The sequence below is a fragment of the Chitinophaga varians genome, from assembly GCF_012641275.1.
In the GTDB taxonomy this organism is placed as follows: domain Bacteria; phylum Bacteroidota; class Bacteroidia; order Chitinophagales; family Chitinophagaceae; genus Chitinophaga; species Chitinophaga varians_A.
Genome location: NZ_JABAIA010000002.1, coordinates 1,325,671 through 1,556,356, shown reverse-complemented (window position 1 = coordinate 1,556,356; position 230,686 = coordinate 1,325,671). Strand labels below are relative to the sequence as shown.

Below are 230,686 nucleotides of genomic sequence, written 5' to 3'. Positions count from 1 at the left end.
ACCCAGATGAGCCGTGGTAACCCCACCAAACAAACCGGGGCCAACAAGCTGGACGAAGCCACCCACTTCATGTACCGTTCCTGCCTTACCGCCAATGATTCATTGATGCAGTATAGCGTGAACGAAGCCTTTTATCCGCTGGTGCTCACCACCGCGGAAGGCATACAGCACGATTACTCCTACCAGCAACACGGACCACAACTGTACATCTATGGTTATGGCTCCGTGTTCGTTGACGGCGAGATAAAAGTAGCCTACTACCTGCGAGGCACCTCCTATGCGCTCTCCGGCAGCAAACTGGCCATCTTCAGCGGCTTTGTACGCAATGGTTTCCTCAAAGCCATGCGCTCCAAATACATCGACTTCGGCACCAACGGCCGCAGTATCAGCCGGGAGAACAATCTCCAGGTAGGCGTTACCAGCCTGCTGCAAAAACTTAAAGTGCTGGACACCGCCAACGTGGCCGAGTACGACGATAACATTGCACGGCTCAACGGTACCCAGCCGCCGGGGTATCAGCTACCGGCGCTGCATACGCATTTCTGGCGCTCCGACTATACGCTGCATCATCGTACCGGCTACCTGTTCGGGCTACACCTCACTTCTACCCGCACCGCCAAACAGGAAAACGGCAACGGTGAAAACCTGAAAGGTTACTACCTCTCAGACGGGTCCACCCATATTGCCGCCAACGGCAATGATTACTATAATATTCCCCCGGTATGGGATTGGAGCCATATCCCCGGAACAACGGTGCCATATATCACCACTTTCCCGGTACGGTCCCCATGGGGCGTCAATTTCGGTACGACGGCCTTTGCAGGCGGCGTGTCTGACTCGCTGTACGGCGTGTCTGCCCTGCAGTTCTCCGACTACAGCACGCAAGCACGCAAAGCCTGGTTCTTCTTTGATAAAGAAGTGGTTTGCCTGGGCGCCGGCATCACCTCTACGGCAGCACAACCCATTAACACTACGGTGAACCAGTGCCTGCTCAACGGCACCGTTTCCGCGAAAATCAACGGCGCCGTCAGCACCATCAGCAACGGCACATACAGTTACAACAATACCCTCAAATGGATCACGCATAACGGCATCAGTTATTATTTCCCTGCCGGCGGACAGCTGCAACTGAGCATGCAATCGCAGTCAGGCACCTGGAGAAGTATCAACAACGGCGGCAGTACTACCATACAGAACATGAACGTGTTCCAGCTATGGCTGGACCATGGCACCGCACCGGCGAACGGCAGCTACGCTTACTACGTGCTTCCCGGGCAGGACATGAACACCTACGATACCACCGCCGTACGGATAGAACAGAACACCGCCGATATACAGGCCGTATACCACGCGGGGCTCAACATCCGGCAACTGGTGTTTTACCAGGCAGGCACCTTTCATAAAGATTCCGTGACCATTACGGTTGACCGGCCTTGTGCCCTGCTGCTGCGCGGTATCGGATCTACAGATGTGACAGTGTCTGTGGCAGATCCGGCGCAGTCTTCCGCACCGGTCAATATTTACCTGACCTTGCCAGGCATTGCACAAACGCGGCAACTGGCAGCCAGCCTGCCTTCCGGCCCGTATGCCGGTTCCACAGCGGTGTATCATGTCAATAATAACACACCAGTGTATTCCGCGTCCACCGTTACTGCCATAGCAGACGCTTATGTCAGAGGCGGCACCTATAACAATACCAACTATGGCACCGGCAGCCTTGTACTGAAACAGGACGCAGGCACCAGTTACAACCGGGAAATATTTCTGAAGTTCAACGTTAGCGGTCTGCCGGCAGGCACCAACCAGGTGAAGCTGCGCATGTATGTGAACTATGCCAATACCGGCATCGCCACCGTGCCCTGGATCGCCCAGTACGTGAGCAACGACAGCTGGACGGAATCCGGCATCACCGACAGCAACAAACCCGCTGTCATCAAAGCGGTAGATACCATCACCGGACGCGGTGCAGGCAATTTCGCAGAATGGGACGTGACAGATATCGCGCTCACAGAGAAGGCGGCAGATGGCATCCTGACACTGAAACTGGTGTCCGGGCTTGCAGGGTCCACAACAGACGCTATCTTCACCTCCCGCGAAGGCAGCGACTCCACACAGCGGCCGGTACTCGTCTGCAGCAACAGCAACACCACCTTTCAGGCCATGATGGCAGGGCATGAGGCCTCCACCAGTAACGTGACGCTTTCCCCCAACCCTGCAAACGATTACATACGGGTACAAACGGCAACGCCCTGGCAACAGGCAGAGCTGCGGGATGCAGCAGGTAAAGTGCTACGGACAGAAAAACTGAATGGACGGCAACAGTTTGAAGTACCGCTGGCCAATGTACGGCCTGGCATGTATTGGCTGGTACTGAGCGGCCAGGGGAAACAGATCGTTAAGAAGGTAGTGAAGCTGTGATCAACTTTCTTTGGGCGGGTATTCAATGCCCGCCTCCTTAATTAAATCATAGCCATATTTCATGATCGTCTCTATGAGAGGAATGGTTTTCTTTCCTTTCTCCGTCAGGCTGTACTCCACTTTTGGCGGCACTACCGGATGAACCATTCTGCTGATCAGGTCTTTGTTTTCCAGCTCTCTCAACTGGCTGGTCAGCATTTTATCTGTAATATGCGGGATGTCTTTTTTCAGTTCACTGAACCGTAGCGGCTTCTCCTGCAAACGCCATAGTATAGGCATTTTCCACGTTCCGCCGATATGGCCCAACGCAAATTCGATCGGCGTGTAATACAACCTCTTATCGTGAAAAAATTCAGGCATACGGCTATTTCCCGCTAAAGTACAAAACCTCTCCTGAAAAGGGATACTTACCAAATGGAAAGTGCCTCACTAAATCGTCAGTATACAGTTTTAAGACAGTCACGCTGCAATTTTGCCGGAAAAATTTTTCTATGCGTACTGAAAAAGATCTTTGGTTGCTGGCGTTGGGTGTCTTTGGTATTACGACTACGGAATTTGGAGTAATAGGTGTGTTGCCGGACATTGCAATGGCCTTTCATGTCACCATCGACAAAGCCGGATGGCTGCTCAGCGCTTTCGCGCTGATCGTGGCATTCTTCGGGCCTTTTATGATGATGCTCTTTTCAAAAATCAACCGGAAGACGTTATTGCTTTTTTCACTGTTGATTTTTGCGGTGGCGAATGTGCTCTCTGCTTTCGCCACCAGTTTCTATCATCTGCTGATCATCAGGATGCTGCCCGCCTTTTTTCATCCGGTTTATTGGTCGATAGCATTGTCGGTAGCTATCAATACCGGTGATAAGCAAAACACCTCCAAAGCGGTCAGTATTATTTTCTCCGGCCTTACCATCGCCACCGTATTGGGCGTGCCTTTGGCCACGTTCATTTCCGCGATGCTCAACTGGCAGGGGGCCTTTCTGATAACGGCTTTTATTAATGTGCTGGCCCTCATCGGCATAAAGATATGGCTACCGCCGGTGACAGCAGGCAGTCCCAAGGTAACCGGGCCACAGACAAACATCTTCCGTAACAGTCTCCTGTGGACCAATTTACCGCTGGCCTTTTTTATCATCACCGCGATGTATTCCACCTACGGATACATGGCGGATTTTCTAAAGCAGGTATCCCACATGCAAGGCGGCACTATCAGTATCATGTTGTTGTTATTCGGACTGGTGGGCATTGGTGGTAATTATCTCGCAGGAAGATATATGAGCAGGCAACCTTACCTCACCACGCTGTTGTTCCTGTTGTTACTGTCAGGAGTGCACCTGCTGTTATATTGGCTGGGTGGCAGTTTCATGCCAATGGTATTGCTGGTTGTTATATGGGGGCTTGTCCATGCCGGCGGCTTTCTGATCAGCAATATACAGGTCACCTCTTCGGCGCCGCAGGCATCAGAACTCATCAACAGTGTTTTTACTTCTTGCGGAAATCTTGCCGTTACGGCCGGCGCCCTGTTAGGCGGGCATTGGATTGCAGGATATGGTATCGCCAATGTCGTCTGGTCCACCGTGGGATGTCTGACAATAGCGATACTCATACTGCTGTTTAAACGTATCAAATATCAACGCCCGGGGCTTTAGCCCCCGGGAGTTATTATGGTTTCGCCCAGAAAACGTCCGGGTTGTTGGTGATCAAAGTTTTGTAGGAGTTCCATTTCAGATTTTCTGATTTGGTGTTTTGCTGGTTCAATCCGTCCAGCGGCACCAGCTGTACGTAGGTCAGCCATTTACCTGCCTGCTGTGTTTCCTGGTCATATCCACTGGCAGCGGAAGATTCCAGACGGTAGAGGTTCTTGGCCATATAGTTGTCGAGATATTGTTCTTTAACGGCAGAATTTTTCCGGTTCCAGTTAGCATCGGGGTTCACGATGAGGGTCTGCCCGTTGATCAGCCGTTCGCGTACTTCCTGCGGTCCCAGCACTTCGCCTTTTTCATTCATCACATAGGCGTTGAAGGTAGGGTCCATCCACACCCATTTTTGTTTTTCGGTTGAATATACCATGTTGATCACATGGCAGTCGTCGAATTTCAGTTCTTTGGGCATGCAGGTCAGAAAGCGGGATTTGAAACCCATAGCGAGGTAACATTCATTCAATACAGTGGCCATCATACGGCAGTTGACGCCCCGTTTTTCCTTGTTGCACACATCGATAATACCGATGGCATTTCTTACAGCAGGATTGTTACTGCTGCCATCATGCCGGATAATATCATGTACCCAGTGCATCAGGTTGATCATTTGGGAGATTTCATTACCGCTGCCCGCAATGGAATCCAGTTTAAGTTCCCGGCGAATACGTTTCAGCGCCTCATCATCGGGAGACAGGTAAGTAAATGCCGGCAGTTCCCTTTTATCAGCATAGTTGTATTTTTTAGCCTTTTTCAACATCTCCAGCCGGGAAGGCTGAAATTCCACCCTCGTCAAAGCAGAGTCTTTACCATTCAGGAGGATATAAAAATCCTGCTGTTGGCCGGGCTTCACATGAACGGAAATAGAATCCACATCCGTATAAAAAACCACTTTCTTCGCTGAAGTGCGATAAATGTCCGGTTTTGTTTCCGGCTCGATGGTCCAGGTGTTCTTCATAAAAGTAGGCCCATCTTTTATGCTGACGGTTTTAGAGGTAGCCCGGATGACGGGTACCTGTTGGGCGAATGCAGTGATGCTCCATCCTGCGAGGAGAAGGAATACAGATAATGATTTCATGGTCTAGATAGATTTATAACAAACATATGTTGCACCATAAAGACGACTGGAAACAGAAAAAGTTGCAGTCGTTTACATCATTGTCAAAAAATATCCTCAGGAGCCTCCTGGACTATTTCAATAACGGAACAATTTCTTTCCCTATCAGCTCAATGGAGTTCATGAGCTTATCATGTGGCAGGTTGGCGTTGTCCATCTGGAAGGTGAACCGGCTGATGCCACCCAGCGCCTCACTATGACGCCTGATTTTGTCGGCCACCTCCTGCGGGCTGCCTACCAGCAAAGCTCCTGTAGGACCGTTCTGCGCGTCAAACTGGGCGCGTGTCACAGGTCCCCAGCCTCTCTCCTTCCCGATGCGGGTAAACACTTCCGCGTACCCCGGGAAAAACTCGTCCCTCGCCTGCTGCGATGTTTGCGCAATATATCCCAGCGAATGCAATCCCACCTGCAACTGCTCTTCGGGATGACCCGCCTTGGCACCAGCTTCGCGGTAGAGGTCCACTAAGGGCCTGAACCGGTGCGTTTCCCCACCGATCACCGCCACCATCAAAGGAAGTCCCAGCATGCCTGCCCGTACAAATGACTGTGGCGTACCGCCTACGCCCACCCATATGGGCAACGGCTGCTGCACCGGCCGCGGATAAATAGGCGCATTTTGCAACGGCGCCCTGAACTTCCCGCTCCAGTCCACCCGCTCATGGTCTCTTATCTTTAACAACAGGTCCAGCTTTTCAGTGAACAAGGCGTCATAATCATCCAGGTTGTACCCGAAAAGCGGAAAGGCCTCAATAAAAGACCCACGGCCTACCACCATCTCCGCTCTTCCTTTGGAAATAATGTCCAGCGTGGCAAAACTCTGAAATACCCGCACCGGATCAGCAGCACTCAATACCGTTACCGCGCTGGTGAGTTTAATGTTTTTTGTACGGGCAGCAGCAGCAGCCAGTATCAGCACTGAGGCCGAATCCAGGAACTCCCGGCGGTGATGCTCCCCCAGCCCGAACACGGCCAGGCCAGCCTGGTCCGCCAGGATGATCCGCTCCAGCAGATTGTCCATTTCCTGCATATCAGCTGCCGCATTGTGGCCGCTGCTTTGTGATTTGGTGGCAGCAAAGCTGTCAATACCTATTTCCATGTGGTTTGTTTTAAAGTCAATAAATGCTGGTTGCATCTTTGGGCAGCTGCTGTACATGCTGCATATAAGCCCTTACATTCGCGTCCCAGTCCTCAGGGTAGGTGTAACCCAGCTGCGCAGCTACCAGCCGTGCCATGTCCCTGAAAAGGTCCATGGTAGTGTAAACAGACTGCCATATGCTTTGCAGGTCGCCTTCACTATAGGTGGCCATAAACTTATCATACACTTCCGGCTCCAGGTAACGCCGGTAATATTTCCCAAACTTGCCCGGATTTACCGCAAACCGGTAACGGCAACCAATATACCAGTTCATCATCTGCATCAGCGCGCCACGTACCACCTGGTTGATCAGCTCTTTGGCCAATACCACTTCTTCACGCCACAGTCCTTTCGCCAGACCGGCATTCGTGTACCAGAATTCATTGCAGCAGTCTGTATACGAACGTGCTGAAGGTTTTTCCACGATGTAACCGGCGTCACTGGCGGGTGGAAGTGGTTTGTCCACAAACAGGCCGGCCTTGTCCCAGAGTACTTTACATAAGCTGTCTGCGGTAAAAGCATCGAGTTTGTCCGGTGGCACCATCACCAGATCTATACGGTTACCATCTTTAAACTGCAACAGATAAGAGAACGCGCCCTCCAGCTCCGGCGCCGGCGGATACAGCTCCATGTCCTCCGGCATCTGCATGATCATTCTCTCCCCGAAAACATCCACCCAGCTATGGTCCTGCAGGAATGGCGTAAGATCATCCACCACATAGATAATATCGAAGTCCTGGAAAATATCCGGTGTCACATTGGGGTTGGAGCGTGATCCGTCCTGTAAGACGGCCAATATCCGCGGGTCTTTTGCGGCTACGCTAAGGATCAGGTCCATCATGGCTGTTTCGCTTCTGCTGGTCATATTATCATCTGTTTGCTCTAATTTAAGGATATCTCATTGAAAGTTGTCCAACAGGTCTCTGCGATAGGTCGTGCCGATGGGCAATATCGTTCCGTCGTCAAGTTCCACCTGGCCGCCGGTTATCTTGCTGATGCGGCTCATGGCCACGATATAGGATTTGTGAATTCTCCTGAACCGGACTTTGTCCAGCTTTTGTTCTATTTCTGTAGTGGTGATTGGGCTGAGGTAAGTAGACTGTTTCGTTACGACTTTCACATAGTTGCCCCAGCTGCGGACATAGGTGATCTGATCGTACATCACCTTCACAATTTCCCCTTCCACTTTCAGCATTACAAAAGCGGAGGGCGCAGAATTGGGTTCGTTCGTGGCGGTGATTTTTGGTCGCAGCCGCGAATATACTGTATCTATGGCCGCCATAAACCGCTGAAAATTGAATGGCTTCACCAGGTAATCCACTACCCGGTATTTATACCCTTCCAATGCATATTCCCGATAGGCGGTCGTTAGTATTACCAACGGAGGATCAGACATTGTTTCCAACAGCTCCAGCCCGCTCAGTCCCGGCATATTGATATCCAGGAAAATCAAATCCACCCGGTTGTTGTATATATAACCCATGGCTTCCACCGCGGTAAAAAACGATCCGGCCAGCTCCAGGTTATGCAGGTTTTTGATATACTGCTTCAATACAAGGTGAGCGCCTTCTTCGTCGTCTACAATAATGCATTTTAAAGTGTTATCCATGTGCTGTCGTATTTATCCTTAAAGTCAGAGTGGTCCGGTATTCCTGCCCATCAATAGTGCTGACAAGACTATACCGGTGTTTATACAGCATCTCCAGCCGTTCTTTAATGTTGATCAAACCAATACCGGTGGAGCCGCTTTTTAAGGCTTCATCCGGCAACGAATTACGTACATCCACCACCAGGTCGTCTTCATACCGGTAAACACTGATGTTAACATACCATGTATGGCTGATAGTGACACTGTGCTTAAACGCATTTTCCACTAACGTGATCAGGATCAGCGGAGCAATCCTGTATTGGTGCAGGACGGTATCATCCGCCGGGAAATCATAACTGATAAGGCATCGTTTTCCGATACGTTCCCGCTCCATGGCAATATAGTTGTCGATGAACTGCAATTCCTCGCGTATGGTCACCGTCGGTTTGTTGCCGTTTTCCAGCTGGTACCGCATCAGGTCGGCCAGCTTCAGAATGAGGTCCGGCGTACGTTCCGGCTCCGTAAGGCTTACGCCGTACAGGTTATTGAACATATTAAAGAAGAAATGCGGGTTCAGTTGTGCATGGAGAAATTTGATGTTCATTTCGCTCAGCTTCAACTGCACCTCGCTCCTCTTCTGCAATTCCCTCGAATACTGACGTACCAGGAAGAGGGAAAGGATGGTCACCGTACTGATGATACAAAGCACAAAGTTATAGGCGATGTTCATTGGAAGAGAAACATCAGGCTCCTGGTAGAACTGCGGGGATATCCAGAAATAGTCAAGACCAAACAATAACAGGGCGCCAACCAATGTGGATAAGATAAAGGTTAAAAAGTACAAAGCATACCTTTTAGCCATCAACAACGGAAATATCAGGTAGAGGTTAAACTGCGCCTGTCCGTACAGTAGGATAAAAAACACCAGCGCCTGCAGGACCGCCTTCAGAGAGTCCAGTTTTATCCACTCATGCAATATCGTCAGGACAAACATCGCAACAAACACGACCACTTCCTGTAGAAACCTGCTCCGAAGCCAATTTGCCTTATTCTCCATTACCAGCGCTTTAAGTAAAACAAAGCTCACTCATTTTAATACAACCTGCAAAACATCATGACGAACTGCATTGGTCATTATATTCCGGGCCTTGCTCATTCATTTTTTTATGTGGAAACCAAAGTTTCTTGTTTTGCAGATATTTCAATTATAAACCATGCATTCGGTTATCAAATTACTGTTTTTATCCGTTTTATGTATGTTGGCCGCTGAGAGGTCACATGCACAACAACTCTCGTCCCAGCAACCTGACAGCAATACCGTCACCAGCATGAAAAACCTGAACGCCATTACTATCAGCGGCAAAAAGAAGCTGGTGGTAAGTAAAGGCGATAAGCTGATATACAATGCTACCGCAGATATCAGCAACAAGGCCGGCTCCGCCAGCGATGTGCTGCGGAAAGTACCGCTGCTGACCGTAGGCCCCGACGGAGAGGTGAAAATGCGGGGCGACCCGAATATAAAAGTGCTGCTGAACGGGCTGCCGTCGGGCATCTTCGCCAAAAACCTGAAAGAGGCGCTGAAAATGATCCCTGCCAGCAGCATCGCTGCTATTGAAGTGATCACGTCCCCTTCGGCCAAATACGAGGCAGAAGGAGCGGCGGGCGTTATCAATATCATCACCAAAAAGAAAATAAAAGGCACCAGCATAGAAACCACCGTCAGCGCCGGCAACCTGGAACAGTCTGCCAGTGCGGCACTGAGCACCGTAAAAGGCAATATGGAACTAAGCCTGAGCCTCAATGCCAGCAATCAACGGGAACGAAGAACATCCACCCTTAACAGGACTTCTTTGTTCAATGGCCAACCGGCAGGAGAACTGCTGCAAGAGACGGAAATCATCCAGCATGAACGGGGCCTCTATGGCAACGCCGGCCTTACCTGGCATGCCGACTCCCTGCAAAAAATCAGCACCACCCTTACTTTCTGGAACGGTTCCTGGCCTTCCCGCAGCACGCTGTACAACCGCTACCAGGACAGCAAAAGCACTACTGAATACAATCAGAACAACCGCCAGACCAACAGTTCCGGATATTATGAACTCTCTGCCACCTATCAGAAGCGGTTCCGCCGAAAGGTGCAGGAGTTGCAGGTACTGGGCATGGTCAGCAACATCTCCGATCGTTCTGAATATAACACCAACCAATATACGCTATCGGGGGTGAACTATTTTCGTGAATCCGGGCCTAACAACAGCAAATCATGGGACTTCAGCCTGCAGGCAGATTATACCCATCCGCTGAACAAAACCGGCAGAAATGTCCTTGAAACAGGTGTTAAGTTCAGCAGGACCAGCGCCAATACCACTTACAGCGCCAGGAACAACGAGCACAATCCCGGCAGCACCGACCTGGTTGAAATATCTTCCCGCTCCGACCAGATGAAATATTTTCAAAATATTTACGCAGGTTACGTCAGCCTGAAGTTTGAAACTGCAAATAAATGGATGTTCCGCACAGGCCTTCGTTTTGAAGGCACCAGCCTGGGGAGTGAGTTCCGGCGGGCGCCATCATCCTTTGATGCTTCGTTCAACAACCTGGTGCCGGGTCTACTGGTAGCCAAAACCCTAAATGATCAGCATGATGTGAAATTCAGCTATACAGAACGCATCCGCAGGCCATGGATATGGGACCTCAATCCCTTCGTAAACGCCAGCGACCCGCGTAACCTCACTTCCGGCAACCCGCTGCTGCGGCCCGAAACAACCAGGACACTCGAAGCCGGCTACAACTACAACGCCCCTTCCGGGTTCACTTTAAACAACAGCGTGTATTTCAGCGCCAACAGCAACGCTATCGAAATGCTGACCACCGTAGACAGCCTGGGCATCTCCAGGACCAGTCCACGTAACGTGGCCGCCAACAAGCGGTTAGGCGCCAATATCAACGCCGCCATGGAACTCAGCAGCAGCCTGAGCGTCAACGGCGGCGTGGAACTGTACCAGGTATGGTTCAAAAGCGACGCCCTTCAGGTGAAAAATGAAGCAGGCTTCTATTCCTTCAATCTGAATGTATCATGGTCCCTCCCCAAAGACTTTACCCTCCAGGCGTCCGGCGACTATAGCAACGGCTACGTGACGCTTCAGGGAAGGAATTCAGCGTCCTGGTCTTACAGTTTCTCCGCTCAAAAGGAATTCCTGGATAAAAAAGCCAGTGTGATGATTGGCGTTACAAATCCTTTTCAGAACAGCATGCTGCAACGCAGTACGGCCACAGCTCCCAGCTTCCGCAGCACGGAAGTCAACAACTTCTTTAACCGTGGCTTTCATGTCGCTTTCAACTGGAAATTTGGATCGCTGAAATCCGGTAACAATAGTGAAGAGAAGAAAATGCCGCCGATGGGACGGCATTAGTTGTATTGTTGACCCTGGCACCGTACCGCGCCTGCAGGAGCGGTACGGTTTTGTTATGAGTGGTTAATGATGCCATCTTAAGTGATATCTTTGCGATGGACATCACAGCCAAAAGGACGAACATGCACGAACAACTAATAAGCCTCATTTCCCAAAGCGCAAAGCTAAGCGAGCGCGACGAAGCCCTGTACAGACAGTACTTTGAGCCGGTACTTCAGCCCCGGAACCGCGTTATTGAAGAAGAAGGGAAAATCCCGAAATACCTGTATTTCATCGTTTCCGGGTTTGTCAGGCTGTTCCACTACAATGAAAAAGGCGATGAGGTGACCACGCATATCAATTGCCCTCCCGGCTTCATCACTTCTTACTTTAACTTTATCAATCAGACAGTGTCCGACGAAAACCTGGAATGTATAACTGACTGTGAATTGCTACGGATTACCAAAAACAACCTGGAAGCCCTCACCCGGGAAAGCGCAGCGTTCAAAGACTTCAGTATCCTGGTTTTTCAGCAGTCGCTTGCCTATAATGAAAAACGTTCCAAGGAACTGGCCGCGCTCAGCGCAGAGCAACGGTATAAAAACCTGATGGATGAACATCCCGAAATTCTCCATAATGTCCCCTTGCAATACATCGCCTCATTCCTGGGCATGAACCCTAAAAGCCTGAGCAGGATCCGCAAACAGATCATTAGGTAACATTTGCGAAGCGGTGTTAACGGAGCAAGATTGACCTTTGTCCTGTCAATTAAAAACACAGGATATGGAGCAAAAAAAATTAGCCCTCGTTTCCGGCGCAAACGGACATTTAGGCAACAACTTAGTAAGACTTCTTCTCAGCAAAGGAATTCCGGTGAGGGCTTCCGTACGCAGCTTAAAAAACAAAGAGCCTTTTGCAGGCCTGCACTGCGAAGTAGTACAGGCTGATATTACCGACAAAGCATCATTTGTAAGAGCCTTAAAGGGCGTAGATACTTTTTACGCGGTAGGAGCTTCCTTTAAACTCTGGGCCAAAGACCCCCAAAAGGAAATTTACGATGTAAACATCGCAGGCACCCGCAATACCATAGAAGCAGCTGTGGAAGCCGGTGTAAAAAGAATTGTATATGTCAGCTCGATAGCGGCGTTGGATTATACGCATCTTCCCACAAAAGAAAGCAACGGTTACAATCCGGACCGCAGAGACATGTATTATAATTCGAAGAACGATGGGGAAAAGCTGGCTTTCGAACTGGCTAAAAAGCATGGTATTGAACTGGTGGCCGTACTTCCAGCCGCTATGATAGGCCCTGTTGCCTTTGCACCATTGAACGTATCGTACAACATTATCCGGTTGATCCTGCAAAAACAGATCCCGGTTGAAACAAATATCACCTTAAACTGGATCGATGTAAGAGACGTGGCTGAAGGCTGTTATCTTGCTGCCACCAAAGGGAAAAACGGAGAGAGATATATCCTGGCCAGTGAAAAATGTACCTCCATCAAAGAAACCACAAAAATTGCGCAGCAGTTATTCCCGGAACTGAAGTTGAAACTGCCGGTGGCCGTTCCCAGGCCGATATTATACGCCGTAGCCTGGTTAATGGAAACAGGCAGTAAAATAAGCGGCAAAGCGCCCGTACTGACAATGAAGGATATTGCCATGTTCTCAGGGCTACAGCAGAACTTCGACATATCCAAAGCGCGTACAGAACTGGGGTTTAATCCTAAAAACAGTAGAGACGCCGTAAAAGAAGCGATGCATTACCTCCGTGAAAATGCACATCGGTTAAGCTGACTTTCACCGAAAAACGGGCTGCCTCATACGAGGCGGCCCGTTCAACGATGCTGATTACGCACAAATCTGATTACCACATACAGTATTGCAAACTGTATAGTTGATGGTCAGCCACAATGTGTTAGGCCGTGAGATAACAATGGCAGAGCATTTCAAAGACTATCTGACCTCCACCCGGAACCCATTAATGATAAATCATTATTAAAACAACACTGGAAAGGTGGAATATATTTTATCTTTAGCAAAAAATAAACGCATACCTATGTTCAAAAAATTATTTCTCTTTCTTTCGTTGTTTTTTGCCTGCCTGAGTGCATTTTGCCAAGATCCCAGCACATTCCTCTTTCGCGGAGTCGCTGACAATGGGTTACGCGATACGTGCCTTCAAAACGGCGTATATAACATTACCTATCCCGGTCAGCATGTTTCAACACTACTACAGTACTATGGTCCCGGTTCTTCCACGGGGAACTTTCAGCTGGAAACATCCTATTGGGGCGAGTTGAAATATCGAAACAAAATTGACGGCAGAGTATGGACCAGATGGAACCGGATATGGACTGGCACAACGGACTCCTGGAATACCGATTACGCCGGAAAAGACCGGCTATTTCTCCAGGAAAACGGATCTACGCTGATAAAAGGATACGGCGACAAACCTTTTGGCGTATTGGACGGTGCCGGCAACCCCGTCTTTAATATAGGAAACAATGGATTTGTGGGAATAGGTTCAGAGGCAGTACCCGGTTACAGGCTGGCAGTTGCCGGCACTATCCTGGCCGAAAGAATTAAAGTAAAAGCCAGCAGCACCTGGCCTGACTATGTTTTCGAAGATGGCTATCAATTGCCATCCCTGCAAAGCGTGGAACAATACATAAAAGCCAACAAACATTTGCCGGACGTGCCATCAGCGGCGGACATCGCAAAAAACGACATCGACGTGGCAGAGATGAATGTCATCCTGTTGAAGAAAGTAGAGGAACTGACCCGTTATCTGATTGACCAGCAAAAGAAGTACGATACAGAGATCAATGAACTGAAAAACCAGGTCAAAATCCTGGCAGGAAAGAAATAAGCTATTTTCAGCAACTGCGTTTAAGGGTTAAACGCAGTTGCTTTACTGACAAAATTGTTTCATCATCCGCACCTGCTCCGGCAGGGCCTTTGTCTTATCATAAGCCAGGTACAGCGTGTTGTCCATCGGTATTTTTCCACGCCAGATTACTTTCAGGTCGTCATCCAACAGGTAATCCGCTGCTATGGTCAATGCTGCACAGCGTTTCAGCGATTTCAGGATCAGGTGCATATTCGGTATGACGCAATAGGGTTTGATAGCCGGCCGTTTGTTAAAATTCTTTTTCCAGAACCTGCGTATAATAGCCAGATCAGTAGTATACGCCACCCAGGGCCGCGACAATAACCAGGATTCACTGCCTTCCCAGTCTTCTTTTTTCACATACCTGTCAAACTCAGTGGTATCCATCGTTTTACTGCCTATGATGACGTAGGTTTCCTGCCGAACAGGCTCAAAAACAATTTCCTTATACCGCGCCGACTTCGTTGCCACCACAAAATCCAATGCTCCTTTATGTAACCTGTCCAACAACTCTCCGGTATGCCCGAAAGACACAACCAGGTTGGCATCCATCGTCATTATATGCTCTGATAATACAGCCTGGAAATATTCCTGTACAACCCCTAACCGGATAATCGGTGTTTGTTTTTTCAGGCTGGCTGCATTAAACCCCTCCTCCACTTTTTCCAGCATTTCCAGCGGGGCCACTACCTGTGTATAAAACAACCTGCCATAGTCAGTAGGAGCGATCCTTGGTTTTCGTTCAAACAATGTCTTCCCTACATGTGCCTCCAGCAAGGCCAGATGCTGGCTCACATTAGGCTGAGATATAAATAAAATCTTCGACGCGGCTGTCAGCGACCCCGTCTGATAAACTGCCTTAAAAGTCCTGTACCATTCCAAATTTACCATAGCCTAAAGTTATAATTGTTTTTATGACCGCCCATAAATTAAGCTATTTTACTAATATCTCCCTTCTGCGGACATTTGCCCTAAATAATACTACAATGGAAATTTTACCACAGGTACAGGAAGTACTGACTTACATCGATTCAGTTGAGGTGACGCATATAACAGATAAGATAACAGCTTCAAGGGAATCCTATGAACGGCTGAATCCACTTGCCGGAGAGCAGGAAGCAGTATTTTCTGTAGAGAACAAAACGCTCGTTTTCACCGACCGGGAAATTAATATCCGTATTTACAGGCCTTCTTCACAAACAGCATTGCCCGCAATGGTATACTTTCATGGCGGCGGCTTCTCTAAGGGAAGCCTGGAAACGCACGACCGTCCGCTACGCCAGCTGGCCAACCATTCAGGCATAGTGATTATTGCAGTTGATTACCGGCTTGCACCCGAATATCAGTTCCCCCATGGCCTCAATGATTGTATCGATGCAACGCAATGGGTCATGCATCATGCAGCTGAACTGGGTATCGACGGCCATCGTATAGCCGTGGGCGGAGACAGCGCAGGCGGCACGCTGGCCGCCGGGGTGGCCGGAAAGCTGGATAACATTACATGTCAGGTGCTCATATATCCTGCTACGGACTCTTCGCTCCAAACGCCCTCCTGGTCAGAGTTTGCGAATGGCCCTGTTATCACCAGGGAAGGCCTCATCGAAGTATGGAAAAATTATACGGCCGATAAAATCAAGGCTGCTCCCATATACAACAAAGACCTGTCAGGGATGCCCGATACCTTTATCATAACGGCAGAATATGATCCGCTGCGCGATGAAGGAATGGCTTATGCCGGCAAACTTCGCCAGGCGAATGTGGAAGTGACCGAAAAGATGTATCCCCGGATGATACATGGCTTCTGGCAATTTGGCGGGGTAATAGACCAGGGCAGAGAGGCAATAGCAGATGTAGCCGGGTATATCAGGCGGAAACTGGGGAAATAAAAAATAAAGCCTTTGGAGGCCCGTCATCCAAAGGCTTTATTTTCCGGTTATGCTCCGGGTTCATAGGTAAGCTGCACCACACCGGATTTAAAAACCTGCGTATCTGTCAACTTTAACCCTATCCGTTCTTTTATATCTTCAAACAATGGCTTACCGGTCCCTAACACTACCGGATGCACCGATACTTTATACACATCAATAAGACCTTCCTTTATAAATGTCTTGATAAGGCTTGCACCGCCATACAACCAAATGTCTTTACCACCCTGCTGCTTTATGGCTGCCACCTGGCTAACGATATCGGTACTAATGAATGTGGCATTGTCATCCTGCCGCCTTTGATGCGAAAAAACATATTTCTTCTTGGAATGTATGCCTTGCCACATTTCGCTTTCTGCAGGGCTGGTAGCTTCATCCGGTTGAAAATTCCCCCAGGCGTCATAACTTACTCTGCCGTAAAATATCGTATCGACACTTGCAATAAATCCACCAAAGTCCATATCATCATCCATAATACACCAATCCACCTCCCCGTTTGGTCCTTCAATAAATCCGTCTAAAGTAACGGCCAGGTTCAAAATGATTTTCTTCATACTAAAAGCTTTTCACAAAAATAAATACCAGGTGCGCTTACTTTTTTGGAAAAACACGACAAAATCAGAATCGTGCAGGAGTAAGCCCTGTATAACGCTTCATTTCGTTTGTCAGATGCGACTGGTCATAATACCCCCCTTCAAAAGCGATATCTGACAAGCTCACCTCCGGGTCATCCATCAGGGAAAGAACAGACTGGAAGCGTACAATCTTCACATATTCCTTTGGCGTTAGTCCGATATGCGTTTTAAACATCCGTTCCAATTGCCGGACAGTGGTATAATTCCGTTTAGCGATATCACAGATGCGTATATCTCCTTTAGTCACATGTATGTCCTTCAGCACAGCCTGCAGCAGCGGATTTACATTGTTTCTCCTGTCTAAAAAATACCGGTTGAAATAAGCGTAAGGGTCTTTATGGACCTTCCCGATATCAAAAGAATAGGAAGAATCAAATTCTACCGTATGATCAGTCAGTTCATGCTGGGAAACATACTTATAAAAAGAAGAGAACGCGGCCGGTTTCAAACATACGCCTAACAGATGTGTGTCCATGTTCATAAAACTGTCCTTAAAAGTGGTCATGGCACCTACCACGTATGTTTTACCATGCTCCATGGTGGTCAGGCCACTATCCGTTTTACACGATGCTCCCAGGTTCACCACGATGCCGGCACATCCGTCAGGGAATATACGTTCCCATTGATTGTCGTTGTCGTCACCTTTCAGTTCCCAGAAAGAATGGATATGGGAGGCTAATGCCGGGCACGGTTTAGCTATCTGATGTTTCATTGCCAGCACTGAATTGGTTAACTGTAAAGATACAAAAAGAATGGGCTACCTTAATACAGCACAAAGTTATCATCTTTGGCATCAGCCTAACGCCATGGCAGCATTTAATTTTTCAATAATTCTTGCCTCCTCATTATGCCCATCGGTTGACAACCTAAGTAATGGAAGGCCTATTATTTCCAGAATATGATTTTTCTTTTTATCCCTTTCCCACTGTAACAGGTCGTCATGAGCCGACACTCCGTCTACCTCGATAGCCAGGACAGGGGTTTTATCAATCTTGTTATACAACAGAAAATCAATCCTTGAATTATGCCTTATAAAGCGGATTTCATCCTCCGAAAATGCCTTAAAATCCCGAATAAGATCTATCAGCTTATATTCCCGCACCATATCAATAGATGAGAATTGGGCATTGTTTAATAATATATTATCCTTAAGTAATTTATGAATAATAATCTCTGCGGGAGATCCTTTGATGTGCTTATTAGACGAAAGAAACGAATCAAAGGCCTGGTTATACTCCTTATACAAAAGATCAAAGACGGAACGTATACGACCCTGGATAGTGGTTTCAGCCGGATCAGTATGATAACATATGTAGCGTATCATATCACCGATGTTTGTCCCGTGAGGAAGCTCCATAGACGCTGGTTTCACAACAATAAACTCTTTCGCAGCTCTTGATACCGCCACATTTATCAGCCTGGGATCATCTATAAATTCTCCTATTTTGTCATCTACCGTATTAAATACAATCACCTCTTTCTCTCGTCCCTGAAACTTATGGATAGTGTCGGCCTCTATTCCGGATGGCAGTTGCTTTTGCAGCCGGGTTGCATGATTTCTGTAGGGTGCAACCACGCCAACTTTTTTATAGTCTTCAGTATAACGCTCACGAATATACAAGTCCGTTTCATCGATCTGTCTTTGGTTGTAATGCTTTCTCCCTCCTGATATGTTGGTCTCAATAATCCTAAACGGATGATTCTCCCCGGAAGTCATAATAACCAACTGGTTTCCATAGTACTTCTTGTTGCAAAATCCAATAATAACAGGGTGGCATCTGTAATGTTCCTTCAGCATCACCGACTTAATGTTATTTTCATACAGGCTTTTCAGTGAGTTTAGAATACTCTTTTCAACATAGTCGTAAGCAGGAGAAATATTGTATTCCGCTTGCAGTTTCGATACAGCCGCTCTAATCTGTTTGTCTACAATATGGGTCAATTGCATACTATCGCCCACTACAATCGCATTTCGGCAACAGGAAAAACACACGCCAGACTTAATGATATCCACCTGCGAGGCTTCATCAATAATCAGATAATCAAAAAGGTGCCCTTTCGGAATGCTCGTGTGCAATGAAAGTGTGGAACTCAGTATTACAGGATAACGTGCAGTGAAGGCATCAAACTGTCGGCGATAATTCTCAACTGTAAACGCAACTTTGTCTAACTGGCTGTATTTTTTAAACAACGCAGCATCGAATAGCTCTTTAGATACCTTAACAAAATTATTAAGATTAGTCTCTTCGTTGTTTGATCTCAACCATTTTTCAAGATACAGGATTTCTTTTTTTGTTTTTGCGATATATAGCTCGTAAAACTTATGATTAACATAAACCGGCAGTGCTTCCCTGTACCGGTTTATGCTCTTCAGGTCAAAGAAGCCGTATTGCAGCACAAGCTTTAGCTTATTAATGATAGACAACCTGTTTTCTACGCCAATGATTGATAGAAAATCTTTTAACTTTAAGATCCTTCCTGAAGTCGATTTACGGCGAAATTTCTTATCGAGTATAGCTTTGATGTGCTGATCGAGTGGTTGTTCTGCTTTTATATGGCTAAATTCCATTTCAGCATCTGACAATGTTGTTTTCAAGGAAGCTAGTTGATTCCGGTACTGAAAACACGTAGTGAGCACGGAATCCAGATGGCGAGCTTCATCCGCCAGGCTCTTTAACCGCTCCTCCGACACCTCAAAATCCTGGCGGACTGTTTGTTCTTCGAGATGGTCAAAGAATGAGGCTTTGTTAGCCTTACTCCCAAGCGGAGCCACCAACATTCCATACCCCAACGCTGACAGCTTCTGCTGTACATTAAATACTGCAGCATTATTATTCGAAACAATGGCAACAGTTTTATGCTGCACGATAAGATTAGCTATGATATTCAGGATCGTTTGCGTTTTTCCGGTGCCCGGAGGCCCTTCTATAATGCTTATACTATTGCTAAGCGCGGTCTCCACCGCCTCTTTTTGGCTTCCATTGCAGCCGAAAGGATAAATCAGCAGTTCACCGGAAGTGCTTTGCAGCGGCCTGGACCCATCTGCGTATGCAGACAGCACAGACCTCGATTCCCACAGATCTATCCCTTCAATAGCTTCTAGTAATATTTCATTGCTTACTTGATTTGAGCTTTTAGTATCCCTCTCTTCAGATGGAATCTCCAGGGATATGTTATGACTTCCTTCCAGTATTTTTTTAAAGTAGTTGATTACCGATACTGTCTTATCAATATTCTTTTTTATATCACAAATTTCAATATGACCATTGTTTTCAACCGGATAAGAACAATTATCTCCATTTCTAAAAATCAAATAACGTCCGTAATCATCCACCGCATTATATCGCCGGTTTAATTTGCCATGCTCATATATGCGCACTTCTGCGCGGCTTGATAAACGGGGATAATATAGAACTTTGTCAGCTCCATAATTATAGCTTCTTCCGTTGATAAATGTAATACGGTATCCCTTGTCAGTAGTTTCTACAGTAGCAACATCTTCTTTGTACTCAAATTTGAGGGATGTTTTATTTTTTAGGTACACAATGAACGAATGATCCATGGAATTTATTTATTACATGCAGGATAGTCTTTCTAAGTTACTAATTTATACCCAAAACCGATCGTTACGCATACGCATAACCAAAAGCCTTCGGAAGGTATCCGAAGACTTTTGGCATTTATTGAGAAATATTGTAAAGCCTCTAAGGTTAAGTAAAAGCAAATAAACAGCGGGATGCCAGAAAGCACTGCTTTATTTTTGCAACGAGGGGACCCCATCAGACATCCATGCGACTTTCTGTTCCGACTGATGCTCTTGTCCAATAATGTCACGATAAAGTTCGGGGCGACGAGCCTTAATATAACGATATCCTCCGGCCATCTGTAGTTTTTCACGAGTGAGTGTGGCTGTAACAAATTGATCGCCAAGCTCGGTACATTCTGCTAAAATATCTCCAAAAGGATCGATTACCATAGACCGGCCGTTCCTGAGTTGGTCGTCATCTATACCGATGGGGTTGGAAAAGATACAATAAACAGCATTATCATAGGCTCTTGCCGGCAGCCATTTCATTAACCAGTCCCGCCCTTTCATTCCTTCAAATTCCAGGCGCAAGGAAGTAGGGTCATTCTCTTTGTTTTCCCACAGGCGAAGATCCACAAAACCAGCGCCTGGACGAGGTGATGGGGTACACATGGTGGCATGCGGCATAAAGATGATTTCGGCGCCCAACAACCGCGTTGCCCTTACGTGCTCAATTATATTATTATCGTAACAGATCAAAATGCCGCATTTCCAGCCAAAGAGGTCGAAAACACAATACTCACTCCCGGGAGTGATATGGGGATTGATAAAGGGGTGTAGTTTTCTGAATTTGGCAACAAGCCCATTTTTATCTACGCATACATAGGCTTTATAGATGCGCTGTTGTTCATCTTTTTCAAAGAGACCGGCAAGAATCACAACGCCATAAGTTTCAGAAATGGCCGCCAGCCTCCTTATGGAAGGCCCTTCCGGGATCGGTTCCGCCAGGTCCAGCATTTGCTCTTTGGAAAGCTTGCTTGCAAATGTATATCCCGTGATGGAACATTCATGGAAGGCGATGACTTTTGCGCCTTGTGCGGCTGCACTTGCGGTCATGCGTTCAATAGTGTCAAGATTGTAGGACTTGTCCCCGCTACGATGCTCAAATTGAGCGGTCGCCATAATAAGTTTTTCCATAGCGTAAAATTGTACAAAGTCATTCGGAAAAAATTGTACAAACGCGACAGCTCTTTTTTCCGGATCACAGCCGAAGGAAATTGACTGCCAATGGTTCGGAATGCTTAAAATACTGAGATGGTGTGAGTCCTGTAATCTTCCTGAATTCCCGGATAAGGTGAGCCTGATCATAGTATCCGCTATCGTAGGCCCCGTGGGTGAGGCTGGGTTTGGGCGCAGCGTTTTGCAACGATTTGACGAAGCTGAGGGTCCGCACAATGTTACAGAAATGTTTGGGACTTAGTCCAATGGCAGTTTTGAATTTACGCTCAAGCTGTCGGGAGTGGCAACCGATACCGCCGGTAAGCTGCTGAACGGTAAGTACTCCTCTATGCTTGTGGATCAAATTCAGAGCGGTATTGACTAAAGGGTCACCCATGAAACAATGGGTATTGAGGATCTTCCGAAAGTAAAACTCAATACGATCTACTGTTGCACTTAGGCTATCCGCAGCATCTACAGCGCTTTCCAAAGCCAGGCCAACGTCGGGGAAAAGATCGGAGAGAGAGATGATCTTGTCATTTAACTCGCTGGCTGGAACGTTGAGGAGACGGTTGAGGCCATGAGGATGAAAGACAATAATAATTAACCGGGCATCACCCTGACAGCATATCTCTTTGTATTCAGTTATCTGTCCGTAACAAAAGGCCGCAGGAAGGGGCAAGGAATCAAGGGAAAGAGATTGACAGGGGTTAAGTACGATTCCACTGCTGCCGTCCGAAAACAAACGGAGCTTTCGGCTATAATCTTCTGCTATGTCCAGGAAAAGATAATGCCTGATAAATCCGGATAGGTCTATGGAAGGAGGTACCTGCATTCGTAAACACTCGGGAAATCATTGTCCCCGCAACTTAAAGGTATGGTATTTTCTTAGGTTTATTAAACCATAGCGTAAAGGAGGAGCAATTAAGAAAAATTCTTTAAACTAAAAAAGCCTTCAAATCCTAAGACTTGAAGGCTTCTTGCGGAGAGTCAGGGATTCGAACCCCGGGACCTGTTACAGTCAACAGTTTTCAAGACTGCCGCAATCGACCGCTCTGCCAACTCTCCAGTGGAGCGCAAAGGTATATAAGTCTTTTAAAATAACAAAAAAAATCTCCGGAAAAATACCGGCCAGCCGGAAATGCTGCATGTGGGCCTGCTGCCGCCGGCTGGCGCTGGTATCCGTCCAAAAACTAAGCTAACCGCCGCACCGTCTCCTGCACGGCCTGTGCATGGCTGATGGGCGTATAATTAAATCGCTGGTTGAACTTGCTGCTGTCAAAAAAATAGTCCCGGTCATATTGGTACAACATCTCGAAGAGCTCGTGCATGATCTGGTTGTCTACACCCAGCTCTTTCACTAACGCTGCCGGCAGTACGTCGAAGGCGTCATTTTTGTCCAGGGCCTGCGCAAACAGCTGTATCCACTCTTTCCCCGTAATACGCTGCTGATCTACGGGCAGGTTCCATATCTGGTTGTAGGCGTCAGCGGTATTGCCCAGCATGACGGTGCCTTTGGCCAGTTCCGGCGTATAGCCGATACTGTGAACAAGGTCGGCATTGCACAGCCAGACGGCCTTCTCTCCTCTCACCAGGTTGTCATATACCAGGTGCATCAATATACTGTTGACTTTAATATCTCCGAAAATATCCGGTGCTCTGGCGATGAGTGCCTGTAAGTGATGCTTCGCGATGCTCTGCAGGAGCATCTCATCGACTTCCGCCCTGACCTGCCCTTTCTGGCTGGACGGCCGGAAAGGGGTATCTTCTGTAATATGGTTCACATGGTTGCCGCCGATGGCGTAGGCGTTATCGAAGAACACCAGTTTAGCCTGATGTTCGAGGCAGGCATCGATGACGTTGCGTATCAGTGCGGGCCATTGTGTTTTCCATACCCTGGTGCTGTATTCGAACCCGAGTGTGAGGTAAACGATACCGCTACCGGCTACTGCGTGGAAGACCTGGTCCCGGTTGGTGAGATCTGCTTTAAATACCTCATCGGAGGCATTGACTTTTTTGGGGTTCCTGCCAACAAGGCGGATGTCATGTGTGTAGGCCGTGAGCGCCCTGGCCACTTCTATGCCTACAGCGCCGCCGGCGCCTAAAATCGTCTGTTTCATCTTGCTGTTTTTACTGTAACAAAACTGCCCTCAGTGGTAAATCCAAAAGAAAAACCCCGTCCGGAATACAACCGAACGGGGCTCCCTCTTTCTATCTTGGCTTACTTTTTTGCTGTTGAGCTTTGTTCTGCTGTTGATTCTTAAATTCTTTCTTCGCGTCTTTTATTCACTATCGCCATGCTATCTTCATTAATTTCCTTTCTGTTGATGATAGCCTGTCTGTTATTATTTTAGGTCGATGTTATTTCCATCCGCCACCGAGTGACCGGTACAGGTCTACCATAGCGCTCAGGCGCTGACGGTCAACATCTGCCTGTCCCAGTTCTGCCTGAAGGGCGCGTGACTGGGCGGTGATCACTTCGAGATAAGTGGCCATACCGCTGCGGAACAGCATCTGTGCCTGTTGTACGGCCAGCTGGGTGGTGGCTACCTGCTCCCCTGCTATCTGCTGCTGTGTTTTCAGCTTGTCCAGCTTGATTAATGCGTCGCTTACTTCGCCTACGGCGTTAAGCGTAGCCTGGCGGAAGGAGATCACTGATTGTTCCCGCTCTATTTTGGCCACTTCCAGTTGTGTTTTCAGGGCACGGCGCTGGAAGATGGGCTGGGTAATACTGCCCGCCACAGTACCAAACAAAGAGGCAGGAAGGGTGAACCAGTTGCTGGCTTTGAAAGCGTTCACACCACCGTTGGCGGTAATGTTCAGCGAAGGGTACATATTGCCCTGGGCGGCGCCTACGCGGGCGTTGGCGGCTACCAGTCCTAATTCGGCAGCCCTCACGTCCGGACGGCGGCTTACCATGCCGGCAGGGATACCGGTAGGCAGGGAATCCGCTACCTTGAAGTCATGCAGCTGACTGGTCCTGCTGATGGGTGCAGGCAGTTCGCCGGTCAGGATGCGGATAGCGTTTTCCTGGATGCCAATGCCTTGCTCCAGTTGCGGCACCAGCAAAGCTGCGGTCTGCTTCTGGGAGATAGCCTGTTGCACGGCCAGTTCAGTTACTTCACCGGCTGTTTTCTGCAGGCGGATCATCTGTACAATGGTATCGCTCAGGTCTACGTTGCGTTTGGCGATGGCCAGCTGGTTGTCCAGCATCAGCAGGTTGAAATAACTGCTGGCGATAGCGGCTACCAGTCCGGTTTGCACGGCACGCTGTCCTTCGTATGACTGTAACAGGGTGGCCTGTGCGGCTTCACGCTGACGACGGATTTTACCCCATACGTCAATCTCCCAGGACATGCCTACGCCCAGGTTATAGTCCTCGATATGATCGCCGAAGTTAAAATTACTCAGGTTCATACCGGTAAAACTGTTCTTGGACGGGAAGTTGGTATTAGCAGTGGCAGTGGCATTGAATGCCGGCAGCCACGCGGCTTTGGCTTGTTTCAAATAAGCCTGGGAAGCTTCTACCCTTTTCACGGCCAGTTGCAGATCGTAGTTGCCGGTAAGGGCTTTGTCGATCAACTGCTGCAGGGTGGCGTCGCTGAAAAATCTTTTCCATTCCATTTCAGCAATACTGCTGTCGGAAGGCGCTACGTTGCCAAATTGAGTGGGCAGCGCCACCGGGGGCCGCTCGTAATTGCGGCCTACCCGGCAAGCTGCTAACCCTACAACTAAGGACAACAACAAAATTATGAATGTGCTATATCTGGTATTCATCTGTCTTTTTTCTGTTTCTGGTAATAGATCTGTTGACTGTTAGTGTACCAGTTCGGCTATCTCTGCTTTTTTCTCTTCTTCAGTCACAATAGGTTTGCGGCTGATTTTCTCCTGCAGGAACTGGAATATCACATACAATACCGGGATGGCAAATACGCCCAACACTACACCGGTAAGCATACCGCCGGCAGCACCGGTACTGATGGAACGGTTACCCAGCGCGGAAGAGCCGGTAGCCCGCATCAGTGGCAACAAACCTGCGATAAAGGCGAACGAGGTCATTAAAATAGGGCGCAGACGCAGGCGGGCCGCACGGATACCGGATGCTACCAGTCCCATGCCACTGCGTCTTCTCTGTACCGCGTATTCCACGATCAGAATGGCGTTCTTCGCCAGCAGCCCTATCAACATGATTAAACCTACCTGTACATATATATTGTTATCGATACCAAACAGGTTGATGAACGCAAACACACCGAAGATACCCAGCGGTATGGACAGGATCACCGCCAGTGGCAGGATATAACTTTCGTATTGTGCCGCCAGCAGGAAGTACACGAATATCAGACACAGGGTGAAGATGATGGTAGACTGGTTGCCGGCGCTGATCTCTTCTTTGGTCATGCCCACCCATTCGTAGGTGTAACCTCTCGGCAGATACTGCGCAGCCACTTCCTCTACAGCTCTGATGGCATCACCACTACCATAACCTGGTTTCGCCTGACCGTTGATGGTAACGGCGTTGAACAGGTTGTTGCGGGTAACTGTCTCCGGTCCGTATACCCGTTTCAGTGATACTACGGTGTTGATAGGCACCTGTTCACCAAACTGGTTTTTTACGTATACCCCGTCCAGTGAGGAAGGATCTTTACGCAGTTCGGCATCGGCCTGTACGATCACACGGTAATACTTGCCAAAGCGGTTGAAGTCAGACGCGAACATACTACCATAATACACCTGCATGGTCTGCAGAATGTCGCTCACCGGAATACCCAGCTGTTTGGCTTTACGGTCGTCGATCTCTATTTCATATTGCGGGTGGCCGTTGTTGAAAGTGGTGAACGCAAAAGCAATCTCTTTACGTTTCATCAGCTCACCAATAAATCCATAAGCGGTACCGCCCAGTTTCTCCAGAGATCCGCTACCAGTGCGGTCCTGCAATACCATTTCGAAACCGGCCACGTTACTGAAGCCCGGTACGGTAGGCATGTTGATCGCAAAGATGTTCGCTTCGGGGATAGCGGCGAACTTACCCTGCAACATACCCATGATGGCGTTCATATCCTTGATCTTGCCACGCTCGGCATGTGGTTTCAGTTTGATAAAGCCCACGCCGGAAGTAGCACTGCTGGAGTTGCTGAGGAAGTTGAAGCCGGACACGCTCAGGTAGGCGTGTGTAGACTCCAGGTCTTTTACAACATGCTCCACCTTGTCCACTACCTGACGGGTACGCTCCAGTGATGAGCCCGGAGGCATATTCACCACAAACACGGCAAAACCCTGGTCTTCTGTAGGAATAAAGCCGGTAGGCGTTTTACGCATCATCCAGAAGGTCACTCCACCGATGATCAGCAATCCTGCAATGGTCAGCCACTTACGTTTAATCAGGAACTGAAGGCTGCGGGCATACTTTTCCGTCATGGCATTGAAGCCGGTATTGAAAGCGGCAAAGAAACGTTTGCCAAAACTCTGCTGTTGTTTTGCATGACCGTTCAGTTTACCATGTTCTTCTCCATGACCGCCGCCGTGATTGTTTTTCAGGATCAGGGCGCAGAGCGCAGGACTGAGCGTCAACGCGTTCAATGCAGAGATCAGGATGGCGATGGCCAGCGTAAAGGCAAACTGCCGGTAGAAAACGCCCGCTGGCCCTTCCATGAAACCTACCGGGATAAACACGGCAGACATCACCAGCGTAATGGAAATGATCGCACCGGATATCTCCTGCATGGACGATAGCGTGGCGATACGGGGATTAGCCCCTTTCTCCATCTTCGCATGCACCGCCTCCACCACCACAATGGCGTCATCCACCACGATACCGATCGCGAGGATCAGCGCGAACAACGTCAGCAGGTTGATAGAGAACCCGAAGAGCTTCATAAAGAAGAAGGTACCGATAATGGCCACCGGTACGGCAATCGCCGGGATCAGGGTGGAACGGAAATCCTGCAGGAAGATGAACACCACGATAAACACGAGGATAAAAGCCTCTACAAGCGTATGTTTCACCTGATCGATAGACTCGTCCAGGTACTCTTTGGTGCTGTAAATATTAAAATACTCGATACCGGTAGGAAATGATTTCTCCGCTTTTTTCATCAGCTTGTTGATCGTTTCCTGTATCTCATTCGCATTGGAACCAGCTGTCTGGTTAATCGCGATACCGATACCGTATTTACCGTTCACCCGGGTATCACTACCATAGGTAAATGAACCAAATTCAACACGGGCCACATCTTTCAGGCGCAGCACGGAACCATCGGCGTTCGCACGCAGGATGATGTCTTCATATTGCTGGTCCTTGTTGAGTTTACCTTTGTATTTGATGATATACTCGAAAGATTCCTGGCTGCCTTCACCGAAACGGCCGGGGGCTGCTTCCAGGTTCTGGTCGCGGATAGCGCCCAATACTTCCTGTGGGGACATGTTGTAAGCGGTCAGCCTGTCAGGGCGCAACCAGATACGCATAGAGTAATCTTTCGCGCCAAACACCATCGCCTGACCAACCCCTTTTACACGCTGTATTTCCGGGATGATATTGATCTTCGCATAGTTCTGCAGGAAGGTCTCATTATACTCTGGTCTGTCGCTCTGCAGATTCACCACCATGATCATACTGTTCTGTACTTTCTGGGTGCTGATACCTGCCTGTATCACTTCCGCCGGCAGCTGGCTGGTGGCTTTGGCCACGCGGTTCTGCACGTTCACCGCAGCGAGGTCCGGATCGGTGCCCAAACGAAAATAAACGTTGAGCGTCATGGAACCATCGTTGTTGGATTGGGAAGTCATGTAAGTCATGTTCTCCACCCCGTTCACCGCCTCTTCAATAGGCGTGGCCACGGAACGGGCCACCACTTCGGAGTTGGCTCCGGGATAGGAGGCCGTTACGGCTACGCTGGGCGGCGCAATGTCCGGGAACTGGCTCATCGGAAGGGTGAGCAGCCCCAGTATCCCCAGCAGAACCAGGAGGATGGATATAACGGTAGCCAATACTGGCCGTTCTATGAATTTTCTAAACATAATGTCAATAGTATTTAAGCATCATCCGAAAATGGACGACGGGAATGAGGGTTATCCGCAAAGCGCAACGCCATTAATGGCTGGCACTCCGCTTTACGGATGCATCATGAAACATTAGAGCGGTCTTACTTTCAGTAAGCTGTCAAGTGACATCTGTTGCGGAGCGATCACAGTGCCGTCATGCAGACGGTCCAGGCCGGAGTAAACGATCCGTTGACCGGACTTCACACCTTTCTCCACAAAATAGTAGTTACCGCTTTTACCGGATATAGTAATGGGAACACCTGTCACTTTGTTGCTGTCAGCGACTACAAACACCATCACTTTGTCCTGCAGCTCATAAGTAGCTTCTGTAGGAATCACCACGGCATCGGAGAATTGTTCAGGGATGCGGATCTTACCGGTGTTGCCGGTACGCAGCAGTCCTGCTCCGTTAGGGAAAGTGGCGCGGAAGCTGATAGCGCCCATGGTCTTGTCAAACTGACCTTCCATGGTTTCTATTTTTCCTTTTTCACTGTAGATGGAATTATCAGCCAGTTTCAGCTCTACCTGCGGCAGTTGTTTTACCTTGTCAGCAAGGCTGCCGCCGGCGGTTTCGTTTTTAAATTTCAGGAAGTCGCCTTCGCTCATGGAAAAGTAAGCGTACATCTGGTTTACGTCAGACAGTACTGTCAGCGGCTGCGGTTCTGCACGGCCTACCAGCGCGCCCACTTTATAAGGGATTCTGCCGATATAACCGCTAACAGGCGCTGTGATCAGCGTGTAGCCTACGTTGATGCCTGCACTGCCCAGCTGGGCCTGTGCCTGCGCTACCGATGCTTTGGCCGCCTGATAGTTGGCCTGCGCAGTTTTCAGCTGCACTTCGCCTACGACATTGTTTTTTACCAGCGGCGTGAGACGGTCCACTTCCAGCTGTGCTTTTTCCAGGTTAGCTTTGGCGGCCAGCAGTGTGGCGTTCGCATTGCTTTGTACTTCCGTGTACACGCGGTCATTGATTTTAAATAACGGCTGACCGGCTTTCACGAAAGCGCCTTCGTCTACATAAATCTTATCAAGTATACCTTCCACCTGCGGACGAATGTCCACATTGGTACGGCCTTCCAGCGTTGCGCTGTATTCGCGGTAAGTAGTGGCAGGTACTGCGTTCAGTTTTAATACCGGTAAAGCTGCCGCCTGCTGTCCTTCCATGTGCGCCTCTGAAGCGCCGCAGCCAGACAACAGGGAAAGAATTACGACACTATAGAGTAAGCCTGCCGGCAAGTTTGCAAAAACGGATCTTTTTGGTTTCATACTTGTTTTTTTAATCATACGACAATTTTTTTCCTCTCCGCTACGAAGACAATACAACTCACATTGCTTCACAGCAGCAGTTTTAGCAAACAGCATTCAAGAGGAAAGTACAGGCAGTCAACGTTGCGGCTTCGGGCCACGCATAACGTCACAGCTGGTTATACGTAAGCACGCAACAAAATGTTACTTCTGTAAATAAAAAATAAAAAGAAAGGGCATTGCAGTTGAACTGCTAATGAATATCCATGGTTTTCAAATTTTTTAAATGATGCACGGGCAACATCATTTCTTATTGACAACGATGCAAAAGTAGTATAATAATGTTAACGGACGTTTAAATTATTACGGGTTTAATTGTACTTTTCACGGGTCGTCTTCTGGAACGAGGCCGGCGTAAGTCCCGTATGTTTTTTGAAAAAGCGGTTAAAGTAGGCGTCATCCTCGAAATTCAGGCGGGCCGCAATCTGTTTTACGGAGTGTTCTCCCCAGTACAATAACCGTTTGGCCTCCATCGTCCTCTTCTCATCGATCACATATTTGGCATTTCTGCCCAGCAGGCTTTTCACTGTGTCATTTAAATGTCCGGGCGTTACAAACAACATCTCGGCATAATCAGACACCTGTGTCTTCTCATGGAAATGCTGGTCTACCAGTACTTTAAACTGGCGCGCCATGTTGTATTGGGAGTTTTCTCCGTTCAGCCATGCATTGGAGGGCTCGGAAATACGGCCAATGGTGATCACCATCGCATTCAGCAGGTTGCGGAGCACCGCTTCCTTACGTGCCTTGTCGCTTTCATATTCCTTCTTCAGCAACCGGGCATACACCATCAGCTCCTCCAGCTGCTCCTGCGTCAGCGGCACCATACCGGAATTAAAGATACAATGCCAGCAGCTGATCACACCCTGCATTTCCGGAACAAGAAAATCCGGTGTAAAAGATATATTAATCAACTCCACATCATCCCCCATCGCATGCTGATGGACCTGATCAGGTTCCATCAGCATGATGGCGGGTGCAGTCACCTCGTATTGTTTAAAGTCAATTGCCTGCCGGATAGTTCCTTTCAGCAGTATATCGATACTGAAACCGTTGTGACGGTGCGGCGTGCCCCAATGCTCCACCTCCTCTTCATCACAGCCATCTATCTTGCCGATAAAAAACGGCATGCCGTTCACACAGTCTTCAAGACGGTACATGGGTATATCTGCTATCTTTCCTGCTTTTGTAACTTCCATTTTGATACGGTTTTTGAAGTGATCAGTCAACGGGCTCCTTCGGCTTTTCCTGTACTACCACCAGGTCGCTCAACTTGACGTTGATCGGAATATTCCCCAGCTGTACAATACCGCGTTTGTCCCGGATTTCTATCAGGCGGCCCACCTGGCGGTTAGTCAGGATTTTCACCTGGTCACCCACCTGTACGTCGCGGCCTACCTCTTCAAATTTGTCCTGCACTTTTTTGTTGTGCTTTTCATTGATCTGTTTTTCCCTGCGACGGAACAGCAGTATCTCTGCCTGTTTCATCACTTTCTCTTTATCGTTGCTGTCGCCGGCACGCTTCCATTCCACCACGATCTGCTTCAGCTTGCGTTCCATGTCTTTCAGGTAAGCCAGGTCCGTTTCCTTGATCTGGTTTTGCAGCTTCAGGAAGGTGATCTGCTGATGCTTTCGCTCTTTATCTGACAGGGCTTCGTATTCACGCTTCAGCTTTTCATTTTCTTTGACCAGCTTCTGCAACTCCTTTTCTTTGCTTTCTACTTTCTGAAGGTCCTGTTCTGCTTTGTTCAGCAGTTTATCCAACTGGAAATGACCTTCATCCACCAGTTTTTTGGCGCGGGCAATCAGTGCCGGGTTCAGGCCAATCCTCTCAGCGATTGAGAAAGTATAAGAACTGCCGGGCTTACCGACCATCAGTTTATACATGGGCATCAGGGTCTGTTCATTGAATCCCATCGCCCCGTTGATGATGCCTTTTACTTTGTTGGCCATCACTTTCAGGTTGAGGTAGTGGGTGGTCACCACGCCAAAAGCGTGTTTCTTGGCCAGTTCCTCCATGATCACCTCAGCAAAGGCACCGCCCAGGTTAGGGTCAGAGCCGCTACCCAGCTCGTCGATGAAGAACAGGGTCCTGCCGTTGGCAGTCTCCATAAAATACTTCATGTTCTTCAGGTGGGAGCTGTAGGTACTCAGTTCAAATTCCAGCGACTGGGTATCCCCGATATGGATCATCAACTGCTTGAAAATGCCCAGCTGGGAAGACGGATGCACCGGTACCAACAGGCCGGACTGCAGCATGAGCTGTATCAGGCCAATGGTTTTAAGCGTCACCGTTTTACCGCCGGCATTGGGACCGCTGATCACCAGTATGTGCGCGTCTTTATCCAGACTGATGCTTACCGGCACAGTAGGCTTGCTGTTTTTGCGGTTATATAACAATAACAGCGGATGGTAAGCCTGTACCAGGTGCAGTTGCGCATGCGGCACCAGCGACGGGTAATTTCCGTCCATGTCCAGCGCCAGTTTCGCTTTCGCCCGGATAAAGTCGTAGGTGCCCAGTATCTGGTGATAGCCGTTCAGCAGCTCACTATAACCGCTCAGGGAGCCGGTCAGCGCCTTCAGGATGCGGTATACTTCCCTGCCTTCCTCTCTTTCGAGCGACTGGATATCATTATTCAGTTCGATCGTTTCTTCCGGCTCGAGGAAAGCGGTTTTACGGGTATCAGATTCGCCATGGATGATACCTTTGATCATCCGTTTGTTTTCGGCGTAGATGGCCACCACCCTTCTGCCGTTGAGGAACGCCTCTTCCTGGTCGGCCAGGTAGTTCAACTTCTGCAGCTTCTGGAGGATGCGCTCAAATACGCGGCGCAGTTCTGTTCTCTTACGGAACAGGGAGATACGGATCTTGGCCAGTTCAGGGGAAGCGTTATCGCGTACCTGCCCGGTTTCGTCCAACACTTCATCAATGAGTGCCGTGATCTTTTTCTCATAATAAGTGTCCTTGATCACATCATACAGACCTCCATACTGGATACGGCGGTCGTGGTCAAAAAACCGGACGATGCTATGCATGCTTTCCGCCAGTTTACGGATGGACATGGCCTGATCACCGGTAAGTACGGCGCCCTGGATGGACAGCAACCGCAACTCGGTATGCAGGTTCAGGACGTGATCATTGGGGAAATGCTCCTGCAACAGGATCAGTTGTTTATATTCATGTGCCTGTTGCAGAGCGGCTTTTACGTAGTCTATATGCGTGTGCAAACGAAGATCAATAGCCATTTGCGTACCCAGTTCCGTTTTACAGTGGTCCTGGAGCAAAGCCTGTATTTTATCGAATTCCAACTGCACCAACGCAGACTCAGGAAAATATTTCAAGTGATAATATATTTAGTTGAACGGCATAAACTTACAACAACAGAAGTATGCTGCCGGTTAAAATGAAATGCGCTGCGGCTTTACGCCGGAGCCAGTAAATAAACATATATGCTGCTACACTAAGCGCTGTAGCTGCCTGGGAAGAAGTATGCTGGGAAAATAATTAATTCTTTCTCATCGGCTTTGTCATTGTACTATCAATAGTATCCGGTTACCCGGTGTTTCTATCTATATTGCTGCTGCTGCTGACTACTTTTTTGAGGGCTTTCAGGCCCTTGCCGGGTTCCTTCTGGCTAAAAAAGAATGTTAAAGTTACTAACTTGTCGCCTAACCTGCATCATTTTTTACGTAAATTATTATTGACACAGGGGATGCAAAAATAATAAAACACCCTGAAATACCGCTACAGTGCTGTATTTTACATATATTAAAAAGACAGCATTTTTAAATAAATATTTTATGCGAAAATACTCAATATTCATCTTTTTCGTAACATTGGCCTTATTCGCCTGCGCGCAGAACAAAAAAGAAAAAGTTCCCGGAGATATGGAAATACCCAATAACACACATGTAGAAAAAGCCACATTCGGAGGCGGTTGCTTTTGGTGTACAGAAGCCCAGTTTCAATACCTCGACGGGGTACTGAAAGTGGAATCCGGCTATGCCGGCGGCACAGTAGCCAATCCCACCTACGAACAGGTCTGTGAAGGCAATACCGGCCACGCTGAAGTTATCCAGGTCACCTACGACCCGGCCAAAATCAGCTACGATGAACTGCTTCAGGCCTTTTGGGAAAGCCACGATCCCACCCAGCTTAACCGCCAGGGCAACGATGTAGGCACCCAATACCGCTCCGTTATCTTCTATCATACGCCCGAACAAAAGGAAAAAGCTGAGTTCTATAAGAAAAAGCTACAGGACGCCGGCGCATATGATAAACCTATCGTGACAGAAATCGCCCCGCTGACCACTTTCTATAAAGCGGAAGATTATCACCAGGATTATTATAACCAGAACGGACGACAGCCCTACTGCACGTTCGTGATCAAACCTAAACTGGAGAAATTCAAAAAGGTGTTTAAAGACCATTTGAAAAAGCAATAGTCCGTAAAATGCCAGATGTCCCAGGGCTGAAGCCCTGGGCTACGTTCTGAATCAAGTCCTTTCTCATTAACAAGCCTATTGTTTATGGGTTACCGACCCAGGTCAGGACTTCAGGAAAATGAACTGTGGGCAGGTGAAGATTCCAGGGCATTCCCCATGCAAATGAAAATCGTCCGCCAAACCAAGGACTGGAATGCCTATGGCGTAACCGGCAAAATACTTCATTAAAAGAACCTGAATCTGATCGTAGCCCAGGGCTTCAGCCCTGGGATTTCTGCGTCACATACCCTATAATTCGTATTTTTTGTTTATTTTAAGGGAATCCTAAAAACTATTAATGACAGCAATTCCACCAACTATCTGCCCCTACTGCGGCAGCAAAGAGCTGATTCGCACTGTTCCCGAAAAAGATCCATTTAACGTAATGGTCATCTGCCACAGCTGCCAGCGGGTGATTACACCTGAACATGACAAGCCCCACGGTAAAACCACCACTGCCGTACGCACCATCGCCGAAAAAGCAATCCAGATAAGCCTTAACAGCGGAAAGCTTCATGGCATCAAATACTATTATACCGAGGTCAACAAATTACCGGACACCAAAACCACCCTTCAACAGGCTAAAGATACCATGGAGTCTCTCCTGCAGGCCCGCGGACTAACCAGCGCCGTGAAAAAGCCCAGCCGCAACGGATGTGTTATTGCCTTGATTATCATTCTGTTGATTATCGCCAGCATCATCTATTTCTATACCCACCGCTAGCCCATCAGGATAAATTTTTCCGTTCCCGGCGTTTGGCGTACCTTTGTACTGTAATAAATAGAATTACAGAATGAATAATGCCCGCTTTCCGATATCGTTACATATACTGACGCTCCTGGCGAAGGAAAACGGGACATTATTGTCGTCCGATTACATTGCCGGGAGTATCAATATCAATCCGGTGTTGGTCAGAAAGGAAATCAGCAACCTGCGTAACCATGGCATGATAGAAAGCAAGGAAGGCAAAAACGGGGGCGCCACACTCGCCAAACCGGCTACTGCCATCCTGCTCTCAGATGTGTACCATGCTGTACAGCAAACTTCCCTGCTGGGCAACAGCCGTAACCATCCTAATCCCGATTGCGCAGTGGGCAAACAGATCAATCAGCATCTGGATGATTTGTATAAAGACATAGAAGGCGCCCTGCTACGGAAACTGGAGAACATGACGTTGGCTGACTTCGCCGATAAATTTTGATATTTAATTTTATCTGGCGTCCGTAGACTAACACGGCTGACTAAAAGCATCTACTAAATAACCCAATAACTAAATAACCAAATGGATTTACAGGGTTTTCATCATATTACCAGCGACCTGAAAACCGCTGAGAAAGCAATGCCGGTAATGTTTATCGGTCACGGTAACCCGATGAACGGCATCAGCGACAATGCTTTTACCCGCGCGCTCACACAGATGGGCCAACAAATACCGGACAAGCCCCGCGCTATCCTGGTCATCTCCGCGCATTGGCTGACCAAAGGCACACACGTGCTGGTGGCGCCGCAACCAGAAACCATCCATGATTTCGGCGGCTTCCCCGAAGCACTCTACCAGGTGCAATATCCTGCGCCCGGCGCCCCCACCCTGGCCCGCGAAACAAAAGACCTGATCACTTCCGCCAAAGTGATGGAAGATGACCACTGGGGCCTCGATCACGGCGCATGGACAGTGCTCAGACACATGTACCCCCTGGCAGACGTTCCGGTATACCAGCTGAGCATCGACTATCACCAGCCACCGGAATATCACTTTAAGCTGGCAGCTGAACTGCAAGCGCTCCGCCATAAAGGGGTGCTTATCATGGGCAGCGGCAATATCGTTCACAACCTGCGCCAGGTGGTGTTCTCCAACAATGCCAAACCATTTGACTGGGCCATCTCCTTTGATCATCTCGTGAAAGAAAAACTGGAACAAAAGGCATTCACCGACCTGGTCAACTATCACACACTGGGAACAGCCGCACAGCTGTCTATACCCACAAATGACCACTACCTGCCGATGCTGTACACCCTCGGGCTGGTCAATAAAAACGAAGAAATTCAATTTACCTACGAAGAAATTCAGAACGGCAGTATCAGCATGCGCTGCTTCCGGACGGCGTAATCAGTCGGCCCGCAAGCTCTTCACCGGATTGGCCATCGCTGCACGCAGGGCATGATAACTGACAGCCAGCAACGCTATTACGGTAACGCCTACACTCGTCAGCACAAACACCCATATGCTGATACCGGTACGATAGGCAAAGCTCTGCAACCACCGGTCCATGATCCACCAGGATAACGGGAACGCCAGTACGGCCGCTATCAACACCAGCCGAAGGAAATCCTGCGACAGCATCTTTACAATACTGCCGGCAGAAGCGCCCAGTGTTTTGCGCACACCAATTTCACGCGTGCGCTGCACCGCCATAAACGCGGCCAGCCCAAACAAACCAAGACAGGCAATAAACAGCGCCAGCACGGTAAACAGCAGAAATATCTGCTCCTGTTGCTGCTCTCCGGCATACTGCTTCGCAAAGTTATCATCGAGGAACTGGTAGCTGAACGGATGCGCCGCATCGAAACGCTGGTACACTTTTTCTATGTAGGCCAGGGCTGCCGGGATGTTCTGCGGACTAACGCGCACGTACATATTATCTTCCATTTCCGGGAAAGGCGCCATCTGCATCACCAGCGGCGCTATCTTGTGCTGCAGCGAATAGGTATGAAAATCCCTTACCACACCGGTGATCACACGTCCCGCCCGGGTGCCCTTGTTATCTATTTTGAACTGTATCCGCTTGCCTAACGGGTCTTTCAACTGAAAATTCTTCACCAGCGTCTCATTTACCAGCACAGCATGATAACGGTCGGCATTGCCGGTATCGGAGAAATTGCGGCCCTGCTGCAAGGTGATGCCCATCGTCTTCAAAAAACCAGCGTCCACCATGAGGCCCTGCGCTAATATGGATGATTCCGAAATACTGCCATCCTGTTCTACAAAGTAGCCACTCGTGCCCAGGTCATTGCGCCCGATAGGATTGCTGACCGCCGATACTTCCCGTACCAGCGGATTACTCAACAGCTGCTGTTTCATGGCAGGAATATTCTTCCGTGCCTGCACATCACTGATATGGAAAGAAAGCAACTGCTCCCTGTTGAAACCCAGGTTGGTGTGCATCACATATTGCAGCTGGTCATACGCTACCAGCGTGCTGGCGGTAAGCACAATGGCGATCATAAACTGAAAAGTGACCAGCCCTTTCCGGAAGCCGGCATGGCTGCTGCCGCTCAACCGCCCTTTCAGCGCGCTGATGACCCGGAAACCAGACATAAACACCGCCGGATAAATACCGGCCATTAATCCCGTGAAAGCCACCAGTAACAATATAGCGCCGATGGTACGCGCTACGCCAAACTGCCATAACACTAACTGGCGATGCGCAAATTCATTGAAATACGGTAACGCCACTACGACCAGACCGAAGGCTACCACGGCGGATATCAGGGTCAGCAGAAATGATTCGGCCAGGAACATGCGCGCAATTTCCTCCCTGCCAGATCCCATCGTTTTACGCACACCTATTTCCTTCACGCGGCCCGTAGCACGGGCGGTGGCGAGGTTCATATAGTTAATACAGGCAATGACCAAAATCAGCAATCCTACAAACAGGAACACATATACGTAAAGCACATTGCCATTCGACCCTATTTCATATGCCAGGTGGGAATGCAGGTGAATGGAAGTCAATGGCTGTAGTGTCATCTGATACTGCACCTCTCCCATATGAGGTTTTACATATCGGTCGCCAAACTGCGGCAGCTTGGCTTCCAGCGCTTTGGCAGCCGCGCCTTTACGCAGTAACAGGTACGTATATACGTCGAAATTCTGCCAGCCGTCCGCATTGTAATTAGCCGGCAGTACCCGTAAGGCGCTGAATGAAAAATGTGTATTGGAAGGCACATCTTCCAGGATGCCGGTCACCTGGAACACAGCGGCACTGTCTTCCGTGTGCACTATTTTTCCCATGGCCGATGCCGGGTCGCCGAATATTTTCTTCGCCAGAGAGCGGGTAAGCAACAGACCATTGGGCTGAGTGAGACAGGTAGCCGCATCGCCCTCCAGCAGCGGAAAAGGCAGCACTTTCAAAAAGGTGCTGTCCACAAAATAGATGTCTTCCACCTGCATTTTTTTCCCGTTATATTCCAACAGGCTGCCGCCATCGGTCAATACCCGCGTGATCTCTTCTATTTCCGGATAGTCTCTTTTTAACAGTGGCGCAAAAGGAGCCGATGTGGTGGCAACATTGAGCCGGCCGCCGGCCCAGGAGGCATCGTTCACAGTACGATATACACGGTCCTTATTGGGGAAAAAGTTTTCATAGCTGGTTTCTCCCAGTACATATAAGAGCAACAGCCAGCAGGTAGCCATACCAATGGCCAGCCCGGCAATATTGATCAGCGTGTAATACTTGTACCTGGACAGATTACGCCACGCTATCAGCAGATAATTCCTGAACATGTGGTTACAGTTTAGGGTGAACATCTCCCGCTACTCCGGCTTCACACGGCCAAGGCTCTCAAAAACATGCCACGCAGTCCTGCCTATAAAAAGAAAGGACATATGTATAATGGAAAATATACACATGTCCGATTCTGATACACTCGTTGTTCGTTTATGCTTTGAGCAGATCGCCTTCCAGCTGCACCACGTTATTGGCGATGCCGGCATCAATCGCCTTGAGGATTTCCTCTTTCATCTCTTCTGTTACACGGCTGTAGCCAAACATTTTAGCGATAAAAGGCACTGCATCTTCCCGCTGGATGGCAATGGCGTCTTTCACCACTTTTTCCAGCGCTACGCCCATTTCCTCCACCGAAATATAGTTGATCTTACGGGCGGCAGCCGGCAACAGGCTGCGGTTGCGCACTACCGGTTCGGGCAGGGCGGTATGCCACAGGAATTGCCCTTTTATCTTGATGCGTTTACTGGCGTCGGAATGTCTTACGGCATGACGGAGTATCTCCCGGATGCGCGGGCCTACCCTCGTAATACCGGCTGCCTCCACCATGCGGCGGGCCAGCTCATCGAAGTGTACAGGGCTTTCTATGTTTACCACCTGCTCTATCCAGTTACACAGGCTGCCAATAGGCGTGGCATGAAACTCCTGGTCCCGGATTTCTTCCGGCAGCGTGGCTATTTCATACATCTGCGTTTCGTCGGTATCTTCTTCCACCACTTCCCTTTTCAGTTCAGGAGCAGCTGCGGCAGGTGTTGCCTCCTGCGCGTCCTCATCGTCCATGGAGAGTGCTGTTTTAGCAGCTTCTATCGCCGCCACCAGCCTGTCCAGTTCTTTCCCCGGATTACGGAACCAGTCGGTGCTCCAGATGCGGTACATCTTCCATCCGATGGCCTCCAGCATCTGCTGGCGCAAACGGTCGCGGTCACGGGCGGAACGGGCAGAATGATAGGCAGCGCCATCACATTCAATACCCAGGATATAACGGCCGGGATTGTCCGGATCCACGATAGCCAGGTCGATATAGAAACCGCGGGAGCCTACCTGCTTCCTGACGATATACCCTTTCTCTTCCAGCCTGGCTGCCACATTTTCCTCAAAAGGACTGTCTGCCGGCAGACCGGTTTCCACCGTCATATTGAGCCGTCCGTGCTGCGCGTAGTACAGGAAGTTCTTCAACGCCGCGATACCCGCGCTTTGCGTCCGGTTGAGGTCCAAATCATCTGCGGTAAGGTTGGTAAACACCTCACAGCGTGATTTGGCACGGGTGATCAGTACGTTGAGCCTGCGTTCACCGCCTTCGTTGTTGAGCGGGCCGAAGGACATGGCCACATAACCTTCCTCCGTACGGCCGTAACCGATAGAGATGAAAATCACATCACGCTCATCGCCCTGCACATTCTCCAGGTTCTTCACAAAGAAAGGCTCGTCGGCATGTTGACGGAAAAAGGATTCCAGCTCTGGATTATTGCGGCGCCGTGTTTCCAATGCTACGGTGATTGCTTCCCGCTGAGATGTACTGAACGCCACTACGCCAAGGCTCAGTCCCGGATGACGGCGGGCATGTTCCATCACAGCGTCGGCCACTGCTTCTGCTTCCTTAGGATTGGAACGCGTTTTACCACGGTCATAAGCGGTATCAGGAAGATGATGGAACACCAGGCCACGGCTGTCTTTGGAGCCGGGGCTGGGGAATATCACCAGCTTGTTTTCATAAAATTCATGGTTCGATAAAGTGATCAGCGATTCATGACGGCTGCGGTAATGCCAGCGCAGCATGCGTTGTGGCGCGCCCTGGGCATCGCACAAACCGAGAATGCTCTGCATGTCCGCCGTGATGTTCTCTTCGTCTTCCACTTCTTTGGTCAGCGTATCAAAGAAACTGGTAGGCGGCAGCTGTTTGGTATCACCTACCACGACCAGCTGTTTGCCGCGCAGAATAGCGCCGAGCGCCTCCACAGGCCTTACCTGGCTGGCTTCGTCAAATATCACCAGGTCAAATTCCAGTGTGGCCGGCGGCAGGAAGTTGGCGATGGACAAGGGACTCATCATGAACACCGGTTTGATGGCCTGTATTGCCAGGCCGGCTTCTTTCATGAGCTTGCGCACCGGCATATGCCGGGCTTTTTTATTGAATTCTGTTCTGATGATGTTCACCTGGCCGCCCGCTTCCATGCGCGGCATCTGCTCCCAGTGACTGAGGGCGGCACGGGCACGGTTATACTGCAGGTTCATCGCGTCGAGGCGGCGGAACTGCTGTACCAGCTCTTCGTGTCCCGCCCTGTCGAAGCGGCGTAGCGCAGGATGTGCTTTCACAGCGGTTTCCAGCAGGTATTCGTACCATGTCTTTTGTAAGACGGTCTTCAGCAAACGGGCCGCTTCCGGCCAGTCTGTTGACGGTGTGATCAGGCAGGATAAATTTTCCTGTGTGGCCGTTTCCGTGATATTATTCCAGGCAATGGTATGGTGGATTTCCGGCAACCTGTCTTTCCATGTGCCCAGCTGTTGCGCAGCAGCGGCGAAGGCAGCAGGCCATTGGTAGTCCCGCATTTCCAGTTGTTGTAATACGGCTGCCTGCAAACCGGCGGTTTTATCGCTTGCCTGCTGCAGGGCATCGCGGTCGGCCGCAGCCACGGCAGGGTCTATGTTTTTATGCAGACAGTCCAGCACAGCCTCCGGACAGGTGCCGGCGGAAATACGTTTATGCATGTCCGTTATATAGGCAGTGGCAGTGTCCAGCGCGTCCCAGTCGGTCTGGTGTTTCTGCCAGCGTGTGCCGAACAGGTCGCGTGCCAGGGCGGCATGCTCCTGTAACAGCGCATCGTGCCGGCGGTATTCCATAATACTGTCTACATATTGCAGCTTCTCGGTATTGTCTTTGGGCAATGCGCCTTTGCACAATGCCGCCAGTTGTTTGTTGCTGCGGTTATAGGCGCCGATGAGGAACTTATACCACTTGGTGCCGTGGGCGAGCAGATTTTGTCGCACTTCCATCAGGTCCTGTGAAAATGCTTCCGGTATCAGGATGTCCTGGTATGCCTGATGGATGGCTGTGAGGCGGCGGCCCGCTTCCAGCCAGGAGATGATATCCTGCTGCTGCTGCAACCACGCTTTGTTGCCGGCGTTCAGGCCGCTCAGGTCCGGTTTGCGCGACAACAGGTCACAGACATGTATCAGCTGTTTCATGGCAGTTACGTCTTCCGGCGCCTGCAACCCCATCTTCCCGGCTACGCCGGTAAGGGACTGTTGCAGGTCCTGTAAAGCGGTGGCAGTGTCCTGCAACTGCCGTTGCAGCGCCTCCTGCTGGTGCGGCAATAGCACGTTCAACCGGCTGCCCAGGAACAGCAGCTGCGATGGCATGCCGGCTTCACTTAAACAGGCTTGTATTCGTTGAGCCATGGCCGTGGCCTTGTTCATGGCCGCAGCGTCCCAGGAGGCCATGTCCGGCGGCGTAATAACCGGAAGCTGCCTGCCGGCGATATCTTCGTTTATACGTAACAGATAGCCGGTGATCTGATGTACGGAAAGGCCGCTCTGCCCTACCGGCTCATTCACCGCCTGGCAGTATTCGTTCAGCTCCTGCCGGTGCGTGTTGAGCAACAATACCTCTTCGCGCAGCTTTTGCACGGAAGGCCGTCCCAGTTCCAGCACCCGGCGCAGCTCCTGGTGTAATTCTTTTTTATTGGCTTTATGGCTGTGCAGCTCCAGGCAGGCTTCTCCCAGCTGGATATTATCAAGACGGCGCTTCACCACTTCCAGCGCGGCCATCTTTTCTGCTACAAACAATACCTTTTTCCCTCTGCCTACGGCATCGGCGATAATATTGGTGATGGTCTGTGATTTACCCGTGCCAGGAGGGCCCTGTATCACGAGGTGTTTGCCTTCCTGTACGGCCAGCATCGCATGAATCTGCGAACTATCGGCATCTACCACCTGGAACAGCTCATCGGCACGTGGTTCGTTATCGATAAAAGCATCTTCCGGAATACCAGGCTGATTATCTGAAAAACCACCGCCAAACAGGCTGTTGATCACCGGATGGGTGAGCGGGCCGCTATCGCCCGGCCAGTTGGCGGCATCCAGGTCGTTGTAGATCATGAATTTCCCGAAAGAGAAAAAGCCCAGCTCAATGGCGTCAGCTTCCACTTTCCAGTTAGGCATGCCATCTACGGCCGCGGCCACGGCATTGAAATATTCGGTGATATTAAAATCTTCCGTTTCCGGCAAGGCAGGGATGCTGATATTAAAATCCGTTTTCATCTTCGCTTCCAGCGAGATGTTGCCCTCCACTTCTTCCAGCGTATATTTCAAACGGAAACGTTCACGGACGTCCGAACGGTCCAGTTGCACCGGCACCAGCACCAGTGGCGCCAGTCGCGGCTCAGTACTGCCCGCTTCACACCATTGCAGCATGCCGAGCGACAGGTACAGGATATTGAACCCCTGCTCTTCCAGGCTCATTCTGGCGGCGTAATAGGTGTTCAGCAAACGGGTGTGCAGGTTTACCTGCGACTCATTGGTTTGCAGCCGGGTGTCATGCACGGTGTCTTTTCCGCCGGCAGCCGGCTGTTCCTGGTACATCAGGTCAGGCTGCCCGGCTTTTTTGTCCGGACGGTCGAGGAACGTCAGCGTTTTATTTTCTGCTACCAGCAACGCATAAACGGCGGCCGATACTTCATCAACAATATGTAGCCCTTTGCTGGCAGATAACTTGTAGTTTAAAAGGGGATTCTTCATTCCAAGGTCCAGGAGCTCTTTTCGGGACGACTCCAGCCTGGTCAATATGGATGCAATCATAATAGCCTGGCAAATAAAAACGTTGCAAATATACTCCTATTAACGGTGCGCGGCGGGAATTATTTGATTCCCGCAAAACATGGTACCGGCGCCCTTTCGAACAAAGATCCTGCCTATCTGTTTTTAAAAGAAATCACCGGAAGTTTTTTTCACAACGATCTCAAAAATAATCCATGAAAAAATCCTTGATCACCCTGCAGGCCCGTCCTGCCACTATTATAGAATTTCCGCTCTACGATGCGCCCCCGCGGACCATCTTCACGATCACCGATGGTATTCCTGATGGTGTCTGGCTGGATAAAGCCAACGGGCTGCTATATTGGACCAATATGGGAAACCTGACAGACCAGAAAGAGGAATTTGCCGCGAAAGATGGCTCCATTCAATGTTGTGACCTCAACGGGGAACAACACCGGATACTAGTCGGCAACGGCGCCGTCACCACGCCGAAACAGCTGACAGGAGACCCGGAACACGGATTCCTTTACTGGTGCGATCGCGAAGGAATGGCGGTGATGCGCTGCCGGATGGACGGCACTGGTCTGGAAACGCTGGTCAGACGGGGCCGGAACGAACAGGACCGGCTGGAGGTGGAAAGACATTGTGTAGGCATCGCCCTGGACACATCGCGCCAACATATCTACTGGACGCAGAAAGGTCCCGCCAAAGGCGGGAAAGGACGCATATTCCGGGCTGGTATCAATATTCCTGAAGGACAAACGGCCGATAACAGAACAGATATCACGCTGCTGCTCGATCAGCTGCCGGAACCCATTGACCTGGAATTTGGAGCGGTAAGCGGCCGGTTGTACTGGACAGACCGTGGCGCGCCACCCAACGGCAACTCGCTCAACAGCGCTACCATCGCAGGAGACGGCCGGCTCATCAATCACCACGTACTGGTTACCGGCTTGCAGGAAGGCATCGGCCTGACAGTGGATGAAAAAGACAACAAAGCCTATGTGACAGACCTCGGCGGATATATCCGGGAAGTCAATCTGGCCACAGACCGGCAGTCTGTTCTCCGCCAGCAGGGCCCCACTACGGGCATTACCCTGTTGACGGACGCCTAAAATCATTTGCCCGCTTTTGTGCATTAACCTTTTTATTATATTTTGCTGTCCCAAAACACCCCGCCAACAATAATGGACCATAGAAGAATATTGGAAGAAGTTACCCGGACCAGCATAGAACTATTGATGCAGGAGCCTTTCTATTCCCATTTTTTTGCTGCCATCAATAAGGAAGTCACCAGTCCCGATTCCGACATTCAGACCATGGCCGTAGGCCTGCGCGAGCGGGGCCACACCCTCTATATCAACCCGACATTCTGGGACCACTTTTTTACGGATAAACGTCACCGTTATGGTGTGGTAAAACACGAAGTATTGCACATCGTTTTTAAGCATACGCTGGTGCATGAACCAACGGCCGACCGCCTGCTGGTCAACATCGCGATGGACATTGTGGTCAACCAGTACATCGACCGTGCGCACCTGCCGGTGGAATCGGTGTTCATGGAGGGTTTTCCGGAATTGCAGTTTGAAAAAGACCAGACCTGGCGCTACTACTACGAGAAACTGGTACACCTGCGCGACAATATAGACACCATCTACAAAGACACCGAATGCGCGCGCATGTTGTGCGCTATCTCCGAAGCGTCGCATGGTATGGACCGGCACCGCCAGTGGAGAGAGATCTTTGAACGCAGCCAGCTTGAAAAAGAACTGACCAGCCTGGAAATAGACAACCTGATTGGCATCGCGCGCAACAGGACCAACCAAAAAGGATATGGCAAATTACCGGCCTCACTGAGGTCTTACCTGGATACTATATTACTGAAAAGCAAACCATTGGTAGACTGGCGCCGGGTGATCAAAATCTTTTCTGAAAGCAGCAGCAAAACGAAAGTACGCAGCACGCTCAAACGCCCGTCCAAACGCTTTGGCACCAATCCCGGCATCAAAATACGAAAACAGAAAAAACTGCTGATAGCGGTAGATACTTCCGGCAGTATTGACAGGGAAGAGCTTTCTACCTTCTTTAATGAAGTGCATCATATCTGGCGGCAGGGCGCTGAAATACAGGTGCTCGAGTGCGACGCTACCGTACAGCGCGTGTATGCCTACAAGGGCGTGCCACCGGAATTTATCATGGGCCGCGGTGGCACCGATTTTAATCCGCCGATCGAATACGGCAATGATAATTTCCGTCCCGACGGATTGATCTACTTTACCGATGGCGTTGCCCCCGCACCCACTGTCACGGCCCGTTTCCCGCTGTTGTGGGTGATCAGCCACGGTGGCATCGCAGGCGATTCTGAAGAATTCCGGGCACTCCCGGGCAGAAAAGCCAAATTAATATCATCCTGAAAAAAAATATATACCGAGAACTGCGAACAAATTATGGCAACAACAAAAACACCGCAATTCAACTACATCACCTACGGAACAAAAGTCAATGCCCAACAGGTGGAGAGAATGCTCGAACATGTGACCCATCAGCATTTTGATAACCCCCAACATGCCGGCAAACGCAGGCCTACTCCCATTTGTATCTGGGGCCTGCACGGTATCGGCAAAACAGAAATGGTACGCGACTTCGCCCAGCGCAAAGGTTACCAGTTCACCTATATTGCCCCCGCACAATTTGAGGAAATGGGCGACCTGCTGGGGATGCCTAAAATATCTCACCACCTCGATAATGCCGCTACCCAGTTTGTGGCGCCCGACTGGGTACCCAAACAAGCCGGTCCCGGCATATTCCTGATAGACGACGTAAACCGCGCCGACGACCGCATTCTGCGGGGCATCATGCAACTGCTGCAGAACTATGAGCTGGTCAGCTGGCGTTTCCCCGAAGGATGGATCATTATACTCACCGCCAATCCTGATGGCGGCGACTATTCCGTTTCCACCATGGACGACGCCATGCTTACCCGTATGATGCACGTCACCATGGAGTTTGACGTAAAAACATGGGCGCGCTGGGCAGAAAATGCCGGCATCGATCCGCGTGGTATCGACTTCATTCTCGCCTATCCGGAAGTAGTTACCGGCACCCGTACCACGCCGCGCTCACTGGTACAGTTTTTCCAGTCGCTCGAAACTATTACCGACCTGCGTGCAGACCTCGACCTTGTGAAAATGCTGGGCGACGGCTGTCTGGACGAAGCCACCACCACCGCGTTCATCACCTTCGTGAACATGGACCTCGATAAACTTATCGCGCCGGAGGATATTCTGAACGCGCCTAATTTCCAGATATTGGAAGGACAGATCAAAGCATTGGTAGACGGCCAGACCAAACGCATGGACATCCTCTCCGTAATAATGACCAGGCTGACCAACCACCTGCTCAATACCAAAGAAGAACTCAGCGACAAAGCCTTCGCCAACCTCAAAGCCTTTATCTTACTGGGCTTTATCCCCAACGACCTGCGGCTGGCCATGGCGCAGGACCTGGTAAATGCCACCAACAAAAGCCTGAAAAAACTGTACAGTATACCCGAAGTAGCCAAACTGCTGCTCGCCAAAATGTAATGTGATGATGCAAGACCTAAGTAAATATATCCGCTACGGAAACGATAAAAATCTGGATATATGGGATACGAACGGAGAAATAGACCAGCTCCCGGACGATATTTTCCTGGAATATCCCAACACTGAACATGTAGCGCTGCATGTTAAAAACATGACCACGCTGCCTGGCTCCATTTATTCCCTGAAACAGCTGAAAACACTGAATATTTCAGGTACCAAAATAAAGGCGTTGCCGGAGGAATTCATTCAATTACAACAGCTGCAAAGCGTCCGTCTCAGCAACGGCAATATGGACCTTAATAAAGGACTGTCGCTGCTGGCACAGCTGCCAGACCTTCGTATCCTGGACCTGGACAACTGGCGCGGCAATGCCTTTCCGGACAACCTGTTTCAGCTAAAACAGCTGACACAACTGACGCTGTCCAATGACAAAATGAAAGGAAATATTCCGGAAGTGATGGCCCTTGTAGCAGCGTTGCCCAACCTGCGTGAACTGCACATCACTGTCACCGGAGATGATTACTACCAGTTATTGTCCCCGGAAAATATGCCGCTGCTGGACAAACTGCAAAAGATAGACATCAGCTACAATGGTCTCTGGCGCTCGGAGCCTTATAAAACACCTTTATGTGTGGCCACCACCCATAAAGTACAGATACACTACGCTTTCCGGGAGAGTTTACCTGCCTTTCGCCTGAAGGTGAAAGACAAAACCTATAATGCGCTTCAGTTACAGCTGCTATTTGGTATATACCTGAAAGTGATACCTGCCGTAAATGCACTGCTGCCCAATCAACTGGCCGATGCTATCGCCGCCCAACAGCATCCTAATCTTCATTTGCTGGCCAAGCCCAAAGGAGAAAGCCAGAAATCCATCAATGAAAAGCTGGAGCAATATGGTATTGCTGTCAACAATAAACAGGCAGACAACAACACTATCGTGGTTATTGGCACAGACACCACCATGGAAGATTTGATGCCTTTGCTGGACGCCGGTTGCCTTGTTATCACCACCGACCAGCTCAATGAAGTGCTGATCAGCAAAGATGACCACTGGCTGCTGCAGGACGATAATGAAGCCGCCAATACGCAGCTGCTGCGCCTCTTCGCCTCCAACGACCCAGACAACTACCAGCTGGCATTTGAGATCATCGAAGCAGGTGGCGCCAACAAAATCATCCAGACATTGCTGGCCGTAGTGATGCTGGCCCATCCCGATAAAACGATCCATAAAAAAGCAGAGAAGCTGTATGACAAATACGGTTCACAGGCTTTCCGGCAACAGGTAAAAAACAATAAAATTTCTTTGCGTGTAGGCGGTAACGTGAGTGCCAAATTACAGCGGGTAGTGGCCAGCCAGGATGTAGACGAAGTGATGTTTCGTCTGATGTACCAGCTGGTGGCCGGTTCCAACAACAATATCAGCAAAGTGCGTGTAAGCTCTTTCAGCATGAAAGGCGTTGCCAACATTACGCTGCCGCCGGAAATAGCTTTCTTTACACAGATCACCGACTGGGATTTTGAAAGCTGTGAAGGCTTTAATATCGATGCGGCCATTTCCATCTTTGCGGAGATGCCCAATGTCAAGCACCTGCGGCTCAATAGCTGCCACATCACCATCCCGGGCTCCATCGGTACGCTGACACAGCTGGAAACCCTGGAGATAGCCCACAATACGCTGGCGGTGGAAGATTCGCTGCAATCACTGGTACACCTGAAATCACTGGACGCTACCGGCATAAAGCTGAAAAACTGGGATTGGTTAAAGTCGCTGAAAGGCCTCTTAGGGCTTAAGCTAAGCAACAATCAGCTGCCAGCCATTCCGGAAGCGGTGTTTGACATGCAGCAACTGGCCCTGCTGGAAGCCCGCAACAACAAGCTGACAGCCGTTCCCCAGGCTTTGATGCGTTTACCGAAGCTGGACCAGCTGGATTTCAGTAACAACCAGATCACCGACTTCCCTTATTTCCTCGGCAACCGCAAGTTGTCCTGGCTACTGTTACGTTCCAATAAAATATCAGTGGTTGATATGGCTCAATTGTCAATTGCAGCGAAAGGAGAACCGATATCATGGGGCCAGCTGAACCTGTCCCGCAACCAACTGACCTCCTTTGACATGACAGGCTGCAGGTTTGCCATGCGTTCACTGGATATCTCTCATAATAAGCTAACAGAACTACATCCGTCTATATTTGTAACGGCGCTGACCGATTTTTATGCTCATCACAACCAGATTAGCGAACTGCCGCCAATAGCCGCTAATACCCGTTTTGATGATTTCTGGGTGCAGAATAATCAGCTGACTGAACTGCCGGCACATATGGCACACATCTTCATCCATAATGCTGATTTCAGTAACAACCAGATCAGCCACATTCACCCTGACTTTAACCAACATGGCGCTGACAACTATGGCCGGTTATTCTGGAAAATAAAAAACAATCCGCTTCCTAAAGGCAAGATGGGCGGTATGTACATCTAAATAAAAAAGAGCGGGCAATGTGCCCGCTCTTTTCATATATGCCATACAGTTAGTACCCTATACAGGCCAGTTTCCCGTCCATGGTGCTTACCAGCACTTTCCGGTTGCCTATCGGCAGTACCGCGTTTACCAGGCAGTTGGACAGCTTATGTTTCCACAGTAACGTATAGTCTTTACGGTTAACCGCGTACACCACGCCCGAATGCGTAGGCGTGAAGATGACGCCATCGCGCTCTATTGCTGCCGCAGGGTCCAGTTCATAGCCCATCTCGATCGGTGATTTCCACAGCAGCTGCATGGTATCGGCGGTGGCAGACACCCCGTAGAGGTTGCCGTCCATCGTTTTGATGAAAGTCTGGCTGCTGTCTGCCGCCAGCCCGATGGATTCACGCATTCTTACACCTGGCACTGTTTTACGCCAGATAACGCTGCCGGTCTGACTGTCAAATGCCGTCATGTAGCGGTCCGGCGCCACGATGAATACTTTGCCCTGTGCGCCCACCGGGTAGCAGGCTGCAGGGGAAAACATGCGGTTGGAGGCGCCGTTGTTCCATTTCCACTTCAGTGCGCCGGTAGCAGCGTCGAGAGCATAAAAATCGTTGCCCCAGCTGCCGAAGTACACGTTACCCTGGTATACCAGTGGTTTGTCTTCCACGAAGCCGTTCACGCCGGAAAATTCCCACACCAGTTTGCCCGTTGCCACGTTGATGGCCCTGAAATGCCCGTCGGACGCGCCCACATAGGCGATACCGTTAGCCACCTCAGCACTGGCCACTACTGGTTTGCCGGTTTCAAAACGCCACCGTTGTTTACCGTTGGAAGCCTGGATACAATAGATATAATGGTCGGAAGAAGCCACCACGATGTTGTCTCCGGTTACTACCGGCGTGGCATATACTTTACCGCCGGTTTTGAACGTCCATTTCTTTTTTCCGTTGGCAGCCTGCAGCGCATAAACTTCGCCTGCCGTATTGGTAGAGATCACCAGGTCTTTCACCACGGCCATACCGGAGCCGATATCGCTGTTGTCCTGGAAAGTCCAGAGGGCTTTTACGCCGGGGAATGAGTCGTTCATCGCGAAGGACGGGCGTTCAAACGGGGCCGTGTCGTAGCGGGCGTGATGGCTTTTCAGCGGTTGGACCGTCCATTGCCGGTTTTTACCGATCAGTGGCGTCCTTTCTTCGAAAGTAGCCTGGTTGTTGGCCACGGTGATGATATTATAACCACCAATACTGTCTTTAGCGCGCAGGTTGGAGCGGCACATTACGCCGGGGATATTTTCGAAGTCGTATGTTTTGTTGGTATGGCCGTGGCCACAGAGGACCAGCTGAACGTTGTGCTGCTTCAGCCGGTCGAGGGCTTCGTACCAGTTGTTGAGGTCAGCGTTTTGCGGGTAGTGGTTGATATAAATAATGGGCGTGGTGGTATCTTTTGTTTTCAGCAAGTTATCGAGCCACACCACATTTTCGCGGGGCACCTGTCCGGGGCCCATGCGCATATTGGGACCGCAGTTGGTACCGATGAACCAATAGCCGCCATGCTTAAACGAAAACGTTTCGTTGCCGAATACGCGGCGGAAGGTATTGCCGCCGCTTTCAGACCATTTGGTATCATGGTTGCCGGGAATGATGTACCAGGGCTTGTTGAGGCTGTCCAGCAGCCGTTTGGCCAGTTTTAGTTCTTCATCAGCGCCAAATTCGGTAATGTCTCCGGAGATGATCACAAAAGCGATGGAAGGGTTTTGATTGATGTCGGCCACGCTGCGCTGTACGTCTTCAGCAGCATGATCGCTGCCCACGTGGATGTCTGTCATCAGCGCAAATTTGAACGCGTTTTGGGCCATTGTCACTGTCCGGCATAGTGTCAACACTGTCAGGGTGCTCAGCAGGAAAAATTGTTTCATTACTTATTCTTTAGGTGCATAGTATTTCGTTTTTTCCAGCCAGGAATTAAAGACAGTATAGAACACCGCCAGGATAATGGCGCCTTTGAACATGCCGGTAAATCCCCACGCGATCATACCACCGATAACTCCGAGGAAAAGCACAAGAAACGGAAGTTTTCCGCTTTTTGCAATGAGCACCGGTTTTAATACGCCGTCCAGCAGCAGTACGCCGGCGCCGTAAATCGCCAGGAAGATGGCCCATCCTGTGTTTCCCTGCATGGCCATCCAGATAACAAGGGGTATCCACACCCATAACGGTCCTACCTGTATCAGCACCAGGAAATACACGATGGCCGCCAGCGCCAGGGCGAACGGGATACCAGCTATAGTGAAGCCTATCCATGATACCACGGCAGCGGCCAGCGCGGTGCCCATCACTCCGATGGAAACACCTTTCACCGCCTGTGCGGTGGCTGCCAGCAGGGCATAACCGTCTTTGTCGCCAAACATATGGGTCATAGTAGCGCGTACCGGCCGCATCAGCCGGTCGCCGCTGACCAGGAAAATAGCGGAGACCACAATCCCCAGCACCACCTGCAAGGCCATTCCCAATATACCCACTCCCGTGGTCACTACATGATGAATGCTATGCATGATCTGCCGTTCGTAGATACTGGCCGTCTCCCGCGGCCGCAGTTGCAATTCATGCCAGAACTGCGCCGCCTCCTTTCCTACCAGCGGCAGATTGGTGATCCACACCGGGAGGTCCGGAATACCTTCGTCCCTGGCTGTTTCCAGCCAGTAGCCGATTTCTTTCAGATGATCATTGACCGTGGAGACCGCATAGGCGAAAGGCAACGCCACCACAGCCACCAGCAGCAGCGAATATATAACGGCCACCAGCTTACGCCGGCCACCCAGCCACACAACGCCTTTTTCGTAGAGGTTGAACAGCGATACCGAGAATATAATGGCAAAGGTAAAGACACCGAAAAACACTTTCAGCACATCATACAAGGCATACATGAGCCCCAGCAGTAGCAGCAGCACAATGATCGTTTCTATGATCCTCCGGGAGGTGGATGGAATACGGGTGCTCATAACGGAAAGCCGGATTTATTTCGGACACAATCAATTTACTAAAAGATTGGCGAATAAGCAATGATTCCCGTTAGCGGTACCTTCGCGAATATTTATCCAGTACCGGTAAATATCAATCCACCGGCCATCGGTATGCTTTTTTTTACCATATTGCTGTCATCAGAAAACAAAAATGAAAAAACTCCTGAAATACGTCCTCATTCTTCTCGGCATCTTCCTGGTGATGGTACTGTTCGTGGCCGGATGCTTCTGGATAAGCTCGGAACAAAAAATCCGGCAGGCGAAAGAAGATGGTGAAAAGTACAGTAAAATATGCGATACCGTCAGTATCATTACCGAACAACCGAAAATTCAGTTTTCAGGGTTCAGGCAGAAAGAAATCCGGCAATTACACTTTAAAATCCTGAGAAACGGGGAATTTATCAGGGATACCCTTGTCAAAACCCAATTCTCCTATATCTCAGATGACAGTACTTATTTTTCGACCCATATTCCCTACCCCGTCTTTCTAAAAAAAGACACCATCGTGGTGAGCACCGTAGGAGGCCTGTACTATTACATCTCAGGCTACCATCATTATGCCTACCTGCATTATGGCATGATGGGCTATTTAGGTGGTCATGACTGCCGTTTTTCAGAAGACTGTATAGTCAACAATGCGCCATCAGTTGGCACGCTCCTGAAAAACGACGGCTGGCTGCATCCGGAAAAAGACAGGTTCAAACAGATGATTGCTCCCCAAACGCCGGCATTTGACAGTATCTCCAAAGCAGCTGCCATCTCCTATGAAAAAGCACAGGAAATATTTGATCAAAACAGGGCCAACAAACATCTCTTTTCGCGGAGCACCTACCGGATTGAAATTGGAGAAGAAGGCAGTTTCTATGTTTTTGGAGAAGAGAATGAGAACAATAGAAACCAGGTTGATCTTATTAAAATAAATACACAAACGGGGGAATATAAAAGAGAGAAACGATAAAGCCCTACAACGCTGAGTTGTAAGGCTTTATCCTGGCTGTATTTACAAATGTTATTTCTTTTCGCTGATAAGCCGGAGCACGTAAGCGACCTGGCTATCCTTCTGTTTCATATAATCCTCATAGTTCTGCCATACCTCATAATCAGGCATGATCCCTCTTCCTTCCGGCTGGTTGGGTTTTACGGGCGCATCCTGCTCCACATACATGATGGAAAACTTCGTCTTGATTTTAGAGTGCGGCAGTTCATATACCAAACCTGCATGTCCGTTGTGGCAGTAGTAACCGCCTACGGTTTCCACGCCTACAATGGTGGTATTTCTGGCATATGCCCTCACCAATGAAGCCAGGTGGGACGCAGCAGAAGCGGTGTTTTCATCAATCAGCAGGTACAAATGTCCTTTATAGGCCGGTTGTTTAGGATAATAAACCGGGTTGTGGACACTGTCCTGATAGCTTTTTCCGTCTTTGTAGGGCAGCAGATATCCTTTCAGGAACTTTCTGCCCTCTTTTATTTGTTCCGGTCCCCATTTGGTATCAGTGCCTACCCCCCAGAAATACTGCATATAGGGAATGGTGTCCCGGTCAAAATTAGCATAGGCCGATTTGTTTTCTTTGAAGGGATGGTCTGTCAGGTACATCATGGGCTGCTCGAAGGTGGGATCGCTGCCACCTGGATTGCTCCGGATATCCAGGATCAGGTTCGGTACGGCGTTTTTATCCAGCGCCTGGAACACACTGTCAATAAAACGTACGTATCCCGGGAACCTCGGGTCATCGGCTCCGTCAGCCATGCTGAAAATGCGGAAGCTGAGCAGTCCGGTGCCCTGGTCTATCATCCGGAAACTGTACTTGGGCTGTGTGTTATAGTCGATAAGACTGTCAACACCGGCGCTGTAGCGGTTCTTCTGGTTTTCCTTCCGGGCGTCCAATGTTACCGCCGGCAGGGTGACTGTCTTCACTTCTTTGCTGTAGGGTGGATTAAACGTAACGGTGAACTTGTCCTTCACGCCATACTCGATCATATAGCGGTAATTGAAAGACCGGTGCACGCTTCCGCTCCATTTCTGTGTGGTGTTAAACCCATCAGCAGAAAAATACTTGTAGAAAGACTGCATCAGGGAGGTGTCAGGCACGCCGTTAATGCTCAATACACGCGAACCTGCCGGGATCTCTTTTGTCTGATTGTTGAAGATGATCTTTCCCTCAATATATTTCAGATCATAAGGGAAATACCCGCGTTGGCGGGCGTAAAAGTCCATCAGGTCTTTTCCCACTTCCGTGTAGTTATGGCAGCTGCCCTCAAAATCGGTCAGGCGCAGTATTATCTTGAAGTATTCAGTGGTGCTCAGCGGCTTCCTGATCTCTTTGAAAGCCACGTTGTAAATACTGTCCACCTGCTTTTTAGTACGGTAGCGGTATAACCCGGAATTGGCCTTTTCGCGGATATCGCGGAAAAGCAGCAAGTCCTCTTTCATCTCTTTGGTACTAAGTACTTTGTTGTAGATTTTCAGGCTGTCGCCCGTCGGTTGCGGCCCTGCGGGCATGGCCAATATAACCGGGGTCACCGATTGTGACAGCAAAAACAATAAAAACAATTTTCTCATAAGTTATTCTCCAGTGGCAATGATGGTTGATATAATCACTGCAATAATAAAACTAATTATGCTCAGTTATCCCCATGGTATTTTTTCTTGTCTTCTGCCGTATAAAAACAATAAATCAGCCCTTCCATATTATCATCCCCGATCTCATTGCTGATCCATTCCCTTAACTCTTCCAGGTCGGATGTCTGTTTGATGTCTGCTGCGTTTAGCGGTACACGGGGAAAAAGGACCAGTATCCCGTTTTCCTGCTGAAGCAGCGACAGGGCCTGTTCATCGACCGGGCAGTGGAAATAGGTTGTATCGCAGTCACATGCTGCTAATACCTTTTGGCCGTCCACTTCCTGTATTTCAAACCAGGCATCGGTGCCCATAATATACCAGAAAGGGTCGCCGGCATCCATGGCGTAATCCGATAATTCATCGAGTTCATTTCCAAATACTACCACTGCTACATTCTGATTATCAACAACAGTGCAATAAGGCTTTTGATTAGACAGGTCAGTCATTTATGGCGAAATTAAAGTTAACCGGAGATATCATGCTACCGCATGAAGATACGCCACCGCCCACACATTTGAAAATCGGCTGCCATAATTTGCCGGGAAATAGCTAAATTATTCCGATAAAACCGATATCATGATACAGACTATCAAAGAAGGTTTGTGGAAACAATTTGGCGGCAGCATTGACATGGTGACCAACGCCGTTTCCGCTTATCCTGAAAGTCTTTGGAACACAGAGAAAAAGTTTTTCTACATGTCTTATCATGTAGCCATCTTCCTGGATTATTACCTGACCATTCCGGCAGGCCCACTCTCGTCCCCGCTTCCATTCACACTCAGTGAAACCATTCCCGCCGACGGCATTGATGATATCGTGCCCGACAGGATTTACAGTCAAAAAGAAATACTGGATTATTTACAGGCAAGCAGAAAAAAATGTCATGACCATATTTTGGGCATGACAGAGGCAGATTTTGCACAACAATGGGTAGAAGTGGAAGGCAACAAAGTGATGACCGTGTTTGAACTGTTTTTGTATAACATGCGGCATGTGCAGCATCATGCGGCACAGCTGAATATGATGTTGAGGAAAGATACAGGCGATGCGCCGCGGTGGGTAAGGGCGGCGAGGTGATTGGCAATAAAAAAAAACTACAGGCTGCCTACCTCAGTTGCTCCAATCGTGTCAACCATTTATTAAAATGCAAACATTCTTTTCTTAAATTATTCAATCCAATTTCTTTCAATATCAGTATACCATCATCTATTTTATCATAAGTATCACAAAAGCTCAGAATTCTCTTGGAAGGAGCAGTATTGGGCCCCTCATTAATGAGTTCCGGATTATTATCAGGAACAGAGGACCTAATCTCCTCAAAACAGTTATCTGGCAAGCGATTATAAAGACCCAGCCAATTTTGCATAACTGATGTATCGGCAAACATTAAAGCCTCATATTCATGCAATTGAATATATGGTATAAATGTATAATGATTGATATCTGCTTCCAGAAGCCGCTCCATTTCTTCTATTCTGTGATAAGCCGGGAGATTTTTTGTTGAGGTGTAACCAGGGAAGTCAGTAGAAAGCCCATATAAATCTATCAACGTGGTGTGGTAGACAGCAGGACTTTCTTTGATCCATTGGGTCACATCGTTTCTAAATTTGTGATACCCAACGATACCTCCTCGTTTTCTAAGTTTTCTGTTCGTAAGAACTTTTCTGACATCGGTATATATGTCAAAGTTCAATAAGTGTGGGCGTAACATATCGGACACGAAACGTTCCTCAGAAAATCCTTCCGCTGTAATATTTAACCTTATCATGGATTCCCTCCTATCACGTTTTTATCCCACAAATCCCCTAAAGAATATTGATCTAGCCAAGACTCTAGTTTCTCTGGGTCTAACCTATGAAAGACTGTTGCACCTTTATTTCGATCAACTACCAAAATATTTTCCGCATCAAATTCATTGACTAAACTTACTGATTGAGTTGATACAATTACCTGGGTTCTCTTTGATGCCTTTTTTAACAAGCCGGCGAGGATTGTAATCGCTGTAGGGTGCAAACCCAATTCCGGCTCATCTAGAAGAATTAATTTTGGGAGTTTCTTTTGTAACAGCAAAGTAGCCATACAAATAAACCTTAAAGAGCCATCAGATAGTTCATTGGCAGTAAATATTTTGTCTGAATATAGATCCTGCCATTCCAATCTAATGTTTTCATTATTTAATGGATTAGGTTCTAAAACGAAGTCTTTAAAGAATGGAATTACCAGTTGAATGGTTTTTACAATGCGCTCATAGTATGGCTCCTGTGAGTGCTTTAAAATATAAAGATATGCTGCGAGATTAGATGCATCCTCAAGCAGAAACTTACTGTTTGCAATTGCACCATATTTTTTCATTCCGGCTGTTTCACTGGTGTCATGAAAATGGTAAACACGCCAATCCTGCAAAACATTATATACGTATTCTGCAACTCTACTGTTTCTTGCAGCTTTTGACAAGGAGCTTTCTTCTTCCGACCGTGTAATTAATTCCCAATATGGTTCCCCATGGAAATCGTTCCCTCTGAAACCACAATATTCATTTAAGACTAATAGGCTATCTCCCCTCGTAGGTTGCAGTGAAATTTCGTAGTAATTAGGGTCGAAATCCAATGTAATTTTGATTTCTTCGGTTGTCTTACTACCATAAAACAACAAACTTTCAGCACCATTGGTAAGCGAGGTATTTTTGAGTCTTTCCTGAATTATATTCCTTAAAAAACGAAACAAAGAAATAAAGTTTGTCTTGCCTGCTCCATTCTGTCCTATTAATACATTTATATCCAGAAGACCAACGTTTTGATCTTCTATGGATTTATATCCCTTGATGTGAATATTATTTAGCTTGTGGTAATCTGCCATTTTTTCAATAAATCTTTATAACAATACACCAATTGAGATACCTTACTTATGTAAGATAATATCTTTTATGCATTGTTGAGCGGACTTGATATTTGTGGCATGGTACCATTATTGCTAACGCTCTGCTTGTAAGGGTATAATCATAGTTGAGTATAACAGATAGGGAATTTCCCGAGCTCATCGCATTTTGCGCAATACCACAAATCAAAAGAGGAAAATCACTTTCGTAATTTCCCTCTTCGTTTTGTATCCCGGATTGGATTCGAACCAATGACCTACTGCTTAGAAGGCAGTTGCTCTATCCAGCTGAGCTACCGAGACTTATATTTTGTTTTTCCTCTTAATGTGAAATAAATTCCTATATTTATCTCTCATTTTGGGAGTGCAAATTTATGGAAATATTTTCCAATAAATCAAATTTAATTTAATTTTTCTAAAATATTGATTTAAAAACTATGGACGTACAGATCGAAGACAGCTGGAAAGAAGTACTCAAAGATGAGTTCAACAAAACCTATTTCGCGGAGATTGTCATGCACCTGAAACATGAGAAAGCCCTCGGAAAAACCATCTACCCGGCAGGTAACAACATCTTCAACGCCTTCCAGCAAACGCCTTTCGACAAGGTAAAAGTAGTCATTTTAGGGCAAGATCCCTATCATGGCGCCGGACAAGCCCATGGCCTCAGTTTCTCCGTACCGGACGGCATCAAACCACCGCCATCCCTCGGTAACATATACAAGGAAATGCAAACCGATCTCGGCCTCGAAATACCTACCAGCGGCAACCTGACCAAATGGGCAGAACATGGCGTGCTCCTGCTCAACGCCTTCCTGACGGTAAGAGCCAGCGAACCCGCGTCCCATAGTAAAATAGGCTGGGAAAACTTTACCGACGCAGTAATCCGCAAAATATCCGACATGAAAAACAATGTGGTATTTCTGCTGTGGGGCCGCTTCGCACAGGACAAACAAATCCTCATCGACGCTACCCGCCATCATATCCTGAAAGCGGCGCATCCCTCCCCTTTCAGCGCGAACAACGGTTTCTTCGGTTGCAAACACTTTTCCAAAACAAATGAACTTTTACTCAAAGCAGGCATTGAACCGGTGGACTGGCGCCTTTAATCATTTACATACTATCAGTACCTTTACCATAAGCTGTCAGTTATGTTAAAAAATATACTGGGAAGAATCTACGCACTGTACGCATTGTTGTTGTTCGCAACTACCATGCTGATAGTCTTTATTCCCATCTGGATCGCCTCCTTCTGGCCCGAGCCTACCCCTTCCGCCTTTTTTGTGGCCCTCGGCCGCCGGTGGATGAACATCTACCTGCCGCTGATCGGTTGCCCGGCCAGACTGAAAGGACAGGAACATTTCGCCCCCGGCCAAACCTATGTAATAGTATGCAACCACAATGCATTGATGGACATCCCTGTTACCACCGGTTATGTGCCCGGCGCCAACAAAACACTGGCAAAGGCCTCCATGGCTAAAATACCGCTGTTCAGCGTGCTGTACAAAATCGGCAGCATCCTGGTAGACCGCAGCAGTGAGGCCAGCCGCAAACAAAGCGTCGTGGACATGAAACATGCGCTCAGCCTGGGCATCCACATGCTACTGTACCCGGAAGGCACCCGCAACCGTACGCCCGAACCGCTGAAAGCATTCTATGACGGCGCTTTCGCCCTCGCCATAGATACTCAGACACCGCTGATGCCATCCCTGCTGTTTAACACCAGGAAAATACAACCGCCCGGTAAAACATTCTTTGCCTGGCCACATCCTATCCATTATCACATACTTCCTCCCATCCCTACCACCGGCATGACACGCGATGACCTGCCGGCACTGAAAGAGAAAGTATTTAAGATCATGTGGGACTATTATACCACTAACCAGGATAAACTGTAAGCAGAAAAGATAAAAACAAAGAACCCGTTTGATGATTCAAACGGGTTCTTTCATATTGGTATAGGACAATATCAATAAAGCGGGTTCTGTGTCATCTTCGGGTTCGCTAACAATTCATTCAACGGAATAGGATAACGGAAATCACGCTGCACATTACAGGAACGTGTTTCCACCAGCACCGGCTGACCGGTGGCCGGGTCCACAGCGCCATACACCTGCCCGTTCATCACGTCTCCGAGCATGTCCCAGCGCCGGATATCATAAAAGCGGGCGCCTTCGAACGCCAGCTCGGCAGTACGCTCCCTGCGTATCAGCTGACGCAGCTTTTCCTGCGTATTGTATTTGGTAACATCTACTACGGGCATGCCTGCACGTGTACGGATATCATTCAGATGTTTGATGACATCAGCATTCTGCCAGTCACCCAGCTCCACCAGCGCTTCTACATAATTCAGCAGTACCTCTGCGTAACGGATGATCATATAATCCAGCGAAGGACTGGCACCATTACGGTCTTTGGGATCAAGGTATTTTTTTACCCAGAAACCGGTGGCCGTACTGTTGAGGATACCGATACGGTCACTGCCCTCGCTGGAAAACGGCCGGAGCGTGTCTTTCTCATATATCTGTCCCGGTACCAGCACAGACGCCACCAAACGCGGGTCGCGGTTGTTTTTATAGAAGGGGTCTTTCTGATAGATCGCCAGCGAATCCGGCCCCAGCTCCTGCAATGTTTTACCCTGCAGCGTTTCAAAACTGTTGACAACTTTCATCGTGGGGGATACTACTGTCTGCCCGCCTACGCCGTACGGCGCAAAAGTTTTCCATGCATTGGAACAACCATTATCACGGAAAAATACCCGCTCTTTGTTCAACTCACCAGCGTAGGTAAACAACTCCGCAAAACTGTTGACTTTTGTATTGGTACTGCGGTACAACGCATACACATTCTGATCTATTACCTTTTTGGCAGCCATCTTGGCGGTCTCATATTCCTTGTAAAACATAGCCAGCTTGGCAATCAGCGCCCAGCATACACCGGAAGAAATACGCCACGCTTCGTTGTTGTTGTACACATCCGGCAAATGAGGCGCACATTCCGTCAGTTCATTCACTACAAAATCATACACCTCTTTTTCGGAATTACGGGTGGTGTTGCTGTTGGCAGGCTCCAGTGATTTAGTAACGATCGGGATACCACCAAAAAACAACATCATCTCCATATGATAGTATGCGCGCATCGCGCGTGCTTCATACTTGTAACGGTCTTTCAGCGAAGAGTCCATGTAACAACGGTCCACATTTTCCAGGAAGCGGCAGGCACGACGTACGTCCTTGTAATCATCGCGCCACAGGTTCAGCGCCACGTCCCAGTTACTGTTCTGTAACCCTTTGGCAAACGCTTCATAGGCGCCACGGGTATCCTGACGGGCCACGGCTTCATCACTCAAAGCAGAGAGGAACATCAGCTGCCGCCCGCTGGAACCGCCCGGCAGACCGGCATATACGGAGCCCAGCGCACCGGTGGCATTGGCTTCTGTCTTCCACCAGTTATCATCGGTCACACTCACGGGGTCATCATGAGTGAGGAACTTTTCGCAACTGCTGCATGTCAGCATTATGGCTGAAAAAATGACTGCATATATTCTTTTCATACGACCATTATTAAAGTTGAACATTAATACCGGCAATAAATGCCTTCATGATACCATAGGTCCACTGATCACCCTGGCTTTCGGGATCGGTAAGTTTCAGTTTACTGAAGGTGAGCGGGTTCTGCGCATTCATATACACCCGCAAACCACGGATGCCAACACGTTTCAGCCAGTCGGCCTGTGTATTGTATCCCAGCTGGATATACTTCACTCGCAGGTAAGCGCCATTCTGGAACCAGAAATCAGAGGATAATTTATTATTGGTGGGCAACGTGTTCAACCGCGGGAACATCGCGTTGGTACGTTGAGGTGTCCAGTAGTTGTCTGCATAGAAACGGGTAGGCACGCCACCGTCTTTACTGTTGTCCATCGGCAATGCCAGCATGCCCGCCAGTACTACGTCTGACTTACCGGTACCCTGCAACAGAAATTCGAGGTCGAAGTTTTTATACGCTACCCGGAAATTAGCGAAGTAGTTCAGCCTCGCGATAGGGTTGCCAATCAATGTCTGATCAGACCCATCGATGATTTTATTGCCGCTGATGTCTAAATACTTGATATCACCGGGTTTGGCGCCTGGCAATACCGGTATCAACGGCTTTCCGTCTTTGTCAAAATCACTTTCCTGTAACAGTCCGGCGGTTTTGTAACCGAAGATGCCACCATATGGACCGCCCTCCTGCTGGATCGTTGTAGCGCTTACATAAGGCCCGCTCAACAGCGATACGATCTCATTTTTATTGTAGGTCACGCCCGGACGGAAAGACACGGAAATGTTCTTGCCGATATTGCCATTGTAATTCACCGAAGCTTCCCAGCCGGTGTTGCGCAGTTTGCCGGCATTGACAGGCACCTTGTCTTCAAAGCCACCGGTATAGGATAACGGCGGACGCAGAATAATATCCCTGGTGAGTTTGTTATAATAATCCACCACGATTTCCAGTTTGTTGTTAAACAAACCGATGTCCAATCCTACATCGGCCATGTTCACGGTTTCCCAGCTCAGGTCCGGGTTACCATAGGTCGTCTCCAGCCCTGTTCCTGAATTGATCGTGGTCTGGTACTGGTACAGGTCCACGTCCGACTCGTTGCCCAGCTGCCCGTAGGAAGCACGCAGTTTCATATTGCTGACCGCTTTCACGGACGACATGAATTTCTCTTTGCTGATATTCCAGCCCAACGCAACTGACGGGAAGAAACCATACTTATGTCCCTTCGCAAATTTGGAAGAGGCGTCCATACGGCCGGTCAGTTCCAGCAGGTAACGGTCCTGGTAAGAGTAATTCAGTTTGGCATAGGAAGACAACAGGGAGTTGATGTACAGATAAGTACCGGCAGTGCTGGAACTCGTATTTTTTTCTTCCTGCGAATAACCCGCCATCAGGAAGAAGTGATGGTCTTTCAGGTCGAGCGTGTAATCTGCATTGGCGGCGATGTAGTAATAGGTCGTCCTGGCTTGTGTATAGCTCCGTTGCTGCGTCCATGTTTGCAGCAGTTGCCCTGTATAATAGTCGAAGAAGTTATAGTTATCGCGCAGACTTCCCATCAGGTCGCTGTTGAGCCGGTAACTGAACTGCCCGCGGAGGTTCAGTCCTGGTATCACCTCCCATTTGGGCTGCAGGTTAATGCTGGACTGTCCGTATTCATTGACGAACCGGCCGCCTTTTTCGGCATAGGCCAGCGGGTTCACGATATCCACATAACGGCCATAGATATCTGTTGTGCTGCCGTCTTTCCACGGATACTTAGGCAGAATGGTGGGCGGCACGCGGAAAACGTCTTCCAGCAAACGGGTGCCGTCATGCCCCAGCGTCCTGTTAGGCAGCAGGATATTGCGTTTAATGGCCAACAGGTCCATATTGATCTGAAAGTTTTTGGCCAGCGACACGGAGGTATTGGCGCGGATATTATACTTTCTGCTGCTGGTCAGTGGCGTCATACCGTCCTGGTACTGGTAATTGGCGTTCAGCGCAAAGCGGGCAAGGCTGTTACCACCGCTCACGCCAACAGAATGACTCGTTATAGGCGCTTGTTTGTTGACAATGACTTTCTGCCAATCGGTATTGGGATATTTCACCGGGTCAGTGCCGGCAATGGTTTGTTGAATATCGTCTTCGGAATACAGGGGAGTTTTACCGGAATTGGCCAGTGCTTCATTGTACATGCGCATGTATTGGGGAGCGTCTACCAGGGATGGCATATTGGTGGGCGACTGTACGCCGTAATAACCGTCATACGTCACGGCCACGCGGCCGGGCGTACCTCTTTTGGTGGTGACAAGGATAACACCGCTGGCGGCCCTGGCGCCGTAGATGGAGGCTGCCGCCGCGTCTTTCAGCACCGTCACACTTTCTACCGTAAGCGGGTCTATGAAGTTCATGTCCATGGGGATACCATCTACCAGCACCAGCGGATTGGAACCGTTGAGCGACGTGATGCCGCGTATCTTAATGGTAGCAGCATCCCCACCGGGCAGTCCGGAGGACTGGCTCACCTGCAGGCCGGTCACGCCGCCCTGCAGTGATTGTGAAATGGTAGTGATGGGCTTACCGCTCATAGCAGATTTTACATTGAGGGAAGCTACGGAACTGGCAATGTGTTTGCGCTGTTGCTCTGTGATCCCCACCACTACTACTTCATCAAGGGCCGACACTTTTTCGTTCAAGGCAATGGAAAGGCCGGTATTGCTGCGCAACACGTTGTATTCTGTGGCGATATATCCCACCAGACTAAATACCAGCGTGGCATTTTTGGGCGCCTGTATGGTGAAGTAACCGTCGGCATCGCTGGTGGTGCCACGGGACGTGCCTTTCACGGCAATAGTAACGCCAGGCAGCGCTACCGGCGGTTCGTGCGTGTCGTACACACGGCCTTTGACAGTCAGCAGACTGTCTTCCCGCGCCAGTTTCAGCGGACGTACCGGTTGCTCTTCTTTTGGAACGATAGCCACCTGCGTACCTACAATCGTATAGCCGAGACTGGTACCATCGAGTGCTTTGTCCAGCACCTCTACCAGCCTTTTGCCGCGCAGGTGCAGCGTGATGTTTTTCTCACCGCGCACCAGCTCGTCCTTGTAGAAAATACGCCAGTTGCTCTGCGCCTGTATCTGGCGGAAAAGCTCCGGCAGCGGAGCATTGTTCACCCGCACGTTCAGCGGGGCATTCTGTGAGTAGGTTTTACCGTAGGCGCTGACCAGCCCTACGCATAACAGGATCATGATGAGCCGCATAACATGCCATAATTTGGCTGGCACTATGCCCACAGGCAGGTAGCGCCAACAAACGTAAAATTTTTGCATACATTTGTTTGGTTTAATTAATGAAATAGTTAGCCGGGCCGCCTGTTACCGCAGGCAGTCTTCACCGGATGATGTTACCGCATCTTCCGGTTTTTTTTTGGCTTTTCGCTGATGCTTATCTGGTTTTAAAAATGATTGTGTTCCCCTGCTTTTCGTACTTCAGTGAAGTGGTAGCAGCTATTATGTCAAGTACATCGTTCAGTGTTTTCTGCAGGTCAAGGTTACCCGAAAATGTTTCATTGCCCGACCGCGTGTCTGTTGTTATTGGTTGATTGTAATACCTGGATAGTTTTTTTAGTATTTCATATAAAGAGGTATGTTCTGCGACCATCAGACCGTCTTTCCAGGAGATATACCCGGCGATGTCCACTTTGTCCACTGTCATGTTGCCGTTATGGCCTGTGTATAGCGCCCTGTTACCCGGCGACAACTGTACCGGCGCGCCTTTTTTTCCCGGCCCTCTGAAGGCTTCCAGCTGAACGCTGCCGCTGGCCAGCACTACCTGTGAGCTGGCATCTTCCCGGTAGGCGGATATATTAAATGCGGTGCCCAGCACGGCTACTTTCATATCGTTGGCGTATACACTAAAAGGACGCTGCGCGTCTGTGGCCACTTCAAAATAAGCTTCCCCTTCCAGGAACACTTCCCGGCGCTGCTGCCCGAATGCGGCCGGATATACCAGGCGGGAACCGGCGTTGAGCCATACCCGGGTGCCATCTTCCAGTTGCAGGGAGGCTACGTTGCCATAGGGCACTAGTAGGGTGTTAAAGACCTGTTTACCGGTGGCCAGCTCCTGCTTTATCTCCTGTGAGTCTATCCGCACCTGCGTGCCTTTGGCCTGGTAGGCGATGGCTGCGTGGTTATTGCGGATGGCCAGTTGCTGCTGGTTGCCCAGTATCATGCGGGTCACGGTGGTATCGCCGCGGGAATAGGTCTGATCGCTGGCGAAGGCCACCAGTGCAGGCAGCGGCTCCTGCGTCCGATGCCACTGCCACCACCCCAGTCCGGCAGACAACAACAGGGTGATAACGGCGGCCACTTTCCACCCCGGCTGCCACCAGATTTTTACCGGCGGCTGTGCGATATCGGCGGCTATACGCTCCCACAACAGGGCCTTTTCAGCTACGGACAACTGCTCATTACCAGACGCACGCACCAGGGAGATCATTTTCTCCTTGTCCCCGCCGGCGTCGTCCGGTGCGTCTTCCATACTGTATGATGGGTTGTTGATGTCCATAGCTAATATTTGCCCCTATATAACAGAGCAGCCTGTTTCACTTTTATAGACTTCTTTCAGAAAGAAATTTTAAAAATTTTTCAGACAGGTGAGTAACAGCAGGCTAAAAGCCGGGATAGTGGTCACTGGCATCTCTTGTCTCAACTGGCGTATGGCCCTGTAGGCAAGGGTCCGACAGGTAGGCACGGAAATCTGCATCAAACGGGCCACCTCTTCATAGGAAAGCTCACAATTATATTTCAGATAAAGTATCTCTTTCTGACGGGCCGGCAGTTTATTCATCTCTGTGGCCAGCCGCTGCATGACGCCTTGTTGTTCTTCCTGTGCAATGATCAGGCTTTGCACATCATTGGCTTCAAAAGTGAGCTGGAAATAGTTGTCTGCGTTCGCCATGTCCCCGGGCAGGGAGAAACGGGCGCTTTTTTTCAGGGAAGTATTCAGCTTACGCCGGAACGAAACCAGCAGATAAAAACGGATGTTGACCTGCTGCGCCAGGTTCGCGCGTTGCATGTACAGGTCGGTAAACAGGTCATGTATACAGTCCATGATCATCTCCTTATCCGGAAAATACCGCAATGCGTACGCATACAGCATATCAGCCGAGGCCTCGTACAGTACCCTGAAAGCCTGCTGATCGCCTGCTATGACGCCATTCCATAACGTTTCCTCATTGACTCCGGTTAGCTTCATCAGATCATTGGATTATTGCAGATCGATATCTGACTTTAAATTACACAACAGGATATAAAATTAAAAATACATAGACGGGTTTAATATTATGAAATCATTATCAAGCACAGAACCTTCAAAAAGAAGAGAAAATAACATTGGAATTTGGACATCTGGCCATTCTATTATTTAAACAATAAAAAAAATGCAGCGGAGGTCCGCTGCATTTCCAATATCAAAATAGCTAAAAGTCGTAAAACTGTCGCGATCGGTTGATCCTCAAATCCCGCAGCAGGCTCGCTTTCGGGTTGATGGTGATGCTGAACTGCCGGAATGTGCCAAACGGTATCAGGTTGATCGACATCTGCCAACAGTGCAGGTCCCTGGATATGTACATGTTCGTATAGGCGATCTGCATATTGGTAAAATCAAAACCACTGTTCAGCCCCACTTTCCATTTTGGTGTCAGGCTGAAGTCGCCATTGAAACTAACGTACTGGGTTATACGTTTCACTACGCCGCCGGAATCAGGGATAACGGTATTCGTATAAGACAAGCTGTAAGACAGGTCCACACGCCAGGGGATGTCAAAATCCACATATTCACCGGGGTTGTTACGCATCATCTGCAACTGCCGCTGCTGGGCCGCCATGGCTGCGTCGGCATTGGTGATATTTTCCAGGGAGTCTATCTTTTTCTGTTTGTCCTGGCCCTTCTTGTCTTTCGACTGGAAAGAAGTGCTCAGGGAGATGCTGGCGTTGGTCAATCTGCCGAGGCTGATCTTCCCCGCCTGCCATACATATTTGTCCAGCCGGTGGCCGCGGGCGTCCACCTGATAGGGGTCGATGTTTCCGCTGGCAGAGATATTCACTTTATCAAACAGGTTGGTACGGGCGTAGATACTGAACGTGGAGAGCTTGAAGGAATCAGCCACCAGGTTGTAGCTGCCGTTGATACCGAAGCCGTCCAGCAGTTTCACTTTCTTCTCATGGTTGCCGGAGGTGTCCTTGCGGGAAAAAACCTTCATCTCCAGGTTATTGTCCAGGCCGAAGTTAATACCACCGAAGGCGCCGGGCGAAGGCACGCCGATAACAGATCCGTCGAAGTAAGACACCCTTGCAGAGTCGCCGACATTGGAGTATTTGTATTTATAGTAATAGTTGCTGGACAGGTCTGGACGATAGCTGGCGCTGATGGTGGGGCGCACTACGTGACGGATGGCCTTCACCTTTGAATGTTTGCTGAAGCCATACATGCCATATACGGCAGTAGACAGCGACACGCTGGCGCTGAGATCACGGGCCGCGAAGAAACCAGCCTGGTAAGAGGTGTCCACACCGCCGATCCCATTGGGATTGGTCGGACCTGGGGTCACTATCTTATTGGGGTTCCATGCCTTGGTGATCTTCTTCGTATACCAGTACTCGCTATAGTTGATACCGGGTGACAGGGTCAGCGTTTTCAGGATCGGGATAGAGAAAGACACCGGGATGGTATGCTGCATGCCGGTCTGCAGGGCGTCAAACATCGCCTGTTTACCAAAGGCAGAGTCTTTGAAGCTGGCCTGGTTACGTAATACGGCGTTATAGGAGATACCGATTTTTTCGTACCATTTGGGCGTGCCCACCATTTCTTTCGGCTGGAACGGATAGATGGTGTTCACCGTAAAAGTACCGTCAGGGAAAGAGATAGACACGTCGCGGGTGGCCAGGTTCTGAGAGTGGTTCAGGCCCAGGGTAAGGTTATAAGGCTTGCCCTGCCATGTTTTGGAAAAGGTGATGGAAGACCCGATGTTGTTGTTGACACGGGTGCTATAGTCAAATACGTTGAATCTGTTATAGGAAGAGCTACCGAAGTTCACGCTGGCGCCGAAGTTCACCCCCGGGCGGGCCTTGCTGTCCATACTGTGGTTCCAGGTGATACGGAAGTCGCGGGACTTTGTAAACTCGGACGGTACCGCCGGATCACCATAACGGGTGTTGGCAAAGCTCAGGTTCAGACCACCGTTGTATTTGTACCGTTTCCGGTACGTGGGGCTGGCCGTGAGGCTCCAGGAGCCATAGGAATAGACGTCGCCCCGCAGGGTAAGGTCCATATTTTCCCCCAGTCCGAAGTAGTAACCGCCGTTTTCGAGGCCCATCCCTTTCTGCTGGTTCACCACATACTGCGGTGGCAGGATACCGGACCGCTGGCCCTGGGTGATCGGGAAAATGGCGAACGGAATGTACAACGGGGTGGGTATTCCCATAATTTCCAGGTTGGCGGGCCCGGAAATTACCAGTTTGTCAGGGATAACCTTTATTTTACGGGCCCTAAAGCTAAAGTGCGGCGTATCGAGGTTACAGGTAGTGTACCCGTTTTTAAAGCCGAAAATGGTATTATCCGACTCTTTTTTGGTAAGTTCACTATGGATATAACCTTCGCCGTACTGGGACCGGGTATTGTAGATCTTTGCTTTCTGAGAGGTAAAATTATACCGGAGCGTGTCTGACTCGAAGCTCTGGCCTCCGTCGTTCATGACCGGGCGGCCGATGATCTTCCCTGCGGTATCTTTGGCATTGGTGGCCTCCAATACGCCGGTGTTCTGGTCGAAATTCATTTTTTCGGCAGAAAGATCAATCGATTTATATTTGGTACTGGCAGTACCATACAGATAAAAGCGTTTGTCAGGCACCATCAGGATAATGGAGTCCTTCGCCTTATAGGTTACCGGCGCGTCCAGCGTATCTTTGGACACCTTGGGAACAAAAACGGTATCCACGGTCACCTCTTTGGAGGTATCCTGGTCTTTTGACACGATATTGGTGTCTGCACCGGGTTTTGCAGTCACTTTTAGCCCTTTCGGCTTTACGGTGTCTTTCCGGGCAGGAACGGTATCTGCCAAAGTTTTGTTAAAAGTCAGCGATGCGTGTGGCCTTGCGACCCCTGATGCATCTATAATAAAGGGAACGGCGATAACCATACCTGCAAAAGCCAGGTATGTCTGCCGTAAAAACTTTTTATAATTATTTTTGTAGCTAGAGCTCATGTGTTAAGGCGGGCACAAACCTACAAGAAATTATACAATTTATTACAAAAGGCAGCTTGTAAAGTTTGATGTCCGGCAAGAGGAAACATACTGTAAACACGCATGGAGCAAAGGAATTACTAATTTAACAGATAAACTTATTTTTTTATTTTTTGTGATAACAGCACCCATTAAAATGAGAATCATGCGCTGGAACCGATTTTGGATTTTAGGACTGGGAACTCTTTTCACCTGTACCTTTTTTATTCAGGCAAAAAACAATCCAGTTTCAAAGAAACAGGAAAACCCTATCCGTACTATTGTAATTGATGCCGGTCACGGCGGTGAAGACCCCGGGGCCAGAGGAAGCTACTCAACAGAAAAGCAGGTAACACTGGCTGTGGCCCTGAAACTGGGCAAAATCCTCGAAGACAACCTACCGGATGTAAAGGTAGTGTATACACGAAAAACAGACCGCTTTGACGATCCCCGCAAAAAAGCACAGATCGCCAACGATGCCAAAGGTGACCTTTTCGTGTCTATCCACTGTAACTCCACCGGCAAAATCAGGAAAGTGGTCGACTATAAAACCGTCTACCGCAAAAAAGGGAAAAAGAAGATAGCCATAAAACAGCCTATCTACGCCTACTATCCCAGCAATGCGAAAGGCACGGAAACGTATATATGGGCCACCAGTAAGAACAACGCCAAAATGGAGTCCCTCAAACAAAACTCCGTGATCGTACTGGACGCCGATTCTGAAGAGACCAAACAGCTCGCAGACGAGAACCCGGAAACGTTCATCCTGCTCAATACCCTGCGTAACGCCTACTTCGACCAAAGCCTCCGGTTGTCTACCCTCATCGAGGACGAGTTCACCAAAGCCGGTCGTATCAGCAGAGGCGCCCGTCAGCGTAATGAAAAAGGCATCTGGGTGCTCTCCGCTACGGCCATGCCCAGCGTGCTCGTGGAACTGGGCTTCATCAGCAACCCGGAAGAAGAGGAATACCTCAACTCTGCCGGCGGCCAACAGGAACTGGCCATGGGCATCTTCAAAGCCATCAAAAGATACCGCGATGAGCTGGAACGCTTCACCAACCGCGGCTCTTCCAACACCGATGAATCCACTGCCAGCCGCCCGCAGGCCTTCAACCATGTCCGCAAACCGGCCGGTAAAGGCAAAAACACCGTTCCCCAACCGGACGATGCTTACTGCGTTCAACTGATGACCACTGATAAATTATATACACCGGGAGCTTCCATTTTCAGGAAGCTCCACGGTCCTATCAGTCACGAACAGATCGTTCTGAATAAAAAAAAAATGCACCGATATACCTGGGGACACTTTAAAACAGACCGCCAGGCCTCCACGGCTGTACGAAAAGCCCGCAAACTCGGATTCAGAGATGCTTTCGTAACTTCCTGCTGATCCCCCGCTTCACCCCTCCCCAATACCCCCGCCGCCCCTCCCCCTTTTTTTATTGCCAACATTTTCTGCTACCTACGCCCCGTGCATGCTTTTTGATTATTTTTGCGGTGAACGTATACGAATCTCATGCTCAAATTATCTAATGAAACCAAGGTAGGCATACTTACCGTGCTGGGTATCACCTTACTCGTACTGGGCTTTAATTTATTGAAGGGAAAGAGCCTGTTTTCACACAACAAAACCATCTACGCTGTCTACAAACAGGTAAATGGACTGCAGCCGTCCAACGCCGTACAGGTGAACGGCCTGGTGGTAGGAAGCGTTTCTGAGCTGAATGTAAAAGACAACGATCCATCCAGAATACTGGTCACCCTCACCATCACCAAAAAAGTAAACATCCCCCGCAATTCAGTGGCACGTATCAGCAGCGACCTGCTAGGCACCAAGACGGTACAGATGGACCTCGGCAACGCTACCGAATACCTTCAAAATGGCGACACCATCTACGCCTCCGTGGACGGCTCCATGACAGACGCCATCAAGGAACAAATCACCCCGCTGGTGAAAAAACTCGAAGGCACCTTGTCTAATATAGACACCGTATTGCTGGCCGTTAGCAGTATCCTCGACACCACCGCCAAAGGTAACCTGCAGGAAACCATGCGCAACCTGAACACCACCATGCGCAATTTCTCCAATACCTCCGCCTCCCTCAATAACATGATGGACCCGCAGCGAGGTAACGTACAAGCCACTATGAACAACCTGGCCTCTGTAACCGGCAACCTGAAAGCCAACAATGAAAAAATCAGTGGTATCCTCGACAACGCTAAAAAAGCCACCGACGCACTGGCTAACGGCAACATCGACAAAACACTGCAACAACTGCAGCAAACTACCGCCAGCCTGAACAGCACCATGGCCAAACTCAATACCACCGACGGTACGGCCGGCCTCCTGCTGAACGATAAAAAGGTATATAACAACCTCCAGGCATCACTGGGCAGCCTGAACAAACTGCTGGAAGACCTCCGCGTCAACCCTAAACGTTATGTGCATTTCTCCCTGTTCGGTAAAAAAGATAAAACGAAACCACTGCCTTCCGATACCGCAGCGGTACAATAACAGACATACATGAATCATTATATCAGATCAGTCCTTTTACTGGCAGTGATGTGCCTGGCGGCTATTTTGCCCGCCCATGCCCAGATCCCGGCCCAGCCTGCGCCTAAAAAAGGGACCGTGATCGAAATCCTGGGTGCAGACACCCTGCAACTCATCGAAAAAGACACGATCAATGTCACCCGCTTTATCGGCCATGCCCGCTTCAAACAGGGATCTACCCTGTTCTTTTGCGACAGCGCCGTTAAAAACAACAAGACCAATATCGTGGACGCATACGGCAACGTACATATTAACCAGGCCGACAGCGTCCATATTTATGGCAATTACCTCAACTACGACGGTAATACCCGTATCGCCATCCTCCGGGAAAACGCCCGCCTCACAGACGGCAAAGTCACCATCACCGGCCCGGAACTGCAATACGATATGAACGCCAAAATAGGCAGCTATGTGAAAACAGGCCGCCTCGTAAACGGTAAAAGCGTACTGACCAGCGATGAAGGATACTACTATACCGAAACCAAGGAAATGCACTTCCAGCGCAACGTAGTGCTGGTAGATCCTGACTATACGCTGTCCACAGACGCCCTGCTGTACAATACCGAAACAAAAATTGCCAATATCATTGCGCCTACCACCATCAACGAAGGGAAACGCATCATGTACGCCACCAGCGGTTATTATGATACCGACAAAGGCTATGGCAACTTCGGTAACCGGCCCACCATCGAAGACAGCACCGGTACCCTCACCGCAGACAACATCGAAATGGACAAACTCACCGGCATGGCCTACGCCACTGGTAACATGGTATATAAAGATACCGTCCGCAAAATGTCACTGCTGGCCAACCACGGTACGGTCAACCAGATCGCAAAAACGATCCTGGCCACCCAGAAACCGCTGCTCATCATGGAGAAAAATAAAGATACCATGTACCTCGCAGCAGATACGCTCTTCTCCGGGATCATCAGACCAGGCGACAGCCTCTCCATCCCGTCTGTGGCAGGACTGAAAAAAGAACCGGTGAAAGAACCGCTGCGGGCTGTAAGGACCATCCGGCCGCCCAAAGAACATATCCCGGTCACCCTGATCAACCAGGGCGACTCCCTCGCCAAAAAACAACTGGACAGCGTGCCCGGCAACGTGATGATGTTTGTGGCCGATAGTGTACTGGCCAAAACAAAAGACAAGCTGGACTCCAACCGGGTGAAAATGGTGAAAATGGCACAACCGCCACCGGTCGTCATGAAAGACTCTTTACCAGGCATCAAACACCATGCAGACAGCATCGCGCTGTCTGCCCCGCCGGCGAAAGACACTGCCGACCAACGGTACATCCTCGCCTATCACCATGTGCGCATGTTCTCCGATTCCCTCCAGGGCGTGGCCGACAGCGTATATTATTCTACCAAAGACTCCATCTTCCGCTTCTTCCGCGATCCGGTGCTTTGGTCCAATAATACCACCCAGCTTAGTGCAGACACCATGCTGATGTTTACCAAAAACCAGGCGGCCGATAAAGTGCTGATGATCAAAAATGCATTTATCATCAACAATGCCGGCCCCGACATGTTCAACCAGGTGAAAGGCAATACCATCACCGGGTATGTGGCCGGTGAATCGCTCGACTGGATGCATGTGGAGGGTAATGCCGAAACAATCAACTACGTAAAAGACCAGAGTGGCGCCTATATGAGCGTCAACAAGGCACAATGCGGTATTATTAATATCTTCTTCAAAAAGGGAGACGTGGATAAAGTGGTGATGATCAAAGACCCCGAAGGCACCGTTTATCCCTTCACACAAAGGCCCAAAGAACAGCTCCAGCTGGAGAATTTCAAATGGGACATCAAGCGCAAGCCTAAGACGAAGTATGAACTTATGCAGTAATTAGCTGTTATTTTAGTTATTTTGCCATTTGGTCATTTAAAGAAAACAACACGATCTTTAAATAACCAAATGGCAAAACATTAAAATGACAACATGATTAGAAGCGCATTCAAAACCCTCCTGTCCCCGATCTACACTTTCCTAAAAGACAGTCGTGCCGTAGGCATCATCCTGATACTCTGCACCGTGGTGTCTATGGTCCTGGCCAATTCATCCTGGCAGGAAGGTTATGTGAACTTCTGGAATGCGCTCTTTGACCCCACCACCGGCCATCATTATCAATATCGTGCCCTGCATTTGCCCAACTCCTACCTGTTATGGATAAACGACGGCATGATGGTGCTTTTCTTTTTTCTGGTAGGCATGGAAATAAAAAGAGAACTGACCGTAGGTGAACTTTCTTCCCTGCGCAAGTCCATCCTGCCTGTGCTGGCCGCTGTCGGCGGCATGTTGTTTCCGGCGCTGATCTTCAGCCTGTTCAACAGCGGTACGGAATACGCCCATGGCTGGGGCATCCCCATGGCCACAGACATCGCTTTTTCGCTGGGTATCCTCTCGCTGCTGGGCAACAGGGTGCCCGTAAGCCTGAAAATTTTCCTGATGGCCCTGGCCATTATCGACGACCTTGGCGCTATTCTGACCATCGCTATATTTTATACGCCACATCTTAACCTTCAATACCTGCTCATGGCCGGTGGCGTATTGCTGATACCCATCGCGCTGAACCTGCTGAAAGTACAACGATTGATATTGTATTTCATTCCGGGCATCCTGTTGTGGTACTTTCTTTTCAATTCCGGCGTACATGCCACCATCGCAGGGGTGTTGCTCGCATTCTGTATTCCGCAGGATAAAATCGCGGACCTGGTGCATGGCCTCCATGACCCGGTCAACTTTATCATCATGCCCGTTTTCGCGTTGGCCAATACGGCGATACAACTGCCTTCAGATATATTGGGCGCACTGCACAATGATATCAGTTACGGCATCATTGCGGGGCTGGTGCTGGGCAAACCGATAGGTATCTTTGTCTTGTCCTTTGCGGCGGTGAAACTGAAACTGGCGAGCCTTCCTTCCAAATCCGGCTGGTTACAGCTGGTAGGCGTGGGGCTGATTGCCGGTATTGGTTTTACGATGTCTATCTTTATCTCCTCGCTGGCTTACGCGGAAAGGGAATATCAGATCATCTCCATTATATCCGTGATAGCGGCCTCCCTGCTGGCCGGTATAGCCGGATTTATCTTCCTTCGTTTATTGAAGCCCGTTATCCCCATCAAGAAAAGCAAATGATGGATTGGCACTGTTATTGTGAGGCTATCGCGAATTTTATTCAACCAGTGCATACTTTAGAGTAAATAGCCAACGTTAATAGTCGCATACATTTTTTGTATTAATAAATAAGCAACATCTATGAAAAAAGTCGTGTTATTTTTCAGTTTGTTTGCCTTGCTGGCAGTACAGGCTAACGCGCAGAAAAAGAAAAGCTACGGTAGCAGCAGTGTTGAAAACTACAACACCGCACTGGGTATCCGCCTGAACCCCTGGGTGGTGGGCTTTACCATTAAACACTTCATCCAGGGCCCTCACGCCATTGAAGGACTGGTAACTACCAACCACGAACATAGAGCCAACGTTACATTTACCGCGCTGTATGAATACCATTGGAATATCGGCAGACCTGAACTGAATATGTATGCAGGTGGCGGTGCGCACGTAGGTTTCTATGACCGTCGTGACTATGACTGGGACCGTTATGTGGACAAAGGCAAAGGCACCTATGTATCTCCCGGTCTGGATGGCATCATCGGTGTTGAATGGACTTTCAAGAAGATACCGTTGAACCTGAGCGCCGACCTGAAACCTTACGTTCAGTTTGTTGGACCGACCAACTTCATCGGAGAAGAAATTGGCGGTGTATCTGCAAGATATACCTTCTAACATAGCGGAAACGCTAATAACCCGTAAACGGATCATGAGGCAAGCATGATCCGTTTTTTTATGTTCCTTATTTTTGCGCTACATTTATTGTTCAACAGCAGGATATGAAAATCTTCACCGCTGCACAGATCCGGGAGGCGGATGCCTTCACAATCGCACATGAGCCTGTGAGCAGTACCGACCTGATGGCACGGGCTGCCGGCAAATGCGCCGACTGGCTGCTGGACCGCTTTGCCCCTGTTCATCCTTTTTTTATTTTCTGTGGTAAAGGCAATAATGGCGGCGACGGGCTGGTGATTGCCCACCGGTTGCTGGAAGAAGGCTATCAGGTGACCGCCTGCCTGCTGGAGTATGGCAATAAGGCCAGTGAAGACTATATATATTACTATCGGCGGTTGCAGCAGCAATATGCCGGCCGTATCCGCGAAATAGCCGATGTTACCGGTTTTCCTGAACTGCCCGCTTCCGCAGTAATTGTAGACGCTATCTTTGGTACCGGGCTGAACAAACCCATCGAGGGCTGGCTGGCCGGTATCATACACAAAATCAATGATCAGCATGGCCGTCATACCATTGTGGCCATTGATATGCCCTCCGGGCTGATGGCAGACGCCAGTTGCCGCAATACGCCCGTCATACAGGCACATTACACCCTCAGCTTTGAATTCCATAAGCTGGCTTTCCTGCTGCCCGAAAACGCTGCCCTCGTGGGCGAGGTGCAGATACTGCCTATCGGGCTGTCGCCGGACTATATAACGCATACGCCTGTACGCTATCATCTGGCTGACAAAGAGATGATGCATACTATTTACATGCCACGCCCTGCCTTTGCGCATAAAGGCACCTTTGGCCATGCATTGCTGGTTGCCGGCAGCTATGGCAAGATGGGGGCTGCCGTGCTTAGCGCCAAAGCCTGTCTCCGTGCGGGCGTAGGGCTGCTGACCTGTCATATCCCCCGGTGTGGGTATGATATTATGCAGATCAGCGAGCCTGCCGCCATGAGCGTAGCCGACGAGGTACACGAGCACAGCGCGCATTTTCATGAACAGGCCGATGCCCGTTACAAAACCATCGGCATCGGGCCGGGGCTGGGCACCGCCACCGCTACTGCCCGTTCCTTTGAAAAACTGCTTACCTGCTACAAACGCCCCATGGTGATTGACGCGGACGCGCTGAACATCCTTTCCGTATATCCGTCACTGTTATACCAGGTACCGGCAGGCTCCATTCTTACGCCGCACCCCAAAGAATTTGAGCGGCTCTTCGGCCCTTCTGCCAATGACTTCGAGCGGATGGAGCTGTTGTCCAAACAGGCGGTACGGCTGCAGCTATATATCCTCCTGAAAGGACGTTATACCGCTATTGCCTGTCCTGACGGCGCCGTATATTTTAACGCCACCGGCAATCCCGGTATGGCCACCGGTGGTAGCGGCGATGTGCTCACCGGTATCCTTACAGGGTTGCTGGCCCAGGATTATGCTCCCAAGGCCGCCGTATTGCTGGGCGCCTGGCTGCATGGTTATGCCGGCGACCTGGCCGCAGCAAAATTGTCGCAGGAAGCTATGACTGCCGGAGATATCATCTCCCATCTGGGCGCGGCTTTCCTGGAATGTTTCTATTAAAATCCTGTTCCGCTGCGCCTGTGCGTTGTGTGGCGGCCATGGCCGCCGGAGCTTCCCCTTTACGGGCTGCCGACCCTGACATTTCCCTGAAAACCAGCTTCCATAAGGGCTTTCCTGTTAATTCTTTTCCGCCTGCGGTATTTCCTTACCTGTAATGCTTAATTCAAAATTTTATTATCTATATTTATTGGATAACATTTAGTTAATACGCTATTTTTTCAACCGAGCAATTTAAATACGCTTCTATGAGTATCGTTTTCCTCGTTCCCTGTTTTGGATTACTGGCCTTGTTATTTACTGCAGTCCGCAGCTCCTGGGTTACCCGCCAGGATGCGGGCAATGAAAAGATGAAAGAAATAGCGCAGCATATTGCGGAAGGCGCTATGGCATTTTTAAAAGCGGAGTATAAAGTACTGATATACTTTGTTATCATAGCTGCGCTGTTATTGGGTTACATGGGTGCTTCCCATCATACCTCCCACTGGTCGATAGGCCTCGCCTTTATCATAGGCGCTGCATTCTCCGCCACAGCCGGATTTATCGGAATGAAAATAGCGACCAAAGCCAATGTCCGTACTGCACAAGCTGCCCGTACCAGTCTCGCCAAGGCGCTGGGCGTATCCTTCACCGGCGGCTCAGTAATGGGTATGGGCGTTGCCGGCCTGGCCGTACTGGGTCTCGGCTCCCTGTTCATTATCCTCAAATCCTATTTCGGTGCGGCTGCCAATACCGCCGAAATGATCAGGACCATCGAAGTATTGACGGGCTTTTCCCTTGGCGCTGAGAGCATCGCCCTCTTTGCCCGTGTAGGCGGCGGTATCTATACCAAAGCGGCCGACGTAGGTGCTGACCTGGTAGGTAAGGTAGAAGCAGGCATCCCTGAGGATGACCCGCGCAACCCCGCCACCATCGCGGACAACGTGGGTGACAACGTAGGCGACGTAGCCGGTATGGGCGCCGACCTTTTCGGTTCCTATGTGGCCACTGTGCTGGCAACCATGGTACTGGGCTCTGAAACAGCTTCCCAGGACATGTTCGGAGGCCTCGCTCCCATCCTGCTCCCTATGATGATTGCCGGTACCGGTATCATCTTCTCTATCATCGGAACATTCTTCGTAAGAATCAGCGATAGCGCCGGTCTCAATACCGGCGTGGTACAGAAAGCGCTCAACATGGGCAACTGGGGCTCCATCATCCTCACAGCCATCGCTTCCTGGTTCCTCGTTAACTGGATACTGCCCGACGGCCCTATGGTGCTGCGCGGCCATGAGTTCACCAAAAGCCAGGTGTTCGGCTCTATCGTGGTAGGCCTCGTGGTAGGTACCCTGATGAGCATCATCACAGAATATTATACCGCTATGGGCAAACGCCCGGTGCGTTCTATTATCCGTCAATCCGCTACCGGCGCTGCCACTAACATCATCGGCGGTTTGTCTGTAGGGATGGAATCCACCGCATTGCCTATCCTGGTATTGGCATTAGGCATCTATGGCTCCTATGCATTTGCAGGCCTCTATGGCGTGGCAATCGCCGCTGCCGGTATGATGGCCACCACCGCCATGCAGCTGGCCATCGACGCCTTCGGCCCTATTGCCGACAACGCCGGTGGTATTGCTGAAATGAGCGAACTGCCTAAAGACGTGCGTGAAAAAACAGATATCCTCGATGCGGTAGGTAACACCACCGCCGCTACCGGTAAAGGTTTTGCCATCGCCTCTGCGGCCCTGACGGCGCTGGCGCTGTTTGCCGCGTTTGTAGGCGTAGCGGGCATTAAAGGCATCGACATCTATAAAGCCGACGTGCTCGCGGGCCTCTTTGTAGGTGGCATGATCCCCTTCATCTTCTCCTCACTGGCCATTGCAGCGGTAGGACGTGCAGCCATGGCCATGGTGGAAGAAGTACGCCGCCAGTTCCGCGAAATACCCGGCATCATGGAAGGTACCGGCAAACCGGAATACGATAAATGCGTGGCCATCTCCACGCAGGCCTCTATCCGCGAAATGATCCTGCCAGGTGCTATCGCGCTGATATCCCCGCTGCTGATCGGTTTTATCGCCGGTCCTGAAGTACTGGGCGGTTTCCTCGCCGGCGCTACTGTCAGCGGCGTGCTGATGGGCATCTTCCAGAACAACGCCGGCGGCGCCTGGGACAACGCAAAGAAATCATTCGAAAAAGGCGTGGAAATCAACGGCGAAACTTTCTACAAAAAATCAGAACCACATAAAGCCTCTGTTACCGGCGACACCGTTGGTGATCCGTTCAAAGACACCTCCGGCCCTTCCATGAACATCCTCATCAAACTGATGTCTATCGTGTCGCTGGTCATTGCGCCCACCCTGTCTGAAAAATTCCATACCAAGGAAGAAGTGCCGGTGACCAAGGTGAAAACCGTCACACCGCCAGCTGCCAAAACCCAACAAGTGTATGTGATGAAATAATATCATTCCAGGTAGCGGACGATTCCCCGGATAAGACCGCTATTGATCATTAACTTTTTGATTAATAGCACTTTATCATCTTACCGGCTGATTCGTCCGCTATTTTTTTATGATTTACTGTAATTTTTTTTGTTACAGTAAAAAACTACTGTACCTTTGTTTCACGAAACTGTAATAAAAAACAAAACAGTTAAACAATCGGTCCGTTGTGACTGTAATTATATCACTACAAAAACACATTAAACATGAAAGTAGCAATCATCGGTGCATCAGGATTCATTGGCAGCGCCCTTTTAAACGAGGCATTGAACAGAGGTCATGAGGTGACCGCCATTGTACGCAACCCGGAAAAAATACAGGTTAAAGACGACCACCTGACCGTTAAAAAAGGCGACGTGACCAACGAAGCGGAAGTAGCTTCCCTCGTAGCCGGCAATGATGCTGTCATCAGCGCCTACAGCGCCCACGATACCCCTACTTATGTGCAGGCTGTCCGGGCTATTATCGGTGGACTGAAACAAGCCGGTATCAAAAGACTGATTGCCGTAAGTGGTGCAGGCAGCCTGGAAGTGGCCCCTGGCGTACAACTGCTGGACACACCCGAATTTCCGGCAGCATGGAAAGAAGGCGCCAGCGCTACCCGCGAAGCCTATAAAGTGATTAAACAGGATAAAGACCTGCAATGGACCGTATTAAGTCCTGCTGCCATGATCGCACCCGGCGAACGCACCGGCAAATTCCGCCTCGGCGGCGACCAGCTTCTCACAGACGCTAACAACGAAAGCAAAATATCCACCGCTGATTATGCCGTTGCCCTCATTGATGAACTGGAAAAACCGGCACATATTCAACAACGGTTCACCGTGGCTTACTAAACCGAACAAAACCGGCGCACTAAGTCAACTAAGTTTACATACAAAAATATAAAAGGACAGCCCACCGGAAATCGGTGGGCTGTCCTTTTATATCATTTCTACCAATCTTCGCAAATCAGCCATCATCATGGCCATCACAATTCCAACTTTGACGGCGCTACGCCATACTTCTTTTTAAACGCATTGCTGAAATGCTGCGGAGAAGAATATCCTGCTTCATCGGCTATATCGGCAAGAGATGTACCGCCGGCCAGGATCATCTCCCGGGCCATCTGGAGGCGGTGATCATTAAAATAACCAAAGACGGTATTATCAAACACGGTTTTGAAACCGGATTTAAGTTTAAACTCATTCAGGCCTGACAGGCGGGAAAGCTCTGCCAGCGAAGGCGGTTCCTGCAAATCCCGCAACAACAGGTAGCGGGCATGCTGCAATTGCTCCAGCTCTCTTTTGCTGATATTGTGACGCTCCGTCCGTGCCCTGCCAAAGTCGTTTTCCACCTGGTCGCACTGTAGTGCTAACAACTCCATGACCTTTGACTGAAGGAATAATTTTTTCAGTCCGCCCTTGAACTGGCACTGGCGTATTTCCCCCAGCACCGTTTTCATGCGGGGCGTAATATGCGGGTTTATCTTATCGGCCAGGATCACTCCCCTTTTTTTGGCAACGGCGTTCGCCATCTTGCCCAACACCTGACCATTGCTATCGGCCAGTGCAATAAATCGTTCCGGTGAAAAATTCATTCCCAGCACCTGGATACCCTTCTGCTTTCTCAGCTCTGCGGTCTCTTCCCGGTGGGGAGAATACATAATATTATGTTCCAGGGAAGAAAAACGGAACTTATCCGCTATCCCTTCCACAGAGGCCCTTACATCGCCCTTTTCCATAAACAGCATAGACACATGAGGCATGATATCCTCCGAGGCCACCGTCAGGTTCTCATAAATCTCCGCTGTGCACATAATGAGGTGTATCCCGTCAAACTTGCATTCCTGTATGTTATAGGCGCCAAAATCAAGCTGCTGTTCTTTGTTCTCCTCAATAATGGCCCCCGAAGGCACCAGGTCCTCCGGCGAAAAAGGAAAACCTTCCTGCAGCAATACTTCGTTCAGTTCATTTTTGATTACTACAGCCATAAAATAATCCGTTTCGTATAAGTTTTAATCCTTTTCATGTAACAGCTATACGGATAAACAGTAGCAAATTTGCACAAATATATTCCGCAAAATTCAAATCCAAACGCCATGATTGGAATATTCCGTACAAATATTAACACTGTTAAGGATAAAGACGATGTAATTGATGCCATTTCTTCCAGTTTTAGCGTAAATGCCTGTAGCGTGGACATTGAAGACTGTGATAAGGTTTTACGGGTGATCAGCCCCCAGCAGCTCGCCGAAAGAACGATTATCGAGTTTGTGAACCACCTTGGGTTCCATTGCGACATCCTTGATTAATACCCCTCAAAACCAGTCCTATGCCGAATATTGAGCTTGAAGCATAACCCCGGGCTTCAATCTCAATATTCTTTCTCATTTTTCCGCTATATCTTCGTTTTCTATTATTAACCAAAAAAATAATCTGACTACCGATAGGGGTACAGATATCCCACCACGTCTTATTAGCAACGTCACAAAACAGGAAAAGTCATTTAAAATCGAGATTTACCTATTATGAAAACTTTGGTCACCACGTTGATGGCCTTGCTGGTATTAATACTGGCAATGGGTCCAGCACGCGCACAACAGCAACGATTTACCGTTAGCGGTTATGTAAAAGACAAACAAAACGGGGAAAGCCTGGTGGGAATTTCCATCGGCAAACCTGGCACCAGCGTTGGTACTGTCACCAACCAATACGGTTTCTATTCGCTAACACTTCCCGCCGGGGAACACGAGCTTCAGTTTTCGTATATGGGATATGCCCCCGTTAAAACAACGGTTAGTTTACATAGCAACAAAACACTCGACATCCGCCTGGAAAGCAGCAGCAGCCAATTAAGCGAAGTCACTGTCAGCGGTCAAAAGCAGGAAAAAGCGGTCAATACGCTCAATACCAGCATCAACCGCCTGGACATCGCGCAGATGAAAAAGCTGCCTACCTTCATGGGCGAAGTAGATGTGATCCGTTCCATTCAGACGCTCCCGGGCGTCACCACCGTAGGAGAAGGTTCTTCCGGCTTCAACGTCCGCGGCGGCAACAGCGATGAAAATCTTATCCTGCTCGACGAAGCACCCGTATACAATTCCAGCCACATGCTCGGCTTCTTCTCCGTATTCAATCCGGACGCAGTAAAAAGCCTCAACCTGATCAAAGGTGGGTTCCCTGCTGAATACGGCGGCCGTACCTCTTCTGTGCTCGATATCCGCATGAAAGACGGTAACAACCAAAACTTCAATGTGAACGGCGGTATCGGCAATATCTTCAGCCGCCTGTCTGTGGAAGGTCCGCTGGTAAAGGATAAGTCCTCCTTCATCGTAGCTGCCAGAAGATCTTACATTGATATCCTCATGAAACCTTTTGTGAAAGGCGATATGAAGGACACCAAACTGAACTTCTACGACCTGACGGCAAAAGCCAACTACAAGTTTGATAAAAACAACACCCTCTTTATCAGCGGCTACTTCGGCCGTGATAAATTCGGACTGGGCAAAGACGTGGACATGAACTGGGGCAATACCACCGCCACCCTTCGCTGGAACCACGTATTCACCAACCGCCTGTTCCTCAACCTGACCACCTACTACTCTAAATACGATTATAGCCTCAACTTCAGCAACGGCTCCAAAAAACAGGAGGATGAGCTGCTGCAGGGTTATAAATGGACTTCCAATATCATCAACTACGGCCTGAAACCGTCATTCACCTACTACCTGAACACCAATAACATCCTGCATTTCGGCGTACAGGGCATCTACTATACTTTCCGCCCGGGCACCGGCACCGGTACCGAAGGCGACAAAGTACGGCTGAAAGAACTGACCGACAAACATGCACTGGAATCTGCTGTATACCTGGACCATGAGTGGAAACCCACTAAAAAATTCGGTATCCAGTATGGCGGCCGCCTCTCTGCGTATCAACTGTTGGGCAAAGGAACCGCCTACTACTTCAACGATACCACACCGGGCATCCGCAAAACGCTCACCGGCAGCAAAGACTACGGCGCCAATGAACTGATCAAAGGCTATTATTACTTTGAACCTCGTATCAGCGCCCGCTATGCCATCAACGACGAACATGCCGTGAAAGTGGCTTACAGCCGTACCACTCAGTTCATGCACCAGCTCTCCAATACAGCGTCTCCTACCCCGCTCGATATCTGGACACCCAGTACCAACAACATCGAGCCTAGTTTATCAGACCAGTACACCGTTGGTTACTTCTACAATTCTCCCAACGATTCTTACGAGTTCTCTGCCGAGGCTTTCTATAAAACCACTGATCATCAGCTGGATTATATTGACAATGCCAACCTGCAGCTGAACCAGCTGATAGAGGCAGACCTCCTGCCTTCACAGACCCGTGCTTATGGTCTGGAACTGTATGCTAAAAAGAACATCGGCAAAACCACCGGCTGGATCAGCTATACACTGTCCCGCTCAGAAAGAAAAACACCGGGCATCAGCCTCGATGAATGGTTCCTGAACCGCTATGACCGCACGCACAATTTCAACCTGGTGCTCACACATGAATTCACGAAGAGAACTTCCCTGTCTGCCAACTGGGTGTATGCTTCCGGTACGCCAGGCACCTATGCTGACAACAGGTTACAGTTCCAGGACTGGGATATTCCCTACAACAGCACCGAAAAAAGGAACAACTACCGCCTCCCGGCATTCCACCGGCTGGACCTGTCCTTTACCCTTAAAGGCAAACAGCTGAAACGCTGGAAAGGAGAATGGGTGTTCTCCCTGTATAACGTATATGCCCGCAGAAATGCCTACAGTATTTACTTCAAGCAGAATGAGGATGATCCCAACAAACGGGAAGCTGTTCGCCTGTCTATCATCGGCTCTATCATCCCGGGGATCACTTACAACTTCAAATTTTAATCTGTCTTAAAAAAGAAAGTAATGAAAAAACTGTCATTATTCATCATATCAGCGTTAGCGGCGCTCACTGCCTGCGAGGATAAAATAGATCTGGATATCGCCCCGGGCAAATCATTCCCGGTGCTCGATGCCTGGATTACCAATGAGGCCGGTCCGCAAACGATCAAATTCACCATGTCCGTACCGTTTACGGACAACAACCCGGCGCCCATTATCAACGATGCTGCTATTACACTCTTCGATCTGACCAACGGCAAGTCTTATCCGTTTGCATTTAAGGAAAATGCATACACCTATGACGCTACCGCCAACCCGATAGGCGTTGTTGGCCATGCCTACAAACTGCATGTGGAATACAAAGGAGAAATCTTTGAAGCGTATGATACCTTAAAACGGGTACCGCCGATCGATTCCATCACCCTGAAATTCAAGAAAAAAGAAGAGGCGATGTCAGGTAAGGAAGGATACTATGCCACCATGCACGCCAAAGACATTGAAGGCGGCGCCACCGACTATTACTGGATCCGTTCTTACCGCTCCGATACCACCCGCCGCCTGCGCGATGCCTTCTCCATTGATGGCTCCTACGACGAAGGTGTCTCCGACGGCGCTATTTTCATCCTGCCCATCGCTGAAAGCATCACGGATTTCAGCAAACCGTTCCAGCTTGATGAAAAAGTGATCGTGAAACTGAGATCTGTCACCAAGCGCAGCCACGAGTTCCTGACACAGGTAGACCAGCAGGTGAACGCCGGTGGACTGTTTGCCAAAGTGCTGGAGAATGTAAAATCAAATGTTGACAACACAACACCTTCCGGGAAAACCAAAATCCTGGGCTGGTTTGGCACCTCTGCTGTCAGCAGGGCGGAAAAACTGGTGAAATAACAAGATAATTTTTGGCTATTCCGGTAGCTGGTGATTTACAGACGATCAAAAAATCGTAAATTAAATAACCAAATACCTGGATAGCCAAATTTCTTTTTATGCCTCCTAACCTGATTATGTATGCCATTCCCGGCTTTGTGCTGTTGATACTGCTGGAGATCACTATTACCACGATAGACCACCGGAACCTCTACGAGCCCAAAGACGCCCTCAGCAGCATTGCCATGGGGTTGGGCAATGTTTTCATCGGCCTGTTTACCAAAGGCGTTATCCTCGGCATTTATCTCTTTATTTACCAATACCGGTTCTTTACCCTGGGGTTCACCTGGTGGGCCTGGGTATTGTGTTTTTTTGCAGATGATTTCAGCTACTACTGGTTCCATCGTAGCAGTCACACTGTCCGCTTTTTCTGGGCCTCCCATGTTATTCATCACTCCTCCCAAAAATACACGCTGGCCACAGCGCTACGCCAGAACTGGACCGGCAACCTTACCGGCACTTTCCTTTTCTGGTTATGGATGCCACTGGTGGGCTTCCATCCCATCATGGTATTAAGCATGCAGGCCATTAGCCTGATCTACCAGTTCTGGATACATACAGAGGTGATCAACAAACTGCCGCGCCCAATAGAGTTTATTTTCAATACGCCTTCCCATCACCGGGTACATCATGGATCGGACCTTGACTATCTGGACCGTAACCACGGCGGGATGCTCATTATCTGGGACCGTATGTTCGGCACTTTTACGCCGGAAAAGCAGCGGCCCATGTATGGCCTTACCAAAAATATCCATACCTACAATCCTTTCCGTATCGCCACCCATGAATGGATAGATATCTGGCGCGACCTTCGGCGGGCACGATCGCTGCGCGAAGCGTGGCACTACCTGCTGGACGCGCCGGGCTGGAGCCCCGATGGCAGCCGGCAAACCACCAAACAGCTAAGAGGCCGATAAACTCCTGCCTGGATTCATACGGGCTGCTTTGATGCTCTGGAAACTCACCGTCAGCAAAGCAACTGTTAGCGCCATGCCACCTGCCAGCAGGAATATCCACCAGGCGAGGCTGGTACGGTAGGCATATTGCTGCAACCAGTAGTGCATACCGTAGTACCCCAATGGCACCGCTATCAGCACCGACAATACCATCAGGCGTACAAAATCCGCTGTCAGCAGCGTCCAGAGGTTCAGTTCAGAAGCGCCCAATACCTTACGGATACCAATTTCTTTGGTGCGTTGAGACACCACAAAAGCCGATAAGCCGAATAAGCCGAGACATGAAATAAATATCGCCAACACGGCAAATACCGCAGCCAGACGGCCCAGGCGCTGTTCATCGGAGAACTTGCGGGCATATACCTCATCTACAAATTTGTATTCAAAAGGCGCTGCCGGATTGTATCGCCGAAATACTTTGCCGATCCTGTCCAGCGCTGCTACCACTGGCATTTCCGGCTTAATGCGGACGGTTATGAAGTTGTACCATTTGTAATCCAGTCGGAAAATCATCGGCGCCACTCGCTGGTATGGCGATTCCATGATCATATCAGCAGCCACGCCGATCACGCGGCAAGGCGCATCGCCATAAGTCACGATCTCTCCTACCGGATCGCGAAACCCCATCAGGCGTACAGCCGCTTCGTTGAGAATCAACGTGCCGGTGTCGGCCGGATAGTCCCGTGAAAAATCACGCCCCTGCCTGATCTTCCATCCGATCGTATGTCCGTAATCGTGAGAGACGCCCACTATTTTCAGTTGCGGAACAATATTGGGATCTTTTCCCTTCCAGCTGAAGCTTTTGTCACTTTCCGGCGCCTCCGTGGTGGCAGCGGCGGAATAGGCCATATCAGCCACAGCGCCCGTTTCCATAAGATCGCGGCGCAGTGTGTTATAATCAGCCTGGTATAATTGAGGCGTATTGACACCAAGCGTGATAAGCCCTTCCCTGGCGTAACCGGCCGGCCGGTTGCGTGCATGTTGCAGCTGACGGAAAACCACCAGCGTGCCAATGATCAATGTAACAGACACAGTAAACTGCAGCACTATCAGCGTCTGGCGTGGCAACCATGCGGCTTTGCCGGCGGCGATGGTCCCTTTCAGTACCTTTACCGGCTCAAAACGGGAAAGGTAAAACGCCGGATAACTTCCCGCCAGCAGGCCCACGAACAAGGTGAATAATACTATCGCCAGCCAGAAAGACATGTTGTCCCAGGGCAGCACCATCTGTTTATCAGCCAGGCTGTTAAAGAAAAACAAGGAACACTGTACCATCAGCAAACTCAATATCATGGCCATAAATGCTACCACTATGGACTCTGTCAGGAATTGCCCTATCAGCTGGCTCCTGTAGGAACCGATTGCCTTTCGCAGCCCCACCTCTTTGGCCCGCTGTTCGCTGCGCGCTGTAGCAAGGTTCATAAAATTAATGACGGCCAGCAGCAAGACAAACAGACCGATAGTGGCCATTAGCTTCACGGTGCCAATGCGGCCACCTGTATTGACGCCATTCCGGAATTCATTGTACAAATGCCATTGATTCATCGGCTGCAGGAAGATGGTCTCCTTTCCTGCGTTAATATGCGCTTGTACGAGGTCCTTGATTTTGCCTGATACCACAGCAGACTTCGCATGATCGTTCAACTCCACAATCAGCTCCCAGTGATGGGTAGTCCAGTCTGTCGTGGCTTCCTGCAGCCAAACGAGTTCCCGCAGCGCTTTTCCCCACGGCAGCAGTATTTGGGTATCATGAAAAGTAGTGTTCTCAGGAAGGTCTTCATATACGCCGGCCACTTTCAGGTCCATGCGGTTGTCCATGCGCAGCAGCTGGTTAACAGGATCAGCCGGCCCGAACAGTGCCCGTGCCACCGACCGGGACAGCAATACAGCCGAAGGGTCATCCAACGCGTCCTGCCGGCCTGCGACCATACGCAATGATAACATGGCCGGCAGATCAGGCTGCGCCCACCTTCCAACGGCGGAAACTTTCGTTTCACCATTGGCCAGCACATGACTGTAAGTGGGAAAAACGACGGCCACCTTTTTAAAGTCCGCACCATATTTGTTCCGCAATTCGTCCGCCAGCGGAATACATACACCGTTGCTGGTCACCAGTGCCCCGTTGTCCAATTGCGTGCTCATCACCCTGGCGAGGCGGTCGTGATGGATATGATAGTGGTCAAAAGACCATTCATCCCATACCCATAGTCCAATTGTCAACGCTACAGCCATTCCGGTGGCCAGGCCAATAATATTAAGCCCGGCATATAGTTTATGCTGTGTAAAATGGCGGATAGCAATTTTCAGGTAGTTACGGATCATGCTGTGGTAATTTGCGTAGCTGCAGTGCCACGAAGAAAATGCCAATATATCTTCATTATATTTCTCACATATTTACATATTAAAAATAATACACTTTGTCCGTTATCAGACTATTTTTTGTCCGCTTTCAATGGCAGCGCGTATCTCTGTGGTTATCCCAACATGCCGGCTGGAAGCAATCTATAGCAGCACTGACTTGTGCAGCAAGGCTAAAGACAGGGGTATGTCCTTTTTCCTGGTGCTTTCCGCTCATCCGCTTTTTATTACCCTGATCACTTTCCCGGATAAATTATTTTGCATTTACGAAAACAATCGTACATTAGCTACGAAGATATTCGTACAACAATAATCATCCTTGATAAAACATCATGACTGTGAAACAAATAAAGCCGACGGAAAGTGAACTGGAGATACTCAGCATTCTTTGGGAGAAGGGCCCCTGCACCGTACGGGAGGTGCATGACATCCTCTCTGCCACTAAAGATGCCGGCTATACCACTACGCTGAAGCTGATGCAGATCATGCATGACAAGGACCTGCTGGAACGAGATACCAGTAGTAAGACCCATGTGTATAAAGCGGCTGTTTCCCAGGAAAAAACGCGGCAACAGCTGTTGAATAAAATGATAGACACCGTCTTTGGCGGATCGGCCACCAGCCTGGTCATGCAGGCATTGGGCCAGCACCGTTCCTCTGACGCTGAACTGGAAAAAATCAGGGAATATTTAGCGGAAATAGAAAAACAACAAAAGCGATAACAGGTAAAAACGGATACTACTATGAACTTATTACCTATTACCGGCGATCTGGTGCGCGCGCTTGGCTGGAGCATACTACATGCCCTGTGGCAGTCCTTTTTCGTATATGCCTGCCTGAGGGTAGTGCTGAAACTATGGCCCATGGCCAGCGCCCGGATTAAATACAACCTGTCGTTTTTTGCGCTTTCCGGTATATTCACCTGGTTCCTCATCACTTTTTACCAGCAATGGCATACTATTTCAGCGGCACGGCAACTGCTGGTACAATACCATCCTGCCGGCGCAGCGGATATGGCCGTACCTGCTCTACAACCGGTGGCCGCTTACGCGGGCCAGCAGGAGATGGTAGCGCTGTTTCCCAGCCTGGAACTCTGTTTCCCTATACTTGTCACCTTGTACCTGGCCGGCATGCTGCTCATGACGATCAAATTCACATCCGACCTTGTACAATTGCATCACATTCGTACCACGATGGTAGAGCCCATGGGCGAAGCCTGGGAAAAACACCTGCGCCGGCTGATGGGCCAACTGAAATTATCCCGCCCGGTAAAGCTGCTGGTGTCGCGTTATGTGCAGGTACCAGTGATGCTGGGGTTCCTGAAACCCGTGGTACTATTGCCCATCGCGATGGTCAATAATCTGTCGGAAGAGCAGCTGGAAGCCATTTTGCTGCATGAACTGGCACACGTCAAACGCAATGATTATCTGTTGAATATCTTCCAATCCATTGTAGAGACGATCCTCTTCTTCAATCCTTTCGTATGGCTGATTTCCCGTATCATCCGCCAGGAAAGGGAACACTGTTGCGACGATCTCGTGATCGCGGGCACCGTCCAACCACTGCATTATGCCAAAGCCCTGATGGCGCTGGAAACGTACCGGTTAACTTCCAACCCGATGGCCATGGCTGCTGCAGATGACAAACAACATCTGTTTCACCGCATCAAAAGAATTATGGAGATGAAAACAAAACATCTTAACTATAGTCAAAAATTATTAGCAGTCCTCATCATTGCTACCGCCCTGGTGTCTATCGCATGGCTCAACCCTGCCAAAGGGAAAGATGCAAGTGACAAACACCTGAAAAGCGCTACCACTACGGATACCATTCCCGAGCAGCCAATGCCACCTACTCCGCCATCACCAGCGGCCCCGGAGCCGGTAGTGGTACCAGATGCTCCGGCAGCAACGGTAATCCCAGATGCTCCTACACCACCCACACCACCGGATGCCCCGGAGACGCCCATCCCCGCCAACATACAAACACCTAAAAATGTTATTGTAATGAATAGCAAAGGACGGGTATCATACTCCCCTTCAACACCGGTACCTCCATTGCCTCCGATGCCACCAATGGCTCCGATGGCTCCGATGGCTCCTATGGGCCCACTGTCCGATTCCACACCGGAACGTTATTCACGCAGAGCGGAAGCCGCCAGGAAAAAATTGGATGAAGCACAACAATCTGTCGAAAAAGCAATGCAGCGCCTGAAAGAAGTAGATATCAAAAAAATCCAGGCAGAAGCACAGGCCGCAACAGACAAAATCGACTGGAAAGCCATCGCAGAAGAATCACAGGCTGCTCAGGAAGCCGCCAGAGAAGCGCTGAAAAACATCGACTGGTCACAGATGCAGCAGGACATAAAAAACAGTATGAATTTCAAATTCGATTTCAATAACGAAGAATGGAAATCGAACAGTAAGGAATTCAGAAAACAAAGCGAAAAATTCCGCAAGGAATGGGAAAGCAACCGCAAAAAAATGGAAGCTGACAGAGCACATCAACTGAAGGAAATGCACTATACACGTGAAAAAGCGCTCGCAGCTAACAAGCAGCGAATGCAGGTAATGCGCGACTCTTCTTTAGTGTTCAAACAAATGCAGGTGATGCGCGACTCTTCTGTTTCCAGACAAATGCAGATGCGCAAACACATGGACGAACAACGGGACATGATGTTCCGTGAAGCGGACAAAGCCCGGCAGCAGGCCGACAGAGCCCGTGAAAGAGCTGACGTTGCCCGCGAAAAGGCCAATACTTCCTCTAAAAAATATCACGAACTGATCAGCAAAATGGCGGATGATAAACTGATTGACAGCCAGCATTCCTTCACCATCGAAAAAAATGGAAACGGCCTGTATATCAACGGTACCAAACAACCCGACAATGTTGCTGAAAAATATGGTCAATACCTGCAAAACAAACGGACCTATATCCGGCAGGCCGAACCCGGCAATCTTAATATCAGCGTCGAAGATTAATCGTCCCATATAAGGAAAACAATCGTTCTTCATCATCATGAAAAAGCGCAAAGAATGATACGGCTGGAGTTGCGTCAGCGGCCCGTCGTATTCTTTGCGCTTTTCTTTATTTCAGGACTACCGCCCAATAGGGTAAAGCGGTAGTCCAGGCATAGGAAAGGAACACCAGAACCTGTTATTTAACCAGGTATATATAGAAGGATAGTAACCCCAATACGAATTACGAATTACGAATTACGAATTACGAATTACGAATTACGAATTACGAATTACAAATTGTGAATTGCGAATTGCGATTGAGTGAATAACGACTACTACATTAGTGGAGAATAGTAAACCCGGAAACATGCTGTACAGGCCCCACACTGATCTCCATTTCTGTTACTTTAGCCATGGCCGGCCCTTTACGGCACCAGGACAGAAATTGCTCCATTACCGGTTCTTCTGCTTCTGCTAAAATCCATACAGCTTTATCGGGCATGTTTCTGATCTGCCCCTGCACTCCCAGCAAGTCCGCCATATGTTTCGCATTAGCCCGGTAACCCACGCCCTGCACCCGGCCTTTCACGATGATCTCTTTGTGTACGATTGATTTGGTTGTCATAACGTCAATGGTTATCTCAAAAATGTCTGAATCAGGATGAATACGGAACAGTATGATCCATTGGCCATATAGGTTGTATGGTCGAACGAATGTAACGATTAATCCCGGGGCGCTGAAATAGATTTGTCCGGCAGCAGGACATCCAATTCTCCAAAGCAGATTCGATGATGTTCACCCTTCACCGGTGCCTCCGGAACATGCCATGACAGCAGCCACACATTTAAGGAAAGACTGAGAATGGTTAACTTGAGGGAAACAAACTACAGATGAAAATTGAAGAAACAGGGGTCACAAAATAATAGGCTGAAAGCCTTACCGTTATGGGTATTCATGATACAGTCCGTTCAATTTTCATCCAATGCATCTCCAATCCGGCTCTTCCCGATTCAGACAATGATATATAAAAAGTCCAATCTGCTAAGCAGCATAATTGAACAAAGATCCTGTCATATGCTCAATGTCCCCAAACACAATATCTCTCACACGCTGGTATTTACCACCGGTTACCGGCCGTTTCAACAGGGTAAAACAATGGCAGTTAAAACTCCGCACAAACAACCGCTGCGTTAAAGCCGGCAGTACTTTGCCAATGGCAGTTTCATCCAGCCCGCGCGCGATCGTCATGCCCGGCTTGAATGCCTGCGGCTTCAGATCAAAACACTGCATAATGCTTTTGTGCAGCTCTACCAACGGTTTGGGATTGGCAACGTTCACACAGATGCTCTGCCGCCCGTCTGCATGCCTTACCGCCTCCAGTCGCGACGTATAGATCGCAAAACCTGACTGACGCTTGGCCACTTCTTCCACCATGTCAATAAAGTCATTTTCAAAACGCGCCGGAAACTCGGACCTGAATAAAGGGATGTATACCGGAGACGTAATGCTCGCAGCATCCTCCAGAGAAGTGGCGATAAATTGCCGTATACGGTTTACATCTTTTGATACCACAACATCCGGATTCACTACCAGCAAATAATCAAATAACGCTTCCGAAGTTTCATAATTCGTATTCATAACCTGATATTTTAACACTGACTGTTAGAATGACAATACAAATATACTATCTTTTTTCTGAAATACTAATTTTTTTAGCATTTTATACTAAAAAAATACGCAGCCAGATCTTCCAATACCACCAAACAAAGCAGGGATAAGCCTCTCGGCCTATCCCTGCTCCATTTTTATTTTGCTAAAAAATACTAACCCAGGTGTTGGATGATGGCGGCGAAATCACTTGCCACCAGGGAAGCGCCGCCAATCAGGCCGCCGTCCACATCAGGATTGGCAAAGAGTTCAGCTGCATTGCCAGGTTTGGCACTGCCGCCATACAGAATGGTTAAATGAAGCGCTGCTTCACGGCCAAATTTATTGGCAATCTGGGAACGGATGAAGGCATGCATGTCCTGCGCCTGCGCAGCGCTGGCAGTCAGCCCCGTGCCAATGGCCCAAATCGGCTCATAGGCGATCACTACGTTTTTGAGTTGCTCTCCTGTCAGGTGGAAGAGACTTTCTTCCAGTTGTTTGGCTACAAATGCATTCTGCGTTTCAGCCTGACGGATCTCCAACGGCTCACCGCAGCAGAAAATCGGCTTGATGCCGGCAGCCAGCGCCTGGTCTACTTTCTTAGCCAGTATCGCATTGCTTTCCTGGAAGTATTCCCTTCTTTCGGAGTGACCGATGATCACGTAATCCACGCCTACCGACTGCAACATTTCCGCGGAAACTTCGCCGGTATAAGCGCCGGATTTCTCGCTGGCGCAGTTTTGTGCCGCTACAAAAAAGCCGGGGTAGTTCTTCAACAGGGACTTGGCCTTGGTCAGGTACGGGAAAGGCGTAGCCACTACCACTTCCTGCCCTTCTGCCAGTTTCAGGCCGGTCTGCAGAATGTCATTGATCAATTGCTCACCCTGCGCCAGTGTAAGGTTCATCTTCCAGTTACCTGCAACAATTTTTTTTCTCATGTACTGTGATATTAAGTTTTATGGTCGTTGTGTGTTTGTTTCCCTGAAAACGGCCTCCAGTATCCTGCGGTCCGCCTCTTCCAACTGCCTGCCCTTGAACCCCATCCAGGCGGCGGCATCCCGCAACGCTTCGGGCAAACGGTAGCCGGTCATCCCCACCTGATGCCCCCAGCTAAAGGAAGGCAGGAAAGTTGGCGGAAACCCGGCGCCGAAAATATTACAGGACACCCCTACCACGGTACCGGTGTTCAACATGGTATTAATACCGGTACGGCTGTAGTCGCCCATCATCACGCCGCATTTCTGCCCTGCCGGCTCTGTCCCCTGCTTTGCTTCTACCCATACTTTCACTACGCCTGCATTGTTTTTGACATTGGAACAGGTAGTATTACCGCCGAGGTTACACCACTCACCAATCACCGCGTCTCCTACGTAACCATCATGTGATTTATTGGAATAGCCGAAAAATACGCTGTTTTTAATTTCCCCGCCACCGATACTATAAGGCCCCAGTGTGGTGGCCCCATATACTTTGGCTCCCATCTTTAAGACAGCCCCTTCTCCCATCGCCAGCGGCCCCCTGATAGCACAGCCCTCCATAATCAACGCATTCCGGCCGATATAAATGGGACCGGTAGCAGCGTTAAGGATACTGCAATACACAGCGGCCCCCGGCTCCAGGAACACATTTTCAGGATGTGATACCTGGCAGCCTTCTGGTAGCGGCGCGGAAGTACGCCCTTTGGTCAACAGCACAAAATCCTCCCGGATGGCACGGTCGTTCTGCAAAAAAATATCCCAGGGCCTGAAAATACCCACCACCGGACCTGTATAGTTTTTACGGTTGGCAGCCGGCAGCAGGTGGACTTCCCTGCCCTGTATTACCTTCGCCACCAGGTGATTATCCTTGTATAACTCCTCGTCCGGCCCCAAAGCCGTTATCGCCGCTACCAGCTCCTCATCAGGCATTAGGTGCCCGTTGATCAGCACGTTCATCATGACTTCATCTCCACGATGCAGCGGAAACTTCTCCTGCAAATGAGGTACGGTAAAATGACTGACACCAGTACCCAGCCAATGCTCCCACTTCTCCTGTATGGTAAGAATTCCTACTCTGCAGGCTGCAATGGGTCTCGTATGCGTAAAGGGGTATAACAGTTCGCGTTCGGGCGTGTCGAAAAGAATGTATTGACGCTCCATAGTGGTTAAAAATAAAAAATCCCATCGATAAGCCGATGGGATTCTTTATAAAAATATTGTTGTAAACAACTATGCTTTTTTAGCGTAGCGTTTGTTGAATTTGTCGATACGTCCTGCGGTATCCACCAACACATTCTTACCAGTATAGAAAGGGTGAGAAGTATTGGAAATTTCCAACTTAATCAACGGATACTCATTGCCATCTTCCCACTTTACAGTTTCTTTGGAAGGAGCAGTGGAACGGCTTAAAAAGCTGTGTCCGTTTGACATATCTTTAAATACCACAAATCTGTAATTTTCCGGATGGATTCCCTGTTTCATATCAAATATTATTGTAAATACAGGGTGCAAAGGTAACTAAATTTCTTTAACACCCAAAGTTTATTGTAAAAAAATCAGGATTTCATATTAATATACTGCAACGGTATGCCCAGATTGGCTTCCCTGCATGCCTGTATAACATCCTGTAAATCATCTATTTTTTTGCCGGTTACCCGTACAATATCGTCCATAATGGCGGCCTGTACCTTTAATCCGGAATCTTTGATCATTTTCACGATCTTTTTGGCGTCTTCCTGTTTGATACCATTCCGGATGGGCACTTCTTTCTTATATACCTTTCCGCTCTGATAAGGTTCCTTGCTCTGGTCGTAAATGGTGGCTTCCAGCCCCTGACGCATGGAACGTGAAATCAGCACGTCCAGCACCTGCCCCAGCTTCATATCACTGTCTACTTCTATATTCAGCACCAGGTCTTTTTTGTTCAGTTCAATTACCACATGTGACCCTTTGAAATCAAACCGGTTGGTGATCTCCTTCTTCACAGTGTTAACCGCATTATCCAGTGTCTGTAAATCTACTTTGCTAACAATATCAAAGGACGGCATAATTCAATTTTTTTTATCTTGGAACGACAAATATAGAAAAGAAAAAGCAGGTAGTGAACTACCTGCCCGACATATATAAATCTAAATCTAAAAAAAATTATATTTGGCGCACGTTGCCCATACCGGAAACGGTCTGGTTAACGGTCGGATTTCCTTTATATCTTACCTTGCCCACACCGGACACACTGATGTTCAGTTTTTTCTCCACGGCTACTTTCGCTTCGCCGCTGCCAGAGATGCCTACCGCTGCTTCCTGGGTCTGAAAATCAAGCGCATCAATATTGGCTGCTCCGGAAGCTTTGTATTCCACCTTGTCACAACTGCCTTTTAAATCAACACGGCTTGCTCCGGACATGCCCACTTCGAGGTCTTTCGCATTCAGGTTCAGGTCAGCATGGGTGGCACCGCTGAATTCCAGCTTCAGGTTGTCTGATTTAATAACGCCTTTACCGGTATAGCTGCAGGCGCCGCTGGCGGACAGCCTTTTTACCTGCTGTATCGTTACATACACGGTAATCTTTTTGCTCGGGTCAATATTTATACCTCTGCGGGTGGTCACTTCCAGCTCTCCGCCGGAAATGTTGGTTTCAATGTAGGGCAACAGGTTCGCTTCTGCTTCTACCTGGATGCTGTTGGTGCTGCCTTGCTGCAGTTCTATATTATAAACACCGCCAGTGGAAATTTTATCAAAATTACCGGCGGGCCGGCTTTCAGTTTTCATTTGGCCATTGCCTCTGATGCGCTCATTACGGACATTGGTGAAAGAAGCCAGTGACACAACGAGTGCTACTAAAAAGGTGGCTGGTACTACATACTTAAAGAATGTTTTCATTGTGGTTTTTTTAGAGATGATTTATAATCAGGTTTTAGAATGGGCTTTGTTGCGAATACATATGTAAAGATGAAGATCAATAGGCGTTCAGGCTAGCGTCCGAGTTAGTGCCTTTTATCTTGATGACCGGCGATCCCTCGCTGCCACCACCTGACTGTGCTCTGTAAATCAGGGTGCTGGACGTTTTATTGGAATTGACATTTTTCAGTTCCAGACCACCGGTGCTCAGATCGCCATTTACAATCACTACATCCAGCTGCAGCGGTAATCTGCGTGGCAGGTTTAATTTCAGGTCGGAGAACGTCAGTATCAGATCGGCACCTTTAAAGCCGGGCACTATCTTCTTGATGTTCAGGTCTCCGTAGGTGACCTTCATGGAGATATCAGTCACCAGGTCACCGATGTTGGTATCTGAAAAGGCCACATGGCCGTTGACTTTTTCCACCCGTTGAATCTTATAATCATCATAATTGGCGGCCAGCTTCAGTGTTCCCAGGTTGGTAACGGTATAGTTGCTGTAGTTGGAATTCACGTCCAACAGGTCCAGCTGCTCCGCCTTCAGGTTGGAATAGTTGCCTTTCAGCACTACTTTATTGGCTTTACCGATACGGCCCCTGTCACAGTAATTAAGTCTCAGCTGCAGGTCTGCCGCATCACGGATATCATAAGAACAATAATTAAGTTGCAGTTCTGCCGGGAAATTGAATTTATCGGCCACCACATCTCCGAAGCTGTTCTCTACCCTGAGCCTGGCAAGGCTTTCAGGGATAAACACATCGTAGTCTATATTGACGTAGTCTTTGGAATCTTTTTTACTGCCCCAGGAAAACCAGGACCCGCCTGATTTGGATGGGTTATAGGAAGTATTGATAGATACGTTGTTGCCGTTTTGATTGGCATCAATATTTACGCTTTCGGTGATTCCCTGTGCTTCCTGGTCATTTTTACCAAAGCCGGTAATGGTAATGGCCGCTTTGATTTCATTCTTCCCCCAGATGTGGAATACCACCTTCCCATATTTGTTGCTCAGGCTGAAAGCCGTGCCGGCGCTAACGGTAAATTCTTTGCGGATGGTTTTTTTATACGTTACGTCACCATTGGTGGCAAAAGTGAACAGCGGCAATACAAGGCATAACAGCAAACTAAATTTCAGCTTCATATTGTTTTTTTGTGTGAGTAGTGGGAGCTGCATGTTTTTCATGCAACTCTTCGAGGATTTTGTCAAGCAGCTCCAGTTTGAGCTGGTAATAACGGATCATGGCGCCCCGGATTCTTTGGTTGCCCGGATTGTTTTTCAGCTCATTCTCCAGTGTTTTATAGGTATCGTTACGTAACTGCAGTTCTTGTCTGGCGGCGCTGTCCAGCCCCAGCTCACTGGCCGGATAGGCGTTGATGAGCTCCAGCTTTTCATTGATACGGTTGGAATAATACACTTTGGCATCCTGCATTTCCGGTATCACGACAGCGAGGTCCTGCTGTTGCTGTTGTTTATGCCTGGCGATATAAAACAGTACGGCGGCGTTCACCAGCAATACTGCGATAACGGCGGCTTTGAACCAGTTTTTGCCCAGCAGCGAAACTACTCTGCCTTTACGGCCTCCCTCCAACTCTCTTTCCAATGCGTCCCACACTCTGGGTGAGGGCCCGGGCTCCTCAAACGCGTCCCGGTGCTGTTGGATAAAACTTTCAAAATTTTCCGGCATTAACGAATAAGATTTTGCTGTTTTACAATTTGCCTTACTTTCTCTTTGGCCCGCATGTACTGGGTTTTCACGGTAGATTCCGTAATCCCCATCATGTCGGCGATCTCACGGTGAGAGTAGTCTTCAAACAGATACAGATTCAGTACGGTGCGGTATCCCTGCGGCAACCCGTGAATGGCTGATTTGACAGCGGACACGGTCCACGTGAAGGAATCCTCGTCTATACCCACTTCTTCTGCTACTTCCACTTCTTCCACTTCTTCAAAGTACACTTTTTTCTTTCTCAGATTATTCAGGCAGTGGTTGACCACTATCCTTTTAATCCATGCTGTCACACTCGCTTCGCGCTCCAGCTTGCCGATGTTACGGTGTACCTGTATGAAGGCCTCCTGTAAGGTGTCTTCCGCATCACTGACATTACCCGTCATACGCAAACAGATGTTGTACATGGCAGCCGCATAAGCATTATACAGTTCGCGAAATGCGCGAACATCCCCTCTTTTGCAGCGGTCTATTACATTCCCGTCTATTTGCGTCTGATTCAAGTTATTGGCTGATGCTTTCATTATAAAGACAATGATTGTAAAAAAGGTTGCACGCGTTAAGGCCGTTCTTTAGAGTTTTTTTACGACTGATACTAAAGCCCTTTGGGAAAAACATATCTAAATATCTAATTATAAATATTTTATATAGATATACACCTATAATGTTTTCTTTAAAATTTTTTTATAAAATTACCGGGAAGCCGGCTTTTTCGGTTTTAAAATCCACCAAACCCTGTTTTTTTGTGACGAAACACGATTTCCAGGCAACCTGGGTAAAAAACGCAGCCCTGACGAAAAGGGCCGCGTTATCCATCCTTATATATACCTAAAAAACCATCTTTAGTTTCCTCCTTTAACACGGTTTTGTTCTGCTTCCAGGCCGGTTTGACGATTACGGGCGGCCTTGACGTTATTATTACCGAAGCGATAGTTGAACGAAAGCCGTACCTGCCGTGAATCCCATGTATTTGATACAGAAGTGGTGCGGCCCAGGTTCTCGAAATAGCCACGGAAATAACTCGTCCTGAAAACATCAGTCACGCCCAGCTTTACAGAACCTTTACCTTTCAGCACTTTCTGCTGCACACCGAGGTCCAGGCCATACATGGCTTTCATTTTGAACAGCCCTTCATCAGCTACCTGTGGAGAAACATAGAAGAAAACAGCTTCTGCGCTCAGGTCTTTTGTAAGGGTGAAAGTCTGTTGGGTGCGTCCAAAGAAACCGACTGATGACAACTTCACGTTGTTTTTATCGATCACAGTTTCGTACATATTGTAGGTAAGGGACACCGTGGTGAAAGACGTCCACCATTTGGTGACAGGTACCGGTGCAGAGATGTTCAGGTTGAAAACATCCGCCCTGGCTACGTTCTGATACCTGTAACGTATAGCCGTGGTATCCCCGCTGGCCTGATCTACCGCTGCTTCCAGGATCTTGGTCATCATGTCTTTTGTATGCGTATATGCCAATGATGTAGTCAGAAACGACTTAAATGTATGCGTAACCTCAAAAGCGTTGGAATACTGCGGCTTCAGGCCCGGGTTACCGGTTATTTTTGTATAACGGTCCAGGTAGAACTCAAACGGATTCAGCTCTTCGTAATCCGGACGCTGAATACGGCGGCTGTACGTCAGGCCCAGGGTATTGTTCTTGTTCAACTGATAATTCACGGCCGCGCTGGGAAAAAGGTTGAAGTAACTGGAGTCGTTTTTGATCACCTGCATCTGCTGGTCTTTTGTAAATGTGGAGTTACCATTGATATGGGTTTGTTCGCCACGAAGTCCCACCTGTACATATACCTTTTTGAACTGCTTATTAAAGTTGATATAAGCAGCGTTGATGTTCTCCTTATAAATAAAGTGGTTGGAGCGGCGTTCATCTTTTATCCAGTTGCCGGTACGCAGAGAGTCGAAGCGGGCATCATTGTCAGTGGTCACGAAGCTGATTTTAGCGCCGGCTTCCAGTTTGGCACCGCCTTTCAAGGGGTGCGCATAATCAATTTTTGCAGATTTAATATCGATGCTGGAAGGCTGGCCGTTGCGGGACGTATCGCTGTTAAGCAACGCTTTGTCAGCGCCGTCGCGGGTGAAGGCCAATATGGAAGCGTTGACTTTCTGGGTCATCCGCGCATAGTCCAGGTCAACGTTCAACTCTTTACCGGTAGAATCAAGAATACCGCGGTAGTTCAGGTTGTAGGCACCACGGTCCCATCTTGCATTTTCTTCGGTATTGGTATGCAACACAGAGTCTAGCCGGCTGCCGTTGCCCATCATGGTCACAGCCTCGCTGGGCATCAGGCGGTCGCGGCGGCTCAGGTCTGCCATTACACCAAGTGTATGATTTTTGGAGATGAAATAATCCACGCCCAGTTTGCCTGCCTGATAATCAGATTTCTGGTCCGTGCTGGTTTGCTGGTCAAATACCTGATAGTGGCCTTCATTGGTCATGGTACGGTATAATCCCAGCCACTGGTTCTGATCCCGATGATTATAGTTATAGGAACCGAAGATGTTTACCTTTTCGTTGCGATGGTTCAGGTTAAGTCCGCCATTGGCACGGCTTCTCTCGCCCTGGGAGACGCCCAGGTTCAGATTGCCGTTGGTTCCGTAGTTTTTATTCTTTTTCAATTTCAGGTTGATGATCCCGGCATTACCGGCAGCATCGTATTTGGCGGAAGGATTGGCGATGAGCTCTATTTGTTCCAGGTTGGACGCGGGCATGCTTTTCAGTAGTTCTGCCACATCCTGTGAGGTCATATTAGTGGGTTTGCCATCAATCATGATTACTACGCCGCCTTTTCCTTTCATGGAAATGTTACCGTCCTTGTCTACGTTGATGGTAGGTGATTTCTCCAGTACCTCCATGGCGGTACCGCCGGCGGCAGTGATGCTGCTTTCCACGTTCACCACCATCCTATCGTTTTTCTGTTCTATAAAGGGCTTGCGGGCGGTAACGTCTACTGCTTTCAGGCTTTTGGAAGCAGCTTCCATGGAGAGCGCAGGGACCGTTACGCCGGCAGCGCCCAGCTCAAAGGGTTTGCTGTAAGCTTTGTTCATGCCTACGGCTGCTGCCGCGATGAGGTACCTGCCTTGTTTTATCTGTTCAAATTCATATTTCCCGTTGATATCTGCAATAGCACCTTTTACAAGGGAGGAGTCGCCGGCTTTTAAAAGCGTAATGGTAGCGAATTCCACAGGCTGTTCGCCGGCGCGGACAACTTTACCGGCCACTTTAGGTCCGTTTTGTGCCTGGGAAGTGAATGCGGCGCTTACCATTCCTGCTGTTAATGCAAACGCTGTCAAAATTGATTTCATACGAGGGTAGATTAGAATTTTCTGATTTTTGGTCCAAGTTATCGGGATGGCAGCTTTTCCTGTTTTAAATTCCACCAAACTCCTCTTTTTTGTGACGAACAGCTATTCTAAGGTGGGAGAGAAACGCAGCCCCGGCGAAAAGGGCCGCGTTTTTCCATCCTTATATATCTAAAAAACCATCTTTAGTTTCCTCCCTGTTTAACGCGGTTCTGTTCTGCTTCCAGGCCTGTCTCACGGGTACGGGCAGCTTTCACGTTGCTGTTACCGAAGCGGTAGTTGAAGGAAAGGCGTACCTGACGTACATCGTTTCTGCTGACCAGCGCGGTGGTCCTGCCGGCATTGTCAAATGAACCACGGAAGTATTGCGTATTGAAAATGTCGGCCACACTCAGTTTCAGCGTTCCTTTACCTTTCATTACTTTCTGTTGTAAGCCCAGGTCAAGGGAGTACATGGATTTCATTTTGAACAGGCCTTCTTCCAGTACCTGTGGCGCTACATAAAGGAATGTAAGTTCCGCAGTGGTGTTTTTAGCGAGGGTGAAAGTCTGTTGTGTACGGCCAAAGAAACCGAAGGAAGAGAGTTTCACGTTATTTTTGTCTACCACTGTTTCATACATATTATACAAGAGAGATGCTGTTGTAAAGGATGTCCACCATTTGGTGATGGGAACGGGTACTGACACGTTCAGGCTGAAGTTGTCGGCCTTTGCCACATTCTGGTAACGGTAACGGATGGCTGAAGTATCTCCGCTGGCAGGGTCCACCGCTGCTTCCAGGATTCTTGTCATCATATCTTTGGTATGGGTATACCCCAGTGAGGTGATCAGGAATTCCTTAAAAGTGTGCGTCAGTTCAAAGGCGTTGGAATACTGTGGCCGCAGGTATGGGTTACCGGCTTGTTTCGTATAGCGGTCGAGGTAAGACTCGAACGGGTTCAGCTCTTCATAGTCCGGGCGCTGGATACGACGGCTGTACGTCAGTCCGAACGTGTTGTTCTTGTTGAGCTCATAAGTCAATGCAGCGCTGGGGAACAGGTTAAAATAGCTGGAATCATTTTTCACTATTTTAAGCTGTTCTTTTTGTGTTGATTCAGAATAGCCATTGATGTGGGTTTGCTCGCCGCGCAGCCCTACCTGTACGTGTACTTTTTTGAACTGTTTGCTGAAATTCACATAAGCGGCATTGATGTTTTCTTTATAGATAAAGTGATTGGAACGGTTTTCATCTTTTATCCAGTTGCCCACGCGCAGGGAATCAAAACGGGCGTCGTTGTCGGTGGTCACGAAGCTGGTTTTCAGACCGGCTTCCAGTTTGGCGCCGCCTTTCAACGGATGTACGTAATCTATTTTTGCGGTTTTGATTTCAATGCTGGAAGGCTGATTGTTGCGGGAAGTATCGCTGCCCAGTATGCCTTTGTCAGCGCCATCGCGGCTTACTGCAAAGATGGATGACGTTTGTTTGTTGGTGTTGCGGGCATAGTCCAGGTCAATGTTCAGTTCTTTACCGGTAGAATCCAGGATACCGCGGTAGTTCACGTTGTAAGCGCCGCGCTGCCACCTGCCTTTGTCAGTGGAATTAGTACGCAGGATAGAATCGACGATGGAACCGTTGCCTATTTTGGTGAAGGCCTCAGCCGGGCTGTTACGATCGCGGAGTGCCAGGTCTGCCATCACACCGATTGTATGTTTTTTGGAGATGAAATAATCCATTCCCACTTTGGCAGCATGATAGTCTGATTTATATCTGTCGATATTATTCTGATCAAATACCTGGTAATGGCCGTCGTTGGTCATCGTACGGTACACGCCCAGGTTTTGTTCTGATTCGCGGTGGCTGTAGTTATAGGAACCGAACAGGTTCATGTTTTCGTTACGGTGGTTCAGGTTGATGCCACCGTTACCACGGGGCCTGAGGCCCTGTGCCACTGCCAGGCTCACGTTACCGTTGGTGCCGTAGTTCTTGTTCTTTTTCAGTTTCAGGTTGATGATGCCCGCATTACCGGCAGCATCATATTTGGCGGAAGGATTGGCAATCAGTTCTATTTGTTCTACGTTGGAAGCAGGCATGCTTTTCAGCAGTTCTGTCACTTCCTGGGAAGACATATTGGTTGGTTTACCATCGATCATGATGATAACGCCGCCTTTTCCCTTCATGGAGATGTTACCGTCTTTATCTACATTGATGGTAGGTGATTTCTCCAGTACTTCCATGGCGTTACCACCGGCGGCGGTGATGCTGCTTTCCACGTTCACCACCATTTTATCGGCTTTCTGTTCAACGAAAGGCTTGCGGGCGGTAACATCCACTGCTTTCAGGCTTTTGGAAGCCGCATCCATGGCCAGAGCGGGGACGGTCACGCCGGTGGTGCCCACTTCAAAGGGCTTGCTGTATGCTTTGTTCATTCCTACAGCTGCTGCCGCGATCAGGTATTTACCTTGTTTTATCTGTTCAAATTCATATTTACCATTGATGTCTGCGATAGCTCCTTTTACAAGAGAAGAGTCGCCGGCCTTTAAGAGGGTTACGGTGGCAAATTCAACTGGTTGGTCGCCGGTGCGGATGACTTTACCGGCTATTTTAGGTCCGTTTTGTGCCTGGGAAGTTAACGCTGCGCTTATCATTCCTGCTGTTAATGCAAACGCTGTCAAAATTGATCTCATATAAGGGCGGATTTAGAATTTTTTGGTTTTTTAGATTTTAGATCGTTCCTGGTTACTGCTCAGTCGGTTTTCTCATGAATTCCTTCTTAAAGAACCTTGGTTAATATACTACAGTAGTTTATCAACTACAGTAGATCATCAACTACATTGTAAAGGTATGTACCATGTAATACATAGTACCAAATCTTTACACGAACGGTCTGTAAACAGGGACGAGCGGTAATAAGTGACAGGAACAATAAGAAGACGACCCGGAAAAGGAAATGTTTCAGCCCGGAAACCAGGGAAGTGCCGAAGGTATATTAGGGGTACAAGCGGTTAAAAAGGCCGGAAGAACGGTACAAAATAGCAAACACAAGCATATAGAAGAAGTCCAAAGGTGCGGCAGGCATCTCCCTAAAGGGCAAACAAAAAGGGAAAGCAAGGCAGGAAATTTCCTTAAGGGGGAAGTTTATAGTAGTGGGAATTTTAATTCAGTCGCTCATCTACCCGGAAAAGCTGCTTAGGCATTTCGCGGCGGCGATGGACGTATTGCATTATATATATAAACAAAACCATCAACAGGGACACGGCTACGAACAGCCACGTATTAAGCAGCCCCTGAAAGAAATGATGGGCATCAAGGATCTCGCCCATTCTGCGCATCTTTTCGGTCCACGCGGCCAGCCGGTCGGTATGGGGATTGAAATCCAGGTACCGCTGCCCTATCGGCAGGTGCACCCGGGCACCCATCGCCGGCATCAGCGCCTGCAACTGTTCCAGCTGACCGATAGGTGCCACGGCAGTCAGACACAGCGCGCCGGAACGGGTAAGCATTCTCAGTTCATAATTAAGGACGGCGGTATTTTTGCCCAATTGCAAGATACGGGCCAGTTGCAGGGTATTATCAGATTCATGGTAAACAGGCGGTAAGGCCCAATGCATGTCTGTAACCGCATTAAGGCCTCTTCTGCTGCGCCAGTTATTATCCTGTGCCAGGCGCTGTTGCATTTTTTGCATCAATATATTGTAATTAAGCTGCCGCGCTTCGGACTGACTCAGGTACCCTGATTCATCCATCGATATTTCGATACCAAAGAGATCGTTTGCTGTCCGGCTGCCGGGTTTAGGCAGCAACAGGCCCAGGAATCCGGGGTTCTGCGGGTTCCCCCAAAGGCGCTCTACCAATGTCCGGCCCTGTACCGCGTTGAGAAAACGATACCCCTCCGGCACAGACAGTACGGCACCATTGTTCAGCACCACCTTTCCTTCGAGATAAGTAAAAGATGCCGTGAGCCGGTCTTCCGGACCCAGCAGGTCATAACGGTCCAGGCCATCTTCCCCTGCACCGGCAAAAGCCCGGGAGGCGACGACCAGACAAGTGATTATACAATATGCAAAAACCTTTCGCATAAAACCGATTGGATGGTTTGTCAGCTCAACAAAAAATGGATAATGCAAGGTTCTGGTACGATAGGGATAAAACTACTACAAATAACTGCTACCAAGGTGCACAGGTACAGGGTCCGATTTCCGCGATGGCAGTGCCGGCAACGGAAACTACTCATTGTTCGTATAAGCAAGATAGAAAACTTTTAGTTATCCCACCGGATATTTTCCAGCAGATGGGGCAGTACGTCCTGGACCAGTTCAAAAAACACCCTTTCCTCTTTGCGTATATGCGCTTCCAGGCTGACCGCTATTTTGTCCATGTCTTCTTCCAGGCTGGTACTTTCTGTAATAGCGCTGTACATACCGGAGATCAGCCGGTGTTCTGCCTGCAGCTCTGCGATCAGTGCGTCCACCCGGGGATCGTGGCCGCTGCATTTCTCAAAGAGGTATTCTTCTTTCTGAATGTGCGGCACCATCAGTTCCTGGAACACCTTCACCATATATTCAAACCGGGCCTGTGTTTCCAGCGGAAAACCTTCATAGGGCGCCGCATCTCTTTTCAGATAGCGGCATACAAATAACAGCCGCTTATGCTCATGCGATAAGGGTATTAGTGCTGAATGACGTTGCATATGCTATATCAGGAAGCTGTAGCGACAGCTGCATTTTTTTTACGGCAGTACCATATCCAGATAATACCTCCAACAATCATCAGAAAAGAGATGATTTCCGCTTGTGTGGGATGAAAGCCAAAAATGTTGTACTTCGTATTGACGCGGATTTTTTCCACGAAGAAACGTTCCAGGCCATTCAGTACGAGATATATCCCGAAGATCACACCGGGTATGGTAATTTTCTTACGGATAGCCCAGAGCACGCCGGTAAGCAGCAGGCAGGCCAGTATCTCATATAACGGTGTGGGGTATACGCCAACGGGCAGTACGCGGCAGTAGGGACCTTCACAGCCTGGCATTGGTACTCCTTCATTGACCACATTATGGGCATAACCGGAGGCAAAAAACCAGTCAGGCAGGAAACTGAGCGCTGCGGGCTTGGCAAAAGCCGCATGGGGAATATGAGCAGTATCGCTGTATTGTTGTTGGAAGAATGCAATATTCCGCTGAACAGCATTGTTGAATTCAGCAGGTTGTACCTGCACCACATGACCGGTCGTATCGGTGATATAGGCGCTGTTGTAGATGCCCCAGTCACCGTCACCGGCAAACTGGCATCCCATCCTGCCGATGGCATAAGCAAGCATAAGGGCCGGCGCTGCACTGTCTATCAGGTGTTTAATGCTGATCTGTTTTTTGCGGGCATATCGCAAAATCACGACCGTGGCCACTATCAGGCCTCCATAGAAGGTTAGGCCGCTGAACGAGAGCAACGCGCCAATGGGGTCCTGAACAAAATCGTTCCAGTTCTCCAGGTTATGAAACACTTTAGCGCCCAGCAGTCCCGCGATAGCTGCCATTACGATAATGTCCGGCACGCGCTGATGGGGCCATACGCTCACGGTTTCTTTTTTGGGTGCTGTTCCTTTCTGGCTTTTGGTGCTGTTGTATTTGAGGAAGACCAGTATCGCTGCCACGGCGAGGCCGCCGAGAAAGCTGCCTTCAGCAGAGAGGATAAAACCCTGAAAATTCTGGGACGCTTTGTCCCAGTTGAGTATCAGCCCAAGACCTTTCCAGCCCAGCAGGAACCCGAGGATGCCATTGCTGATATATTCGCCGGTAGTGGCCGGACCGCCCGTCAGTACAGTCTGGGAAACAGGTTTCAACCAGCCCAGCTGTTCACGGCGCTTCAATTCTTTTGTCAGTACATAAGCCCCTGCCAGGAAAGCAACGGCCACAAAAAAACCAAATGTCTGAAGGATTTTAAAAACAGGAATCTCTATACCGAACAGATCTCTGAAAGCGTAATATAAATTAGGATACATAGCCCAAAAAAAATTGGTGATCTGAATTTTCCTATGAACAAAGCCGAATTAGTCAACAAGGAAAATCAAACCACCAAAGTACGATGTAATTTCGAAATTCTGAATTGGAATTCCGGAATTAAAGTATTAGCAATATTGTTCAAATGCGTCAGCGAGGTTCGCAGCAATCATCTGTGCTGAACGGCCCTCGATCATGTGGCGCTCAATGAAATGTACCAACTGTCCGTCTTTAAACAGGGCGATAGACGGAGAAGATGGAGGATAAGGCAGCAGGTGCGTACGGATCTGCTGTACAGCTTCCAGGTCATAACCAGCAAAAGCGGTCGTCAGTCTGTCCGGTTTCTTTTCACTGTGCGCTACAGCCATCAATACACCCGGACGGGCAGTGGCAGCAGAGCAGCCACATACAGAGTTTATTACTACCAGCGTGGTGCCTTCTTTCTTCAGCGTATCGTCTACACTGCCGGAAGTCAGCAGCTCGTCAAATCCATTATCAGTCAACTCAGCCTTTCTAGGCATAACTAGTTCCGCAGGATACATATTATTATAGTTTTTTGTGTTAAGATTTTCGACAAAGTTAAAGATATAGGAGCAAAAAGTAAAAAATCGATCTCACAAAAAGACTTTTTGACACAAATCAAACAATCAAAACGACATAATGTCAGTATCTGTAACGTTTTTACTAACAAAATAGCAGTTTTGTTGGCATGGTATCCCATTTGATCTGTAGTCATCGTTGAACAACAAAATTGATTTCACACTAAAAAAATTGATAAAGACTATGACACACGTAAAATTCAACCACAGCCCTCTTCCCAGATTAGTTGAAGACATTTTTAACAATGGATGGAACAAATATGTAAAAGATGATTTCCTGACCAGCGATTTCTTCTCTACCCATCCTCCTGTGAACATCGTAGAAACCAAAGACGCGTTTCTGCTGGATGTAGTGGCGCCTGGCTTTGCGAAAGAAGACTTTAAGATCAATGCAGATGAAAAAGCCATCACCATCAGCGCAGAAAGAAAAGCCGAAACCAAAACCGAAGGCGACAAACAGGTACGCCGCGAGTTTAACTTCAAATCCTTCAAACGCTCCTTCAGCATCTCTGATGCGGTAGACGTGAACAGGATTCAGGCGAAATATGATAATGGCATCCTGAAGGTGACCCTTTCCAAAAAGGAAAACAAGCAGGACGCTCCCAAAGAAATAGTAGTGGAATAAGGGATACAGGATGGCTTCCTACCGGAAGCTGTCCGAAACATGGGGGTTAATTGAAGGAGGTACCATCTGGTGCCTCCTTTTTATATGTGTATAATTCACACAAACGTTGAATCAACTGGTGTATATTAATACGATAATTTGCTTTCTTAAGCAAGCGCTATGGCAAAGCATTTCAGGAATGCCTGGATATTCACCAAGAGCATCTACCTCAGCTCAGAAAAAGCAGTGATCGGCAATGTATTGCAACGTACGGAAGACACCTATGAACAGGCGAAACTCCGGCTCATCTTTGACTTTCTCTTTTTTTATACGCTACTGTTGTTTCCCATCATGTTACTGGCCATGATCAGTCAGAATGAAGTCAACATGCTGCTGATCCCCTGTCTGGTCACCGCTTTGATGACCGGCCTGTACCTGCTGAGAAAAGGTGTGGCTGCCCGTGTGGTCGGCATGGTCACTTCCTGTTGTACGCTGGTCATACCTATTATTTCTTCTTTTTTTAACAGCCAGGACCTTTCGCCCCGCTATGCCATCATATGGGCCATGAGCATACTGCTGGCCTTCATTACCGTCAACATCAGGAGTGCACTGGTATTGTGCGGTATCCTTTGCGCCTACCTCTCTGTGGTGGCCTACATTAAAATCAATGGTATCCCGGTTTATGTAAGCTCCGGCTATTCTGACAAGTTTCAGCTGATCTCCAATCCGGTAACGGTAATATTGTATATGCTGTTCCTGATACGCGCACTGGGACAGTATTACCGCAACATTATTTCCATGGAACAGCAGCGTACCGCGGAAAAACAAAAGCAGCACCTGTCGCTGATCAACCAGAACCTTACCAAGCAGTTCCTGTTGGTGAAGGGGTTTTCCCGCTCAGGTAAATCTGCTTTCATGAAAGGCGAAATGGAGTTGCTGGAAGCCTGTTTCACCGAAATAGAAAAACAATGTGGTGCCGCTATCGGGTATCTCAACGAAGCGCAGGAAGATTGATACTACACGTCTGTGTGAGATATAATATTTTTTTATTTCCTGTCCCCCGTCTTCTCCCCGGAAAAATGGCAACAGCCAAACTATTGAAAGCCCGCGTAAATGTTAATGATTTGTAAATGATATAATATTATATTAACCCAAAATTGATTCAAACACCTCAATAACAGATTATAAAAAATTACAACTTTTAGGTCTTATCCAGCGTTAACGGCTACACTATATTTGTGCTATCAAATTATTTCCTATTGTCCTTATGCTATTGGACATCATCTAACCTATGCCATGGATGGGGCTTTCAGCAATGAAAGTCCTTTTTTTTGCCCGTATCTTTCTGACATAAAAAAGAAGCCCCCCGAAAAATCGGGGGGCTTTCAGTAGGATTACTAACCCATTTTTTTAATAACCCAAAATCTTTAACATGCTCTGGGAAGTCTGCTCTTTGGCATACAACCAGTCTTTCAGCTGTCCATTTTTATCATATCCCACGATCACGTGCTTGGGAGACGGGATCAGGCAGTGTTTAATACCACCATATCCGCTCAGCTGGTCCTGGTAAGCGCCGGTATGGAAGAACCCAATGTATAGCGGCTCTCCGCTTGGCTGTTGTTTCGGTAAAAATACCGCGTTGATATGTTCCTCAGATGTATAAAAGTCGTATCCGTCGCAGGTAAGTCCTCCCAGGTGTACTTCCTGGTACTCCTGGTCCCACTTGTTGATAGGCAGCATCAGGAATTTCTCCCCAATACCCCAGGTATCAGGCAGGGTGGTAATGAAAGAACTGTCGATCATATACCAGGATTCCCTGTCGTTCTGCATTTTTTCGCCTACTACGCTATAGATCACCGCACCGCTTTCACCTACAGTGAAGGAACCGAATTCTGTGTAGATGTCCGGTACCGGTACTTTGTTCTTTTTGCAGGTGCTTTTAATATTGGCTACAATTTCGTTAACGATGTAATTGTAATCATAATCAAAGCCCAGGGAGTGTTTGATCGGGAAACCGCCACCGATGTTGATGCTGTCCAGTTCAGGGCAGATCTTTTTCAGCTGGCAGTACAGGTTGATCACCCTGTTGAACTGCGACCAGTAGAAGATATCATCTTTGATCCCCTTGTTCATGAAGAAGTGCAGCATTTTCAGCTCAAACTTCTCGTTCCCCTTGATCTTGTCGACATAATATTCGAGGATATCACGGGGAGGCACGCCCAGGCGGGAGGTATAGAAGTCGAAGCTGGGTTCTTCTTCCGCGGCTACACGGATACCCAGTTTCACTTTATCTTTTATCCGGACATTACGTTTGTAGTCTTCCAGTTCCTCTTTATTGTCCAGTACCGGAATCACATTTTTAAAGCCGCTGTTGATCAGTCTGGCTATGGCCCTGGTATAGGCTTTTGTTTTGAAACCGTTACAGAGCACAAACGTCTCTTTGTTGATCTTCTTTTTTTCGTACAGTTTGTTTACGATATCGATATCATAAGCAAACGAAGTTTCGATGTGCACGCCATGTTTCAGGGTTTCCTCCATAATAAAGGAGAAGTGCGAGCTCTTGGTACAATAGCAGTAATAATATTTACCATCGTACCTGTTCTTCTTGATGGCATCATGGAACATCTTTTTTGCCTTGTTGATCTGCATTCCGATCTTGGGAAGGTAGGTCAACTTAAAAGGCGTTCCGTACTTGTCAATCAGCGCCTTAATATCCAAACCGTTAAACTCCAGGTAGTTGTCTTTTACGTCAAAGCCCTCCTGGGGGAATTCGAAAGTCTGTTTAACGAGGTCGGTGTAGGTGTTGTTCATTTAAATCTGCAAATGAATTAGTAATAAAATAAACTACAGGATAAATGCTCCTTTTCCTCGCTGGAAACTCCTGGTTTACACACCTACGTCAGTTGAAACCCAGCAAAATTGGTTGCAAAGCTAAATATTTTGTTGATTGCTGCAGTAATTTTTTTCCGGCAGTCCTGCCGGGCAACAGGTCAGCAACCGGGCAAATATACAAACAATTACAAATCAACAAATTAAATAAAAATATTTAATATTTATTGGCCATCATTTATAACTGTCAGGGATTGCTTTCCTTCGCAAAAAAGCAGGTCCAGGATGCTCAGGTCGGGCAGGAAACCGACCCGTTCCTGGAACACCTGGGTGTATTGCGGCGCATCCTCCGGCGTCGGGGCGTTCGGCAGAATGCGGTCACGGGCATCTGTTACGCCGGACACTACCTTTTGGTAACTGTCTGTGAACTGAATAGCCGGACTAAGGCCCAGCTTGTTATTCACCCATTCAAAACAGGCCATGTTCCAGTCGAGCAAAAATGAAAACTGTTTTTCAAACAGTCCCTGCATATCCTCCTCGTAATATTCAAACCAGGGAGAGCGCCTATAGGCGGACACGAGCGTTTTCCAGTGCAGAGACTGCCATCTCTCTTCATTACTGATCCGGACATCCTTCATCAGGGTCCGTTGGTTCTTGCCGCGGGTGAGAGGCACACTTAAGATCATACGGCCATTTGGCCCGGCGAGGTAACAACGGTTCCTGTAACTGAGCTTTTGATAGTGTTCATATTTCTCAATCTGTAATATATCGTGGTTAATTAAAGTTTTATAGAAGCTAATTGGCGGAAAATATTGTGATTCAATTAATAACACTCCACTTTTTGCATTCTCTGTCATAATGTCAAAATTTTAGCCCGCCAGTGCGGAAATGATTAGTTACAGCTGCTGATCTACTTACAGTTATTTACTTAATAATTAATTTCAAGTAACTGGATAACAATTCATAGAAAAGTTATTCGTATGCTAATGAAATTAGTATTTCACCTTTGGAAGTAAAATGGCAGAAAAATGCAAAAATACTAAAGATATTAGTTGCTTGCGAGATGAATTTAAGCAAGCTCAGGAAGGTTTTGAAAGATAGGAAAGAATCATAAAGAATATATTTTTTTATATTCGTTTTTTAGGTTATTTAAATAAACTCCCCTACTGGCTCCGCCATAAACTGCCGTTAAATGTTTCCCAATTCCGACCCTGATTTTTGATAAGTAAAACCTTTGCAGTAGGTTTGAAGATTAAAAGTTCACCGACAACAATGAAAACGATCCGTCTGTTTTTAATCATAATGGCCACCTGGGGACTGACAAGCTCATGCGAAAAAATGAAGGACCTCCAGTTTGTAAGAGTTGCCAATCTCCAAATGGATGAGCTGGGCATGTCCAAGAGCATTGTACGGCTCACCCTGGCATATTACAATCCGAACAATTATCAGCTGAAATTAAAAGACGCCAACTTCAACGTCTTTTTTGATGATACAGAAGTAGGGCGCTCTGTCCAGGATACCATGATCAGTATCCCGGCAAAAGATACTTTCTATTTTCCGGTGAAGCTGGAAGTCAATATGGCGAATGTGCTGAAAAATGCATTTACTGCTTTTTCCAGCAAGGAAGTCACCATTAAAGCCACCGGCAATTGTAAAGTCGGCAAAGGAGGCATTTATATTCCCTTCCCCATTAAATGCGAAACCAAACAGGCGCTGAATTTTTTTTAACGCAAATGTCCCAGGGCTGAAGCCCTGGGCTACGATTAGATTCTGGTCTTTTTTATTGATAATGCTTTTATGGGGGGAAGACAACCATGAAGCGCAGATTGAAAAGTGATTGCCTTTCGTAAATGAAAGGCTTTTTTTATTGGCAGGACTTTTATACAGGAAAGACAAACAGATTGAAAAATTTCTGTTTTTAGCGGAAAAGTGGCTTTTTCATGAAAAAGACAGAACAATATATTCGTACATAACGGCATTTTCAATGCCCCGAGCCGCAAATATTACTCTTCATTCCTAACTGTATTTCTCCTTAAAGGGCTTCAAAATCTAATCGTAGCCCAGGGCTTCAGCCCTGGGACACAAGGGAGATGATCTTCAGCATATGTTGCGCATCTTCCAGGCTGCGTACCGGCGACAAAGCCGCCATGGCCCTCACCGCATTTATATCCGTCAACAGTTCACCCGTAAGCAGGCCATTACGTTCCGCCGCTTTATAAGCCATCGCCGTTTTCAGCGCGGCAGCTTTAATACGCAGCGAATGGGGGCTGTACCGTCCGGGATGCAGATGGACATAACGCTCCGGATCGTCAGACAGCCGCAATATCCAGCACGAGGTGTCTGACAGCGTCACTTCCGTGTAGCCGTGATGTGCCGCTACCCGGGCGGCAAAGGCAGCTGGCAGGAGGATGTCCTGTGCCGTTAGTTGTGCAGTGATTTCGTTGAAAATCATCTCCGGCGTCAGGGTGCCGGTATACATATCCATCTGGGAAGTGCCGATCTTTTGCAGCGCAGCGGGCAGTTCAGCAGGTGATACCCTTGTCAGCATCTGCTGTAACACTCCTAAATGGTGCTTGAACGGGTTAAAAAGAATGCAGGAAATAGTGGAAAAATTGAAAAATTGAGCAATTTATGGGGAAAACGGGCAATTCGGGCTTTATTAAAAAACCCGGGAAGGGCTCGGACCACTCCCCGGGTGCAATTATAATGACGATGTCAAAAGCTTAGTGCTTTTTCTTTTCCATGCCGCCGCCGTCTTCCGGCTTTTTGCAGCATTTAGGCAGTTTAGCGTAGCTTTCCGGATTGGCAGTTACGTTATCAGCATCATAACCGGCATTAGCGATGCCTGTTTTGACATTTTCGATATTTGTACGGTCATCCCAGTATTTTACGGTAGTCACGTGTTTTTTATAATCCACTTTTACAGACTCCACGCCTTCTTCCTGGGACATGTATCTTTCAATACGGTTTTTGCAGGATTCACACTGCACTGTTGGCGTGCTGATCTTGGCAGTCAGCAGGGCTTTTTTCTTCTGCTGTGCCATGGCCACGCTTACGCTCGCCAGTAGGAACAGCATTACTAATTTTACGATGCGCATAGTATAGATTTTGACAACCGAATATACAAAAAAAGTAATATACTGGCGTTATTTACCCCACTGGTCAGGCGCTGTTCTCCAGGCCTGCAGTGTGCTGATCTCATCTGCGGAAACAATGCCTTTCTCTTCAGCCAGGGCAATCATCGCGTTGTAGTTGCTCAGCGATTTAAACGGTACGCCGGCTGCTTCAAATGCTTTTACCGCCACATCAAAGCCATAGTTGAAGATAGACACCATGCCTATCACCTCACCGCCTGCGGCACGGATGGCCTGCACCGCCTCGAGGCTGCTTTTGCCGGTAGAGATCAGGTCTTCCACCACTACCACCTGTTGACCAGGCTGCAATACACCTTCTATCTGATTGCCCATGCCATGCTCTTTCGGTTTGGAACGAACATAGATAAATGGCAGCTTCAACTGGTCCGCCACCAGCGTGCCGTGTGGAATACCGGCGGTAGCCACGCCCGCAATCACCGCTGCATCAGGAAAGGTCTCAAATACGGTATTGCATAACTCGGATTTGATATAGTCCCGTACATATGGATAGGATAACAGTTTCCGGTTATCGCAATAAATAGGGGACTTCCATCCGGAGGCCCATGTAAAAGGCTGGGCAGGGCTCAACTTTACGGCCTGCACCTGCAGCAGTTTTTCTGCAACTTGTTTTTCGCTTACTGTACTCATACAGCGCCAAAGTTAAAACATTTGATTATTTAGCCATTTAGATATTTAGACATTTACAGATTTGAGTGCTTTCATTAAATCTTCAAATAACTAAATGTCTGAATAACCAAATGTCTAAATTTGCACCATGCAAGCAAACATGACGATCTACCTGAATGAGCGTCCCCTCATTCTCAGCGGAAGTGAACAGAACATACCGGCAGACATCAACGGGGCAAAGGTGTACCTCAACCCGGACACGGAGAAGATAGAGAAAGTATTGCAGAAGATGGAAGAAGGTAAAAAAGAAGCAGCGGTGTTTATCACAGAAGACGTGAAACAGCTGTTTAAGAAGGTATCACTTCATTTTACCGTGCTGGTGGCGGCCGGCGGCCTGATCACCAATCCTGATGGGGAAGTACTGATGATGTTCCGCAGAGGAAAATGGGACCTGCCCAAAGGCAAACAAGACCCCGGAGAAGACCTGGAAACCTGTGCTGTCCGTGAAGTGGCGGAAGAAACCGGTCTGCATACCATCTCCCTCACCCATAAAATCACGGAAACGTTTCACTACTACCCGATGAAAACCAAAAAGGTACTGAAACACACGCACTGGTACCGCATGCAGTTCACCGGTACCGAACTTACCGTACCGCAGATTGAAGAGGATATCCAGGATATAGAATGGGTTAAACCACAGAACCTTGATAAATTCCTTAAATACTCCTACGAAAACATCCGCGAGGTGTTCAAAGCAGAAAAACTCATATAATAATTGCGAATTACAAATTACGAATTACGAATTGAGGGTTCCTTATCAGAGCGGCTACTAACTAACCGTTCTATAAACGAGTCCTCAATTCGTAATTCGTAATTCGTAATTCGTAATTCGTAATTGGTAATTCGCAATTGATTTTATCTTTTGGCCAGAATAGCCATGGTAAGCCGGCTCACACAGATAAGTTTATGTTGGTCGTCCGTAATCCGGATATCCCATACATGGCTGGTAGCGCCTATATGCAACGGTTTGGCACAGGCATGCACATACCCGCTTTTTACTCCCCTCAGGTGATTGGCACTGATTTCCATCCCTACACAGATTTGTTTGTCGGGGTCGATGATCAACCCGGAAGCCATACTGCCTACAGTTTCGGCCAGCGCCACAGAAGCGCCACCATGTAACAGGCCATATGGTTGTTTGGTACGGTTGTCTACCGGCATCATCATCTTCAGATAATCCGGGCCTATTTCAGTAAACTCCATTCCCAGATGAGTTCCCATGGTATTTTCACTCAGCTCGTTGAGTGTGTCCAATGATACGTTCAGGGAATGCCAGATCGCTTTCATAGTATGCGCTTTAACAGTTATCGCTTATGTTGTTGAATACCTTCCAGTACCACCTTATGGAGGAAAGGCTGTACGTCTCCCCCATTCCGGTAAATATCCCGCACCAGCGTGGATGCCACACTGGAATACTGCGGCGTGGTGGTCAGGAAAATCGTTTCTATGTCAGGGGCAATGGTCCGGTTTACATCCGCAATGGCTTTTTCATATTCAAAATCACTCACGTAACGGATACCACGCAGGATGAAGCTGGCACCTATTTCCTTGCAGAAGTTGATGGTCAACCCCTGATAAACGGCCACTTCCACCCTTGGGTCGTTTTTATAGATCTCCCTGATCCATTCGATACGCTCTTCCAGCGAAAACATGGGCGTTTTGGCGCTGTTGGTGCCGATACCCACCACGAGGCGGTCAAACAGGCCCAGTCCCCGGTCAATGATATCGGTATGGCCCAGCGTAATGGGATCGAAAGTACCCGGAAATAAACAAGTCCTCATGGAAAGTTGATGAATTTAAATGACAGATCAGCGTTTCAGCTCTTCCCGGTTAATGAAAATCGAGAAGGTGGTCCCGCCATAACTCCTTTCGGAGCGATAATAACTATAGTCCCGGAAATCGTTCTGCCGGGTATGTTCTATGACCAGCCAGCCTTCGGGATTGAGCAGTTGTTGCTCAAAAATGATCCCTGGCAGTTTATACATGGCTTCCATGGCATAAGGCGGGTCGGCAAAAATGAAATCGAATTTTTCGTTACACTGCTGCAGGTATTTAAAAACGTCCATCCGCACTACCTTCAGGGTGGGGATGTCCAGCAGAGCGGCTGTCTTGGTGATGAATTCAGCCATTGCGTGGTCTTTCTCCACGATGGTCATGTCGGTGGCTCCCCTGGAAGCCAGCTCATAGCTGATGCTGCCGGTACCGCCAAAAATGTCGAGTGTTTTTAAAGAAGGAATATCCAGGTTGTTCTCGATAATATTAAACAGTCCGCCTTTGGCAATGTCTGTAGTAGGCCTTGTATTAGGCATTTTTGCAGGCGGTTGTATTTTTCTGCCCCCACTTTCTCCTCCGATTATACGCATAATGCTAACGCATACAAGTTATGAAAATAATAGCCTGGTATTTCCTGCATGGGCGTGATATAGCTAAATCCCGGCAGTCGTTGCACCCATTCCAGTTTGGAGATGAATTTATACATCTCCTGGTAAACCACGCTGTCTGTGGCCACCACCCCTCCGAGCTTCACCTTTACCTGCTGCTCATTGAGTCCCAGCTGGCGAAGGGTATTTACCAGTTGATATACCACATCGAGCCCTGCCTGGTACTCACCATCCTGCTGGATGATAAGTTTCCCGTTCACGTAAATAGTCAATGTAAAAGACTGCCGCTGTACATGCACAAAAGCTATTCCTTCAGGCGCCCGATAGTCCAGGTCCAGCGGATAAGCCTGCAGCAGAGCAGAGTTGGCGTGTACCACCAGGTCTGTGGAGAATTCCTTACGCAGGAACCCCAGCAGGTCTTTGTCCACGCTGAATATATTCACCATAGGCAGTCCCGGCAGCAGATCGGCCAGGATGGCTTCCTGCATTTTTTCCGGTTGTGACAGGTGGAGGTAGTCTTTTTTCAGCGAAGGCATATAATATACCTGTGGCACCAGTACGCCACCGCCGTTGTCAAAAGCCAGCAGTACGGATTTAAAGGCGGTAAACAGCAGTTTGTCTGCGTCAAACACCTCTTCTATCATTTCCAGATCGGCCATGGCCAGTTTCTGTGGCTGGAAATGGTAGGATTTAAGCGCCAGGAATTTTTTCGCTGCGGGATCAAACACCACATAACTGAAAGTACCGCCGCCAACCAGCACCAGCAGGTGACAGGCCGTAAGATCGGTCCCCAGTAAAGTTTCATCATCTACTGTAAATGCAGGATGGATGTTGTAAGCCACGGGCATATATAACCTTTCAAATGAATTACAATAATAATCTTTTTAGTGAATTGGTGAGGCTATATCTTTGTTTTTTGATGAATATCAGAACCATTTCACGATGCAACTGGAAGTTAACAACCGGCAGATCATTAAAATCGCCGCCCCTATATGCCTGGCACTGATCATCCCTCAGTTTAACCACATGACCAACACCGCTTTCCTCGGCCGGCTGGGCGAGCTGGAGCTGGCAGCCAATGGTATCGCCGGTATTTATTACCTCGTGATGTATATGATCGCCTATGGGCTTAACAACGGCCTGCAGGTACTGATAGCCCGCCGGGCGGGTCAACAGCAATACAGCAACATTGGCAGGCTTTTCGCCAACGGGCTGGAAGTGGGCGCCTTCTTTTCGCTGTTGGCTATCCTGATCACGCTGGCGGTGGCCCCTTATTTTTTTTCGAAAACGCTTCACAACCAGGAGATCCTTGCTGCAGCGGTTTCGTTCATCCGTATCCGTATCTGGGGCCTTCCCTTCCTGATGATGCTGAGCATGGCCAACGCCTTTTACATCGGCAGCGGCAATTCCCGCGTGCTGGCTGTCACCTCACTGTGCCAGGAAACGATCAATATCTTTTTTGACTACACGCTGATTTTCGGGAAACTGGGCTTACCCGCCCTTGGACTGAACGGGGCAGCGGTGGCTTCCATTATTGCGGAGATCACCGGGTGTTCGGTAGCTTTCAGTATCATCTTCCTCAAAAAACACCATATCAGGTATAGCCTGTTCACCTACATACGGCCTAACCGGGAGATTATCCGGAACATCCTCAACGTGTCTGCCCCGTTGATTGTGCAGTTCCTTTTCAGCATTGGCAGCTGGTTTGTCTTTTTCATTTTCATTGAGCACCTGGGAGAAAGGCCGCTGGCGATTTCCAATATGCTGCGCAGTATTTTCGGTTTTTTCGGCATTTTCACCTGGGCACTGGCAGCCACCTGTAATACCATGGTAAGTAATATCATCGGACAGGGCAAGGAACAACTGGTCTTTAAAGTCATCCGGAACATCGCCGCTATCAGTCTGGGTTGTGCCACGGTCGTTTGTGTCCTGGTGAACCTCTTCCCCTATACCATCCTGCATATTTATACCAACGATGCTCCGTTGATCACTGCGGCAATCCCTTCCATCCGTGTCATTACCCTCAGCACCCTGCTGATGGCGGTAGCGGCGGTAGTGCTCAGCGGCGTTACCGGTACCGGGAATACGCGGATGAACCTTTTCACTGAATGTACTGCGGTGGTGGGTTATCTGATTTATTGTGATATCGTGATAGAACGGATGCGCAGCCCGCTGCACCTGGCCTGGGGTGCAGATTTCATCTATTGGATATTGATATTCGGGCTCAGTGCCTGGTATCTGAAAAGTGGTAAATGGAAAGGGAAAGTGATTTAAAATAATTACTGGAGATCATCCAGCATTTTTTTGCAGTCTGCTTTGATATTGGCGTCGTCCTGGTAGATGCTGCGGAGGCTCAGGGCTTTTTTCAGCACTTCGATGGCTTTGTCCTGCTGGTCATCGGCTTTATAGGCACGGGCCAGTTCGTAATAGTTGAGGAGGAAAGCGGGGTCCAGCTGCCGGCATTTTTCATAATTGGCAATAGCATTTTTAAGGGAGCCGTCCGGCAGGCCGCCGAAGAGCATCTTAGCGGCACCTCTTTCAAATACATTGAGGTTGGCTACTTCGTAGTTCCACTTGCCAAGCACGTGATAAGCCTGTGCGAGGTTGGGGTTGAACTTAATGGCCAGTTCGGCGTACTTCTTCACATCTTTGGAGGCGGCAACTTTTTCCTTTGCGCCCGAGATGAGGGCCATGCGGCCCATGGCCACTGCCATGGCGAGGTTGGCGTCTGCGTTATTCGGGCCGACTTTCAGCGCTGACTGCGCATAACTTTTCGCCTGGTTAAAATAGTTTGTTTTAGCACTTTTATCTTTCTGGCGGTTACCGATACGGGAGCACATCTGGCTCGCCTGGTTCAGAGCCCTTATCTCGTTGGGCTGTATTTTCAGTATTTCCTTGTCTTTGTCGAGCGCAGCCTCTTCCTTCATCTGTAATTCCAGCTGCTTGGCCTGTTCCACCATTTCGTCCACGGACTGGGCTTTTGCAAATAATACAGTGCAGAGCAGGAATGAAATTGTCAAAATCCGTTTCATCATAGGATTGGTTTTTAACAGGAATAAGAAGCTTGATTTACTTGTTGCTATAAATCTACGGAAAATTACAAATAATTAGCGCGGGCAGGCGTGCATTTTAGTATTCCTTTTCCAGTGACACCAGTGAATTACGGATGCTGGCACCCATTGGCGGGTTCAGTTTCCGGAGGGTGACAGTACTGTATTGGATAGCAGGATAACGTGCCTTCAGGGTATCGGACAGGGCGTAGACCACTTCTTCCAGCAGCGGTTTGGGTTGCGCCATGATTTCTTTGGCTATTTCATAGATTCCCTGATAGTTCACAGTATCAGTAAGATCGTCGATGGTAACGGAGCCAGGTATACGAACAGAAATATCGAGGAGAAAATCATTGCCGATCACGGTTTCTTCCGGATACAGGCCATGATAGGCGCGGAAAGCAGCTTGTTCGAGCGCGATAGTAAGCATCTTTGGATAATTACGAATTACGAATTACGAATTACGAACTGAGGTGCAATTCGTAATCAGTAATTCGTAATGGTGTTATTATAATGTTTCAGTTAGGAATTATGGACCACAAATTACCTCTCAATTCGTAATTCGTAATTCGTAATTCGTAATTCTCAACTGATTATTGGTGTTCTTTAGCAGACAGGTATCTTTCCGCATCGAGGGCTGCCATACAACCGCTGCCTGCAGCAGTTACAGCCTGGCGGTAGATTTTGTCCTGTACGTCGCCGCAGGCGAACACGCCTTCCACGCTGGTACGGCTGCTGCCCGGAACGGTCACGATATAATCCTGTTCGTCCAGTTGCAGATAATCTTTAAAGATGGCGGAGTTAGGCTGGTGACCGATAGCCACGAAGAACGCGCTTACCGGAACGTCTTTTTTCTCGCCGGTTTGGTTATTACGCACTCTGACAGCTTCTACTTTGTTTTCGCCAAGTACTTCATCTGTTTCGGTGTTCCAGTATACGATGATATTGGAAGTTTTGAGGACGCGGTCCTGCATTACTTTAGAGGCGCGCATTTCGTGCTTGCGTACCAGCATGTGTACGGTGGAGCACATTTTGGAGAGGTAGAGGGCCTCTTCAGCAGCGGTATCGCCGGCGCCTACGATGGCCACCTCTTTACCACGGAAGAAGAAACCGTCGCACACGGCGCAGGCGGAAACGCCGGAACCGTTGAGCCGTTGTTCGGACGGGAGTCCCAGCCATTTGGCGGAGGCGCCTGTTGCGATGATGATAGCGTCAGCAGTGATTTCTTTTTCTTCGTCGATGATTACTTTATATGGTTGTTTGCTGAAGTCCACCGATGTGGCCATACCATAGCGGATATCGGCGCCCATGCGGGTAGCTTGTTTTTCGAAGTCCACCATCATTTCCGGGCCTTGAATACCTTCAGGATATCCGGGATAATTTTCAACTTCGGTGGTGATGGTCAGCTGGCCACCGGGTTGAATACCCTGGTACAATACTGGTTTAAGGTTGGCTCTTGAGGCATATATTGCAGCGGTATAGCCGGCGGGGCCGGAACCGATGATCAACAGATGCACATGTTCTTGTTGTTTGTTTTCCATACTTTGATTGCTCTATATAATTATTTCCTGATAATAACTGTTTTATAGGTGACTGCATAACCGCCCCAGTAACCGATGGCGCCGGGCACATTTCCCATGATTTTAGTAGGAGATGCGAACGGGTTGCCGTTGCTGCTGTAGGCAAAATCGAGTGCCCGCCAGAAGGTGTAGGTGGCTTTATCGATGTTACAGAATTTGAGCGTCACCGTATCTCCTCTGTTAAAAAAGCCGTTGGTCTCCGGGTCTACACGTTTGCTTTTGTCCACGCCGGCGTCCACAGGAATTTCAAATGTTGTGCCGTTCACCACCTGGTCGTCCAGGGTGGAATTCAACCCGGCCAGAAAGGGCCCTTTGTTGGTCCGGGTGAAGTACCGGGCATAATTACCGGGGGTAGCTGCATCCGTGATCCTGGCCCACAGGCGGGCTTTCAGCGTATCGTCGCCCTGTCTTGTGCGACGCCACCAGATGGTGTCCAGGTGAAAATTCTGCAGTGGTATAGTTGTCACCGCCTCATATGACTTATTGTCAGCAGTTATTCTTAGTGTATACTGGTTGCCGGCTTTTCCTTTGAAGACGGATGGTTGGGCAGTATCCGGCGTATAGGCGAAAACGGGGCCCAGGCCAGGTATTTCCACAATTGTTTCCCGGAGTGTCATGGTGCGGACACTATCGGAGACGGTCACCACGGCTTTGTGTACAAAGGAAGCCAGTAATGCAGCGGTATCTATCTGAGAGAAGTAGCCGAGGCTGCGGGTAAGCACTACCTGCGGGTACTGGTTGGATTCAAATTTACCTTCCACCACCAGCGACTGCTCCTGTTGTTGCAGGTTGACGGTAATGTCTTTCTCGCAGGCGGAGAGCGATATTACTGCAGCCACTATGATCATCAGGAGGTTGCGCATAACTGCAAAAATAAGTGGTGTTCACAATATAAAAACACCGGCCATGTATTTACAAGGCCGGTGTTTTTATAGATTAAGAGGGTTTATACAGCGGTTTCCGGAGAAACCGTAAATATTATCCCAGGTAGGATTTCAGGGCGCCGCTATAGCGTGCTTTCTGGAGCCTTTTGATAGCGCGTTCCTTGATTTGCCTGATTCTTTCTTTGGTCAGATCGTACTTCTGTCCGATTTGTTCGATTGTTGCGCCGTTTTCACCATCCAGACCGAAATAGGCATTCACAATTTCCGCTTCGCGGGGGCTCAGGGATTTTAATACCCGGCGTATTTCCTCGCGGAGGGAATCTCTCATCACGTCGTCATCGGTAATGTCACCACCTTCCAGCAGATCTCCCATAGCTACGTCTTCAGCTTCATGTACCGGAGCGTCCAGTGACATATGGCGGGTGTTGCTCTGAAAAATGTTGTTAATTTCCGATTCAGACATTTCCAGGATTTCTGCGAGTTCCTCGGTAGAAGGTTCACGCTCGTTTTCCTGTTCAAATGCCATGTAAGCTTTGTTCGCTTTATTATAGGTGCCAATTTTGTTTTGTGGCAGACGAACAAGACGGCCTTGTTCAGCCAATGCCTGCAGGATGGACTGGCGAATCCACCAAACTGCATAAGAGATGAATTTGAAACCTTTTGTTTCATCGAAACGTTGCGCAGCTTTGATCAGGCCTAAATTACCTTCATTGATAAGGTCGCTGAGGCTAAGCCCCTGGTGCTGATATTGCTTGGCAACGGAAACCACGAAACGCAAGTTTCCTGTAGTCAATCTTTCAAGAGCCTTCTGATCGCCCATTTTAATGCGCTGCGCCAAAACGGTCTCCTCCTCAGGTGTTAACAAAGGGATCTTCGAGATTTCCTGCAGGTACTTTTCTACCGCCTGCGAATCACGATTGGTGATCTGGGTGGCAATTTTAAGTTGCCTCATATGAAAAATTGTATTGGTTTATAAATAAGAATAACAGCGAAAGAAATATTTTGTTTGAATTTTGAATTTAATTAACTTACAAAATTTCCCGCACCTTATTCGTTTGTTTTAATTAGCCTGCAAAGATCGTGCTAACCCACCACTCTACCAAATCCTTCTTTTTTTCGTCTTCGCTATAACAAAGTACAGTTTTATAACGATATTTTATAGTGCTTTAGTCCTTGTTGCCACACGCTTTATGCAAATTTTAACAATTGATAAATAATCATTATTAAATTAGCATCTTAACTAATTTATTGTCAAAGTCCTTGCAAATTATTCAATCATATGATAGACTTTCGCAGCGATACTTTTACACGCCCCGGCCCTGGCATGTTACAGGCCATGTTACAGGCTGAAACAGGAGACGACGTTTTCGGTGAAGATCCCAGCGTTAATAAACTGGAAGCCATGATGGCAGATTACTTTGGCAAAGAGGCAGCCATTTACTGCCCTTCCGGCACAATGAGCAATCAGATTGCCATCAAAATACATACGTTGCCAGGGGATGAAGTGGTTTGCAGCGACCTCGCCCATGTGTATATTTATGAGGGAGGCGGCATTGCGGCCACTTCCGGCGCCCAGGTCCAGGCCATCACCGGCGACCGTGGCATGATCACCGCTGCCCAGGTGGAAGCTGCCATCAACAATCCCGACGATGTGCACAAAGCCCGCACCAGCCTAGTATGCCTCGAAAACACCTCCAACCGCGGCGGCGGATGCTGCTATGACTGGGAAGAGGTGCTCCGCATCCGGCAGGTATGCAACCAGCATAAACTGGCCCTTCATATCGACGGCGCCCGCCTCTTCAATGCCCTGGTAGCTACAGGACAAGATCCCAGGACTTACGGACAGACATTCGACAGCATCTCCGTATGCCTCAACAAAGGAATGGGCTGCCCCATGGGCTCTGTGCTCCTTGGCAGCAAAGCTTTCATCCGCGAAGCCCGCCGCATACGGAAAAGACTGGGCGGCGGCCTGCGGCAGGCAGGCTTTATGGCCGCTACCGGCATCTACGCCATGGAAAACAACATCCAGCGCCTCGAAGAAGACCATCAACACGCCAAACAAATAGCGGCTGCCCTGCTGGAGAAAACTTTCGTTGGCCATATGCTGCCCGTGGAAACCAATATCCTCATTTTCGAAGTCACCGGCGAATGGACGCCCAAAAAACTTACAGACCACTTCCACAAAGAAGGCGTACTCGTCATCCCCATCTCGCCTACGCAGGTCAGAATGGTGGTCCATCTTGATATCACACCTGACATGGTGGCGAAAACCTGCCAGGTGATCTCCGAAACCATGTAACGGTACCGTCTATATATAAAGACACTTATCTCCAGCAAAAGGTGCATCTGATGATGCACTTTTTTTTTGCACCAAAACCGTCCGGTGCGGCCGGCATGCAGCCAACAGCAGCAAAACGCAGGCACACCGGCCCTCCGTCCTTTCCCCTGCGGCCAACGCTCCGGGCTAATATTCTGCGTCATTATTTCCTTCTCTGGTCAATCTCCGTTATTTTTGCAGACTTATATTATGAATAGCATGGAACTTTCGAAAAATTACCTGCCTGCAACGGTTGAAGACAAATGGTACCAACACTGGATGGACAAAGGCTATTTCCACTCTACGCCGGACAGCCGCCAGCCCTTTACTGTAGTGATCCCCCCGCCTAACGTCACCGGGGTCTTGCATCTTGGCCATACCCTCAATGAAACTGTCCAGGACATACTGGTGCGCCGCGCCCGTATGAGCGGTTTCAACGCCTGCTGGGTACCCGGTTCCGACCACGCGTCCATCGCCACTGAAGCCAAAGTGGTGGACATGCTGAAACGGGAAAAAGGGATCGAAAAATCCCAGCTGTCCCGCGAGGAATTCCTCAAACACGCCTTTGAATGGAAGGACAAATACGGTGGCATCATCTACCAACAGATCAAAAAGCTCGGCTGCTCCTGCGACTGGGACAGGGTGACCTTTACCATGGACGACCACTATTATAAAGCGGTGATCAAAGTGTTCGTGGAACTTTATAATAAAGGCCTGATCTATCGCGGCGCCCGTATGATCAACTGGGACCCCAAAGCAAAAACAGCTTTGAGCGATGAGGAAGTGGAATACAAAGACATCCAGGGTTTCCTCTATCACGTGAAATATGCCATCACTGATGCGGAAGGCAAGCCTACCGGTGAATTCATTACCATCGCCACGCAGCGCCCCGAGACCATCATGGGCGACACCGCCATCTGTGTAAATCCGGAAGATGAAAGATATGCGCACCTGAAAGGCCACTTTGCCATCGTACCGCTGGTAAACCGCCCCGTGCCCATTATCTTCGATACATACGTAGACAAAGCCTTTGGTACCGGCGCACTGAAAGTGACGCCTGCACACGATATCAACGACTACAACCTCGGCCTGAAACATAACCTCGAGATCATCGACACCCTCAACGAAGACGGCACCCTGAGCGCTGCCGCCGTCGTATTTGTGGGCGAAGACCGTTTCGTGGCCCGTAAGAAAACAGTAGCCGCCCTCGCAGAGGCCGGCCAGCTGGTGAAAGAAGAAGCCTATACTACCCGCCTGGGCTACAGTCAACGTAACCCTACTACGGTAGTGGAACCGCGCATCTCCACCCAGTGGTTCGTAAAAATGGCCGATATCGCCAAACCGGCGCTGGACGCAGTTGTGGAAGGTGACGTAAAAATACATCCCGGCGACCGCTTCCTCGCGACGTACAAATACTGGATGGAAAACGTGAAGGACTGGTGTATCTCCCGTCAGCTCTGGTGGGGACAACAGATCCCTGCCTGGTACACTGCTGACGGCACCTTCGAGGTGGCCGCCACTGCGGAAGAAGCAGTAGCGCAGTTTGCAAAGAAGGGCATCACACTCACCGCGGCAGACCTGAAACAGGACGAAGACTGCCTGGATACCTGGTTCTCTTCCTGGCTCTGGCCCATGGAAGTGTTCAACGGTATTTCCAGCCCGGACAACGAAGATTACAAATACTACTACCCCGGTTCCGTACTGGTGACCGGCCAGGATATCATTTTCTTCTGGGTGGCGCGCATGATCATGGCCGGCCTGGAATTCAACGGGCAAAAGCCTTTCAGCGACGTGTACTTTACCGGCATGGTAAGAGACAAGGAAGGCCGCAAAATGAGTAAACAACTTGGCAACTCACCCGACCTGCTGGAGCTCATTCACAGCTACGGCGCCGACGCCGTACGTTTTGGCGTAATGATCAGCTCTCCGGCCGGTAACGACCTGCTGTTCGATACTTCCAGCTGCGACCAGGGCCGTAACTTCAACAATAAAATATGGAACGCCCTGAAGCTGGTGAAAATGTGGGAATCCCGTCAGGCTGCTGACGATGTGGACGCTTCCGGCCTCTTCCCGATCAGATGGTTCCAAAGCCGCCTGAACGAAGTACAGGCACAGGTAGCCTCCCTGCATAACGACTTCCGTCTCAGCGAAGGCCTGAAAGCCTTGTACAGCCTCATCTGGGACGATTTCTGCGGCTGGTACCTCGAATGGGTTAAACCTGGTTTCGAACAACCCATCTCCGCTGCGGTATACGCCCAGACGGTATCTTTCTTCGAACAACTGATGCAACTGCTGCACCCGTACATGCCGTTCATCACGGAAGAGATATACCAGTTGCTGAAAGTACGCGACGAAGCTGATGTACTGATGATGAAACAATTCACCACCCCTGCCGCCCCGGTACATGCCGCCCTGCTGGAAGGCGTACTGGCACAGGAAGTGATCACCGGCATCCGCGACGCCCGCGTTAAAAACCAGATCAAACCCAAAGACCCGATTGTACTGCATATCGAAACCAAACACGAGAATGCCTTCAAACAAATTGAAGACACCATCGCCAAACAGGTCAATGCAAAAGCAGTACATTACGTACAGGAAGCGGTGCCCGGCTGTATTACGCTCGTGGTACAGAAAGATAAATTCTACCTCGGTACCGAAACAGTACTGGACACCACCGCACAGAAAGAATCCCTGCTCAAAGATCTCGAGTATCAACAGGGCTTCCTGAAGTCAGTGGAAAACAAACTGGCCAACGAACGGTTCGTTCAAAATGCCAAACCGGAAGTTGTAGAGGCTGAAAGACGCAAGAAAGCAGACGCCGAAGCAAAAATCCTGGCGATAACGGAAAGTTTGAAATCTTTATAATTTTTGCAATCGCCCGGTCGTTAGTATACCGGGCGATTTTTTTATCCCGTCACTATCATGCTGAAACACCTGTCCGCATTCATTTTCCTGCTGTTGACGATCAACGTGAGCACTTTTGCCCAATCCGGTAAAAAGCCCGCTCCTGCTACCAAAGCCTCATCGGCGACCAACAAGCGGCCCGCGAAACTTCGCAGCAGCTGGGGACTCTTCCTCAGCGACACGCTGCCGAAAAGCCAGGTGGTAAAGCTGCTGGACTCCGCACTGGTGGTACGTGATGAGAAGAACCACGTTTACCAGGTGATCTCTTTCGCCTTTACTTACGAACAGCATCAACCTTACCTGAACGATACTACCGGCCAGGCCGCCATTTATAAAGACTTCACCGGGGACAACTTCAAAACCTCCCGCCTTCCGGCGCTCTGGAGCACACGCCTGAAAGAGAGCCTGCAACAGGGAGACGTGTTGTACTTTGATGATATCCTGATTGAATATGCGCCTGATAAACTTTACCGGGCACCGTCCTTACGGATAGACGTGAAATAGGTTTTCCACATTATATAACAAAGGGCCCATGAATACTGGTATTCATGGGCCCTTTGTTATATAAAGACTCTTTAGTAGTTAAACAGCTGCTGCAACGGCAGGATAAAGTCCACCCTGTTCTGTGCATTGTCAACCGGGTCTTTGTCAAACAGGTGGCTGAACCGCACCCCACAGGTAAACGGCAGCGTATTGCCGATACGGGTGTCCAGGAAAAGTTCTGCCCCGGCTGAAGTATAGCGATTGTCCCGTTTGTTGATGAAATCCCGCGCCATGCTATAATCGTAAAACAGGTTCCCCCTGATCCGGCTGAAATAAAGGACCTGCGCAAAGCCCCAGTCAGGATACGCCAAAGGCAGGTGGTAGTTGGCTCCCAGCTTGTATATCCGGTCGTAGAAAGGGGTATTGTACCCTCTCGCATACACGAAATTGTCTGTAAACGTATAGTTAAAGTTCTGATCACGTTGCCGGTAGGCGGCCTGCAATACGATACTGTGGTTTTGGAAGAATCCCGGAAGATATTGATCTACGCGGCCATACAGCTGTTCCGCGAAGGGATTGCCTATTGAGTGATTGTAATACAGCGCGATATACTGGCCGAAATGGCTATAGATGTTCTGTTTGGCTTTGATCCGCATGTTACTGAATATCAGCCGGCTGCTCAGGTATTGCAGGTTGTCGTTCCTGAACTTGAAATTGCCCTGCGGATAACGATGCAGGATATTGTAATCGCCGCCAATGACAAGGCTGCGGCTATACAGTCCCGACGAAAAATTCAGCGGAAGCGACAACCCGGCGTGCCAGGTCAGCTCATTCCAGTAAATGCGCCCGATATTTGGCGCCACTGTATTGCGGTTAAATATATAGTCCACGCCGGTATTGAGATAAGGGAACCATCCGCCGAAAGTGAAGCTGGCTCCCAGATCGGAGTATCCTTCATTCCGGTTGTAGGTGTATCCCAAAGAGGTATTGGTGGTGTTCAGGATGTTTTCGCCCAACAGCGAGATACTATAATCGGGCTCGTTAAAAGAAGGTACCCAGCTGTGGAAATTGAACGGACGTGTAAAGAGCGCATATTTCTTCACCGGCAGCGAGTCATGCGGCACGATGTCCAGAATGTTGGCCCCTTCTTTATCAGACGGCTCCAGCCATTTGCTGTGCCGGGCCTGCGCCACGGCTGTTTCTTTCCAGGCCGTTTTCAGCGGCGCGCGGTACAGGCGATAGCCGGCTGTGGTGAACTCGCTGAACACCAGGCTGTCCTGCTGCGGCGAAGCGGCCATGTGCAAGGCGCTGTTCCCCCGGTCTGTGATTTCATATGTTTTCCTGTCAGATAACGTGAGCGCATATACGTTGTTCACATCACGGGTGGATGCGGTGAAATACACCGTGTCGCCCTGTACGGCAGGTATGCCCAGCACGACGAAGCTGAAAGGGGTCAGTTCCGTGACTTCGTCCGTTTGCAGCGACTGCTGCACGAGCGCCATTTCGCCCCGTTCGTTACGGACCGCGCTGATAACGGCTTTATCATCAGCCGTAAAACGCGGGAAGGTATAGTACCAGTTGTGCGGGTTGGGCAGCACTTTTTCCACCGTGCCGGTGGAAGTGTTGATCAGCTGCAGGCTGTAGTGCATGTCCGGCGTGATAGACGCAGCCACCACTTTCCCGCCGTCGTTGCTGATATCCGGGGAGAAGAACTTACCGCGGGGAGACACTGTTTTCGTACTACCGCTGGCGTTGTCGTGGATACGGATAACGGAAAAGTTTTTCCATCCCCAGCGGGCATCGAAACGGGCAGCCGCCCATACGATACGTTGATTACGATAGCTGAAGAAATCATTGTATACAATGCCGGGCCTTACCAGCAGGTGTTCTTCCCCGTTGCTGCCAAGGCGGTAGATGCCGGGCACTTTATTAAAAGCGTCTTTCAGCACGATCCACTCACCAGGACCGGCGGCATAGACATATTTATAATTGGTCACCGTACGGCCGGCGGTGGTAACCGGCACTGCCGGCGTGGTGTCCGGACGGGCCGCGTAGCTGTTCCACTGTGGCTGGTATTCCGCCAGCATGGCGTTATAGAAGGCAGTAATATTTTTGCCGGTACGTTTTTTCAGGCTTTGGGAGAAGGGATAAAAAACGCCGCGGTAACGGACCGCATCGCTGGTAACGCCCTTCCAGAAGTCGTTGCCATAATGGTTACGGCCATAGGTGGATAAGAGGTATCCCAGTGGATAATGGTCGGGAATAAAATCGCGGTAGGAGCCGTTGCGGATTTTCATATAGCTGTAGCGCTTGTCTTCGAGCGACAGGGCGCGGAAACCATCAAAAAAAGCGGGCAGCCGGCCTCTCCCCTGTTGACTGAAAGCCGTTTCATTGATCACCGCATCACCCTCCCAGAACCAGTTGGGCACCGCGATATTGGTGGCGGCCGCCTGTCCCAGTTGTCCGCCCAGCCAGGAAAACACTTTAGACACGCCCTGCCGGAAGTTCATGTTTTGCAGCACATGACGGTATTCATGGAGCGCCAGTTGTTCCGTCCAGTTGAGAGAGCCCAGGTCCTGCGATGAAGGAGACGGGGCCAGGTAGAATTCAGAACGGAAGGGGCCGAGCTGCACGTACCCGTTTGACTGCATCGTTTGGTTCTGCAGCACGATATCCACCTTCCTTTCGAGCGGACCGATAGAGCTGCGGGTATTTTTATTGAGCCAGGTAACGATATTGGCTACACGTTCTCCTTGCTGGCCCATCCCCTTGGGGAAGATCACGCGGACAGTATCGGTATTGATCTGTTGCCATTTCAGGGAAGGAGGGTTGCCCCCGAATTGTTGGGCGGCAGCGGAAGTTGACAAAAACAGGAGCCAGAAGTAGTGACGCATAAAAAAATACGGATTACGAATTGCGGTACTGAGCGCAAAACGAAAATATGTTTCTTTCTTAATATAAACACATTTAAAATCCTGAGCCCTGTACCGCTGTTTCCGTACTTTATGTTAGCATTCGCTGAGACTGATAGGGATGTTGACAGCGAGGCCGCCATCGGACGTTTCCTTGTATTTGGAGTTCATGTCCAGGGCGGTGTCCCACATGGTTTTCACGACAGCGTCGAGGGAAACCTTGGCCAGTTCAGGGTTGCTTTGCAGCGCCAGCTGAGAGGCCGTGATGGCTTTGATAGCGCCCATGGTATTTCTTTCAATGCAGGGAATCTGCACCAGTCCGCCGATAGGGTCGCAGGTCAGGCCGAGATGGTGTTCCATGGCTATTTCGGCAGCCATGAGCACCTGGCGCTGAGATCCGCCGAGGCATTCTGTCAGCGCCGCAGCGGCCATGGCAGAGGAAACGCCTATTTCCGCCTGGCAGCCGCCCATGGCAGCAGAGATGGTAGAACGTTTTTTGAAGATGCTGCCTATTTCTGAGGCGGTGAGCAGGAACTGCATGATTTTATCGTCGTGCAGGCCGTCGCAGAAAGCTATATAGTATTGCAGCACCGCAGGAATTACGCCTGCAGCGCCATTGGTAGGTGCAGTCACCACGCGGCCGAAGGAAGCATTTTCTTCATTGACGGCGAGGGCGAAACAGCTCACCCAGTCGAGCGTATAGGTGAAATGTGCGCCGCCGGCGCGGATAGCTTCGATCCACGAATGATAATCGGTATAAGTGCGTCCTTTCAGGAGTTTTTTATTGAGCGCAGCAGCACGGCGGGCCACTTTCAGGCCTCCGGGCAGTTCTCCTGTAGTATGACAACCGCGGTAGGTGCATTCCTGCATCACACGCCAGATATTGAGCACGCCGGCACGGGTTTCGGCTTCCGGTCTCCAGGCCAGTTCATTTTCCATGACCAGTTCAGAGATGCTGAAACCGGTTTTAATGCAGAACTGCAGCAGTTGCCGGGCCGTATCAATGGGAAAAGGCAGGTCTACCGAGGCAGCACCGCCGTTTGCTTCGCCTTCCTGCACCACAAAACCGCCACCAATAGAATAATAGGTAGCTGCGCGTTTATCGCCATCGGCGAAGGTAACGAGGAAAACGAGGGCGTTGGGGTGGAATGGCAGGGATTCCTCGAAGAGGAACTCTATGTCTTCCACCGGATCAAAATCAATTTCATATTTGCCGGCCAGCATCATTTTACGGGTACGGCGCAGGTCATCTATTTTGCTGTTGATTTTATTAACATCGAAAGTAACGGGGTCATCACCGCAGAGGCCCAGCAGCACGGCGATATCGGTGCCATGGCCATGGCCGGTTTTAGCGAGGGAACCATAGAGCAGTACCTGTAAACCGGTTACGGAAGAAAGTTTTCCGGCGGTATCCAGTTCATGCAGGAATCGCTGGGCTGCCCTCCAGGGGCCTAAAGTATGAGAGCTGGACGGACCAATGCCAATCTTAAAAATGTCAAATACGGAAATACATTCGTGTGCCACTACATTATTGATTTACCTGTAAAAATAGGCCATTTTACATATTCAGCTATTTACGGATTTTGTTATTTAACGATTTATGTTTGGAAGTGGGGAAGACGACATAAAAAGGGCTGACCTGTTGGGGTCAGCCCGGGAGATTTATTTTTTAACGAGGTCTTTCAGTGTCACATCGAAAAACAGGACCGTATTTGGTGGAATGCCTGGTCTGCCGCCCGGGCCGTAAGCCCAGTAAGAAGGAATGAAGAGTTTGATACGTCCTCCCTTTCCTATTTTGGGAATACCTATTTTCCAGCCATCAATTACCTCGTTGAGGTCGAAGCTCAGGTTATCTTTGCTGTCGAATGATTTTCCGTCCACGAAAGTGCCCGCATAATTCACAGTCACGTTACTCGTGATGGTAGGTTTGTTGGCCACGTCGCCGCTGTCGATGATCTGCCAGAAGATGCTGCGCGGATCATGGGAAGCGGTGATATTATTGGTTTTCAGGTAATTGACAATAATGGCACTGTCAGCATCATACTGCGCTACAGGGTCAAAGGCTGGCCCATTGTCTTTTTTGGAGCAGGCCGCCAGTAAAGCCAGGCCTAGCCCTCCCAGTAAAAAAACTTTCTTCATTCCGTTGATATTTGGATTTTATAGTTACACAAAAATTACCTGACGTCTACCAGTTCCACATCGGAGATGAGGATGGCGTTGGGTGGAACAATATTGGGCACGCCAGTGCTGCCGAAGGCGAGGTATGGCGGGATGTACATCCGTATTCTGCCACCTTTTGAAATTTTACCCAGCCCTATCTGCCAGCCGGGAATATGATTTTTAAGTGTTCTGTTGTTGAAGTTGGTCACATCGAAAGAGGCGTCTACAACGGTACCGTCAATCAGTTGGTTGGTATAGTTGACAAAAGCGATGGATGTCGGTTTCAGGTAATGGATACTGTCACCGGGATTATAGATACGGTAATAGAGGCCTGATGGGTCACGTACCGCAATTTCGTTATGGGCAAAGAGATATTGTTGTATACGGGTATCTGTTTCCGCCGTGGCCATGGGCATCATCTCATCTGCTTTTTTGGAGCAGGAGAGCATTGTTAATACCGGCAGGCATGCCAGGGCTATTTTCAGCAATAACTTCATTCAGTGTTCATTAATTTAATTACCAGGGGTACCTGTGTAACGCAATACGGGCGGTAAAGTTACAAGATAAAAAAAACTCCTGCAGAAAGGCCTGCAGGAGTTTCTTTTTTATGGTAATAAGACTGATTAGTAGTCCATGCCCATACCGTGTCCACCACCTGGCATAGCAGGAGCAGCGGATTTAGGTTCAGGTTTGTCAGCGATCACGCATTCGGTGGTCAGCAGCATACCAGCGATGGAAGCAGCGTTTTCGAGTGCGATACGGCTAACTTTAGTTGGGTCGATAACACCGGCAGCCAGCATTTTTTCATATACTTCAGTGCGGGCGTTGAAACCGAAGTCACCTTTACCTTCTTTCACTTTCTGTACAACGATGGAACCTTCGATACCAGCGTTAGCAGTGATTTGGCGCAGTGGTTCTTCGATAGCGCGTTTGATGATAGCGATACCGGTTTGTTCGTCGTTGTTATCACCTTTCAGTTTATCGAGAGATTCGATAGCGCGGATGTAAGCCACACCACCGCCCGGTACGATACCTTCTTCCACAGCAGCGCGGGTAGCGTGCAGGGCGTCATCTACGCGGTCTTTTTTCTCTTTCATTTCCACTTCGGTAGCAGCACCTACGTACAGTACAGCCACACCGCCGCTCAGTTTAGCGAGGCGTTCCTGCAGTTTTTCGCGGTCGTAGTCGGAAGTAGTTACTTCGATTTGTGCTTTGATCTGACCGATGCGGGCCTGGATGTCTTTTTTCTGGCCTTTACCACCTACAACGGTAGTATTGTCTTTATCGATAGTTACGGATTCAGCTTTACCCAGGTAAGTGAGGTCAGCATTTTCCAGTTTGTAACCTTGTTCTTCGCTGATAACGATACCACCGGTGAGGGTAGCGATGTCCTGCAGCATGTCTTTTCTTCTGTCGCCGAAGCCAGGAGCTTTTACAGCAGCTACTTTCAGGGTACCACGCAGTTTGTTTACCACGAGGGTTGCCAGTGCTTCACCTTCCAGATCTTCAGAGATGATCACCAGTGGAGCGCCTTGCTGGGCCACTTTTTCCAGGATGTGCAGGATATCCTTCATGGTGCTGATCTTTTTGTCATAGATCAGGATGTAAGGGTTCTGCAGTTCAGCCTGCATTTTTTCGCTGTTAGTGATGAAGTAAGGAGACAGGTAACCGCGGTCGAACTGCATACCTTCTACCACTTCAACAGTAGTATCGGTGCCTTTCGCTTCTTCTACGGTGATTACGCCGTCTTTGGTTACTTTCTTCATGGCTTCCGCGATCAGTTTACCGATTTCGGAGTCATTGTTAGCGGAGATAGATGCAACCTGTTCGATTTTTTTGTTGTCGTTACCAACTTTTTCGGACTGTTTTTTCAGGTTTTCAACGATAGCTTTCACCGCTTTGTCGATACCGCGTTTCAGGTCCATTGGGTTAGCGCCGGCAGCCACGTTTTTCAGGCCTTCGCCGATGATAGCCTGTGCCAGTACAGTAGCAGTGGTAGTACCGTCACCTGCCAGGTCAGCGGTTTTGGAAGCAACTTCCTTCACCATCTGGGCGCCCATATTTTCGATAGCGTCTTCCAGTTCGATTTCTTTCGCAACGGTAACACCATCTTTAGTTACGCCGGGAGCACCGAATTTCTTTTCGATCACCACGTTACGGCCTTTAGGACCGAGGGTTACTTTTACTGCATCAGCCAGGGTATCAACACCCTTTTTCATTCTGTTGCGTGCCTCTATATTGAAGAATAATTGTTTTGCCATAATGCTCTAAGGATATTTAAAAGATTAGTTTTTACAATAACACAAACCGGCAGTTATTAAACGATAGCCAGGATATCGGATTCTCTCATGATCAGGTAATCTTCGCCATCGATCGGCAGTTCCTGACCGGAGTATTTGCCATACAATACAGTGTCACCTACTTTTACAGTCACCGGCTCGTCTTTTTTACCAGGACCGGCGGCTACCACGGTTCCTTTAACGGGTTTTTCCTTTGCGGTATCCGGGATGATGATACCACCTGCGGTTTTCTCTTCAGCGGCTGCAGGTTTTACGATGATCCTGTCAGCTAATGGTTTAATACTTAATTTCTTAGCCATAGTAGTTTTTATTTAAAGAAAGTAGTTTGAATTGTGAATGCACCTTGCCACGAGAATTATGCCAAGGCGTTTTTATGGTCAAAATTGCAGATTGCAAATGTAATACAGGCTTTCATTACTGACAAATTATGACAGCCCGCAGGAAAAAATGACAGGAAAGTGTTTTTGGATTTAGACATTCAGATATTTTGTCATTTGTTTTCATGGCATTGTCTCCTTTGTTCCGGTTCCGGTCTGACATAATGATCAAATGGCCAAATGATCAAATATCCAAATTTTTGTCTAGTTTTGCGCCCTTATACCAGTTCTTTTTTATACGATGATCAGTAGAAGAAATATCCGGGTTAAAGTAATGCAGACACTTTATGCCCTGGAAACGATGGAGCAAAGCAATATTAAGCCGGGCACGGCCACAAGGCTTCTGAATGAGAAGCTGGACCAGACCTGCCAGATCTTTACCTACTTACTTTATTCAGTGGTACAGGTGGCACAATACGCGGAAACTGATGCTCAGACCCGTGCTTCCAAACACTTACCCTCTGCCGAGGACCTGCAGGTGAACACCAAGATCGCAGGTAATGAATTCATTTATCAGATAACAAACGACAAAGGCTTTCAGGTAAATCTGGAACAGTGGAAAATGCGCCAGCTGACAGATACGGACCTGATCAGAAAGCTTTATAATATACTGGTAGCCACCGACACCTATAAGGCCTACATTGCGGACGAAAGCCGCACCAAAGCCGGCGAAAAGGAGATACTGGAATATATCTATAAGGAAATACTGGCCAAAAACGAACTGTTTATCCAGCATATGGAAGATACCTTCCTGCACTGGAGCGATGACGAGGAAATGATGGGCATTCTGCTGGGCAACTATTTCAACAAGCCGCACCTGTTCAACTTCCTGCAACTGATCAGCAAGGAAAAACTGGACTATGCGCGGGAACTGTTACTGACGGTGATCGACAAGAAAGAATACTGCCTGGAGCTGATCAAACCCAAGTTGCAGAACTGGGACCCGGAGCGTATCGCGGCGGTAGACATGCTGCTGATGGAAATGGGCGTTTGCGAATTCCTCTATTTCCCTACCATTCCAACAAAAGTGACCATCAACGAATACATCGATCTGGCCAAGGCGTACAGCACGCCACAAAGCGGTCAGTTCATCAATGGTATCCTGGACAACATCCTGAAAGACCTTGAAAAAGAGTCGCTCGTACAAAAACAGGACCGTCCGAAAAAGTAAGTGGAAAGCAGTATTTTTAGGCCAAAACAACACCATTATGAAAACACTGCTCTGTTTCCTTACCTGTGGCACCCTCTTAATGGCTGCCTGTAATAACCAACCGGCAAAAGATAAAACTGCTGGTCAGACCGCTGCTTCCGGCACTACTGCTGAAGCCGGTAAAGCATCAGATCTTTCTTTTGAAGAAAAGGTGCATAACTTTGGGGATATCACCCAGGGAGAAAAGGTGGAATATTCCTTTAAATTTACCAACACCGGCACCAGCCCGCTGGTAATTGAGGATGCCATCTCCAGCTGTGGCTGCACAGTGCCTGAATGGCCCAAACAGCCCATTAAACCGGGAGAAACCGGCTTTATGAAGGTTATATTCGACAGTCATGGGAAATCCGGCTATACCGAAAAAGAGATATCCATCAAAACCAACCGGGAAGGTGGTTATCAGGTAGGCCCTAAGATCCAGTGTAATATCATTACAAAATAAAGCGCTGATTAGGCAAACTATTTAAATCAATTTATCGATGAACATCATGAACATTTTACTGATGGGGCCGTCACAAGGCGGTGCGCAAGGCGGTAGCCCAATGATTTCTATCCTGTTTTTTGGCGGTATGATCCTGATCATGTGGCTCTTTATGATCCGTCCGCAGACCAAGAAAGCCAAACAACAGAAACAATTCATTGACAACCTGAGAGAAGGCGATAAAATCGTGACCATAGCCGGCATCCACGGTAAAGTGAAAAAAATAAACGACAATAACACCCTGGTAGTGGAAGTTAGTCCTGGTACCAGCTTCACCATCGAACGTTCTGCGATCAGCATGGAATACACTTCCGCTCAACAGCAGAAACCGGCCGAAACCAAATAAGCATCAAACAAATCTGTATAAAAATCCCGGCCGTTACGTCCGGGATTTTTTTTATACTTAGCTTTCAATATTGACTCATTCATCTGGATTTTATGTTAAAGGTAGGCATCACCGGTGGTATCGGTTCCGGCAAAAGTACCGTCAGCAAGATATTTGAACTCCTGGGCGTCCCTGTGTATTATGCGGACGAACGCGCCAAGGATATCCTGGTCCGTGACCAGGAACTGGCTGCTGCCGTGCGCAGGCACTTTGGCCCAGAAACCTATGACGCCAATGGCATGCTAAACCGTAAATACCTGGGCAACATCGTGTTCAACGATAAAGATAAACTGGCATTGCTCAACTCCCTGGTACACCCTGCCACCATCCGTGATTCCAACCTCTGGGCCAGTCAGCAAAAAGCGCCCTACGTGCTGAAAGAGGCCGCACTGCTGTTTGAATCTGAATCCTTCCATTACCTCGACAAAATCATTGGCGTATATGCCCCCCAGCCGCTGCGTATCCTTCGGGTCATGAAACGCGACAACGCCACCCGGGAAGAAGTGCTGGCCCGTATGCACAAACAAATCGACGAAAAGATCAAAATGCGTTTGTCCGACTACGTTATCCAGAACGATGAACAGCATATGGTCATCCCGCAGGTACTGGCACTCCATGCACAGCTGTTACAGCTGGCCGCCGCCACCTGAGGTTACCTTACATATACCATCGCCCCTACTCCCCTGGCTTTTTCCTACCTTTGGAAAAAAACAGAAGCCCATGGCCACCACCTTTACCGCCCCCCTGCAACTCACTGACAACGCCGCTGCTGTAGTAAAACAACTGTTGCAGGGCAACGTGGAAGCGCCTTACCTGCGCATTGGCGTAAAAGGCGGCGGATGTTCCGGCATGGCTTATATGCTGGGATTTGACGCATTGGGGGAAGATGACGACCTGTTTGACATTGCCGGCGTCCCGGTGATCATAAAAAAAGCACACGGCATGTATCTCGTAGGCCTGGAAGTGGATTACCAGGACGAAGGGGACGCCCGGGGTTTTGTATTCCGCAATCCCGGGGCTGAAGTCCTGGGCTAAGATGTTGTTCAGGCGTGTTTATACAGCATTACGCCTATAACCTTTATATCCGTTAAAATGCTTATCAATAAAAAAGCCTGCTATGTAACATAGCAGGCTTTTTTGTCAAACATATTTTTCAGCTATCACTTACTTATTTGGTAGCAGGTGTTGCTTTCTTTTCAGCAACCGCCACTGCGTCACTTTCGTTGGACAGCTGGTTTTTCTTGTCAAAGTCAACCAGTACCGGTGCAGCCACGAAGATGGAAGAGTAAGTACCGGTGATAACGCCGATCAGCATGGCGAAGGCGAAACCGCGGGTTACTTCACCACCGAAGATGAACAGTACCAGGATGGTCAGGAATACCGTGAGGGACGTCATAATGGTACGGCTCAGGGTATCGTTGATCGCTTTGTTGATCACGGTGTCTCTGTCTCTGCCGTGTACGCCGGTTTTGAAGTATTCACGGATACGGTCGAACACGATCACGGTATCGTTCATAGAGAAGCCGATCACGGTGAGGATCGCAGCGATGAAGTGCTGGTCAATTTCCAGGGTGAAAGGAACGATGTCCTTAAACCAGGAGAATACGGCCAGTGTCAGCAATACGTCGTGCAGCAGGGAGAAGATAGTACCGATAGAGTACTGCCATTTGCTGAAACGGATCAGGATGTACACAAAGATCACGAGGATGGACAGTATTGTGGCTTTTACCGCACCGGCGCGCAAGTCGTCGGAGATGGTAGGCGATACTGTCTGAGAGCCAACTACATAACGGGTGTTGAACACGTCCTGCGTAACGCTGGCTTCATAGTATGGTTTCAGGCCATGATACAGTTTGGTGATCACTTCCTGATCAACCGCCAGGCTCTGCTGCTCAATTTTATAGGCAGTAGTGATGCTCAGCTGGTTGGTGTTACCGATGGTTTTTACGAATACTTCACCATCAAATTCTTTCTTCAGCACGTTAGCCACTTCCTGTCTGTTCATTGGCTTTTCAAAGCGGACAGTGAAGCTACGGCCACCGGAGAAATCGATACCGTGGTCGAAGCCATGGAAGAAGGAGGTGATACCACCTATCGCCACGATAGCGGAGATGATGTAAGCGTATTTACGTTTGCCTACGAAGTCGAAGGCAGCGTGTTTGAAGATTTTCTTAGAGATCGGTGTAAAGTACTCGAAGTGTCTTTTCTTGTTGGTCCACCAGTCAGTGATCATGCGGGATACGAGGATACCGCAGAACAGGGACAGGAGCAGACCGATGATCTGGGTGGTGGCAAAGCCGAGGACCGGGCCCAAACCGAAGTAGAACAGGATGAACGCGGTGAGCAGGGAGGTAACGTGACCGTCGAGTACAGGCGCATAGGAGCGTTTGTAACCGAGAGAGATCGCGTCCGGATAGCTCTTGCCATGCGTCAGCTCGTCCTTGATTCTTTCAAAGATGATTACGTTGGTGTCCACGGCCATACCGATGGTCAGTACCAGACCGGCGATACCGGCCATGGTGAGGGTAGCACCAAGGGATGCCAGGATACCGAAGGTAAACAGCAGGTTGAGCACCAGTGCAATATTGGCCACCCAGCCGGCGCTGTTATAATATACCAGCATCAGCACGAAGATGATCACGAAGGAGATCATGAAGGATTTGGCACCGGCGGCGATGGATTCAGCGCCGAGGGTAGGTCCTACGATCTGTTCCTGTACGATGCGTGCAGGTGCAGGCATTTTACCGGACTTCAGGATATTGGCCAGGTCATTGGCTTCTTCCATGGTAAAGCTACCGCTGATGGAAGAACGGCCACCGGCGATTTCGCCCTGGATAGAAGGCGCAGAGTAAACGATATTATCGAGGACGATCGCAACGAAGTTCAGGGTGGAAGGGTCTTTCGGGTTGGCAGGAGCCAGTTCGCCGGTCAGTTTTTTCCACTCGTGCGCACCTACGTTGTCCATCGTCATGCTGATTTCCGGCTGGTTGTCCGGGCCAACGTCCTGACGGGCGTCAACGATCCTTTCGCCGCCTACACGGGGTGCAGGGTTAGCAGGATTTACTTTCAGCGCGTAGATGGCCAGCGGGCCGTGTTTGTCTTCCTTATTTTCCGGACCGAAGGCAAATACCGCGTCTTTAGGCAGGATAGCCTGAACAGCCGGCATCTGCAGGTATTGGCGGAAAGCGGCAGTGTCTTTAGGCAGGATACGGCCGATGGAAGGGCTTGGAATCAGGGTGCCGGACTGCGGGTCGAGCATGGGGATCATGATCGCGAACAGCGGGTTTTGTTTGCGTTGTTCGGCGAAGAGTTGTTCCTGGGATGCTTTAGCGGAGTCTTTTACACTTTTTCCGGTATCTTTTTTAGCCAGGTAGTCGCTCAGTTTACCTTCTTTGCTGGTATCAGCAGGATTAGCTTTGGTATCAGCAGCGGCGGTGGCTTTAGATGAATCGGTAGTGGCAGGGGTAGCTGCTTTAGCGCCGCCTTGTGCGTTCCTGATGGCTTCGTTCATCGGGTTCAGCACGTTCTGGAAAAATTCGGGGCTGTTTTTGTACACCTCACGGAATTCCAGGTTGGCGGTAGCCTGCAGGTATTTGCGTACACGTTCTGCGTTGTCCACACCGGCCAGTTCCACGGAGATCAGGCCTTTATTTTCATCGAGGCTGATGTTGGGCTGGGCCACACCGAATTTATCGATACGTTTTTGCAGTACGATATAGGTGTTTTTGATGGCGGCATGGGATTCTTTGCGGATCATGTCCAGCACCTGCTGGTTAGAGGAGTTGAAGTTGATGTCTTTCTGGTACGCGTTGGCGAAGATGGTAGCCAGACGGCCCTGAGGAGCAACTTCAGCGTATGTTTGCCCGAACAAAGTAACAAAATCAGCCTGGTTGGTATTTTTGCGTTGTTCAGCCAGTTCCAGCGCTTTGTTGAACGCGGGGTCCTTGGATTGACCGGCGAGGGCGCGGATCACATCTTCCACGCTTACTTCCAGCACTACGTTCATACCACCTACCAGGTCGAGACCCAGATTCAGTTCTTTCTCTTTAGCCTTGGTGTAGGTGACATACCATGGAAACCCTGCAATCTGTTTATTGCTGGTGCTGTCCACGATCTCTTGTCTTCTTTGTTTGGTGAATCCTTTCAGCGTGTCAGAATAGAAGGCCTGCAGTTCTTTGCTGCCAGGGTATTTCTGGTCAGGTGTAGGGAATTGTTTGGCTACATCGGTCTCGGCCTGCCGCTCTATCTTCTTCTCATAGTTCCGCACCAAAAACGTGAAGGACAGTTGATACAAAGAGATAAGGATCAGTGCGATGGCAAAAAATCTTACCAGTCCTTTTAGTTGCATGTTGTTTGTTTCGGGTTTATAATAAAAAAATTTTAAGAGTTGCAAAGATAGAATTTAAATTGATATATTAAAGCCCTTGTTAAAAGAGGCGCAAAATCAATATGTGATTGACTTTACAGACTTTGTGACACTCAACTTTCTAAATCCGCGATTCTGGTTTTTCCCTTTTTTTAGGTATATTTCTTTGCTTTACAGTCATGTAATACCGACAAATATATGCAAACCCACCATTATCCGGCAACAGATAATTTCCCTGAGGCGTTGCTAAAAAGTCGAAAAACCGCTGTGGCCAAGGTATTCAGGGATGCCGCCGCTCACCGGCTGCAGCTTGTTTACACCCGGATAGACCGGGATGCACAGCAAAGGCCGCAATTTACTGATTTTCGCTTTGGCATAGGGCGGGGCTGGTACTGTTATCCGGCGTCCACCGTAAAGCTCCCCACCGCCATCCTGGCGCTGGAGAAGCTGAACGACCTGCAGATTCCAGGGCTGGACCGGCAAACGGCCATGTTCACCCGGCCGCTGCCCGGTGTCAATCCGGGCGTCCTGCACGACTATTCAGCGGCTGGCAAGCTACCATCCATCTCGCATTATATCAAAAAAATTTTTCTGGTCAGCGATAACGACGCCTATAACCGCCTGTACGAGTTCCTCGGACAGGAGCCGCTCAACCGGCGTTTGTGGGAGCTGGGGTATACCGGCACCGAAATCCGGCACCGGGTGGGGCTGCCGTTGCACATGGCCGCCAATATGCATACCAACGGGGTATATTTCCGGGCCGGCCGGCAGCTGCTGTACGAGCAGCCCGACCGGCGCAGCAACCTCGTTTTCGCCCCGCGGCAGGACTTCGCCGGCCAGCAGCATATAGACCACAGGGGCCGTTTTCAGGATGGCCCGATGGACTTCTCGCACCGGAACCGGCTGCCACTGAACGAACTCCACCAGATGATGCGGCAGGTATTTTTTCCGAAAGCTGTAACAAATCCATTCCGCTTCCGTTTAACGGAAAATGACTACAATTTTTTGTATCGTTGCATGTCTCAATACCCGGAGGAATCAACAGATCCGGTATATGATACAGGACAATACCATCCGGCATATGTGAAGTTCCTGCTTTTTGGCGGCCAGAAAGCAACCCACATACCAGACCATATCAGGATTTTCAACAAACCGGGATGGGCTTATGGATTTTTGACGGATACGGCTTATATCGTGGACTATGCCAATCATGTAGAGTTTCTGCTCTCTGCCAGCCTGCTGGTAAATACACATGGTCCGCTGGGTGAAGACCAGGAAGCTTTTGAAACGATCGGGAAACCATTTCTCAAGGCACTGGGGGAACTGATATATGAGGAGGAATTACAACGGAAAAAAATGTATCAACCAAACCTGGACCGTTTCAGGGTACATCAGGGAACACAAATTTTATAAACACCATACTAAAAAACTGTGAGCTAATGCTGATCAAAAAAAATCGTGTTTGGGCGATAGCCGCCCTGCTGGGAGGAGTAATCGGATTTTCATCCTGTCTGAAACAAAGCGACCCTACGCCGCAACGGATGAACTATACCGGGGCGATCATCAACGGCGCCTGGCTCCCGTCCAGCCTGGACATCTTTAACAATGGCACAAAAATGAACACCAGTGCCGCCTACAAAACTGCTGCCTCTGCCCCTTTCCTGGACCTGCCGGGGGTACATACGTTCTCCTTCCGGAACCTGAACGGCACCGGCCTCGATTCTGTTACACAACAGTTTGATTCCCTGCGGTACTATACTATCATCACCTACAATGATGGCACCCAAAAATTCGTTGCACAGCGTCTTACGGAAGATTTCTCCTCACTGTCCAATGCGAAAGTGAATTTCCGCTTCCTGAACCTGAGCCCCAACGCCGGCCCGGTAGACCTGTACATCAACGCCAAGAAAGTACTGGAAAACCAGCCTTTCCAGATAAACGCCGCATGGAACTCCGCTGATCCGTTTAACAACAGCGTGGAATATTATGTAACGCTGCCTGGTTCCACCACACCGCTGGTGAAAGGCACTTCCCGCGTAACTGCCGGTTCCACACAGGTACAGTTCCAGCCCGGATATGCTTATACCATTTACCTGGCAGGCGCCAAAGACAGCACCGGTGACAACAAACTGCAGTTGTACTATCTGTCACATACTTCCAACTATTAGGATTTTGGAATTTTTTGATTTACGGATTTTTTGATTTCGTAGATCTATAAATAGGAAGGCCGAAGCGAATTGTCATCGCTTCGGCCTTTTTTTGTAGCATCAAAAAATGCGTAAATCGCGAAATCCCTGAATTTTTATGTAGGTTTGTTCCGGTCAATCCAATGTTTAGATATGAATCAACTAGCAGAAAGGCTGTCACGGATTTCCGAGCCGCAAACCATTAAAATGGCCAAACTTGGCCGAGAGCTGAGAGCACAGGGAATAGACATCGTAGACCTGAGTATTGGAGAACCTGATTTTGATACGCCGGAACATATCCGGGAAGCTGCCAAAAAGGCGATAGATGACGGTTTTACCCACTACACACCGGTAGCCGGTTATGCAGAAGTGAGACAGGCAGTCGTGCACAAACTGAAACGTGATAACGGTCTTGACTATACGCCGGAACAAATCGTAGTGACTACCGGCGCCAAACAAAGCCTTGCCAACGTAGTGCTGAGCATTGTCAATCCAGGTGACGAAGTGATCATCCCTACTCCCTACTGGGTTACCTATTCCGAACAGGTAGCGCTGTGCCAGGGCACGGTGGTATTTGTTCCCAGCACCATTGAAAACAACTACAAGATCACGCCCGAACAGCTGGAAGCGGCCATTACGCCTAAGACCAGGCTGTTTATGTTCTCCTCTCCCTGCAATCCTACAGGTTCCGTGTATTCGAAAGAAGAACTGGAAGGACTTGCTGCGGTATTTGCCAAACATCCGCAGATCTTTATCATTTCCGATGAGATCTATGAATATATCAACTATGTAGGGAAACATGAGAGCATTGCGCAGTTTCCCGGCATGAAAGAACGCACCATCATCATCAATGGCCTCAGTAAAGGTTTTGCGATGACAGGCTGGCGTCTGGGTTATCTGGCCGCTCCCCTTGATATCGCCAAAGCCTGTGATAAGATCCAGAGCCAGTTCACTTCCGCCACCTGCTCTATTACGCAACGGGCAGCCATTACAGCCCTCACCGGCGAGTTGACCACCGCCGAAGCCATGGTGGCAGAGTTCAAAAAACGCCGTGCCTATATACACGAAGCGCTGCAAACTATTCCCGGACTGAAAGTGAATGACCCGGAAGGCGCCTTCTATATGTTCCCGGACATCAGTGCGTTTTTCAATAAGTCATTTGAAGATTCCCATATTAAGAATGCGGACGACCTGTGCATGTACCTGCTGCATAAAGCACATGTATCAGTTGTTACCGGTGTGGCTTTCCAGCAGCCTAACTGCATCCGCCTGTCTTATGCTACCAGCATGGCCAACCTGGAGAAAGGCGTGGCGAGGCTGAAAGAATGGCTGGGCAAACTGAAATAGGAATGACAAATTACGAATTACGAATGGAGGGCTTTTATATAGTACGGCTGCTTACTGACCGTTTGGACAGGGAACCCTGAATTCGTAATTCGTAATTTACAATTCGTAATTATTTTATATATATTTGCGGTTCAAAACGTTCCGATAAGATGAATTCCCAACAGCTCTTGTATGTGGCGCTGGCGATTGGCGTAATTGCCATTCTGTATATGACCGTCCGTGATATGTTTAAAAAGAAAACCGGGGCGCCTGCACCGGAAGCCCAGCCGCAGACGGTAAATCCTGCTGTGCTGCCTTTACAGCTGCAAGCCTATGAAAGACTGGCGTTGTATGTGGACCGCATCACTCCCCAGAGCCTGATAGGCCGCATTTATCAGCCCGGCCTCACCGCGGTAGACATGCAGATTTCCATGGTACAGAGCATTAAAGCCGAGTACGAGCACAATATCACCCAACAGATCTATGTCTCAGCCATGACCTGGGAGGCAGTGAAAACACTGAAAGAACAGACTATTTCCGTTATTAACCAGATAGCGATGCAACTGCCACAGGACGCGCCGGCACTGGAACTTAACCGTCAACTGCTGGAAGTGTTCCTGCAGGCAGGCGAATCTCCTGCCGAGCTGACAGCGCAGATCATCAATGCAGAGGCCAAAAGGCTGATGCGCTAATTATTTTGAGCTGATCACTTCATTCAGCAGGTATCCTTTTCCATCAAACAACATGTAAAGCGGCGGCGCCTTGTACCAGGGAACGCCAGCCTGACGGGCATGTGCCTGGATATGCAGGTGTGGCTCCGTGCTAAAGCCGGAGTTGCCCACACATCCCAGCGCCTGCCCTTGTTTTACGTATTGCCCTTCTTGTACCACCACACTGTTCATTTTCAGATGACCGGCAAAGAAATAGCAGTCGGCCCCTTCCAGCAGCACCTGGTTGGTGTTCTTCGGGCCTCTGTCCATATTGGGAGGGATATTGTCGGGGTTATCGCCATAGGCCCTGCGTACTATACCATCACAGGGAGCATATACCGTATCATTAAAAATCCAGTAGTCGTCCAGCTTACGGGAGAAGACGCTGGCCGCACGGCAGCCGCGGCTGTCCAGCTTCACAATGTCCATCGCATAGATGGCCCCGCGGAGGCTGAAATGAAACACATTGGTCGGCAGTCCTTTGCCTCCCTGCAGCACAAAGTAACGGCCTGATTTCAGGGGGAATGCCAGCTTCACGGTGCGCGGCGTGCCGGTCGTTCCGGTAAAATATAACAGTGTTGCCAGCAGGAGCACTCCTGTCAGCGCCAGGTTAGCGTTTCTTTTCCAGGCGGGCAGTACTGCGGTATTGCGCTTGCGCCCAAAGGGCAGCAACATGACGAACAGTGCCAGCAGTGCGCCGAAAACATACTTACTGTAAATTGACAGGTATACCCAGGTGCCATAGAGGTAGAGGAACACTCCCAGCGACAGCCCGAGCAGCAACGTCGCATAAGAACGTGACAGCGGCCGGTGACCGGCCCGGTACAACAACCAGAGGCTGTAAAGCGCCAACGCGAGGGTAATACATAGTAGCAACCAGATGATCATAACAAAGCCTGACTTTCCTGCAAATATCAATATTTTTCCCGGCGGCGAAGTACCATAATAATTATGTAACATTGCAACGCTAGTTACAACTATCATGGAAAAGATCATTCAAACCGACTCCGGTATTACCATTGACCCGCTGTACACCCAGCCGGTACCGATGAACGAACAGCCTGGCGTTTTCCCGTTCACACGTGGCATCCATGCCACTATGTACCGCGATAAACTGTGGACCATGCGGCAGTATGCCGGTTTCAGCACCGCGGAAGAATCCAACAAAAGATACCACTACCTGCTGAGCCAGGGTGTGATGGGCCTCAGTGTGGCATTTGACCTTCCCACCCAGATCGGGTACGACTCAGACCACGCCATGTCTGAAGGCGAAGTTGGTAAAGTAGGCGTGGCCATTGATTCCCTCGATGACATGGAGATCCTTTTCAAAGGCATTTCACTGGAACAGATCTCCACTTCCATGACCATCAATGCCACCGGGTTTATCCTGCTGGCGCTGTACATCGCCCTTGCCAAAAAACAGGGTGCCGACCTGAAAAAGATTTCCGGCACCATCCAGAATGATATCCTGAAAGAATATGCCGCACGCGGCACTTTCATTTACCCGCCCAAACCTTCCATGCGCCTCATTACCGATATATTCGACTATTGCAGCCGGGAAGTGCCCAAGTGGAACACCATCTCCATTTCCGGTTATCATATCCGGGAGGCCGGCGCCAACGCCGTACAGGAGCTGGCCTTTACCCTTTCTAACGGTAAGGCCTATCTGAAAGCCGCATTGGAGAAGGGACTCGACATCAACGTATTTGCCAAAAGGCTTTCCTTCTTTTTTAATGCTCACAACCACCTCTTCGAAGAAGTGGCCAAATTCCGCGCTGCGCGCCGGATGTGGGCCAACATCACCAAAGAGCTGGGCGCCACTGATCCCAAGGCACAGATGCTGCGTTTCCATACGCAGACAGGCGGCAGCACCCTCACCGCACAACAACCGCACAACAACATTGTGCGCGTAGCTGTGCAAACACTGGCCGCCACCATGGGCGGCACACAGTCTCTGCATACCAACGGATACGATGAAGCCCTCTCCCTTCCTACGGAAGAAGCTGCCCGCATCGCGCTGCGCACCCAACAGATCATCGGTTACGAAAGCGGCGTGGCGGACACGGTAGATCCCCTGGCAGGCTCCTATTATGTGGAAGCGCTGACCAACGAAGTGGAAAGCAAAGCCTGGGACCTTATCCATAAAATAGACGCCATGGGCGGCGCTGTCAGCGCCATCGAACAAGGTTTCGTGCAGGATGAGATCGCGCGAAGCGCCTATCAATATCAACAACAGGTAGAAAACAACGAGAAAATAATTGTGGGTGTCAACAAATTTGTGGCAGCTGATAATCAACCGCCGGAAGTATTCCGTATTGACGACAGTATCCGCCAGATGCAGTCGGACCGCCTGCAGGCACTGCGTGCCCGCCGTGATAATGAAGCCGCCGCTCAATGCCTTCAACGTATCCGTGAAGCCGCACAAACCACCGAAAACCTGATGCCACTCGTAGTAACCGCAGTAGAGCACTACTGCACCCTCGGAGAAATTGCGGACGCGCTCCGCCAGGTATGGGGAGAATATAAAGCGTAATCAATTACGAATTACGAATTACGAATTAAGGGTCCGCTCATGAAAAGGTTACTAAGTAATTGCTCCATTAGAAAGCCCTCAATTCGTAATTCCTAATTCGTAATTTGTAATTGATTTAAGATATTTATTTTTGGGGCCTAAAAAACTAGAACTTGATTTATTACCATAGCTGTCCGCTTTGTGGTTCTTCGCAAATCCATGAAGCACTTACCGCTAAAGATTATACTGTATCCAAAGAAACATTTCCCATATTCCATTGCGGAGGTTGTGGCGGCCGTTTTACCCAAAACGTGCCTGACAGCCAGCATATAGGCCGGTATTACCAGTCGCAGGAATATATCTCGCATTCAGAAACCAAACAGGGGCTGATCAATCGTTTATACCACAGCGTGCGTAAAATCACGTTGCGCTCCAAACAGAACTGGGTACGCAACGCCGCAGGCATGAAGCAGGGCAACCTGCTGGACATTGGTTGTGGTACCGGCGCATTCCTGCACTATATGCAGGTTGGCGGATGGACTGTTACCGGCCTGGAGCCGGATGAAAACGCCCGTCACAATGCCAAAACGCTTTACAACATAGATCCGCTTCCGATTGACGAGCTTTTTAAATTGCCCGCGCAACAATATGACGCCATCACCATGTGGCATGTGCTGGAGCATGTACACGAGCTGCATGCCTACCTGGACCGTATCCGTGAGCTGTTGAAGCCGGGTGGCGCCCTGCTGATAGCGGTGCCTAACTACACCTCTTCCGATGCAGACCACTACGGGGAATACTGGGCCGCCTACGATGTGCCCCGTCACCTCTACCACTTCTCCCCTGCTTCCATGGAACGGCTGTTGCAACAGCATCAGATCAAACTGATCAAAAAACACCCGATGGTATTTGATGGCTTTTATGTGAGCCTGTTGAGCGAGAAATACAAAACCGGTAAAAGCCGCCTGTTCGCAGGTTTCTTCCATGGTTTCCGCTCCTACCGCAAGGGCCTGAAAACGGTGGACCAATGCAGTTCCATCGTATATGAGTGTAAGTTATAGACCTGTCAGATAAAAAAAATCCCGCATTGTTCGTCACAATGCGGGATTTTTTTATGGGTAAAGGTGATATTACTTCACCAGTTTCATTTCATCTACCAGGCGCGTGCAACCGGCAAATTTATCAACGATAAACAGCACGTACCGGATATCCACCATGATATTGCGGCAGATAGACGGGTCATAGTTGATATCGCTCATGGTGCCTTCCCAGGTACGGTCAAAGTTGAGCCCGATCAGGTGGCCATTGGCATCCAGCGCAGGGCTTCCGGAATTACCGCCGGTAGTATGGTTGCTGGCAATAAAACATACCGGCATTTTGCCATTCACGCCATAACGGCCATAGTCCTTGTTTTTATACAGCTCAATCAGTTTAGCCGGCACGTCAAATTCATAATCGCCCGGCACGTACTTTTCCATTACCCCGTCGAGGTAGGTGTAGAAGTCGTAGTGGATGGCATCTCGGGGATTGTACCCGTCCACTTTGCCGTAGGTAACGCGCAGCGTGCTGTTGGCGTCAGGATAAAAGCGTTTTTTTCCTGCCATTACATCCATCTGTGCCTGCATATAGGTACGCTGGAGGTTGTTGATGCTGTTTTGCAGATCGTTGACCGGTTTGCTGACATTGTCCACAAAGCCTTTGCGCATGGCCATGATGAGGCGGGTTCCCGGGTCTTTCCACATCTGGGCTACTACAGCGTTATAGGGCTGTTGCACAAACGCTTTGAGTTTCTCCGGTGAAGTGAGCGCTGACCCTGCATAGATTTTGTCAGCCAGCGTACGGCTGTCGTTGTTGCTTTCCGCGCATATCTGCGCGTATTCTGTTCCGGCATACTGCTTGGGTACACCTTTCGCATATATCTCCAGCAGTCTCACGCTTACATCGTGGTCTACCTGTGCGTTGTAGTTTTTATAGAACGGCTGCATGGACTCCAGGAATTGCTGGCGCAGTGTTTCATACTGGCCCTCCCCTTTGTCGCGCACTTCACCGAGGAAGCTGATGAGGCGGTCGCCTGCGGTGAACAGCTCCACGTTTCTTACCAGTTCGCTGTAGTAGTCGCGGGTTTGGGCGTAAGGACGTATGCGGCGGTACATTTCATTCAGTGAGTCCAATACACCGCTGTACTGCACTTTCAGCTCAGGGCCGGCCGTGTTCAGCAGTTCGTTATAGGTGATCTCGTATTGTTCTTTTTTCTGGATGCCATGTGTTTGTTTAACGCCCAGCATCTCGCCCTTCCATTTTTTCCAGGCGTTGGCGGTATTGGCATATTTGGCAGCGTACTGGATTTTGATCTGTTCATCCTTGCGCATGTAGCCATCGATCACTTCCAGGGCAGCGTCGCGCATACCTACTTTAGCAGGGTCGAGCGCTTCCACGGTCAGTTTTACCGCTTCGGAGGGCAGGTATTCGTTGGTACGGCCGGGAAAACCGAGCACCATGGTAAAGTCGTTTTGTTTTACGCCTTTCAGGGACACGGGCAGGAAGTATTTGGGTGACAGCGGCACGTTGTCCAGGGAATAAGGTGCAGGGCGGCCGTCTTTGCCGGCATAAATGCGGAACATGGAGAAGTCGCCGGTATGACGGGGCCATACCCAGTTGTCGGTATCGGAGCCGAATTTACCGATAGCAGAAGGCGGCGCGCCTACCAGGCGTACATCGTTGAACGTTTCTGTTACAAACAGGAAGTACTGGTTGCCTTCATAAAAAGGTTTGATCATGGTTTCCTGCCAGGATTCCTTACGGGTGTTCTGGCGGATTTCGTGCAGGCGCTTGTCGATGGCCGACTGGCGCTCGCGTTCGCTCATGCCCGGTTTAACGTCCTGCAGGGCGGCTTTGGTCACGTCATCTATACGAACGATGAAAGTAACGAAGAGGCCCGGATTAGGCAGTTCTTCCGTGGCTGTTTTAGCCCAGAAACCTTTTTCCAGAAAGTTGTTTTGCAGAGAAGAGTGTTTCTGGATGGATTCATAACCACAGTGGTGGTTAGTCAGGATCAGTCCCTGAGAAGAGATCACCTCTGCCGTGCAGAAGCCGCCGAAGCTAACGATAGCATCTTTCAGGCTCCCCTTGTTGATATTATAAATATCGGACGCAGTGATTTTCATTCCCATCCCTTTCATCTCTTTCTCATTGAGGCCGGACAGCAGTTGAGGTAACCACATCCCCTCCGTGGCATAAGTCAGCTGAGCGAACAGCAGGAGTACTGCCATCATCAGCGGCTTCACGATTCGTTGCAACATATCTGATATTCTTTTTATAGAACCGGCAATTTACTACAATTCGGGCAGGCGGGAAAGGATAAACCTGCGTTTCTGCGGATTCATCGACACAAAGGCGGTATTGACAGAGATGTCGCGCGTCAAGCAGCGAAATTGGCGCATATTGGAGCCAATTCCGAATATCTGTTGAGCATGTTCCGGTCAAAATTGATGGTCATAATGCTGCATATCACCGGTTGGGCGATATGCATGAGCCTTCCGTTGCTTTTTGTTCGGGGGCAATACTGGTACAATCATGTGCTGGCGGTGGTACTGTCATTGGTATTAAGCCTGGCCATTGAAGTCACCTGCCACCGCTGGCGGTTATCAGAGCAGGCGCTGCATAGCAAGGCGCTCAAAGCGGCTGCGGAATTGTCTTTCCTGAAGTCGCAGTTACAGCCGCACTTTCTTTTTAATACGCTCAACAATATCTATTCGCTGGCGATGTCCCACCATGAGTATACGGCCGCCAGTATTCTGAAGTTATCGAATATGATGCGGTACGTTACTACCGATACCGGTCATGATTATGTACTGTTGCAGCGGGAAATAGAATGTATACACGATTATATCGACCTGCAACAGCTGCGGCTTACCTCCCGAACGAAGGTGAAATTTTCGGTGTCCGGCAACCCGGGCATTAAATGTATAGCGCCCATGCTGTTATTGCCGTTCCTTGAAAATGCTTTCCAGCGCGGCGTCAGCACGCAGGAGGCTTCCGATATTGTCGTGCATTTGCAGGCTACTGACAAATGTATCCGCTTCTATTGCAGCAACCGGCATTTTCCGGTAACGATGGATGACGGCCCGGCAGCAGCGGACATACGCCACGCGCGGGAGCGGCTGCAACAGTTGTACCCGCACCGGCATCAGCTGCAGATACGGGAAGACAACGGTGTGCAGGTGGTGAAGCTCTCGCTGGATATTATTTAGTTATTTGGTTATTTTGATATTTCGCCGAAGGGCAATAGCTAAATAACCAAATAAACTAATGGTAAAGGGCATTTAAGGCTATGATATCATTGGCATTAAAGTTACGGGCGATGCCATTGGAGCAGGCCAGCATCCAGGAATTGGGATCAGGACCCATTGGTGTGCCGGGAATCCATATAGCGTTAACATCTTCACGGACGGGAGTGCCTCCGCAGCTAAAGGAACGGTCCATGAAATCGGTGTGGTGCATACCTATGCAGTGGCCGATGTAGTGCTGGATCTCTGAGGCTATATACAGCACATTGGGAGTAGGTCCGTAGGCAGCAGCATTGTAGTTCAACTGCACAGTAGGAAAAGGATTGCCTCCTGTAGGGAGACCTGAAGAACCGTAACTAACGTAGCCATTGACAGGCGCCTGGTTATAACCCTGAATAGTAAGCGTAGGCGTACCGCTGACAACAAGCTGGAAGTGGAGACGCAGATTCAGCCTGTTATAACGCATAAGGGCCGTATCAACGCCTGCGATGTATGCGGACGGAAGGCCGACCACTTTTACGATAATAGCCCGGGGCAGGCCTGTCACCAGTGAACTGGAACGGTATTGTTCCACCTGGCCGACACGCAAGGTAATTCCACCGGGCTTCTCATTCAGTTGATCAGGGGTCAGCAGGATATCACCTTCCACCAGGTAGCCGTCTTTTGTTTTCCGGACATTATCTGTACTGAAGCCGTGGGCTTTTATTTGCGCCAGCACTTCATCAGAAACAGGATTGGGTTGTGGGTCCTGTTGTTTATCACTTTTATCACAGGAAGAAATCATGATACCTGCGGCCAGACAGGTTATTACGGCAAGCATTTGTTTTTTCATCACTTCAGATTTTGGTTATTAAAAGAAAAATATTTCTATCTGAATAACTGATCATCAGAACAACAATGCTTATCTGCCGGGGTAACGCTACAAGGGGGGACGGGCTATGCTACCAACAAACAACAGATGGCATGGTGCTACATACAAAAATAGGGTCTTTCAGTGCTCTTTCTTAGCAGACATATGAGAGCGCAGATGCCTTATTCAGACATCTACGCTGTGTTCTCAACAATTGGCTCACGCCAAAGTATTTACCTGATTAGTGGTAGAGGTAATTTAATGCGATGATGTCATTGGCATTAAAGGTACGGTTGCCACCATTGGAGCAGGCCAGCATCCAGGAGTTGGCATCCGGGCCTGAAGGCGTACCTGGGATCAGGACCGCGCCAACGCCGCCATCGCCTTCATTTACAGCAGAACCGCCGCAGCTGTATGCACGGTTCATATAGTCTGTATGGCGCATACCGATGCAATGGCCGATTTCATGCTGGATCACAGATCCTACGTACAACACATTAGGATTGGAGCCATAGGCATACTGGTTGGTGTTCATTTTAACAGTAGGGTAAGGGTTACCGCCGCTCGGGAAACCGGAGGAACCGAGGGTGATGTAACCACCGCTGGGGCCCTGGTTGAAGCCCTGCAGGGTAATGTCAGGCGTACCGCTGGTAATACGCTGGAAAGTAATACGCAGGCCCAGTCTGTTGTAACGGGCAATAGCCGTATCAGTACCCGCGATGAATGCGGTTCCCAGACCGGTTACTTTTACCGTGATCACACGCGGCAATGCAGACACCAGGTTGTTGGTCCGGTACTGTTCATCGTTGGCAATGCGCAATGTAGGAGTACCGACTTTCTCCCGCAGTTGCTGTTCAGTCAACAGGATATCTCCTTCCACGAGATAACCGTCTTCTGTTTTTTGTACGTTGTCAGTGCTGAAGCCACTGGCCTTTATCTGCGCCAGCACATCATTGGAAACAGGGTTGGGTTGTGACGCCTGTTGCTTGTCATTTTTGTTACAGGAAGAAATCATTACACCTGCGGCCAGACAGGCAATTACGGCGAACATTTGTTTTTTCATCAGTTCGGATTTTGGTTTAGAAAAGAAAAAATATTTCCCTGCCGGCTGATTTGGATACAGCCGGTATATAAATGGTCACACCACAAAAATCAATCGTATTGATGTGCAGCAGCAATGCTATCGTCGGAAGCAGGCAATGCTACTGACAAACAACCAACTTCGTGGTGTTACGCATCCGGAAAAAAACGGGTCTTTTAGTGCTCTTCTTTTTAGCTGGCATATACCATGCAGATATCTCTGTCATGTATTGTTAATGCCTGGCAGTTATTAGTGGTAGAGGTAATTTAAAGCGATGATATCATTAGCGTTGAAGGTACGGTTGCCTCCATTGGAGCAGGCCAGCATCCAGGAGTTGGCATCCGGGCCGGAAGGCGTACCAGGAATCAGGACAGCGCCAACGCCGCCATCACCTTCATTTACAGCAGAGCCGCCGCAGCTGTATGCACGGTTCATATAGTCAGTATGGCGCATACCAATACAGTGGCCAATTTCATGTTGGATCACAGATCCTACATAAAGAACGTTGGGGTTAGAACCATAAGCAGCAGCGTTGGTGTTCATTTTGATAGTACCATAAGGGTTACCGCCGCTGGTAGGGAAACCGGAAGAACCGAGGGTGATGTAACCACCGCTGGGGCCCTGATTGAAGCCTTTGATGGTGATAGTGGCCGTGCCGCTGGTAATACGACGGAAGCTGATACGCAGTCCCAGTCTGTTGTAACGGGCAATAGCCGTATCAGTGCCGGCAATAAAAGCTGTACCCAGATTACTTACTTTCACGGTAATAACGCGGGGCAGCGCAGTAACGAGGTTATTGGTACGATACTGTTCATCATTGGCAATACGTAAAGTAGGAGTGCCAACTTTTTCTTTCAGCTGATCGGCTGTCAACAGGATATCGCCCTCCACGAGATAGCCCTCATCTGTTTTCTGAACATTATCAGTACTGAAGCCATTGGCTTTGATTTGCGCCAGCACTTCATCAGAAACAGGATTGGGCTGGGACTCCTGTTGTTTATCATTTTTGTTACACGAAGAAATCACCATACCTGCGGCCAGACAGGCAATTACGGCGAGCATTTGTTTTTTCATCTGTTCGGATTTTGGTTTTTAAAAGGAAAAATATTTCTCTTCCGGCTGATTTGAATACAGCCGGTATACAAATAATTTCAATACAAAAAATACAGCGATTATCTGCAGGGGCAATGCTACTGGCGGAAGTGGGCAATGCTACCAACAAACAACAAACTGCATGGTGTTACACATCCGAAAAAAAGCGGGCTTTCAGTGCTCTTCTTTAGCAGACATATTACAGCAGTGACATCTTTCATCAGACATCTGCATGCATTTTCAATGATTGGCTATGACTTAATAATACCGGTGTTTTCCGGGGACTCAGACTTGCTCTTCAGTTAACCTTTGGTTATCGGTTCTCTCGTATGGTTTAATTAGATTTCGTTGCTCGTTTTCAATACAAATTATCGTGTTCTCAATATTACAACTTTCGTTTAACTTAAAAAAAATATTTTACGTGTAGGCATAAAAAATTGCGTTGAACGATTTATTGCAGTAGTTTTAAGTAACATCGTCCAACACCAGGATCTATCGCCCGTTAGCATGAAAAAGAAAACCGTCAACGTATTATCAGCGCTCATTTTGCTGTTATCCCTTCACCCTTCCGCCATGGCGCAGCAGCGTACGCGGGAAGTTGTGATGATCAAAAGATATGCTGCCGATACATTGACAGCATCTCCAACGAAAGCACCGTTGTTTGTTAAATTCATCACCATTCCGGATGACAGAACACTGGCCAGGTGCGGCGTTATCAGGGCACTGACCGGCCGCCATTACATCCTGCAGCTGCTGCCGGCAGACAGCACACTGCGAAAAAAAGTACAGTACAGTTATATCGCCAGCCCCAATTATAAAGCCACTGATGCTTTGCTGGCGCAGCTGGAATCATTGCAACCGATTGACAGCATTGAGGTGCAGGTATCTTACAGTGGAGAACATTTCAGCGCGGCACGCACACAAACCCTCTATATGATTGACCGCTACCATGCGGCGGTGGTAAAGCTGCAGCAGCGTGACTGGCCGTCGTTGATAGCCCTGTCCGATGTGACGGGTGCCAACCAGGTGAGGCATGCATCACCGGAGGTGATCATTAACACCATCAATCCATATGTGAACCGTATCAACGTTGCCCAGCAACAGTTTCCAATGATACGCGGAAAAAGTATAACCGTTTCCGTTAAAGAAGATTTATTTGACACCACCGATATTGATCTTTCAGGCAGATACCTGCGTTCTGCCCTACAGTCGAACGTTAACAGCGCGCATGCCACCATTATGGCCACGCTGCTGGCCGGCGCGGGCAACAGTGGCGCCAACGGCCTGGGAGTAGCGCCGGAGGCCAGACTGACATCCAGCAGCGCCAGCGTGCTTTTCCCCGATGCAGACACTTATTACCGGAGTTTTGGCATCACCGTACAAAACCACTCCTACGGCATCCCTATTGAATATGATTATGACGCCGAAGCCGTAGCCTACGATCAGCAGATCAGGGCGGCGGACACCTTACTGCATGTTTTTTCTGCCGGCAACAGCGGTACCACCATTCCGTCAGGTGGCCGTTACCAGGGCGTTGGCGCCTTCTCCAACCTTACCGGCAATTTTAAACAGGCCAAAAACGTGATCGTAGTAGGTGGCACGGAAGCCAACTTTGATGTAGCTACGCTGGCATCCAGGGGACCGGCCTATGACGGGCGCATTAAGCCGGAGATAGTGGCCTACGGGCAGGATGGCACTTCAGGCGCTGCCGCCCTCACCAGCGGCGTGGTAGCGCTGTTACAGGACGCCTACCGCCAGTTGCACAGTATAGCTCCTTCTTCCGCGCTCGTTCGCGCATTGCTGATCAACAGCGCCGCTTTGCCGGCAGGTGGCCGGCCTGCTTACACTTACGGATTTGGCAGCCTGCATGCTGCCGGCGCACTGACCACCCTCAGCGCCGGCCGTTACCGCCAGGGCACCCTTCTCCCCAACAGTACCGCAGCTTTTGATATTCCCGTACCGGCAGGCGTCCGGCAGGTGAAAGTGACCCTTTGCTGGAACGACCCCGCTGCGGCCCTCAAAGCGCCCAAAGCGCTGGTCAACGACCTGGACATGCAGGCCGTCACCCCTGACGGGACAATCTGGCTCCCCTGGGTACTCAATCCCTATCCGGCCGCCGATTCCCTGAAACAACCCGCCCATCGCGGCATTGACAGTCTCAATAACACGGAACAGATCAGCATAGACCAACCCGCGGCAGGCAACCTGCACATCACGATAAAAAGCAAAAACCTGGCAACTGCCGATCAGCCGTTTTACATCGTGTATGATTTCATCCGGGAACCGTCCTTTGCATGGCAGAACCCTGTGAACGGCGCCATCCTGCCGGCTTCCCAGGCTATCCCCCTGCAATGGGAAACTACGTATAGCGGTAACAGTGATATTTCCTACAGCATCGACAGCGGCGCCACCTGGATACCCATCGTAAGCCAGGTGCCGGCGCAACAGCAGATGGCCTACTGGAATGTCCCTGCCCTCTTCAATAAGGTACTGTTAAAACTAACGTTAACGGATACTTCGTTTATTAGTCCGCCCTGCTATGTCACGCCACAACTCACGTTGTTCACTGGTTTCAACTGTTCAGACACTGCCATGATCTACTGGGACCGGCTGGCAGGGGCCAGCGGCTATCAGGCATATACGCTGTCGCAGGGTGTTATGACACCTTATAAACAGCTGACCGATACCTTCCTCTTCATTCCCAAACAAGGTAATACCTCCGTGTATTATGCCGTCAGCCCTATCGCACCGGCAGGCTGGGAAGGCCTCCGCAGCTACGCCAGCAACTATGCGCTGCAGGGCGTAGGCTGTTATATCAAAGCACTGCTGGCCGACAAAACAACGGACAACCAGGTGGTGTTATCACTCTCACTGGGATCTACCTGGCTGCTGAAAAATATATACTGGGAAAGACGTTCACCGACAGGCTGGACAAGGCTCAGCACCAGCGCGGTAAACAGCGGTTTTACAAACTATGGCTATACGGACAGCAGTCCCTACGAGGGAGTCGTGCAATACCGTGTAGCGCTGGAAAGGCAGGACGGGCAGATCATTTACTCCGACATCTCCTCAGTGAGCATACTGCTGCAACATGATGTATTGATATTCCCCAATCCCGTACTGAGCCAGTTGATCATCCTTGATAAAAACTACCGGGAAAGACAGGTGGTGTTGACAGATATGGCCGGCAGGATTGTCTTACAACGGACTATTACCGACATACAGGAATACCTTCCTGTGGACCGGCTGGCGCCAGGGGTTTACAACTGTAGCATTTTTGTGGGCAGCCAGCGTATCTACTCGAAGCAGATCGTGAAGCAGTAAGGACCGGAAAGGCATAAAAAATGGCCTGCCGTAGCGGCAGGCCATTTTTTTATAATGGAGTAAGTTGATTACAGGTGAATTGCTTCGCCGTAAGCTACTTCGATTGCGTCTTTTACAGACTCGCTCATAGTTGGGTGTGGGTGGATAGAATCCAGCACTTCCTGGTAAGTAGTTTCCAGTTTGCGGGCAACTACAGTCTCAGCGATGATTTCGGTCACGTTAGCACCGATCATGTGAGTACCCAGCCATTCGCCGTATTTAGCGTCGAAGATTACTTTTACGAAACCTTCAGTAGCACCGGCAGCGGAAGCTTTACCGGAAGCAGAGAATGGGAATTTACCCACTTTCACTTCATAGCCTGCTTCTTTCGCAGCTTTTTCGGTGTAGCCTACAGAAGCGATTTCCGGTGCGCAGTAAGTACATCCCGGAATGTTCATGTAGTCGATGGTTTCAGGTTTGTGTGCGTATTTTTTCTCGTTGTAAGCGATAGCTTCCACGCAAACGATACCTTCTTTAGAGGCAACGTGAGCCAGTGCCTGGCCAGGCACCATGTCACCGATAGCGTACACGCCGGGAACATTGGTCTGGTAGTATTTGTCTACAGTTACGCGGCCTTTATCGGTTTTAATGCCCAGTGCTTCGAGGCCCAGGTTTTCGATATTGGCAGCGATACCAACAGCGCTCAGTACCACGTCTGCTTCGAGGGTGATTTCGCCGGTTTGTGTTTTCACTTTCGCCTTCACACCGTTACCAGCTGCTTCCACCGCTTCCACAGAGGCGTTGGTCATAATTTCGATACCTTTCTTTTTGTATATTTTTTCCAGTTCTTTGGAGATATCTTCATCTTCTACCGGTACGATACGCGGCATGAATTCAACGATGGTCACTTTAGTGCCCAGGGTAGCATAGAAGTAAGCGAACTCCACGCCGATAGCGCCGGAACCAACCACGATCATGGATTTAGGCTGTTGCGGCAGCACCATTGCCTGGCGGTAACCGATCACGTTTTTACCATCGATCTGCAGGTTCGGCAGTTCGCGGGCGCGGGCGCCGGTCGCCAGAATGATGTGTTTGGCGTCGTATACGGTCGCTTTACCATCTTTATCAGTCACTTCCACCTGGCCTTTGCCTTTCAGCTTGCCGGTACCCATGATCACGTCGATCTTATTTTTCTTCATCAGGAACTGTACGCCCCTGCTCATTTTATCAGCAACGCCACGACTGCGCTTGATAACAGCATCAAAATCTACCTTCGCATCTCCGATAGTGATACCGTAGTCTTTGGAATGCTGTGTATATTCATATACCTGTGCCGTTTTTAATAACGCTTTGGTTGGAATACAGCCCCAGTTTAAACAGATACCACCCAGGCTCTCCCTTTCCACTACCGCGGTTTTAAATCCCAGCTGCGAAGCACGGATAGCAGCCACATATCCACCAGGGCCGCTACCAATTACGATTACGTCGTATGCCATATTGTTTAATTTTAATTGAAACTTGCCAAAGGTATAACAATAATTGGGAATTGCGAATTACGAAATTTGGGCGGAGATATAAGCGGAGAAGGGCCTCACCCATCATTCACTTATAACTTCGCCCAAATTCACTATTTCTGATTCGCGATTCACAATTTTACCGGAGGTCCACTACTTCTACGCCGGGATATTTTTTCGCGTCAAATGTAAAGATAGCATCTGCTACATTGGCGTTAGGCGTAAAGCTGGTGATTTCGTAAGTGTAGTGGTTGCCGTTTTTCTCGAACACTTTCATTTTGGCAATGCTCTGGTTCTTTTTATCAACGGAAACAATCACTTTGAAGATGTTTTTAGACTTGTCTGTCGGCGTCATTTCGATGTTTTGCAGCACCTTGCCTTTTTCGTTGGTTTCGCCGTCCAGACGGTACAGATAGTCCTTGTCGTAGAAGTTGGTGAACAGCTTGGCTGGCGTCATGGCGCCGCTGCTCTGGTCCACATTATTGATGGTAACCTCATTCACATCTTTAGCGTATGTCCAGGAAGTTTTGTTATCGCTGATGATTTCCTGTCCGGGCAGGGTTACTTTATATTTAGCCCCTTTCAGGTATACGGTCCCTTTTTTGGAGTCGTTTACGCTGTTGTTGGCGCCTTCCACTTTTAATATGAAGTTGGCCATTACGGTTTTGAGGGATTTAAATTTGCTGCTGACACCGTCCAGGACCGTTTTCGCCTTAGGATCGCTGACACCCTTGGACTGGGCCATACCACTGAAAACGATACCACCTAATAACAATCCTGTCAATACAAATTTCTTCATTGTAGATTTTTTTTGTTTTCTAACCCAGCCATGTCAAATGCCATGCCGGTATGAAAGTTTGGTCATTTAGTCGAAGGGCAAAATTCGGTTTATTTTGTTAAAATGTGCAACATATGCCCTGTCTTCTTAATATATTATAACAAATCATTAAGAATTTCCTGTAATTCCGAATCTGTTTTCACCAGCACATCGCGGGCTTTGGAGCCCATATTGGGGCCCACAATACCAGCAGACTCCAGCTGGTCCATCAGGCGGCCTGCGCGGTTGTAACCCAGTTTCATCCGTCGTTGCAGCAAGGAAGTAGATCCCTGCTGGGTCTGTACGATCACCTGGGCAGCTTCTTCAAACAGCGGGTCCCTGTCGGCAAGGCTCAGCTCTTTGCCGTCGGTGTCTTTATCATCCACATATTCAGGCAGCAGGAAGGCATCGGGGTAACCTTTCTGGTTGCCGATGAATTCCGCCACGCTCTCCACTTCCGGCGTATCCACAAAGGCGCACTGCAAACGTACCAGTTCCCCGTTGAACGATACCAGCATGTCCCCCTGTCCGATCAGCTGTTCAGCGCCTCCGATGTCCAGGATGGTGCGGGAGTCTATCTTGGAAGACACCTTAAAGGCCACACGGGCAGGGAAGTTGGCCTTAATGGTACCGGTGATAATGTTTACAGACGGACGTTGTGTGGCAATGATCAGGTGAATGCCCACCGCACGGGCCAACTGGGCCAGGCGGGCAATCGGCATTTCCACTTCCTTGCCTGCCGTCATGATCAGATCGGCGAACTCATCCACCACCAGCACGATAAACGGCAGGTAACGATGTCCTTTCTGCGGATTGAGGCGCCGTTGGGTGAACTTGGCGTTATATTCCCGGATATTGCGGGTACCGGCTTCCTTCAGCAGGTCGTACCGCAGGTCCATCTCTATACAGAGCGCATTGAGCGTGTGGATCACCTTTTTGGTATCGGTGATGATAGCATCTTCTTCACCCGGCAGTTTGGCCAGGAAGTGCTTTTCTATCAGCTTATACAGCGACAGCTCTACCTTCTTGGGGTCTACCAGCACGAACTTCAGCTGGGAAGGGTGTTTTTTGTACAGCAGTGACACCAGCAGGGTGTTGATGCCCACGGACTTACCCTGGCCGGTGGCACCCGCCATCAGCAGGTGGGGCATTTTGGCTAGGTCGGCGATGAAGTTTTCGTTGTCGATCTTCTTACCGATAGCGATGGGCAGGTCCATGGTGCTGTTCTGGAACTTCTCCGACGCCAGCAGCGCTTTAAGCGATACAATGCTCTTTTTGACATTGGGCACCTCGATACCGATGGTGCCTTTGCCCGGGATAGGTGCAATAATACGGATACCCAGGGCCGACAGGCTCAGGGCGATATCATCTTCCAGGTTTTTGATACGGGAGATACGCACACCGGCGGCGGGCACTATTTCATAGAGCGTCACTGTAGGCCCTACCGTAGCGCTGATTTTCTGGATGGAGATATCGTAGTTTTTGAGCGTATCGATGATCTGGTTTTTATTTTTCTCCAGCTCGCCTGTATCCTGTACCACTACTTTATCAGCGTTGTGGTTTTCCAGCAGGTCGAGGCCCGGGTAGCGGTAATCGCGCAGGTCCAGTGACGGATCATAGGGATCTACGGGCACTACCGGGCGTACGGTCGCCAGTTCTTCCACCTCATCTTCTTCATCCTTGAAAGTCTCCTTGATTTCGAAGGCCACTTCCTCCGGCTGATTTTTCTTCTTAGGTGGTGGCGGTGGCGCCGGCAGCTCTTCTTCCACGTCTTCCACATACAGGAGCGGACCGGGATCTTCTTCCTCTTCCTCAGGCAGCTCCTCTTCTTCCTCTTCCGGTGCGGGTGCAGCTACGGGCGGTGGCGCCGGTGAGGCTACCGGTGGCACATAAGCCGCGTGGGCAGCGGGGATCACGGTCACTTCGTCATCTTTTTCGATCAGGGTCATGGGAATTTCCTCCTCCGGACCTTCCTCATGCGGCGGGATGACCACCACGCCGCCGTCGCCCTTGAGGGCGTTGCCTTTGGCCGCTTCCGGCGCAGGCGTAGCTGCCACCGGCGTGGGAACGGCCGTGGAGGCCACTGCAGGAGAGGCTGGCACCACCGGTGCTGCCGGTGCGGGTTTGGGCGGTTTTACTTTTTTCTCCGGCCATTTAAAATCGAAATTGAATTTCCAGATCAGCCAGGAGAAGCCAGCCACGAGGAGCAGCAGGGCGGTGCCGGTTTTACCGATGAACCCGGAAGTCCATTTGTCAAGGGCATTGCCCAGTGCGCCACCCCACGGGAAATCAGCCCCGTTGGTGACAAAAGCCATGGCCATACTGATAAACAGCAGGCCGAAGATCATATACTTCACATTGCGCCAAACGCGGAATACGCGCCTGCCTACAATGAAATTGACGCCGATGATAAAAAAGAAATAGCAGAACAGGTATGCCGCGATGCCCACTCCGTTATAGAAAAAATTGTGTGACACGTAGGCCCCGAGGCGACCGAGCAGGTTGTCCACTTTTACATCACCGATGAGCAGTTCACGGGTAGTGTAACGGAATACTTTGTCCTGGTCATCTTCCCAGGTAAACAGGTAGGAGGTGAAAGCAATAAAGCAATAGACAGACAGCAGCAGGAAGAACACACCCATTACTTTGTGGGTACGTTCATCCTTTACCAGTTCCTTTACTTTTACCTCGGCCTCCTTGTCTTTCTTCAGCACTTCAGGGTTGGGTGCGGGGGCTTTCGGTTTTTTGCTCTCCGGTTTTTCGTTTTTCAGTTTATTCTTGGACATAATTTAACTTCAAGTTGGGATTACCTGGGCCTTGGCGGCAACTGGAGTATCCAGTGTGCAATGAATTCCGGCACCAGTGGATCAATGGTCTGCTCCAGATCGCCGTATTCCGCTACAGTGCAGGTTTTACAACGTTGGAACAGGTGGTTTAATCCGTCGAACTTCCGTATGGTGACAAGCATATTCCCATTCTCGCGCAGGGCGCGTTCTATGGCGTTCAGGTTCGTGGTCGCCTCTACCTGCAGGTCGCGGGTGCCGTTGACAGCCATGAACGGGCACTTGATCTGTTTCAGGTAATCGAGCGGTTTATATAACAAAATTGATGACAGTTCCCGGTCGAAGTGCATATCGCTGGTAAACTCTTCTTCGGACATTTGTTTTTTGATTTCGTCCGGTGAGTTACGGTAGATATCGTGCAGCACGGTTTTAGCCCTGGTGGCGGCCACCGTATAGTTGGTATCGCTGGCCAGCGCGTCCCAGTAGGGCTTGAGCCGTTGCAGGCGGTCTTTTATTTCCTCGTCGGAAGCGCCGGACATCCGTCCGTCGAGGACCACTTTCTGGTCCACCATTTCGCGGCCGGTAACGCCCAGTCCTGCCAAAGAAACTACAAAAGCCACCGACTTATTGTTTGCCGCAGCGATTTGTGCAACAATCGCGCCCTCGCTGTGGCCGAGCAGGCCTATCGTGTACGGATCTACGTCTTTTCTTGTTTTCAGGTATTCGAGCGCTGCTTTGGCATCGTTGGCGAAGTCGTATATATTGGCGTTGGCATATACGCCGCCGGACCCGCCTACGCCGCGGTCATCAAAGCGGAGGCTGGCAATACCGTTGCGGGCGAGGAAATCGGCCAGCACCAGGAAGGTTTTATGGCCGGCGTTTTCATCGTTGCGGTCCTGCGGGCCGGAGCCGTTCAGCAGGACTACCACCGGATAACGTCCCCATGCTGCCGGCCGGGTGAATGTGCCCGCCAGAGACACGTGGTCGTGGGTATTGTCGAACTTCACCTCGTCCGTAAAATAGGGATACGGCTTTTGAGGCTCCTGTGGCCGTTTGTAGACATCGCTTCTTTTGATCTCTTTCCGGGAGATATTAAAGGTGCCTTTGATGCTGCCCCAGGAGAAGATGCCTTCAAACTGTTTCTCCGCAGCGTTCCATACGCCTGTATAGGCGAACTGGATAGTATCTATGCGGAGCAGCAGCGTGTCTCCGCGGTAGATAATATGATCGAGGGTGATGGCTTCATCGTCATGATCGGGATTTTGCAGTTCCCCGTTGTAGCCTTCCCCCTCTTTTTTGAGCACCACGGTGAGGCGTTGTTTATCGCCGTAGTAGGATTTGGTTATACCGTACCATTTACCACTGATATCTTTTGTTTGTTGCGCCGTGGCAACAACGCACCATGTCATACACATCCACAGCAACCAATATCCTTTATGCATATACGTTTTGCTTTTACGCTTTAATTTTCAGTAGTCCCAGCAGCAGTGATATCCATCCGGCGATGAACACCAGGCCTCCGATGGGGGTGATAATGCCGATTCCTCTCAGGCCTACGTTACCGGTGGCTTTGAGCATGGTCAACGCATAGAGGGAGCCGGAGAACAGGAAGATGCCGATGATGAAACATCTGCCGGCCCATTCCAGCTGGCTGCCCGGAGCATGAGCAAAGAGGATGCCGGTTGCCAGCAGTGCAAACACATGATAGAACTGGTAAGTAACGCCTGTCTGAAATGTAGATACTGTTTCCGGGGGCACCAGTTCTTTCAGTTTATGTGCGCCGAAAGCGCCTAAAATCACTGCAAGCGCGCCGAAAGCAGCTGCCCAAACTAAAAAGCCTTTATGCATGTTCGATATTTTTCGTAAAGGTATCCAATGTAATGTTATCGGATGAAATGATGTGCCTGGATTGTTCGTAGAAAGGCCTGCGTTCGGCCAGTTTTTTCTCCACGAAGTCGGCCAGGTCCTGATCGTCGAGGTCCTGTATCAGGGGCCGTTTATGTTTTTTGCGGGTCAGTCTTTCCACCATGGTCTCCAGTGGAGGATTGATCCAGACGGTGGTACCCTTTTCGTTCATAAAATCCATATTATCCTGAAAGCAGGGCGTGCCGCCGCCGCAGGAGATCAGGAAATTTTCCTGGCGTGAGAGCTCCCGGAGCAGCATACTTTCCCTTTCCCGGAAATAATCCTCTCCTTTCGTTGCGAAGATGTCGCTGATGGCCATTTCTTCCGCTTCCACAATCACCTCGTCCAGATCGTAGTAAGGCACCGCCCAGTGATCTGCGAGCTGCTTTCCCCAATAGGATTTTCCGGCTCCCATGAAGCCGAGCAAGAATATTTTCATAAGTCAAAATAACGCAACAGTTAGTAAAATGCCTTTCCTCACACCGGATGGGTCCATGCCAGGCACAAACCGTTTTCCATTATATATTGCAAATATAACCGGGTATTTGAATCCGGCTTCACAAAATTAGCGGTGATAAAACCCGTTGACTGATATACAAAGGGTTGTAACACGAGATTTTCCTTAAAATCAACGCTGCCCAGTCCATACCATTTAAACATGGCCTCTTTGGCGCTCCAGCAGATCGTCTTATGCGGCAGGGAGTGCCGGGGATCGATAAAGTCCCGCTCACCGGGTGAGAGGAATTTATGGGACACCCTTTCTATTTTGTCTTTTACCTCTTCGATATCTATTCCTACGGCGCTTTTGGCGCTCACGATGGCGGCCACATGGTCACCACAGTGGGAAATGGAAAAATGGAAGCTGTCGCACAGTAACAGGGGTTTACGGGAATCGCTGACGGTTATCTTCTCCAGCGGAAATTCCGGGAAGAGGGTCACCAGCAGGTATCTCCCGGCCAAATGCTGCAACCGCTTGTGTGGATGATGGATGCCGGGACTGATATTTACCCGTTCCCGGAAGAAATTTTCCGGCTCTTCTATGCTCCACACGCCCAACCTGGTTTCCGGATCAATTTGTATGGTACGTATTAATGGCATATCTTGCCAAATTAAAGCAAAAAAGCAGAAATAACAGCAAAGGTTAAAGCTTTTTAACGCTTCCCTTAAAATGCCGTAACCTTTCTTGCTACTACTAAAACACCTAACATGATCCTGTCAGACAAACGGATATTGGAAGAAATTGAAAAAGGCACCATCGTTATTTCGCCTTATGACCGGAAATATCTGGGTACCAATTCCTATGATGTACATTTGGGCAAATACCTGGCTACGTACAAAGACCGTATCCTCGATGCCCGCAAACACAATGAAATAGAACATTTCGAAATTCCTGAGGAAGGCTATGTGCTGCAGCCCGGCACCCTCTATCTCGGCGTAACACTGGAGTACACCGAAACCCACGCCCATGTGCCTTTCCTGGAAGGGAAATCCAGCACCGGCCGCCTGGGTATAGATATCCATGCTACCGCCGGCAAAGGCGACGTAGGCTTCTGCAATACCTGGACACTGGAAATATCCTGCGCGCAGCCGGTAAGGGTTTATGCCGGCATGCCGATCGGCCAGCTGATCTACTTTGTGGTGGAAGGAGAAGTGGAAACCATGTACAACAAAAAAGGCAACGCCAAATACAACGGCCGCACCATCAGGCCGGTGGAAAGCATGATGTGGCGGAATGACTTCTAGTCGACCACATATTCATCAAGCTACATAAAAAACAAAGGAGCGAAGACCGTATGATCTTCGCTCCTTTGTTTTCTGCATTACCGTCGTCAGTTGGGTTGTTTTTCAGCAACACATCCTGCTACAACGTGTTCGTCTTTTATTTGTGCTGTTTTACGGTGATGGTACGTTTGGGTTGATCTATCATAAAATGAACGTTCGCCCTTTGTTCCAGCAAAATCAGCACTTCCATCACGGAGGGCGATTTTTCCAGGTTGGCGCCAAGCCGTTGTTGTTGCATCGCCGCATTGTCGAAGCGGATGGTATAGTCATATTCGCGGCCCAGTCTTGTCATGATATTTCCCAGGCTTTCGTTGTCAAATATGAGGAGGCCTTCTTTCCAGGCGGTGAACTGCTCTGCGTTCACATGGGCGACGGTCATGTTTCCCTGTCCATAAACCGCCTGCTGGCCGGGAGACAGCTCTTTAGCGAGTGCGCCTGCGTCTACCTTTACCTTACCGGACACCAGGGTGATAAAAGTATTATTCGTATAGGCGTTAATGTTAAATTCAGTGCCCAGTACCGTCACCTTCACATCGCCGACTTTTACGAGGAAAGGTTTCGAGGCCAGGGGCGTTGTTTCAAAGCAGGCTTCTCCCTGCAGTTCCACTTCGCGGGCATTGCCGGAGAAAGCCACCGGAAAACGCAGCCGTGAACCGGCGTTGAGCCATACCCGTGTGCCGTCGGCGAGCACCGCTTTATAGGTATGCCCCCGGGGCACCACCAGCGTGTGAAACACAGGCGCATCAGTAGTTTGAGCAGCCTGATAGGATACGCTGTTTTTACCGGCGGCAACGCGGGTACCGTCAGCTTCCCTGAATTGTGTGGCCGTGTCCAGCACGACAGTGGCGCCGCTGCCGGTGATCAGTTGCACCTGATGACTCCCCGCAGCCTGGGCCACCGTGCGGGTGGAGGGTTGGTGACGCGGTGGTTTCAACAGGAATACCGCACCTCCTGCAATCAGGCCGGTGACTACCGCGGCGGCGGCCACCCGGAACCAATTAACGGCACATCTTTTTCTGTGTGTATGTTCTATCTTCGCAGCCACTTCCTGCCATGCTGCAGCGGTGTCCAGTGAGGCTATTTCCTGCCAGCCTTCTGCCGTATCCCGGATGTCGAAATAGGCTTCTTCTTCCGGTGAAAGTGGTCCTTCCTGCCGGGATGCTTCCAGTTTGGCTGCAAGCTTCTCCCACTCAGGGGATGGTTGATTTTCTGTCATAAGCAGGTACTACAGGAAGATTTTTTTCAAAAAAATGAAAACACTGATCCATAACGGAAAGAAAGCTTCATTCCGCAAAAAAACATAAGCTGCCTTAATATGAAATTTGACCGTGTTAATGGAGATATTCAGTTCACGGGCTATCTCCGCATATTTTTTATTATCTGCGGCGCTCATGAGGAAAACACGACGGCGCTGCTCCGGCATACAGTCGATCGCCTGCGATAGCCGCTGGAAAAACTGCTCCCTTTCCCCATCGCCGGCATCCTGATCTTCCGGCGGCATGGTGGCAAAAAGCGGCTGGTGTTTGTCCTGTACTTCCTGCCGGGCAATATGATTAAGGCTTCTGTTCTTTACCGTGCGGGCGGCATAGATTTCAAAAGGTCCCCTTAACGGTATGGTATGTTGCGTTTCCCAAAACTGCACAAAGAATTCCTGCACTATGTCCCTGGCAACATCTTTATCTTTTACCACACTATATGCCAGCAGGGCTAATGGTTTGAAATGTTCCTTAAACAACAATTCAAATTGCTCCAACGAAAAAGGAGTCTCCTGCATACGTTGTTAAATGGTTGGCCCAACAATTCTTATTAAACAATATGGGTAAAAAACATGGATATATCTCACAAGCGCGGGCCAAGATAATCATTCCATAATTTTTTACCCATACTATTTTTAGCGGACCTCCCAGATCACTTCATGCGCTTCTGTGAGCGAGGGGACTTCCAGTTTGCTGATCAGCCGCTCCATCGCGGCTGCCGGCACCACATGTTCGCGCCTGCTGTTTTGTTGCAGCAGCCGGGATGCCGGCACCTCCACATATACAATGGTCACAGCCGCATGATAAGTAAAGAACAGACCAGTGAGCTGTTCCCGCATCTGGCGGGTGATGTTGGTAGCATTCCAAACAAAGGAACGTCCTTTACGCAGGTATTCCCGCGCCTGTTCCTTGGCGGCCTGTATCACGGTGCCATTGCCGCTTTTATCGGTGGGCGCTATTTTCAGGGCCCTTCTGATATCATCCAGGGAGATGACCGGCCATTCTTTATAATGCTGTTGCACATAGGTGTCTTTACCTGCGCCGGGCAGACCGCTCATCATGATAACCTGAGTTAGCGGCTGTTCATAAGGCACATAGTCCGGAGACACGCCTTCTTTCAACAGGTAGTTCATCTTCGCCGCTGCGTTGGCAAAAGCCCGGGGCACGCCCCAGCATTGATTGTCACGGCATAATTCCTCGAAGCAGTCCAGCCGGTACAACAGGTCAGCCTGGTCATCACAAATGCGGCCCAGCGCATCGGCGCGGGCCAGCATGGCCAGCAGGCGGGTATTCACTTCCAAACTCGCCATGATCACCGCTTTCTGCGGATCTTTTTTATCAAATGCCCACAGCGGCAGGCCATGATACCGTACCAGTTTGGCTATCTCCTCCCGGATGTGGAAGGGCGCAGGTATGTCACGGTACAATATCTGCCGGGCACGCATCTCCCCTTTGCGGGCATGACCGGCGGAAGTGATCCGTCCGTCCGGCTCATGCACAGTGGTGGAATATTTCTCCACGTCATGCAGCAGTGCCGCAGCCCACATGATCTCCTGTTCCTGGGGCGATAGTTCCCCGTAAGCAGGCAGCTGCTGTAATTGTTCCAGTACCATTTGCGTGTGTACGGCCACGTTACCTTCCGCATGGTGACGGGCATCCTGCGGTACGGAAGCCATCACCCGCACCCATTCAAACTGCTGTTCCAGTGCGGGCCATTGTTTATTATCTGTAATCTGCCACATGGTTACCTCCTTCATAGTTAAGCCTGGCCCGGCGCCAATGTCGGGTCCAGTGCTGATCGGTTTTCACATGCCCTTTACGGACATACTTAAACACGTTATGTGAAAATTCGCTGACCGGATAACCGGCAGCATTACGGGACACGATACCTTCCATCACGGTAGGTTCTCCGGTAAAGGCATCATGCGGGTCAAAGGCGCCACGGCCGCCAGTCAGTGCCAGCGTATCGCGCTCGAAATCCTGCCGTACAGCCGGCGGCGTTATAACGCCTGCCACCGGCACCACCGGTAAATCCAGCATGGCGGCATAAAAACAGGTCTCCTCCCAGCTCAGCCAGCGGTCATGTTCCCGGACACCAAACACATAGAAGTGATGGTCGAGGTTTTTATATTCAATAGAATGTACAGCGTACAGGTTCTCCAGAAAAATTTCCAGGTCGCCCAGGTCATTTTTAATGCTTTGCCAGTAGCGGCGGATGCTTTCGGTCCACGGGGACGTAGTAGGCGCCACATGTGAGCGCGCAAACACGCCGTGACGGGAAAGGCAGTTGTTCTCCCCGTCCAGTTTCTCCGTGTGTATCAGCTGCGGTATGTTTACCAGCCAGTCCCAGTAGTCATGCTGGATACGGTCATCGCTGGTAGTTCCCGGTGAGAACGGATAATGATAAGTACGGCCATATTTTTGGGAAATCGCCATATAAATGAAATTACGAATTACGAATTACGAATTACAAATGGGGGCTGTTTAGCAGCGGGTGCATGTGAACCTGTAAAACAGGGGTGCATTGTAATGAGTAATGTAATCAGGTTAGACAAAAAAATTCACAGGCCGGTCCCGGAGCGGGACGGCGAAGACAGAAGGTTTAATATGCCTGTGAAATTACATGGCGCAAGGTTTAAGCTGGTTTTACAAATGAGCCGCAAAGATAGCGAACTTTTTTATTTCTGTTTCCGTCCATCCTCATAATCCTGCTGTATATGTCATAATTCTTTATATTAGGTGCCGACAATCAACAAAATCTTCACCATCATGAGAAAGATACTCCTTTGCGCCTCGGCGGCTGCGGCCATGATTGCCTGTAACAATGGCAACAGCACCCAGGGCGGTGGTCAGGCTGACAGTGTGCTCAACAAAGCATTTCAGGCCTACCAGGAACGTTTTATCGGCCAACTTTGGAAAGAAAACCCTGATTGGGCCACCAGCGTAGGCTACCATCAATACGACTCCGTACTGATCGTACCCGACAGCGCTGCCGCGCAAGCCGCGCTTGCATTTGCCCAACAGCAACTGGATTCCCTCAAAACGTATGACTTAAGTAAGCTCTCCGATGCCAACCAGACAGATTACCACCTGATAGAAAACTATCTGAAGTCATCCCAGTGGGGCATTAAAGAACTGAAAAACAACGAATGGGACCCATCTTCCTTTAATGTCAGCAATACATTTGCATTCATTCTTAACGAAAACTACGCACCGCTGGAATCCAGGCTGCGCAGCTTCTCCGCCAGACTGGGCAATGTGCCGGCCTATTACGAAGCAGCCAAAAAACAAATCAAAAACCCGGTACCGGAACTCACTGAACTGGGAGCGGACCAGAACAATGGCGGCGTGTCCATTTTCGAAAAGGACTTCGCCGACTCGCTGCAAAAGACCAGCATCAGCCCTGAGGAAAAGAAAACAATGATTGCCCGCGCGCAGACAGCCGTGAAAGCCATCAAAGATTACGCAGCATGGCTAAAAGCACTGAAGCCTGAGCATCCGCGCAGCTTCCGCCTGGGCGAACCTTTATACGATCAGAAATTCAACTACAATATCCAGTCGTCCTTCACCGCCTCGCAGATCTATGATTCTGCCGTAGCGCGCAAGACATATGTGCATGGAGAAATGGCTAAAATCAGCCGTGAGCTGTGGCCTAAATATTTCGGCAGCCAGCCTGTACCAACTGATCCACTGGAGCTGATCCGCCGCGTGATCGACACCCTTTCTGTGAAACATGCGAAACCGGAAGAATTCCAGGCCACCATCGAAAAACAACTGCCGGAGCTGATTGCCTTCATCAAAGAAAAAGACCTGCTGTACATCGATCCTTCCAAACCACTGGTAGTACGTAAAGAGCCTGCCTATATGGCCGGCGTGGCCGGCGCTTCCATCAGCGCTCCCGGCCCGTACGACAAAGGCGGCAACACCTACTACAATGTAGGCAGCCTCGAAGGATGGCCTAAAGAAAAAGCAGAAAGCTACCTGCGTGAATACAATCATTATATCCTGCAAATACTGGATATCCATGAAGCCATTCCCGGCCACTATACCCAGCTGGTATATTCCAACCAGTCACCCAGCCTGATCAAATCCCTGATGGGCAACGGCGCCATGATAGAAGGATGGGCCGTGTACACCGAGCAGATGATGCTGGAGAACGGCTATGGCAACAATGAACCTGAAATGTGGCTGATGTGGTACAAATGGAACCTGCGTGCCGTTTGCAATACCATCCTCGATTACAGCGTACATGTAAAAAACATGAGCCGCGAAGATGCGATCAGCCTGCTCACAAAAGAAGCCTTCCAGCAACAGGCCGAAGCAGAAGGAAAATGGAGAAGGGTCAGCGTAACCAGCGTGCAGCTTACCAGCTATTACACCGGCTACAAGGAAATCATTGACCTGCGGGAAGCTTATAAAAAGAAGATGGGCAAAGACTACAGCCTGAAAGCTTTCAATGAGAAGTTCCTGAGCTATGGCAGCGCACCGGTGAAATATATCCGCCAGCTGATGCTGAAATAGATTTAGTGATTTTTTGATTCATGAATCAATAGCGCGAATAAAACAAGAAGACCGAAGCTGCCCGCTTCGGTCTTCTTGTTTTATGTCCACGAAATCAAATAATCTTTAATTATCTCAGGTGTCACACGTCACCTCGTCCCATGGCTGGTTGCGGTAGTTGATCAGCCAATTGAGCGCATAGTGCCTTTCATACACCACGCCCGGATGTACCGGTGCTTCTTCGCTTTTCAGGCGGGCATCCACGCAGGACCAGTGTGCGCGGTAATAGAGATCGTTGGCATCCAGGATGGCCGTTGCCGAGCGTAATTTTGTTGCTTTTTCAAAGAAGAAAGCCACGTCGCCGGAGAGGCCGCGGAAGGGAAATACTTCTTCCGGCACCATGTCCAGGTTACAGAGGTCTGTCATATATCCCAGTTCCGGCACCAGTTCGAGCGCCCACAGGAGTACCCAGATGCTTTCGCATTTCCAGGTAGCCTTTGTTTTTTCTTCTTCCGTAGGATTTTCCAGGAATTTTCTTTCTGCCGGTGAAGTATGTTCCCACAGCTGGTTTCTTTGCAGGTAGCTGATCACGTCTTTTCCGGCAAGATGGCCGAAGGCCACGCCGTTGATAGCAGTAAGGACGGCTACCCTTCCGGCTATTTCTTCGCGGGAGCGCAGCGTGACAGCACTTTCATCGACGATGGCCGGCAGCATGGCGCTGGAGCGGACACCCATGGCTTGCAGCTGTTGCAGGCTACGGGCTTTTCTTTCCAGTGCTTCCGCGGAGGGAGGCGTTTGGCTGTCGAAATATTTTGCTTCGATATTGACGTTGAGATTGGTAGCGGTGGAATGACCGTTCACGTCCAGCAGCAAGGCGCCTGTTTTATCCCAGAAGCCCTGTACATCGGTATTGAAGATCACATTGCCTTCGGAGAAAAAGAAAGCATCCAGCTCATAGGCCAGGTCCATCACGGCGGAGCGGAGATCTCCGTTGAACGAAGGTTCAGCCTTGATGGCTACTTCTGTATTGATGGTAGGGATTTTTGCCAGCAGCCGTTGTTTCAGCTCCTGATTATCGGCATCAATTTGTTGCACAAATGCGTGCATGCCGTGCAAATTAACGATGATGGGCTCATCACTGTGTTCCAGGGTGTAGCCCGGCACTGACCGTTGCCGGTAAGTGATTGTAATGGTATTGCCTTTTCTTAAACGTCTCTTTTTTGAAACTACGGTAATACTCACCCAGTTGTCTTCCTGTCCGTTTACTTTCAGGGCCGATGCATCGAAATGCGCACGCATGCGCGTCAACACCTTTCCCATATCTACCTCATGCGTGTAGAGGGTACAATTTTCCATGCTAATTTTTTCGAGGGGCCAAAGGTAGCCCAAACCTGTAAAAAATCAACCTTTGGAGTTTTCAATTTTTTCCGTAGTCAGGAATAATTATTGCCTTCGTATAATAAAAAAGGAGCATAACTATGATCACCAGACGTATTAATTACCGGTGTGCTGTATGGTTGACAGCTGCGGCCCTGATGGCCGCCAGCTGTGTTCCCCCGAGGAGGCCGAACCCGCCGCATCCGCCACGGCCACGGACATCATTGGCTTTATTTACCGCTTTTGTTCCGTTGTTGCAACAGGTGGATAATTTTATTGAGTTTCACCGGATCATTGATGTAAGGAGATAAATCAAAGAGTTCAACTTTACGGAACTGTACCGGGTGACTTTCACTTTGCAGGGAAATAGATCCTTCTGTGAGCAGTTTACCGTCCTGTTTCACAGCGGGATCGGCGTGCGATACGTTGCCGCCACCGATTTGCGGTTTATTATAGACGATCACGGTATCACCTTCCACAATATGTTTGATCACGGAATCGCGCAGTACCAGTGCTTCCACATGCACCCACCGGTCGCCATGATAGGTTTTGGATGTTGAACTGATGCAGTGGTCTGTGATCAGTTTACCGTTCATGACCACATTGGTACCGGGCGTACAGAGGTTGGCCGTGCTTCTGGGGTCTTTGCCATTACCGCCCAGCAGCTGGTTTTCCAGGGAGATGGGGAAGTCCTGGTCTTTTGTCATAGTAGCTGCCGGTTGCCCGTGCAGCATGATACCGCTGTTACGAAAAGCCCATCCGGGACCGCCTTTCACCTGATCACCGGTGAAACGGTATTCTACCACCACCAGGTAGGCAGAGAAATTCTTTTTATAGAAGATATGCCCGTACCTTTCTTTAAATTCATCGTATTTATCATAGCTGACAGTGAGATAGCCATCTTTCACCCGGAAGGTATTGCCAAAGTTATCATTAAGATCATAACCGGTTATTTTGAGGTCCCAGTCTTTCAAATCCTTGCCGTTAAAGAGTTTCAGCCATTTATTGGGGGCTATTTCCTTCTGGGCATAACTGTGGAGGCCGGAGAGCAGCAATAACGTGGTCAGTAGCTTTTTCATATGTTCTGTAGTTTGGCCGGTTAAGATAATCCATCAGGCACAGAAATACAAACATGGCATATAATTGGCGTCGGGACTCTTATCTCAAATACTTTTATATGAAGCGATTGCTTTTACTTTTTTGGGTGATGACCGCCGGGTGGTCTTCGGCCCTTTTTGCGCAGGACAGCACGCGTAGCTGGCAAACAGTGTTACAGGCACAGTTGCAGGCGCTGGAGAAAGTGCCGCCACCCCAATGGCCGGCCTATACCGATACGCTGGCGGAACTGGCCCGTACGCACCCGCAGGAGTGGCTGTTGCAGTATTATGCCGGATGGGCATACACGCAACTGTCCTTTAAAGCAGAGAAGAAAAAAGCAGAGCAATACAGCGAACAGGCGGCGCCTTTTGTAAAAAAAGCGCTGGAGCTGCAACCCCATCATACAGAAACACTGACACTGATGGGTTATTGGTTGTCGGCGCGTATCAATGCGGTGCCTTCACGTGGCGCATCACTGGGCTCTGAGAGCCGGCAGTATGCGGAAAAGGCCATCGATGCAGATCCTTCCAATCCGCGGGCTTCACTGGTCAAAGCGTTGAATATCTATTATACGCCGGCTATTTTTGGCGGTGGTAAAAAAAGGGCGCGGCCGACTGTGGTGGAAACGGGAGAAAAATTTGCGCGCTTTACTCCTGCCGATGCGCTGGCGCCTAACTGGGGCAGGAATATTTATGACGTATTGAATGCGTCTTATCAATAAGCTGCTATTCCATCGCATGGAAGTGTGTAATTATTTACGCACCGTACCCATCGCTCCACAGCCATTTACCAGAAATTTTAATATTTAGTTATTTAGATATTAACTTCTTAAGGTCTTTTAGCAAAACTTGCAGGGTTTTAGCTGCATGACCCCAAACTGTATCTAATGAGAAATCCATCAAATGGTCATGTACCACCTAAGGCGGGACCGCTCTACGAAAGTTCAAATATCATCAATGTAACTCCGGAAGGCAGGATTGTATCCATTTTCACAGGTGCGTGGCTGTTGGGCAGTGCTATCAGCAAGGTCGACAAAAAGCCGGGAGGCAGCCTACTGAAGCTGTTGGCCGCCGGCTACCTATTGTACCGTGGCATTTCCGGCAATGATCTGGTCAACGGATTGCTGGGCAGAAGAAAACCCGACAAACACACCGCCTCCATTAATATCCGCACTTCCCTGAAGATAGACAACCCGAAAGAGGAGGTCTATTATTTCTGGCGGCAACTGAGCAATCTGCCGGTATTTATGAAACATCTGAAATCTGTCGAAGAAATAGATCCGCTGCATTCGCACTGGGTAGTGAAAGGACCGGGAGGCATCGGCACACTGGAATGGGACGCTGAAATTGTGAAAGAGATACCCGGTGAAATGCTGGGCTGGCGGTCTTTGCCCGGATCGTCTATTGCCACTGCCGGTCGTATTACATTCCAGGAAACGATCAATGGCGGGACTGAAGTGGATGTGATGATCTCCTATCGGCCGCCGGCCGGCTATATGGGCAGTGGCCTTGCCTGGCTGCTAAATCCTGCGTTTGAAAATATGATCGACCGGGATATCAAACGTTTTAAGAATTATATGGAAACCGGGGAAATCCTTTCATAAATTACGAATTACGAATTACGAATGAAGGACTCACGAATGGAGAGGTCTCTAATAACCAGCCGCTCCGAAAGCGAATTTTCAATTCGTAATTCGTAATTCGTAATTTGTAATTTATGAAAGGGCTTCTCTTTTAAAGCGGTTGTATTTTCCCTGTGCTTTGTTGATCAGCCGTAAGACGCGTTCACGTGTATCATCCTGCAGGCCGTCAATTTCTTTTTCGAATACTTCTTTCAGGTCAGACAGATCTTCACCTCCACGATTTACCATACCATTTATTTTGTTACGCCAGTCATCCGCAGTATGCCTGATTTTTCTACGGGTATTATCGCCACTTTCCGGGGCTGTTAACATACCAATAACGATCCCTGTGGTTAACCCTGCAATTGCTCCTGCTAAAAATTTGGTAGTAGACATAATGTGTAGATTTTATGTGGTTTAACAAAAAAAGCGCGTGCGTGGTTTAAACCTGCACAGTGAAGCAAGATTTTCAAATATCAGGCCATAACGGCCAACGCAAATGTTAAGATAGCGTGAAAGAAATAAACGTGGAATTTACAAGGCTAAACGTGGAGGCTTCGATACCTGCCGGAACAATACCAGTATTGACATTGTTCCGGAGGTGGATTGACAAGCGTGTTAGATAATGGTGGAATTCATAAAGTCAAACGGAGCAGTAAAATAGGTAAGTTTTTTAATTTTTCAATACTTTTTGAAAGAGATGAAAAAATAAATTTTCTTAAAAAGTCAAATCCTTCCCGGTAACTGTGTACCAGGAAGGATTTGCACTATTTTATCGGTTAAAATTACGATTCCAGCAATTGGCTGATCAACCTTTCAAAGTCGGCTTTGAACTGTTCATAATGTTCTCCCGTGCCTGGTCCGGAGAAACCGGTATGCACTTCTTTCACATTTCCTTTTTTATCGATGAAAATGGTGGTCGGAAAACCTTTGATGCCTGTCAGCTGCGGGAGGGTCTTCTCTCCTTTTTCCGGGTCTGCCGGCGTAACACCGGTGATCAGTACAGGGTACTGCACATCGAAACGGGTCAGGAAACCGGCAAGTGCTTTTTTGGATTTTTCGAAGTCAGGAGTGCGTTCGTAGGATAATCCGATCACTTCCACGCCGCGGTCTTTATTTTTTTTGTACCATTCACTGAGGAAACCGGTTTCGTCCATACAGTTCGGGCACCAGGAACCCATCAGGGTGATCACGACTACCTTGTTTTTGAAGCGATCGTCATTAATGCTGACTTTGTTACCGTTCATATCAGGGAAAGTAAAATCGAGTTTTGACTGTCCTGGTTTTATGGTAGCGATGGTACGTTCATCGGGCAGTTTGGCGGTATCATTTTTTACAGCAGACCAGTCTTCCACATGATCACCGATACCGGCAAAGAAGCGGCCGTTCACGATGCTGTCTTTTTTCACCACGGCTTTGAAGAAATAAGCATGGGAGCCGTCGAACGTAGACAGGCGGAGGGTATCGCCGTCCATGCCGCCCTCGAGGAAGCGGTAGTCGCCTGTGGTGGTGAGGAAAGTGCCGTGTACCAGGTCGCCCATCTGTTTAAATTCACCGATAGCGTTGCTGGTTTTATTGTCTTTATCCACGAAGGTGGTCACCCAGCGGCCGGTCACCTGTTGCGAAGGAGCGGCGCCTTTAGGGAAACGTTCCGCGGTATTGGGTTTAGCGGTAAAAGGCACAGACACGTCTTTATCTGCCAGGTGGCGGGTCCATTGTCCTTCGAGGTTGCCGCCGTCAGCGAAACGGGCTTTAAAATCAGAATCGAAGAAAGGCATTTTAATGAAGACAGAGTCACCGGAGACTTTCACATCATCTACCAGCAGTTTGTCTGTGGCGTTGAGGACATAGAGTACTTTTTTGCCGGCGGTATCTTTCACCAGGAAGTTAAAGACGATGTCAGCGCCATCGGGGCGGTGCAGGCTGGCCTGCCAGGTGCCCGGCGTCAATTCTTTTTTTGCGTTGCCGGTATTGCAGGCGGTCATGCCGATACCTGCGAGGCAGTAGATCCAAAGTCGTTTCATAAGTTACTTGTTGTAGTTCCTTTCTCCAAACAGCAGGCTGCCGATGCGTACCATGGTGCTGCCCTCCTCCAGTGCGATGGTATAATCAGCGCTCATGCCGATGGATAGTTCCCTGAAATAATCCTGTGTGTTAAAAAAAGTGGTTTTAACAGAGCCGAATAACTGGTGGAGCTGGTGGAACTCTTGGCGGACCTGTGTTTCATTTTCGGTATTGGTGGCCATTCCCATCATACCGGCGATACGGACGTGTGCAAAATCCTGCTGGTGGCTGTTCCACGAGGTAAGCAGTTGCTGTAACTCCTGCTCGTCCATGCCGAATTTTGTTTCTTCTGCTGCAATGTGGACCTGTAAGAGGCAGTTGATCACCCGTTGGTTTTTAGCCGCCTGTTTATTGATTTCCTGCAACAGTTTGAGACTGTCTACTGCATGGATGGTGTGCACAAAAGGAGCCAGGTATTTGACTTTATTGGACTGGAGGTGCCCGATAAAATGCCATTCGATGTCGGCCGGCAGTGCGGCCTGTTTTTCCACGAGCTCCTGTACGTAGTTTTCGCCAAAGATGCGCTGCCCTGTTGCATAGTATGCCTCGATGTCTTCCACCGGCTTGGTTTTGGAAACCGCTACCAGTTTGGCATGATAAGGCTTCAGTTGGGACAGCACTTCATTATAAGCATTGATGTTGATAGCCATCCGGCAAAAATAAACAATGCTGGTGTAAAATAAAGCGCCCCGGGGTTGGGGTCCCGGGGCGGCTGTGAATATTTGGTGATGATTACGCCAGTATAGAGCGGCTGATCACGATACGCTGCACTTCGGAGGTGCCTTCGTATATCTGGGTGATCTTCGCGTCGCGCATGAGGCGTTCAACGTGGTACTCTTTCACGTAGCCATAGCCGCCGTGTACCTGTACTGCTTCTGTGGTGACCCACATGGCAGTTTCAGAAGAGAACACTTTAGCCATAGACCCGCTGAGGGTATAGTCGAGGTGATGGTCTTTTTCCCATGCCGCTTTCAGGCATAGCAACCGTGACGCCTCGATTTTGGTGGCCATGTCCGCCAGTTTGAACTGGATGGCCTGGTGCTGGGATATTTCTTTTCCGAATGCTTTTCTTTCTTTGGAGTATTTCACGGCCAGTTCGTACGCGCCGCTGGCGATGCCCAGTGCCTGGGAAGCGATGCCGATACGGCCGCCGCCGAGTGTTTTCATGGCAAATTTGAAGCCGAAGCCGTCTTCCCCTATCCTGTTTTCCTTAGGCACTACCACATCCTGGAACATAATGCTGTGGGTGTCGGAGCCGCGGATGCCCAGTTTGTTTTCTTTGGCTCCTACGGTCACGCCCGGGCTGTTTTTCTCCACGATGAGGGCGTTGATACCTTTGCTGCCTTTTTCCGGATGGGTTTGGGCCATCACCAGGTATACGCTGGCAGAGTTACCGTTGGTGATCCAGTTTTTGGTGCCGTTGAGCAGATAATGGTCGCCTTTATCTTCTGCGGTAGTACGCTGGGAAGTGGCATCAGAACCGGCTTCCGGCTCGCTGAGCAGGAAAGCGCCTATGATTTCGCCTTTGGCCAGCGGCACCAGGTATTTCTGTTTCTGTTCTTCCGTGCCGTAGGTTTCCAGTCCCCAGCAAACCAGTGAATTATTTACGCTCATCACCACGGAGGCGGAGGCATCTACCTTCGATATTTCTTCCATCGCCAGCACATAGGAGATGGTATCCAGGCCTGCGCCGCCATATTTAGGGCTTACCATCATGCCCAGAAATCCCAGTTCGCCCAGTTTTTTGATCTGTTCTGCCGGAAATTTCTGATGCTCATCACGCTCTATCACCCCCGGCAAAAGTTCCGTTTGGGCGAAATCACGCGCAGCCTTTTGAATCATAAGATGCTCTTCCGTAAGTTGAAAGTCCATGGTTATTGTTGTGTTTTTAAAAGAATAGTTGATAAAATCCAAATTATTTATAAATCAGCACCTAAAAAAATGCCTCCCGGAAAATTCAACGTTGTCAACCATATTGCGGCAATTATTGAATAAAATGCGACGATATCACTACTGTATTGGATTTGGTTTATACAATATATACCCTTTTTTTACCATTGCCCGATGCGCTGCTTTGGGTGTTCTCCCAAAATCCTGTAGCTTGCCGGTAATGAAAACTTTATGAAGAACATTAAAATAATAGAAGTCAAGTCGGAAATTGGGGCTGGTACCAGGGGCGCAAGCCTGGGGGTGGACGCGATCAAGATAGCTGCGCTGGACTTCATGAGCAACTTTTTTGTACACTTTCCCACCGAAGCCATTGAAACGGAAAACAAACTGCTGTTTGAGCCCATTGAATCTCCCTATGCCAAAAGGATCAAGGGTACTGTGAATATGTACGAACGTATCAGCAAAAGCGTCTGTGAAACGGTAAAAGCCAACTGGTTCCCGGTATTGCTTTCCGGCGACCACAGCACCGCCGGCGCCACTATCGCAGGACTGAAGATGGCCCATCCCAAATCCAAGCTGGGCGTGATCTGGATAGACGCCCATGCCGACCTGCACACGCCTTACACCACCCCTTCCGGCAATATGCACGGGATGCCGCTGGCCACCGCCATCGCGGAGGACAACCTGGACTGTAAAGTGCATGACCTGGACGAACCTACCACTGGTATGTGGAACGCGCTGAAAAACATCGGTAAGATCGCCCCCAAGGTATTACCGGAAGATATTGTGTTCATCTCCCTGAGAGATTATGAGAAAGAAGAGGACTACCTGATCAAACAGTATGGCATGAAGGTGATCACCACCAACGAAGTACGCCGCAAGGGCCCGGAGAACATCTCCCGTTCCGTGTTCCGTTACCTGAGCGACTGCGACTATATCTACGTGTCTTTTGACGTAGACAGCCTGGACGCCTCCATTTCAAAAGGTACCGGCACCCCGGTGAGCAATGGTTTAAGGGAACGTGAGGCGGAAGACCTGATTGCCAAGTTCATGCAGCACCGTAAGATCTGCTGTTTTGAGATCACGGAGGTAAACCCTACCCTGGACCGGGAAAACCTGATGGCCGAGATAGCGTTCAATATCCTGCAGCGCAGTGTGAACGTGCTGATGATGAACTAATCAGCGTATTTTAAACCAGGCGATGAGCCATCCGGTCACTTCACTGTAGCTGCGGATACCTTTCGTTTGTTTATTGGCTTTCAGGTATTGGTCATATAAGACCGTGGAGTAATCGTCCACTTTGCCTGTATACTCTTCATAGAAAGTAATAATGCTTTTATAGTCCGCTTTTACGCCGGGCAGCGCCCGGTGCCAGATGTCCTTTGCCAGCGTGGTGTCCCTGACGGCCAGCTGGCGCACGCTATAGAGCAGCATATCAAAATTGGCCGCATAACGGAAATGGCTATCCTGAATACTGGTGGCGGCGAGGTATCCCACAAAATTGGCTTCTTCTTCCGGCGCATATCCCAGCTGATGGGCAATTTCATGGCAGGTAATAATGGGTTGTATCACCGGTGGCACGGTAGTGTTGACCTGAGCCTCCAGTGTAAAGGGATTCAGATAACCGGTCACCCCGGGATAGTTGAGCCATTCCCCGAACAGGGCTTTTTTAACGCTCGGCGCCTTATAGCGGAAAGCGGGCCAGTGTTCGGCGGCGGCCTGATAGGCTGTTGCAGCCTTATCGAACAGCGGCGTGTTTTTGTCCGGCACGGTTACGCCCACGGTATCGCCCAGGCGTTGTTTTTCGGCGTTGGTGAGCCGCAGCAGGGTATCTGACAGCTGGTAGAGTTGTTGCGTGTTATAATCGCCGGTGATAATACCGGTATCGCGCAGCAGGGTATTCCGTTCGTAATTGAATCCCCAGAGAATGAGGAAAGCGAGGTACAGTTTCAGGATAAAATGGATGCCGCGCAGGGTGATCCAGCCTGCTTCCGCCCATTGCAGCCGGATGAGTTTATAACATAGTTTTAACAAATAAAACAGGGCACTTACAATCCAGGCTGTATATATTACGTCCCCAACACTGAATGGTACTATACCTGTTAACTGTCGAAATACCGTACTGACACTGCTGTACCACCTATGGAAGTATACATCGCTGAAGCGGTTACTCCAGGCAAAGCATCCCTTTAACAACAGTATACCCGCAAGTGTTAATACAATACGGACGATCTTCTTTTTAATTTTGGCTTTTGTTTCCATATAAGTGGCGAAACATGATCGATGAAATTCTACAAAAACAACTGAGCGCGGCATTATCCGAACAGCTGAAAGTGAAAATACATATTAATGACGCAAAAAGCGTACATGGTGGCGATATTAACCAAACATTTCGTATAGGCACCAACGAGGGATATTTTTTTCTGAAGCTGAATGATGCCCGTCGTTATCCGGATATGTTTGCCGCCGAGTATGCGGGGCTGGAGGCGTTGCATCATGCGCAGGCGCTGACGGTGCCGCAGCCGCTGGCTTATGGCCAGAGTAACGGGCAGGCCTATCTGTTAATGGAGTTGTTGCTGAAAGGCAACGCTGTGCAGGATTTCTGGGAACATTTTGCGCAGTCGCTGGCGCAGCAGCATAAAAAAACGCAGCCGCATTTCGGGTACCCTGCGCCGAATTATATCGGCACGCTGCGGCAATACAACACGCCTTACAGCAGCTGGCCGGTATTTTACGCTTTCAACCGGCTGATGCCGCTGATCAGAATGGCTTACGACCGGCAGCTGATAGACCAGGGCATGGTACAGCAGGCGGAGCGGCTTTGCCGGCAGTTGCCGCAGTTGTTTCCTGCCGAGGCGCCTGCCTTGTTGCATGGCGACTTATGGTCGGGGAATTTTATGGTCGGTCCGGATGGCAGGGCTTGTGTCTTTGATCCGGCCGTATATTTCGGTCACCGGGAGATGGATTTGGCGATGGCGCGGTTATTTGGCGGTTTCGACACCCGTTTTTATTATGCCTACCAGGCAGCGTGGCCGCTGTCGCCGGGGTGGCAACAGCGGATTGGCGTTTGTCAGTTATATCCTTTACTGGTACATCTGTTATTATTTGGCGGCAGTTACCACGGCAGCATACGGGAAATATTGCAGGCCTATTGATGCGGATGGGAGGCTGTGTCCACGAACTCCCGCATGCGGGCATATTCCTCATCCACGACCGGGTAGTATTTATCCACGTCTGCCACTATTTCATCGAAGAGGCGGGTGGTGCCTTCCGGCTGTTGTGGTTCTCCGGTGCGGAGGTTGTTTTCCAGTTCCTGCATTTTGGCACTGATCCAGGTGAGGCCTACCATGGCGAAGTTGGGTTTCAGTTTGTGTACCTGGAACTTCACCCGCTCCCAGTCGCCCGTATCTACGATAGCCTGTAATTTTTTGATTTCGTCGCGGATGGTCCGGATAAATATTTCAAATAAGTCGGCGGCATAGGAAATATTGTTCTCATAGAGCGCTGTGAGATACTTGACGTCCAATTCGGGGTGGAACTCAAATCCGCTGATATTCTGCACTTCTTCTTCCATTATTAGTTCTGTTTCGTCTTCGTTGAGATATTTGTTAAAGATCTGTAGTAGCTGGTCCGGCGTATACGGTTTAATAAGGATATCGGTGATGCCGGCGGCCCTGACGGTGGCGGCGGTGTTTTCCATGGCCACCGCCGTAGTGGCGATAATAGGTGTGGCCACGTTAAATTGGTTTTCATCTGTCCTGATTTTTTGGGCCAGTTCCAGTCCATTCATGCCGGGGATACGGATATCCATGAGGATAAGATCATATTGCCGGGCGTTGAGGAACCAGGTGGCATCGGGTCCATTGGTGGCCAGCTGGTAATTGATTTTATATTTTTCCAGGAGGCTCATCATGTAGCGCAGGTTCATCTGATTATCTTCCACTACCAGTACACGGGCTTCCTCAAAGGTACGTTGTTTCAGCTTTTTACGTGGTTTGCTGCCCGATGCGGAGATGGGTTTTCTGCTGTCCATGAATGGAAGGTCAAAGACGAAGCAGGTATTATAACCCGGGTAATCTTCCACGCTGATGGTACCGCCGAGCAGTTCCACCAGTTGTTTGACGATAGCGAGGCCGAGGCCTGTGCCGCCATATTTTTCCCGGATGTCCCCTTCTGCCTGTTTATAGTTGTGAAAAATCAGCTCCAGTTTGTCTTTTCGGATGCCTATGCCGGTGTCACATACGCGGAAGCGGACCCAGAGGGTATTATCGAGCCAGCTTTCCTGTGTGGCTTTAATGGCTATTTCTCCTTCGCTGGTAAACTTCTCTGCATTACCTAACAAATTGAGTAATATTTGGTTCAACAGTACATCGTCGCCTATCAGCCAGGTGTTGAGGTTGGCGTCCAGTTCAGCAGTGATGGAGACCGGCCGGCGGCCCAGTTTCAGTTCAAAGGTCTGCCGCAGGGACTGTATCAGTTCGCGGGGGTTGAATTCCCGTTGGTTGACCTGCAGTTCCCCTGCTTCTATACGGGAAATATCGAGTATATCACTGACGATGCCCAGCAGTATGCCGGAGGAGTGTTTGAGGATGTTGACGTATTCCTTTTGTTGCGCGTCGAGGCTGGTTTCCTCGAGGAGGTGGGCCATGCCGATGATAGCGTTGAGGGGGGTACGTATTTCGTGGCTCATGCTGGCCAGGAAGTCTTTTTGAGCGAGGCGGGCTTCATCAGCCAGGCGGCGGGCGTTTTCCAGGTCGCGCTGGAGGCGTTTTTGCCCGGTGATGTCCATATGGATGCCGGCGCCGCCGGTGATGTTGCCGTTGCGGTCGTACACATTGGCCGAGCTGGCGAGCACCCATCTGCGGGAGCCGTCTTTCAGGACAATTTCCATATCATAGAGCAGCGGCACGTTTTCCGAGAGGCGTTTACGGCGGAGGGCGCGGGCGAAGGCACGGTTTTCTTCCGGCACGAACACGTCGGTGATGTTTCTACCCAGCAGTTCAGCTTCCGTGTACCCGGAGAGGCGGCAGAAGCTTTCATATACGCGGGTGATATTGCCGTCCAGGTCTGTTTCGCACATGGCCGCGTTGAGGTTGTTGAGCATCACGCGGAATTTGTGCTCATTATGTTTTATTTCTTCCTGGAACTGGTATTTACGGGTGATATTGATGACCTGCCATACGCTGCCCTGGAAGGCGGGGCCGTTGAAAAGCGGTGTATAGGCCACTTCTACGGTTGTTCCGTTTCCGAGCACCAGTTCCCAGCCGAAAAGGGGCTTTTTTTCATTCCGGAGGGCGTTCATTTTGGCGGCGAAGGCTTCCTGATTGGCGACGACCGGTTGCAGCAGCAGGATGAGGTCGTCAAAAGGCAGATTTTCCGGGATGGGATGTGGCAGGCGCTGCAACAAAACGTCGTTTGTCCAGCGGCAACGGAAATTTTCATCTGTCACGAGAATACCGGCGCTGGTGTGGCTGAGCCAAGCGTGGATAGGCAGCGAGCAGATGTCCGGGGTGTCACGGGGCTGTGTTGGAGCCGTGTCAGGGGCCGGGATTTTCCTTGCATTCTTTCCTTTGGATGTCATTGGTTATGATGGCCAGGGGACTTCAGGTTTTCAATTTCACGGTTGTATTGCAAAAAACAGGTATGAGATGAAGGCAGAAATCCTTACCTTTGCGGCTCACTCCCGCTGTTAAGCAACAGCAATATGGATGATATTCTGATATATAAATATATATAATCCGGATATCGATAGTGAACAAATTTAGGAAATTTTTGCAATTGCAAATATTTAATTACCTTTGCATCCCTCTAAAAGTGAGGACATTGATATGAAACCACTCCGCGAATTTGATATAGCCTTTGTTGGATTAAAACCAGGGGTGCATTCATTTCAATATGAGATCGGAGAGGATTTCTTTGAACATTTTGAAGGAGAAAGGGACTTCAGTGATTGTAAGGCGACAGTGAACCTGACGCTGGACAAAAAGATGAATTTCTTTTTGCTGAAGTTTGAGATCGGCGGTACGGTAACTGTTACCTGCGACCGTTGCGGGCAGCCTTACGAACTGCAGCTCTGGGACGAGTTTAACCAGATTGTGAAAATGGTGGACAATCCCGAAGAAATGGCCAACGAGGACGCCGATCCGGATGTAGCGTATATTTCCAAGACCGAAAGCCATCTGAACGTGGCGGAATGGATATACGAGTTTATCCTCCTGAGCATTCCGATGCAACGTATCCATCCTGATACTGCCGACGGCAAAAGCGGATGTGATCCCAAGGTAATAGAAATGCTGGAACGTATGAACCAGCAGGCTAAAGAGAACGATAACCCAATCTGGAAAGGGTTGGATAAATTTAAGGACAATTAAAAATTAAATAAAATGCCAAATCCTAAACGCAGACATTCTCAGCAGAGATCAGCAAAGAGAAGAACGCATTATAAGGCGGTAGCGGATACATTAAGCACAGACAGCGCAACCGGTGAAGTGCACCTGAGACATCGTGCTCATTGGGTAGAAAACAAACTGTACTACAAAGGAAAAGTAGTGTTGGAAAAACAGAGCGCCGCTAAATAATTTATTTTACTATTTTTACCCGAGCTAACAAGACAAACTTGAGTTACATGAGAATCGGGCTTGATATGATGGGAGGCGATTTTGCCCCCGCAGCAGCAGTAAAAGGAGTAAAATTATTTTTAGACACCGTTGCATCTGATGCGCATCTGGTGCTGATAGGGGACGAGTCACAACTGGTCCCTTTATTAGCGGAAGCGCAGGTGGACCAATCAAAATATTCAGTTGTTCATTCATCCCAGGTAATCGGGATGAATGAACACCCTACCAAGGCACTGAAAGAGAAGCCACAATCCTCCATCTCTATTGGCTTTCATTTACTGAAAAATGAGAAGATAGATGCTTTCATCAGCGCTGGCAACACCGGCGCCATGATGGTGGGCACCTTTTATTCCATTAAAGCCATTGATGGTGTGCAACGCCCAACTATTTCTACCCTGGTCCCCCGTGAAAACGGTACACAAGGACTTATGCTGGATGTAGGTATCAACGCTGACTGTAAACCTGAAAACCTGGTACAATTTGCCGTCCTCGGCTCCCTGTATTCCAAACACATTCTGAAGGTCGACAATCCAAAGGTGGGTCTGCTGAATATCGGAGAAGAAGAAGGTAAAGGCAACTTACTGGCCCAGGCCACCTACCCTCTGTTAAAAGAAAACAAACAAATCAATTTCATCGGAAATATCGAAGGCAGAGATGTTTTAACCGAAAAAGCCGATGTCATTGTATGTGAAGGTTTTACCGGCAACATTATCTTAAAAATGGCCGAATCCATCTACGATATCGCGTCCAGACGCAATATCAACGATGAATACCTGAACAAACTGGACTCAGAATCTTATGGCGGCACTCCCGTGCTGGGCGTTTCAAAACCGGTCATTATCGGTCATGGTATCTCCCAGAACGTTGCCTTCAAAAATATGATCCTGCTGGCACAACAAATGATTGAAAGTAAATTGCTGGAAAAGATCCAGGAGAGCTTCCACAGCAATAACTAAGAGAAAAAGATATTGAAAAAGGGCTGGTCCAATGCGGACCAGCCCTTTTTTTGTCCCAGGACTGAAGCCCTGGGCTACATTTAGATTCAGGTTCTTTTATCAGAGGAATTATTAGTAATGATTAGCGCCAATGAATTGCCACTGCCCTTGCATATTCTTAGTGCTGAAAGCCCCAAAAATCTGGAAACCCAGTTATTCTTAAGGACCTGAATCAGAGCGTATCCCAGGGCATCAGCCCTGGGATTGAAATGCATCGTACAGGGGAAGTTTTACATAGAAGGTAGTTCCTTCATTGAGCTTGGTTTCAAACCAGATCTCTCCCCTTGTTTGTTCGGCAATATTTTTACACATGGCAAGACCTAAGCCCGTGCCGGATGATTTGGTGGTGAAATTGGGCACAAAGATTTTGGACTGTACCTCCGGTGAAATACCACCTCCATTGTCGGCCACGCTCACAATCACATAGTGGTCGACTGTTTCCTGCAGCCGCACACGGATACGGCCCTGGGTATCTTCCGGAATAGCCTGGATAGCATTGAGCAACAGGTTGGTGAACAACCGGTTCATCTGGGTTTTATCGGCAAAAACATACAGTGCCCTGCCTGGTTCCACATATTCGATATTACAGTCTTCCTGCGTCTGATACAGGCCCGTCAAAGAAGACAATACTTCATTCAACAGTACGACCTCATTATTCGGTTCACCGATACGCGCAAAAGCCGAGAAGTCGGATGCGATATTGGACAGGTGTTCTATCTGTTCCACCAGCGTACGGGCCACATTGGTAGACAATTCCTTCACATTGGGCGAATCGCCGGCGATGGCTCTTTGCAGGTACTGAATGCTCAGTTTCATCGGTGTAAGCGGGTTCTTGATCTCATGGGCCACCTGCCGCGCCATTTCCCGCCAGGCCCCTTCCCTTTCGCTTTTGGCCAACCGGGCGGCACTCACTTCCAGCTTACGCACCATCTTATTATATTCCTTCACCAGCGCGCCGATTTCATCATCTTTCTCCCATTCAATTTCATCGTTGCGCTGCCCCAGGTTCACATGCCGCAGTTTCTCCGTTACCAGGGAGAATGACCTTGTGATGGAGTTGGTGATCAACAGCGCCACCATGCCCGCAATGAGGAAAATGAACGCGTTGAAATTGATCAGGGCCACGAGGAAGTTGGAGATCTGCTGGTTACGCTCTGTCTGTGTAGCAAAATATGGCACATTGAGATAAGCCATCACATCGCCGCTGCGGTTACGTAACGGCATATAGCCTGACAGGAACGGCATAGTGCCGATCTTTTCCGTCTGGATAAACTGAATATGTTGCAGCCGGGATATCTCATAATAGGCCATAGGCTCCATTTTACCGGATATGAGGCCTTTTTCCGTCATCAGTGGTTGTGTGGTGAGGCGCAGGTTGCCGTCCGCATCATATACGTTGATATCGAGTGCCCTTTCATTGGCGATATTGCCCAAAGCGGCAGTCAGCTTCTCCTTAAATACGGGATCGTACATATTGTCGATCTCGTCCATGTCTCGCTGATTGAGGAATACCGTTTCCACATCGGTGGCCACCTCTCCCATCGTTTTACTGAGCTTCTCGCGGTTCTGTACTTCCGATCGCCAGATAAAGAACATGGTGGTGGTGATACCCAGTATCACAAAAGAGAATACCACCACAAAAATGATGGTGCCATGCACTTTTTTACGAATGCTGATATTGATCAATGCCCGGATGTTGCTCAGTCGCATCCTTGCCTTTATCAGCAGATCGAACACCTTGTACATCACGATAATCAACAGGAACAGGCAGAACATGTAGGCAAAGAGCGTGATAAACTCAACGAACGTACGACTTTGTTTGACCACAAACACCACCTTCTCCGGTGAAGCACGATAGATCATTTCAGAGTGTCTGTCCACATCTTTTACGGTAAGCTCGCCAGGCGGCACATCGCCGGGATACAGCCGGATGGGGAACGGATAATCGCTGTAATGACTGACCAGCACCCCTTTATCATAGATCGCGTATGAGTAGTTGGACTGTGATTCCCGGCTACGGTCATAGAGGTCGCCCTCTACCAGCAACTCGGGATACAGCCGTTCCTGGCTGAATATCTTGGGTTTAAGCACATATACCAGCCAGCCCGTTCCCGTATTGTCTACCGGATTATGGAATTCCTTTTTACCGATATAGTTATAGTCGTTGAAACTGGGCTCGTAGTAATAGAGGTCATTGCCACTGACATCTGAAGGAGAAACTTCCGATTCAAAGAACATGCGGCGGTTGAACGAGATGAGGCTGGTCGTGTCGCCGGGATAGATCGGCTGACCGTTTTCATCGTATGGATAAAACGTTACGTCAAAGCGGCTCAGGTAGCCCTGGAAATAGTTTTGCTGCAATACTTCCTCCATACGGGCTTTGGACTGTTTAGCCCCTTTGTCCATAAAGAAGTACTGCATGTATTCATCGTGTTCAATTTTTTTGCCCAGATCGTTGAGCAGCATTTCCAGGTAGGGATCTTTCTGTTTGGATAGGTCGGCGGCCAGTTTTTCGCGGGCCGACAGTTCTTTCTGATCGTTGTAGTACACCAATGCACCGGAGGTGGTAACGGTGAGCAGGAAAAGCCAGAAAAGGAAAGGCACTGTGGCCACACTGCTTTCAAAACGGTCTGCCAGGAAGTCGAGCAGCACGATATACAGCAGCAGCCAGATGACCATGGCCACCGAGAAAGGCAGTTCGGGATTGTGGATACGGAACAACAGCCAGATGATGCCTACGGCAGCCAGCCACACGTATTTAGCGCGGTACTGGAAATTGGTGAGCTCATTGAGCAGGTAGTTGATGATCTGGGAAAAAAACAGGAAGCTGAAGGAGATAAACCCGAGCACCACAAATCCGATCAGGCTGTATTCAGTGAGACTGAAAGGGTTGGTCACATCAAACGATATATGGGAGTCTATCACGAGGCTCTGGATCAGGTCTGCGAGGAACTGTTCCACCATGTACAGCAGGAGGCTGGCCACGATGATGACGATGCTTTGCAGCCAGCGTTTGCGGATCACCGGCAGGTTAATGGTTTTAACGTGTTCGCGGAAAAACAGGATCATCCAAAAAGCCAGCAGCACATTGAGCAGCAGGTCACCGAGTGAATAGAATATTTCGTCTTTCGCGTAGATGACCGGATTAAATACGTTCAGCGCGCGGAAATTGAACGGGAACGCGTAGGTGTAGCTGAGTACGCGGAGGCTGAAGACCACGAGGAAAAGGAACAGGAACCCGTAGAGCGGATTGGTGTTTTTGGCCAGCAGCGTAGCGAACAGGTTAAGGAAAATGAGCACGCAGATACAACCCAGTACGCGCAGTATCACGCTGAGCGTATTGGGAGGCTGGGCGCGGATGCTTTTATTGTAGTCGAGGAAAAAGAGGGTTTGATCGTTCCCGTTTTTCACCGGCAGGATAGTATGGTCTGGCAGGATGAGGCTGGGGAGGTCCATGTGGACAGTGTATTCCGGCCCCAGTTCTGATTTGTTATAAAAGTGGCTGATGAGAAAGCTGTTTCTGATCGCATATTCCATGCGTACCGGGATAGCTGCCACCACGAAATGCTGATGATTGCCCGATGTTTTCATTTGCCGGGTAATGAGCTCGTAGTACCCGTTTTTCAGTTTCGCGAACTGAGCGCCGGGCTGGAGCACGTCCGGCATATCTTCCGGCTGTACCTGGCTGGTGCTCCAGAAGGTAAGCCAGGTGCCTTGTGCGCTGGAGTCGTAGGCAAATACGAAGTAGTCGCGTTTACCGATCCGTTCCAGTGTTTTATCATCATAGGAGCGCTGAAAGAGGCTGTTGACCACAGCAGTGTCTTTCAGTAGTTTATCAAATGACTGTTCCCGTTGATGCAGGCTTTTCTCGAGACTTCTTTTCACGCCCTGCGGGGAAGAATAATATGCCCAATAGTTGCTGAACAGGAAGGCGAAGGTGAACAGCCATGCTGCAACGATCAGAAGATATCCGTGCCGGAGGAAAAAAAGACGTATTTCTTTTATATCAATCAAAAGTATTTGATTATTTGATTTGGGTATTGGATTATCAGCAGGGGATGTGGTTACATGCCTGCTTCTTTCGCTTTATTCCAGAGTGTGTCCATCTCCGTTAGGTCCATATCGTTGAGGCGGCGGCCCTGTTCGAGCGCGAGGGCTTCCATGTGCTGAAAGCGGCGCTGGAATTTTTTGTTGGTGCGTTCCAGGGCGTTCTCCGCGTCGATATTGAGGAAACGGGAGTAGTTGACCAACGAGAACATGACATCGCCGAATTCCGCTTCTATGGCGTCCTGGTCGCCGGTATTGGCCACTTCTTCCAGTTCATTCACTTCTTCCTTTACTTTATCCCACACCTGGCTGGTGTTGTCCCATTCGAAGCCGGTCTGTTTCGCTTTTTCCTGCAGGCGCATGGCTTTTACGAGAGCTGGCAGGGAAACGGGCACGCCGCTGAGGACAGATTTTTTACCTTCTTTCAGTTTGATTTTTTCCCAGTTCAGTTTCACTTCCTCTTCATCCTGTACCTTTACATCGCCGTAGATATGGGGATGTCTGGTGATGAGTTTATCGCATACGCCGTTGATAACATCGTTGATATCGAATTGTTGTTTTTCGGAGCCGATTTTTGCGTAGAAGACGATGTGGAGCAGGATATCTCCCAGTTCTTCCCTGATGGACTTCCAGTCTTCCTCCGTGATGGCATCCGCCAGTTCATAGGTTTCCTCAATGGTCAGTTGCCGCAGTGTCTGGATGGTCTGTTTGCGGTCCCAGGGACATTTTTCCCTTAAATCGTCCATTATCTGTAACAATCTGTCGAATGTAGCTGTCTTTTCCATAGCCGTAAAAATACAGAGAGATTTTGTCATTTTGGCATTTTGCCCGTGGCTGGTAATGGGGGTAAAATTGCTTTCTGATTAAAAGGCTTTTTAATTACATTTGCGAGCTGTAAAAAATTCAGCGATTTTAGTATTTGGCGGCGGGGCAGATACCTGTTTAAACAGAGGTGTCGGGGTCTGTTGCCAACATAAAAAAATCCCAAAAAGTATTGATATGAATGCGAAACACATTACGCTTATTTCATCCGAACTGGGCATCTCCGCCAAACAGGCAGAGAACACCATGGTGTTATTGTCCGAAGGGTCTACTGTGCCCTTTATCAGCCGTTACCGCAAGGAGATGACGGGCAGTCTGGATGAGGTGCAGATAGGCAAGATTGAAGACCTGCAAAAGCGTTACAAAGAAGTGGACGACCGTCGTGAGTTTATTATCAAAACCATTACGGAGCAGGAGAAAATGACCCCTGAGCTGCTGGAGAAACTGGAGAGTACCTGGGTGCTGGCAGAGCTGGAGGACATCTATCTTCCCTACAAGCCCAAACGCAAGACGCGCGCCACCGTGGCCATCGAGAAAGGGCTGCAGCCGTTGGCCGAGCTGCTGTTTGCCCAGCAGGACGGAGACACCAGCGCTGCAGAGACATTCATCAACGAGCAGGTAGCCTCTTCAGAAGAAGCCCTGAAAGGCGCCCGCGACATTATCGCTGAATGGATCAATGAGAACGCCGAATGCCGTGACAAACTGCGTAAACTCTTTACCCATACCGGCAAGATGACTTCCAAAGTAGCCGAAGGCAAAGAAGAGGAAGGCAACAAATACAAAGACTATTTCGACTTTTCGGAAGACCTGCGCGAAGTGCCGTCCCACCGGGTACTGGCTATTCTGCGTGCCGAGTCTGAAGGCATACTGTTCAGCACCATTGCGCCACAGGAAGAAGAGGCCATGGAGCTGATCAACAAACAATTTGTGACTGGCAAGGGCGCTGCCGCCGAGCAGGTGGCCAAAGCCGGCGCCGATGCTTACAAACGCCTGCTGCGCCCTTCCCTGGAGAATGAATTCAGGGCCGTGGCCAAAGAGAAGGCAGATGCCGAAGCGATCGACGTATTTGCAGAGAACCTGCGTCAGCTGCTGCTGGCAGCGCCACTCGGCCCTAAAGCCGTGATCGCCATCGATCCGGGTTACCGTACCGGTTGCAAGACCGTGGCACTGGACAACCAGGGCAATATGCTGGACCATGACGTGATTTTCCCGCTCGAGAAAAACTATAAAAGAGATGACGCCGAAGCCCTGCTGAAAAAATGGGTTAACCGGTACGATACCGCGGCCATTGCCGTAGGCAACGGTACCGCCGGCCGCGAAACAGAAGAGTTTGTTAAAAAGATAGACTTCGGCAAAAAGATCAACGTGTTTATGGTCAACGAAAGCGGCGCCTCCGTGTATTCCGCTTCTGAAGTGGCCCGTGAAGAATTCCCCGACCAGGACGTGACCGTACGCGGCGCCGTGTCCATCGGCCGCAGGCTGATCGATCCGCTGGCGGAACTGGTAAAGATCGACCCCAAATCCATTGGTGTAGGTCAATATCAACACGACGTGAACCAGTCTTCCCTGAAACAGAGCCTTGACCGTGTGGTAGTAAGCTGCGTGAACAATGTGGGCGTAAACCTCAATACCGCCTCCAAGCACCTGCTGGCGTATGTTTCCGGCCTTGGCCCTTCCCTCGCGGAAAACATCGTGAAATACCGCAAGGAAAACGGCGCCTTCAGCAACCGTACACAGCTGAAGAAAGTACACCGGCTGGGTGACAAAGCCTTTGAACAGTGTGCCGGCTTCCTCCGCATTGAAAACGGAGACAACCCGCTGGACAATTCCGCCGTACACCCTGAACGCTACGCCCTCGTGAAAGAAATTGCCGAGAAGCAACACTGCAGCATTGAGGAACTGATAGGCCAGGAAGACCTGCGCAAAAAAATCAACCCGAAAGACTTCGTACGCGAAGACGCCGGTATGCTCACCATTGAGGATATCCTGAAAGAGCTGGCCAAACCCAGCCGCGACCCGCGTGATGAAATAGCTATCTTTGAATACGCAGAAGGCATCCACAAAATCGAAGACCTGAAAGTGGGCATGGTACTGCCAGGCGTTGTGACCAACATCACCGCATTCGGCGCCTTCGTGGACATCGGGGTAAAGCAGGATGGCCTGGTGCATATCTCCCATATGTCCAACAAATTCATCAGCAACCCGAACGAAGCCGTGAAGCTGAACCAGAAGGTACAGGTGACCGTTCTTGAAGTGGATATCGCCCGTAAACGCATCTCCCTGTCTATGAAAGACCAGGAGAAAGCCCAGGGCGGCGGTGGCGGACCGCGCAGAGAGCGTCGTGACGACCGTCGTGACGATCACCGCGACGACCGCAAGGGAAAACCAGCCAAGGAAGCGCCTATGAACGATTTCCAGGCGAAGCTGGCAGCGTTGAAAAATAAGTTTGATAAATAAACTTACCAGATAAAGAGATCGCCCCTTGCTGATATGATTCAGCAAGGGGCGATCTCTTTTATATCATCAGCGGTGAAGCCACTGTCTGAATTTCTCCGGGTAAAGCGTATCATTTTTCTCTGAGAAGATCATAACGTTTTTATGGAAGGAATAAGCCGCGTAAACGATATCGCGGTCCATATCGATGGCGATGGCCGCTTCATAGGGACCGGTTTCATCGGGCATACGGCCCTGATTGAAAAGGGTTTTGTCATCCACTTCGATGGGCGGGCATACTTTGAAGCGTTCCATGAAGATTTTACGGTTTTTGCCCAACAGCCGGTCAAGGCGGGATCTCAACGGTTCCTGTTCCAGCAGCGCCACTTCCTCCGCGAATTGTCCGTTATACTGTTCAAATTTTTTCCAGGAAGCGATCCTGTCGGTCTGAATGGTATCGCCATTGGCGATCATGGTGTCTGTGGGAGGCGCTGTGGTGTCATCTGCCAGCATGACGGCCCTGATTTCCTGGGCAGGGCCATTACAGGCCGTTGAACAGAAGTTGATCAGAAGCATTGCTACAGGTAACAACTTAACGGTCATGGTTAAATTTTTAGTCATCAATACAAACGGGTTGCCAAAAGCCTGCAGGTACCACTAGCCTGCGATGCGGCTGCTAATTACGGGTTTCTTCGATATCAGGTTAACAAATCAAATAACAAAAAAGTTTAATGGTTTTTCAATCTTTTATATTGTTTGTTGATTATTGACCTTTAAAATCGGGGGTTCTTTTCTCCATGAACGCCTGCATACCTTCCTTCTGATCGGAGGAAGCGAAGAGCAGGTAGAAATTTTTCCTTTCGAAGTGGAGGCCTTCATCGAGGGTGGTGTCAAAAGCTTTGAGAACGGCCTCTTTCGCCATTTTCACTGCCAGCGGGGCCATAGCAGCCACTTCACCTGCCAGTTTGATGGCCTCCTGCAGGAACAGTTCCACCGGCACTACGCGGTTGATCAGGCCGGCCTGTTGTGCTTCCTGGGCCGTAATAAAGCGGCCGGTGAGCACCATCTCCATGGCAAGGGCTTTACCTACCGCGCGGGTCAGTCGCTGTGTACCGCCGGCGCCAGGCATTACGCCCAGTTTTATTTCCGGCTGGCCGAAGCGGGCTGTCTCGCTGGCCACGATCATATCACAGAGCATCATCAGTTCGCAGCCGCCGCCCAGGGCGAAGCCGCTCACTGCCGCGATGATAGGTTTTTTTGTTCTTTTGATGGTGTCCCAGGTGCTGAACTGGTCTGTATTAAACATGTCGATAGCAGACTTTTCCGCCATCTGTTTGATATCAGCGCCTGCGGCGAAAGCTTTTTCATTGCCGCTGAGGACGATCGCACGTACCTGTTCATCCGCATCGAGGAGTTTCAGGGCATCGCGTAATTCGCCCATCAGCTGGAGGTTCAGGGCATTCAGTTCTTTGGGCCTGTTTAACTGGATGTGGGCCACATAGGGCGCCACTTGCTGGTGTATGATAATAAATTCCGGTTGCATCACTCAATTTAAAGAAAAAAGATAATATTTTATCTTCCTGTCGTTATCAAAAGCTGGCAAGCACGCCAAACAGAAAAGCTACGAACAATATCACAGCCACCGTGAAATATCCACAGTACAGCAACAACGCTTTCAGCAACGATTTCCAGAATGACTGCTGATAAGCGTTTTTCAGTGCGAATACCAGATAAAAAAATACGCCCCAGTAGGCCAGGTCCAGCGGTAAATCATCGTGAACAAAATAGCGTACCACCAGTCCCACAAAGAGAATGATAAACAGGAAAGAATGGACATGTACCGTGAAGATGGCGTGATCAACGTATACAAGGTGGCGCTTGCGATGCGTCCATTTTACCAGCAGCGCAAAGAGCGGCATGAGGATAAACATGATCTTTGGCAGGTTATGCGTAAACATTTCCCGGATCACCTCTTTAGCGCTTTGTTTGTTTTCCCGCATTCTTGCAAGGCGGCGTTGCATGCGGTCTTCCAGCCCTGTATACCGTTTATTGGCCGGTTTGGCAGCCTGCGCGGAATCATATTCCGCCACACTTTTATAATCGGAGCCTATGTCCCCTACCTCCATATCCACCAGGTCTGTCTGAATGCCTGGCCTGGCATTATGGTCTTTTTGGCTGCCGGCCAGCGTCAGAAAGAAGAAGAAAAAGACGGCCGATATGAATATGTACAGTTTAATCGGGTTCACATAACGCACCCTTCTGCCGGCCCAGTATTCTGTTGTCAGAAAGCCCGGACGTATGGTCAGGTATTTCAATGTTGCCAGCAATTGGGAGTCGTAATGAACGATGTCCGCCACCACGTGGCCCACCAGGTGGCCGAAGCTTTCGTGCTGCACGGTATTTTCCTGTCCACATAGCGGACAATAACGTTCCGGCACTTCCGTACCGCAGTTGAGACAGTTTTTCTCAGAGCGTAAGTGTTGTGATTTCACGGGACGTACATGGTTATAAAATAAAGACTAAAGGTCAGGCCAGCAGCATCACGAAGAAAAAAAGCACGAATACCGTAAGCGCCACGATAAAATATCCCAGGTAAAGCAGCAGCGCTTTTATCAGCGCCTTCCAGAATGATTGTTGGTAGGCATTTCTCAGCGCCAGCAACAGATAGAGGAATATGCCCCAGTAGGCCAGGTTCAGCGGTGTTTCCCTGTGGATGAAGAACCGTATCACCAGCGCCACCAAAAGAATGATAAACAGAAAAGCGTGAAAATGAATGGTAAAAATGGCGTGATCAGTGTATACCAGCCCACGTTTGCGGTGCGTCCATTTCACCATTAGGGCGAACAATGGCATAAGGATAAACATGATCTTGGGCAGGCTATGGACAAACATCTCCACAAACGCCGCCCTGCTGCCTTGCTTGTGCTCCCGCATCCTGGCAAGGTTGCGCTCCATGCGGTCTTCCAGTCCGTGGTTACGTTTATCCGCGGGCAGCGACGCCTGTACAGAATCATATTCTGCCACGCTGCGATAATCGGTTCCGTCGTACACCTGTTTTTCTTCTGTTCGCGTTGTTGCCGTGCTTGCATGCACTACCGGTTTCTTTCCATGGTCTTTTGAGTTATTGATCAGTGCCATGGCGAAGAAGAACACGAATGATACGAATACGTATAGTTTGATGGGATTGACGTACCGGACCCTTCTTCCGGCCCAGTATTCCTTTGTCAGGAAGCCGGGGCGGATGGTCAGGTATTTGAGTGTTTTCAGGAACTGGGAATCGTAGTGGACGATATCCGCCACCACATGCCCGACCAGGTGGCCAAAGGTTTCGTGCTGCACTGTATTTTCCTGTCCACAGAGCGGACAATAGCGTTCCGGCACTTCCGTACCACAGTTGAGACAGTTTTTTTCAGAGCGTAAGTGTTGTGATTTCACGCGATATAGACAGTTGTAATATGAATTTCTAATCAGATAAGGGCATTATACGGACAGCACTGCGAATATAAACGCCATGAATACTATCGCCGCGATGAACACGTAGCCGGTAAAAAGCAATGTTCCTTTGAAAAACGATTTCCAGAAAGACTGCTGATAGGCATTTTTCAATGCCAATACCAGATAGAAGAATCCGCCCCAGTAGGCCAGGTCCAGCGGCATATCGTCATGAACAAAATAACGGACCACCAGTCCTACAAAAAGGATGATAAACAGGAAGGAGTGGATATGAATAGTGAAAATGGCATGGTCTGTATATACCAGTTTACGTTTGCGGTGGCTCCACTTCACCATTAGTGCAAACAGTGGCATCAGGAGGAACATGATTTTAGGCAGACTATGGGAGAACATTTCCATTATCACCTGATCAGCGGTCTGGCCGCTTTCCTTTAGTCCCGCGATGCGGCGCTGCCAGCGGTACTCGACCCCTGTGAGCCTTTTATCCGGAGGGAGGGCCGCCTGTAACGAGTCGAATTCCGCTTCGCTGCTGTAATGGGTATCCATGGCACTGAGGTCTACCACCTTATCGTCCTTAGGATGAACAGCCGTTTCCTTGTGTACCGTTTTTTTCCTGTCCGCATGATCTTCCGGTGAATGAGTAAGGATAGCAAAGAACAGGAAAAACACAAAGGAGATGAAAATATACAGTTGAATGGGATTGACGTAACGTTTTCTTCTACCGGCCCAGTATTCTTTCGTCAGGAAACCCGGGCGGACAACCAGGTATTTGAGGGTTGTCAGGAACTTGGAGTCGTAGTGGACGATATCAGCCACGACATGCCCTGCCAGATGGCCAAAACTTTCATGTTGTACTGTATTTTCCTGTCCACAGTGAGTGCAAAAACGTTGGGGCACCTCCGTACCGCAGTTGAGACAGTTTTTCTCAGACCGTAAAGGTTGTGTTTTCACGCGATTTAGATGGTTGTAATATGAAATCGGCCACCAAGATAAATAATAATCGGCAGCTAGTTTATGTGGTCAAAAAATTTTAATATGAAAATTGCGTTTTACATTTGTCGTAATTGTCACCATCAAAAAATCTGCGATCATACCTACATGAAGAAGACGATTCTATTGGTATTGGGAATGCTGGCCGTGGGCAGCAAAGCATATGCACAGTTTTATTTCCAGGACATCTATAATACGCAGCAGACCATGGCCACCATGGCCTTGCTGAAGGAGAACAAGGTGCAGCTGCAGCGGGTGATGACGCTGGACGCCAATATGGAGATTGACCGGGATTTCCGCTGCGAGCGCAGCCTGAGCCCTACCTATCACCAGATGAAATCGCAGACGCAGTCCACCGCCACCGGCTATTCCGCCCTTACCTCCTCCTTTTCCGCCAAGGGGCAGCTGACCAGGACAGTGGACAGTTCCACCGCCAGTATCACCACCACGTTATACCGTTATGACGCCCAGGGCAGACTGCAGTCTGTCAGCAGCAGCTCCGTTGCCCGGGAGAGCAAAATCCGTTTTGACGAGACCCGTAACTACACCTACGACAGCGCCGGGCACCTGCAGCAGATGGTACAGAAAAAGAGCAACAGCACCGACTCTGCGGTGGTGGCTTTTAAGACAGACAGTGCCGGTCATGTTACCGAAGAGCTGGAGCAGCGTAAAGGCGTGCCTGCCAAACGTACCTATTACAACTATGACAAAAACGGTCAGTTGACCGATGTATACCGCTATCAGCCTGCGAAGAAGCGTATGCTGCCAGACTATATCTTTGAATACAATGCCCAGGGACAGGTAACGAAGATGACTACCGTCAATGCACAAACGTCGTCTTACACTATCTGGGAATACGAGTACCAGGGCAACGGGCTTCCATCCAAAGAAACCTGTTATGGCAAAGGGAAAGAGCTGCTGGGTATGGTAAAATACAGCTATGAGCTGAAGCCTTAATTGCAGTTAAATTTTCCGGAATACATAAATTCTTTTAGCTCAACGCTAAAAAAATTTTGCAGCTTCAAAAAGATTACTATCTTTGCAGTCCCAACGAAAAAAGCCATGGCTAAAACGTTGAAAAAGTTCTTATATTAGACAACCTGCGGAAGTAGCTCATTTGGTAGAGCACGACCTTGCCAAGGTCGGGGTGGCCGGTTCGAGCCCGGTCTTCCGCTCCAGGTTTTACACCTTGATACCCTGGTGGTGGAATTGGTAGACACGCGGGACTTAAAATCCCGTTCGCAGCAATGCGAGTGTGGGTTCAACTCCCATCTGGGGTACACGAAACCGTCGCAACTATTTGAAAGACAGTAGATTAGCGACGGTTTTTTTATGCCCCGACTTTTAAAAATTACTCTTCTGCTTTTTTTGATTTTCATTTTTTTTGCTTGGGTTTAACTCCAATATGATCCTGATGAACAGGAGGACGATATTTGTGTCCCGGATGTTTCAATTCCAGTATGGTTCGATTATGACGAAGATAGCACAGACTGCGGGCACGGCCTACATGGGATTTCAATTCCACCATGGTTCGATTATGACCATTTTGTGCAGGCTGGCAACACGGTCGTTAAACCGGATTTCAATTCCACTATGGTTCGATTATGACTTGAGGTAAAAAGCAAATCCAAAGGGCCGGCGAAGCATTTCAATTCCACTAGGGTTCGATTATGACTGTTTGTTGGTTAAGACATGTTGCGTTTTGTTACGGATTTCAATTCCACTATGGTTCGATATGACCCTTCCGATTTTACGGTAGCTGGTCCGGTCTTTATACATTTCAATTCCACTATGGTTCGATTATGACTGCCAGTTCCGGCATGTTCAGGTCGTCGGCATCTTCATTTCAATTCCACTATGGTTCGATTATGACCGGAAAAATGATACCCAGCGTGTACTGGATCTGTAATTTCAATTCCACTATGGTTCGATTATAACTATCAGACCCTAACAAGAACATCAAACATGTACGGAATTTCAATTCCACTATGGTTCGATTATAACCCGTATGCCGCTGGTCCTCACGGAGGAACTGGCAAATTTCAATTCCACTATGGTTCGATTATGACCGAATGCAGTCTTCATGTAGTCATAATACTTCATGTATTTCAATTCCACTATGGTTCGATTATGACCCGGTTCAAAGTAGGGGAACTGACATTTGAATTGTATTTCAATTCCACTATGGTTCGATTATGACAGTCATTTCCCCCATCCAAGTAGACTTATATTTCAGATTTCAATTCCACTATGGTTCGATTATGACTGCCTGACCCCAATGACGAACAATATTACATTTCAGATTTCAATTCCACTATGGTTCGATTATGACGCGCATCTTCTTTCGATAAGGCGCGTTTGCTACACAATTTCAATTCCACTATGGTTCGATTATGACGTCGCGGGCCTCACTTCTCGTCCTGTGCTCTTGTTATTTCAATTCCACTATGGTTCGATTATGACATTTGTGTGTCAATGGAGACAAGTTCAAAATGTAATTTCAATTCCACTATGGTTCGATTATGACGACCAAAGCGAATCATTAGAGCAAATGCGCAAATCACATTTCAATTCCACTATGGTTCGATTATGACTATGCGGGCCGGATGCCGCTCATTTTAACAGAAGAGTATTTCAATTCCACTATGGTTCGATTATGACCTGCGGGGATGAATGCCAGCACCAACAGCCATCTGTATTTCAATTCCACTATGGTTCGATTATGACATCTCAATATCACTGTCTGGATGCCTGTCTTCTATCTCATTTCAATTCCACTATGGTTCGATTATGACGGAAATACTTGCCTGCAAGGGTTCTGCGCTTATCAAATTTCAATTCCACTATGGTTCGATTATGACTACTGTCAGCCTTTACGCCACGGTAATCCCAATTATAATTTCAATTCCACTATGGTTCGATTATGACGGTCCTGGCCAACGTAAGGCCTCTGGAATTTATACTATTTCAATTCCACTATGGTTCGATTATGACGGCTTCGCAGTGAAGAAGTCAGCTACCTGCGATGATATTTCAATTCCACTATGGTTCGATTATGACAAACAGCAGGCGGCCGAACAACAATACAAAGATCACAATATTTCAATTCCACTATGGTTCGATTATGACCAATGATTGCCCGGAACATGGAGCTTTACCAACAAATTTCAATTCCACTATGGTTCGATTATGACCCGCCAAATCGACGACAAAAAAAGCTCATTTTCAAAGCTTTATAACTCATAAGAAGAAGCTATTTCCTACAAAAAGTTGTCGATGCGAAATACCTGGATTTTGTCCTAGCACCGACAACCTTGCACCACACTGATAGTCAACAACTTACAAAGTACCTGTATTAAAGGACGGATCCCAAATTACAAATAACATAATATTCGACAACTACAGAAAAATATCCGGCTCGCTCTTTTCCTTTCCTAAGATCTGCTTATCCAGCCACTTTTCATTTCTACTTTTGAAAATAATCAGGCTATCCTCTTCCATCTTCATTATTTCCTTTGCCCGGAAGCCTAACTCTTTTAGCTTCACATCGGTGATTTCCCCTTCAAATACACTGTTCTGTATCCAATTCAAATACTGTCTACACAGCTTGAGCATTTTCCCTACACGTTTCTCTCCAATATCGTAAACCAGAATTACATACATGTTACCACCAACTTTTAAAGGGCCTATATTCCTCCATATTTAAAATATGTTTGGTGAGCTTATAGCATTCCAACTTTACTAAATGCTTATAACTAACATGCCTGTTGAGTGATCTATGCTTAATAGTTTCATTCAGGCGCTCTTCAAACGCTCTCACAAATATCTTACGGGCCGCATCTTTCAATAATACGCTGTTTACCTGAACATCAAAGTCCCGTGCCTGAATTTCCTTTTTATTCAGCACCTTGAAAATAACCCTGTCAACCAGAATAGGTTTAAATATCTCGGCTACATCCAACGCCAGCGAATATCTTCTGTATCCAGGCTCGTGCAAAAAACTGATAGTCGGATTGAGTTGAGTATGATAAATTTGCCCCAGGCAAAGCGCATAACACATCATATTACCAAAAGAAACCAGCGCATTTACTTCATTTTGCGGAGGCTGTTTGCTGCGGCCATCCATCGAAAAATCATTTAATATCACATTAAAGGTCTCATAATAAATCTGCCTGATATTTCCTTCGACCCCCATCAGCACATCTATATCGACTGCCTGTGATACGGACTCACAGAGTTTCTCGATGGTTTCAATTATAGAACTTAAGTCCTTCCCACGTGACTGATAATAGCGCAGATTTTTTACAATATTAAACGCCGCACCTTCTACAAACCTTCGTGCAATTACCAATCGTTTACTTTTCGACATATAATGATTGGTTTGCTCAATCTGCATGCGACCCGCCAATAAATAATCCTTGGGCATAAAGCTACCAGTATAGTGCTCATAAAAATCAAAAAAATGTACAGCAATCTGTTCCTTACCTAAAAAATTATACAAAGCACTATTGGCATCCAATGCACCAAAACAAAACAGATCAGACACGCCTTCTATGGGTATATATTTAGGAACCCCTTCATTCCCCATGTTATCCACCGGAGTAAACTTAAGTGTATTGTCCTTACGGCTCATGCGACCTGGATTGAAAAGGTAGTACGTTTTCTTCATACTTCAGCTATATAACAGAGTTCATAATAACTACAACTCTTACAAATTCCCTTTTTCACTATAGATGGACAAATATCACTCTGAACAATCAGGCAAATTTCGTCTTCCCATTGTTTGGCTTGCAGTAAAAATTCATCATTCCATTCAACGTACTCTTTCTGCTTTAGTCTGGGATATTCTATAACCCCTTTCGGATCAACAATTCCGTTCCTTACCAAAACACTAAGATAATATTTCAACTGGGCAACATGCGCAACTTCCACTTTATCCGATTTTTTTACTTCGTGAACTATCTTGTCCTTTACATTGAAGAAATCTATTTTAATTCCATCAATGGCCAACTCGGTATATTTTCTGGATCGGTCCAGGTAAGTAGTTTCTGCAACTAATTTACCATCAGCAACTATATCAGAAGTATATTCCATTTGTATACCATTAGCAAACAACCATAGCTTTCGTTTGCAAGTATGCAGATAGGCAACATGTGTTCCGGTGATGTTCATTAATAGAGAAATTATTTTTAGAAAAATACATTATATCAGTGACCACTCTGTCACTTAAGCTCGAATTATCCCCAAAACCTAATCCCATATCTGATCGTCAACCGTTATCTTCTTTTCTATATATCCAATCATCGGATTGTATTCCAGGTTAACAGCAATCAAAACATCTCCCATCATTTTGTTTCTGGATATCTTTGCTTCGTAAGCATAAACCTGAACCAATAATTGATTGGCTTCTAAAAATCTTCTTTGGGATACCTTTTCCTGGTATTCTTCAATGAGGTTAAAACAAAGCACCTCAATCTTTTGATTATTATTCTTCAGTATATCTTCAACCCAATCTCGCCAATGTCCGGCGATCCATTCTTCTTCAAACTGATTGATGACTGAATGATGTAATCCATTCTTAAAGTCTTTTTGCTGCTCCTCATTATAACCATCCCTGTAAACATTGTTACACACGCCAATTAGCTCATCTTCTCCCAGTTCGCAATGATTGAAGCGGCTCAATTCACTCCAGGTGTCTTTCAAAACCTTCACATCATAGAATGGTGTAACCCCAATTGAATTTTCAAACAAGTAAACGGGAACGCTAGTAGTATTAAAACCCAGTTTTCCATCTATTGGAGGAATCATCTTCTTTCCAGCTCTATTGACTCTTCCAAATCGCTGTATTAAAGCATCAATGGGGGCATTTTCTATAAAAGCAACGTCATAATCGATATCCAGGCTAACTTCTACAGCTTGAGTAGCAATTAACAATTGAGGACGCAGCGAAATATCCTTGCCAACAATCAATTTCTCAATGGCAGTTCTGTCCCTTCTATTTAAACCGCTGTGCAAAAGTTGTACTGTACAACCAATATCAATTTCCCTATACAGCTTTTGCGCAGTCTTCACATTATTCACAACAATTAAAACCGATCTTCCCGCGTCCAAATACTTCTTAACCAGGCCTATTTCATCTTCAATTGTAGCGGTACTCTTACAATACAAGCGGTGCCTTTTTTTATCTAACACATCCCGGTCTTGCTCCTTTGTCCTGTCTGGCCGAACAAGCATTGACTGATCACCCGCATAAATTTCGTCAATGATAAGGTTCAGCATAAAATCAGGAATGGTAGCTGACAAAAAGAAAAACTTAGCATTGAACATTCTTTTGAAGAGCTTTATTGTTGCCAACAACATGCCCGTCAATAAAGCATCATAGGTGTGAAATTCATCAATAACAAATAACGCATTTTTATAATCGAACAAAGCCAACTCCCATCCCCTGCCCTTAAGGGACGTTTTCAGAATCTGATGCAACGTCGCGACCTTTATTGGGTAGAATAACTCCCTGGAAAGCGATTTTCTATCTCTTGCTTCCAACTCAATCTTTCTATAATCCTTCTCTAGATTGTTATATTCACCAGAAATCTGTTCATAGAAAAAATCTATTGTTTTAGAATGTAAAGCGGTTACAACATTCTCATTATAATGCATTTGTAATCGGGAAACCATTGCATTAATACTTGCTGTATAAGGTAGCAAATAAAACACCCTTGAATTTTTAGTTTGATTCGCAAATATCCAATTCAACGCGGCTTCCGTCTTCCCTGACCCTGTGGGTGCATGCAGGATAACATCTGTTTTTATTCCTCTTAACCGATCCTGAAATGGACGAAATGGAAGATATTCCCCATCCTTACCCGGTTGAAAATCGCGCAGTTCCAGCTGTTTATATTGCGGTATATCGTTTTCCTTTCTTGCAGAGCCTAAATGGTCCGAAGCCATCAACAAAGCCCGGGTCATAGAAAGCTGCCTCCTATGCTCGGGATCTGGTAATGCTTTAGCTTGATATCCTACATTTAACAGCATTATCATTTCTTTGGGCAACTTTTTCACAGGCTCTTGTTCAACTATCGGCATACTCAGCCCGAAGATCTGTAACCAGTCAAGGATATGTCTACTTTGAAAAATCGAAGAGTCTGAATTATACCACTGTTCAATATATTCAATTATTTGGTTAAGCAAAAAGCTCCCTTTCAGACCATGCGTATCTACAATCCCTTTGTGATGTGTCGCAATCGCGAATAGCTCATCATTATCCAGCTGCAAATAATTAATACACAACAGCAGCGACACCAACTCGTGCCTAATGCCTCCCTCCTTATGGCCTTTCAACTTTTCCACAAACTCCTTATGAATTTTACCCAAATCGTGTAAAACAGCGCACCTCACCATTTTCCGCTCCCAATATTCTCTCTCAGACTCATTTAAAGGAAGCGACTTCAATAAATTTATAGCCGCTGTAATAACATGTCTGGTATGCATCTCAAGAGTGGTTACACCATCACCCTTTGCCCAAAATTGATCAAAATACTGCTTACTCATTAATAAACTCGTGCAAATAAAATGATACTGGTTCTTCCGATTTCTTTTGATAAATGTTATTTAACTCTACTACATCATCATTGTCATGTGGTATAGAAATAAATACCCTGGACGCCTGAGGTCTTCTACCAGAACCCACTTCTTCATTTTCAAGGAAAGATTCGGCTAATTGCACCAACTGCCCACCTGCACGTAGTCCAGCAGAGAATGGCAATAACGAGCCACCCATATTTCCTTTACCCACCTTTTCGACTTCAACTATTGAGACGTTCTCTATTTTTAGAATATCTTGTGATCGCCCCAGAGATGGAGTTCCCACTGGATTTTCAAAATACTCCATCCAGTCAATCCTGTCAATCCAAATTAGCAGCCTGGGAGATGTGTGAAATTCCCGTATATAAGCATCTGTACCCTCGCTATGTTGTTTTATCTTCCTCCCATTAAACTCAAGACGTTGCCTCGTCTCCAGGTCCTGCGCAACAGTGTCGTAAGAATATTTAAATCCGATCCTGACTTCTTTAGGCAAAACGACCCTTCCAAGACAGCACCCGATAATTCCTAAAACCAGGGAGTAGCTCGGTGTATGCATACAAAGAGCATTTCCTGACAGAATAAACGGTAACCGGGGAGTAGACGTCCATCCTGAAAATCGCACTTCCAGTAATTTATCCATTCGTTAAATAGGCTTTGGTGAATTGGTTTACTATTTCTATTGGGGAGGCCAGTACAAAACCCTCCTCTAATCTTTTTGTAACTTCCTCTTCATTTTGCAGATAACCTTTTCTTAATCCAACATAAATTGGAGTTGCCAGCCTGCTTTTATAGTCATTTGATAACTCCAGCAACAAATCAATATTCAAAATTGGTCTTTCTCCCGTTCCAATAAATAAATTATTAAAAATTGGGTTTGCCGATCCCAGCCCGGCAAAAATTAAAACTTTAGGAGATACATCAGCGCCAAATGCCGCTTGTTTTGCCCCACCTCTCAAATAAGCCAATCCTTTCAACAATCCCGCAGCATGCTCCTTTCTGACTTCGGCTCCATTTTTCAGTTCATACCGCTTAAATTTACCTCCTAAATCAGATTTGTTAAATTTATCCGCGTGTTTCTCCACCAATTCAGAAGATAATTCCTGTCTACTCCCAAGATTGTCATATACACCTAAACGATAATATTCCAGGTTAAAAAAACCTTCCAGATGTGTTGAGTAGAACTTTGTGGAATAAGGTAATGGGGTTCCTTCTTTCAGGTGAACAAATGCCTCATCTATATTTACTGTACGCATATTTTTTATCCCCTTCAAAATAGATGATTTAAAAGGGGAAGTTCTTTGAATGCTTTCTTCACCCTTGGCTCCGGCTTTCATATAACCAAATAAATCATCTTCAGGAAAATCAATGGGATTTAACTCAGTCGCTATTTTATTGGTATTTCCCTTTTCAGAACCTTCTCCTATAGCCCGTAATTCGCTGGGATTCCAGTTGTTCTCCTCATTGGCTGTATCCCTTAGCCACCTTCTCCATGACTGGGCAGACACATAGGGCACCTCTTCCACCCTGTCGTTCACTTTCTCTCTATAGGTTTTAGGTATTACACGGTTTTTATCCTCCTGAACTCCCAGACCTGCTCCGTTAAGGAAGGTCGCGGTTGCATCAATTAACAGTGCGCCTGCAATATTATTCAAATTTGACATAATAGGTTAGTTTTGGTTTTTGTTAACGATATCTTTTTCTGTTAAAGGTTTTACGGCCGATTGTCTCAATAAAAATTTAATCGCCAGCACACAGATGTTCCACGTATTATTTCCAAGTGGATTAGTCAACAGATCCTCTACCCTCCACTTATCGCTTTTTATTCGTTCATTTTCTTTTATAAACTGATTGGTATTATAAATCATTTCGTTAAGCAAAGAATAAAATTGATCATTCTCCTTTACGATACTACTAACTGTCTTAATAAATTTATTGTATGGCGCCCTGTCTTCGGTCGATTTTTGATATTTCATATAATAGTAATTCCGATAATCGTCTGAAAAACGTCGAATCCTATCAAGCCATTTTTTGAAACTATGATCTTCTTTCAATCTACTTTCCCAAGGTAAAACCGAAAACACTTCTTGTTGAGGTTGAGAAAAGAATATTCTCAAAAGTTCATTCAACCCAAACTTCTTAAAAGTAAAGGCATTGTCATATAGTACTTCTATGACATTTTCAATTTCCACTTCAAAATTATCAATAGCATCAAAAATAACTCTGTCATATCCAACTTTAGTATATTCATTCGGATTAATCAGATTAGACTTTATTGTATTGATTTTTGAATCATTCTGGATCAGACCTATTATCCAGGTACATGCTTTATAAACTCTTGCTTTTGACACATCAATCTTCCACAGCACATTACTATAAATCTTCTTTTGCGTAAAGAAATGGATTAATTTATGTAGTTGATAATAGTTATTTTTAACGGGCAACTCCTCCTTGTTATCAAGAATGGTAATATGATCTGCCATACTCCATTCACCATTTTCCGTAGCCTTAACAAACACTTTAAACAGTTCTACCCGATATTCGGGATCATTCCATCCATATTTTTTATTCAATATTTTTTCGAATGTATGGGATTTGTATTTTTCGATTAATCCTGCAATATATTTTGCTATAGAAACAAAATGGCTTCTGCCTATCTCTTCATAATAGGCTTCCAAAAATTCAGGGGAAACACCCTCATATTCCATTTTCTTTTTCCCACTTCCAAATACACCAGGATAGAGCAAGGACCAATCACTATTCTCTTCCAGGCATTCAAGGAAGTTAAAAGCTATTTCATTGTTGGATAAAATTTCTCTGAGCTCTCTTTCAATTTTAGCGTTCTTATATAGCCGTTGGAGTTTTCTGATAAAGGAATTGGGTAGTCTGTCTATTTTACAACTTGCATCATTGCCGAAATTGGAAAAACTCCACATATTCAAATCTGAGTAAGTCTCTTCGAAATACTCCTTCCTATTTAGGACCTCCAATACCTTAATCATATAATCTCCCCTAGAAAAATTTCTGACATTCTCTACTCGCTCCTTTGTAGGAATAGTTTGAATTTTTTCTGCTACTACCCTCGCATTTTCAGCCACCATCGCTCTTGACAACTCAAAATTGGCCGAATCCACCAATAAAACCCCTCGTTTATACAACAACGCAGACAACGGTAAAAATTGAAGAATAGGAACACATATTGGATGTATGTGCACTGTAAACTTTGCCTGGGGCAAAGCTTGTGCATCTGAACCTAAACCTCCAATCAAAGGAAACCAGGATCGATTCACGTGCGTGTCTGTTTTTTCAATATTCCTTATCTCTTTTTTGAGTTGCTTCTCGTCTTTAATGTCTCTTATAAGTAATTCTTTTTGGCGTTCTATTTCCTCCTCATAAAAATTCTCGAAAGTTTTACTAAATCGTAAACCTGAAATTTCGCACACATTATCGCCTTCGGATTCAAAACTATCCATAATGGCATTTAATAAATGGTGATAAGTACTTTCTCCAGCTCCATTAGCTTTCTTGGCAGGATTAACCAAAGGGTTATTCAGAAACACCATTGTATAACTTTTCAGCCGTTTGTTAATCTCTTTCAGATTTACTTTGTCATACAATTCTTTTAACAATGAAGGAGTAATCTCTGAAACACTCTTCAGCTTTGCCAAAGCTTCAACAGTCATCAATGCATTATTTAGTATTGCATTCCCCGTATATGTTTTAAGTATTTACATTTGTATTTTTTATTATTTAATAAAATGTCTATATGTATGCTGGGATTAGGTTCATTTCAATTAAAACTCAATCGAACCAGTTATTAGCGAGTTGCACACATCCCATTCCCTGTGAGCTATATACGCCAATACCCGAGTTTAAAAGCAACTCCACAAACCTTTTCTCTGCAATTACCTTTATATACAAATTTAGCCATCCCCGAATTTTGGTTTCTTCTGGTTTCCCGTATTTTATAGTAATAAGTCTGGACTTATAGGGTCTTTTTGCCGGTTTAACTTCTGCTATTAACACCGCAGCAGCGGCAATAACATCGTTATAACAAGAGGAAATTTTACTTCGCCAGTTATATATCAGGCTCTCAATAAAACGAGGATCTTCAGGCGATAAAAATTCATACTGGTCTTTTTCATTACGCAAACCAGCCACAACAGGAGAAAGTGGCTGAAGGGTCGAAGTGATAACTTCGCTGTCACGAAACGACTCCAACAAGTTGGGCAGACTTGTAATCGATTTCAGGATAAACCGGCAGCGGCTTCTCATATCTGCGATCTCCAGCTGTTCACTCTGGAACAATCCCTTTATAAAATTTTCTGCCGTTTGGGGCAAATGGAATGTCACCTGAAAATCTACCTCATTTCCAAGTAATTTCAATCTGTCACCCTCAATTTTAAAAGGGACATTTAGCTGTGAAAAAGTAAACAACTTAATACCTTTTCCATAGCCTGTTTCATGAAGAAAGGTAGCATACTGCGCATCACCTTTTGCAATGATCTTATACAAAGCTGCACTTAAGGGGTGCTGATAATTTACCGGTATAGTACCTCTATTTTCAGTACTGTAAAGTAGTATTTTAAATCTCATCAACAGAAAAGCTAAACGGTGGGGTGATTTTGGTGTTTCTATATACAAGTGTACAATTTTTCCTATAAAAAGCGCAGCGTTTTTAAACCAGCAGCTGCGCATAATCAAGACTAGTCATCTAACAGTCTGACAAACAAGATAATTTCAATAATAAAAAAGCATCGCTTCCGCGATGCTTTTTAACAACTACAAACTATACCATTTACCCTCCAACCACAATACTCCCCACTCCTTTTTCAAGCGCCGCCTCTGGCCCTATAACCGCCTGCCCTTCGGCCCTGAAAACGCCCGCTACCTCGATTCCTATGACTGATAGAAAAGAACGTACATATGGTTCCGTGAAATCGTAGGCTTTCAGGTCACCTTCCGAGTAAACTCCGCCGGAGGAAGTCACTATATATCCCTGTTTACCTTTTAACAACCCTTCCGGCAGCAAGCCATTTCCGGTATACTTAAATGTTATTCCGGCCCTTGTAATATGGTCGAAATAGGCTTTCAGCGTGGAAGTAATAGTGAAGTTGTACATCGGGGTTTCTACCACAAGGATATCAGCATTCATTAGTTCCTGAATGGCATCCTCTGAATACCTGATGTCATAAAGCTGTTCGGCGGTGCGGTTTTCCGCCGGGGTAAAAAACGAATTGATATGAGATTCATTGAGGTGGGGAGGCGGATTTTTAGCCAGGTCCCGCACTGTCACGCTGCTGCCTGTATATTTTTCTTTTATCTTTTCCACCACAGCATTCCCCAATTTCCTGCTGACAGAAGCATCTGTTCTCGGGCTTGTAATAATGTGCAATATTTTTTTCATTTCTCTTACTGTTTGATGCATCAAAACTACCTACATTCGCTAAGGAAAGGTCCGTAGTAAACAAAAGGTTAGTAGTAACCTGTATGTTATTTAATCCTATAAGCACATGAAAAAAACAGACTTCAAACAAACGGAATGTGCCGCCCGGCTGGCTTCGGTGGAAGATGCCATGTATGTACTGGGAGGCAAATGGAAGCTCCGTATCATTACGGCCCTGGTGACCGGCCACTACCGCTTCAATGAGTTGCAGCGGGTCATCACAGGAATTTCAGCCAGGGTATTGTCGGCAGAACTGAAATCACTGGAGTTGAACGGGTTGGTGAAAAGAGAAGTAAAAGCCGACCGGACACCAGCGGTAGTGGAATACCTGCCGACCGAATATGGCATGACTGTAAAAGAAGTGGTTTCCGTGTTGGGAAACTGGGGATTAACACATAAACAAAGGATTACCGGAAAATATGCAACACCTGTCATAAAAAAGGTTTCATAAAAGACTTCTTACATCAATCCCAGTTTCTTCATCGCCTTTATTCCATCTTTGCTGTTGGGATTAAGTTCCAGCGACTTTCTGTACATCCTTATGGCATCTTCCCGGTGCCCGGCTTCCAACAATGCTTCGCCATAACTGTCATAAGTGTTGAAATCAGCCGGTTGCAGGAAGGTATTCAGCTTAAATGTTTCCAACGACCACTGCAAATGGTCGCGGGCTTTGGACTGGTAAAGGAAATCATATCCCAGGAAGTTCATTTCCCTTGGATTAAAATAATAGTTGACACTGTCGGCCTTGCAAAGATGCAACATGCAGGCAGCATGGTCAGCTCCGCTTGTCATCAATGCCCGCGCATATTCGCGGACAGCAGACTTCTTTAAAGATAAGGGAATGCCCGGTTTGCCGTTCAGCAGGTAAAAACAGGAGGTTACGTTGGCACCGAAAGAACTGTTGCCATTCATGTAGGCCACGATCACCTGTCTGGTGCCGAGGTTATGATAATAGAAAGTGGCCAGGCCAAATTTAAACCCTCCATGCCCTACTCCTTTTCCGTATCCCGGCATGCTAAATATCTCCCAGCCCAGGCCGTATTGTCCTGTACCCTCTCCCAGCATAGTGTCCATGTGTTCTTCATACGTTTTTCCATTGTTTAGCTTAACCGGGGTGATCGCTTCTTCAACGGTAGTACGTGACAACAACTTCCCGCTAAAAAAAGCGTTATCGAATTTCAGCATATCGTCTGTTGTAGTGATGATATTGGAAGACCCGATACTGCCGCTGTTATTATATTCAGTGTACCGGTAACGCGCCACTTTATCAGCCTGCGACCAGGCCGTATCATAATAGGTTGGCTTCACCTGTTGTTTTACGGCTAAAGGGTCATCCATACGGTTTACGCCGCGTACGTAAGTATTTTTCATCCCTGCCGGTCTGAAAACATATTTTTCCAGGTACCCCGGGTAATCAAGTCCCGAAACCTTTTCGATGATCAAAGCCAGCAGATTGAAATTGGTGTTGCAATACCTGAACTCATCGCCCGGTTTGAAATACAACCCTTTTTCCCATTGTTTTAACAAAGGCAATACAGCGATGTTAGTGATGATTGTATCAGGATACTGTTTCACCGTCTCTTCAAACAGTTCCAGGTTAGGTAACCCTGAAGTATGTGTCAATAGATGACGCAGGGTAATACCAGGGAAAGGAAAATCAGGAAGATACCGGCGCACTTCGTCATCCAGCTTTAGTTTGCCTTTATCTTTCAACTGGAGAATGGCAGTGGAAGTAAACACTTTAGAAACAGAGGCCAGGTTAAAACGCGATTGCTCCGTATTCTGCCGTTGTTGGGCGTAATCCGCATATCCCCCTGAAAAGGCATACACCTTGTGACCGTTTTCCGCCAGGGTGATATTGCCGTCGTACAGCTGATGAGCAGCAAGGGTATCAAAGTAGTTTTTAAACGCGACATCCCGGTTCTGAGCCGTAGCACCGAAAGATATAAGGCAAATTGTGCCGATAATGATTGATCGCATAATGTATGTGTTAGAAGACAACACAATAGTATAATTTCCTGTTAGCCCATCTTTTCCGATGGGATGAACAGGGCAAATCTGTGACGAAATGCATGTTTTGAGGTTTCGTTATATTATCAAGCTGTAACTTTCCGCAGCTCCCTTACAGGGCACATTCCAAAAACTGGCGTTTGGGGAAAATAACAATGGCATCGCCTTCACGATGCCATTGTTATTTATTCATTTCTGACGATGAAGCTTTGATTTTAACTGAGAACGTTGCTTAGATAGCCACCTTGACTTTGGGTTTAACAATTGCCTCTTCATGCTTACGAAGGGACCTGTCATTTTTTAACTCTATTGCTTTTTGTTGGGCTAAGACCCCATACCAAAGATCTGCAGGGAAATTATAATTAGAATGAATTTCCAGACGCATCAGAATTGTATCATTAGGTTCTCTTTGATTATGTATAAATTGGCTAAGCAGCGATGGCTTAATATTTATTTCCTGCGCAAAAGTTTTTCCATTTAACTCCAGACTTTTCATATAGAGCGCGAGAAAGAAACCAAATCGATACTCGGAATGCTCGCCCTTTAAAAATTCATTAATTTGAAACTTCAGTTGTAAAAAGCGCAACTTTAATTTCTCTTCGTTTGATACTTTCCCTTTAGTATTCTGACGAAATTTACCAAATGCAGCTAAAGTTTCATTTCTTTGTTCACCAGTGACAGACGGGGATTCAAAGGAAATGTCCTCATCCGTCCACATTTTTTTTCTCCTGGAATTTTTTGGTTCCATATTATCTCTATTTATCCGCATATTCTTTAACTAGTTCGATTGAATTGGCTGTATCAGACACCATTCTTTCACCCATAACACCCCCTATCTTTCCAATATACTGAAACCCGTACTTGCTATGGAAAAGCGAAGCTTTCTTATTTTTTGCAGTTAAAACCAGATAACCATCGTGATGGTACTCCTGGGACAATAACACAGCATATGCAAGCAAACACCCTCCAATTCTCCCAAATCCATTTTCACCACGATTATCCTTGCTGACTTCAATTACATTGATCTCTAAAACATCGTAACGGGGATCAGGATGATCAATTACATGCATTAAACCTAAAATTTCACCCGTCTCATCCAGGCATAGCTTATATATATCTTCTCATTTATATTTATTCCAATCAAAATCAAACTTCTTACTTCTTCTGATTATGGAAAAATCTTTGCTACCAATCTTCTCAACCCTAACATTACATTTCTTTCCGGTTTGCTTATTTTCTACATACATTCACCAATTGGTTTATTTAAATAGCTTTCCAAATTTACAGATTTTGTTAATATTTACAAAATCTGTAAATAATTATTACCGTTTCAACCTCTCCTAAATCTCGCGTAAAGACCGCCATTAACAGAAACCGGCTAATTTTCCAGGTGCGCTGGCCATGCAATGAGACTTTCGTATTTTTATCGGCATGAAACACCCCTTTCAATGCATCGACTGGAGCACTATCGCTCCCACCACACACCCCGGCACTACCGGCGAAGCCTTATGGCAAACCCTGCAACTGCCTGGCTTACGTATACGCATCGTGACCTACTCACCCGGCTACCTGGCTGATCATTGGTGCAAAAAAGGACATATCGTTCATTGCCTGGAAGGCAGTTTTGTCAGCGAAATGGACAGTGGGGAAGAATTTGTACTGCAACAGGGTATGACTTACGTCGTTTCCGATGAACTGAGCAATCATCGGTCCAAGACAGCGTCAGGGGTTAAACTGTTGATTGTGGACGGGGATTTCCTGCAATAATCTGCGGCAGCCGGTATTGGTATAACCTGCTGCCACAAAAGGACATCTCGTTTTTATTTCTTCAACACCTCTTCCAATTCCACCACCTTGTAATTTGCATCCAGATCGATAAAATGCTTGAACACGGCCGCATGTCCTGCGCCAACAATCACCATCACCCGTTCGTCATTGGCTTCCGTCAGTTTCTGCACCAGGGAATACATGTGCAGGTTTCTTCTATACCAGGCATTCACCACGTCCGCCCCGGTAAAGTCGTCCAAAGCACCGCCTTTGTTTAACAGGGTGATGTAAAATCCGAGATTGATATTGCGCATGCTTGCCTTATTCTCTTCCAGCAACATTTGCGTCAGGGTCAGTTTCTTCATGAGCCCACTGGTCAACTCACCGAATTCTTTTATCTGTTTATCAATGGTAGCCTGGAGATCGGTTTGTCCCGCTTTTTTGATGGCTATCTGCAAACTATCGTAACGCCAGTCCATCGGGCAATCTATGGCATGTATCTTTGGCAGTCCGGCTTTTTTACCTGCTCTGAAACCCAGCTGAAATATCTCATTTTGTGCATAAAAAGCATTCTTGGGAAATTTCTGACGGACATAATCAAAATAGGTATCCTTCAGATAGAGGTTGTACAAGGTATCTAGCCCCAGCTGATCATTGTATTCCCACTCTACAAATATTTTCGTGGGCTTAAATTTTTTGATGTGGTCAGTGATAAGCTCCAGCTCCTGCTGGGACTTTTTACTCATGACGTCAAACGTCTCTAATTTCGTCAGATCAGCACCGGGATTGTTAAAATGGAATACCCCTACTAAAAGCACCTCCTTTTGATGCTGGGCCTGGACACTGATGGTGAGAGCAAACACTGCTACGGCAAGGGCTATGTACAACTTCTTCATAATCCTGTTTTTTTAGAACAAAGAAATGGAAATGATAGTCATTAAAATTGTACAAATGTAAACTACCTAAAAAACGAACCACACGTTCTCCTTCCCTGTATCTACTTTGCCAAAGAAGTCGGAAGGTGTAAAATGGGTGAAGCCCCGGAAATCACGAATAAAATGAGACTGGTCGTAGAACTGCGCGAGATACGACAACTGTGTGAGGCTACCGGATTTCTGTTTTTCCGAGATAGCATTTCTGAAACGGTGTATTTTCCTGAACTCAGAGGGAGACTTCCCTATGTGTTGGATAAAAATCCTGTTGAGGTATTGCCTCGATATCTTATGCTTTGCTGCGATGTCATTAATTTTCAGGTCCGACTGAACATCGGCGATGAGTTGTTCCGCCAGGGAAAAATCGTTGTATTTCAGTTTTGACAGCCAATAGTCTTCCAGTTTTCTGATTTGGGCATCCCTGCCCCGCGTATTGAATATCTCAGCCATTTTTTCCTGGTAATCAGCAAAAGGATTGAAGCTGACAATATCTGCTTTGAACATCTCGGGTAAGTCGTCCACAAATTGATTTAACCCCAATGGTTTGAAATAAATCGTTATTTCATCTGTAACGGCATGCTGGATTATCTCAATAGGACGCACATACCGGCTCACCAGGCTGGATGCGATGTTATTTTGCCGGGAAGCAGCAACAACAATTTTATTTTCTTCCAATATCAGATCAGTATGCTGATACACGGCAGCAATACAGTAGTTATTGGGGAAAGTCCAGTATTTTATTACTTCTGAGATAGCTTTTTTATCAATAAAATAAAAGCCTTCCATGTATTGCTTTAATATCTCACTGGACGGTTTGTAAAACTGAACTTCCATTTATTGTATATTTTTCAATGAATGCCGAAGCTCCAGGAATTTCTCTTTTGGCATCATACCATTGATGGCGATAGTCCCATCTTCCCCGATACGCACTTCGACTTTATTTTTGATGGTATGCAGCTTGTTTTCCAAATGCTGATACCGTGCTGTCTGAAAAAAGATACGCTGATTGGAAGAACCCACCCATGGCCGCTCGAAGCTGGTCAGGGCCTTTAAGTAAGGCCCATCCACAAAAATATCACAAAGCGCGATGATAGCCGCTTTATGCGGGCAACCGCTTTCCAGGATGGCTTCTTTCGTATAGCCGCTGAAAAACATCAGCGATAGTCCGGATGCTTTTACCGCTTGTAAAAAAGGCAGTAGCGCCGCTGCCTGGTCCATGGGCTCACCGCCTAATACAGTGAGGCCTTCAATGTCCGGTGTTTCGGCGAGTATTTGCAGTAAGGTTGATGGATCTGTCGCCTTCCCCTTGTTTTTGTCCCAGGTATGTGGCACCATACAGTCCTCGCACCTGACAGAACAACCCTGTACCCAAAGGCAGGCCCGGAGCCCTGGCCCTTCCGCGGCTGTTACCGGTATAAACGCATTGATATATAGCTGTTCCATTAACTTAAAATTCAATCACCCTTCCGCCTCCTCTTTTCGGCGCATCGAAATTTACGTAGCCCCTGATCCTGTCTACCTGTTCGGAAGAAAGCTCCATCCGTTTTTTCAGGTCATTTATGTCCGTGAAGTTGCCGCCGGTCTTTCTCTCTGAAATAATCGTTTTTGCCAGTATCCGGTTGATGCCGCGCAGCTGCATCAGCTCCTCTTCCCCTGAGGTGTTTACATTTACTATAAATGTCGCGGTGGATTCCTGTGGCAACGGTGGCGGCTGAAATGAAGCAGGAGATACAACCGGTTCCCGTGACGGCTGCCGGTTGAATGACTGGCCCATCGTGTCTTTAGCAACGCCGGCGCTATTACTGTTTGACGCCCGGGCAGGACCGGCAAATAAATTAGCACCATTGCTGATACATCCGACGGCGGCGATGACATAGCCAATCAACGCCAGTCCGCTCGCGATATCATCTGTAAGTCCGTGCGGCGCGGTCAGGTACTCGCCGATAAAATTCCGGATATAGTCTTCCACCTGATGGTCCGTTGCCAGCACCTCCATATCGAAAGTCAGGTCATATTTGCCTTTTCCTGTGGTGGCTTTCACTTTATTGAGGTAATGCCCATAGAGGCACTGGCTCAACTGATGAAAAGCCGCCCCGGCTTTTCCGGTTAACCGGCCCTGTTGTGCAGCTGCCAGCAAGGGCTTGTTTTTGGGGTCCTGCTCTATCAGCTCAGCGGCCGTATTTTTTAACACCTGTTGCAGGTTGGATTCCATTTCAACGGAATCCATCATTATATCCTGTTTCACGGCCACTGTCTGCAGGTTCTTTTCGAAAGCCGCCGGGAAGGCGGTCCTGACGGGCTTCTCCCTGTGAGCGGAAACGTTCAGCAGCACAATTATCCCCAATGTTACCCCGGAGATAATACAATAGATGGCCACCCAGCGTTTCTTTTTCAGTTTGTACGCCATGATGATAGCAGCCACAGTGTTTATAAACGGGACAATACCGGTAATGACGCCCAGCAACACGCCCCATAGTCGTTTTAAAGACATACTAGAGATTATTTGAAAGATGTGACCGGTCGTCTGTTTTAACCTCCTGCTCGTAATACCCGGCCGTCAGGGTCTCATTAATAATTTTCCCTTCGATGAGTTGTTCGATCAGTTTTTCGTAATCCTTACAGGACGGCCCTTTTACGCCGTTTATTTCAGCGGTTACATTTCCGTCTTTATCTATTGAGATGATCAGTTTGCCTTCGGTAGACATCAGCCATTCAAATTAAATGTTAATACGATAGACTGGTTCTTCTGAACAGTTTCCTGTTCCAACACCAGTCCTTTTTCTTCCGCCTTTGCTTTTATGGTATTGTAGACGTAGTCCTGCACCATGCCCCTGTATTCAGCCTCCATATCTCTCACCAGTGTTCTTACTGCGTCTCCTTCCATGGAATTAAAATACTGTACTTCGTAAAAACCGGTACTGCTCATCCGGAATACAAGCTGATGGCCGGATATCCCGGTTTCAAGGGCATTGTCCCTATCATTGATGGTGGCGTTATATAACTTCGCCAGGGTATTCCTGAGCAGCGCTTCACTCTTCATTTTTGTCTGAACAGAGAAGGTTGATTTTCTATGGGCTGCCAGGCTCTGCATGGCTTCCTCCAATGTGATCCGGGGTCTTATATCATATCTTACGCTCATGGTTGTAAATTTTAGAATTCTATGCTGCGGCCGCCTCGCGAAGCCTCTTCATCCGGCTTTTCAGGATCATTGTTCACCGCCGGGGCATTAGGTATTTTATGGCTGACAGAAGTAGCGGATACCGCCCGGACATTCGCCCATTCCCTGATGGCTCGGATCTTCTCCGATTGGGTGACCACCAGCGGAACAGTATTTTCGATGGCGGTAATAAAATCGTCCATGGTGATGGCCCTGTTTTCAGAGAATGCTTCAAACAAGCCACTGATCACCACCTGTTCAATTTCTGCTCCCGTAAAACCTTCTGTTCTTTCTACCAGGGGATCGATGAAATTGTCATCCAGTTTCAGGTCACCCAGTACTTCAGGATGTGTCAGCCGTTTTTTTAAGTGGATATCTATAATGATTTTTCTTTCTGCCCTGGTGGGAAGATCAACAAAAAATATCTCATCAAAACGGCCTTTACGCATCAGCTCCGGTGGCAGGAAATCGATATTATTGGCGGTAGCCACCACAAACACAAACTTCTCTTTCTCCTGCATCCAGGTGAGGAAAGTTCCGAACAGGCGGGTAGCCGTACCGCTGTCACCGGAGGAGCCTATGCCTGAAAAAGCCTTTTCTATCTCATCGATCCACAGCACACAGGGCGCCATTGATTCTGCCGTTTGAATGACCGTGCGCATGTTACGCTCACTGCTGCCGACGAGGCCGCTGAATACTGCGCCCATGTCCAGTCTCAGCAGGGGCACGTTCCAGGAGGTGCTGACGGTTTTTGCCGTTAAACTTTTACCACAGCCAGGCAAACCGGTGATCAGGACACCGCGGGGCGCCGGGATATTATATTTCCGGGCTTGCTCAGACCAGCTGTCAGCGCGTTTTTCCAGCCACTTCTTCAGGTTCTCCAATCCGCCGATGTCTCCCATCTTCAGTTTGGGCATACTGAATTCCAGAAGGCCGTTGCGGTGAATGATCTGCTTCTTTTCTTCCGCGATGGTGCTGATATCATGCACATCCAATATTCCGTCATTCACCATGGACAAGGCAAAGGCATTTTCCGCTTCATTGAGGGTAAGTCCGCAGGCCGCCTCACATAGGCGGGCCACTGCATTGTTGGCATTCAGGTCGAAACGCAGGCGTTGGTTCTGTCTGTTCTGCTCCACCAGGTTGAGCAATACCTGCTGGATCTCGTCTGCCGTTGGGAGCGCGAACTCTTTGATCAGTATCTCTTTCTGCAGCGCATCAGGAATAAATTTATCATGACCGGTGATGATGACCGTCTTCAGCCAGTCGCCTTCTTTAATGCGCCAAACCAGGTCTTTTAACTTACGGATAATATTCTGCTCACAGTTGGGACTGGCCAGTTGTGCGTACATGTCTTTCAGAATGAGCACGCCGTCTTCCTCCAGTTCATCTGCAAACTCCAACGCCCGCATGGGTGTTTTCACATCCCCTTTTTCAGGCCTGTTGTTTTTGACATAACCATCCACGACGGTCCATTCCCATACCGGTCTGGGTTTACTAAACAGGGCGGTGTCCTGTAACATTGTTTTTACGGTGTCAACAAATCGCTTCTCTTCCCAGGTAACAACATAGATGATAGGAAAGCGCGCTTTAATCAGGGCCGCAAGTTCTTTCGTAAAATCAGTAGCAGGCATATCGGTTTAATTAGTTACTACAAACAATCCACAGACAAGGATATTTTGTTATCACCCTTATAGCGTCGAAAATATCCGGGTAAATATATATCATTTTCGCCCAATTACTATACCAGGGGGATTTCCAGCCGTCCTTGGCTGGTTTTGGCCGTATATTCATACAGGTGGTAACGGCGCCGGATATATGTCAGTTAAAAATTATTTTACCGAACGTTGCGCCAGACCATCCCGGCTCTGAAAGGCGTGACAAATGCTGCATGTACCTGTTCATAAAAAAACGGGTTACAGCAACTGTAACCCGTTTTCCTGTTATGGTAAAATATATTATTACATCTGCTTGCCCCACGCATCGAATTTTTTTCCCTGCATGGTGTATATCCTCGATGTTCCTTCTCCGTCGGTATCATTGTCAGAGGAAGGTGCGAACGGCACTACCACAGCACCGGAAGTATTGATCAGCGCCACTTCTTCCACATCATTGTTCGTACGGATGACCTGCGAAAGGCCCAGGTTGAAGTCTGTGGCCATTTTGTATTCAAACGGAATGGCCACCTTGCCCTGTGGGTCCAGGAAGCCGTATTTACCATCCGCATTGGTCACCATAGCGAGACCCTCACTAAATGGCCGCATGTTGTAATAACCTTTCAGATTAATCACTTTAACGCCCTGTGGATTGATAAAGTAGCTGTTGCCCCCTTTGTCAGTTACCAGCAACAACCCGTTGGTGAACACACCGGAGGTCACATACGGGCCGGCCACAGCTTTGCCGGTTTGATCGTAGATAGTGGTAACGCCAGCCAGCGGGCCGTCTTCTTCTGATTTATTGGCGAATATCAGCTTAGTGGCAGGATCAATGGTGATGTCCACAAACTCCATCGGCAGCACCATTTGCCCGGCGGCGTTCATCACACCAAATATCCTGTCGTTGATCCTGTTGGGAGAGGCTTTCACGAGGTCAGCCGACAGGGTTTCCACATGTTCTTTAATGGGCACCAGCTGTTTGGCGGCTGTGTCCAGCCGGTAATACTGATACGCGGGCGCTTTGCCGTTGGCAAAGAACCAGGGCGTGATCTGGCGCAGCTCTTCATAGTTGTACGGAATAGCTATTTTGCCTGTGGCGGCGGATATAAATCCAAATTTATCGCTGCCGGCCTCTGCTACCATCATCAAGCCGGTATGGTTAGGCTCCAGGTTGCGCAAGACCAGGGTTTTCTTTCCTTCTTTGGTGCCGTCCTGGATATGTACTTTGATCCTGGCAACGTTCCCTTTGAAGTAGGCGTCCACGTAGCCTTTGTCCACATCGTCAAAAGGTGTTTCAGACGGCATCTTGTCCAGGATGTCTTTCTGCAGGGCGGCTATGTCTTTATAGGCGCCTTTCTCCAGGTTCTTCAACAGCCCTTCCACGACCTTCCTGTAGTCTTTCAGCATGCCTGCGATGTTCTCACCGCCTTCCGGCGCTCTGAGATAGCTGGTGCGGTCCAGCTGTTTACCATCTTTATTAAATGCTTCTATTTCGAGGTAACCTTTATAGGCTTCCTTTTCCAGAGAAACACGGACAAAGTTGTCCTGAATGCGCTCCAGTTTCACAGGCGTACCTTTAAAGTCGCCCTTGTCATGTTTATCATCCAGCTGAATAACAGCGGTTTTCACCGGATAGCTGTAGGTGGCCTCTGCCAGAACGCTATCGATCGTTTTCAGGGAATTTACCCGGTGAGACTCACTCAGGTCGAGCTTCTCAGATTGTTTGCTTCCGTCGTGGAAGTATATTTCCTTCGTAATAAAAACAGGTGTCTCAGTTGCGCTTCTCCTCATAGAAGGGCCGTCCGGTTCCAGCTGGCTGTAGCCGTTGCTATACTTCTGGTTGAAGCCTGCGTCGCTGAGGGCGAGCTGATAGGCCGCTTCCATCCGGGCCGGATCGGTGATAGAAAAAGGCGAGCCTTCCTTTTCGTCTTCCGGCTTAAAGTGCTGCGGTTTATCTTCGTTCTTGAAATTGCCCATGAATTTGATGAAAGCGCCTACTTTCTCATTTTCCTCTTCCAGCTGTGCTTTCGCTTCTGCCAGGCTTTTGCCGTCTAATTGTTTTACAAAGTCTGCTACAAACTGTGACGGCTGGTGACTTTTACAGGCCTGCACCGCCAGCATAACTGCTACGCATGTACTAAATCGGTTGGTGGTTCTCCTCATTGATCGTTATTAATAATTAAATATTGGGGGAATTGGATATAACAAACCCTTACGGGGGCGAAAAATAGTAAAAAAATGCTAACTGCCAAAAAAGCAACCACTTAGGCTTTTCCGGATTATGTACCGGAATGCACTAACATTATGCCGTCGCCGGTATCACTTCTTACCCCAGGCTCCTCTCCATTGAAGACGACCGTACCCGCCAATGCATGCAATAGCTGCTGCTGCTGATCAAAACAGTTTTATCGCCCTTTATCTGCATAAAAAAGCCGGGGGACACCCGGCCTTTATTTACGCTGTAATTTATACTGCCATTTATACGGCAAGATATTCCTCCAGAACACTCTTCACATCATTGGCAACATCGTTCACCTCTCTGCTCTCAATTCTGAATTTCGGCAGGAAATAAATCAACTCCTTGTCCTTGAACAGCGCGATAGATGGTGATGAAGGAGGAATGTCCGGTATGTAACTACGGAAACGCGCAGTCGCTTCCATGTCCTGACCGGCAAAGACCGTCACTATACGGTCCGGCTTTTTAATACTGTTGTCTTCCATGATTTTCCTGATAGCAGGGCGGGCTACACCGGCAGCACAACCGCAGATGCTGTTGATGATCACCATTGTTGTTCCATCCTGGGCCATCGCTTTGTCTACATCCGCCGGCGTAAGCATTTCCTTTACGCCCAGGTCGGTCAGCTCATCTTTAAATGGCTTAATTAATAAAGGGGAATAAGGCATGATAATGTATTTGAGGGTTAGAAATGGGTAATCATATCACATTCTATAACACCACAACGTTTCAAAATGTTACCGGCAGATACAGCTTTTTTCTGACAGAGGCAGCTTTAAAAACCATTTAATACATTGAAAACCAGCAACAAAAAGCACCTTACAAAAACCGTTTGGCTTTTATCTGGCGAATTGTATACTTTCGCAGGCACAATCAGTTCTTACTTTATTTCTTATCAGCCGGAGAGGTTTTACTTCACGTAAATTAATAGGGAATTGTGTGTAAATCACAAGCTGTCCCGCAACTGTAAGTAACTTAAAGGTTTTGCCACAATGATGTCCACTGCCGCAAGGTGGGAAGGACGGCAAAATGTTACAAGCCAGGAGACCTGCCTAACCGGATTTGACAATGCTTTCGCGGATTGAAGTAATGTCGGATGATTTTCTCTGTGTACCTATGGGCATCCTGTGCCCTGCAGGGAGATCGTTTATGCTTCTCCGTCATTCCCCTTCCGCGAAACATCGTGAAATTCAGCAAAGAACTTTTAATTGATTTCATCATTTTAAAAGTTTCAGATGCGCACACACAATCTTGGCTACCCGAGGATAGGCAGCCGGCGTGAACTCAAAAAATCCTGCGAAGCTTACTGGGCAGGCAAACAGACACTGTCTGAATTATTAGCCACAGGGCAAGGCATTCGCCAAAAGAACTGGCAGCTTCAACAGGATGCCGGTATTGACCTCGTCCCATGCAACGACTTTTCCTTTTATGACCAGGTGCTGGACATGAGCCTGATGCTGGGCGCTATTCCAACGCGTTACATCCCCCTGATCACCGAGCGGCAATTGTCCGCCACCGACCTGATGTTTGCCATGGCAAGGGGTTATCAGCAGGACGGTTACGACATCACTGCCATGGAGATGACCAAATGGTTTGATACCAACTACCACTACATCGTCCCGGAATTCACGGCAGCACAGCAATTTGCACTCTTCTCTGAAAAAGCCATCGATGAGTTTAAAGAGGCCAGGCAGCAGCAGATCAATGCCAAACCGGTATTGCTTGGTCCTGTTTCATACCTGTTACTGGGCAAGGAAAAAGAACAACACTTCTCCCGTATTGAACTGATAGACCGCTTGCTGCCAGTGTATCTGCAGATCATCGGTAAACTGTATGATGCCGGCGCACGGACCATCCAGCTGGACGAGCCTTGCCTTTCCCTC

190 protein-coding genes, 4 tRNA genes, 1 CRISPR repeat array and 1 riboswitch (2 of these 196 running past the window's edge) are annotated in these 230,686 nt (G+C 48.5%); of the genes, 70 read left to right on the top strand and 124 right to left on the bottom strand.

Features of this window, described 5'->3' with window-relative positions; all coding sequences use genetic code 11:
• Window positions 1-2,418, top strand: the 3' portion of a protein-coding gene (locus tag HGH92_RS20920) for a polysaccharide lyase family 8 super-sandwich domain-containing protein (RefSeq protein ID WP_168872693.1). 471 nt of this gene lie to the left of the window's left edge; 2,418 of the gene's 2,889 nt are visible here — the last part of the coding sequence; its start codon lies off the left edge, out of view; the stop codon is at window positions 2,416-2,418.
• On the opposite strand, the gene HGH92_RS20915 is transcribed toward HGH92_RS20920, so the two are convergent.
• Complete coding sequence (locus HGH92_RS20915) at window positions 2,419-2,778, bottom strand: winged helix-turn-helix transcriptional regulator (RefSeq protein ID WP_168872692.1); 360 nt, start codon at window positions 2,776-2,778, stop codon at window positions 2,419-2,421.
• A gap of 131 nt (window positions 2,779-2,909) precedes the next feature.
• On the opposite strand from HGH92_RS20915, the gene HGH92_RS20910 reads away from it, so the two are divergent.
• On the top strand, window positions 2,910-4,064 hold the full coding sequence (locus HGH92_RS20910; RefSeq protein WP_168872691.1) for an MFS transporter: 1,155 nt from the start codon (window positions 2,910-2,912) through the stop codon (window positions 4,062-4,064).
• A 13-nt stretch (window positions 4,065-4,077) separates the two neighbouring features.
• Here the strand turns inward: HGH92_RS20910 and HGH92_RS20905 are convergent, their stop codons facing one another.
• From HGH92_RS20905 to HGH92_RS20885, 5 genes are all read right to left on the bottom strand, one after another.
• On the bottom strand, window positions 4,078-5,190 hold the full coding sequence (locus tag HGH92_RS20905) for a transglutaminase family protein (protein ID WP_168872690.1): 1,113 nt from the start codon (window positions 5,188-5,190) through the stop codon (window positions 4,078-4,080).
• 112 nt (window positions 5,191-5,302) lie between these two features.
• Entirely contained in the window at window positions 5,303-6,325 is a 1,023-nt protein-coding gene (locus HGH92_RS20900) for an LLM class flavin-dependent oxidoreductase (RefSeq protein ID WP_168872689.1), read from the bottom strand.
• Between the two features lie 16 nt (window positions 6,326-6,341).
• Window positions 6,342-7,229, bottom strand: a complete 888-nt coding sequence (locus HGH92_RS20895) for an aminoglycoside 6-adenylyltransferase (RefSeq protein WP_168872688.1) — start codon at window positions 7,227-7,229, stop codon at window positions 6,342-6,344.
• Between the two features lie 33 nt (window positions 7,230-7,262).
• Complete coding sequence (locus tag HGH92_RS20890) at window positions 7,263-7,973, bottom strand: LytR/AlgR family response regulator transcription factor (RefSeq protein ID WP_168872687.1); 711 nt, start codon at window positions 7,971-7,973, stop codon at window positions 7,263-7,265.
• The gene (locus tag HGH92_RS20885) at window positions 7,966-9,009 is read right to left on the bottom strand and encodes a sensor histidine kinase (RefSeq protein ID WP_168872686.1); all 1,044 of its coding nucleotides are present in this window, start codon (window positions 9,007-9,009) and stop codon (window positions 7,966-7,968) included. Before HGH92_RS20885 ends, HGH92_RS20890 begins: the two co-directional genes overlap by 8 nt.
• 199 nt (window positions 9,010-9,208) lie before the next feature.
• Between HGH92_RS20885 and HGH92_RS20880 the strand changes: the two genes are divergently transcribed.
• The 4 genes from HGH92_RS20880 (at window position 9,209) to HGH92_RS20865 (ending at window position 14,213) form a co-directional block, all read left to right on the top strand.
• A complete protein-coding gene (locus tag HGH92_RS20880) occupies window positions 9,209-11,362 on the top strand; it encodes an outer membrane beta-barrel family protein (protein ID WP_168872685.1) in 2,154 nt (717 codons plus the stop codon).
• A gap of 122 nt (window positions 11,363-11,484) precedes the next feature.
• A complete protein-coding gene (locus HGH92_RS20875) occupies window positions 11,485-12,060 on the top strand; it encodes a Crp/Fnr family transcriptional regulator (RefSeq protein ID WP_168872684.1) in 576 nt (191 codons plus the stop codon).
• Between the two features lie 64 nt (window positions 12,061-12,124).
• Window positions 12,125-13,138, top strand: a complete 1,014-nt coding sequence (locus HGH92_RS20870) for an NAD-dependent epimerase/dehydratase family protein (protein ID WP_168872683.1) — start codon at window positions 12,125-12,127, stop codon at window positions 13,136-13,138.
• 262 nt (window positions 13,139-13,400) lie between these two features.
• Complete coding sequence (locus tag HGH92_RS20865) at window positions 13,401-14,213, top strand: hypothetical protein (RefSeq protein WP_168872682.1); 813 nt, start codon at window positions 13,401-13,403, stop codon at window positions 14,211-14,213.
• Between the two features lie 42 nt (window positions 14,214-14,255).
• On the opposite strand, the gene HGH92_RS20860 is transcribed toward HGH92_RS20865, so the two are convergent.
• On the bottom strand, window positions 14,256-15,125 hold the full coding sequence (locus HGH92_RS20860) for a LysR family transcriptional regulator (RefSeq protein ID WP_168872681.1): 870 nt from the start codon (window positions 15,123-15,125) through the stop codon (window positions 14,256-14,258).
• Between the two features lie 95 nt (window positions 15,126-15,220).
• Here HGH92_RS20860 and HGH92_RS20855 point away from each other — a divergent pair, with 95 nt between their 5' ends.
• The gene (locus HGH92_RS20855) at window positions 15,221-16,120 is read left to right on the top strand and encodes an alpha/beta hydrolase (protein WP_168872680.1); all 900 of its coding nucleotides are present in this window, start codon (window positions 15,221-15,223) and stop codon (window positions 16,118-16,120) included.
• A 47-nt stretch (window positions 16,121-16,167) separates the two neighbouring features.
• On the opposite strand, the gene HGH92_RS20850 is transcribed toward HGH92_RS20855, so the two are convergent.
• From HGH92_RS20850 to HGH92_RS20795, 12 genes are all read right to left on the bottom strand, one after another.
• Entirely contained in the window at window positions 16,168-16,713 is a 546-nt protein-coding gene (locus tag HGH92_RS20850) for a dihydrofolate reductase family protein (RefSeq protein ID WP_168872679.1), read from the bottom strand.
• Window positions 16,714-16,777: 64 nt separating this feature from the next.
• A complete protein-coding gene (locus HGH92_RS20845) occupies window positions 16,778-17,506 on the bottom strand; it encodes a helix-turn-helix domain-containing protein (protein ID WP_168872678.1) in 729 nt (242 codons plus the stop codon).
• A gap of 81 nt (window positions 17,507-17,587) precedes the next feature.
• Complete coding sequence (locus HGH92_RS20840; RefSeq protein WP_168872677.1) at window positions 17,588-20,356, bottom strand: AAA domain-containing protein; 2,769 nt, start codon at window positions 20,354-20,356, stop codon at window positions 17,588-17,590.
• Window positions 20,357-20,548: 192 nt separating this feature from the next.
• Entirely contained in the window at window positions 20,549-21,517 is a 969-nt protein-coding gene (locus HGH92_RS20835; RefSeq protein WP_168872676.1) for a nitrilase family protein, read from the bottom strand.
• A gap of 64 nt (window positions 21,518-21,581) precedes the next feature.
• Entirely contained in the window at window positions 21,582-22,373 is a 792-nt protein-coding gene (locus HGH92_RS20830) for a helix-turn-helix domain-containing protein (RefSeq protein ID WP_168872675.1), read from the bottom strand.
• Between the two features lie 148 nt (window positions 22,374-22,521).
• Window positions 22,522-22,606 (bottom strand) — tRNA-Ser (locus HGH92_RS20825).
• 125 nt (window positions 22,607-22,731) lie between these two features.
• On the bottom strand, window positions 22,732-23,658 hold the full coding sequence (locus tag HGH92_RS20820; protein WP_168872674.1) for an NAD(P)H-binding protein: 927 nt from the start codon (window positions 23,656-23,658) through the stop codon (window positions 22,732-22,734).
• A gap of 241 nt (window positions 23,659-23,899) precedes the next feature.
• Complete coding sequence (locus tag HGH92_RS20815) at window positions 23,900-25,279, bottom strand: efflux transporter outer membrane subunit (RefSeq protein ID WP_247654989.1); 1,380 nt, start codon at window positions 25,277-25,279, stop codon at window positions 23,900-23,902.
• A 75-nt stretch (window positions 25,280-25,354) separates the two neighbouring features.
• Entirely contained in the window at window positions 25,355-28,555 is a 3,201-nt protein-coding gene (locus tag HGH92_RS20810; protein WP_168872672.1) for an efflux RND transporter permease subunit, read from the bottom strand.
• Window positions 28,556-28,669: 114 nt separating this feature from the next.
• A complete protein-coding gene (locus HGH92_RS20805) occupies window positions 28,670-29,845 on the bottom strand; it encodes an efflux RND transporter periplasmic adaptor subunit (protein WP_168872671.1) in 1,176 nt (391 codons plus the stop codon).
• A gap of 350 nt (window positions 29,846-30,195) precedes the next feature.
• A complete protein-coding gene (locus HGH92_RS20800) occupies window positions 30,196-31,083 on the bottom strand; it encodes a helix-turn-helix domain-containing protein (RefSeq protein WP_168872670.1) in 888 nt (295 codons plus the stop codon).
• Between the two features lie 22 nt (window positions 31,084-31,105).
• Window positions 31,106-33,226 (bottom strand): endonuclease MutS2, encoded by a 2,121-nt coding sequence (locus HGH92_RS20795; RefSeq protein ID WP_168872669.1) that lies wholly within the window; start codon window positions 33,224-33,226, stop codon window positions 31,106-31,108.
• 459 nt (window positions 33,227-33,685) lie between these two features.
• Between HGH92_RS20795 and msrA the strand changes: the two genes are divergently transcribed.
• The 4 genes from msrA (at window position 33,686) to ygiD (ending at window position 36,477) form a co-directional block, all read left to right on the top strand.
• The gene (gene msrA / locus HGH92_RS20790) at window positions 33,686-34,330 is read left to right on the top strand and encodes a peptide-methionine (S)-S-oxide reductase MsrA (RefSeq protein ID WP_168872668.1); all 645 of its coding nucleotides are present in this window, start codon (window positions 33,686-33,688) and stop codon (window positions 34,328-34,330) included.
• Between the two features lie 337 nt (window positions 34,331-34,667).
• Entirely contained in the window at window positions 34,668-35,093 is a 426-nt protein-coding gene (locus HGH92_RS20785) for a hypothetical protein (protein ID WP_168872667.1), read from the top strand.
• A gap of 70 nt (window positions 35,094-35,163) precedes the next feature.
• Window positions 35,164-35,571, top strand: a complete 408-nt coding sequence (locus tag HGH92_RS20780; RefSeq protein WP_168872666.1) for an Rrf2 family transcriptional regulator — start codon at window positions 35,164-35,166, stop codon at window positions 35,569-35,571.
• A gap of 81 nt (window positions 35,572-35,652) precedes the next feature.
• Window positions 35,653-36,477, top strand: a complete 825-nt coding sequence (gene ygiD, locus HGH92_RS20775; RefSeq protein WP_168872665.1) for a 4,5-DOPA dioxygenase extradiol — start codon at window positions 35,653-35,655, stop codon at window positions 36,475-36,477.
• On the opposite strand, the gene HGH92_RS20770 is transcribed toward ygiD, so the two are convergent.
• Window positions 36,478-38,874 (bottom strand): ABC transporter permease, encoded by a 2,397-nt coding sequence (locus tag HGH92_RS20770; RefSeq protein ID WP_168872664.1) that lies wholly within the window; start codon window positions 38,872-38,874, stop codon window positions 36,478-36,480.
• 154 nt (window positions 38,875-39,028) lie between these two features.
• Window positions 39,029-43,669 carry a DUF3320 domain-containing protein gene (locus HGH92_RS20765; RefSeq protein ID WP_168872663.1) on the bottom strand — a complete coding sequence of 1,547 codons (4,641 nt, stop codon included), beginning with the start codon at window positions 43,667-43,669 and terminating at the stop codon, window positions 39,029-39,031.
• Window positions 43,670-43,842: 173 nt separating this feature from the next.
• On the opposite strand from HGH92_RS20765, the gene HGH92_RS20760 reads away from it, so the two are divergent.
• The 4 genes from HGH92_RS20760 (at window position 43,843) to HGH92_RS20745 (ending at window position 49,693) form a co-directional block, all read left to right on the top strand.
• The gene (locus HGH92_RS20760; protein ID WP_168872662.1) at window positions 43,843-44,742 is read left to right on the top strand and encodes a hypothetical protein; all 900 of its coding nucleotides are present in this window, start codon (window positions 43,843-43,845) and stop codon (window positions 44,740-44,742) included.
• A 72-nt stretch (window positions 44,743-44,814) separates the two neighbouring features.
• Entirely contained in the window at window positions 44,815-46,041 is a 1,227-nt protein-coding gene (locus tag HGH92_RS20755; RefSeq protein WP_168872661.1) for a VWA-like domain-containing protein, read from the top strand.
• 33 nt (window positions 46,042-46,074) lie between these two features.
• Window positions 46,075-47,211, top strand: a complete 1,137-nt coding sequence (locus HGH92_RS20750) for an AAA family ATPase (protein ID WP_168872660.1) — start codon at window positions 46,075-46,077, stop codon at window positions 47,209-47,211.
• Window positions 47,212-47,215: 4 nt separating this feature from the next.
• Entirely contained in the window at window positions 47,216-49,693 is a 2,478-nt protein-coding gene (locus tag HGH92_RS20745; protein ID WP_168872659.1) for a leucine-rich repeat domain-containing protein, read from the top strand.
• A 49-nt stretch (window positions 49,694-49,742) separates the two neighbouring features.
• Here HGH92_RS20745 and HGH92_RS20740 read toward each other — a convergent pair whose 3' ends face one another.
• On the bottom strand, window positions 49,743-51,596 hold the full coding sequence (locus HGH92_RS20740) for a PQQ-binding-like beta-propeller repeat protein (RefSeq protein WP_168872658.1): 1,854 nt from the start codon (window positions 51,594-51,596) through the stop codon (window positions 49,743-49,745).
• A 3-nt stretch (window positions 51,597-51,599) separates the two neighbouring features.
• Window positions 51,600-52,679, bottom strand: a complete 1,080-nt coding sequence (locus tag HGH92_RS20735; RefSeq protein ID WP_168872657.1) for an AI-2E family transporter — start codon at window positions 52,677-52,679, stop codon at window positions 51,600-51,602.
• A 172-nt stretch (window positions 52,680-52,851) separates the two neighbouring features.
• Between HGH92_RS20735 and HGH92_RS20730 the strand changes: the two genes are divergently transcribed.
• Window positions 52,852-53,658 (top strand): hypothetical protein, encoded by an 807-nt coding sequence (locus HGH92_RS20730; protein WP_168872656.1) that lies wholly within the window; start codon window positions 52,852-52,854, stop codon window positions 53,656-53,658.
• Between the two features lie 51 nt (window positions 53,659-53,709).
• On the opposite strand, the gene HGH92_RS20725 is transcribed toward HGH92_RS20730, so the two are convergent.
• Window positions 53,710-55,263 carry a S41 family peptidase gene (locus HGH92_RS20725; protein WP_168872655.1) on the bottom strand — a complete coding sequence of 518 codons (1,554 nt, stop codon included), beginning with the start codon at window positions 55,261-55,263 and terminating at the stop codon, window positions 53,710-53,712.
• 62 nt (window positions 55,264-55,325) lie between these two features.
• Window positions 55,326-55,769 carry a hypothetical protein gene (locus HGH92_RS20720; RefSeq protein WP_168872654.1) on the bottom strand — a complete coding sequence of 148 codons (444 nt, stop codon included), beginning with the start codon at window positions 55,767-55,769 and terminating at the stop codon, window positions 55,326-55,328.
• A gap of 130 nt (window positions 55,770-55,899) precedes the next feature.
• Here HGH92_RS20720 and HGH92_RS20715 point away from each other — a divergent pair, with 130 nt between their 5' ends.
• Window positions 55,900-56,400, top strand: a complete 501-nt coding sequence (locus tag HGH92_RS20715; protein ID WP_168872653.1) for a DinB family protein — start codon at window positions 55,900-55,902, stop codon at window positions 56,398-56,400.
• Window positions 56,401-56,428: 28 nt separating this feature from the next.
• On the opposite strand, the gene HGH92_RS20710 is transcribed toward HGH92_RS20715, so the two are convergent.
• From HGH92_RS20710 to HGH92_RS20700, 3 genes are all read right to left on the bottom strand, one after another.
• Window positions 56,429-57,091: a DUF4276 family protein gene (locus tag HGH92_RS20710; protein ID WP_168872652.1), complete on the bottom strand. Its 663-nt coding sequence runs from the start codon at window positions 57,089-57,091 to the stop codon at window positions 56,429-56,431.
• Entirely contained in the window at window positions 57,088-58,179 is a 1,092-nt protein-coding gene (locus HGH92_RS20705) for an AAA family ATPase (RefSeq protein WP_168872651.1), read from the bottom strand. Before HGH92_RS20705 ends, HGH92_RS20710 begins: the two co-directional genes overlap by 4 nt.
• A gap of 247 nt (window positions 58,180-58,426) precedes the next feature.
• Window positions 58,427-58,500: transfer RNA gene (locus tag HGH92_RS20700), tRNA-Arg, on the bottom strand.
• Window positions 58,501-58,634: 134 nt separating this feature from the next.
• On the opposite strand from HGH92_RS20700, the gene ung reads away from it, so the two are divergent.
• Both ung and HGH92_RS20690 read left to right on the top strand, forming a co-directional pair.
• Window positions 58,635-59,306 (top strand): uracil-DNA glycosylase, encoded by a 672-nt coding sequence (gene ung, locus HGH92_RS20695; protein WP_168872650.1) that lies wholly within the window; start codon window positions 58,635-58,637, stop codon window positions 59,304-59,306.
• A 42-nt stretch (window positions 59,307-59,348) separates the two neighbouring features.
• Window positions 59,349-60,095, top strand: coding sequence for a lysophospholipid acyltransferase family protein (locus HGH92_RS20690; protein ID WP_168872649.1), 747 nt, complete (start codon window positions 59,349-59,351; stop codon window positions 60,093-60,095).
• 71 nt (window positions 60,096-60,166) lie between these two features.
• Here the strand turns inward: HGH92_RS20690 and HGH92_RS20685 are convergent, their stop codons facing one another.
• The 5 genes from HGH92_RS20685 to HGH92_RS20665 all read right to left on the bottom strand — a co-directional run bounded on the left by HGH92_RS20685 (window position 60,167) and on the right by HGH92_RS20665 (window position 69,982).
• On the bottom strand, window positions 60,167-61,750 hold the full coding sequence (locus HGH92_RS20685; protein ID WP_168872648.1) for a RagB/SusD family nutrient uptake outer membrane protein: 1,584 nt from the start codon (window positions 61,748-61,750) through the stop codon (window positions 60,167-60,169).
• A 10-nt stretch (window positions 61,751-61,760) separates the two neighbouring features.
• On the bottom strand, window positions 61,761-65,048 hold the full coding sequence (locus HGH92_RS20680) for a TonB-dependent receptor (RefSeq protein WP_168872647.1): 3,288 nt from the start codon (window positions 65,046-65,048) through the stop codon (window positions 61,761-61,763).
• A gap of 115 nt (window positions 65,049-65,163) precedes the next feature.
• Entirely contained in the window at window positions 65,164-66,285 is a 1,122-nt protein-coding gene (locus HGH92_RS20675; protein ID WP_168872646.1) for a FecR family protein, read from the bottom strand.
• 69 nt (window positions 66,286-66,354) lie between these two features.
• Window positions 66,355-66,975 (bottom strand): RNA polymerase sigma factor, encoded by a 621-nt coding sequence (locus HGH92_RS20670; protein WP_168872645.1) that lies wholly within the window; start codon window positions 66,973-66,975, stop codon window positions 66,355-66,357.
• Window positions 66,976-67,198: 223 nt separating this feature from the next.
• A complete protein-coding gene (locus tag HGH92_RS20665; protein ID WP_168872644.1) occupies window positions 67,199-69,982 on the bottom strand; it encodes a putative LPS assembly protein LptD in 2,784 nt (927 codons plus the stop codon).
• Window positions 69,983-70,166: 184 nt separating this feature from the next.
• On the opposite strand from HGH92_RS20665, the gene HGH92_RS20660 reads away from it, so the two are divergent.
• From HGH92_RS20660 to HGH92_RS20625, 8 genes are all read left to right on the top strand, one after another.
• Window positions 70,167-71,390 (top strand): N-acetylmuramoyl-L-alanine amidase, encoded by a 1,224-nt coding sequence (locus HGH92_RS20660; protein ID WP_168872643.1) that lies wholly within the window; start codon window positions 70,167-70,169, stop codon window positions 71,388-71,390.
• A 126-nt stretch (window positions 71,391-71,516) separates the two neighbouring features.
• The gene (locus HGH92_RS20655; protein WP_168872642.1) at window positions 71,517-72,515 is read left to right on the top strand and encodes an MlaD family protein; all 999 of its coding nucleotides are present in this window, start codon (window positions 71,517-71,519) and stop codon (window positions 72,513-72,515) included.
• A gap of 9 nt (window positions 72,516-72,524) precedes the next feature.
• Entirely contained in the window at window positions 72,525-74,408 is a 1,884-nt protein-coding gene (locus HGH92_RS20650) for an OstA-like protein (RefSeq protein WP_168872641.1), read from the top strand.
• Window positions 74,409-74,501: 93 nt separating this feature from the next.
• Entirely contained in the window at window positions 74,502-75,698 is a 1,197-nt protein-coding gene (gene nhaA, locus HGH92_RS20645) for a Na+/H+ antiporter NhaA (protein ID WP_168872640.1), read from the top strand.
• 120 nt (window positions 75,699-75,818) lie between these two features.
• Window positions 75,819-76,346 (top strand): hypothetical protein, encoded by a 528-nt coding sequence (locus tag HGH92_RS20640; protein ID WP_168872639.1) that lies wholly within the window; start codon window positions 75,819-75,821, stop codon window positions 76,344-76,346.
• Window positions 76,347-76,450: 104 nt separating this feature from the next.
• Window positions 76,451-77,968 carry an NAD(P)H-hydrate dehydratase gene (locus HGH92_RS20635; RefSeq protein WP_168872638.1) on the top strand — a complete coding sequence of 506 codons (1,518 nt, stop codon included), beginning with the start codon at window positions 76,451-76,453 and terminating at the stop codon, window positions 77,966-77,968.
• 245 nt (window positions 77,969-78,213) lie between these two features.
• Window positions 78,214-80,406 (top strand): sodium-translocating pyrophosphatase, encoded by a 2,193-nt coding sequence (locus HGH92_RS20630; RefSeq protein ID WP_168872637.1) that lies wholly within the window; start codon window positions 78,214-78,216, stop codon window positions 80,404-80,406.
• 245 nt (window positions 80,407-80,651) lie between these two features.
• Window positions 80,652-81,281 carry an NAD(P)-dependent oxidoreductase gene (locus HGH92_RS20625; protein WP_168872636.1) on the top strand — a complete coding sequence of 210 codons (630 nt, stop codon included), beginning with the start codon at window positions 80,652-80,654 and terminating at the stop codon, window positions 81,279-81,281.
• Between the two features lie 134 nt (window positions 81,282-81,415).
• Here the strand turns inward: HGH92_RS20625 and HGH92_RS20620 are convergent, their stop codons facing one another.
• On the bottom strand, window positions 81,416-82,417 hold the full coding sequence (locus HGH92_RS20620; RefSeq protein ID WP_168872635.1) for a helix-turn-helix transcriptional regulator: 1,002 nt from the start codon (window positions 82,415-82,417) through the stop codon (window positions 81,416-81,418).
• Window positions 82,418-82,525: 108 nt separating this feature from the next.
• On the opposite strand from HGH92_RS20620, the gene HGH92_RS20615 reads away from it, so the two are divergent.
• The 4 genes from HGH92_RS20615 (at window position 82,526) to HGH92_RS20600 (ending at window position 87,177) form a co-directional block, all read left to right on the top strand.
• Window positions 82,526-82,738 (top strand): hypothetical protein, encoded by a 213-nt coding sequence (locus HGH92_RS20615; RefSeq protein ID WP_168872634.1) that lies wholly within the window; start codon window positions 82,526-82,528, stop codon window positions 82,736-82,738.
• 216 nt (window positions 82,739-82,954) lie between these two features.
• Window positions 82,955-85,336: a TonB-dependent receptor gene (locus HGH92_RS20610; protein ID WP_211092680.1), complete on the top strand. Its 2,382-nt coding sequence runs from the start codon at window positions 82,955-82,957 to the stop codon at window positions 85,334-85,336.
• Between the two features lie 21 nt (window positions 85,337-85,357).
• Window positions 85,358-86,221, top strand: coding sequence for a DUF4249 domain-containing protein (locus HGH92_RS20605; RefSeq protein WP_168872633.1), 864 nt, complete (start codon window positions 85,358-85,360; stop codon window positions 86,219-86,221).
• Window positions 86,222-86,319: 98 nt separating this feature from the next.
• The gene (locus HGH92_RS20600; RefSeq protein ID WP_168872632.1) at window positions 86,320-87,177 is read left to right on the top strand and encodes a sterol desaturase family protein; all 858 of its coding nucleotides are present in this window, start codon (window positions 86,320-86,322) and stop codon (window positions 87,175-87,177) included.
• Here HGH92_RS20600 and HGH92_RS20595 read toward each other — a convergent pair.
• Window positions 87,163-89,538 carry an ABC transporter permease gene (locus HGH92_RS20595; RefSeq protein WP_168872631.1) on the bottom strand — a complete coding sequence of 792 codons (2,376 nt, stop codon included), beginning with the start codon at window positions 89,536-89,538 and terminating at the stop codon, window positions 87,163-87,165. The genes HGH92_RS20600 and HGH92_RS20595 overlap by 15 nt on opposite strands.
• Window positions 89,539-89,906: 368 nt before the next feature.
• On the opposite strand from HGH92_RS20595, the gene HGH92_RS20590 reads away from it, so the two are divergent.
• Both HGH92_RS20590 and HGH92_RS20585 read left to right on the top strand, forming a co-directional pair.
• Complete coding sequence (locus HGH92_RS20590) at window positions 89,907-90,296, top strand: BlaI/MecI/CopY family transcriptional regulator (protein WP_168872630.1); 390 nt, start codon at window positions 89,907-89,909, stop codon at window positions 90,294-90,296.
• Window positions 90,297-90,317: 21 nt separating this feature from the next.
• Window positions 90,318-92,555: a M56 family metallopeptidase gene (locus HGH92_RS20585; RefSeq protein ID WP_168872629.1), complete on the top strand. Its 2,238-nt coding sequence runs from the start codon at window positions 90,318-90,320 to the stop codon at window positions 92,553-92,555.
• A 319-nt stretch (window positions 92,556-92,874) separates the two neighbouring features.
• Here HGH92_RS20585 and HGH92_RS20580 read toward each other — a convergent pair whose 3' ends face one another.
• From HGH92_RS20580 to HGH92_RS20505, 16 genes are all read right to left on the bottom strand, one after another.
• Window positions 92,875-93,159, bottom strand: a complete 285-nt coding sequence (locus tag HGH92_RS20580; RefSeq protein ID WP_168872628.1) for an acylphosphatase — start codon at window positions 93,157-93,159, stop codon at window positions 92,875-92,877.
• A gap of 417 nt (window positions 93,160-93,576) precedes the next feature.
• Entirely contained in the window at window positions 93,577-94,173 is a 597-nt protein-coding gene (locus HGH92_RS20575) for a 2'-5' RNA ligase family protein (protein WP_168872627.1), read from the bottom strand.
• Window positions 94,174-94,358: 185 nt separating this feature from the next.
• Window positions 94,359-95,120, bottom strand: a complete 762-nt coding sequence (gene tpiA / locus HGH92_RS20570) for a triose-phosphate isomerase (RefSeq protein ID WP_168872626.1) — start codon at window positions 95,118-95,120, stop codon at window positions 94,359-94,361.
• Window positions 95,121-95,138: 18 nt separating this feature from the next.
• Entirely contained in the window at window positions 95,139-96,320 is a 1,182-nt protein-coding gene (locus tag HGH92_RS20565; RefSeq protein WP_168872625.1) for a putative sugar nucleotidyl transferase, read from the bottom strand.
• Between the two features lie 69 nt (window positions 96,321-96,389).
• On the bottom strand, window positions 96,390-96,641 hold the full coding sequence (locus HGH92_RS20560; protein ID WP_168805214.1) for a type B 50S ribosomal protein L31: 252 nt from the start codon (window positions 96,639-96,641) through the stop codon (window positions 96,390-96,392).
• 74 nt (window positions 96,642-96,715) lie between these two features.
• Window positions 96,716-97,207, bottom strand: a complete 492-nt coding sequence (locus HGH92_RS20555) for a YajQ family cyclic di-GMP-binding protein (RefSeq protein ID WP_168872624.1) — start codon at window positions 97,205-97,207, stop codon at window positions 96,716-96,718.
• Between the two features lie 97 nt (window positions 97,208-97,304).
• Window positions 97,305-98,039, bottom strand: a complete 735-nt coding sequence (locus HGH92_RS20550) for a head GIN domain-containing protein (RefSeq protein ID WP_168872623.1) — start codon at window positions 98,037-98,039, stop codon at window positions 97,305-97,307.
• Between the two features lie 76 nt (window positions 98,040-98,115).
• On the bottom strand, window positions 98,116-99,198 hold the full coding sequence (locus tag HGH92_RS20545; protein WP_168872622.1) for a hypothetical protein: 1,083 nt from the start codon (window positions 99,196-99,198) through the stop codon (window positions 98,116-98,118).
• Window positions 99,182-99,742, bottom strand: coding sequence for a hypothetical protein (locus tag HGH92_RS20540; protein ID WP_168872621.1), 561 nt, complete (start codon window positions 99,740-99,742; stop codon window positions 99,182-99,184). The genes HGH92_RS20545 and HGH92_RS20540 overlap by 17 nt, the downstream gene beginning before the upstream one ends.
• Window positions 99,742-100,287, bottom strand: coding sequence for an RNA polymerase sigma factor (locus tag HGH92_RS20535; RefSeq protein WP_168872620.1), 546 nt, complete (start codon window positions 100,285-100,287; stop codon window positions 99,742-99,744). The genes HGH92_RS20540 and HGH92_RS20535 overlap by 1 nt, the downstream gene beginning before the upstream one ends.
• A gap of 339 nt (window positions 100,288-100,626) precedes the next feature.
• Complete coding sequence (locus tag HGH92_RS20530) at window positions 100,627-103,101, bottom strand: TonB-dependent receptor domain-containing protein (RefSeq protein ID WP_168872619.1); 2,475 nt, start codon at window positions 103,099-103,101, stop codon at window positions 100,627-100,629.
• Window positions 103,102-103,283: 182 nt separating this feature from the next.
• Window positions 103,284-105,761: an outer membrane beta-barrel family protein gene (locus HGH92_RS20525; protein WP_168872618.1), complete on the bottom strand. Its 2,478-nt coding sequence runs from the start codon at window positions 105,759-105,761 to the stop codon at window positions 103,284-103,286.
• Window positions 105,762-106,229: 468 nt separating this feature from the next.
• Complete coding sequence (locus HGH92_RS20520; RefSeq protein WP_168872617.1) at window positions 106,230-107,153, bottom strand: DUF2167 domain-containing protein; 924 nt, start codon at window positions 107,151-107,153, stop codon at window positions 106,230-106,232.
• A gap of 182 nt (window positions 107,154-107,335) precedes the next feature.
• Complete coding sequence (locus HGH92_RS20515; protein WP_168872616.1) at window positions 107,336-107,764, bottom strand: hemerythrin domain-containing protein; 429 nt, start codon at window positions 107,762-107,764, stop codon at window positions 107,336-107,338.
• Window positions 107,765-107,772: 8 nt separating this feature from the next.
• Window positions 107,773-109,071: a prolipoprotein diacylglyceryl transferase gene (locus HGH92_RS20510; protein WP_168872615.1), complete on the bottom strand. Its 1,299-nt coding sequence runs from the start codon at window positions 109,069-109,071 to the stop codon at window positions 107,773-107,775.
• 126 nt (window positions 109,072-109,197) lie between these two features.
• Complete coding sequence (locus HGH92_RS20505; protein ID WP_168872614.1) at window positions 109,198-109,611, bottom strand: BrxA/BrxB family bacilliredoxin; 414 nt, start codon at window positions 109,609-109,611, stop codon at window positions 109,198-109,200.
• Between the two features lie 241 nt (window positions 109,612-109,852).
• Between HGH92_RS20505 and HGH92_RS20500 the strand changes: the two genes are divergently transcribed.
• Both HGH92_RS20500 and HGH92_RS20495 read left to right on the top strand, forming a co-directional pair.
• The gene (locus HGH92_RS20500; protein ID WP_168872613.1) at window positions 109,853-110,293 is read left to right on the top strand and encodes an Hsp20/alpha crystallin family protein; all 441 of its coding nucleotides are present in this window, start codon (window positions 109,853-109,855) and stop codon (window positions 110,291-110,293) included.
• Window positions 110,294-110,452: 159 nt separating this feature from the next.
• On the top strand, window positions 110,453-111,286 hold the full coding sequence (locus tag HGH92_RS20495) for a hypothetical protein (protein ID WP_168872612.1): 834 nt from the start codon (window positions 110,453-110,455) through the stop codon (window positions 111,284-111,286).
• 396 nt (window positions 111,287-111,682) lie between these two features.
• Here the strand turns inward: HGH92_RS20495 and HGH92_RS20490 are convergent, their stop codons facing one another.
• Window positions 111,683-113,083 carry an arginine decarboxylase gene (locus HGH92_RS20490; RefSeq protein ID WP_168872611.1) on the bottom strand — a complete coding sequence of 467 codons (1,401 nt, stop codon included), beginning with the start codon at window positions 113,081-113,083 and terminating at the stop codon, window positions 111,683-111,685.
• A gap of 242 nt (window positions 113,084-113,325) precedes the next feature.
• The gene (locus HGH92_RS20485) at window positions 113,326-113,958 is read right to left on the bottom strand and encodes a WbqC family protein (RefSeq protein ID WP_168872610.1); all 633 of its coding nucleotides are present in this window, start codon (window positions 113,956-113,958) and stop codon (window positions 113,326-113,328) included.
• A 415-nt stretch (window positions 113,959-114,373) separates the two neighbouring features.
• Here HGH92_RS20485 and HGH92_RS20480 point away from each other — a divergent pair, with 415 nt between their 5' ends.
• Window positions 114,374-114,829 (top strand): LEA type 2 family protein, encoded by a 456-nt coding sequence (locus HGH92_RS20480; protein WP_168872609.1) that lies wholly within the window; start codon window positions 114,374-114,376, stop codon window positions 114,827-114,829.
• A 340-nt stretch (window positions 114,830-115,169) separates the two neighbouring features.
• On the opposite strand, the gene HGH92_RS20475 is transcribed toward HGH92_RS20480, so the two are convergent.
• From HGH92_RS20475 to pyrE, 3 genes are all read right to left on the bottom strand, one after another.
• Entirely contained in the window at window positions 115,170-115,661 is a 492-nt protein-coding gene (locus HGH92_RS20475) for a hypothetical protein (protein ID WP_168872608.1), read from the bottom strand.
• A 163-nt stretch (window positions 115,662-115,824) separates the two neighbouring features.
• Window positions 115,825-116,199 (bottom strand): heavy-metal-associated domain-containing protein, encoded by a 375-nt coding sequence (locus HGH92_RS20470; protein ID WP_078667885.1) that lies wholly within the window; start codon window positions 116,197-116,199, stop codon window positions 115,825-115,827.
• Between the two features lie 48 nt (window positions 116,200-116,247).
• A complete protein-coding gene (pyrE, locus tag HGH92_RS20465; RefSeq protein ID WP_168872607.1) occupies window positions 116,248-116,883 on the bottom strand; it encodes an orotate phosphoribosyltransferase in 636 nt (211 codons plus the stop codon).
• A gap of 127 nt (window positions 116,884-117,010) precedes the next feature.
• Between pyrE and HGH92_RS20460 the strand changes: the two genes are divergently transcribed.
• Window positions 117,011-117,634, top strand: a complete 624-nt coding sequence (locus HGH92_RS20460) for an NUDIX hydrolase (RefSeq protein WP_168872606.1) — start codon at window positions 117,011-117,013, stop codon at window positions 117,632-117,634.
• Between the two features lie 143 nt (window positions 117,635-117,777).
• On the opposite strand, the gene HGH92_RS20455 is transcribed toward HGH92_RS20460, so the two are convergent.
• Genes HGH92_RS20455 through HGH92_RS20440 form a run of 4 tightly spaced genes read right to left on the bottom strand, consistent with a single transcriptional unit; the run spans window position 117,778 to window position 120,151 of the window.
• On the bottom strand, window positions 117,778-118,209 hold the full coding sequence (locus HGH92_RS20455; protein ID WP_168872605.1) for a hotdog fold thioesterase: 432 nt from the start codon (window positions 118,207-118,209) through the stop codon (window positions 117,778-117,780).
• Window positions 118,210-118,226: 17 nt separating this feature from the next.
• Entirely contained in the window at window positions 118,227-118,703 is a 477-nt protein-coding gene (gene coaD, locus HGH92_RS20450; RefSeq protein WP_168872604.1) for a pantetheine-phosphate adenylyltransferase, read from the bottom strand.
• A 27-nt stretch (window positions 118,704-118,730) separates the two neighbouring features.
• The gene (locus HGH92_RS20445; protein WP_247654987.1) at window positions 118,731-119,231 is read right to left on the bottom strand and encodes an RsmD family RNA methyltransferase; all 501 of its coding nucleotides are present in this window, start codon (window positions 119,229-119,231) and stop codon (window positions 118,731-118,733) included.
• A gap of 44 nt (window positions 119,232-119,275) precedes the next feature.
• Window positions 119,276-120,151, bottom strand: coding sequence for a DUF3822 family protein (locus HGH92_RS20440; protein ID WP_168872602.1), 876 nt, complete (start codon window positions 120,149-120,151; stop codon window positions 119,276-119,278).
• Window positions 120,152-120,245: 94 nt separating this feature from the next.
• Here HGH92_RS20440 and HGH92_RS20435 point away from each other — a divergent pair, with 94 nt between their 5' ends.
• Complete coding sequence (locus HGH92_RS20435) at window positions 120,246-121,577, top strand: MATE family efflux transporter (RefSeq protein ID WP_168872601.1); 1,332 nt, start codon at window positions 120,246-120,248, stop codon at window positions 121,575-121,577.
• 5 nt (window positions 121,578-121,582) lie between these two features.
• Here HGH92_RS20435 and HGH92_RS20430 read toward each other — a convergent pair whose 3' ends face one another.
• From HGH92_RS20430 to HGH92_RS20410, 5 genes are all read right to left on the bottom strand, one after another.
• Entirely contained in the window at window positions 121,583-122,338 is a 756-nt protein-coding gene (locus HGH92_RS20430; protein ID WP_168872600.1) for a hypothetical protein, read from the bottom strand.
• A gap of 94 nt (window positions 122,339-122,432) precedes the next feature.
• Window positions 122,433-122,783, bottom strand: coding sequence for a dihydroneopterin aldolase (gene folB, locus HGH92_RS20425; protein WP_168872599.1), 351 nt, complete (start codon window positions 122,781-122,783; stop codon window positions 122,433-122,435).
• Window positions 122,784-122,946: 163 nt separating this feature from the next.
• Window positions 122,947-123,894, bottom strand: a complete 948-nt coding sequence (trxB, locus tag HGH92_RS20420; protein WP_168872598.1) for a thioredoxin-disulfide reductase — start codon at window positions 123,892-123,894, stop codon at window positions 122,947-122,949.
• Window positions 123,895-123,914: 20 nt separating this feature from the next.
• A complete protein-coding gene (locus tag HGH92_RS20415; protein WP_168872597.1) occupies window positions 123,915-124,796 on the bottom strand; it encodes a DUF4249 domain-containing protein in 882 nt (293 codons plus the stop codon).
• 115 nt (window positions 124,797-124,911) lie between these two features.
• Window positions 124,912-125,769 carry an RNA polymerase sigma factor RpoD/SigA gene (locus tag HGH92_RS20410; RefSeq protein WP_012793808.1) on the bottom strand — a complete coding sequence of 286 codons (858 nt, stop codon included), beginning with the start codon at window positions 125,767-125,769 and terminating at the stop codon, window positions 124,912-124,914.
• A gap of 327 nt (window positions 125,770-126,096) precedes the next feature.
• Here HGH92_RS20410 and HGH92_RS20405 point away from each other — a divergent pair, with 327 nt between their 5' ends.
• The 3 genes from HGH92_RS20405 (at window position 126,097) to HGH92_RS20395 (ending at window position 130,542) form a co-directional block, all read left to right on the top strand.
• Window positions 126,097-127,116 (top strand): threonine aldolase family protein, encoded by a 1,020-nt coding sequence (locus tag HGH92_RS20405; protein WP_168872596.1) that lies wholly within the window; start codon window positions 126,097-126,099, stop codon window positions 127,114-127,116.
• 237 nt (window positions 127,117-127,353) lie between these two features.
• A complete protein-coding gene (locus HGH92_RS20400; RefSeq protein WP_168872595.1) occupies window positions 127,354-129,999 on the top strand; it encodes a valine--tRNA ligase in 2,646 nt (881 codons plus the stop codon).
• 57 nt (window positions 130,000-130,056) lie between these two features.
• Window positions 130,057-130,542, top strand: a complete 486-nt coding sequence (locus HGH92_RS20395) for a hypothetical protein (protein ID WP_168872594.1) — start codon at window positions 130,057-130,059, stop codon at window positions 130,540-130,542.
• Between the two features lie 71 nt (window positions 130,543-130,613).
• Here HGH92_RS20395 and HGH92_RS20390 read toward each other — a convergent pair whose 3' ends face one another.
• From HGH92_RS20390 to groES, 6 genes are all read right to left on the bottom strand, one after another.
• Entirely contained in the window at window positions 130,614-133,415 is a 2,802-nt protein-coding gene (locus HGH92_RS20390) for a hypothetical protein (protein WP_168872593.1), read from the bottom strand.
• Window positions 133,416-133,529: 114 nt separating this feature from the next.
• On the bottom strand, window positions 133,530-134,957 hold the full coding sequence (locus HGH92_RS20385; RefSeq protein WP_168872592.1) for an L-serine ammonia-lyase: 1,428 nt from the start codon (window positions 134,955-134,957) through the stop codon (window positions 133,530-133,532).
• A 138-nt stretch (window positions 134,958-135,095) separates the two neighbouring features.
• Window positions 135,096-135,572 (bottom strand): FKBP-type peptidyl-prolyl cis-trans isomerase, encoded by a 477-nt coding sequence (locus HGH92_RS20380; protein ID WP_168872591.1) that lies wholly within the window; start codon window positions 135,570-135,572, stop codon window positions 135,096-135,098.
• A 35-nt stretch (window positions 135,573-135,607) separates the two neighbouring features.
• Window positions 135,608-136,090 (bottom strand): FKBP-type peptidyl-prolyl cis-trans isomerase, encoded by a 483-nt coding sequence (locus tag HGH92_RS20375; protein WP_168872590.1) that lies wholly within the window; start codon window positions 136,088-136,090, stop codon window positions 135,608-135,610.
• A 126-nt stretch (window positions 136,091-136,216) separates the two neighbouring features.
• Window positions 136,217-137,854 (bottom strand): chaperonin GroEL, encoded by a 1,638-nt coding sequence (gene groL, locus HGH92_RS20370; RefSeq protein ID WP_168872589.1) that lies wholly within the window; start codon window positions 137,852-137,854, stop codon window positions 136,217-136,219.
• A 56-nt stretch (window positions 137,855-137,910) separates the two neighbouring features.
• Window positions 137,911-138,192 (bottom strand): co-chaperone GroES, encoded by a 282-nt coding sequence (gene groES, locus HGH92_RS20365; RefSeq protein WP_078667864.1) that lies wholly within the window; start codon window positions 138,190-138,192, stop codon window positions 137,911-137,913.
• A 352-nt stretch (window positions 138,193-138,544) separates the two neighbouring features.
• Between groES and nusB the strand changes: the two genes are divergently transcribed.
• The 5 genes from nusB to HGH92_RS20340 all read left to right on the top strand — a co-directional run bounded on the left by nusB (window position 138,545) and on the right by HGH92_RS20340 (window position 141,381).
• A complete protein-coding gene (gene nusB / locus HGH92_RS20360; RefSeq protein ID WP_247654986.1) occupies window positions 138,545-139,441 on the top strand; it encodes a transcription antitermination factor NusB in 897 nt (298 codons plus the stop codon).
• 37 nt (window positions 139,442-139,478) lie between these two features.
• Window positions 139,479-139,922 (top strand): DUF1573 domain-containing protein, encoded by a 444-nt coding sequence (locus HGH92_RS20355; protein WP_168872587.1) that lies wholly within the window; start codon window positions 139,479-139,481, stop codon window positions 139,920-139,922.
• A 37-nt stretch (window positions 139,923-139,959) separates the two neighbouring features.
• On the top strand, window positions 139,960-140,307 hold the full coding sequence (gene yajC / locus HGH92_RS20350; protein ID WP_246496790.1) for a preprotein translocase subunit YajC: 348 nt from the start codon (window positions 139,960-139,962) through the stop codon (window positions 140,305-140,307).
• A 92-nt stretch (window positions 140,308-140,399) separates the two neighbouring features.
• Window positions 140,400-140,996 (top strand): dephospho-CoA kinase, encoded by a 597-nt coding sequence (gene coaE, locus HGH92_RS20345; RefSeq protein WP_168872586.1) that lies wholly within the window; start codon window positions 140,400-140,402, stop codon window positions 140,994-140,996.
• A gap of 70 nt (window positions 140,997-141,066) precedes the next feature.
• Window positions 141,067-141,381 (top strand): HesB/IscA family protein, encoded by a 315-nt coding sequence (locus HGH92_RS20340; protein WP_168872585.1) that lies wholly within the window; start codon window positions 141,067-141,069, stop codon window positions 141,379-141,381.
• Window positions 141,382-141,514: 133 nt separating this feature from the next.
• Here HGH92_RS20340 and secDF read toward each other — a convergent pair whose 3' ends face one another.
• Window positions 141,515-144,694: a protein translocase subunit SecDF gene (secDF, locus tag HGH92_RS20335; protein ID WP_168872584.1), complete on the bottom strand. Its 3,180-nt coding sequence runs from the start codon at window positions 144,692-144,694 to the stop codon at window positions 141,515-141,517.
• Between the two features lie 216 nt (window positions 144,695-144,910).
• Between secDF and HGH92_RS20330 the strand changes: the two genes are divergently transcribed.
• The 4 genes from HGH92_RS20330 to HGH92_RS20315 all read left to right on the top strand — a co-directional run bounded on the left by HGH92_RS20330 (window position 144,911) and on the right by HGH92_RS20315 (window position 148,916).
• The gene (locus HGH92_RS20330; protein WP_168872583.1) at window positions 144,911-146,125 is read left to right on the top strand and encodes a serine hydrolase; all 1,215 of its coding nucleotides are present in this window, start codon (window positions 144,911-144,913) and stop codon (window positions 146,123-146,125) included.
• Between the two features lie 26 nt (window positions 146,126-146,151).
• Entirely contained in the window at window positions 146,152-146,880 is a 729-nt protein-coding gene (locus HGH92_RS20325) for a DUF4397 domain-containing protein (RefSeq protein ID WP_168872582.1), read from the top strand.
• Between the two features lie 171 nt (window positions 146,881-147,051).
• Window positions 147,052-148,245: a pyridoxal phosphate-dependent aminotransferase gene (locus HGH92_RS20320; RefSeq protein WP_168872581.1), complete on the top strand. Its 1,194-nt coding sequence runs from the start codon at window positions 147,052-147,054 to the stop codon at window positions 148,243-148,245.
• Between the two features lie 149 nt (window positions 148,246-148,394).
• Window positions 148,395-148,916, top strand: a complete 522-nt coding sequence (locus tag HGH92_RS20315) for a hypothetical protein (protein ID WP_168872580.1) — start codon at window positions 148,395-148,397, stop codon at window positions 148,914-148,916.
• Here HGH92_RS20315 and HGH92_RS20310 read toward each other — a convergent pair whose 3' ends face one another.
• Window positions 148,917-149,894: a M23 family metallopeptidase gene (locus HGH92_RS20310; protein WP_168872579.1), complete on the bottom strand. Its 978-nt coding sequence runs from the start codon at window positions 149,892-149,894 to the stop codon at window positions 148,917-148,919.
• Window positions 149,895-149,916: 22 nt separating this feature from the next.
• Between HGH92_RS20310 and HGH92_RS20305 the strand changes: the two genes are divergently transcribed.
• Together HGH92_RS20305 and HGH92_RS20300 are read left to right on the top strand one after the other, a co-directional pair.
• Window positions 149,917-151,467 carry a methylmalonyl-CoA mutase gene (locus tag HGH92_RS20305; RefSeq protein WP_168872578.1) on the top strand — a complete coding sequence of 517 codons (1,551 nt, stop codon included), beginning with the start codon at window positions 149,917-149,919 and terminating at the stop codon, window positions 151,465-151,467.
• Window positions 151,468-151,619: 152 nt separating this feature from the next.
• Window positions 151,620-152,507, top strand: coding sequence for a class I SAM-dependent methyltransferase (locus HGH92_RS20300; protein ID WP_168872577.1), 888 nt, complete (start codon window positions 151,620-151,622; stop codon window positions 152,505-152,507).
• Window positions 152,508-152,576: 69 nt separating this feature from the next.
• Here HGH92_RS20300 and HGH92_RS20295 read toward each other — a convergent pair whose 3' ends face one another.
• The gene (locus HGH92_RS20295; RefSeq protein ID WP_247654985.1) at window positions 152,577-154,745 is read right to left on the bottom strand and encodes a S46 family peptidase; all 2,169 of its coding nucleotides are present in this window, start codon (window positions 154,743-154,745) and stop codon (window positions 152,577-152,579) included.
• Window positions 154,746-154,943: 198 nt separating this feature from the next.
• Here HGH92_RS20295 and HGH92_RS20290 point away from each other — a divergent pair, with 198 nt between their 5' ends.
• A complete protein-coding gene (locus HGH92_RS20290) occupies window positions 154,944-155,696 on the top strand; it encodes a sensor histidine kinase (protein WP_168872576.1) in 753 nt (250 codons plus the stop codon).
• A gap of 55 nt (window positions 155,697-155,751) precedes the next feature.
• On the opposite strand, the gene HGH92_RS20285 is transcribed toward HGH92_RS20290, so the two are convergent.
• The 3 genes from HGH92_RS20285 to HGH92_RS20275 form a co-directional block, all read right to left on the bottom strand.
• The gene (locus HGH92_RS20285; protein ID WP_168872575.1) at window positions 155,752-156,564 is read right to left on the bottom strand and encodes a M57 family metalloprotease; all 813 of its coding nucleotides are present in this window, start codon (window positions 156,562-156,564) and stop codon (window positions 155,752-155,754) included.
• 259 nt (window positions 156,565-156,823) lie between these two features.
• Window positions 156,824-157,645, bottom strand: coding sequence for a M57 family metalloprotease (locus HGH92_RS20280; protein WP_168872574.1), 822 nt, complete (start codon window positions 157,643-157,645; stop codon window positions 156,824-156,826).
• Window positions 157,646-157,912: 267 nt separating this feature from the next.
• A complete protein-coding gene (locus HGH92_RS20275; RefSeq protein ID WP_168872573.1) occupies window positions 157,913-158,737 on the bottom strand; it encodes a M57 family metalloprotease in 825 nt (274 codons plus the stop codon).
• Window positions 158,738-159,262: 525 nt separating this feature from the next.
• On the opposite strand from HGH92_RS20275, the gene HGH92_RS20270 reads away from it, so the two are divergent.
• Window positions 159,263-162,079, top strand: coding sequence for a S8 family serine peptidase (locus HGH92_RS20270; RefSeq protein ID WP_168872572.1), 2,817 nt, complete (start codon window positions 159,263-159,265; stop codon window positions 162,077-162,079).
• A 68-nt stretch (window positions 162,080-162,147) separates the two neighbouring features.
• Here HGH92_RS20270 and lpdA read toward each other — a convergent pair whose 3' ends face one another.
• From lpdA to HGH92_RS20235, 7 genes are all read right to left on the bottom strand, one after another.
• Window positions 162,148-163,554: a dihydrolipoyl dehydrogenase gene (gene lpdA, locus HGH92_RS20265; RefSeq protein WP_168872571.1), complete on the bottom strand. Its 1,407-nt coding sequence runs from the start codon at window positions 163,552-163,554 to the stop codon at window positions 162,148-162,150.
• A 157-nt stretch (window positions 163,555-163,711) separates the two neighbouring features.
• Entirely contained in the window at window positions 163,712-164,371 is a 660-nt protein-coding gene (locus tag HGH92_RS20260; RefSeq protein ID WP_168872570.1) for a LolA family protein, read from the bottom strand.
• A gap of 134 nt (window positions 164,372-164,505) precedes the next feature.
• Window positions 164,506-167,175: an FtsK/SpoIIIE family DNA translocase gene (locus HGH92_RS20255; RefSeq protein ID WP_168872569.1), complete on the bottom strand. Its 2,670-nt coding sequence runs from the start codon at window positions 167,173-167,175 to the stop codon at window positions 164,506-164,508.
• A gap of 20 nt (window positions 167,176-167,195) precedes the next feature.
• Window positions 167,196-168,614, bottom strand: a complete 1,419-nt coding sequence (locus HGH92_RS20250) for an alpha/beta hydrolase family protein (protein ID WP_168872568.1) — start codon at window positions 168,612-168,614, stop codon at window positions 167,196-167,198.
• A gap of 13 nt (window positions 168,615-168,627) precedes the next feature.
• A complete protein-coding gene (locus tag HGH92_RS20245; protein WP_168872567.1) occupies window positions 168,628-169,020 on the bottom strand; it encodes a DUF423 domain-containing protein in 393 nt (130 codons plus the stop codon).
• Complete coding sequence (locus HGH92_RS20240; RefSeq protein ID WP_168872566.1) at window positions 169,013-169,516, bottom strand: shikimate kinase; 504 nt, start codon at window positions 169,514-169,516, stop codon at window positions 169,013-169,015. The genes HGH92_RS20245 and HGH92_RS20240 overlap by 8 nt, the downstream gene beginning before the upstream one ends.
• Before the next feature lie 38 nt (window positions 169,517-169,554).
• Window positions 169,555-170,175: a 4'-phosphopantetheinyl transferase family protein gene (locus HGH92_RS20235; protein WP_168872565.1), complete on the bottom strand. Its 621-nt coding sequence runs from the start codon at window positions 170,173-170,175 to the stop codon at window positions 169,555-169,557.
• 108 nt (window positions 170,176-170,283) lie between these two features.
• On the opposite strand from HGH92_RS20235, the gene dcd reads away from it, so the two are divergent.
• A complete protein-coding gene (dcd, locus tag HGH92_RS20230; RefSeq protein ID WP_168872564.1) occupies window positions 170,284-170,820 on the top strand; it encodes a dCTP deaminase in 537 nt (178 codons plus the stop codon).
• A gap of 136 nt (window positions 170,821-170,956) precedes the next feature.
• Here the strand turns inward: dcd and HGH92_RS20225 are convergent, their stop codons facing one another.
• The 4 genes from HGH92_RS20225 to HGH92_RS20210 all read right to left on the bottom strand — a co-directional run bounded on the left by HGH92_RS20225 (window position 170,957) and on the right by HGH92_RS20210 (window position 174,551).
• On the bottom strand, window positions 170,957-172,075 hold the full coding sequence (locus HGH92_RS20225; RefSeq protein WP_168872563.1) for a FecR family protein: 1,119 nt from the start codon (window positions 172,073-172,075) through the stop codon (window positions 170,957-170,959).
• Between the two features lie 9 nt (window positions 172,076-172,084).
• Window positions 172,085-172,633 (bottom strand): RNA polymerase sigma-70 factor, encoded by a 549-nt coding sequence (locus tag HGH92_RS20220; RefSeq protein ID WP_168872562.1) that lies wholly within the window; start codon window positions 172,631-172,633, stop codon window positions 172,085-172,087.
• Between the two features lie 117 nt (window positions 172,634-172,750).
• Window positions 172,751-173,872, bottom strand: coding sequence for an AAA family ATPase (locus HGH92_RS20215; protein ID WP_247654984.1), 1,122 nt, complete (start codon window positions 173,870-173,872; stop codon window positions 172,751-172,753).
• Window positions 173,838-174,551, bottom strand: a complete 714-nt coding sequence (locus HGH92_RS20210; protein ID WP_168872561.1) for an RNA ligase family protein — start codon at window positions 174,549-174,551, stop codon at window positions 173,838-173,840. Before HGH92_RS20210 ends, HGH92_RS20215 begins: the two co-directional genes overlap by 35 nt.
• A 333-nt stretch (window positions 174,552-174,884) precedes the next feature.
• On the opposite strand from HGH92_RS20210, the gene HGH92_RS20205 reads away from it, so the two are divergent.
• Window positions 174,885-176,636, top strand: coding sequence for a DUF885 domain-containing protein (locus HGH92_RS20205; RefSeq protein ID WP_211092679.1), 1,752 nt, complete (start codon window positions 174,885-174,887; stop codon window positions 176,634-176,636).
• A gap of 114 nt (window positions 176,637-176,750) precedes the next feature.
• Here HGH92_RS20205 and HGH92_RS20200 read toward each other — a convergent pair whose 3' ends face one another.
• Both HGH92_RS20200 and HGH92_RS20195 read right to left on the bottom strand, forming a co-directional pair.
• Window positions 176,751-177,971, bottom strand: a complete 1,221-nt coding sequence (locus HGH92_RS20200) for a DUF4272 domain-containing protein (RefSeq protein ID WP_168872560.1) — start codon at window positions 177,969-177,971, stop codon at window positions 176,751-176,753.
• Between the two features lie 251 nt (window positions 177,972-178,222).
• Complete coding sequence (locus HGH92_RS20195; RefSeq protein ID WP_168872559.1) at window positions 178,223-179,071, bottom strand: DUF1080 domain-containing protein; 849 nt, start codon at window positions 179,069-179,071, stop codon at window positions 178,223-178,225.
• A gap of 98 nt (window positions 179,072-179,169) precedes the next feature.
• Between HGH92_RS20195 and HGH92_RS20190 the strand changes: the two genes are divergently transcribed.
• The gene (locus HGH92_RS20190) at window positions 179,170-179,811 is read left to right on the top strand and encodes a hypothetical protein (RefSeq protein WP_168872558.1); all 642 of its coding nucleotides are present in this window, start codon (window positions 179,170-179,172) and stop codon (window positions 179,809-179,811) included.
• Window positions 179,812-179,976: 165 nt separating this feature from the next.
• The gene (locus HGH92_RS20185) at window positions 179,977-180,693 is read left to right on the top strand and encodes an SRPBCC family protein (RefSeq protein ID WP_168872557.1); all 717 of its coding nucleotides are present in this window, start codon (window positions 179,977-179,979) and stop codon (window positions 180,691-180,693) included.
• Window positions 180,694-180,804: 111 nt separating this feature from the next.
• Here HGH92_RS20185 and HGH92_RS20180 read toward each other — a convergent pair whose 3' ends face one another.
• The 4 genes from HGH92_RS20180 to HGH92_RS20165 all read right to left on the bottom strand — a co-directional run bounded on the left by HGH92_RS20180 (window position 180,805) and on the right by HGH92_RS20165 (window position 184,647).
• A complete protein-coding gene (locus HGH92_RS20180) occupies window positions 180,805-181,107 on the bottom strand; it encodes a YtxH domain-containing protein (RefSeq protein WP_168872556.1) in 303 nt (100 codons plus the stop codon).
• A 389-nt stretch (window positions 181,108-181,496) separates the two neighbouring features.
• Window positions 181,497-182,735 (bottom strand): peroxiredoxin family protein, encoded by a 1,239-nt coding sequence (locus HGH92_RS20175; RefSeq protein WP_168872555.1) that lies wholly within the window; start codon window positions 182,733-182,735, stop codon window positions 181,497-181,499.
• A gap of 3 nt (window positions 182,736-182,738) precedes the next feature.
• On the bottom strand, window positions 182,739-183,425 hold the full coding sequence (locus HGH92_RS20170; RefSeq protein ID WP_168872554.1) for a YggS family pyridoxal phosphate-dependent enzyme: 687 nt from the start codon (window positions 183,423-183,425) through the stop codon (window positions 182,739-182,741).
• An 82-nt stretch (window positions 183,426-183,507) separates the two neighbouring features.
• Window positions 183,508-184,647, bottom strand: a complete 1,140-nt coding sequence (locus HGH92_RS20165; protein WP_168872553.1) for an acyl-CoA dehydrogenase — start codon at window positions 184,645-184,647, stop codon at window positions 183,508-183,510.
• Between the two features lie 249 nt (window positions 184,648-184,896).
• Between HGH92_RS20165 and HGH92_RS20160 the strand changes: the two genes are divergently transcribed.
• Complete coding sequence (locus HGH92_RS20160; RefSeq protein ID WP_168872552.1) at window positions 184,897-185,844, top strand: arginase; 948 nt, start codon at window positions 184,897-184,899, stop codon at window positions 185,842-185,844.
• On the opposite strand, the gene HGH92_RS20155 is transcribed toward HGH92_RS20160, so the two are convergent.
• Complete coding sequence (locus HGH92_RS20155) at window positions 185,845-186,927, bottom strand: DUF3810 domain-containing protein (protein WP_168872551.1); 1,083 nt, start codon at window positions 186,925-186,927, stop codon at window positions 185,845-185,847.
• Between the two features lie 14 nt (window positions 186,928-186,941).
• Here HGH92_RS20155 and HGH92_RS20150 point away from each other — a divergent pair, with 14 nt between their 5' ends.
• Entirely contained in the window at window positions 186,942-187,820 is an 879-nt protein-coding gene (locus HGH92_RS20150; RefSeq protein ID WP_168872550.1) for a fructosamine kinase family protein, read from the top strand.
• Here HGH92_RS20150 and HGH92_RS20145 read toward each other — a convergent pair.
• Window positions 187,814-190,246: a PAS domain-containing hybrid sensor histidine kinase/response regulator gene (locus HGH92_RS20145; protein WP_168872549.1), complete on the bottom strand. Its 2,433-nt coding sequence runs from the start codon at window positions 190,244-190,246 to the stop codon at window positions 187,814-187,816. The two genes, HGH92_RS20150 and HGH92_RS20145, sit on opposite strands and share 7 nt — an antisense overlap.
• 247 nt (window positions 190,247-190,493) lie before the next feature.
• Here HGH92_RS20145 and HGH92_RS20140 point away from each other — a divergent pair, with 247 nt between their 5' ends.
• From HGH92_RS20140 to plsX, 3 genes are read left to right on the top strand one after another with little or no spacing between them, the layout of a single operon-like run.
• On the top strand, window positions 190,494-191,036 hold the full coding sequence (locus HGH92_RS20140; protein WP_168872548.1) for a YceD family protein: 543 nt from the start codon (window positions 190,494-190,496) through the stop codon (window positions 191,034-191,036).
• Window positions 191,037-191,048: 12 nt separating this feature from the next.
• Window positions 191,049-191,243, top strand: a complete 195-nt coding sequence (gene rpmF / locus HGH92_RS20135; protein WP_073079237.1) for a 50S ribosomal protein L32 — start codon at window positions 191,049-191,051, stop codon at window positions 191,241-191,243.
• 47 nt (window positions 191,244-191,290) lie between these two features.
• Window positions 191,291-192,238 (top strand): phosphate acyltransferase PlsX, encoded by a 948-nt coding sequence (gene plsX, locus HGH92_RS20130; RefSeq protein WP_168872547.1) that lies wholly within the window; start codon window positions 191,291-191,293, stop codon window positions 192,236-192,238.
• A 231-nt stretch (window positions 192,239-192,469) separates the two neighbouring features.
• On the opposite strand, the gene HGH92_RS20125 is transcribed toward plsX, so the two are convergent.
• Window positions 192,470-196,291 carry a sensor histidine kinase gene (locus HGH92_RS20125; RefSeq protein WP_168872546.1) on the bottom strand — a complete coding sequence of 1,274 codons (3,822 nt, stop codon included), beginning with the start codon at window positions 196,289-196,291 and terminating at the stop codon, window positions 192,470-192,472.
• Window positions 196,292-196,341: 50 nt separating this feature from the next.
• Window positions 196,342-197,109, bottom strand: coding sequence for a nucleoside triphosphate pyrophosphohydrolase (gene mazG, locus HGH92_RS20120; RefSeq protein WP_168872545.1), 768 nt, complete (start codon window positions 197,107-197,109; stop codon window positions 196,342-196,344).
• Between the two features lie 214 nt (window positions 197,110-197,323).
• Here mazG and HGH92_RS20115 point away from each other — a divergent pair, with 214 nt between their 5' ends.
• Entirely contained in the window at window positions 197,324-199,603 is a 2,280-nt protein-coding gene (locus HGH92_RS20115) for a Tex family protein (protein WP_168872544.1), read from the top strand.
• 66 nt (window positions 199,604-199,669) lie between these two features.
• On the opposite strand, the gene HGH92_RS20110 is transcribed toward HGH92_RS20115, so the two are convergent.
• The 5 genes from HGH92_RS20110 to HGH92_RS20090 form a co-directional block, all read right to left on the bottom strand.
• Window positions 199,670-200,182 carry a hypothetical protein gene (locus tag HGH92_RS20110; protein ID WP_168872543.1) on the bottom strand — a complete coding sequence of 171 codons (513 nt, stop codon included), beginning with the start codon at window positions 200,180-200,182 and terminating at the stop codon, window positions 199,670-199,672.
• Between the two features lie 160 nt (window positions 200,183-200,342).
• On the bottom strand, window positions 200,343-201,122 hold the full coding sequence (locus HGH92_RS20105; protein ID WP_168872542.1) for an enoyl-CoA hydratase-related protein: 780 nt from the start codon (window positions 201,120-201,122) through the stop codon (window positions 200,343-200,345).
• Window positions 201,123-201,168: 46 nt separating this feature from the next.
• Complete coding sequence (locus HGH92_RS20100) at window positions 201,169-202,071, bottom strand: DUF3667 domain-containing protein (RefSeq protein ID WP_168872541.1); 903 nt, start codon at window positions 202,069-202,071, stop codon at window positions 201,169-201,171.
• Window positions 202,072-202,105: 34 nt separating this feature from the next.
• Window positions 202,106-203,014, bottom strand: coding sequence for a DUF3667 domain-containing protein (locus HGH92_RS20095; protein WP_168872540.1), 909 nt, complete (start codon window positions 203,012-203,014; stop codon window positions 202,106-202,108).
• A gap of 45 nt (window positions 203,015-203,059) precedes the next feature.
• Complete coding sequence (locus tag HGH92_RS20090) at window positions 203,060-203,983, bottom strand: DUF3667 domain-containing protein (RefSeq protein ID WP_168872539.1); 924 nt, start codon at window positions 203,981-203,983, stop codon at window positions 203,060-203,062.
• A 147-nt stretch (window positions 203,984-204,130) separates the two neighbouring features.
• Here HGH92_RS20090 and HGH92_RS20085 point away from each other — a divergent pair, with 147 nt between their 5' ends.
• From HGH92_RS20085 to HGH92_RS20075, 3 genes are all read left to right on the top strand, one after another.
• Complete coding sequence (locus HGH92_RS20085; protein ID WP_168872538.1) at window positions 204,131-204,979, top strand: hypothetical protein; 849 nt, start codon at window positions 204,131-204,133, stop codon at window positions 204,977-204,979.
• 145 nt (window positions 204,980-205,124) lie between these two features.
• Window positions 205,125-205,200: transfer RNA gene (locus tag HGH92_RS20080), tRNA-Gly, on the top strand.
• Between the two features lie 16 nt (window positions 205,201-205,216).
• A tRNA-Leu gene (locus HGH92_RS20075) sits at window positions 205,217-205,302 on the top strand.
• A gap of 166 nt (window positions 205,303-205,468) precedes the next feature.
• Window positions 205,469-207,216: a CRISPR direct-repeat array (repeat unit 30 nt; unit sequence ATTTCAATTCCACTATGGTTCGATTATGAC).
• 205 nt (window positions 207,217-207,421) lie between these two features.
• Here the strand turns inward: HGH92_RS20075 and cas2 are convergent.
• From cas2 to HGH92_RS20030, 9 genes are all read right to left on the bottom strand, one after another.
• Window positions 207,422-207,685 (bottom strand): CRISPR-associated endonuclease Cas2, encoded by a 264-nt coding sequence (cas2, locus tag HGH92_RS20070; RefSeq protein ID WP_168872537.1) that lies wholly within the window; start codon window positions 207,683-207,685, stop codon window positions 207,422-207,424.
• 1 nt (window position 207,686) lies between these two features.
• A complete protein-coding gene (cas1b, locus tag HGH92_RS20065) occupies window positions 207,687-208,691 on the bottom strand; it encodes a type I-B CRISPR-associated endonuclease Cas1b (RefSeq protein WP_168872536.1) in 1,005 nt (334 codons plus the stop codon).
• On the bottom strand, window positions 208,688-209,194 hold the full coding sequence (locus HGH92_RS20060; RefSeq protein WP_168872535.1) for a CRISPR-associated protein Cas4: 507 nt from the start codon (window positions 209,192-209,194) through the stop codon (window positions 208,688-208,690). The genes cas1b and HGH92_RS20060 overlap by 4 nt, the downstream gene beginning before the upstream one ends.
• 78 nt (window positions 209,195-209,272) lie before the next feature.
• Window positions 209,273-211,570, bottom strand: coding sequence for a CRISPR-associated helicase Cas3' (gene cas3, locus HGH92_RS20055; RefSeq protein ID WP_168872534.1), 2,298 nt, complete (start codon window positions 211,568-211,570; stop codon window positions 209,273-209,275).
• The gene (locus HGH92_RS20050) at window positions 211,563-212,159 is read right to left on the bottom strand and encodes a hypothetical protein (RefSeq protein WP_168872533.1); all 597 of its coding nucleotides are present in this window, start codon (window positions 212,157-212,159) and stop codon (window positions 211,563-211,565) included. The genes cas3 and HGH92_RS20050 overlap by 8 nt, the downstream gene beginning before the upstream one ends.
• 76 nt (window positions 212,160-212,235) lie before the next feature.
• Window positions 212,236-213,264: a type I-B CRISPR-associated protein Cas7/Cst2/DevR gene (cas7i, locus tag HGH92_RS20045; RefSeq protein WP_168872532.1), complete on the bottom strand. Its 1,029-nt coding sequence runs from the start codon at window positions 213,262-213,264 to the stop codon at window positions 212,236-212,238.
• A 6-nt stretch (window positions 213,265-213,270) separates the two neighbouring features.
• A complete protein-coding gene (locus HGH92_RS20040; RefSeq protein WP_168872531.1) occupies window positions 213,271-215,283 on the bottom strand; it encodes a hypothetical protein in 2,013 nt (670 codons plus the stop codon).
• 118 nt (window positions 215,284-215,401) lie between these two features.
• Complete coding sequence (gene cas6 / locus HGH92_RS20035; RefSeq protein WP_168872530.1) at window positions 215,402-216,244, bottom strand: CRISPR-associated endoribonuclease Cas6; 843 nt, start codon at window positions 216,242-216,244, stop codon at window positions 215,402-215,404.
• Window positions 216,245-216,398: 154 nt separating this feature from the next.
• Window positions 216,399-217,007: an FMN-dependent NADH-azoreductase gene (locus HGH92_RS20030; protein ID WP_168872529.1), complete on the bottom strand. Its 609-nt coding sequence runs from the start codon at window positions 217,005-217,007 to the stop codon at window positions 216,399-216,401.
• A gap of 106 nt (window positions 217,008-217,113) precedes the next feature.
• Between HGH92_RS20030 and HGH92_RS20025 the strand changes: the two genes are divergently transcribed.
• Window positions 217,114-217,497, top strand: coding sequence for a winged helix-turn-helix transcriptional regulator (locus HGH92_RS20025; protein WP_168872528.1), 384 nt, complete (start codon window positions 217,114-217,116; stop codon window positions 217,495-217,497).
• 8 nt (window positions 217,498-217,505) lie between these two features.
• Here HGH92_RS20025 and HGH92_RS20020 read toward each other — a convergent pair whose 3' ends face one another.
• From HGH92_RS20020 to HGH92_RS20010, 3 genes are all read right to left on the bottom strand, one after another.
• Window positions 217,506-219,026 carry a serine hydrolase domain-containing protein gene (locus HGH92_RS20020; RefSeq protein WP_168872527.1) on the bottom strand — a complete coding sequence of 507 codons (1,521 nt, stop codon included), beginning with the start codon at window positions 219,024-219,026 and terminating at the stop codon, window positions 217,506-217,508.
• A gap of 262 nt (window positions 219,027-219,288) precedes the next feature.
• Complete coding sequence (locus HGH92_RS20015; protein ID WP_168872526.1) at window positions 219,289-219,804, bottom strand: hypothetical protein; 516 nt, start codon at window positions 219,802-219,804, stop codon at window positions 219,289-219,291.
• Between the two features lie 7 nt (window positions 219,805-219,811).
• Window positions 219,812-220,126 (bottom strand): hypothetical protein, encoded by a 315-nt coding sequence (locus HGH92_RS20010; RefSeq protein ID WP_168872525.1) that lies wholly within the window; start codon window positions 220,124-220,126, stop codon window positions 219,812-219,814.
• 361 nt (window positions 220,127-220,487) lie between these two features.
• On the opposite strand from HGH92_RS20010, the gene HGH92_RS20005 reads away from it, so the two are divergent.
• Window positions 220,488-220,823: a DHCW motif cupin fold protein gene (locus tag HGH92_RS20005; RefSeq protein ID WP_168872524.1), complete on the top strand. Its 336-nt coding sequence runs from the start codon at window positions 220,488-220,490 to the stop codon at window positions 220,821-220,823.
• 53 nt (window positions 220,824-220,876) lie between these two features.
• On the opposite strand, the gene HGH92_RS20000 is transcribed toward HGH92_RS20005, so the two are convergent.
• The 9 genes from HGH92_RS20000 to HGH92_RS19960 form a co-directional block, all read right to left on the bottom strand.
• Window positions 220,877-221,719: a DUF5694 domain-containing protein gene (locus tag HGH92_RS20000; protein ID WP_168872523.1), complete on the bottom strand. Its 843-nt coding sequence runs from the start codon at window positions 221,717-221,719 to the stop codon at window positions 220,877-220,879.
• A 66-nt stretch (window positions 221,720-221,785) separates the two neighbouring features.
• A complete protein-coding gene (locus tag HGH92_RS19995) occupies window positions 221,786-222,589 on the bottom strand; it encodes a helix-turn-helix domain-containing protein (RefSeq protein ID WP_168872522.1) in 804 nt (267 codons plus the stop codon).
• On the bottom strand, window positions 222,590-223,198 hold the full coding sequence (locus HGH92_RS19990) for a 4Fe-4S single cluster domain-containing protein (protein ID WP_168872521.1): 609 nt from the start codon (window positions 223,196-223,198) through the stop codon (window positions 222,590-222,592).
• Window positions 223,199-223,202: 4 nt separating this feature from the next.
• Window positions 223,203-224,246 carry a ComEA family DNA-binding protein gene (locus HGH92_RS19985; protein ID WP_168872520.1) on the bottom strand — a complete coding sequence of 348 codons (1,044 nt, stop codon included), beginning with the start codon at window positions 224,244-224,246 and terminating at the stop codon, window positions 223,203-223,205.
• 1 nt (window position 224,247) lies between these two features.
• Window positions 224,248-224,460 (bottom strand): DUF2997 domain-containing protein, encoded by a 213-nt coding sequence (locus HGH92_RS19980; RefSeq protein WP_168872519.1) that lies wholly within the window; start codon window positions 224,458-224,460, stop codon window positions 224,248-224,250.
• A complete protein-coding gene (locus HGH92_RS19975; protein ID WP_168872518.1) occupies window positions 224,460-224,894 on the bottom strand; it encodes a hypothetical protein in 435 nt (144 codons plus the stop codon). Before HGH92_RS19975 ends, HGH92_RS19980 begins: the two co-directional genes overlap by 1 nt.
• Window positions 224,895-224,905: 11 nt before the next feature.
• On the bottom strand, window positions 224,906-226,546 hold the full coding sequence (locus HGH92_RS19970; protein ID WP_168872517.1) for an AAA family ATPase: 1,641 nt from the start codon (window positions 226,544-226,546) through the stop codon (window positions 224,906-224,908).
• 327 nt (window positions 226,547-226,873) lie between these two features.
• Window positions 226,874-228,730, bottom strand: a complete 1,857-nt coding sequence (locus tag HGH92_RS19965; RefSeq protein ID WP_168872516.1) for a WG repeat-containing protein — start codon at window positions 228,728-228,730, stop codon at window positions 226,874-226,876.
• Window positions 228,731-229,045: 315 nt separating this feature from the next.
• Window positions 229,046-229,471 carry a BrxA/BrxB family bacilliredoxin gene (locus HGH92_RS19960; protein WP_168872515.1) on the bottom strand — a complete coding sequence of 142 codons (426 nt, stop codon included), beginning with the start codon at window positions 229,469-229,471 and terminating at the stop codon, window positions 229,046-229,048.
• Window positions 229,472-229,691: 220 nt separating this feature from the next.
• Window positions 229,692-229,874, top strand: a riboswitch (cobalamin riboswitch).
• Between the two features lie 164 nt (window positions 229,875-230,038).
• Here HGH92_RS19960 and metE point away from each other — a divergent pair.
• A protein-coding gene (gene metE, locus HGH92_RS19955; protein WP_168872514.1) for a 5-methyltetrahydropteroyltriglutamate--homocysteine S-methyltransferase crosses the window boundary here: on the top strand, window positions 230,039-230,686 show its 5' end (the start). It continues 1,677 nt past the right edge of the window; only the first 648 of its 2,325 coding nucleotides appear in the window; its start codon is at window positions 230,039-230,041; its stop codon lies off the right edge, out of view.

What these genes read in the sequence shown, in the direction of transcription:
- HGH92_RS20915 (WP_168872692.1), bottom strand. Translation starts at nt 2,778, where the DNA reads ATGCCTGAATTTTTTCACGATAAGAGGTTGTATTACACGCCGATCGAA.
- HGH92_RS20910 (WP_168872691.1), top strand. Translation starts at nt 2,910, where the DNA reads ATGCGTACTGAAAAAGATCTTTGGTTGCTGGCGTTGGGTGTCTTTGGT.
- HGH92_RS20905 (WP_168872690.1), bottom strand. Translation starts at nt 5,190, where the DNA reads ATGAAATCATTATCTGTATTCCTTCTCCTCGCAGGATGGAGCATCACT.
- HGH92_RS20900 (WP_168872689.1), bottom strand. Translation starts at nt 6,325, where the DNA reads ATGGAAATAGGTATTGACAGCTTTGCTGCCACCAAATCACAAAGCAGC.
- HGH92_RS20895 (WP_168872688.1), bottom strand. Translation starts at nt 7,229, where the DNA reads ATGACCAGCAGAAGCGAAACAGCCATGATGGACCTGATCCTTAGCGTA.
- HGH92_RS20890 (WP_168872687.1), bottom strand. Translation starts at nt 7,973, where the DNA reads ATGGATAACACTTTAAAATGCATTATTGTAGACGACGAAGAAGGCGCT.
- HGH92_RS20885 (WP_168872686.1), bottom strand. Translation starts at nt 9,009, where the DNA reads ATGGAGAATAAGGCAAATTGGCTTCGGAGCAGGTTTCTACAGGAAGTG.
- HGH92_RS20880 (WP_168872685.1), top strand. Translation starts at nt 9,209, where the DNA reads ATGTTGGCCGCTGAGAGGTCACATGCACAACAACTCTCGTCCCAGCAA.
- HGH92_RS20875 (WP_168872684.1), top strand. Translation starts at nt 11,485, where the DNA reads ATGCACGAACAACTAATAAGCCTCATTTCCCAAAGCGCAAAGCTAAGC.
- HGH92_RS20870 (WP_168872683.1), top strand. Translation starts at nt 12,125, where the DNA reads ATGGAGCAAAAAAAATTAGCCCTCGTTTCCGGCGCAAACGGACATTTA.
- HGH92_RS20865 (WP_168872682.1), top strand. Translation starts at nt 13,401, where the DNA reads ATGTTCAAAAAATTATTTCTCTTTCTTTCGTTGTTTTTTGCCTGCCTG.
- HGH92_RS20860 (WP_168872681.1), bottom strand. Translation starts at nt 15,125, where the DNA reads ATGGTAAATTTGGAATGGTACAGGACTTTTAAGGCAGTTTATCAGACG.
- HGH92_RS20855 (WP_168872680.1), top strand. Translation starts at nt 15,221, where the DNA reads ATGGAAATTTTACCACAGGTACAGGAAGTACTGACTTACATCGATTCA.
- HGH92_RS20850 (WP_168872679.1), bottom strand. Translation starts at nt 16,713, where the DNA reads ATGAAGAAAATCATTTTGAACCTGGCCGTTACTTTAGACGGATTTATT.
- HGH92_RS20845 (WP_168872678.1), bottom strand. Translation starts at nt 17,506, where the DNA reads ATGAAACATCAGATAGCTAAACCGTGCCCGGCATTAGCCTCCCATATC.
- HGH92_RS20840 (WP_168872677.1), bottom strand. Translation starts at nt 20,356, where the DNA reads ATGGATCATTCGTTCATTGTGTACCTAAAAAATAAAACATCCCTCAAA.
- HGH92_RS20835 (WP_168872676.1), bottom strand. Translation starts at nt 21,517, where the DNA reads ATGGAAAAACTTATTATGGCGACCGCTCAATTTGAGCATCGTAGCGGG.
- HGH92_RS20830 (WP_168872675.1), bottom strand. Translation starts at nt 22,373, where the DNA reads ATGCAGGTACCTCCTTCCATAGACCTATCCGGATTTATCAGGCATTAT.
- HGH92_RS20820 (WP_168872674.1), bottom strand. Translation starts at nt 23,658, where the DNA reads ATGAAACAGACGATTTTAGGCGCCGGCGGCGCTGTAGGCATAGAAGTG.
- HGH92_RS20810 (WP_168872672.1), bottom strand. Translation starts at nt 28,555, where the DNA reads ATGTTTAGAAAATTCATAGAACGGCCAGTATTGGCTACCGTTATATCC.
- HGH92_RS20805 (WP_168872671.1), bottom strand. Translation starts at nt 29,845, where the DNA reads ATGAAACCAAAAAGATCCGTTTTTGCAAACTTGCCGGCAGGCTTACTC.
- HGH92_RS20800 (WP_168872670.1), bottom strand. Translation starts at nt 31,083, where the DNA reads ATGGAAGTTACAAAAGCAGGAAAGATAGCAGATATACCCATGTACCGT.
- msrA (WP_168872668.1), top strand. Translation starts at nt 33,686, where the DNA reads ATGCGAAAATACTCAATATTCATCTTTTTCGTAACATTGGCCTTATTC.
- HGH92_RS20785 (WP_168872667.1), top strand. Translation starts at nt 34,668, where the DNA reads ATGACAGCAATTCCACCAACTATCTGCCCCTACTGCGGCAGCAAAGAG.
- HGH92_RS20780 (WP_168872666.1), top strand. Translation starts at nt 35,164, where the DNA reads ATGAATAATGCCCGCTTTCCGATATCGTTACATATACTGACGCTCCTG.
- ygiD (WP_168872665.1), top strand. Translation starts at nt 35,653, where the DNA reads ATGGATTTACAGGGTTTTCATCATATTACCAGCGACCTGAAAACCGCT.
- HGH92_RS20770 (WP_168872664.1), bottom strand. Translation starts at nt 38,874, where the DNA reads ATGTTCAGGAATTATCTGCTGATAGCGTGGCGTAATCTGTCCAGGTAC.
- HGH92_RS20765 (WP_168872663.1), bottom strand. Translation starts at nt 43,669, where the DNA reads ATGATTGCATCCATATTGACCAGGCTGGAGTCGTCCCGAAAAGAGCTC.
- HGH92_RS20760 (WP_168872662.1), top strand. Translation starts at nt 43,843, where the DNA reads ATGAAAAAATCCTTGATCACCCTGCAGGCCCGTCCTGCCACTATTATA.
- HGH92_RS20755 (WP_168872661.1), top strand. Translation starts at nt 44,815, where the DNA reads ATGGACCATAGAAGAATATTGGAAGAAGTTACCCGGACCAGCATAGAA.
- HGH92_RS20750 (WP_168872660.1), top strand. Translation starts at nt 46,075, where the DNA reads ATGGCAACAACAAAAACACCGCAATTCAACTACATCACCTACGGAACA.
- HGH92_RS20745 (WP_168872659.1), top strand. Translation starts at nt 47,216, where the DNA reads ATGATGCAAGACCTAAGTAAATATATCCGCTACGGAAACGATAAAAAT.
- HGH92_RS20740 (WP_168872658.1), bottom strand. Translation starts at nt 51,596, where the DNA reads ATGAAACAATTTTTCCTGCTGAGCACCCTGACAGTGTTGACACTATGC.
- HGH92_RS20735 (WP_168872657.1), bottom strand. Translation starts at nt 52,679, where the DNA reads ATGAGCACCCGTATTCCATCCACCTCCCGGAGGATCATAGAAACGATC.
- HGH92_RS20730 (WP_168872656.1), top strand. Translation starts at nt 52,852, where the DNA reads ATGAAAAAACTCCTGAAATACGTCCTCATTCTTCTCGGCATCTTCCTG.
- HGH92_RS20725 (WP_168872655.1), bottom strand. Translation starts at nt 55,263, where the DNA reads ATGAGAAAATTGTTTTTATTGTTTTTGCTGTCACAATCGGTGACCCCG.
- HGH92_RS20720 (WP_168872654.1), bottom strand. Translation starts at nt 55,769, where the DNA reads ATGACTGACCTGTCTAATCAAAAGCCTTATTGCACTGTTGTTGATAAT.
- HGH92_RS20715 (WP_168872653.1), top strand. Translation starts at nt 55,900, where the DNA reads ATGATACAGACTATCAAAGAAGGTTTGTGGAAACAATTTGGCGGCAGC.
- HGH92_RS20710 (WP_168872652.1), bottom strand. Translation starts at nt 57,091, where the DNA reads ATGATAAGGTTAAATATTACAGCGGAAGGATTTTCTGAGGAACGTTTC.
- HGH92_RS20705 (WP_168872651.1), bottom strand. Translation starts at nt 58,179, where the DNA reads ATGGCAGATTACCACAAGCTAAATAATATTCACATCAAGGGATATAAA.
- ung (WP_168872650.1), top strand. Translation starts at nt 58,635, where the DNA reads ATGGACGTACAGATCGAAGACAGCTGGAAAGAAGTACTCAAAGATGAG.
- HGH92_RS20690 (WP_168872649.1), top strand. Translation starts at nt 59,349, where the DNA reads ATGTTAAAAAATATACTGGGAAGAATCTACGCACTGTACGCATTGTTG.
- HGH92_RS20685 (WP_168872648.1), bottom strand. Translation starts at nt 61,750, where the DNA reads ATGAAAAGAATATATGCAGTCATTTTTTCAGCCATAATGCTGACATGC.
- HGH92_RS20680 (WP_168872647.1), bottom strand. Translation starts at nt 65,048, where the DNA reads ATGCAAAAATTTTACGTTTGTTGGCGCTACCTGCCTGTGGGCATAGTG.
- HGH92_RS20675 (WP_168872646.1), bottom strand. Translation starts at nt 66,285, where the DNA reads ATGGACATCAACAACCCATCATACAGTATGGAAGACGCACCGGACGAC.
- HGH92_RS20670 (WP_168872645.1), bottom strand. Translation starts at nt 66,975, where the DNA reads ATGAAGCTAACCGGAGTCAATGAGGAAACGTTATGGAATGGCGTCATA.
- HGH92_RS20665 (WP_168872644.1), bottom strand. Translation starts at nt 69,982, where the DNA reads ATGAGCTCTAGCTACAAAAATAATTATAAAAAGTTTTTACGGCAGACA.
- HGH92_RS20660 (WP_168872643.1), top strand. Translation starts at nt 70,167, where the DNA reads ATGCGCTGGAACCGATTTTGGATTTTAGGACTGGGAACTCTTTTCACC.
- HGH92_RS20655 (WP_168872642.1), top strand. Translation starts at nt 71,517, where the DNA reads ATGCTCAAATTATCTAATGAAACCAAGGTAGGCATACTTACCGTGCTG.
- HGH92_RS20650 (WP_168872641.1), top strand. Translation starts at nt 72,525, where the DNA reads ATGAATCATTATATCAGATCAGTCCTTTTACTGGCAGTGATGTGCCTG.
- nhaA (WP_168872640.1), top strand. Translation starts at nt 74,502, where the DNA reads ATGATTAGAAGCGCATTCAAAACCCTCCTGTCCCCGATCTACACTTTC.
- HGH92_RS20640 (WP_168872639.1), top strand. Translation starts at nt 75,819, where the DNA reads ATGAAAAAAGTCGTGTTATTTTTCAGTTTGTTTGCCTTGCTGGCAGTA.
- HGH92_RS20635 (WP_168872638.1), top strand. Translation starts at nt 76,451, where the DNA reads ATGAAAATCTTCACCGCTGCACAGATCCGGGAGGCGGATGCCTTCACA.
- HGH92_RS20630 (WP_168872637.1), top strand. Translation starts at nt 78,214, where the DNA reads ATGAGTATCGTTTTCCTCGTTCCCTGTTTTGGATTACTGGCCTTGTTA.
- HGH92_RS20625 (WP_168872636.1), top strand. Translation starts at nt 80,652, where the DNA reads ATGAAAGTAGCAATCATCGGTGCATCAGGATTCATTGGCAGCGCCCTT.
- HGH92_RS20620 (WP_168872635.1), bottom strand. Translation starts at nt 82,417, where the DNA reads ATGGCTGTAGTAATCAAAAATGAACTGAACGAAGTATTGCTGCAGGAA.
- HGH92_RS20615 (WP_168872634.1), top strand. Translation starts at nt 82,526, where the DNA reads ATGATTGGAATATTCCGTACAAATATTAACACTGTTAAGGATAAAGAC.
- HGH92_RS20610 (WP_211092680.1), top strand. Translation starts at nt 82,955, where the DNA reads ATGAAAACTTTGGTCACCACGTTGATGGCCTTGCTGGTATTAATACTG.
- HGH92_RS20605 (WP_168872633.1), top strand. Translation starts at nt 85,358, where the DNA reads ATGAAAAAACTGTCATTATTCATCATATCAGCGTTAGCGGCGCTCACT.
- HGH92_RS20600 (WP_168872632.1), top strand. Translation starts at nt 86,320, where the DNA reads ATGCCTCCTAACCTGATTATGTATGCCATTCCCGGCTTTGTGCTGTTG.
- HGH92_RS20595 (WP_168872631.1), bottom strand. Translation starts at nt 89,538, where the DNA reads ATGATCCGTAACTACCTGAAAATTGCTATCCGCCATTTTACACAGCAT.
- HGH92_RS20590 (WP_168872630.1), top strand. Translation starts at nt 89,907, where the DNA reads ATGACTGTGAAACAAATAAAGCCGACGGAAAGTGAACTGGAGATACTC.
- HGH92_RS20585 (WP_168872629.1), top strand. Translation starts at nt 90,318, where the DNA reads ATGAACTTATTACCTATTACCGGCGATCTGGTGCGCGCGCTTGGCTGG.
- HGH92_RS20580 (WP_168872628.1), bottom strand. Translation starts at nt 93,159, where the DNA reads ATGACAACCAAATCAATCGTACACAAAGAGATCATCGTGAAAGGCCGG.
- HGH92_RS20575 (WP_168872627.1), bottom strand. Translation starts at nt 94,173, where the DNA reads ATGAATACGAATTATGAAACTTCGGAAGCGTTATTTGATTATTTGCTG.
- tpiA (WP_168872626.1), bottom strand. Translation starts at nt 95,120, where the DNA reads ATGAGAAAAAAAATTGTTGCAGGTAACTGGAAGATGAACCTTACACTG.
- HGH92_RS20565 (WP_168872625.1), bottom strand. Translation starts at nt 96,320, where the DNA reads ATGGAGCGTCAATACATTCTTTTCGACACGCCCGAACGCGAACTGTTA.
- HGH92_RS20560 (WP_168805214.1), bottom strand. Translation starts at nt 96,641, where the DNA reads ATGAAACAGGGAATCCATCCGGAAAATTACAGATTTGTGGTATTTAAA.
- HGH92_RS20555 (WP_168872624.1), bottom strand. Translation starts at nt 97,207, where the DNA reads ATGCCGTCCTTTGATATTGTTAGCAAAGTAGATTTACAGACACTGGAT.
- HGH92_RS20550 (WP_168872623.1), bottom strand. Translation starts at nt 98,039, where the DNA reads ATGAAAACATTCTTTAAGTATGTAGTACCAGCCACCTTTTTAGTAGCA.
- HGH92_RS20545 (WP_168872622.1), bottom strand. Translation starts at nt 99,198, where the DNA reads ATGAAGCTGAAATTTAGTTTGCTGTTATGCCTTGTATTGCCGCTGTTC.
- HGH92_RS20540 (WP_168872621.1), bottom strand. Translation starts at nt 99,742, where the DNA reads ATGCCGGAAAATTTTGAAAGTTTTATCCAACAGCACCGGGACGCGTTT.
- HGH92_RS20530 (WP_168872619.1), bottom strand. Translation starts at nt 103,101, where the DNA reads ATGAAATCAATTTTGACAGCGTTTGCATTAACAGCAGGAATGGTAAGC.
- HGH92_RS20525 (WP_168872618.1), bottom strand. Translation starts at nt 105,761, where the DNA reads ATGAGATCAATTTTGACAGCGTTTGCATTAACAGCAGGAATGATAAGC.
- HGH92_RS20520 (WP_168872617.1), bottom strand. Translation starts at nt 107,153, where the DNA reads ATGCGAAAGGTTTTTGCATATTGTATAATCACTTGTCTGGTCGTCGCC.
- HGH92_RS20515 (WP_168872616.1), bottom strand. Translation starts at nt 107,764, where the DNA reads ATGCAACGTCATTCAGCACTAATACCCTTATCGCATGAGCATAAGCGG.
- HGH92_RS20510 (WP_168872615.1), bottom strand. Translation starts at nt 109,071, where the DNA reads ATGTATCCTAATTTATATTACGCTTTCAGAGATCTGTTCGGTATAGAG.
- HGH92_RS20505 (WP_168872614.1), bottom strand. Translation starts at nt 109,611, where the DNA reads ATGTATCCTGCGGAACTAGTTATGCCTAGAAAGGCTGAGTTGACTGAT.
- HGH92_RS20500 (WP_168872613.1), top strand. Translation starts at nt 109,853, where the DNA reads ATGACACACGTAAAATTCAACCACAGCCCTCTTCCCAGATTAGTTGAA.
- HGH92_RS20495 (WP_168872612.1), top strand. Translation starts at nt 110,453, where the DNA reads ATGGCAAAGCATTTCAGGAATGCCTGGATATTCACCAAGAGCATCTAC.
- HGH92_RS20490 (WP_168872611.1), bottom strand. Translation starts at nt 113,083, where the DNA reads ATGAACAACACCTACACCGACCTCGTTAAACAGACTTTCGAATTCCCC.
- HGH92_RS20485 (WP_168872610.1), bottom strand. Translation starts at nt 113,958, where the DNA reads ATGACAGAGAATGCAAAAAGTGGAGTGTTATTAATTGAATCACAATAT.
- HGH92_RS20480 (WP_168872609.1), top strand. Translation starts at nt 114,374, where the DNA reads ATGAAAACGATCCGTCTGTTTTTAATCATAATGGCCACCTGGGGACTG.
- HGH92_RS20470 (WP_078667885.1), bottom strand. Translation starts at nt 116,199, where the DNA reads ATGCGCATCGTAAAATTAGTAATGCTGTTCCTACTGGCGAGCGTAAGC.
- pyrE (WP_168872607.1), bottom strand. Translation starts at nt 116,883, where the DNA reads ATGAGTACAGTAAGCGAAAAACAAGTTGCAGAAAAACTGCTGCAGGTG.
- HGH92_RS20460 (WP_168872606.1), top strand. Translation starts at nt 117,011, where the DNA reads ATGCAAGCAAACATGACGATCTACCTGAATGAGCGTCCCCTCATTCTC.
- HGH92_RS20455 (WP_168872605.1), bottom strand. Translation starts at nt 118,209, where the DNA reads ATGAAAGCGATCTGGCATTCCCTGAACGTATCATTGGACACACTCAAC.
- coaD (WP_168872604.1), bottom strand. Translation starts at nt 118,703, where the DNA reads ATGAGGACTTGTTTATTTCCGGGTACTTTCGATCCCATTACGCTGGGC.
- HGH92_RS20445 (WP_247654987.1), bottom strand. Translation starts at nt 119,231, where the DNA reads ATGCCTAATACAAGGCCTACTACAGACATTGCCAAAGGCGGACTGTTT.
- HGH92_RS20440 (WP_168872602.1), bottom strand. Translation starts at nt 120,151, where the DNA reads ATGCCCGTGGCTTACAACATCCATCCTGCATTTACAGTAGATGATGAA.
- HGH92_RS20435 (WP_168872601.1), top strand. Translation starts at nt 120,246, where the DNA reads ATGCAACTGGAAGTTAACAACCGGCAGATCATTAAAATCGCCGCCCCT.
- HGH92_RS20430 (WP_168872600.1), bottom strand. Translation starts at nt 122,338, where the DNA reads ATGATGAAACGGATTTTGACAATTTCATTCCTGCTCTGCACTGTATTA.
- folB (WP_168872599.1), bottom strand. Translation starts at nt 122,783, where the DNA reads ATGCTTACTATCGCGCTCGAACAAGCTGCTTTCCGCGCCTATCATGGC.
- trxB (WP_168872598.1), bottom strand. Translation starts at nt 123,894, where the DNA reads ATGGAAAACAAACAACAAGAACATGTGCATCTGTTGATCATCGGTTCC.
- HGH92_RS20415 (WP_168872597.1), bottom strand. Translation starts at nt 124,796, where the DNA reads ATGCGCAACCTCCTGATGATCATAGTGGCTGCAGTAATATCGCTCTCC.
- HGH92_RS20410 (WP_012793808.1), bottom strand. Translation starts at nt 125,769, where the DNA reads ATGAGGCAACTTAAAATTGCCACCCAGATCACCAATCGTGATTCGCAG.
- HGH92_RS20405 (WP_168872596.1), top strand. Translation starts at nt 126,097, where the DNA reads ATGATAGACTTTCGCAGCGATACTTTTACACGCCCCGGCCCTGGCATG.
- HGH92_RS20400 (WP_168872595.1), top strand. Translation starts at nt 127,354, where the DNA reads ATGGAACTTTCGAAAAATTACCTGCCTGCAACGGTTGAAGACAAATGG.
- HGH92_RS20395 (WP_168872594.1), top strand. Translation starts at nt 130,057, where the DNA reads ATGCTGAAACACCTGTCCGCATTCATTTTCCTGCTGTTGACGATCAAC.
- HGH92_RS20390 (WP_168872593.1), bottom strand. Translation starts at nt 133,415, where the DNA reads ATGCGTCACTACTTCTGGCTCCTGTTTTTGTCAACTTCCGCTGCCGCC.
- HGH92_RS20380 (WP_168872591.1), bottom strand. Translation starts at nt 135,572, where the DNA reads ATGAAGAAAGTTTTTTTACTGGGAGGGCTAGGCCTGGCTTTACTGGCG.
- HGH92_RS20375 (WP_168872590.1), bottom strand. Translation starts at nt 136,090, where the DNA reads ATGAAGTTATTGCTGAAAATAGCCCTGGCATGCCTGCCGGTATTAACA.
- groL (WP_168872589.1), bottom strand. Translation starts at nt 137,854, where the DNA reads ATGGCAAAACAATTATTCTTCAATATAGAGGCACGCAACAGAATGAAA.
- groES (WP_078667864.1), bottom strand. Translation starts at nt 138,192, where the DNA reads ATGGCTAAGAAATTAAGTATTAAACCATTAGCTGACAGGATCATCGTA.
- nusB (WP_247654986.1), top strand. Translation starts at nt 138,545, where the DNA reads ATGCAGACACTTTATGCCCTGGAAACGATGGAGCAAAGCAATATTAAG.
- HGH92_RS20355 (WP_168872587.1), top strand. Translation starts at nt 139,479, where the DNA reads ATGAAAACACTGCTCTGTTTCCTTACCTGTGGCACCCTCTTAATGGCT.
- yajC (WP_246496790.1), top strand. Translation starts at nt 139,960, where the DNA reads ATGAACATCATGAACATTTTACTGATGGGGCCGTCACAAGGCGGTGCG.
- coaE (WP_168872586.1), top strand. Translation starts at nt 140,400, where the DNA reads ATGTTAAAGGTAGGCATCACCGGTGGTATCGGTTCCGGCAAAAGTACC.
- HGH92_RS20340 (WP_168872585.1), top strand. Translation starts at nt 141,067, where the DNA reads ATGGCCACCACCTTTACCGCCCCCCTGCAACTCACTGACAACGCCGCT.
- secDF (WP_168872584.1), bottom strand. Translation starts at nt 144,694, where the DNA reads ATGCAACTAAAAGGACTGGTAAGATTTTTTGCCATCGCACTGATCCTT.
- HGH92_RS20330 (WP_168872583.1), top strand. Translation starts at nt 144,911, where the DNA reads ATGCAAACCCACCATTATCCGGCAACAGATAATTTCCCTGAGGCGTTG.
- HGH92_RS20325 (WP_168872582.1), top strand. Translation starts at nt 146,152, where the DNA reads ATGCTGATCAAAAAAAATCGTGTTTGGGCGATAGCCGCCCTGCTGGGA.
- HGH92_RS20320 (WP_168872581.1), top strand. Translation starts at nt 147,052, where the DNA reads ATGAATCAACTAGCAGAAAGGCTGTCACGGATTTCCGAGCCGCAAACC.
- HGH92_RS20315 (WP_168872580.1), top strand. Translation starts at nt 148,395, where the DNA reads ATGAATTCCCAACAGCTCTTGTATGTGGCGCTGGCGATTGGCGTAATT.
- HGH92_RS20310 (WP_168872579.1), bottom strand. Translation starts at nt 149,894, where the DNA reads ATGTTACATAATTATTATGGTACTTCGCCGCCGGGAAAAATATTGATA.
- HGH92_RS20305 (WP_168872578.1), top strand. Translation starts at nt 149,917, where the DNA reads ATGGAAAAGATCATTCAAACCGACTCCGGTATTACCATTGACCCGCTG.
- HGH92_RS20295 (WP_247654985.1), bottom strand. Translation starts at nt 154,745, where the DNA reads ATGTTGCAACGAATCGTGAAGCCGCTGATGATGGCAGTACTCCTGCTG.
- HGH92_RS20290 (WP_168872576.1), top strand. Translation starts at nt 154,944, where the DNA reads ATGCTGCATATCACCGGTTGGGCGATATGCATGAGCCTTCCGTTGCTT.
- HGH92_RS20285 (WP_168872575.1), bottom strand. Translation starts at nt 156,564, where the DNA reads ATGAAAAAACAAATGCTTGCCGTAATAACCTGTCTGGCCGCAGGTATC.
- HGH92_RS20280 (WP_168872574.1), bottom strand. Translation starts at nt 157,645, where the DNA reads ATGAAAAAACAAATGTTCGCCGTAATTGCCTGTCTGGCCGCAGGTGTA.
- HGH92_RS20275 (WP_168872573.1), bottom strand. Translation starts at nt 158,737, where the DNA reads ATGAAAAAACAAATGCTCGCCGTAATTGCCTGTCTGGCCGCAGGTATG.
- HGH92_RS20270 (WP_168872572.1), top strand. Translation starts at nt 159,263, where the DNA reads ATGAAAAAGAAAACCGTCAACGTATTATCAGCGCTCATTTTGCTGTTA.
- lpdA (WP_168872571.1), bottom strand. Translation starts at nt 163,554, where the DNA reads ATGGCATACGACGTAATCGTAATTGGTAGCGGCCCTGGTGGATATGTG.
- HGH92_RS20260 (WP_168872570.1), bottom strand. Translation starts at nt 164,371, where the DNA reads ATGAAGAAATTTGTATTGACAGGATTGTTATTAGGTGGTATCGTTTTC.
- HGH92_RS20255 (WP_168872569.1), bottom strand. Translation starts at nt 167,175, where the DNA reads ATGTCCAAGAATAAACTGAAAAACGAAAAACCGGAGAGCAAAAAACCG.
- HGH92_RS20250 (WP_168872568.1), bottom strand. Translation starts at nt 168,614, where the DNA reads ATGCATAAAGGATATTGGTTGCTGTGGATGTGTATGACATGGTGCGTT.
- HGH92_RS20245 (WP_168872567.1), bottom strand. Translation starts at nt 169,020, where the DNA reads ATGCATAAAGGCTTTTTAGTTTGGGCAGCTGCTTTCGGCGCGCTTGCA.
- HGH92_RS20240 (WP_168872566.1), bottom strand. Translation starts at nt 169,516, where the DNA reads ATGAAAATATTCTTGCTCGGCTTCATGGGAGCCGGAAAATCCTATTGG.
- HGH92_RS20235 (WP_168872565.1), bottom strand. Translation starts at nt 170,175, where the DNA reads ATGCCATTAATACGTACCATACAAATTGATCCGGAAACCAGGTTGGGC.
- dcd (WP_168872564.1), top strand. Translation starts at nt 170,284, where the DNA reads ATGATCCTGTCAGACAAACGGATATTGGAAGAAATTGAAAAAGGCACC.
- HGH92_RS20225 (WP_168872563.1), bottom strand. Translation starts at nt 172,075, where the DNA reads ATGACAGAAAATCAACCATCCCCTGAGTGGGAGAAGCTTGCAGCCAAA.
- HGH92_RS20220 (WP_168872562.1), bottom strand. Translation starts at nt 172,633, where the DNA reads ATGCAGGAGACTCCTTTTTCGTTGGAGCAATTTGAATTGTTGTTTAAG.
- HGH92_RS20215 (WP_247654984.1), bottom strand. Translation starts at nt 173,872, where the DNA reads ATGAAGGAGGTAACCATGTGGCAGATTACAGATAATAAACAATGGCCC.
- HGH92_RS20210 (WP_168872561.1), bottom strand. Translation starts at nt 174,551, where the DNA reads ATGGCGATTTCCCAAAAATATGGCCGTACTTATCATTATCCGTTCTCA.
- HGH92_RS20205 (WP_211092679.1), top strand. Translation starts at nt 174,885, where the DNA reads ATGAGAAAGATACTCCTTTGCGCCTCGGCGGCTGCGGCCATGATTGCC.
- HGH92_RS20200 (WP_168872560.1), bottom strand. Translation starts at nt 177,971, where the DNA reads ATGGAAAATTGTACCCTCTACACGCATGAGGTAGATATGGGAAAGGTG.
- HGH92_RS20195 (WP_168872559.1), bottom strand. Translation starts at nt 179,071, where the DNA reads ATGAAAAAGCTACTGACCACGTTATTGCTGCTCTCCGGCCTCCACAGT.
- HGH92_RS20190 (WP_168872558.1), top strand. Translation starts at nt 179,170, where the DNA reads ATGAAGCGATTGCTTTTACTTTTTTGGGTGATGACCGCCGGGTGGTCT.
- HGH92_RS20185 (WP_168872557.1), top strand. Translation starts at nt 179,977, where the DNA reads ATGAGAAATCCATCAAATGGTCATGTACCACCTAAGGCGGGACCGCTC.
- HGH92_RS20180 (WP_168872556.1), bottom strand. Translation starts at nt 181,107, where the DNA reads ATGTCTACTACCAAATTTTTAGCAGGAGCAATTGCAGGGTTAACCACA.
- HGH92_RS20175 (WP_168872555.1), bottom strand. Translation starts at nt 182,735, where the DNA reads ATGAAACGACTTTGGATCTACTGCCTCGCAGGTATCGGCATGACCGCC.
- HGH92_RS20170 (WP_168872554.1), bottom strand. Translation starts at nt 183,425, where the DNA reads ATGGCTATCAACATCAATGCTTATAATGAAGTGCTGTCCCAACTGAAG.
- HGH92_RS20165 (WP_168872553.1), bottom strand. Translation starts at nt 184,647, where the DNA reads ATGGACTTTCAACTTACGGAAGAGCATCTTATGATTCAAAAGGCTGCG.
- HGH92_RS20160 (WP_168872552.1), top strand. Translation starts at nt 184,897, where the DNA reads ATGAAGAACATTAAAATAATAGAAGTCAAGTCGGAAATTGGGGCTGGT.
- HGH92_RS20155 (WP_168872551.1), bottom strand. Translation starts at nt 186,927, where the DNA reads ATGGAAACAAAAGCCAAAATTAAAAAGAAGATCGTCCGTATTGTATTA.
- HGH92_RS20150 (WP_168872550.1), top strand. Translation starts at nt 186,942, where the DNA reads ATGATCGATGAAATTCTACAAAAACAACTGAGCGCGGCATTATCCGAA.
- HGH92_RS20145 (WP_168872549.1), bottom strand. Translation starts at nt 190,246, where the DNA reads ATGACATCCAAAGGAAAGAATGCAAGGAAAATCCCGGCCCCTGACACG.
- HGH92_RS20140 (WP_168872548.1), top strand. Translation starts at nt 190,494, where the DNA reads ATGAAACCACTCCGCGAATTTGATATAGCCTTTGTTGGATTAAAACCA.
- rpmF (WP_073079237.1), top strand. Translation starts at nt 191,049, where the DNA reads ATGCCAAATCCTAAACGCAGACATTCTCAGCAGAGATCAGCAAAGAGA.
- plsX (WP_168872547.1), top strand. Translation starts at nt 191,291, where the DNA reads ATGAGAATCGGGCTTGATATGATGGGAGGCGATTTTGCCCCCGCAGCA.
- mazG (WP_168872545.1), bottom strand. Translation starts at nt 197,109, where the DNA reads ATGGAAAAGACAGCTACATTCGACAGATTGTTACAGATAATGGACGAT.
- HGH92_RS20115 (WP_168872544.1), top strand. Translation starts at nt 197,324, where the DNA reads ATGAATGCGAAACACATTACGCTTATTTCATCCGAACTGGGCATCTCC.
- HGH92_RS20110 (WP_168872543.1), bottom strand. Translation starts at nt 200,182, where the DNA reads ATGACCGTTAAGTTGTTACCTGTAGCAATGCTTCTGATCAACTTCTGT.
- HGH92_RS20105 (WP_168872542.1), bottom strand. Translation starts at nt 201,122, where the DNA reads ATGCAACCGGAATTTATTATCATACACCAGCAAGTGGCGCCCTATGTG.
- HGH92_RS20085 (WP_168872538.1), top strand. Translation starts at nt 204,131, where the DNA reads ATGAAGAAGACGATTCTATTGGTATTGGGAATGCTGGCCGTGGGCAGC.
- cas2 (WP_168872537.1), bottom strand. Translation starts at nt 207,685, where the DNA reads ATGTATGTAATTCTGGTTTACGATATTGGAGAGAAACGTGTAGGGAAA.
- cas1b (WP_168872536.1), bottom strand. Translation starts at nt 208,691, where the DNA reads ATGAAGAAAACGTACTACCTTTTCAATCCAGGTCGCATGAGCCGTAAG.
- HGH92_RS20060 (WP_168872535.1), bottom strand. Translation starts at nt 209,194, where the DNA reads ATGAACATCACCGGAACACATGTTGCCTATCTGCATACTTGCAAACGA.
- cas3 (WP_168872534.1), bottom strand. Translation starts at nt 211,570, where the DNA reads ATGAGTAAGCAGTATTTTGATCAATTTTGGGCAAAGGGTGATGGTGTA.
- HGH92_RS20050 (WP_168872533.1), bottom strand. Translation starts at nt 212,159, where the DNA reads ATGCATACACCGAGCTACTCCCTGGTTTTAGGAATTATCGGGTGCTGT.
- cas7i (WP_168872532.1), bottom strand. Translation starts at nt 213,264, where the DNA reads ATGTCAAATTTGAATAATATTGCAGGCGCACTGTTAATTGATGCAACC.
- HGH92_RS20040 (WP_168872531.1), bottom strand. Translation starts at nt 215,283, where the DNA reads ATGACTGTTGAAGCTTTGGCAAAGCTGAAGAGTGTTTCAGAGATTACT.
- HGH92_RS20030 (WP_168872529.1), bottom strand. Translation starts at nt 217,007, where the DNA reads ATGAAAAAAATATTGCACATTATTACAAGCCCGAGAACAGATGCTTCT.
- HGH92_RS20025 (WP_168872528.1), top strand. Translation starts at nt 217,114, where the DNA reads ATGAAAAAAACAGACTTCAAACAAACGGAATGTGCCGCCCGGCTGGCT.
- HGH92_RS20020 (WP_168872527.1), bottom strand. Translation starts at nt 219,026, where the DNA reads ATGCGATCAATCATTATCGGCACAATTTGCCTTATATCTTTCGGTGCT.
- HGH92_RS20015 (WP_168872526.1), bottom strand. Translation starts at nt 219,804, where the DNA reads ATGGAACCAAAAAATTCCAGGAGAAAAAAAATGTGGACGGATGAGGAC.
- HGH92_RS20010 (WP_168872525.1), bottom strand. Translation starts at nt 220,126, where the DNA reads ATGCATGTAATTGATCATCCTGATCCCCGTTACGATGTTTTAGAGATC.
- HGH92_RS20005 (WP_168872524.1), top strand. Translation starts at nt 220,488, where the DNA reads ATGAAACACCCCTTTCAATGCATCGACTGGAGCACTATCGCTCCCACC.
- HGH92_RS20000 (WP_168872523.1), bottom strand. Translation starts at nt 221,719, where the DNA reads ATGAAGAAGTTGTACATAGCCCTTGCCGTAGCAGTGTTTGCTCTCACC.
- HGH92_RS19995 (WP_168872522.1), bottom strand. Translation starts at nt 222,589, where the DNA reads ATGGAAGTTCAGTTTTACAAACCGTCCAGTGAGATATTAAAGCAATAC.
- HGH92_RS19990 (WP_168872521.1), bottom strand. Translation starts at nt 223,198, where the DNA reads ATGGAACAGCTATATATCAATGCGTTTATACCGGTAACAGCCGCGGAA.
- HGH92_RS19985 (WP_168872520.1), bottom strand. Translation starts at nt 224,246, where the DNA reads ATGTCTTTAAAACGACTATGGGGCGTGTTGCTGGGCGTCATTACCGGT.
- HGH92_RS19980 (WP_168872519.1), bottom strand. Translation starts at nt 224,460, where the DNA reads ATGTCTACCGAAGGCAAACTGATCATCTCAATAGATAAAGACGGAAAT.
- HGH92_RS19975 (WP_168872518.1), bottom strand. Translation starts at nt 224,894, where the DNA reads ATGAGCGTAAGATATGATATAAGACCCCGGATCACATTGGAGGAAGCC.
- HGH92_RS19970 (WP_168872517.1), bottom strand. Translation starts at nt 226,546, where the DNA reads ATGCCTGCTACTGATTTTACGAAAGAACTTGCGGCCCTGATTAAAGCG.
- HGH92_RS19965 (WP_168872516.1), bottom strand. Translation starts at nt 228,730, where the DNA reads ATGAGGAGAACCACCAACCGATTTAGTACATGCGTAGCAGTTATGCTG.
- HGH92_RS19960 (WP_168872515.1), bottom strand. Translation starts at nt 229,471, where the DNA reads ATGCCTTATTCCCCTTTATTAATTAAGCCATTTAAAGATGAGCTGACC.